The organism is Brachyspira sp. SAP_772, assembly GCF_009755885.1.
Taxonomy (GTDB): domain Bacteria; phylum Spirochaetota; class Brachyspiria; order Brachyspirales; family Brachyspiraceae; genus Brachyspira.
On sequence record NZ_VYIX01000002.1, the window covers coordinates 1 to 230,686 of the forward strand.

The window sequence follows — 230,686 nt, forward strand, 5'->3', positions numbered from 1 at the left end:
TGTTGTTTGATTATGACAGAATGAGTGAGCTTGGTGTAAATGTGGCTTATGCGGCAAGAGAATTGAGAGCGGCATATTCTGGAATAGTTGCTACTTCTATTCAGCAATTTGAGAATAAACTTGATTTTAGAGTGCGAATGGATAAAAAATACACCTACGACACTAATGTATTAAACAATTTATATATGCCAAGCACATATGGAAGACTAATACAATTAAAAGATATAGCAACAATAGAAGTTACAAATAGTCAATCAAGTATAAGGCACTACAACGGTAAAAAATCTGTAACCATAACAACCGATATAGTATTGGGTGAAACCACTGCTATAAGAGTAACAGACTCTGTTCAGGAATTCTTTGATTCTATTTCTCAAGATTATCCTAATATAAGCATAGAATTTGGAGGGGAAGTAAAAGAAACTAAAGAGCCTATGCAAAGCATATTGTATGGATATTTTGTAGCTATTATAGCTATATATATAATACTTCTATTACAATTCAATAAATTTGTTCAGCCACTTATGATACTTGGGATAATACCTTTTGGGGTTGTGGGAGTTATATTAGGTTTTGCTGCACATGGTATGCCTATGTCATTTGTTGGTGCCGTTGGTATAGTAGGGCTTGCGGGAGTTGTTGTTAATAATGGTATTATAATGGTTGACTTGATAAACAGAATATTAGAAGAAGGAAACATACAATCAAAACAAGATGTATTTAATGCTGTAGTTGAAGGGGCAGGCGAGAGGTTTAGAGCAATATTTTTAACTACGGTTACTACAATATTTGGACTTCTTCCTACAGTTTACGGAATTGGAGGTAATGCAGATTTAATTGTGCCTATGGTTATGGCTATGGCTTATGGGCTTTTATTTGCTTCACTTTTAACATTAATATTTTTACCTAGTTTGTTTATGATATCGGTAGATTTGAAATTGGTGAAGATAAAATACAAATGATTTTGAGTTTTTTGTTTTAATTATTTGCAGGGCTTTGCCCCGCACCCTACTTCTTTTGCGACTGAAAGGAGTGCCCTTGTGGCGTGCCACAAAGAAGCAAAAAGGCTGCATTGTTTAGCTTAAAATGTTAGTATTACAATATAGTTTATACACATTCAAAAAATACAACGCTAAAGCACTCGCACTTTTTGGTTCTTTGACGAAGTCCGCACCGCGTAAGCTGCGGGAAAAAGAACAATATAAATTTTATAATTTAATTGTACATTAAAATGCACTCCCCCGCATGACTAAGAAGTTATAATTAAAGCATAGCATTACCGTGCGGCAAGGTGGTACAGCTCGTACGCGGGAAAAAGTTGACAGAAAATAATTGTTTTACTATATACTAAAAATTTTTAAGTCTGTCTAAAATATTTTTATGTTTTTTTATTATCGGGGACTAGCCCTCCTGCGAAGCGTGCCCGTAGGGTACACACCCCCTGTTCTTTTGCGACCGTAGGGAGTCCTTCAGGGCGACTGAAAGGAGTGCCCTTGTGGCATGCCGCAAAGCGACCGAATGAAGTGCCTTTGGTATTGCTATAAAAGAACCTTATATAATTAGGATTCTAGAAGATAAACCAAATATACATGATGTTTCTAATTCTTTTCCTGATTCTATATCTTTTATTTTTTCTTTTGCATCATTATTATATTTATCTATTTTTAAAATCCTTTTATATGTTTTTAAAGCATTATCTTTTTGATTTAATTTTATATAAAGTTCTGCAATAAATTCTAAGTAAAATGTACTGTTTTCATTATCTGTTATATTTTCTTTATATATTTTTATAAGCTCTTCATAAATAGGTATGCTTTTATCTGGTCTTGAAACTTTTTGATAGAACCATGCTAAATATGATAAATCTTCCATATAAAAATCTATGTTATTTTTATAATCATCATTATCTGCACTAGATATTTTTTTATTTTCAAAACTTTTTATCTTTTTAAGACATACTTCTATAGCTTTATTGTATGTTTCCAATGCACTTTCTTTATCATCAATTTTTAAATATAAATCTGCCTGTATTTTTAAAAGCTCATAATCATTTTTATTTTTTGATATTTCTTTATCACATTCTTTTATTAAGTCATTATATATTTCAAAGGCTTCTTCTTTATTTACTATTTTTATATAAATATCTGCAGTTTCTTTTAAATATTCTTTTTTGTATCTCTTATATTTTTTTATAAGTTCTCTGCATTTTTGTATAGCTTTTTCATAATATAAATTTTTACTTTCTATATCATTAAGTTTATCATATAAAGAAGCAATTTTTTTTAATATATCAAGTTTACTGTCTCTTATATATGTATATAAGAATGGTTCATCATCAGCTATTTTTAAATATTCTTTATATGCTTCTATAGCATTATTGTATTTTCCAAGCATTTCATAACATTCTGCTAATTTTTTATGATATTGGCATGGCTCATTTAAAATTTCTATAGCTTTATTATAATGCTTAATAGCCTCTTCATAGTTTTCTAATTTTTCATAGATTTCAGCAATATTAATATAATAGTCTGATTTTTTACCGTAAATTTCTATAGCTTTATTGTAATAATCAATAGCCTCATTATAATTTTCTGCATTTTTATAAGTACTGGCAATATCAATATAACAATTCAATTCATTATCAGGATACATTTTTATAATCATTTTATATGCATTTATTGCCTTTTTATAATTTTTGCCTTCTCTATATGTTTTAGCTATATTTTTATAATTTTCTATGGATATTTGATTATATAATTCTATAGCTTTATCATATTCTCTATATCTTTTATAAAAGTCTGCGAGCATTTCTCTGCATGCAGAAGCTGACTGACAATAATGCCAACTATCATCTATAATATCATTATATGCCTCAATTATATCATTATAAGTTTCGCTTCCTTTAAAATCCTTATCATCATCTGGTATAATCATAAATGGTGCTGATATATCTTTTTCTATACTGTCTTTCAAAGCGTACAAAGCATCATCATTTTTACCGAGTTTTTTATATAAATCATACAATGATTTTAATGCCTTTAAACAATCATAAAAATAATCATCTAACTCGCTTCTTACATTTATATCTAATGCCTTTTCATAACTTTTTAAAGCTTCATCATACTGTCCATTTTTTTCATAGCTTAATCCTAAATAATGCCAATAATTAGACTCATCATGAAAATCACTAAAACAATCTATTGAATATTTTTTGACTTTTTTAAAATATCTTACAGCATTTTGGCTTTTTCCTAAATATAAATTTATTTTCCCCAATGTATAATAATAATATTCTTTATTATTCCAAATTGTTTCTGTATAATTTATTTCAGCTGCTTTTTTATAAAACTCTATAGCTTTATCATAATCTTTTATAACAAAGAAATGCACTTTTCCAAGTAAATACCAATATTCAGAATCTTTACCGTTTAATTCAATTGCATTTTCTAATAATTGAATAATTTCTTTTTGTATTTTTTTATTATTATCATAACAATATCTGTCATAATAATACGATGCTGCTAAATAGTATAAAACTTTATCTTTTTTATAATTAAGATTTAAAAGTTTTTTCAATGTTGCTATTACTTTTTTATATTCATCATCAATATATGAATCATAATACTGTACCAAAGCTAATAAAAATAATAATTCTTTATTATTAGGATCTTTTTTTAAATGCTTCTTTAATATTTCTTGAGCTTCTTCATAGAAGTAAAGCACATCGTCATCTTCAAGTTCTTCATTATTTATTTTTTTATTTATTAATTCTTTTATTTCTTCTATTGTGTAATTTTTTTTATTATCTAGCATTTTATTCTCCTATTTTTTATAAAAAATTAATTAGCTAATAAAGCCTAGTATGATAATAAAAACATATTAGGCTTTTATTATTTAAATACTATTTATATTTTCTCCTATTGTTTATACTTCCTATTCCATAATTCAAAAATGTCTGCTGTTTCTACCTCTTTTCCTGATTCTATATCTTTTATGTTTTCTTTTGCATCATTATTATATTTATCTATTTCTAAAATTCTTTCATATGTTTTTAAAGCATTATCTTTTTGATTTAATTTCATATAAAGCTCTGCAATGGATTTTAAATAAATTATATTATCTTCTTTATCTGGCATATTTTCCTTATATATTTTTATAAGCTCTTCATAAATATGTATGCTTTTATCTGGTTTTGAAATTTTTTGATAGAAAAATGCTAAATATGATAAATCTTTCATATAATAATCTATTTTATTTTTATAATCATCATCTGCAATCGATATTTTTTTATTTTCAAAACTTTTTATATTTTTAAGGCATACTTCTATAGCTTTATTGTATGTTTCTAATGCACTTTCTTTATCATCAATTTTCAAATATAAATCTGCCTGTATTTCAAAAAGCTCATAATCATTTTTATTTCTTGATATTTCTTTATTACACTTTTCTATTAAGTCATTATATATTTCAAATGCTTTTTCTTTATTTCCTATTTTTATATAAATATCTGCTATTTCTTTTAAATATTCTTTTTTGTTTCTCTTATATTCTTTTATAAGTTCTCTACATTTTTTTATGGCTTTTTCATAATATAAATTTCTATTTTCTATATCATTAAGTTTATCATATAGATAAGCAATATTTTTTAATGTATCAAGTTTACTGCCTCTTATATATATGAATAGTTCATCATCAGCTATTTTAAAATATTCTTTATATGCTTCTATAGCATTATTGTATTTTCCAAGCATTTCATAACATTCTGCTAATTCTTTATAAGATTTGCATGGTTTATTTAAAATTTCTATAGCTTTATTATAATAATTAATAGCTTCTTCATAGTTTTCTAATTTTTTATAAATTTCAGCAATATTAATATAATAGTATGAATTTTCACTGTCAATTTTTATAGCTTTATTATAATAATTAATAGCTTCTTCATAGTTTTCTAATTTTTCATATATTTCAGCAATATTAATATAATAGTCTAAATTTCCACTGTCAATTTCTATAGCTTTATTGTAATAATCAATAGCCTCATTATAATTTTCTGCATATTCATAATTAAGGGCAATATCAATATAATAATTCAATGCATCATCAGGATACATTTTTATAATCATTTTATATGTATCTATTGCATTTTTATAATTTTTAGCTTCTATATATGTTTCAGCTATATTTTTATAATTCTCTTTAGATGTTTGATTATATAATTCTATAGCTTTATCATATTCTCCATATCTTTTATAAAAATCTGCAAGCATTTCTCTGCATGATGCAGCTGACTTATGATAATCCCAAATAATATCATTATATGCCTCAATTATATCATTATAAGTTTCGCTTCCTTTAAAATCCTTATCATCATATGGTATAATCATAAATGGTGCTGATACATCTTTTTTTATACTATTTTTCAAAGTATATATAGCATCATTATTTTTACCGAGTTTTTTATATAAATCATACAATGATTTTAATGCCTTTAAACAATTATAAAAATTATCATCTAACTCGCTTCTTATATTTATATTTAATGCCATTTTATAACTTTTCAAAGCTTCATCATACTGTCCGTTTTTTTCATAGCTTAAGCCTAAATAATGCCAATAATTAGACACTTCATAAAAATTATTAAAATAATCTATTGAATCTTTTATAGCTTTTTTAAAATTTTCTATAGCATCTTGGCTTTTTCCTAAATATAAATTTATTTTCCCAAATGTATAATAATAATATTCTTTATTGTTATAAATTGTTTCTGTATAATTTATTTCAGCTGCTTTTTTATGAAACTCTATAGCTTTATCATAATCTTTTATAACAAAGAAATGTGCTGTTCCAAGTAAATACCAATATTCAGAATCTTTATTATTTAATTCAATAGCATTTTCTAATAATTCAATAATTTTTTTTTGTATTTTTTTATTATCATAATCTTTGTCATAATAATATGATGCTGCTAAATAGTATAAAACTTTATCTTTTTTATAATTAAGATTTAAAAGTTTTTTCAATGTTGCTATTACTTTTTTATATTCATCATCAATATATGAATCATCATACTGCACCAAAGCTAATAAAAATAATAATTCTTTATTATTAGGCTCTTTTTTTAAATGCTTATTTAATATTTCTTGAGCTTCTTTATTGTAAAGTACATCATCATCTTCGAGTTTTTCATTATTTATTCTTTTATTAATTCTTTTATTTATTAATTCTTTTATTTCTTCTATTGTGTAATTTTTTTTATTATTTTGCATTTTATTTTCCTTACAGTTTATGATATTTTATATCATTGAACTTACAAAAAATTTCACGAAACTGAGTATATACTGAAACAATTATATTTTATCAACTTTTAAGATATTAGCTATAGTACTTGCACTTTTTGGTTCTTTGACGAAGTCCGCACCGCGACTGAAAGGAGTCCTTCAGGGCGACCGAAGGGAGTACCTTTAGGTGCGTAGCTGCTGGAAAAAGTTGATAGAAAATTATTCTTTAACTATATGCGTAAATAAATATATTTCAGAAATTTTATACTTGATCCTCGCCAATATGTTACAGCTCTATTAAATACCAAAATCTATTGGTTTCTCGTTATCTGAAATAAAATCTTCTTTCATCTTTTTCCTATATTCTATTAATTTATTTCTTACACTCTCATATTTCAAAGACAACATTTCAACGGCAAGCATACCAGCATTATAAGAATTATTTATACCCACAGTAGCAACAGTGATAGGCTTTGGCATTTGCACTATAGAAAGTAAAGCGTCCATTCCATCAAGCACACTAGCACTAATTGGAACACCTATTACAGGAAGTATAGTTTTAGAAGCTATAACACCCGGTAAATGAGCAGCAAGACCAGCACCCGCAATTATCACTTCAAAGTTTTGATTTTCTATATCTTTAATAGTTTTTTCAAGATGTTCAGGCACTCTATGGGCAGATAATACAAAAGCCTTATATTCAATACCAAACTCTTTTAAACATAAGGCAGCATTTTTCATTTTATCAGTATCGCTTCTGCTTCCAAAAATAATAGCTACTTTCATATAGATAACTCCTATAAATAAAAATCTTGAAATAATTATATATTCTATTGTTTATTTATCAATATTTTGTTTTCATGTTCATAGCAAAAAACTACATTAACTGCATTAATTAGTAAAATTAAATTTTTATTTGTACTTTCGCGAAGCGTGACCGAAGGGTGAAAACTTTGACGAAGTCCACACCGTGTACTACGGGAAAAAGTTGATATAAAATAATAGTTTTAATATATAGTAAAAATCTTTAACTCTTTTATTTTAGTTATTTGCAGGGCTTTGCCCCGCACCCCACTTCTTTTATTGGTATAAAAGAAGCAAAAGAACTGCAATTTTTTAGCTAAAAATATTGGTATTATCTTATAGTTTATATATATCCCAAACTTACAAAACCATGTCACTTGCACTTTTTGGTTCTTTTTGCTGCGGAAAAAAGTTGATAGAAAATTATTGTTTTAATATTATTTTAATTCTGCACAAGTTTTTGAAATATCATAAGGTCCGTCTATTTTTGTGTAATTATATTCTTTTATAAAGAAATACGAATTTATTGAATAATTTTCTTTTAATGCAATATGACTAAGCTGAGTTAAAACTGATGAATCATCACTAGCCATAAATATCTGGACGCCTTCTTTTGAAATATCAACTAAAAATCTCATAAGTTCACGAAGCATTTTAGGGTCTAAACTGTTTTCAGGCTCATCAATAAATAAAATACTTTTCTTTGTTAAATTACCTGTACTGTAAAGAACTTCAAATATTCCCAGCCTTTTTATTCCTTCAGACATTATATTAATATTATAAATATTTCCGTCATTTTTATAATAATTAACAGTATTTTTATCTATTTGTATATTACCATTATAAAAATCATATCTGTTATTAAATACACTTAATAATTCTCTTTCATCAATATTTTTTCTTGCAAATATTTCATAAATTATATCAGTATAAGAATCATCAAATCCGCTTCCTATATTTTGATTTTTAAGATAAATAACAGCATTCATAATAGATAAAATTTCTTTAGCAGGTATAAATAAAGGTTTATAATCATAATTGTAACCATTAATTTTATCATTAGAAGTTATAGTTTCATTTTTACTATTTGAAATAGAAACATTAAAATGAACAGTATTTCCATCGTACAGATAAAGATTTTTTAGTTTATCTGTTGGTTTATTACTAGTGTCAAATTGAAAATTATTAAAATCATAAAGATTATTAATATACTGAAATATATTGCAATCTCTAATATTGTTATTTTTTATGTTTTTAAGTTGATGAGTTATAGAATATAAAAATTTTAATATAGTAGTTTTTCCTGTATCATTGTCACCTGCAAATAAATTAACATTTGCAAAATTGTCAAACTTAGAATTTTTAAATTGTCTGTAATTACGAATTTCAAAATTCTTTATCATAAAAATAACCTAATTATAATATGATAATATTGTATAATATACTTTTATTATTTCAAATATTTAATTATTGTTATATGTAATTTATGATTTAACCATAGACACTAATGAATATATAAGTTTTTTATCAGTGGTGTCTTTGCCCCCTGCGAAGCGTTCCCTTAGGGTACAGCCCCCCACTTCTTTTACGACTGAAAGGAGTCCTTCAGGGCGACCGAAGGAAGTGCCTGCGACTGAAAGAAGTACCTTTAGGTATGGGTGCGAAGGCGGGAAAAAGTTGATAGAAAATTATTATTTTAATATACAATGAAAATTTTTTAAGCTTGTAAAAATGTATTTTAAATTTTTTGTTTGTGGTGGCTTTCCCCATGCAAAGCGTGCCCGAAGGGTGAAAACTTTGACAAAGTCCACAAAGCGAAGGCGGGAAAAAGTTGAATAAAAAATCATGTAACAAAATATAGTTATTTCAGAATATATTATTTTAGTTTATTAGAAAATATTTTTTAAGTTTTTTATTTGTGGTGGCGTTGCCCCACGCCCCTACTTCTTTTACGACCGTAGGAAGTGCCTTCGGTATTGGTATAAAAGAAGCAAAAGAACTACAATTTTTTAGCTAAAAATATTTTTATTATCTTATAGTTTATAGATATTCCAAAAGATACAAAGCTATAACATTTGCACTTTTTGCAACTTTTTGCGGCGGGAAAAAGTTGATCTTTTGCTTCTTTGGTATACTTCACTAAAGGTGAGTCTCTTACTTTTTTGTTCGTACTTGTTTTTTATCATTAATTAATTATCATTTAACAATATTTTTAATTTTAAGAGGTATTAAAAAATGGAAAAAATAAATCTAGCAAAAGCTTCAAAAATCACTTCTCCAAATCCTGTTGCATTAGTATGCACTCAAAAACCTGACGGAAGCACTAATATTGCAACGGTATCATGGTATACTTATTTATCTTATAATCCCAATATGATAGCTTATGCAATGGCTAAAACTTCATATAGCGGTGAATTAGTTCGTTCAAATAAAAAAGTTATAATTACAATTCCAAGTGAAAATATTAAAGAAATTGTAATGGAGTGCGGTATGAAAAGCGGAAGAGATACTAATAAAATAGAAGAATTTAAAATAAAAATGCAGGAACTTCCTACAAGCGAAATAAAAATTCCTATTCATAGTGCTGCTGCCATACAATGCAGTTTAAAAGAGTTTATTGAAACAGGGGATCATTATTTATATATATGCAATGTTGAAGAAGTGTATGCAGATAGTAAAGAAAAAGCTGTATTTGCTTGGGAGAGTTATAGTAAAATAGCATCAGCTAAAGAAGCATAATCATTAGTTTATAAATTTGGGCTTTGTCTTATATTTCATTATTATAAGGCAAAGCCTTAAACAAATTGCTTGAAAAATTATAAAAATATTTTAATATTTGAACTCTAAATTTTACTCAGGATAAATAAATGATAAAAAAAGAAATAGAGCAATTATATGAATTAGGAAAAAATGCCTTTATAGAAGAAAGATACAAAGAAGCTATTTACAACTTGCAAAAGATGATTGATATTTATAATAAGGATTTAGTTTTTTATTCTGATAATGAGTTTATTATTTATAGTGATAATAATAATGATGAAACTAGCGATGAAGATATTAATAATATACATAATATTTTAATAAGTGCTTATTATCATATAGGTGCTTCTAAAGGCAATTTAAAAGAGTACGAAGAGTCCATAAAATATTTTGATAAAACTATAGAGCTTAATGATAAACATTGCGATGCTTATTATGGCAGGGGAGTTTCTAAATATAATATAGGTTTATGTAATGAGGCTATAGAGGATTTTAATAAAACTTTAGAATTAAATTCTGATTTTAAAGATGCTTATTTTGTTAGAGCTTTATCTTATGCTAAGATAGATAAACATAAAGAGGCTATTGATGATTTTAATACATTATTAACGAAGTATGATGAAATTAATTATATGTATTATTATTATAGAGGTTTGTCCAAATTTGATTTAAATTTATTTGAAGAAGCCATTGAAGATTTTACTATTGCTGCAGATTATTTGCCTGATGAAAGTTATATATATCATGATAGAGCTTTAGCTTATTCCAATTTGAATATGTTTGAAGAGGCTATAAATGATTATAATAAGGCTATAGAGCTTAATGAAACAGATATTGGTTCTTATTATAACAGAGCTTTAATGTACTCTGAATTAGAAGAATATAATAAAGCTATAGAAGATTATAATAAAGTTTTGGAATTAAATCCTGATGACAAAAGTGCCATTTATAATAAGGCTTTATGCAAACAGAATTTAGATTTATTTGAGGAAGCTATTGATTATTTTGATATATTTATAAAATTTAATCCTTCTTATGCTGATGCATATTATTATAGAGGAAATGCTAAGGCTAATTTAAAACTCTATGAAGAAGCTATTGAAGATTATAATAAAACTTTAGAATTAGATAATGGTTATATAGAGGCATATTATTGCAGAGGAAATGCTGAATCTGATTTAGAACTTTATGAAGAAGCTATTGAAGATTATAATAAAACTTTAGAATTAGATAATAGTTATACAGATGCATATTATTATAGAGGAAATGCTGAATCTGATTTAGAACTTTATGAAGAAGCTATTGAAGATTATAATAAAGTTTTGGAATTAGATAATAGTTATACAGATGCATATTATTATAGAGGAAATGCTAAAGCTGATTTAGAACTCTATGAAGAAGCTATTGAAGATTATAATAAAGTTTTAGAATTAGATAATGATTATCTAGAGGCTTATTATGAAATAGCTATGGCAAAGATTAATTTGAATTTATATGATGAGGCAATGAAAGATTTTGATAAAGCTTTATATAATGCAAATTCAGATTCTGATAAGGCTTATTTATATAGTTTGAAAGGCACTTTAAATGAAATGTCACAACACTATGATGAAGCCATAAAGAATTATACTAAGGCGATAAAACTTGGATATGAATGTTATTATGGAAGAGCTATTGCCAAATATAATGCTGGGTTAATAAAAGAATCTATTAGTGATTATAACAAGGCTATAAAATTAGAAGCTGATAATTATAAAATATATTATGATAAAGGTATTGCTGAACTTGATTTATCTTTGTATGAAGAGGCCATTAAAGATTTTGATAAGTATATAGAATTAAATCCTAATTATGATGAAGCCTATTATAATAGGGGTCTTGCTAATGAGGGATTGGACAATTATGAAGAAGCTTCTAAAGATTATGAAATGACTGTGAAATTAAATAAAGAACATGAATATGCTTTTAATAATTTGGGAAGCTGTTATGTGAAATTAAAAGAATATGACAAGGCATTAGAAAATTTATATAAAGCATTAGAAATAAATTCTGAACTTGCCCTTCCTCCTAATAATATAGGAGAAGTGAAATCAAGATTGGCTTTAAAAGAAAAAAACAATATAGAAAATTATAATAAATTGAATAGTGAAGCATTAGAGTATTTTAATAAATCTTATGAAATAGCTTTAGAAAAGAATGATGGATATGAAATGAATGCGATTATGGATAATATGAAAGAATTAGCAGCTGAAAATATAGAGCCAGCAATAGAGTTCTTAAAAAATAATAATATAGATTATTAAAATATACCTAGAGTTTTTATTGTTAAAAGAACTGCATTTTTTTAGCTAAAAATACAAGTATTATTTTATACTAATACATATTCCTAAGATATTAGCTATAGTATGTGCGTTTTTTGCAACTTTTTTGAGCGACAAAAAAGTTGATAAAAAATTATTGTTTTAATATACACTGAAAATTTTTAACTTTTTTATTTTAGTTACTTGCAGGGCTTTGCCCCGCACCCCACTTCTTTTGGCGACCGAAGGAAGTGCCTGTGGGTATGGCCCAAAGAAGCAAAAAGCCTGAATTGTTTTAGCTTAAAATGTTGATATTATATTATAGTTTATACATATTCAAAACATACAAGTTAATCCAAAATCACTTATTAAAAGTATAAGCCAAGTATATATGAATCTGCTGCTAGCATTATTAAACTTTATATTAATTCTTATTTTATAATTATTATTGGTGTCAGTATTAAGAGTTTTTGTTTTCATATAAAACCTTTGATTATTATGTAAATCTTTATAAGAATATCCATTAATTTCATAATAGCTTTTATATTCTGTATTCATATCATACTTTTGAGAAAATTCTCTTATTGAACCGACACTTACTTCTATATTTTGTAATTTTTTCAATGCTTCTTCTAAATTATTTATTTTTATATTTGTAAACTGCATTATCGGCTGTGATAATTCATAGTCCTCAAGCTGTTTTTTCCATTTTGATATAATACTCTCTTCCATTTCTATAGGGCTTGATAAACTTACAAAATAATTATCATTTATATTTACTGTATCATCATCGCAGTTGGTATAGCTTCCGTCGCCTGAATATCTAAATGTTGTTATAAAATTATTATTTTCATCAAATAAATTCCAAACTAAATTAATAGCAAATATATTCATTATTGGATTATCAATAAATATTTCTTTAAAAAAATTAAAATCGTACTTTTTTCCTGCTAATAGAATCTTTATTAAATTATTACTCTGATTTTTTATAATATTTGGAATTTCTTTTTTTATGTATTTAATTTCTTCTTTTATACTATTATCAAAATTTTTAGGTATTTGTTTTAATGTTTTATTTTCTTTGATATCAAACAATTCTATAGTATAATTATTTTTTAAAATTATTTTATATTGATTATTATTTATTATTTTCTCTGCGTTTCTATCAAATCCGAAATTTTCTACAGCTTTTAATCCGAATTCATAAACACTCAAATTATTTTCTTTTGCCATCTTATCAATTATTATTTCTGTCATCTCTCTTATTTCAGATTTTTTACTTTTTCTAAATACATTATAAAGCATATTAACAGCATATTTACTGTTTTTATTAATAGAAAATGCAAGCAAACATAATTTTGAATCTTTTTCTTTTTTATAAATCTCTCTTAATGCCCCATCTCCTCCATATATTGCATACATAATGAGAGAAGTTTCTTTATTGGTACTTGTGTATATTGTTTTAATTGCATTTATAAAAGACTTTTCATCAAGCAAATTTATAATATAATCTATTTGTTTTATTCTGTAGACTTCTCTTTTTAATTCTAAATATGATAAGTAAATATATTTTATTATTCTTTTATCTATATTTTCTATTTCTATATCATCTATAAATTTTACTTTTTTATCATCTTTTTTATTATAGTTCTTATCTATATAATCATAAACTTCTTCTATACTATTAAAACTTTCAATATAATTTGGTATTAATTCTTTTAATTCATTATAAAAATTATTTATTAAATATCTTTTAGGAAGATTGATTTTTTTATTTTTACGATTTTCTATAGTTTTGTATACTTCTTTGGCATTGTTTTTTATAAAATCATTTAAATTATTTTTTTCTTCTTTATCTAAAGTCAAAGCATATAAATAAGTTTTAAATTTAAAAGTTAATTCTAATGCAGAATCTTTATTAAAATTAGTCATATCTGAAATATTATCAATATACCAATCATCTAAATTTTGATTGAATGCATAAGCTGATGAAAACATTTTAGCCATATCTTTTACTTTTGCAGTATCCCAATTATTAAGAGGCTGATTAAAACTTTTAGCTCCCTCAAACATGCTATTCATATTTGTTACATTGCTTACATCCCAATCATTCAAAGGCTGATTAAATTTTTCAGCAGAGAAAAACATACTAGCCATATTTTTTACTTTAGAAACATTCCATTTGCTTATATCTTTATTGAAATTCCTACTATCAGTAAACATACCAGACATATTTTCTACATTAGAAGTATCCCATTTAAATAAAGGCTGATCAAATTTATAAGCAGATGAAAACATATTAATCATACTTTCTACATTACTTACATTCCAGTCATTTATATCTTGATTAAAACTTTCAGCCTCATGAAACATATTGTTCATATTTTTAACTTTGCTTACATTCCAATTATTAAGAGGCTGATTGAAACTTTTAGCATTCATAAACATACCATTCATATTTGTTACATTGCTTACGTCCCAATCATTCAAAGGCTGATTAAATTTTTCAGCCAAGAAAAACATATTAGCCATATTTTTTACTTTAGAAACATTCCATTTACTAATATCTTTATTGAAATTTCTATTTAAAAAAAACATACCAGACATATCTTCTACATTAGAAGTATCCCAATTTTCTATACCATCATAATTATCTCTATTAAAAACCTCAAATAAGCGTGACATATCAGTTATTAGGCTAGTATCAATATCGCCCAAATAAATACTTTCATCTGTTACTAAATCTTTTAATTCTTTTCTGCTTGTAGGTTTATATTTCATATTTACTCCTATAATATTAATAATTAAATATTCTTTTTGAAGTGTTGTTAATAAAGTCAATTATGTATTTGTATTGGGGCTAATTTACTTTATAATATACCTAAACAACTATATTTTGTCAAAAATAATTTTTAAGTTTTTTGTTCTCGTGGACTAGCCCCCCTGCGAAGCGTGCCCTTACGGTACGCACCCATAGTTCTTTTGCCGATAGGCACCTACTCGGTATTGGTATAAAAGAAGCAAAAGAACTGCATTTTTTATTATAAATTTTATAATTTAATTGTACATTAAAATGCACTCCCCCGCACGACTAAGAAGTTATAATTAAAGCATAGCATTACTGTGCGGTAAGGTGGTACAGCTCGTACATATTCTAAAAAATATTGTTTTAATATATAATATAACAAATACATAAACGGACGAACAATTATGAAAAAAGTTTTTTATATAGCTATTCTTTTTACTCTTATTTTCTCAAACGTGTATGCAAAAGATAAAGTGTATGTTATAAAAAAATTAGAGTTTCAGGAGGTAAATAGATGGTACGCCTCATATATAAAAAATGGATTAGAAGAGGCTAAAGAAAATGAAGCTTCTTTGATAATACTTGAGCTCGATACACCGGGCGGACTTCTGTCTTCTGCATTAGAAATAAAAAACGCATTGATAGAAAGCGAGATACCAGTGGCAGCATATATAAACAAAAATGCATTATCTGCGGGAGCTTTGATATCTTTAAGCTGCTCAGAAATTTATATGTCTGACGGAAGTATTATAGGGGCGGCTACTCCTGTATATCTTCAAGGTGGAGAGCCAAAGAAGGCAAGCGAAAAGGAAGTTAGTGCTATGCGTGCTGCTATGAGGGCTTCTGCTGAACACTCTAAAAAAAATGCAAAGGCTGCTGAGGCTATGGTTGATGAAACTATTGTATTAACTAAAAAAGATGACGGCATTGATTTGGACGATAAAACATTACTTACATTGAGTGCTGATGAGGCTGTTCAAATAAATATTGCAAATAGCAAAGCAAACTCTGTAGAAGAAATTCTAAAAATAAAAAATATTGATGATTATGAGATAATAAATTTTGAAGAAGGACTGTATGATTTTATTTTAAGATTTTTAAGTAATCCTGCAGTGTTGAGCATATTAATATCTATTGCTATAGCTGGAATATATTTAGAGATAAAAACTCCGGGTTTTGGTATAGGCGGTGTAATTGCTATAGTATGTTTCTTTTTATTTTTTACGGCACAATTTTTTATTGGCGACAGCGGATTTATTGCACCTGCTGTGTTTTTGCTTGGTATAGTTTTACTTGCTTTAGAGATTTTTGTTATACCGGGTTTTGGAGTTACAGGAATTGCAGGAATAATCGCCATATTTGCAAGCATATTTATGTCTTTTGGTATAGCCAATATATCTCAAGCTGTATTTGTAATTTTTGTTTCGCTTATTATAGACATTATACTTATAATATTAATGGCAAGATTTATGACAAAATCTAAAGTATTTAAAAGTAAAATGTTCTTAGAAACAGATACATCAGGCTATCATTCAAGTGAGTCTTATGATGATTTACTTGGGCTTGAGGGAATAGCTTATACACCTTTTAGACCATCAGGAAACATTTTAATTGATGATAAAAAATATGATGCTATTAGTGAAGGCGAGTTTATACAAAAAGATGCTAAATTAAAAGTAATACTTGTAAATGGCAATAAGATAGTAGTAAAAGAGATAAAAGAATAAAACAATATGCAGATAGGTTTCTCTGCATATTGTAATTATATTTTAAGCTAAAGCACTAAAAGCTCTTACTGAAGCTATATCTATTCTAAGTTGAAGTATATATCTTTTACCATCTCTTCCCATAGCATAAGTATATCTGCTAGAAAGAGGAGACAAGTTTTGAGCCTGTTGATTAATATTAGTAGGTTTTACTTCTACTACATTAGGCTTAGTATTAATTGAAGTAGCACTCATTTGCATAGCATTGTTAGAAGATATACCGCTTATAGTCATATAATTTCTCCTTAAATTAATTAACTATAATAATTAACGGCAATCTACAGAAAAGTTTAGTATTTTATTTAATTATTTTGTAAAATTTGTATTGAGTTTTATGCATTAAATATTTTTATATAAAATGAACAATTTATTTTGTTGTATATACTTCTATAGTTTTAAAGATTATTAATTGTTAAAGTTTGGTTTAATTTTAAATTAAAAAGCCATAGCACAAAAATATACTATGGCCTATAATATTATCAGTCTATTTGCTTTGTCTTCGCTATAACTAATTCTCTTACGCATATATCTTGAGGCATATTATAAGCGAATTCTATACAATTAACTATATCAGAAGCATTTAAACCATTTCCTATGCTCTTTTTCCATTCAACATAATTAGCTTTTATAGTTTCATTTGTCGTATGTTCTAAAAGATTAGTTTCCACAACTCCGGGTGCCAATACTATAACTCTTACATTTTTATCGGCTACTTCTTCTCTAATACTTTCGCTTATTGCATGCACAGCAAATTTGCTTCCGCAATATACTCCATGATTTTTAAATGTCTTTCTTCCTGCTATTGAACTTATGTTTATGATGGTACCTTCATTTCTTTTTACCATATCTGGAAGTATTATATTTGTAGTTGTTAGTATTCCATTTATATTAACATCTATCATCTTTTTCCATTCTTCATAGCTTTGTTTATCAATATTTCCAAGAAGCATTACTCCTGCACAATTTATAAGCAAATCAGTTTTTCCATATTTATCTTCAGCCATTTTTATCGCCGCTCTTACTTCTTCTAAATTTGTAACATCTGCTTTTACACTTATTGAATCTTTTAAATTTAAACTCTCCATTATTTCTTTACGTCTTGATATTAAAAGTGTAGGGTGTCCATTTTCTGAGAATCTTTTTGCTGTTTCCATTCCTATTCCAGAGCTTGCCCCCGTAATAACTACTAATTTCTTCATAATAAAAAACTCCTTTATAAAAAATAATTATGCATTATAATATATTAATAAATTTGTTACACAAGAACGGAAATAATTGTTATTAAGTAACATTTATTTCACTATCAGTTAATAGGAAACTATATGAAAAAAATAAAAGTAGCATCAGAAATAGGAGTTACGCTTTATATGATAGGAGGTAAATACAAACCTCTTATACTAAATTATCTTATAGAAAATAAAACAAAAAGATTTAATGAAATGCTTAGATACATGAAACCCATATCTCAAAGAACTCTAACTAATCAGCTTAGAGAATTAGAAGAAGATGGTCTTATAGAAAGAAAAGTGTATGCAGAAGTTCCTCCAAAAGTAGAATATATTATAACCAAAAAAGGTAAATCACTATCAAAAATATTAGAAGCTATGTGTGAATGGGGCGAGAAAAATATTGATGAAAGGTTTGAAATTACCAACCCTCAATGTTTATAATTCAAAAATATTTTTCAAAAATTTATTAATAACTTGTTCATTATTTGCAAGAGCAATATAATCTGACTTTTGTTTTACGCCTCTTACGCATAAACATAGCAACACATAATTTTTAATTATTTTATAAAAGCCATAATCTTTTAAGACTATGGCTTTATTTTTTTAATAATTTTTATATTTTTTACTTAAAATAATTCACGCCATTTTCAAATATGTTGTAAATATCTTTTGTGATGATGTTTTTGTATAAATTATCTGCGTATCTCTCGCTATGACCCATTTTTCCAAACACCTTTCCGTCTTCTGAAAGTATGCCCTCAATAGCGTAAGCTGAACCATTAGGATTAAATCTAAACTCATTAGTAGGCTTTGATTCAAAGTTAACGTACTGAGTAGCAACCTGACCTTTTTTGATTAACTCTTTTATTATCTCTTCATCAGCAAAGAATCTTCCCTCACCATGAGAAACAGGAACAACCAACTCGCTTCCTAAAGGTATGTTGTATAGCCAAGGAGAATTGTTTGAAACTACCTTTGTTGTTACCATTTGTGAAATATGTCTGCCTATTTTATTAAAAGTAAGAGTTGGAGATTTCTCTGTAATATTTCCTATCTTTCCATATGGAAGAAGCCCTGACTTTATTAATGCTTGAAAACCGTTACATATACCCAAAACAAGTCCGTCACGTTCTAAGAGTTTATGTATAGAAGTTTTTATTTTTTCATTTGTAAGTATTGCAGAGATAAACTTTCCAGAACCATCAGGCTCATCTGCCGCACTGAAACCTCCGGGTATCATAAATATCTGTGAATTATCTATTTTTTTAGACATCTCTTCAATGGATTCTTTTATATATTCAGGCTTTATATTTCTAAATACAAAAATATCGGTGTTTGCACCTGCATCAGAGAATGCTTTTTGAGTGTCGTATTCGCAGTTAGTACCGAGGAACGAAGCTATTAAAACATTAGGCTTAGGAGTTTTGTTTTTGCATATAAATGGTGCTTCTCTTTTATATTCTGCTAGCTTGTAAGTTTCTATATCTTCATAAGTTTTATAAGGAAATACTGTTGATAATTTATCAAGCCATAATTTTTCTGCTTCTTCTAAGTCCACTATTTCACCGCATACTTTTATTTTGTATTCATTAATAGTTTTGCCTATTAGTATAGCATTTTTATAATTTAACTCTTCTTTAGTTTCCACTATAAATGAAGCAGGCATTAAGTTAAAGAAATAAAGCTCATCTTTTATATCAACGCCTATTCTGTTACCGAAAGACATTTTTGTTAGAGCTTCAGCAATGCCTCCGAATTTAATGGTGTATGCTGATAATATTTTTTTGTCTTTTATAGTTTTATGTATGAAGTCAAAATTCTCTTTTATTTCGGCAACATTAGGCATATAGTTTTCAAGCATATTATGCTTTATTAAATACACATAATTATTAGCAGATTTGAACTCTGGAGATATAACATCATTACTGTCAACAGTAGACACTGCAAACGATATTAAAGTTGAAGGCACTGATATATTATTAAAAGTACCGCTCATAGAATCTTTTCCGCCTATAGCTGGTATATCAAATTCAGTCTGAGCATATATAGTACCAAGCAATGCAGAATAAACCTTACCCCATTTTTTAGCATCGCTTCCTAATTTCTCAAAATACTCTTGAAATGATAATCTTATCTTTTTATAATCAGCACCAATAGAAACAAGTTTTGACATTGATTCTATTACAGAATATATTCCTCCGTGAAATTCTGACCATTTCATTATAGAAGGATTATAACCCCAAGATATAGCGGAAGCTGTGTTTATTTGTTTTGCATTGTTGTCAAATATTGGTATTTTCTGAATGCTTACATCGCTTGGAGTCATTTGATATTTTCCTCCGAAAGGCATGAGTACAGTTGTTGCCCCTATTGATGAGTCAAACATTTCAATGAGCCCCTTTTGGGAAGCTATATTTAAATCTTCCACCATATTAAACCAATGAGAAGTTAGAGAGCATGCATTTTTTGTGTTAAATGGATTATTATCAAAATTAATGTCTCTAAGAACTGCATTAGTCTCTTGTTTAGCTCCGTTGGTGTCTAAAAACTTACGGCTTATATCTACAATCTTCTTGCCTTTCAAATACATTACAAGTCTGTTAGTGTCTGTTATAACAGCAACCTTTGTAGCTTCAATGTTTTCTTTGTTAGCAAGTTTTATAAAATTATCTGCATCCTTACTTTCAACAACAACAGCCATTCTCTCCTGTGATTCTGATATTGCAAGCTCAGTGCCGTTTAATCCTAAATATTTTACAGGCAACACATCAAGGTTAATGTCAATTCCGTCTGATAATTCACCAATAGCTACGGAAACACCGCCCGCACCGAAATCATTACATTTTTTTATTAATTTAGTAACCTCTTTATTCCTAAATAGCCTTTGAATCTTTCTCTCTTCCGGAGCATTACCTTTCTGTACTTCAGCACCGCAAAGTCTTAAAGATGTATCAGTGTGGCTTTTTGATGAACCAGTAGCCCCTCCGCATCCGTCTCTTCCTGTTCTTCCTCCAAGCACTATAACTATATCGCCTGCCTTTGGTTTTTCTCTGCGTACATAGTCCACTGGAACGGCTCCCACAACAGCACCAACTTCAAGCCTCTTTGCCTTATAGCCTTCATCATATATCTCATTAACTAAACAAGTTGTAAGCCCTATTTGATTGCCGTAAGAAGAATATCCCGCTGCTGCAGTTGTTGTTATTTTCTTTTGAGGAAGTTTTCCAGCTAAAGTATCTTCTAGCTTTTCTAATGGATTAGCACTTCCTGTAACTCTTATAGCTTGATATACATAGCTTCTTCCAGAAAGCGGGTCTCTTATAGCTCCTCCCAAACATGTAGAAGCCCCTCCGAAAGGCTCAATCTCTGTAGGGTGATTATGAGTTTCGTTTTTAAACATTAGTAAATATTTTTCTGTTTTGTTTTTTCCATTCTCATCAATAGCATCAACATCTATATAAATAGAACAAGCGTTTATCTCATCAGAGACCTCTAAATCTTCAAGCTTTCCTTTTTTCTTTATATATTTAGCAGACACTGTTGCCATATCCATTAAATTAATATCTCTTTTATTGTCAACATCCTCTCCGTAAAGCTCTTTTCTCATGCTGTAATATTTATTAATAGCACTTAATATCACTTCTGAAAAATTACTCTTATCATTTTCTAATTTTACATCATTAATCTTTGTCATAAATGTAGTATGCCTACAGTGGTCAGACCAATATGTATCAAGAACCTTTATTTCTGTTTCTGTTGGGTTTCTTTTCTCTTCATTTTTAAAATAATTCTGCACAAACTCTATATCTTTATAAGTCATTGCCAAGTCAAGATTATCTCTATATTTATGAAGCTCTTCTGTGTTTAAATTAATAAAGTTTTCTACATCTTTTATATCGTCAGCTTTTTGATGAGGCTCTATTTCTAATTTGCTTAAATCTTTTTCTCTGCTTTCTACTGGGTTAATATAGAACTTTTTTATTTTCTCTATTACACTATCATCTACATTACCATCAAAAACTATCACCCTTCCGCTTACTATAGTTACTTCTTCAATATCATTATAAATAAGCTTCAAACATTGCAATGCAGAATCAGCCCTCTGGTCAAATTGTCCGGGTAAATATTCCACAGCAAAATGTTTTAAACTCTCAAAATCTTTTTTTTCAACTACCCTATCTGTTGGAGGCTCTGAAAATATTACATTAATAGAATTAGATAATTTACTTTCATCTATATTAAAAATGTCATAAACATTAAGAAGTCTTACACTGCTTTTTATTTGAAAATTCTCTTTTAATTGACTTTCTAATCTTTTAGCCTCTAAATCAAAACCTTCTTTTTTTTCTATAAAGATACGATAGTTCATTGAATATACCTCATTGTTATATGGAGTTTTTATATTAATAGATTATATATTATATTATTAGTTTTATAAAGATATTTTTATCACTAAAAGTTTTTTTCTAAAATACTATCTACAATAGAAACAGATTCTTTAAATCTTTTTTGATAATCTCCGCTTATAGAATGATATTTTATATTCATACTATTAAGTATATCTTTTATTTTATTACTGTATTTTATTCTGTCATTTTTTATAACTTCGCTTCTGTCTCCGTCCTGAACAAAATCAACATCAGGTTCTAAAAATAATATGGCATCATATTTGTTTATATGTATAATCGCCTTTGCAAGTCTTTCATTATCAATAATATTTTCATCTTCCAAAAAATGCATATAAAAGTTTGTAATTATTGCATCTGTATCAACAAACAATATTTTGTTGCTATGCTCTATTGCTTTTATTTCATTTAATTTATGAGTAAGAAGTATCTCTGTAAAATCTTCTGAAAGCATTAGCAAATCAGTCCCTGACTTTTCTGATAATTCTCTTCCTGCCTCTTCTATATAATTGGTATTATAATAATTTGCTAAATTAATTGTAAGAGTTGACTTTCCTGTGCTTTCGCTTCCTAAAAGCAAAACCTTTTTTGTATAATATGGCTTTACTATATTAGGCAAATAATCCCAATACTTATAAACATTCTCTCTAATCTTTGAGGAGCTTATTTCATCTCTCTCTATAAATATTAACTCTGAATCTTTATAATATCTTGTATAAAAAGAATCTTTATTTTTATAATCATCTCCGCAAAATACTGCGTCAATTTTTTCACCTATAGCCTTTTTTATTTTTATAGAATCCTCTTCCCATAAATCTTCGGTGTACTCTTCTTTTGTGTTTGCATTATCTTCTATAAATATAATCTTCACATTTCCAATATGCTTTGTTAATTGATAAAGCCAACGGTATCTTACTTTTTTATCAATTTCATTTCTATTATTTCCAACAGCCAAAACAATATAAAGCTTTTTACATTGATTAGCGGCTTCTATTATGCATCTTACATGCCCAAGATGAAGAGGATTAAAAGAACCGCCGTACATCCCTACATTATACATAAAGCCTCCGAATGATTTTTTTAGTTTATCTGATTTTTATTATTTGCCTCTCTATACCATTTAATAAACATAAACACCGCATTAACTAAATAAACACTCCACATAAGCAAAGTAGCTATATTATCACCCCCGCTTTCAAAATTAATATACCATATAGAAATATTTAAAATGTTTACAAGTATCCACATTATCCATTGTTCGGTGCATCTCTTTACGCATAGTATTTGTGCAGTTATCGCAAACACCGTACTTGCACTATCTACAAAAGGAAGAGAACCTCCTAATTTTTTTAGTATAAACCCATAAATAAATATTGATATAAAAGAAAAGCCAAATATTATAATTTTATATTTATTATTTAATTTTGTTTTTATTACTTCTTGACTTTCATTATTCATATTTCTGCTCCATAGTACAAAACCAACTATATTCATAGGTATATAGTAAAATACATTGAGCATAAACTCCCCATAGTATCTTGCACTAAAAGCTATAATAGAATAAAGAATAGTATTAATCATTCCAAATACATATGAAGATAATTTTCCCTTCCCTGTAAGTATCACACATAATATACCGCTTATTGATGACACTATGCCAATAATATTTTCCTTCCAATATATAGAAAGCGATAATATTATACTGCATGCTATTATAATCCACACTACTTCTATAGCTTTCCAATTTTGAAGCTCATTTTTGATAATATTTTTCACATGAATCCTTAAAAAAAAGATTTTGCTTATTATATTATTATTTTATACAAAATCAATATGAATGATTTTCTTACTGACATCAAAATAAATTTATAAAGAAGTTAGCTTTATTAAATGAAATATTTTATTTATAATAATAGACTTGTCTTGCAAAAATAAATAAAAATAAATATTAAAAAATAGTTATCAATATATTTTGCAGCAAGTCATATTACAAATTTTTATTAATTATTATTTACTGTAGTTTTTATAACTGTTTCAAGAGCTTTTACTATCATTTCTTTTGGCATATATGGTGTATTAGGCTTATCAAGTATTTGCTCTATTATATAAGGAACATGTATAAAGCCGCCTTTGATATTTAAATTATTCTTATTTATATAATACAATAAAGAATACATTATATGATTGCATACAAAAGTACCTGCTGTATTTGATACTGCTGCTGGTATTGGTATATTTTTTAATTCATCTCTAATAGCTTTTATAGGAAGCTTAGAGAAATAAGCACTCTCTCCGTCATTAAATATTGTTTCATCTACAGGCTGATTTCCTTCATTGTCTTTTATTCTTGCATCATCTACATTTATGGCTACTCTTTCTAATGATATCTCATATCTTCCGCCAGCTTGCCCTACACATATAACTATATCAGGTTTAATGTTTTTTATATTTTCAAAAAGTTTTTCTGCGGATTTTTTAAATACTGTTGGAAGCTGTAATTTGATTATTTCATTGCCTTCTATATTATCTGGCAGGCTATTAACTGCCTCCCATGACGGATTAACTTTTTCTTTATCGAATGGGTCAAATCCTGTTATTAATACTTTCATTTTATTAGCTCCTTTTTATAAAAATAGTTTTTAATAATTTTAATAGTTTTTTATAATCTTAATAACTTTCTGTAATTATTCTTTATAACAATAATTCTTTATCTAAAAGCAAATAAATACATTATAGTTGTGTTTATTGCAAGAAGTATTAAAGCCACTGGTATCTGCTCTAATATAACTCCGTTCTTATTTTCCATTTCCAATATAGAAGCAGGTATCATATTAAAATTGGCAGCCATAGGTGTCATTAATGTGCCGCAAAAACCTGCTGTTAAACCTAAAGCAGAAACAATATTAGGGTCTCCTCCCAAAGCAATAACGAAAGGTATGCCTATCCCAGCAGTTATAACAGCGAAAGCAGCAAAAGCATTTCCCATCACTATAGTAAATATAGCCATAGACACACAATAACCAATAACCCCAAAAAGCTTATTATCTGCAGGTATAACACCTTTCATTATATTTGCTACTATCTCACCCACTCCAGCCTCTGCAAACAATCCTCCTAATGAAGCTAATAACTGCGGAATTATAACACTTGGTCCCATCTGCTGAAGCATTCTTGATGATTCATATGGAACAGTTGAAGCTTTTTCTTTTGTTATTATCATGCATAAAATTAATGATGTCATTGCACCTATGCCTAAGCCTATTAATCCGCCTAGTTTTGTAAATTGTGCAACCAAAAACGCTATTAAGCCTATTGATATGGCTGGTATAAAAAGTAAGTTTTTAAATAACTTTTCTTTTTCTTCTCTGTATGCATCAGACACAGGTTTTAAAGATTGTAATGATACGTTTTTTGTGGCTGTTAATAATGCTAACACTATTAAAAGAAGCCCCACAACAAACGAAGGAATAACTTTACCAAAAATAAATATAAAGCCTAATATTATCCAAAATAATGCACTTCCTATTCTTTTTTTATTTTCTTTATTTTTATATGCATATATACCGCATACTACTATTATGATTCCAGAAATTATATATAAAACTTCTAAAAGATTATTTACCATAATTTATATTCTCCATAAAATTATACTCATTAATTTTTATTTTCTTTTAATGCATTTATTAATTTTTTTAATTTCAAATCAAATAAATAATTTCTTATAACAGAAACTATCATAGCAACTATTGCCATTGGTATGCTTGAAATTGCTATAGAATATGCATCTATATTCTCTATTCCCAATTCTTGCAAAGTGCTTAAAACTAATAATACTCCAGCAGAAGCTATAAACACATTCTGCCCAAAAAAGTTTCCATAGTTTTCAACACTGTTTGATATTGCTTTTACTTTTTCATCTAATTGCTTATCATAAATGCCATATTTCTCTAAAGCACCCCTAGCCATAGGATAAATTAAAGGTCTTATAAAATTAACATGCCCTCCTATTCTAAGAGATAATGCTGATGCAATAGTTCTTATAATTACATAAAGACTCAATATCTTGCCGCAAGTAGCTCCTCTTATACCCATAATGCATTTTGTAGCCCTTTCTCTTAACCCATTTCTCTCTAATATACCTATAGTAGCTAAAGTTAAAACTAGTAACGTAGCAAATCTGTTGGCAACGAATGCATTTCCCAAAAATGACAATATTTCAATAATACCCATTCCTGAAACAATGCCTGTTATTATTCCAGCTAATAAAACTATGCTTATGGTGTCTAGTTTTAAAGCAAAGCCTATTATTATTACTAATATGCCGATAAGTTTAATCATAAAATACTCCATAACCTATTATATGTAATTATTATTGGTCTAATATATAATATTTAAATAATAATTGTAACTATTAATTTATGTTTTTTTGTTATTTATTTTATATTTATTTTTATAATTTATGATTATTAATGTTATAATATTATAAAATGTTATTAGGTCATAAAAATGAAAATATCTCATGTTGCCGTTTGGGTAAAAGATTTAGAAAATATTAAAAACTTTTATATTAAATATTTTAACTGTAAATGTAATGATAAATACGTTAATGAAAAGAAAGGTTTTGAATCATATTTTCTCACATTTGAAGATAATTGCAGATTGGAAATTATGACTAGAAAAGATATAAAAGAAAGAAACACTGATGATGAAATATACGGTTTTGCTCATATATCAATATCGGTAGGAAGCAGAGAAAAAGCGGATAGCCTCACAAAAGAATTAGAACAAGATGGTTTTAAAATTGCATCATATCCAAGAACTACAGGAGATGGATATTATGAGAGTGTTGTGCTTGACAGTGAAAACAATAGAATAGAAATAACTATATAAATTTAAAGGTTATAAAAAATGAAAAATAAAGTTTGCGTTATAACAGGTGCTTCTAATGGCATAGGCAAAGAAATAGCATTACATTTTGCTAAAAATAATTGCGACATAGCTTTTATTGATAAAGACAAAGAAAATGGATTAAAATTAGTAGAAGAAATGAAAAAACTAAAAAGAGAATGCCTATTTATTAATGACAACATAGACAATGAAAAAGCCATTAACAACTTCACAAATGAAATAATAAAAAAATTCGAAAGTATTGACTATTTAATTAATAATGCATGCTATTCAAACAAAGGCTTATTAAGTAATTGCAGCTATGATGACTTCTTAGAAATTTTTAAAGTGTCAGTTGCATCAGCATATCAAATAACAAAAAATCTAATAAATAATTTTAATAAAAATGCATGCATTATAAATATAGCTTCCACAAGAGCTTTTATGTCTCAAAAAGACAGTGAAAGCTACAGTGCTTCAAAAGGTGCTATTATAGCTCTTACTCATTCTATGGCTATTAGTTTATCTCATAAAGTTCGCGTAAACTCAATTAGTCCCGGTTGGATAAACACTTCTAATGAAAACAACTTTAGCAAAGAAGATATACTTCAGCACCCATCTGCTAAAATAGGCAAAGTTTCAGATATAGCAACTACTGCTTGGTTTATATGCAATAACAATTTTATAAATGCCCAAAACATCACAGTAGATGGCGGCATGACAAAGCTTATGATATATCATAATGATGAAAACTGGACTCTAAATATATAATAATTTAAACATATAAAAAATTTTATTTACACTCCCCACCCTCTAGGCTTTTTATATTCAGTGTTATTTTTAAATTGTTTTTCCTTTTTGTTTAATACTCTAATTTTAGCTCCCACCCAAGCTTTTTTAAATTTAAAAATCCGCTCACCGCACGGTAAGCGAAATAAAAAATATAAATCGTGTTGAAATAAAAATTTAAATTATATTTATAAATAAATTTACCGTGCGGCTAAATAATTTTTTTAATTACAATAAAAATTTGGGTGGGTGTGCTTTTTTAATTAAGCATTATAAAAAATTAAAGTTATATATTTTTATTAAAACAAAAAACTTAATTGGGCGGGATTAAAAATAAGTTTAATAAATATTTATAAAATTAAAGTTATAAAGATATTGAAAAATATATAAATATTATGTATTATATATAAAAAATTTTCTAAGGAATAAAAAACTATGAAAAGAATAATTGTAACAGGCGGAGCTGGTTTTTTAGGTTCTCATCTATGCGAAAGATTATTAAAAGAAGGAAATTATGTAATATCTGTTGATAATTTTTACACAGCATCAAAAGAAAATATTAAACATCTATTAGACAATAAAAACTTTGAAAGCGTTAGACATGATATAACAGAGCCAATACATATAGAATGCGATGAAATATATAATTTTGCTTGTCCTGCTTCACCAATACATTATCAAAAAAATCCTGTTGCAACTTTTAAAACCAATGTACTTGGTATAATAAATATGCTTGATTTAGCTAGAGATTGTAATGCTAGAATACTTCAAGCTTCTACTAGCGAGGTTTATGGAGACCCTTTAGAACATCCTCAAAAAGAAAGCTATTGGGGACATGTAAATCCAAATGGTGTAAGAAGCTGTTATGATGAAGGAAAAAGAAGTGCTGAAACTTTAATGATGGATTATCATAGACAATATAAAACTGATATAAAAATTATAAGAATATTTAATACATACGGTCCTAGAATGAATGAGAATGATGGAAGAGTTGTTTCAAATTTCATTATACAAGCATTACAGAATTTAGATATTACAGTTTATGGAGACGGCAGTCAAACTAGAAGTTTTTGCTACTGTGATGATTTAATTGATGGTGCTGTAAGAATGATGAATAGTGAAAACTTTATTGGTCCTGTTAATTTAGGTAATCCTCATGAAATGACAGTTTTGGATTTTGCTAAAAAAATTGTAGAAATGACTAATTCAAAATCAAAAATAATTTTTAAAGAACTTCCTAAAGATGATCCTATAAAAAGACAGCCTAATATTAGTTTGGCAAAAGAAAAACTTAATTGGGAGCCTAATTATAAACTTGAAGATGGTTTGAGAAAAACAATAGAATATTTTGATAATTATTTAAGAAACAAATAATTACATATTATATTCTTGAATTTTATTGTAAAAATGGTAAAATAATAAAAAAATGTTTTGGATAAACTATTATGGATTTAAATATAGAAGACTTAAAATGTCAAACCTCTATAAATTATGATAAGATTCTTTGCAATTGCAAAAACGTATCATATAGGCAAGCATATTCCGCAATAGCTGCAGATAAACTCACCACTGTAGAAAGTGTGTCTGAAAAAACTCAAGCATGTACTGGCTGCGGAGGATGCAAAGAAAAAATAGAGCATTTATTAGAATATGCCAAAAAAAATGAATATGCCCCATTAAACTTTTAAGCTTTATATTTCTTATCTGCTTCTTCTATTAACTTGTCAAATTTTTCTTTAATTGAGGATGTTCTTTTTCTCTGCCACATTAAATATATAGCTATACTATAACATATTAAAGATATTATCATCATAAATAAAAAAGCTATAAAATATGAGAAGTTTGAAGCTAAATATCCAACTATAAAAGGGATAACTAAAGCAGCTCCCCCCGTTAAAGCTTCATTTACAGCTACATTGGCACTATCTCTCTCTTGATCAGCCAAAGCATAATAAAGTCCAAAGAAATATCCAAACCCACTTACAAAACCTAAAAATATAAATGATACTAAAAATACCCAAAAATTATTAGAAATTAAAAGTAAAGTTAAAGCAATAGGAGTAAGCAAACCAACAATAGTAAATACTCTCTTTCGCTCTAATATTCTTAAATAGAATGCAGAAAAAAGTGCTCCCAAAGACATTACCCCAGATAATACCCCAACTAAAAATGTAGCACTTCCATTTGAAAGCCCAACTTCTTTTATGCCGTAATCTAAAAACATAAATCTTAATGTATGAAGCACTAAAGCACCAACAAATATAATAAGCCAACCTATATAAACTTTATATCTAGGAGCTCTCATAAAAGGCTCTTCCCATTTATGTCTTCTAGGTTTGAAATGCAAATGTCTTGATAAATAAAATAATATAAACATCAAAACACTCATTGCTATTACAATAAAAAATCCAATGCTAGAATTAAAATTATAAACAAATCCTGTAACTATAGGTCCAACAGATAACCCTAAAGTCCAAGAAAATATAAAAAGCCCGCTGCTTATTCTCACAGGCAAATCTTTTGATACACTATCAAGTAATGATTGAAAACATACAAAAAATATAGTTGTATTTGCTCCATACAAAAAAGAATATAGAAGAGATAATTCATTGTTTAAATATATTATACAAAATATACTCAGTATAGCCTGTATACAAGATTGAATATATAATAACCTAGGATATATTCTCTTTGGTATTTTAAACTTTGAAAAAGTGCTTGCCGACATCATCATACCCATACCATAAAATACAGCCAAAAGAGAAATAAAAAATGCATTAGCTCCCATTTCTGATGAGTTAATAACTAAAACTGTTGAAAATATACTGGAACATAAATAAACCAAAAAAGGCATTGAATAAACCAATAATATCATTCTATTTTTACCTCAAAAAAATAATATACAACAAAATAATATAACAATATATAAATTATTTTTAAAAAATATATAGCAAATTAATATTTTTAGTTAATAATATGAAAAAATTTTATTAATATAAAAATAAAGAGCTTAAACTATTTAATAATAGTAAAAGCCCTTTATATTGTATAAAATTTTAATTATTTGTAATTTAATTCATGAGTATAAGCCATTTTAAACATAGAAGCCTCATCAAACTGCTTAGCTATAAACTGTATACCTATAGGCATATTATTTTTATCTACTCCGCAAGGCACACTCATTGCAGGAAGACCTACTAAGTTAATATTAGAAGCATAACTGTCTGCCAAGAAACCTAAAGCACTGTCTGTTTGATCTCTTGTACCTAAAAGACCAGCAGTGATAGGAGAAGTTGGAGATATTATGATATCAACATTTTTAAATGCATTATCAAAATCCATTTGCATTAACTTTCTTACTTTTAGAGCATGTTGATAATGACTGTAGAAGAATTTTTTACCAGTCATTAAAGTACCAAATAATATTCTAGCTCTAGTTTCAAAAGCAAGACCAGCACTTCTTGAAGCATAATAATATTCATCTAAATTAAAATCGCCTTTAGGGTGATAACCATATCTTATACCGTCATATCTGCCCATATTAGAAGCAACCTCAACCGCCATAACAGCAGTATAAACTCTTGAACCATATTTAGCGTTAGGCAAAGATATATCCACTATTTCAGCACCCTGAGCCTTAAGATTATCTATAGCCTTCATTACATTTTCTCTCACTTCATTATTTAATAAATCAGTTTCATAATACTCTTTAGCAAGCCCAATTCTCATGCCCTTAACATTTCCATCTAATAAAGAATTATAATCAGGCACAGGTATGTTTAAAGTTGTGGATTCTTTAGGGTCAAAACCAGCAATAATTTTAGTCATTAAAGCAGCATCTTTAACGTCTTTTGCGAGAGGTCCCACTTGGTCTAAACTGCTAGCCATAGCAATACATCCAAGTCTAGGCACTCTTCCATAAGTAGGCTTAACCCCAACTATACCGCAGAAAGAAGCAGGCTGTCTTATAGAACCGCCAGTATCACTTCCCAAAGCACCAAAAGCAAAATTAGCAGCAACCGCAGCAGCAGAACCGCCTGAAGAACCGCCCGGAACATGAGCTCTATTAACAGGATTTCTAGTTATTCCATAATTAGAAGTTTCTGTAGTACCGCCCATTGCAAACTCATCCATATTAGTTCTTCCAATTATAATAGCACCGTTGTCTATTAATCTTTGAACTGTAGGTGCAGTGTATGGAGCTTTATAGCCTTCAAGCATTTTTGAAGAAGCTGTCATTAAATGGTCTTTATAACATAAATTGTCTTTAATAGCCAAAGGAACTCCAAGAAGAGGCAAATCCTCCCCTTTGTTAATTCTCTCTTGTGCTTTTTTAGCTTGCTCTATAGCTTCATCTTTAAAAATTTCTAAATAAGCATATATTTTATCTTCTCTTTTATCATCTTCTTCTATTTTCTTTATAATAGATTCTGTTAGACTAACTGCATCTATTTCTTTATTCTTTAATTTCTCTCTAATTTGAATTATACTCAATTCGTTTAAGTCCATTGTAGGAAACCTCTTAAATAAATAATAAATTTTGAAATTTATTATATCATATATATATTTTTTTGCAAAAAAAAAGAGAGACTAAAAATATAGCCTCTCTTTATATATATTATTGCAATTTAATTATTGCTGATTATTTTCAGTAGTTGTTTCATTGCTGTCTATTTTTTTTACCTCAGGCGGTATTCCAGCAGGAACATCTGTTATATCATTTACATCTTCATAAACTTTATTTTGGAATCTATAATAAATAGGTCTCATTCTATAATTATCAACATAAGAAGCAACGAAGTTAATATTTCTCATAGCATATTGAGCATAAAATATAGATAAAGAAGTATCAGCCTGTCCATTAATATAATTTCCATAATACATAGAAGTAAAATCATCTAAAGTTCTCACAAAACTATTATTAAATCCGCCGTATTTTAATTTGAAACCATCTAAAGTTCTATTGAATAAACCTGAAGACATAACATATCCCGGATTTGCATATTCATTATCAGGATTTCTTTGCTTGTATTGTTCCAAAGCACCATCACCTTGATAGCGGGAACTTACTGCAAATAATTGATTGTTATGGAAGAAGAACTTATAAACCCATTTAGTATTTTTTCCTGCTAAAGTGCTGTCTTCAGATAAATTTTCTGCAGTTATAGTCATACATTTATATTCACCCTCTAATGTGTAATTGAAATATAAAAGGCTTAAATCTCTCTTAAATAAATCAGATATATCATTAGTAGTAAATTTTATATTAACCCACTTCAAAGTTTGAGGATTATACCAAGCTAAATCTGGATCAGGATATGAAGATATATAAAAAGTACCACTTACAGCTTGTCCTTCTGTTGTTATAAAACTATTAGACATGAGTATTTCATTTACTTCATCAGGAGATATACCATAAGGCACAGTATTGTTAAACATATAAGGTATAGTTTCATAAGCATGAAGGGCAATACTCATAGATATAAACAAAGATATTGCTAGCAATTTTTTCATTTTTTCATTCTCCAACTTTTTTATTATTATACTTTATTGTATTATACTATATTGAAGAATTAAATCAAATAAGTTATGTTTACTTTATTGATGTTTTTTAATTTATTTTATTGAAAATAAATTTTATTAATTGCTATTTTTTTAAATCTTTTAAATTTAATGCTGTAAAGGATTTTTTATCAATTTTTAATTTTTTTCCAATAACTTTATCATAATCTTTGGCAGATATTCCCACACATGGCCTTAAAGTTACTAAATCTTTTTCTGTTATCATCTCATTTTTAAGCATGCTGTGGTTAAGATATATACCCCTCTTAGCATAAACAAGCTCTTTTTTCTCCTGCTTACTCATTTTTTTCTCAGTCTTTAAAGCATCATTTCCGCCAAGCATTTTATTAGTGTCTTTTAATTTAGAAATCATCTCTTTCATAGAATTGGTATCTAAACTTATTATATGATCCCCAGATTTTTTTTCTGGTGTGATTGTGAAATGTTTTTCTATAATCTTAGCTCCGAGACTATACGCTATAATAGGAGCATCTATTCCTATAGTATGGTCAGAATAGCCTATAATATTTTTTTTGAAAAGCTTATTCATAACAGTTATTCTATTTAATCTAGCATTTTCTAAAGGAGTAGGATATTCCACAGAACAATGAAGCAAAGCTACCTCATTATTTTTTAAAATGTTTAATGCATTTTTTATATCTTTATTTGCAGCTAAACCAGTAGAAAGTATAACAGGTTTTTTAGTAGAGGCAACTTTTCTTAAAAGCGGAATATTATCTATATCACAAGAAGCTATCTTGTATATAGGCACATATTTATCCATATCATCAACAGCTTCAGGATAAAATGGAGTACTCATTAAAATAATTTTGTTTTTCTTAGCCTCTTTATATAGAGTTTCATACCACTCTTTTTTTAATACTATATCATCAACATTATCTAATGCATTTTCTGGTATTTTAAGTATTTTAGTATATTCTTTATGAGCAAATAGAGTTTTTGAAGTAAAGCTTTGAAACTTCACAGCATGAGCTCCTGCTTTAGAAGCTTCTCTAATTAGTTTAACAGCATCCTCTATAGAGCCTTCATGATTAGAGCCTGATTCTGCAATTACAAAAAAATTATTTTTTTTAATTAAGTCTTTTAATTTAAGATTTGCCATAGTAGTTATCCCAAGAATATATTATAGATTAATTATCGAAAAGAAGGGTAGATTTATTAATATGAAAAAAGTGTTTGTGTTTGTGTTTGTGTTTGTGTTTGTGTTTGTGTTTGTGTTTGTGTTTGTGTTTGTGTTTGTGTTTGTGTTTGTGTTTGTGTTTGTGTTTGTGGGTTGATAAAAAAGATGAGCTGGTGATGGGACTTGAACCCGCAACCGGCTGATTACAAATCAGCTGCTCTGCCAATTGAGCTACACCAGCGAAATGATTTCACCATTATACTATATAATAAAAAAAATGCAAGTACTATTTTAAAAACATTTAATATTTTTAACAATTTACAATTTAATCAATTTTACTTTTTTATTTATAAACAATTTATAATAATAGTAGATTTTAGTATTATTTTAAATTTTATTCTACGCATTCTATAATTAAAATAACTTGACTTTTTAATTATTTAAGCGATAATGTTGTTAACATATTATTTTTTTGTATTTTTATATATAATTAAAAAACAGGAGGAATTGTATTAATATGAGTTTAGAAGGTAAAAAGGCTCTGATTATAGCATTATCTTTCTTTGTAATGTCTTGCGGAGGGCTTCCTACAAAAGAATATGAGAGAGTTACTGCTTTAAGAGAAACTGTAAACAAGTATACTGAAATTAAAACTTTTGCTCAAAACGATTATGATATCGCTGAGAAAGGATATGCAGAGGCTGACATCATTATGAAGGCAGAAAATAAAGAAGAGGCAGAGAAGGCTAAAGAATTACTTCTTACAGCTGAAACTAATTATAATTTAGTTTTAGATAAAGGATTGCCGCCTTATTCTGAAATACTAAAAAAACAAACTGATGAAAATTATACTAATGCTAGTCAAATTAAAGCTAATGTTATGTATGGTGAAGAATATGCTCAGGCAGAGGCAATATATAATGAAGCAAACGCTATGTATACGGCTGAAACTAAAGATTATAGAGTATTAGTAGATAAACTTTATACAGCAAAAGAGGCTTATTTAGCTTTATATAATAAAACAAAAGAACAATTTGATAGAAGTGATGAAGCTTTAACTAAAGTAAAAGAGCGTTTAGCTGAACTTGAAGCTATGGTAAAAGAGCTTGAAACTTTAGAGCAAGAGCAACAAAGCTAATTTTTAATTTAAGGAGTATAAGAGAAAATGAGTACTTTAATAAAAAAAATCGTAGCTTATATAGCTTTAATCTCTTTTAGTTTTAGCATATTACCTGCTCAAACTTATGATGATGCAGCTAGAATTACTGGAGAAGCTGAGACTTTGCAAAATAACGGAGAATATCAAAAGTCTTATGATAAATCTCAAGAGGCTTCTGATTCTATAGATAAAACTACTGTTTCATTATTTTATAGATTAATGACTTTAAGAATAGCTAAAGCAAGAAGTGATGCAAGCAGTTCTATTAGTGAAATAGAGCAATTAGGTGCTTCTGCTGATAATGAATTTAAAACAAAATATGAAGAGGCACTTAAATTTTTTGAAGAAGGAAATAATGCTATAAATACACTTCCTCCAGAACCTGAAACTCCTCCTACAGATGAAGAGTTTACTGCTTCTTCAAATACATTCACAACAGTATTTAATTCTTTCAATAATGCTTTACAATCTGCCAACAGTGTTAAAGAGGGATATCTTAACAGAGAAAGAGCAATAGCTTCAAAATCTATTAATGATGCAAGAAGCAAATATCAAGCAGAATTAGGCAAGAGTGTAAAAGCAGGCGATGCTAATGACAAAAACATAACTGGTGCTTTAACTAGAGCTGATGAAGCACTTACTAATGACAACTTTGCTAGCGTTCAGCAGAATGTATCAGCTGCATTGGCTGGTATAAATAAAGCTATAGCAGATGCTAAGGCAAAGGCTGAAGCAGAGGCTAAAGCAAAAGCTGCTGCAGAAGCTAAAGCGAAAGCTGAAGCAGAAGCTAGAGCAAAAGCGGAAGCTGCTGCTAAGGCAAAGGCTGAAGCAGAAGCTAAAGCGAAAGCTGAGGCAATAGCAAAAGCTAAAAAAGATATAGAAGATGCACAAAATAAATATAATAATTTAGTTAATGATGAAGTAATAGCTAAAGGTGATGATAATGATAGAAATGTATCAAAACTTTTAACTGATGCTAATAACGCTTTACAAAACACTCCTCAAACTGCAAGTGATAAAGCTTTGGAAGCTTCTAGAACTATGGACAATATACTAAACACTGCTAATCAGATGAAAAAAGAAGAAGCTATTAAAAATCTAGAGCAATTAAAAGCAAGAAGAGACAGACTTATAAGCGAAGGTTATTTAGCTAAAGACAGTGAAGAAGAACAAAATCTATCTAAAACAATTCAAGAAGCTGAAGACGCTCTAAACAATAATGATTATAATTTAGCTGAAGAGAAAATGCAGGAAGCTAATTTAGCTATGAATGCTATACAAGAGAGAGGACCTCTTGACGGACAAGTGATACCGGGAGAAATGGGTGCTAATAACGAAGAAATCGGTCAAATAATTGATGCTACTACTGGTCAGCAAATAAATACAGAAGGAAAAGTTACTGTATTGCCTCAATATTATATTGTTGTAAGAAGAGTACCTCTAACTGATGCTTTATGGAGAATTGCAGGTTACAGCTACATATACAATAACCCTATTGAATGGTATAGAATATATGAAGCTAACAGAAACATACTTAGAGACCCTGATAACCCTGATTTGATACTTCCTGGTCAAAGATTAGTAATACCTAGTCTTAATGGTGAAGAGAGAAGCGGTGAATATAACCCTGATTTAGAGTATTTGACTTATGATGAGGTTATGCAATTAAGACAGCAAAACAACAATAATAACGCTCAAACACAAGAATAATAATAAACTATAAAAACATAAAAGGTCATGCATTTTAATATGTATGGCCTTTTTTAGTACAGGCTGTACCCATTACTCGCCGTAACGGATTTCCGCACGGTAATGCTATGCTTTAATCATAGTCTCTCAGGCGTGCGGTGTACGAGCTGTACCACCTTGCCGCACGGTAACGATATGCTTTAATTATAACTTCTTAGGAGTGCGGGGGAGTGCTTTTTAATACACAATTATTTTTTTCTTTTCTTTTTTTAAAGTTAGGAGTTTATATCTGTAGTATTGCTAAATTTTCTATTATTTATTTTTTATATACCTATCAATAACTATTGACTTTATAAACATTAATAATAGAATAATTAACTTAAATAATTTAAATAAAATAATTTTAAAGAGAGAAAAATGAAAAAATCTGTATACATTATTTTTTTAGTACTATCAATAATTTCATGCAATAACAACAACAAAACTTCATCAAACAATGAAATATCTATATCGCTTGGCGGAGAACCTAAAACTTTAGACCCTACGCTAAACTCACTTAGTTTCGGCTCAATATATATGATACATTTCTTTGAAGGGCTTACAAAAAAAGATAAAAATGACAATGTTGCAGCTGGTATGGCTAAAAGATGGGATATATCTCAAGACGGTCTCACATACACTTTTTATTTAAGAGATGAGGCTAAATGGTCTGACGGCGAAAAACTAAAAGCTCAAGATTTTGAATATGCTCTAAAGAGAGTAGCAGACCCTAAAACAGCAGCAGCGTACTCACATATGGTTAATATTGTAAAAAATGGAAGTTTAGTGATAAGCGGTAAAACTAATGTTGATGCTTTAGGAGTGAGAGCCATTGATGACAATACTTTAGAAATTGTACTAGAAAACCCTACTCCATATTTCTTAGAATATTTATCTGTGAGCAGTGCTTATTTTCCTGTGAGAAAAGACATTGTGGAAAAATATGGCGATGATTGGTCAAGAAACCCAGAAACATATATTGTAAATGGTGCTTATGTAATGACAGAGAGAAAAACCGATGAAAAAATTGTTATGAAAGTAAATACTAATTATTATGATAAAGACAGCATTGTTGCTAAGAAAATTAATGTTATTATAATGAGCGATTCAAACACTTCTCTTGCCGCTATAAAAACTGGAGATATACAATTTTCTGTAATTGAAGCTCCGCTTGGTGAAATATCTACTCTTATAAAAGAAAATTATATATTACAAGAGCCTGCTTATGGAATATATTTTTTAGAGATTAATTCACAAAAAGGAGTGCTTACAAATAAAAACATAAGAAAAGCTTTGGCATTAGCATTTGACAGAAACTATATAATATCAAACATTACAAAAATGAATCAAACTCCGGCATATGCATTTGTGCCTTATGGAATGAAAGACAGTACAGGCAAAGACTTTAGAGAAAATGGAAGCAATTATCTTGACCTTGGAAGCTACAGTGAAAACATAAAAGAAGCTAAAAGCCTTATGGAGTTATCAGGATATACAAATGGAGAAAATTTTCCTGTATTAGAGATAAGAACTACTCCGGGATATTTTACTTTAATATGTGAAGCTATGCAGGAGATGTATAAAGAAAATTTAGGAATAGATGTTACAATTAAATCTGAAGAATATAATGAAACATTTCAGGCTATGGTTGAGAAGAATTATGATTTAGCAAGAAGCGGCTGGACTGCAGACTATAGCGACCCTTTAGCTATGATTAGTTTTTTCTCGGAAGTAAGTGCTGTTAATCATAGCGGGTTTAGCAGTAAAGAGTTTAATGATTTATTAAAATTCTCTTCAAGCACAACGAATACAGAAGAGAGAATAAAAGCATTGCATGAAGCAGAAGATTTAATATTTGACTATATGCCAGTAATACCAATAATATACAGAATGGACCCATTTATGATTAATCCAAAATTAAAAGGGGCAATATTTAATCCGCTTGGAAGATACAGATTTCATTATGCATATTTAGAGCAATAATTTAATTTACCGCACGTTAAACCAAAAAAAAAATATGAATAAGTTTATAAATATAATATTTTTTATATAAATAAACTTATTTACCGTGCGATTAGATAGACTGAAAAATAATAAAAGCTAGGGCGGGCATGCTTTTTATAATTGAGCTTACAAATAAATAAAAATTATATTATTAGTTTACGTTATAAAATTTAATGGGCGGGGAATTAAAAAAAGCAAAAAAAGAAGCCCTAATTAGAGCCTCTTCTATTATTTATCTATATATTACTTCAATTTCTTTATTATCTCTTTAGCAAAATATGGCAAATCGTCAGGACATCTTGAAGTAATAATATTTCCGCACACTACCACTTTTTCATCTTTGTAATTAGCTTTAGCATTGATTAAATCATCTTTTATGGCTATATAACATGTAGCATCTTTTCCTTCTAATACTTTTGCAGATATTAAAGTTTGCTGTCCATGACAAATAGCTCCTATAGTAAGATTATTATCAACAAAATATTTTACTATTTTTTTAACGTTTTCATTGCCTCTTATAGCTTCAGGAGCTCTTCCTCCGGGTATTATCAATGCCTTATAATTTGAAGGATCTACTTCTGAAAAATCTAATTTAGCTTCAACTTTGAAAAAATATTCTCCTTTAATTTCTCCTTTATTTAGAGCTGCTATATCAACTTCCACACCCTCTTCTATAAGTCTGAAATATGGGTAAAATAATTCTGAATCTTCAAATAAATTATCTGTAATAATTAATGCTTTCATTTGTATACTTCCTTTATATAATGATACTGTATTATATACCATTTTTCATATTGTTTCCAGTAATATACATGTATTATAATTTTGTTTATAAGATTTGTTGTAATGTAACTTATTCATCACGCGTTAAAATAATTATAAAAAACAAATTTAATTAATTATGCATTGTAATTTATAAACATAAATTTATTTACCGCGTGCTTTAAAAAATTATCAAATTTAAAAAATCTTGGGTGGGTGTGCTTTTATGACCGAGCTATAAAATAAATAGAAATTATATTTTTGGTTTACACCATAAAACTTAAAGTGCGGGGAATGATAAAAGATAATAAAGAAGAAGCCCTATTAATTAAGAGCTTCTTCTTTATTAATACTTAATTATATTACTCTTTTATAAACTTTTTAAAATTAGCTACTTTTTCTTTAGCAACTGCAAGTCTCTTATCTTTGCTTTCTTTTACGCAAACTTCAAAATAGAATTTAATTTTTGGTTCAGTACCAGAAGGTCTTATAGTAATTTTTGTTTTATCAGAGAGTATGTACTGAAGAACATTAGATTTTGGAAGAGTGATGTCGCTTATTTTTTTGCCGCTATTGTCATAAACTTCTTTTTTCTCATAATCGCTTATACTAACAACTTCAATACCAGAAATCTCTTTAGGCAAATTGTTTCTGTAATAAGTCATTAAATCAGCTATAGCCTTAGCTCCATCAGCACCTTTTTTAGTGATAGATATAGTCTCTTCATAGAAATATCCATATTTTTCGTAAATGCTCTCTAAATAATCAGCTAATGTCATATTATTGTCTTTACAATAAGCAAGCACTTCAGCAAGCATCAAACAAGAACTAACACCATCTTTATCGCGTACATTTGAGTTAATACAATATCCGAAACTCTCTTCAAAACCAAATAAATAAGTTCCGTCTTTTGTTCTCTCTATAACATCAGCAATCCATTTAAAACCAGTAAGTACATCATAAAGCTTAACATTATTAGCATCAGCAATAGCCCTAGCAAGCTCAGTAGTAACTATAGTTTTTACTATATAAGGATTTTTCACATTCTTTTTATTTGTAATGAGATAGTAAGCCATAATAGAGCCTATTTGGTTTCCAGTAAGATACATATAGCTTCCGTCTTTAGTAAGCAAAGCACAACCCATTCTATCACAATCAGGGTCAGTACCCATAACAAGTTCAGCACCAATCTCTTTAGCCTTGTTAACAGCTATTTGTAATGCTTCTGGGTTTTCTGGGTTAGGTGATTCAACTGTAGGAAAATCTCCATTAGGAGGCTGAGCTCCTTCTAAAGTTGTTAAATTAGTAAATCCTGCCTTTCTCAAAGCCATAGGAACCATTTTGTAACCAGAACCGTGAATAGGAGTGTAAACTATTTTTATGTCATGATGCTTTTTAATGATATCAGGATTAACTAAATAACCCATTAAATCATTCATATATTTATCTTCAATATCTTTTCCTATAAGAGTAACCTTTGAAGCATCTCCCATTTTTACTTCTTCAGGTTTCACTTTTAATACTTCATCTATTATGTTTTTATCATGAGGAGGAATAACTTGAGCACCGTCAGTCCAATAAACTTTATAACCATTATATTCTTTAGGGTTATGACTAGCAGTAACAACAATTCCCGCAATACAGCCTAAACTTCTCACAGCATAAGAAAGAAGTGAAATAGGGTGAATATCATCATATAAATAAACGCTTATTCCATTTGAAGAAAGTATCTCAGCTGCAGCTTTAGAAAATACATCAGAATTGTTTCTTGAATCATAACCTATAGCAACTTTATAATCACCTCCGCCTTGTTTAAGTATGTAGTTTGCTAAACCTTGAGTAGCAACACCAACAGTATATTTATTCATTCTGTTAGTACCAACACCCATTATGCCTCTTAATCCGCCTGTACCAAACTCTAAATCTCTATAAAAAGCATCTGTCAATTCTTTTTCATTACCCGCATCTAATAAAGCTTTAATCTCTTTCTTTGTTTCTTCATCATAAGAGCCGTTAAGCCAAGAATTAATTCTATCTTGTACATTTTTTTCCATAAATTATTACACCTCTAAATATTTTATATTTTTCTAATTTTAATATTATATTTAAAGTATATTATATAAAAACCATATAATCAAGTAAAATGTTTATATTATTTACATAAAAAAGAGAACCTATAAATATTATAAGTTCTCTATTATTTTTTACTAAAATATTTTTTAATTAATAGGTATAGATTGTTTATATTTTATTTTATCAGTCCAATCATATCCTAAGAATTTTTCCCATTTCTCTTTCATATTTGGATCTGCCGGCTCTTCTACATTAGGTAAATATAGATTTTCTGGCATAGAATTATCAAATACATTGCCTGAACAACTTATAGCTTCAGGGTTTGTACCTAAATACTCAACATCTGATAATGAAGTACAATCTGGAAATATTTCTGGTCCCATTATACCCAATTCCATCAAACTGCTTGGTAAAGATATACTAGAAAGAGAAATACATCTATAAAAAGCATAGTGATAAATAGATTTAATATTTTTATTTAGATTTACTTTTTTTAATTTTGTACACTCAGCAAAAACAAATGTTCCTATGGTTCTAAAATATTCTGGTAAAGTAATCTCCTCTAATGATACACAGTAACTAAAAGCACTATTTTCTATAGTTAATAATCCCTCAGGAAATACTACTTTACTTAAATTATCACAATAAGCAAAAATTTGTGGAGATAATGTAGTTATTTTTGTATATTGTAAATCAACTTCTCTTAAATTAATACAACTTCTAAATGCTCCTTCTCCTATTTTTGTCAATGCAGACGGAAAATTAATTTCTATTAACTTCTCAGCATTTCCAAAAACATTATTGCCTATACTAGTCAATGTTTCAGGAAGTGTTACATAAGATAAATATTTATTTCCATAAAATGAATTATCAGGTATTTCTATAATGGTAGTTTCACTTAAATCTAATGATATTCCTTCAGAATAAGCATTTCTAGTTATAACTGTATTAATTTTTTCTAGAGTATTATTTTGTTTTATATCTTCTTCGCTGCCTTCAACGAAAGCTGCATATTTTGTATGTTTTTCATAATATTTTTGAATTTTACTTTCTATTTCTTCTTCACTATCAGTAGCTATTATAATAAATTCAGGATCTGGTGTAGGTTCAGGTGTAGGCTCTGGATCTACATCTATAACAGGAGAATTTGGATCTTCTGGAGGACTTCCTATAGAATCTAAAGTAGGACGTGTAGTAGCCCTTCTGCAAGATATAATTAATATAAATATTATAAATAAAAAGAGTAACTTCTTAAACATAACAAACCCCTTCTATAATATAAAACCTATAAAATGTAAATTAGTAATTTATTTTTTTAATATTTTTTTAAATATAATAAAAAATCAATAAAAAGCATAATATTTTATTGATTTTTTTTGTTCTATAGTGTATTATTAACAGTAATAATATGTATATACTTCTATGATTTTAATATATTAATAAAGTGATAGCCCTGTAATAACATTATAGGGCTAATTATTTACCTCTCTTGTTTGAAGTCTTTGTATTCTTTTTTAATGACTTTTTATTAGATACAGGCTTTTTTGCTGTTTTTAATTTCTTTTCTTTAACAGAAGAAGTTTTTTTAGCAGTAACTTTTTTAGTAGAAGATTTCTTAGTAGATAATCTCTTTTTCTTAGGTTTAGCCTTAGCCCATTTAGACTTATCATGCTGCTTTTTTTCTTCTTTTTTTATTTCTTTTTCACTCTCTTTTAGAAAGTCTTCTTCATTAAACTCTTCATCATTTTCAATTATATTATTAGAAAATAAAGATTCTATCTCTTTGAGTTTTTTATCTTTTTGTTTAAAGAAAAACTCTATCTCTTTTTTTGTTAAATCTCTAATATGACCAGCCTCTAAAGTACCAGATACATCATCATATTTGCTCACACATCCAACAGATATCCTCTCCAAATCAATAACCTTATAACCCAAATAATCAAATATCTTTCTTATCTCTCTATTTTTACCCTCGTTTATAGTAAGACGAATTTTACTTTGTACTCTTCCTTTTGAAAGTATTTTAAACTTAAAAGGAGAATATGTAACATTTTTGATTGTGATACCTTTGCTTGCATTTAATAAAGCTTCAGAATCTATTTTTCCATTAACCGTAACATCATAAACTTTTAATATTTCATAAGATGGGTGCGTTATAATATTAGCAAACTCACCATCATTTGTAATAATCATTATACCACGCGATTCAGAGTCTAGCCTTCCAGCATAAAAAAGCCTCTCTTTAATACCCTTAAAAAACTCTGTAATTATCCTTCTGCCCGGTAAATATTTAGTAGTGCTAACAACCCCTAAAGGTTTGTATAAAGCCATATACCTTTTAGTTTGCCTTTCTATAATATTTCTATCTATTGAAACAGAGTCGCTCTCTTTTACCCTATAAGCAGGGTCTAATATTACCTGATTATTTACTCTCACCCTTCCAGACATTATGGCTTTCTCACAATTTCTTCTGCTTGCAAAACCAGATTCTAATATAACCTTAACAAGTCTCACATTTTCTTTATTTGTTTTATTATCCATATTTACTCTCTAATTTTGTATGTATTGGGGGTTTTTATTTGATTAATAATAAGCGAATATATTTAATAATTTATAACACATAATATATAAAAAAGCTCCGCTTTAGCCGTATGCGACATAAATGCACCTAACTTTATAGTTAGGTGGGCTCTTCAGAAACATGACCTTGATTTCTCTATACCATATCGCGATAATGGCGAGCCTATCATTGATGCTTCGCTCCAGATCCCGTTAGCATTAAATTATAGTGGTGCAAGAATGTCATCGCTTCACGTACCAAGCAGAGTAATATTAATATAAAGTCTTTTTTATTATTTGTCAATAGTATGTATTTTTATTAAATAATAATTATTACTTTTTCATAACTGATTCTTTTACATCTTTAATAACAGCATCTGTAATATCAAAATTTCTATCTGCATAAAGAATAGCATACTCAGTTCTCTCAAGTATTAAAGTGTATCCCTCTTTTTTTACTATACCAAGAAGTGATGAAGCTACCTGTCTTTTAACTTGTCCTCTTAAAGAATTATCTCTAGGATTAGTATTAATTTCTGTATTATTAGTTTCAGCCAAATCTCTATTATCATTTTGCTCTTGCATTTTTAATTTTAGATTTTCAACAAAAACATCATCTTTAGTAACTTCTTTTACAACTCTATCCAAATCAACATAACCAACCTTAGTAAGCCTATATGACTGAGTAAAAACTCTCGGACTTACTACAGATATAACCAAAAAAGACAAAAACATTAAGCCAAAAATATAATATTTTTTCATAATTTATTTTCTCCTTTTATATTTTACTGACAAATTATTTATAAATATAATAAAAATTATAATAAAAACAGCAAAATAGCAATATATAATTTTAATAGAATGGATGGTTCATTGTAAATGCAATTCCCCAGCCTCTTCCAAGCCACTTACCAAGAGGAGAATAAGTATCACCCTCAAAGTCTTGGAAACCCTTACCAAAACCAACATCCTCTTTATTGTAAACAAATCTCTTAGCAAAATAAAATCTAATATTAAATATAGGTATAGTAAGTCTCAAACCAAAACCTACAGAATACATATATTGTGAAGGGTCAAATATATCTTTAATATCCATAAACTGTGAAGGATAATTATAAGCATCTCCGTCAAAATTAAGACCTGTAGAATGAGGAAGCCATAATTGACCTGCATCAAGAAAGCCGACAAATCCTAAAGTTCTAGGTATAATAGGTATACGAAGCTCAGCAAAGAATCTTACTTTAGCCCTACCATAACTCCAAGAATCTGTTTGACCATTCTCATTAGGCAAGTCATAAGTACTTAAGCCTCTATTATGTTTAAATATAGTATATTTAGAAGTATCCCAACCTCTAACATCTTCAAATGGGTTAAGATAATAAAGTACATCTGCATCGTTTTGAATAGGAAGTCCCGGAATAGCCACAATCTGACCAATCTCTCCATAGAATGCAAATGATAACCATTCAGTAGCAGGCACAGCCAAGAAACCTGTAGCATTTAATCTCATTAATTGAGTATGGTTAAAGTAGAAGTCCACTGTACCTCTTAAGAAACTTCCCCTTGTAGGGTTAAGATAGTCGTTTCTGCTGTCTCTAAGAAGCGAATAAGATACTATAAATGTTGTAAACCAATCACTTTGCCATCTTTCAAAACTTCCGTCTTTTTTATTTATTCTATGAACTAAATATTTTTTAATATCATTCAATACGTGATCAGGTCCTGCATCGCTTGCTCCTTGATCATACCACTGCTGATACTGCTGTACAATGGTGTCAAATGTCAAGAAAGTAGAGTAGTAGTCAAAGAAATAATAACCAACTCTCGCAATACCTTCAAAACCATGCCTTGTATAGTAAGAATATTTAGGAAGTCCAAATTGATCTGTACCTATTTGGTCTCCTGTATTAACACTTTCATTAAAGTAAGATAAATCAAAACCTAAATATATAGGCAAATTAAGCAAATAAGGCTCTGCAAAATTAACTGCTATTCTCTTTTGAGTCTGACCAAACTCACCGCTTAAACCTAATTGCAAGCCACGCCCTAAGAAGTTATTTTCTCTAATAGAAGCAAATATCTTAAAACCAGAACCAGTAGAAAAACCGCCTCCTCCAGATACCATAGCAGACTTACCATCTGTAACATTAAGCCCAAGCTCCATAAGCCCTTCAGCAGAACCGGGTTTTACGCTAATATTAATGTTATCAAAGAATTGCGTATTATATAATCTCTCTTGTACACGCTGTATTTTAGCAGAGTTAAATACTTCTCCCGGTTTTATATCAATATATCTCTGTATAACAAAGTCTTTAGTTTTAGTGTTTCCGGCTATTGTAATATTTTCTATGTGGGCTTTATCGTTTTCAACTATATCATACATTATATTAACTATCTTGTTCTCTTCATTAACCGATATAACAGGTATAACTTGCCTAAATATATAACCCTTTTCAGAATATTTATTTTGTATGCCTTGATAATCAGCCATATGATAAGTATAATTATATAAAGCACCCTTTTTAGCTTTTATATCTGCTTGTATAACATCAGAAGGTATAACAAAATTACCTTTAAATCCAATATCTCCAAAATAATATTTATCACCCTCTGTTATGTAAATATCTATAATCAAATCCTGCTCATTTTTTACCTGCGGATCCCTCCACTGATAAGTATATTGAACATTATTTACCTTTGCCTTATAATAACCCCTATCAGCATAATACTTTACTATCTTAGACTTATCCTCTTCAAACTTAAACTCGTTAAACTTACCCAAAGATAAGAAACCATTTTCTTTTGTAGACATTTGTCTCTTTAATTCATTAGCCGAGAAATGCGTATTTCCATGAAAACGAATGCTAGATACCTTAACCTCATTACCCTCTACAATATTCATCTCTATAACAACGTCAGAAGCAGCTTTATCTTCAGTAACCTTAGGCTCAACATAAGCCTTTAAATATCCTTTATCTTGATAGTTTGTGATTATAGCATTAACAGCATCATTTAACTTCTGCGGTATATAAGGGTCTCCCACACGCATTATAGGTTTTATAGCATCATTTAAAGCAGTCCTGCTTAAACGTTTATTGCCGTTGTATATTATATCTTTAATGATAAATCTCTCTGCTACTACTATATTAAGTATAATCCCGTCATCTTCTCTTGTAACATCTATAGCAACCCTGTCAAAAGATTCTGTATTAAATAAACTTTTTATAGCATTATTAATTTCAGTTCTAGCGAATTTACTTCCTTTCTTAATGGGGAAATTATTTTTTATTTGATCCTCAGTAAGTCTTACTTCCCCTGTAACTATTATATCTTTAATGGTAAGACCCTCATAGACAGCGATATTTTGTGAAGTTTGTAAATTGTCAAAATCACTCTCAGCCGCCCTTAAAAATAAAAAAGCAGTAAAAAGTATAGAAATAGAAATAAAAATGATAAAACGATTCTTTATAAATTTCACTAAAATCTCCAACGCGTAACTATGTTAAAGTCTTGTCCTGTTCCTTTTATATTGAAAGGGTTAATTTTATACTCAAATACAAAATTTGCAAGTCTGTAATTTTTGAGTAAAGAAACTTCAAAACCAAATTGATGGTCAAAATAATAAGCATCCACCGGTCTTCCTAACTCACTTGGCCTTGAAGCATCATTTACTTTATAAGTAACATCATATTTCAAATACAAATATTTAGAAACATATTTACCTATACCTACGCTAGTGTTATCCCAAACAGAAGAAGCACTAAGATTATTATTATTCGTAACAAACAATAAGTTATTTACAACCGTAGGGCTTAAGTTAATATAATCTATACCCAAAAACTGCCTTACCCAACGCTCTACTGGTCTTAAAACTGTACTTCTCAATATTAAATCACTATAATTCATAGTAAGCTGCTGTAATTGGGCATTATTCATATTATTAGCAGAGTTTATAGTGTTTAGATTTTCGGCATAAACTTGATTTTCTCTATTACCAAAAGTACCCTGAGGTATGCCTGCTAATTGATTAACCTGATACTGTCCAAGCGAAGGAATAGTATAGAATCTTACAGGAGAAATACCGCCTGTGCTGTCGGTTAATAATTGAGAAACCCTAGCATTCATCTCCATATAAAGCGTAACACTCTCTCCTGAGTTTTGATATTCCAAAGAATCTGAAGAAGCACTAACACTTGGAGAATAATATTTTTTGTATGTAAAAGCAGTTGCCTCTATTATAGGGTCATAACTATTAACATCTGGGAATGTTAAAGTACCATTTTCTATTTGATACACATTCTGTAAATAATATATACTTCCCCTATCAAAATTAATGGTACCCTCTAACTCTAATCCGTCTCTCAATGTGCTATATACACTCATTTTAGAGCCGTCTTCAAGGTAAACATCTCCAACCAAATTATGTGTAACACGCACCTGCTGCCAAGCCTCTATAATGAAATCCCAGTAAATTTTACTAGCCATTCCGTAAACATGCTCTTTATATGTATTTTGAGGGTTTATAGATAATTGAACATCACTTTTCATAAGTGTTAATGTTCCGCCTATTCTTGGTTCAGCTATATTTCCGCCAACTTGTAAGTCTATGTGTAAAGGACCTCTTATTTTTACAACATTAAGGTCTAATGAACCATTTAAAAGACCTAATTGTTCGTCTGATGAAAGTAAATCAAAAGCCATGTAATTTATATTATTTTTAAATATTTCAGCTTCACCTGTAATAGCTAAATTCTTCTTGCCCTTGTAAGTAAATGTAAGATTATTTACGTTAAACATATTTCCATTAAAATTAAAGTCTACAACTGTACTATCAAATACATCAGAGAAATATGCTATTTTTACCTTCTTTCCATGACCTAAAAATCTTCCGTCAATTGCAATATCATCTTTAGGTCCATGCATTCTAGCATATAAAGTATAAGGCTTATTATCAACCATAAAGTTAGTTGGTGCTGATTGTATCTCTGTAAATAATACATTAAATATCTCAAATATCTCTACATTAAGCCTATCAGAAGTTAGAAGCAAATCAACTTGATCTTTGCCAACATCTTTTACAGTGCCGTCAATATTAAGAATATTATAATCATCATAAACATATTTTAATGCTGTTTCATTCACTCCATCTATATTAGAAATACTTCCTGATATTCCATGACTTTTATTGTTTTCAAAAGTAATATAATCTTTTTTATAATTTACTATAGTACCAAACTCTGGAAGCTTTCTTTTATTGATTGTTATAGGCGTTGTCTGTATTCTAAACTCTTTGCTTCCGTCTGATAAAGAACGCATATTATAATTAATAGTGCCTGAATAAGTACTCAAGAAAAATAATTCATCAACTTCTACAGTCATATTATGCAAATCTTTTGAAAAATAAGCATAAGGTATCTTTAATTGTTCACCGCTCTTTTTAAATGTTCTAGATTTTACAATACCCGTAGAACCAGTCTTACTCATAAGTACATCTTTTATTTCAAGCTCATCTGTTTTGTAATAACCTGTTAAAGAAACATCATATCTGTCGCCTAAAACCTCAAAATCTTTTATATTAAATTTATCCAAATATACAACAGGATCACTAATAAGCCCTATTACAGTGGCGTTTGCAGTGACTATACCGTACATTCCGCCTGCCATTGTAAGATTAAAAGGCAAATCAGATATAGTAAGATTTCCAAATACATTATTTTGATTGATTGAAGCATCTAAAGCAATAAGTCCGACGTTATCTGCATCTTTAAGTAAAGCTGTAAACTTATTAATTCCATCAGAAGAAGAAAGTATACCCTCCCCATATACTCTATTATCACCATAATCCATTATTATATTAGTAAATACTATGCTCGTATTAGAAAGTTCAAATTGAGTATTTAAAGCAACAACAGGTGAAAGACTCTTATTAAACTTAACATCGCCATACAAATATAATGGCTTATTTCTATAATTATCTATAGTTACATCAGCATCAAAAGATATATCATTAACTTTTAACTCATTTGGTGTTGATATATTTAACTCAAAATCTCCATTAGTCTTTATAGAACCATTTGCAACTATTTCAGAGTTCTCTGTAGAAGCATATAATATTCTAGTTCCATTAGTAGCTATAAGGGTAAAGCCATTTACATTATAATTACCAATAGGAGTCTTTACACTTCCATTGGCTTTTACATTGAAATTCTTATCATACTCTACAACAGCACTGGCATTAACTCCGCCGTCTTCTGAAAGCCTATAAAATATATCATTAAGTTCAATCTTATTGCTATAAGCCAAAGCCCCTACTCTAATCAAATATTCCTCTGTGTAAATTTTTCTAGATGATAAATTTAATACATGAATATTTCCTTTTCCATCTGTATATGAAGCATTGCTTAAACTATATTTAACATTTAGAGAAGATAAATTATCAATAGGATTGCCCCCCAAAAATACAACAAATAACTCTTGAGGTATAATACCGCTAGCATCCACTAATACAGGCCTAGTATTGTCTAATGATATATTAACATCAAAAGGCTCTATATACTTATTAGCACTCAAATTCATCTCTATGTATTTTTCTTTTTTCATATATCTTACAACCCATTTCAAAGGGTGTGTTAAAGCATTGGCATAAGATAACTCTGATATTATAAAACTAGAAGATAATTCTTCATCATTAACTCTTATAGGGTTTAATGATAATGAAGCAGATAATTTATTAACTCCCGCAGATATTTCATTAATATTTAAACTCAATACACTTGAAACAGGGTCATTTAATGGCACTATGCCGCTAAGTATTATATTGCCGTCTAAAGTATTAACATTAACATTAGATAATATTAGATTATTATTTGTAACTTCAGCATCCGCATGTAACGTAAACAATTTATCACTAGCCCTAACGTTAAAATCTAAATATATATCCTTTTCAAGCTCATAATCACCATAAGCATTAATTCTCAAATAATCAAAACGATTAATAGCATTGCTAATCATCTTTAGATTGTCTTTATCAGGCTTTATAGTGTTATATAATATTGGTGTGTCTAATGCTATATTTACAAACTTATAAACTGTATTTTTATCTATATTAGCATCTAAAAGTTCAAAATTAAGCTTACTTTTGTTATAATCATAATTAAGATTAAGCAAATCTTCTTTTTCTGTATTTTTTAAATTTAATTTTATAAAATCATTATTATTTGTAGCATTTATATCATATTTAAATAAATCTTTCTCTCTGTCTTTAGCACTTACTATACATGTTAAATAAGATAAATCAGGATTAACTTCTGTAGAAAAATTAACAATAGTTTCATCTGGAAGACTTAAATCATAAGTAAGAAAATATTTATATGACCTAAAGTTTCCATTGAGAGACCTAATAGATACTTGAGTTGTATTTCCTTCTTTGTCTTCTATTTTGGTATTGAAATTTCTAACAAGAATACTTTTATCCAATAATATATCAGTAACATTTTTAATAATCTCTCTATAATCTGTATTAGCATTGGTATTCGATTGAAAAATGGAAGTATCTAAAAACTCAGGATAAAAATCTGCCTTAGTAACATCAACATCACTAAGCATATAAAATATATCTTTTTTTATGAAAAGTCTTAATGGATTAAACTTTAAAAAAGCTCTCTCCATACTAGCAAACTCTTTATCATTACCCTTAGAATAAACTTTCACATCATCAAGAATAATTTCTAATCTAAACGATAAACTTATATCACCTATATGAATATCAATAGGTGCTACTTTATTTATATATAAAACAATATTATCTAAATACTTTTGCTTATTTGAAAAAACAAAAGAAACACTAAACAAAGTAGGTATTAAAAAAGCTATCAAGGTAGTAGCTAAATAAAGTTTAAAACGCGAGTGCTTTTTGGTACGCACTCATATACCTCCATAAGGCTATAAATAACTACTTATAATAACCTATTTAAATAAAAATTGTTATATAAAATTTTCGGATATATACTTATTAAAATATATCTTATATATATATTAAATATACAAAAAATATACAGCAAATTTGCAAAATTACATATTTAATTAATAAAATTAAATATCCTTTAGTTTTTTAAAAATAGATAAATCTTCTTTATTGGTTATTTTTATATTATTAGATGAGCATTCTATAATACCAACACTTCCAGAGTACTTGCTATATATCTCGGCATCATCTGTTGCAAGTTTTTTTGTTTTAGCATTCATATATTTATTGATAGCTATTAAGTATTTATTAAAATTAAATGCTTGAGGGGTGGCTGCTCTATACAAATATGTTCTATCTATTGTTTCTGTAATATTTTTATTACCATCAACTTTTTTTATAGTGTCTGTTACTTTAGAAGCTAATATTGCAGCATCATTTTTTAATATATAATTATAAAGACTTAATATTTCTTTTTTGGTTACTAATGGTCTTACACCATCATGAATAAACACATAATCAGTTTTTATATTATTTTCATTTAAATATTTAATTGCATTATAAACAGAATAAACTCTCTCACTTCCGCCTTCTATATAATGCATAACTTTTTTACTCTTACTATTTATATTATTTTCTTTTTCTATACACTTTTTTATATTGTCTATTTCATCTTTTGAACTTACTAAAATAATATTATCAAATTTAAACTTTAACATATTAATTAAAGCATGTATAAATATTGGCTTATTATCAACTTTAATAAATTGCTTTTTAACCTTTCCGCCAAATCTTCTTGACTGCCCTGCTATAAGTAAAATTAATGTATTATAATTCTTCATTTTTCTTATTCTTTAAATTTTTTCTTTCTTTTTTCTTTTCTTCTTTTTCAAGCTTTCTTTCTTCTCTAAGCTTATGCCTTGCCTCTCTTCTTAACCTCACATTTTCTGATATTTGCTGTTTTTTAGCTTCTTTTTCTTTCTTTCTCTCTTCATTATATTTTCTATGCTCTTCATTCATTTTCTCTCTATTTTGTTTTATCTCTTCAAGCTGCCTTTTCCACTCAGCAACATCTTTTGCCCTCTTCTCTTCTCTCTCTCTTATTCTCTCCTCCCTCTCTTCCATTCTTTTTAACTTTTCTTCTTCTCTTTTTTCAAACTTTGATAATTTAATAGGGTCTGTAATGTTTTTTATTTTATTTTTTAACTTTAATGTATAATCTTTTCTTTTTCCAATATTTTTAGGGAAAAATTTAGCACTAAGACCATCTATAAATAATTTTGCTCTAAGCATATATATATTTTGTGTCTTCATATTAATAACAGATACCCAAGGTACTCTAGTGATAATAATAAAAGCTATAACCCCAGCCATAGTGTTTGAAAATAAATTGCCCCAAAATACTGACCAATACGATAAATATTTAGTAGTAACTATTATAAATATAAACCTCAATAACCATATCCTAAGTATACTGATTATGAGAGGCACCCGTGTACGTCCAAGCCCAATCAAAGCACCCTGTGCTACCATAGTAATACCAAACCCTAAAACTCCTAATGCAAATATAGGAAGAGCCCCATTAGCAACATATAAATCTTCTGCATTTCTTGTAAAAAGTATAGTCATATAAGGTGTTAAAGGTATTACAATTACTATAAGAATAATGGCTGTAATAGCACTTAGCAACATTCCTGTATAGCATGATTTTTTGGCTTTATCTGCATATTTAGCACCAATATTCATACTTACCATTGTAGTAACTGCAGAACCAAATGCAGCAGGCAAATTAAAACATACTGCTGTAATATTATTAGCTATACCCTGTCCATTTAATACTGTAGCACCATATTTTTCAACTTCACTATTTATTAAAAAGAATCCTAAATTGCTTAAAAATGTGGTAAGCATTGAAGGAACACCTATTATCATGAGTTCTTTCAAAATAGAAATATCAAATTTAAACTCTTTTAAAGATAGTTTATCATCGCTTTCTTTTATAAATAAATCATAATACATCCAAGCTGTAACTATTGCATAAGTAGAAAAAGATGCTAATACACTTCCAACTATCTCTAAATGCAAAAAATAAACATATACAAAATTGAAAACTATTTTTAATAAAAGTAATATAACACTTCTTATAAAAGTAGCTTCAGGCTTACCATTGGCATTTTTTATACCATTATATAAAGCAGCTAAAAAAGTCATAGGCATAACAAAACTATATAATGATAAATACTGATATACATTTTCTTTAACGCCTGTATGTAAATTCATAGAAACAAGTATGCTTACTAAATATAATGTAGGTCCCATAGCAATACCAAATAAAACGCCTGTAACTACTATTTGTGTAGATATTTTTTTTGCATTTTTAAAGTCGCCTAATCCATTATATTGACCCACTATAGCCATAGCAGCAACACCCAAACCTTGAGATAATGCTGTCATCATATTAATTATAGGTTCTGCAAAGTTTACACTGCTTGCTATAATAGTATTAGTAACATTATTAAGAAAAAGCCCGTCCATTAGAGGAATCATTGACTGAACTAATGTCATCATCAATGTAGGGATAGAAAGCATTATTAATGTGTTTGTTATAGAGCCATGAAGTATTAAATCCCTTCTTGCCTCTGTAGATTGGCTTTTAAAAAAATTGACCATATATTTCCTTCTAAATTGCTGTATAATAAATAATATAAAGACATAAAATATTATAACAATAATAATAAACTTTTAAAGATATTTTTAATTATTTTGTTTAGAATAAATAATATTTTTTTAATTATTTAAAAGTATTTGCTATTGTAAACTCTATAGTTTTTCCTACAGCTTCCAAAGTATTAATATCTATTTTGTCTATTGTGTCATTTTGAGTGTGATGATATTTATAGCTCATATCTATAACATCTATAAAAGGAATATTGTTAAAAATAAAAGGAGTGTGGTCATCTATTATGCCGCCATAAAAATCATTTACAAAAAACTTTTCATAGCCTAAATATCTAGCATTAGACCATACATTTTTATAAATATCAGAATAATAAGTATAAGCAAAGTTCTCATATTTAAATAAAGCCTCACTGCTTCCAACCATATCAAGAAGTATTCCGAACTTAATTTTATTTTTATCTAACACATTATCATTTACAAAAGCAATGCTTCCCTGTATCCAATCAGTTTCAATAGGTGAAGTGCCTACAACATCAAATAAATCTCCATCATCTTCAAGGTCAAACAATACAAAACATATGCTATAATCAAGCTCATAATTTTTTAAAGCATTCATAAGCTCAAGCAAAACCCCAGAACTGCTTGCACCATCATTAGCACCATCTATTGGTTTATTTCTGTTTGCAGGCAATGGGTCTTTTTCTGACACACTTCTACTATCATAATGACTTGCTATTATAATATAGTTATCAGTTTTGCCATTTAAAAATGCATATATGTTCTCGCCTTCTCTCCCTTTTATGTATGGAGCTTCAAATTTATGACTAAATACTTCATAGCCCATATTTGAAATTTCTTTTTTAAAATATTCTCTCACCTTTTTATGTGCTTCACTTCCATAATTGCGAGGCCCTAAATCTGTTTGAGCTTTCACATAATCATAAGCTTTTTTAGAATCAAAATATAATTTAGGATTGCTAGAAGATAAATTGTTATTTAAAGCATTAGCATTGCTGCAAGAAAATAAAAACATACAAATAAAAACGGCAAAAATATTTTTAATCATAAATCAATCACTTTTAATTTTTTAATATGTTTTAGTCTAATATAAATAAATTAAAAGTCAATGAAATAGCAATAAAAAGAAATATGTTTTGTTAAAAGTATTTTTTATTTTTGTATTTTTGACTCACAATATAAATATTGTTTTAAATTTTGCACTTTTTGCAACTTTTTGCGGCGGGAAAAAGTTGAATAAAAAACCATATAACAAAATATAGTTATTTTAGAATATATTGAAAATTTTTAACTTTTTTATTTTTATTATTTGCAGGGCTTTGCCCCCCTGCGAAGCGTGCCCGTAGGGTAGCACCCCAGTTCTTTTACGACCGAAGGAAGTGCCTGCGACTGAAAGAAGTACCTTTAGGTATGGTATTGGTATAAAAGAAGCAAAAGAACTGCATTTTTATGGAATATAGTCATAAACATATGGTATTATTTTATATATATTTATAAGCAGCAAAATTAAAACAATATAAATAAAAAAGGCACTCAATATAATTGAATGCCTTATAGTTTTATACTAAATAATATTATTATTTATCAGTTTTTTTTACTTCTTTTTTTGCAGCTGCTTTTTTCGGCTTGCAAACTCTCTTTTTTGGAGCTTCTTCTTTTTTGCCCTCTTTATCTAATAAAGGCAATACCAACTCAGCAATTTGTACAGCATTTGTAGCAGCACCTTTTCTTATTTGGTCGCCGGCACACCATAAAGTTAAAGAGTTTTTAGCACTGATATCTTCTCTTATTCTTCCAACAAATATATTATCTTGATCTGTTGTATCTAAAGGCATAGGATATTTAAATTGTGAAGGGTTATCTACCACTTTTACACCTTTAGCTTTTGCTAATAATTCTTTAGCTTTTTTAGCTGTTAATTTCTTTTCTGTTTCTATTGTTATAGATTCACTGTGGCTTCTTAAAACAGGTACTCTTACACAAGTACAGCTTACTTGTAAATCTGGAGCATGTAATATTTTTCTGCCCTCATTAGTCATTTTTAATTCTTCTTTAGTGTATCCTGTTTTGCTGTCGAATGCATCTATTTGAGGAATTAAGTTGAATAATATTTGATATTTGAAAGCTTTTATGTTTAACTTTTTCTGCTCTGCATAATCATAAACCTGCTGCTGAAGTTCTTCCATACCCTCTTTACCAGCACCAGATACTGCCTGATATGTAGAAGCTATTATTCTTTTAATTTTAGCAAATTTGTGTAATGGAGCTAATGCTACCAAAGCAATAATAGTACTGCAATTAGGATTAGCTATAATACCTTTATGAAGCTTAACATCTTCAGGATTAACCTCTGGAACTACTAGAGGAACATTTTTATCCATTCTAAAAGCACTGCTGTTATCAATAACAACGCTTCCAGCTTTTGCAGCCAAAGGACTTAGTTTTTTACTTTCATCACTGCCAACAGCAACTAAAGTAATATCCATATCTTTAAAAGAATCTTTACTTGGTTTTTCTATGGTGTATTCTTTATTATTAAAAATAACCTTCTGACCTGCTGTCTTATTGCCTAATAATCTTAATTCATTAACAGGAAATTTTCTCTCTTGCAATATCTTAAGCATCTCTTTACCAACGGCACCTGAAGCACCCAATAAACAAACATTTACTTTTTTCATAAAATTAATCCATATTTAAATTATTTTTTGTAGTAATAATTATATAATATAATTTTTTAAAAGCAATATTATTATATTGAAACAATTATTTTTTATTATTTTTTATTATTTTTTATTATTTTTTATTATTTTTTATTATTTTTTATTATTTTTTATTATTTTTTTATTGTTATTTTAAAACTCATTTATAGAGCACAAACAAAAATGTAAATATAAAACAATGATAATAAAATTAATAAATTACAAAATAAACTTTATCGCTCTGAGTATCTCATAATAATCATTACTCTCATAAGCTATTGTATTATCATTAACCTTTTTAGCATTAGGATAAAACGACATCTTATAAGCATAACCATGTTCTTTATAAGTTACCTCAAGCTTAAAAGTTTTTGGAAGTTTTAAACATTTAAAATCTTGTGTTAATGCTTCTTTTACTTTTTCTCTAATAGTTTCAATCATAAGATTAGGAGAGTAATTAATAGTAGAATAACCAACACCCTCTTTTACAGCAAGTGTTACTAAACTAGGATGATTAGGGTCCATATTGTTAGCATCATCACAAAGCCCTTTATCTCCAGATAAAAATACTGAAGGCACATTTCTATAAGCAGCTGCATAACTAAAAAACATAAACTCGCTTGCCGCAACATCATTTAATTTTATGCTGAATACTTTAGAATTACTCATAGTATGCGATAAAGGATTACTTCCGCTTGTAGCAGGACTATGATACCCTATAAACATCACAGCATCAAAACTCTCATCTATACCCTCAACCATAGAATAAGGATCTCCGCTCCACTTTCTATGCACTTTCACAATATCAGGCAAAGCAGTTTGGTCTATATTCATAGCAGAGTCATGAGCATCTTTAACAAATATCTCTTTAGCACCAGCAAGTATCGCTCCTTCACAAGCAGCATTAACTTCTTTAGTCATTTGCAATGCATGCTCTTTATAAGTTAATGAACCCATATCTGTATCCGGCCATTGTGTAGTTGTTGTTACTCCTTCTATATCAGCACTAATAAATACTTTCATTTTTTGTTTCCTTTATATTAAAATTATTTTGTATAATATACTATTACATTTTTTATTTTATACAATATGTTTTATTTTATAAAATATATTGTATAATATGCTAAAATAAATTAATTAAATAAAAGGTATAATGATGTCTAATGTATTATCATTTTTTCAAACATATAAAAAAGAATTAAAAACTATATTTTTATTTTTTATTGCAACAAGAATAATATTTGCATTAATGCTCAATATAGGATACTATTATCTTCCAAAAGGCGATGATATATATAATAATGTACATAATTCTTTAGATATAATATTTCAATTTAATGACGCTTCTAATTATATAAGAATAGCAAAAGATGGATATAATGGTTCTTTATATGCATTTGGTCCTCTATATCCTACAATGATAAAATTATTATCCCCAATATTTTTAGGCTCATATGAATGGTCTGCTTTTACAATATCAAATATATCATTTATAATTGTTATATTACTGCTATTTTATTATTTAATACGATATATTGGAAAAACTGCTTCTATGTATGCAACTATAGCATTAATAATGTTTCCAGCATCACATTATAATTCTGTGGCTTATACTGAAAGTTTATTCTTTTTAACAATTTTAATATCAATAATATCTTATAGAAACAAAGATTATATGATATCTGCTATTTTTTGCGGACTCTCTATACTTACAAGAATAAATGGTATAGCTTTACTTGCTGCATATGGTCTCGATATGCTTGTAAATTATATAAAACAAAAAAACTACAATATTAAATCAACTTCAGAATTACTTAAGAATGGAATTAGCTTTCTAATAGTAGTTATAGCCATATATGGTTTATGGCTTGTATATATGTATGCTAAAACTGGTAATGCTCTATATTTTTTGGAAGCACAAAGAACAACATGGTCTAGAGAAACTCCTAATTTAATAGCAATAATAAAAACTATTATTAAGCTAATTACTAGAATATTTAAATATCCTGCTTTAAGAACTACTTTAGAATTTTTATGCCCAATTACTATGCTTATATTCTCTATATTTTCAGTTAAAAAAGTACCTATATATTTCTCTTTCTACTCTATATTTACAATAATAATGCCATTAACTACAAATAATGTTGATTCGCTAACAAGATATTCTATGCTAGTTTTATCTGCATATGCATTCATTGGAATAAAATCTGAAAAAAATAAAGTATTTAGAATAATATGGTTTTTAATATCTTTAATATTATTTGTAATATTTACTGGTACTATGGGACAATTAAGAGCAACTTTTATGTAAAAATTATACCTTAAAACTTTTATTTTATAAATCTATAATATATAATACAAATACTTGATAGGAATTAGTATTAAATAATAATTTATAAAAGAATAGTTTATGAGTAATTATATTATAACACAAAACAAAAACTTCTTTGACTCTTCAAATTTTGAGTGTATAAAAATAAAAAAATCTCAATTGAAAAAAATAAATAAAAAAGAAAAAATTAATATCTTTTTATATGATAATGAAAAAAATAAATTATACGGCACATACGAAATAGATTTAAATAAAAAAACAGAAAAAGATAATTTTTTATATTTAAACATAACAGACACCTACAAAAAGAGAAGAGGAATATATTATAACCTCGAAGAAAAATATAATGACTTTTCAATTTATAATATAGATGAAAATATTTTTTATAAGTTAAAAGAGAGACTAATTTTATTAAACGAAAATCTATCTCAAACATTTTTAAGCTGCACCGTAGAAAAACAAAATAAAAAAGATTATATATTTCATTATAAAGCAATAGAAACTTACCCATCATTATATATTGCAGAATATAAAAAGCCTTTTGATTTTTGTGCATACAACAGTATATATAAAGAATATTTAAGATTATTAAAAAGAGCAAATAGTGAAAATGATAATATAAGCAAATATTTAGAAATTGGAAACTATTTAATGAATATGCTTATACCAGAAAAAGATTTTAGAGAGCATTTATTTGAAGGCTTTAGAATAGTTTATTTAAATCTTGATGAAACAACCTCTTCAATACCTTGGGATATATTATCATACAATAATAAATTTTTATCAGAAAAAATAATATTCTCTTATATTAGTGCTGTTAATGTAATGCATAAAAAAATTACAAACAACAAAAAAATTGCTGTAATATCAATACCCTATGATGATATAAACGATGAAAAAGAAATTGACTTATTAAAAAAATTATCTGTTAATAACAATTTAAATATTGACGTGTATAAAAAAGAACATGATTATTTTGAGTTTGTAAAAATTTTAGAAAATTATGATATAGTGCATATTATTACGCATGGTCATTCAAATGGTTTATCTTTAAATAAAAATTATATATTGAATAATATTTCTGCATTAGAAAATCCGCCTAAGTTGATTTTTATTAATGCATGCAATATGAATGACAGCAATATAGTAAAATCATTTTTATCATGCGGTGTAAACACTGTAGTTTCTGGAATTGGAAGTTTATCCGATAATATATACAATGATTTTGTTATGAGTTTTTATTCAAATTTACTTCATAAGCATTCAAGAATAAACACGGCTCAATCATTTCATTTTGCACATATAGAGATAAAAGACAATTATAATGGTTTTATGCGTTATAGATTTAATGGAGTAGCTTGTTATGTTTAAAAATATTTTTATGTTGCTGATTGTAAGTATAGTTGTTTCCTGCTCGAATAATACAGAAGAAATCACATCACCTGCCATAAATAAAAGAAAAAAACCGCCAAGAATATCGACTCTTTATAAATCTGATTCATACAACTTAAGAATTAATTATATAATACTTCATTACACTGCATTAGATGATGATATGTCTTTAAAAGTATTAACAGACCCCGGAGTATCTTCTCATTATTTAATAACAACAAGAGCAAATGAACCTATATATAAACTGGTAGATGATACTAATAGAGCTTGGCATGCAGGAATTACAATGTATCAAAATAGATACAGCATTAATGATAGCTCTGTTGGAATAGAGATTGTAAATTTAGGATATATACAAAAAGTAACCAACACTCCTCAGCAGCTTGCAAGAATGACTAAAAGACAGCTTGAAAACTTATATTTTACTCCATATGATGAATATTTAGAGTATGATGAATCACAAATAGAAAAAGTAGCATATCTTCTTAGAGAGCTGGTAGATAAATATGGAATAAGACCTTACAATATATTAGGACACTCAGATATAGCACCATACAGAAAAAAAGACCCCGGACCAAAATTCCCTTGGAAAACATTATACGATGAATATGATTTAGGTATATGGTATGATGAAGAAGATTATAGCAACTTTATGATGAGTAATGATTATAGAACTGCTACTGTAATAGATATAAAAAATGAGTTTATAAAATATGGTTATACAAGTATGCCAACTAACAATATATGGGATTATGACTCAAGAAAAGTGTTATATGCTTTTCAATGCAGATTTAGAACCAACGATATAGACGGCAACATAGACAAAGAAACCTATAGCATAGCAAGAGCTTTAAACCTAAAAGTTAAAAAACTTAATGAAGCTTATGAACGCTCTAAAGCTAATAACTTCCTTACAAATACATTCTTTACAAATATATTTATAAGCAATAATATAATAAATAATAATTGGGATTATATGCATACCAATAAAAATATTATAATGAGGAGAAAATAATTTGATGCCTGTAGTTTATATAGCTTCCAGAGATATTGGTAATTACAAAGATAATACTGAGAGGCTTAAAGAAATATTAACAGAAAGCGATATTATATTGGTTGAAAGTTTTAGAGAGGCTACTACACTTTTTAAAAATCTTAATCTTAATATAGATAAATCAAAATTAATAGAATTCAGTGAGCATACAAAAAAAGCTAAAGATATTGATGATATAATGACAAAAATATTAAATTGTAAAACTGTTTCTCTCATCAGTGATTGCGGCACACCTGCTTTAGAAGACCCGGGAAGAGAGCTTCTTGAATATTGTTATTCTTATAATATAAAAGTAAAACCTATACCCGGTGTAAGCAGTGTTACGGCAGCTATTATGTGTTTGCCTTTTAATTTTAGAGAGTTTTATTATGCTGGACTTTTGCCTAGAGATGACAGAGAAAGAGAGAGAAAGTTAATAGAATTAAAAAAATTGAATGTTCCTGTTATAGTGTTGGATACTCCTTATAGGCTTTCAAAAGTGCTTAATGCTGTAAAAAAAATATACTCAAAAAATAAAATTGCTGCTTTATGTATGGATTTAACTTTACCTACAGAAGAGATTATAATAGATGAAATTGGAGTTCTTTGTTCTAAATATGCTGAAAACAAAAAAAGAGAGTTTGTATTAATTATAAAATAATAAATGTTTATTGCATTAAGTAATATTTTATTCCGAAATATATATAGCTAAAACGGAGAGAATATGTTTAATATACAAATAACAGAACTTAAAGAAGGAATGAAAATAGCTTCTAATGTATATGACAGTAATGATAATATTATAATAGATATGGGCTCTATTGTAACAAAAAGCACTATAGAGTTATTAAAAAAAAATTCTATTGAAAAAGTTTCTGTTGTAGAGTTAATAGAAAATAAATATGAAAACAATTTTGATAACAATATAAAAGATCAATTAAATAAAAAAGTGATAATAGAAGAAAATGGAAGAAATATACTAAAAATTGATAGTGAAAAAGCATCAGATATAAATAATCTCACAATAGAAAAAACTAAAAATGCTTATAATACAGCAAAAAATAACGGCTCTGTTAATTTTATAGAATTAAAAAAAGATGTTGATATTATGCTTAATTCTATATTAGAAAACAGGGAAGCTCATTCTTATTTAGCTATATTAAAAAGAAAAGATGAATCTATATATAAGCATGCGGTAGATGTTGCTGCATTATCTGCAATTACTGCAATAGAGATGAATTTAACAAAAGCTGATATAGCTAATATTATGCTTGGTGCTTTACTTCATGATATAGGAAAGATGCTTGTTCAGGAATATTTATTAAAGAAAAAAAATTTAACAGCAGATGAAATTAATATGCTTAAAAGACATGCAACGCATGGATATAAACTTGCTAAGAGAGATAATTTAGAAGATAATATTGCAGATATCATATTAGAACATCATGAGAAATATGACGGAACTGGTTATCCTTTCGGCAAAGGAAATAGAGATATAGGGCTTTACAGTAAAATAGTTTCTATATCAAATAAGTTTAATAATCTTATTGTTAATGGAAATGATGGTTTAATTTGCACTGCAGACAAGGCAATGAAAATAATTATATCTCTTTCAAAAAAAGATTTTGATATGGATATAGTAAAGCATTTTCAGAAGGCTATAGGTTTTTATCCAAATAATACAAAAGTAAAATTATCTAATGGGCAAACAGCAAGAGTAATACAGCAAAATACTAATTTACCTTTAAGACCGATACTCTCTATTGAAAAAAATGAAGACGGCACTGATGCTAATTATCTTGATATTTTAGACCTTTCAAAATCAAATAATGTGTTTATAAAAGAAGTGCTTTATTATGTGTGAATTAAAATGAATGCATACTAAAAAAAATTTATGATATTAGTATTTTAGGCTAAAAAATGCAGTTCTTTTGGTTCTTTTATACCAATACCGAGTAGGTGCCTATCGGCAAAAGAACTGGGGTGCGGGGCAAAGCCCTGCAAGTAACTAAAATAAAAAAGAGGCTTAAAAATTAATTTTAAACCTCTTTATTGTTTTACTTAATTATTATTATTTTACCACCACTTCTTAGATAAATCTCTTTTCTTGTTATATTCTGGAAGAACTATGTTTTGATTAACATCTTCTGTAGCAGTAGTAACATTATTTTGATTATCATAATTTACAATACCGCCTAAATATTCAACTATAGTATAATAAGAATTGTTAGCAGCTATATCTGAAGCAGTAAGATTATCACCATTTACTACAGTTTTGTCAGCATTAAACTCTTCAACCAACAACACAACAGCTTCCATATTTCCATAATTAGCAGCATAATGCAATGGAGTGTATCCTAAAGAATCTTTTTTATTAATATCTATTTGTCCGTTAGTGATTAATGATGATAATATGTCATTATCGCTTACAATGATAGCATAATAAATAGGAGTGATTCCTTCATTGTTTTCTACGCTTGCCAAAGAAGAATCTGCATCAAGTAAAGCATTAATAGTATTAACATCTCCATACATAGCAGCATAATGTAAAACAGTATTTCCGTCAGAGTTTGTAAGTTTTGTATCTGCACCATTTTCTAAAAGAAGATTGATAGTGTCTGTTTGATTTTTTATAGAAGCCCAATGCAATGGAGTATCTTTCATATTATCTGCTTCATTTATGAGAGTGTTATCTTTATTTAGAAGCATAGTAACAACTTCATTATTTCCATTTGCAGAAGCTATATGTATAGTAGTTGCACCGTCTATATCATCTTTTGCTCTTATGTCGCTTCCTGCCTCTATTAAAGCATTAACTATATCAGCATTACCAGTATATGAAGCAACAAGCAAAGGAGTAGCTCCTCCTAAATACCAATCATCAACACTTGCCTCATAAGGAAGTTTCATTTCTGTGTCTATATCTTTGTAGCTAAGTAAAACATTAACTACGTCCAAATTGTCATTTAATACCGCTCTGTGTAATGGAGAATAACCTTCTTCATCAGCAAAATTAGGATTAACATTTTCTTTTAATAATGCATTAACCGCTATAATATCATTATTTTTTACAGCTATTAAAAGTTCTAATTGTTTAGGGTCTAAATCTACAACATTAGGAGCAACTATGCTTCCATTTTGAGTAGTATCTAATTCATTATTATTCAATTCATCTTCTGTAACAGTTTCTTCTGTAGAATCTTCAGCGTTTTCAGTAGTTTCTTCCGTTGCTGGAGTTTCTTCTACTTCTTCTGTTTCTTCTTCTACAACTTCAGTATCTTCTCTGTCTATTTTACCGCCAGATAAATAAGTTCTTATAGTTTCATCTTTAGCATAATTAGCAGGAATGTTGCCGTCTATTGAAAGGCTATTTTTATCAGCACCATTATTCACTAAAGCCTCAACTGTTTGAAGTGAAGAAAAAGCAGCAGCATAATGTAAAGCAGTCCAATTATCTACATCTTTAGCCTCTATATCAGCACCATTCTCAATAAGAAGCACTACAGTATCAGCTTTGTCTTTCATAGAAGCCCAATGTAATGGAGTGTTCCCCTTATTGTCTACTTCATTTATAATTGTAGCATCTCTATCTAATAAAATCTCAATAACATCATTCTTTCCGTTTGCCGCAGCTAAATGTATAGCCATACAGCCATCAACATCATCTTTTGCTTTAATATCTACGCCTTTCTCTATTAATGCATTTGCAATATCAGTATATCCTAAATATGAAGCTAGTATTAAAGGTGTAGCCCCTCCTAAATACCATCCGTCTATTGAAACTTCTATTCCTAATTTTGAATTAATATCAATATTCTCATTTTTTAAAAGTTCCATTACAGTATTTAAATCATTATTAACAATAGCTCTATGCAAAGATGTGTATCCTTCCATATCAGAAGCATTTATGTTAATGTCTGGAGAACTATTTAGTATTGTAGAAACATTTTGATAATCTTTTCTATTTACAGCATCAAATAAACTTTGTTCAGCTTCTGTTAAAGCAAACAATGAAAACTTAAAAACCAATAACAATAATAAATATTTAATATACTTCACCTTTATACTCCGAGAAAATATTATTATATAAGTATATTAAATAATCTATAAATAGCAAGCACAAAATATTTACAATCCTCAAATATATTAATTATAGTTTCTGCCAAATCTTTTTCAAAAATGCTACACCTATAACAGCAAAAATACCTAAAACAATAAGCTCAAATACGCCCTCTACTATATCATCTAAATTATCTAATAAATAATAATTTAAATATCCTGCATTTCCTCTAAACATAAAAAACATTCCCGCAATTATAAATATAAAAAATATTGATACCAAAGATATTATTACATATTTCATATAATACTCCTTTTTTAATTATATTTAGTTATTTAATTTATTTTTAATCATCTTTATTTCTTTTAATATCATAAACTCTAGCACCGTTTCTTTTTACTATACCAGTTCTATTGTCTTCTTCTTCATCTTCATCTCTGCGGTAAGAAAATCTCTTTGAACTGCTTGAATCTTCTCTTAAAATCTTTTTAATAAAATACATAGCCACAAGTATCATAGCTATAATACCAAATATCTGAGCAACATCTTCAAATATAAACTCAACAGTATCCTCTATTAAATCGAAACCATAAACAAAATTATATGATATTATAAATATTCCTATAATTATTTTCTTCATTGTCTCTCCAAATAATAGTTATCTCAAAATACTAAATCAATTAGACTTTTTTGAATGCTTCTTTACAAAATAAACTATAATAGCTATTATCACTATTATTCCAATTACCTTCGCTAAATCATCAAATATAAAATCAAAAGTATCTTCTATTAAATCAAAACCATAAGCTTTTAATCCGACAACAAAACTCATAGCTAAAGTTATTAAACCAATATTTCTCATAAATAATCTCCCTTTTTTATATATTTAAGGAATTATTTAACCTTATATTATAATTATAGTATATTTTAATTGTTTTGTAAAGAAGTATAAATTAATTTTACAAAAAAATATGTATTGTAAATATAATGTAAACTAAAATACACTACATTTTATACAAATTTTAATAAATTCACTTAGCTTTTAACTTGTAAAAATACACAATTAACGCAGCCGAAATTGTTAGAATCATTCCTACAATAGAATAGACATCTATTAACTCATTAAAAAATAAAACGCTTATTAAATAAGAAAATATAAGTCCGGTATAATTGAATATGCTTACAGTAGAAACAGGAGCTTCTTTATAAGAAACTGTTAAAAAGAATTGTCCAAAGCCAGCAAATACGCCTATTAAAATAAGCATTAAAAACTCATGCAAATTAGGCATTACAAAACTTTTAGCAAAAATTAAAGAGAGGATAGTAGATATTAAAGAGAAATAAAGTATTATAATAGAGTTTCTTTCTTTTCCTTTGAGAGAACCTATCATAGTGTAGGCTAACCCAGCAAACATTGCCCCAGATAATGCTACTAAAGAAGGAAATATATTAGAATTAAAAGAAGGCTTAATAACAAACATTGCTCCAATTATAGCTATAATTAATGCAATCCACTGTATTTTAAAAATTCTTTCTTTTATTATGAGAAATGCAAAAAATGTTGACCAAAAAGGAGAAGTATTTTGAAGTATAGAGGCATCTGCTAAAACCATATTATTAAAAGCGTAAAATGAGGCCACGACTCCCAAAAAACCAAATAAAGACCTTAATATTAGAGGTATAATGCTTTCTTTATTTGGTAAAAAACTTTCTTTATTTTTTAATAACACAATTATACTAATTATCATTATTATTAAATTGCGTGAAAAAACCTGCTGCATTACAGGAATGCTTTTACCAGAGATTTTTACGCTCATCTGCATCAAACTAAAAGATAAAGCAGAAAGTATCATCAAAAATATTGATAATTTAGTTTTGTTTTTCATAAATCTCCATTTATTAGATTAATTAAAAAATTTTAAGTTTATAAAAAATCTATTTTTTATTTTAATTATTTTCGGGGACTAGTCCCCGAACCCCTACTTCTTTTATTGGTATAAAAGAAGCAAAAGAACTGCATTTATTAAGTAAAATATAATATCGTATTAAGTTTCATATGTATTCATAACATATTAGGTTAAAAAACTTGCATTTTTCACAAAGCGTATAAAATTATTTCATTCTATTCTCTATAGACTTTATTTTTATTTCTGTCCTATTCTTTTTAGCTGTGTATTTATCATAAAGTGAAGCATTAGGTTTCTCATTGTTTATAATATACAAATGATAGTTCACAGCTTCCATAAGTTTATTATAATAAAGATAAGCATTATCATAATCCCCAATAGATTCATAAAGTTTAGCAAGCTCCTCTATTGCCTCATCATCATTATTATCTATGCTAATTATTTTATTAAGATATTCTATTATTTTGTTTGCATTCTTATTAAAATCTCTGTTTAATATATTTAAAACTTCTTTTATTAAATCAGTGTTATTATTATTCAAAGCAATTGCATTCTCATAATATTTCAAAGCATTGTCATAATCATTTTTAAGCAAATAAGCCTTAGCTAATTTCTCATTATATAAATAAGAATTAGGTTTTAATTTTATAGCCTCCTCATAATTTAAAATACTCTTTTCTATATCATCATATATAACATTTACTTTATAATCATTATAATATTTTATTCCAAGTACATAAAAATAATAATGATTTTTTTTATCAATACTTTTTAATATATTAGAAGTCAAATCATCTTCTTTTTCATTGTTAGAAAATAAATACTCCAAATAATCCATATTAAAATAAATATTATCTTTATGAAAAGTATAAAACAAATTATAAATATTTTCATTAGACATAATCTCTGAATAATATCCAATAAGAGAAATATATTCATTTTCTTTTACATAATCATCTCTAGAAACATTTATATTATTCATTTTATAAAAATCAGCTAAAACTTTATTAACAGCATTAAACATATTAGTTTCTCTAAAATAATATTGATTCTCATACCAACTATTAGAATTATTATAAATAATATAATCAAGCAAAAAACCATCTCTAAAATTTTTTATATTATATAAAATAGAAATATCTGAATTATTTTTAAGAGTTAATTCTTTTATTTTAGATTTAACTTGATTATAATTATTATTCTCTTTTGTTTCTATAATTTTAAAATCAGAATAAAGAAAAATATTTTTAGTAACCAAATCATAGAGAGCCATATGCATATAATCGCTATTATTTTGAAATACCATTACAGAGTTTTGTGCGAATGTTATAGTAGTTATTAACAAGAATACAAAAAATATTTTCATGCCCTATATTATATCAAAGATGACCAATCATAGGAAGACCTGTTATATAACAAAAAACTAAATTAGTACATGCCCCAATAACAGTGCCTGATATTATTCCAGAAACAACATCAAAAGGATAATGAAGTCCAACATAAACTCTGCTGAATGCTATTAAAAAAGCGATACTGTAAAACAAGAAAAATGAATATGAACTATAACTTCCCATAGAAAAAGATATTGCAAAAGCAACCATTGTATGCCCAGATGGGAAAGAATGCTTATCTGGAGGATACATTATAGGAATTTTCCCATGCTTCTTGTATGGGCGAATACGGCTGAAAAAACTCTTTGTATACAAAAAAACAAATATACATATAACAGCTGCAGTTAATGCCCGAGAAAAATATATTAAAGGATACTCTATTCTAAACATATAAAATATAAGATAAATCACAGGCCATACATAACCATCACCAAGCCTGCTCATAAACTTCATAAAACTCTTAAAAGGACCCTTTCTATTATCTTTAAAAATCTTTAAAAATAATTTGTCATCTATTTTGGATAATAGTTTTATTAGAGGAAGACTATTGATATATGCTATTCTTTTTTTCTTTCTTTTTCGTTTTAATATTTTTTTTAATTTTTTTCTTTTAAGCCTCTTTTTATGCAGCTCTTCATCATTATCTTTTTTTATATCTTCATCGTGATTGTTTATATTATTTTGCTGTTCCATAATCTAAAAAAGCTTATTTTTTCTCTTTAGATTTCTTGGGAGAAGGTAATTTAACATCATTAATAAAATAGAATAGCGACTCTATTTCATCTGCTATATTAACATCATTAATAATACAATCTGGTCTTTCTAATAATTTTATAGGAGCGAAGTTTAATACTCCCTTAATACCAGCATTACATATTACATCAAACATTCTCTGTGCTTCTAAATCTGGAACTGTTAATATTGCTATCTCTATTTTGTTGTTAATAATAAAATCTTTTAGCTCATCTATAGGAAGTATTGGAGTAGGAGCCTCTCTGTCTATTTTTTCTGGATTATGGTCAAAAGCTGCTATTATTTTTATAGACTCATTTTCAAAACCTCTATAATTAACCAAAGCTTTACCTATTTTTCCATAGCCTATTAATATTATATTATGTGATATTTGTTTGCCTAATATATTATCTATTTGGTCTAATAAATCATCTATATTATATCCGCCTTTCTTATTGCCTGATATATTAAAGAGTGAAAAATCTTTTCTTACCTGAACAGAGGTTATTCCTATTGCATCGCCCAAGTTATTAGAATATGCTTTGATAAAACCAAAACTCTTCATTCTTCTTAATGCATTTTTATATTTTAATAGTCGCATTATCTGTGTTCTACTAATCATTTAAATACCTCTACAGTCTTTTTTATTACATATAGTTATTATATTATATCATAAAAATATTACTGTCAATGATTTATCATTATTTATCTGATTGATTAATAATACAATAATATCATCTTTATATATTTTATTTTGGTATAATATATTATTATATGTATATTTAAGTATATAAAATATAAACAAAAAGTAAATTATAAATATACATTTTTTTTTATTTTTTATTAAATAACAGAATTTATTCAAAAATTATTGTGGAAATAATATCTTTTTATTATATAATAATAAGTATGATAGATTATAAAGAAATAGCTAATAAAATAAAAACATCAAAATATGCTGTGGCATTCACAGGTGCAGGCATAAGTGTAGAAAGCGGGGTTCCTCCTTTTAGGGGAGAAAATGGGCTTTGGGAAAAACATGGAAGCCAATTCGCTGAAATTTCATATTTTACTAGACACCCTAAAGAAGCTTGGCACTCATTAAAAAAAGTATTTTATGAGCCTATAGATAATGTTAAGCCTAATAAAGCTCATTTAGTATTAGCAGAATTAGAAAAAAAAGGCATAATGCGTTCTGTAATCACACAAAATATAGATAATCTTCATCAAGAGGCAGGAAGTAAAATTGTATACGAACTTCACGGCACTGCACAATATGCTGTATGTATGAAATGTCATAATAAATATAAAATAGATAAAAAAATATTAGCGATGGACCCGCCTAGTTGCGAGAATTGTAATGCTATATTAAAGCCCAATTTTGTATTTTTTGGAGAGGCTTTACCAACTTATGATTTTCAAAGCTCTGTAGAAGATGCTCAGAAATGTGATTTATTTATTATAATAGGCACAGGTGGGGAGGTTATGCCGGCTGCTCAGATTCCTCATGTAGCAAAGAGAGCTGGTGCAACAATAATGGAGATTAATCCGGAGCCTTCTAGTTTCACAAATTCAATAGTTGATATTTATGTTAAAGAGAAAGCAGGCGTTGCATTCACAGAAATAGAGAAATATTTGTAATTTTTTATTTTAGTATTGTACATTATGATATATTAAATAATATTCTTAGAATATAAAACTTTTACATTTGCACTTTTTGGTTCTTTTTGCGGCGGGAAAAAGAACAATAAAAAAATTGATAAACTAATAATTATATCTCTATCAAGTTGATGCCGTATTTATTTGACAACTCTTTATACTTCAAATTGCATTTTATTTCATCGCCTATAGAACTGCAGCAATTCATCATCACATAAAGCTTACTTCTAACACTGCTGTCATATTCTTCGCATAATTGCTTAACAGTCTCATAAACGCAATAATCTTTTGCCTCTCCGCATATATATATTTTATCATAATCTTTCATTGTATAAATCCAAGTATGAGAGTTTTTAGAAGTATACTTGCTTACAACTTCTTGTTTTATAGCTCCATACATTTCGCTGAACTTATCTGTGCCTTTGACTATTCTATTAACTGAAGTATTTTTTGCTCTCTCATAAAAAAGAAGCATATTAGATAATTGTTTTTCTATAAGCCAGCCGTCTGTAGCGTATATACAATGATAAGGCCAAACAATTAAATTTTGACTGCCTTGCGATTTTAATGTTTTTACATAATCAATTTGAATATCTTCAAAAACAGGTATTACTTCTTTATTTTCTATTTTGTCTATTGTAATTTCTGTGAAAGGCTTAACATCATTACCTTCTTTATCTTTCCATAAACAAGGATGAAATATAGCATCATATCTATGAGTGTCTATTGTGGTGTATATTGCTGAAATTGAGTTTATATTCTCAAAAATAAATTTAGTTATCTTTGCAATATCTTGTTTAGCTCCGCGTACAGGCAAAGCACCTTTTTCTGTATCTACAAAATCTCTCTGTGCATCAACAATAAGCATTGCATAATTATTTTCTGAGTTTTTATTATTGCTGTTGCTTGCAAACTCTTCTGCCAATTTATATATATCGCTTTGTTTGATTGGGTTTTCTTCTTTAGCTATATAATCTTCGTTAACTATTTGTTTGTATTCCATAAATAAATCCCCTTATAGAAGCTTATTTTATATACATAATAATATAATAATAATTTTTGTAAAGCATTTTTGTTTTATAATTGTCATCTAAGTTTTTATTTTATTCAACTTTTTCCCGCCGCAAAAAGTTGCAAAAAGTGCAAATTATAAATAATTTAAATATTCATTAATTTAGTATTAGAAAGAAATATATTTTATATACTTTGATAAAAACTTTATTTGCCGAGAATTTATATTGAAAATATATATTTAAATATTACGATGCAAAATTAAAGTAAAAATGCAGTTCTTTTGGTTCTTTTATACCAATACCGAAGGCACTTCCTACGGTCGTAAAAGAACTGGGGTGTGTACCCTAAGGACACGCTTCGCAGGGGGCTAGTCCCCACAAATAATAAAAATAAAAAAATAATTTTTTGACAAAACATAGTTGTTTAGGTATATACTAAAAATTGAAATATCTATAATAAATTAAAGTTTGGTTTTACCTTAAATTAATTTTTTAAAATAAATACCAAACCATAAAATTACAAATGATATATAATATTATTTATTTAAGTTTTATTTGAAATCATATCAATAAAAAATTTATGTACTGATAAATCATTATTAAGCTCTGGATGAAATGATGTTACAAGCTGATTATCCTCCAATGCCGCTACAATATGATTATCAACAATAGCCAAAGCTTTTGCATTTCCATTTACTTCAGCTATATACGGTGCTCTTATAAATGTCATAGGAATTTTACCAATACCTGCAAAATCTCCTTCAGTATAAAAACTCCCAAGCTGACGCCCATAAGCATTTCTGACTGCAGATATATTCATTGTAGCTAAATGAACCCTGTTATCATTTTTTATTTCTTTTGCAAGTAGCAATAGCCCAGCACAAGTACCAAAAACAGGAAGTCCTGATACTATATAGTTTTTTAATTCATCATAAAGCTCAAGCTCTTTAATTAATTTGCTTTGTACAGTGCTCTCTCCTCCCGGAATAATAAGCCCATCAAAAGAATAACTTAAATCCTTCTTCTGCCTTATCTCAATAGAAGAAACATTAAGCATATCTAACATTTTTCTATGTTCTATAAAAGCTCCTTGAACTGCAAGCACAGCAATACGCATAATTATTTACCTCTTTCAGACATCAAAATACTTATTTCTTCTTCATTTATTCCAACCATAGCTTCTCCTAAATCTTCAGAAATTTCTGCAAGCATTTTTGCATCTAAAAAATTAGTAACAGCTTTAACTATTGCCGAAGCTCTCTTTTTAGGGTCCCCTGATTTAAAAATACCAGAACCAACAAACACCCCATCAGCTCCCAACTGCATCATTAGTGCTGCATCTGCAGGAGTAGCAACACCGCCTGCAGCAAAATTTACTACAGGAAGTTTTTTATTATTTTTCACATACTCTAAAAGCTCATAAGAAACTTGAAGCTCTTTTGAAGTATTAAAAAGTTCATCTTCAGACATAGAACCTATTCTACATATTTCAGATTGTATCATTCTCATATGCCTCACAGCCTGCACAATATTACCTGTTCCTGCTTCTCCTTTTGTTCTTATCATAGAAGCCCCCTCATTTATTCTTCTTAATGCCTCTCCTAAATCTCTTGCACCGCATACAAATGGAACATTAAACTTTCTTTTGTTTATATGATACTTATCATCTGCAGGAGATAAAACCTCTGACTCATCAATATAATCAATTTCAATAGATTCTAATATTTGTGCTTCTACAAAATGTCCTATACGGCATTTAGCCATAACTGGTATAGATACAGCGGCTTGTATAGATTTTATTAATTTAGGGTCGCTCATTCTTGAAACCCCTCCTGCAGCTCTTATATCAGCAGGAATTCTCTCTAAAGCCATAACTGCACAAGCCCCTGCCGATTCTGCAATTACTGCCTGCTCAGCACTTGTAACATCCATTATTACCCCGCCTTTTAACATTTGGGCAAGATTTTTATTTAATTCATATCTGTTCTCTTGCATTTTACTCTCTCCTTGTTTTTTATATAAAAATTCTATAATATATCTGAATATAATAAAATAACCAAAATAGGAGAATTATATATAACCAGATGAAATATATAATTAATACTAAACTAAAAACACCGGCATATATTCAGTTATACAATCAAATAAAAAAAGATATAGTAAGAGGTATATATCCATTAAAAAGCAAACTTCCATCCAAAAGAACTATGGCATTAGAAACAGGTGTAAGTATAATAACAATAGAACATGCTTATGCTTTACTATTAGATGAGGGGTATATAGAATCTCATGAAAGAAGCGGATTTTTTGTAATTTTTAGTAAGGCAGATGTTTTTTTATCATCTGATGAAAAAATAATAAAACATAATAATAATTTTAATAACATATTATCAGACTTTCCAATATCTGTTTTTACAAAGACTATGCGTAAAGTAATGAATGATTATGGAGAAGATATATTTACTAAATCAGATAATTTAGGGTGTATTGAACTTAGAGAAGCTATTAAAAAATATTTGGCTAGAAACAGAGGAATTGAGGTAGAATTAAATCAAATAATAATAGGTTCAGGCTCAGAATATTTATATAATTTGATAGTGATGTTATTAGGGAAAAACAGAATATTTGCTATAGAATATCCTTCATATCATAAGATAGAACAGGTATATAGAACAATGGGAGTGAATTTGGAATTTCTTAATCTTGGTTTAAACGGAATAGAAAGTTCAGAGCTACAAAAAACAAATGCCAATGTACTTCATGTTTCACCATATAGAAGTTTTCCAACAGGAGTTACAGCATCAGCCTCAAAAAAATATGAATACATAGAATGGTCTAAAAAAGAAAATAATTTTATAATAGAAGATGACTTTGAATCTGAGTTTTCAATATCAAACAAACCTGAAGAAACTATATTTGCTCTTTCAGAATATGATAATGTTATATATCTTAATACATTTTCAAAAACCATATCACCGTCTTTACGCGTAGGATATATGGTTTTACCAAAATGTCTTGTAAATAAATTTATAGATGAACTTGGATTTTATTCTTGTACTGTACCAACATTTGAGCAATATGTATTAGCAGAATTAATATCAAATGGAGATTTTGAAAGGCATATAAATAGAGTGAGAAGAAAAAAAAGAAAAGAGATGTTTTCTAATATAAGAAATAATTAATATGATTAAATTTAATTTTTTGTTTTTTATTATTTGTGGTGGCTTTGCCCCCTGCGAAGCGTGCCCTTAGGGTACACACCCCTACTTCTTTTGGCGACCGAAGGAAGTGCCTGTGGGTATGACCCAAAGAAGCAAAAAGACTGCATTTTAATATAGTATTATTCTTGTATATGACAAAAATGGATATAGTTTTATATATATTTTTTTTAATATATATAATTAAAATTAATTGCACTTTTCGCGAAGCGTACCCGTAGGGTAAAAACTTTGACGAAGTCCGCACAGCGACCGAAGGAAGTGCCTGCGACTGAAAGGAGTGCCTGTGGGTGCGACCGTAGGAAGTACCTTTAGGTATTGGTGCGAAGGCGGGAAAAAGTTGAATAAAACAAAAACTCATATAAATAATAAAATTAAAATAATCTAAATATTCATTATTTGCCGAGAATTATAACAGAACTTTTAATACTTGTTAAAAAACGAGGTGTTGTTATGATGAAAAAAATCTTTGTATTAATCTTAATATCATTAAACACATTAATACTAAATGCAAACATCAATAGCATATTAAATCAAAATAAAACCTACGAAATATATAAAGCTGATTATAAAGAAAAAACATTCAATGCAGTAAGATATATTAATAACAATTATTCAAAAGATAAAATAAAAGCAAAAAATATATATTCAACTTCAAGCATAGATGTATATTTAGAAAATGGACTTACAGTAGATGAAAAAATATTAAAAGAAATATTATCACAAACAATGAAAGCTTATGAATTAGAAAAATATTTATACGGCGATATAAAAACAAAATTAATACTTCTTATAATGGATATAAACGGCGGACACACAGGATCTAAGCCATATATGCAAGGCTATTCTATATTTGAAGGTAATTACAGTGAGATAGAAAATGAAAACAAGAATATAATATTTTTAGATTATATAAACGGCTGGGATAATGTTGATTCTGTATTAAACACAATAATTCATGAGCTTCAGCATATAATTCATTACAGCAACTTAAGAGAAAGCAAAAAAACAGATTTTGATGTGTGGGTGGACGAGGCATTATCAGAAGCGGCAGTAATAGCATATAGAGGATACTTACCAGAAAATCGTCTTCAATACTATAACAGCGATTCTATGTATCTTATCACCAAAGGAGATTATTTTGTTAATTGGTCTGGAGGATACACTGTGCATAAATATGCAACTGTTTCGCTTTTTATGTATTGGCTAGCTATACATTCAAAAAACGGCTTTGAAATATATAAAGACATAGCAAACGCCCCAGAAGAATATAAACACACTTACAAAGCAATTCTATACGCTGCAAATAAAAACATAAAGCAGTTTAAAGATTGGAGCGAACTATATGCTACATGGCTTGAGGCTAATTATAGAAATGAAACAAGCGGTTTATACGGATATAAGGGAATAATAAACACAAAACCAAAAGTTATAACAGCATCTGCGAACTTCCCGATGTCTCCGGGTTCTGCAATATATATACAGGGAGATTTTTTCTCTGATGATAAACTTCTTAGATATGTTGAGCTTGGCAACAATGTTTATGTGGTTTATAATCCAGATGTTAATGCTAAAGGCAAAGACAGATATTTAATACTAAACTCATATTATTGAGATATACTTAGGTAATTATATTTTATTACACAATTTTCTGTTTTATTTAAGTTTTTTATTTGTGGGGACTAACCCCCACACCCCCATTTCTTTTGGTGACCCAAAGAAGCAAAAGGACTGCATTTTTAATCAAAATAAATAATTTATAATATATTTAATAAATATTCTATTAATATAAAACTTTAGTATTTGCGTTTTTCGCGAAGCGTACCCGTAGGGTAAAAACTTTTTGACGAAGTCCGCACCGCGAGAGCGACAAAAAAGTTGATAATATATTTATTAATAAAGATAAAAATCAACAAAATATATTCGTTTTCAATATATACTAAAAACATTTTTAAAAATATATGTTTATAACTGCATTAATATTTATTATGCTAATTGGCTTTGTTGCAAAATTGCTTTTTTTCAGCACTATAAATTTATCTTTGTCAATCTTTGAGTTCTTATAATCTTTTATAAACTTTACTCCATGCTTGTTTATATTATTATATTTTATATTGAGCGTTAGAGTTTCTTTTTTGCTGTTTAATATATCAAAATAAAATATCTGATTAATCTTATCAAAACTTATATTTTCAATTCTTTCAAACTCTGTAATAATGATTTTATAATTTTCTCTATTAAAAAAATAATCATAATCAAAACTAATATTTTTTATATCCTCATAACTTTCAATAAAAATATCTTCTAAGTCTTTTTTTATAGAATCAATAAACTTAAAATTAACACGCTCTTTTAATTGAAAATTAGTATTTTTGTTTAATGAAATTTTATTGTCATTATTGGTTCTAAAATTTTCAATACCGCTTTTATTTTTTGATAAATCTTCTATTGATAAATTATTAATATTTTTTTTTGTATAATTTAATTTTATATTGTCATAAATACTAAAGTTATTATTGCTTTCATAAAAAGTAGGCATTATGTTTGAAACAGAATATATTTCTTTATTATTTAAATTATAAACATAAGAAGTAGAGCCCATATATCCGCTTGAAAGAACAAATGGATAAGCACCTATTCCAATAAACTCAGAATATCTATTTTCCACATATTTGCTTCTCTTCTCTCCTATTAGTTCGTTTAATGTTTCATTGTCTGAAGATTCTATATATCTTATCAAATTATAAATTTTTGCAAGTGTATTAAACATTAATAATTTACTAAAATAAGCTTTTTTATTAATCATAGCATCAATTCCATTAGCAACACTTCTAAAAAGTTTTGAAAGAGATGGTATATCTTTTATTAATAATTGTGTGGCAATATATTCTGCCTTATCAAAATCATTTTCATTACATGAATATATTCCCTTTTTAAAAATATCTTCTACAAACGTTTTTGAAAATGAAATTAAATTATAATCTATTTCTTTATATTCTTCTTTTATCTCTTCAAGATTATTATAAAACTCTTTGTATTTTAATATGGCTGCTATTTTATGATAGCACAAATTATTATCCTTACAAATAGAGCAGATGGATTTTTCTATGCTGCTGTTTTTTTCAAAATAAATTACAGCTTCTTTTAATTTTATTTCTAATATGTTATCTTCTTTTATGTTTGTTTCTGAATTATTTTTAATAATATCTAATGCATATTCAAAGTTTTTTTTACTTGAGAGTTTTTTTAATTCATCTACTGAAGTATTTATTATGTAGTTAAAATTATTTTTATTAAAGCTCTCTTCTTCTTGAGAATTATAATCTATTTTAGAGAGATAATCTTTTATATAAAGAATTGCTATTATTACATGTTTACAAATAGTTTTTGATGGGCAAGAGCATACTGAGTTTTTTATTTCATCATTTTTAAATATTACTTCTACATCTTCAAAAGAGATTTTTATATTATTATCATCTAATTTTAAATTTATAGCATCTTTAATCTTTTCAAAATCTTTTAAAGCTCTGTTATATATACCTTTATTTGTAAGAGATACAAGAAAGTCTTCTTTGCAATATCGTTCTAATTCTTTTAATTTTGGAAACAATTCATCATTCATATTAGTTCTATAATATAATAAAATAAAAAACTGTAAAGCGAAGTTATTGAAATATTTCATTTATTAAAATATACTGATGTTTAACTTTTTTTGCTTAATAGCATTATAATATTAAAAATTAAATTATTGATTTTTTTATAATTAAAAATAATAAAACAAATTAAAAATAATATAACGATAAATGGAGATAAATAAAAAATGGAACTACTAGCACCAGCAGGCAATAAAGAAAAATTGGAAGTAGCATATCATTATGGAGCAGATGCAGCTTATATAGGAGGTGCTTTATTTAATTTAAGACATCAAAGCAAAAATACAACCATAGAAGAACTTGCTCAATGTTCAGATATTGCTAAAAGCCTAAACAAAAAAATATACCTTACATTAAATGCTTTCTTGCATGAATATGATAAAAATAATTTAAAAGACTATTTAAAAGAGATATCGAGTTTAAATATAGATGCTTTTATTGTATCAGATTTAGGGGTGTTGGCAGCAGTTAAAGAAACAATACCAGATGCCACTATTCATATAAGCACTCAAGCATCAGTTACAAATAGCTATTCTTGCAAAATATATGAAAGCCTTGGAGCAAGCAGAATAATATTAGCAAGAGAATTATCACTTGATGAGATAAAAGAGATTAGAGACAATACTGATTTGGAATTAGAGAGTTTTGTGCATGGGGCAGTATGCATGTCTTATTCTGGAAGATGCTTACTTTCAAACTTTTTAAATAACAGAGATGCAAACGGCGGAGAATGTTCACAAGTTTGCAGGTGGAATTTTAAAACATACATAGAAGAGAAAACAAGACCGGGCGAGTTTATGGAGATAGAAGAGGGAGATGAGCATTCTACTATATTAAGCAGCAGAGATTTACAAATGGCAGAATATTTGCATTTACTTCAGAAGGCTGGAATTGATTCTATAAAAATAGAAGGAAGAATGAAAAGTGTTTATTATGTTGCTAATACTGTGAGAGTTTATAGAGTGTTATTAGATTTGCTTGATAAAATTGGCTATGACTCTTACCCTGAAGCTATAAAAAAAGAGCCAATTGCAAGCTATTTAAAAGAGTTAGACACTATAAGCAGAAGAGAAAGCGATACAGGTTTTTATTTTGGGCGTGATAATATAAAGCCTACTCTAAAAGGGTATTTAAAAGGCCGAAGGCTTATGGGTATGATTGCAGATGACAGCGAAGAATATGCAAAAATAACCGTTTATAACACAATTAAAAATGGAGATGAATTGATATATATAGGCAAAGATTTTTTAAAGCATAATGATAATAGATTTAAGCTTTTTATAAAAACAGAAGAAAATGAGTTTATAGAAGTTGATAATATTAGAAATGTAGATAATGCCTATATAAAATCAAGTGTTCATGATTTTAAAAAATATGATATTATTACTGTATTGGGGGAAGAGTAATATAATGAATAATAAAAAAACAATAAATAATATAATAATAGATTTTATAACTAACAATTATAATAAGATATTTTTAATAACGGTTATTTTGTTATCTTTAATAATAAGACTATATTTTATTCCATGGCATTCAAAAGATTATAATTCCTTTTTCAAAAGTTGGTTTATACATTTTCAAAACAATGGTTTTTCTGGATTTAAAGATATTTATGATACAGCAAATTATCCATCTATTTATATGATAATAATTTGCTTAATTTCATTTTTACCAGATTTCTCTATAGAAGTTTTACCAGATTTATCTATTATATTATATGTAAAATTAATTTCTATAATAGCTGATTACTTTATAGCATATATGGTATATAAAATAATAAAAAATTATACCAATAAAGAATACATAGCATTAATATCATTTGCATGTGTTCTATTTTCACCAATAGTAGTATTTAATAGTGCATTATGGGGACAAATGGATGCTATATATTCTTCTTTTGTAATATTATCATTATATCTATTTTATAAGGAAAAATACACAAAAGCATTTTTAATATATGGAATGGCTTTTGCTTTTAAATTACAAAGTATATTTATATTTCCATTCATAATTTTACTATATATAAAAAATAGATTCCATTTTAAATACTTCTTATTAATACCTATTCCACATATAATATCCAGTTTAATAGCTACAATATTTGGTGCAAATTTTATAAAAGTATTAACTGTACTTGGTAGTCAAAGTTATTCTAATTTAAGCAATAGCGCAGCATCTTTACCAGCTTTAATATTTACAGGAGTTCTATTTGAACAATTTTATAAATGGATGTTTATGACATTTTTTATAATCTTAGCAATAATATTATGTGCTATATTCTTACATATATTTATAAAACAAAATAACAAATTAAATATAGATACATTTATATTATGGGCATTAACAATTTCTTTTTCAATGCCATTTATATTACCGTCAATGCATGAAAGATATTTTTATATAGCTGAAATTTTAGCATTAATATATGCATTTATGAAACCTAAATATGCATATATTACTATACTATTATATTTTTCTACATTTTCAAAATATTTACAATATTTATTTGAAAACTCTTATTTATCAGTAATTCCTGCTGCTGCATTAATGTTAATAGTATTTATATTACTTATTAGAACTTTAATAAGAGAAAATAAATTTGAATAAATAAAATTAGGAAATCATATTAATGGTTTTAGGAGTAGATTTCGGACGTAAAAAAACAGGCACTGCTTTTATGGACATGAACATAAAAATTCCTTTTCCATGCAAACTAATAGAAGAAAGCAATGCAAGAAAAGTAAAACGTGCTTTGATGGATATAATAGAAGAGAAAAAAATTGACACAGTTGTTTTTGGGCTTCCTTTATCCGATGAAGGAAAAGAGAGTGAATGGTGTACTGAGATAAGAAGGTTTTCAGAGTTTCTTTTAAAAAGCGTAAAAGTAAATGTTGTCTTTGTAGATGAATACGGCACTTCAAAAGAGGCAGATTTTATTTTGAGAGGCAAAAAGAAAAGTGTTAAAAAAAAGGCTAATGATTTAATTGCTGCAGTTCTAATATTAGAAAACTATTTGAATATTATAAATAAAAACAATTAATGTAATTGGAATATCACATAAAAAATTATTTCAAAATTCTGTTTCTTGAAGCATGTGCCAAAGCAATGGCTACAGCATCAGCGGTATCATCTTGCTTAATGTTTGAACCTGTAAAAAGATTAACCATTTTTATAACAGCATCTTTATTAGCATTTCCGTTTCCTGTTATTTGTGATTTTATCTCTCTTGGCTTATATTCTCTAAACTCTATATTGTTTAAAGTAAGTGCTAATATTATAACCCCTCTTGCCTCAGCAACTTTTATTGCTGTTTTGGTATTTTTTGAAAAGAAAAGCTCTTCTATTGAAGCATTATCTGGTTTGTATTGTTTAATGAGCGAGTCTAATTGAGTGTATATAAATGAAAGTCTTTGATTATATTCTTCGTTTGAAAATGTTTCGATAAGCCCAGAATTTACTATTTTGTATTCGTAGTTTTTAGCCTCTACAAAAGCATAACCGCATCTAGCAAATCCCGGGTCTATACCTAAAGTTATCATTAACTAATATTATTCTTCTTCTATTAAGTTGTCTGTAATCTCTAAGTTAGTAGCTACAGCAGAAACATCATCATGATCTTCAAAAAGTGAAATTATCTTCATAACTTTTTTGGCATCATTTTCAGCTATAGTCATAGTATTATCAGCAACGCGTACTATTTCAGCACTTTCTGGCTCGATATTTTTAGCCTTTAAAGCATCAACTATAGATGATAAAGCTTCCATAGGTCCAGTAATAGTAAATACTTCTTCATCTTGTTCTATATCTTCAGCACCAGCATCAAGTACTATATCCATTAAGCTCTCTTCAGTATTGCCAGCAGCAGGAATAATTACAACAGCTTTTTTCTTAAACTGCCAAGAAACAGCACCGTTCTCTGCTAAGTTTCCTCCGTTTTTGCTGAATATTGACCTTATCTCAGCAGCAGTTCTGTTTTTATTGTCTGTAGCAACGTCTACTATAATAGCTACGCCACCAGGAGCGTAACCCTCATAAGACATTTCTTCTATATTAGCACCTTCACCAGCACCTGAACCTCTTTTTATAGCTCTGTCTATATTATCATTAGGCATGTTAGTTCCTTTTGCCTTAACTATAACCATTCTTAATCTTGCATTTTGATCTGGATCTGGGCTTCCACCTTCTTTTACTGCTATTGTTATCTCTTTTGCTATTTTTGACCAAATTTTACCTTTTTTTGAATCGTTTGCGGCTTTTTTATGTTTAATACTAGCCCACTTGGAGTGTCCTGACATATTACACCTCTGTTTATTAGATTTTTATTTATAGATTTTATTTAAAATATTACTTGCCTAGATTATATAATAAAAACTAACTATTGTCAAATTTTATTTATTTATTTATTTATTTTAAAAACAAATTAAAGTATTAAATTATATCAAATATGTTTTATACTTCCCTCTTTATATTAGGAGTGTAAATTATTCTTCTGAAATCAGAATCTTTATTGTCCATATCGCCTAAAAATATTCTTTCATGTTTAGGTACTTTTTTATAAGCCTCTTTTAATAATTCTCTATTATAATCTGAAGGATATACAAGATAATTATGATAGCATTTTATTGCATAATCAAAAACATTTTCTTTACCTGAAATCTTTTTTATATTTTCTTTTATCTCTTTTAATTTTTCTTTTTTATTTGTGTATTTTAAAGCAAGTTTTAATTTAAGTTTTGCAAGATTTTCTATTATGATACTATCATCTTCTTTAGGATATAAAATTAATTCATCATTATCAAACATATTTTTTATATTATTAAAGTTATATATATTATTGTCATTATATATTGATATTGTTTCATCATCATAAATACTGTAGCAAGTTAAAAATATTTCTTTGCTAGATATATAATTATAAGACTTTCTAAATATAAAATAACTTTTACCACCAGATAAATCATATCCGAATTGCTCTTTCATTTTAAAATCAATTGGACTTGCCAAAAATGATACTTTTAATTTTTCCCATTTTTCTATTTCTCTTTGAGTAGTTTTATAAATATTCTGCATTTCAGGATTCATTTCTTTTAATATGCTTTTAATGTATTCATAATAATCATCTTTATGCATCCACTGTGATTCTAAAATTTCAAAATCACCTATACCATGAACATTTAATTCTTCATTATTTTCTATAAATGATACAACCCATTTTTTCTCTAATGCTTTTTCAAACTGATAAATATCAAATTTCTCACAAGCACTAACTACACCATCTTCATAAATTGCTAAATTAGAAAGAAAATAAGAACCATTTTTAATAATACCAAAAAAACTTCTCCCTTCAACTCTTTCTTTTCTATACACATTATTTTTATACATATATAACCTTGCAACGAAAATTTATATTGATTTTTAATGCAAAAAAAATTAAAGCCCATCAGTATAAAAATACCAATGAGCTTTTTACTATATTTGTAATAAGACGACTAAATTATCCAATAATTCTCATTATAGATTGGTTTTTCATATTAGCATTAGCTAACATAGCAGCGCCAGTTTGTTGTAAGATTTGTTCACGAGTATAAGCAACCATAGCTTGAGCCATATCAGCATCTCTTATAACACTTTCAGAAGCGATAGTGTTTTCAGTAGCTATCATTAAGCTTTTTACCATAGATTCCATTCTATTTTGAACAGCACCTAATTCTGCTCTTTGAGCAACAACCATTTGTATACCTTCATCTATTCTTCCTAAAGCTTGGTTAGCAGTTTCAACAGAAGAGATAGAAAGAGGAGTATCACCACCAACTTGTAAGTTAGCAGCAGTCATAGCACCTATATTAACAGATACTCTTTGATCCATGTTAGCACCGATGTGGAAAGTGATAGGAGTTTGACCGTCAGCAGCGAAACGTCCTGTTAACATGTTCATTTTGTTGAATTCAGCTTGAGAAGCGATTCTGTCAACTTCAGCTACTAATTGATTAACTTCTACTTGAATTAAAGCTCTGTCGCTGTCAGAATATATTCCGTTAGCAGATTGAATAGCTAATTCTCTCATTCTTTGCATAATGTTAGTAGTTTCATTTAAGTAACCTTCAGTAGTTTGAATGAAAGATATACCGTTTTGAGCATTTCTAGTAGCTTGTTGTAAACCACGATATTGAGAACGCATTTTTTCAGATACTGCTAAACCAGAAGCATCATCTCCTGCAGTATTAATTCTCATACCGCTAGCAAGTTCTTGAATTGTTTTTGTCATTTGATTGCCAGTTAGAGTTAACTGCCTGTTTGCATTTAATGCAGAAACATTATTGTTGATAATCATTGTTACTACCCTCCATGAATAGTCATTAAAAAATTATTATTTCCGAATTTATTATGTTTTAATATATTATTTAGTCATCCCCTACAAAATAATAACATAATATATAAACATATTATAATATTTTTTTAAAAAAAGTAAATACTAATTTTTTCAAAAAAAATACCGATAATATTGATTTACATTTAATTTAACAACTTCTTTCTTTAATATGCTAACAAAAACACTATTAAAATATCATCTCATATCATAGAATAAAACCAAATATAGTTCCAAATTTAATTCATAAATCAACAATATCATAAATAAAATAAAAAATTATACTTGTACTATAAAATATTTTTTGTTATACTTAAAAACATCTTAACTTCCATATAAAAAAGGAATAAATTTTATGTCTGTTTCTTATGAAGAAAGCGGTGTAAGCAGAGAAGAAGGCTATAAAGCCGTATCTCTTATGAAAGAAGTAGTTGCTAAAACTATGAATAATAATGTATTAAATAACATTGGCAGTTTTGGGGCTATGTATGAACTTGGAAAATACAATAACCCTGTTTTAGTATCTGGAACTGACGGAGTTGGTACTAAATTAGAAATTGCATTTACTATGAAAAAATATGATACTGTTGGAATTGATGCTGTGGCTATGTGTGTTAATGATGTGCTTTGTCATGGGGCTAAGCCTATTTTCTTTTTGGATTATCTTGCTTGTGGAAAACTTAACAGTGAAACAGCTGCTTTAATAGTAAAAGGTATAGCTGATGGATGTTATGAGGCGGGTGCTGCTTTAATTGGCGGTGAAACTGCTGAGATGCCCGGTTTTTATAAAGAAGGTGATTATGATATTGCTGGTTTTTGTGTTGGGGTGGTTGAAAAAGAGAATATTATAGACGGAAGTAAAGTTAAAGAAGATGATGTTATACTAGGAATAGCTTCTTCTGGTTTTCACAGTAATGGTTTTTCTCTTATAAGAAAATTAGTTAGAGATTATAATGCTACATTTGAAAATAAAAAAATTGGTGAAGCATTGCTTACCCCTACTAGAATATATGTTAAACCTATACTTAAATTGTTAGAAAAATATAATATTAAAGGTATGGCTCATATTACGGGGGGAGGATTAATAGAGAACGTTCCTAGAGCTTTCAAAAAAGATTATAAGGCTGTGATAAACAAAAATAGTTTTAATACGCCTGAAATATTTAAGTATATTCAGTATCTTGGAAATATAAAAGAAGAAGAGATGTATAATACTTTTAATATGGGTATTGGTTTTGTAATTATTGTTGATAAAGATGAAAAAGAAAGTATTATAAATGAATTAAGAGAAATGAAAGAGACTGTTTATGAAATTGGACATATAGAAAAAAATAATGGAGAAAGCAGCGGAATATGTTTAATATAGCGGTATTAATTTCCGGAGGCGGAAGCAATTTAAAGTCATTAATAGACAATCAAAAAGACTATTATAAAATAAATGTAGTGATTGCTGATAGAGATTGCGGAGGGTTAAATATTGCTAGATATGCAAATATAGATGCCGTTTTAATAGACAGAAAAGAATATAAAGAAAAATTATCACAAAAAATAGACGAAGAGCTTAAAAAATATAATATTGATTTAATAGTTCTTGCTGGTTATTTATCTATAGTAGACAGTAATTTTATATCTAAATGGGAAAACAAGATAATAAATATTCACCCATCGCTTTTACCAAAATATGGCGGCAAGGGAATGTATGGAATAAAAGTTCATGAAGCGGTTATAAAAAACAAAGAAAAAGAATCAGGCTGCACAGTGCATTATGTAACGGACATGGTAGACGGAGGCGACATCATAATGCAAAACAAAGTAGATGTATTAGAAGATGACACCGCAGAGATACTTCAAAAAAGGGTATTGGTAGAGGAACATAAGATACTTCCAGCAACCGTTATAAAATTAGCTTCTGAGAAATAATGCGGCCTTCGTCAAAGTTTTTACCCTACGGGTACGCTTCGCGAAAAGTGCAAGTGTTTTAGCTTTATAAATGTCATATCTTTATATATAAGGAATATGTATTAAATATAATGTAATACCTAAATCTGAGTTAAAAAAATGCAGCCTTTTTGCTTCTTTGTGGCATGCCGCAAGGGCACTTCCTTCGGTCGCAAAAGAAGTGGGGTGCTACCCTACGGGCACGCTTCACAGGGGGCAAAGCCCTGCAAATAAATAAAAGAATTAAAACTTTTTGGTATATATTGAAATAATAATTTTTTATTCAACTTTTTTGTTGTTCTTTTTCCCGCCGCAAAAAGAACCAAAAAGTGCAAATATTTTGGGTTTATATTCTAAAAATATATATCAAATCTAAAATAACTATAATAAATTTTAGATAAAAATACAGTTTAATATATTTCTTATACTCAATCAATATCTAAAAACATATTTATAAACTTTTTCAGATAAAGGTATTCCATTTTTTGAGTAATCTCTATAACAAGCTTCTTTTCTCTCGCCCGGTATTGTTATAGGCTTACTTTCATCTAGTGGAGGCTCTTTTCTTATATCATCTATAAATGATTGAACTGTATCTAAATAATCCTCATTATAAACAAAAGGATCAACTACAAGCATAAATGTTGAAAGATTTCTTTTTTTATCCATATCTCCATACATCTTAACCAAATTATTACAATAAACATTCCCTATCAAAAGACCTGTAAAAGCCTCTATCATAGTCATAATAACATAACCCTTAGCACCACCAAAAGGAGTAACATATTTTATTTTTTTAGGGTCATCTGTAGCATTTCCATTTTCATCAACACCCCAATTAATAGGCACTTTTTCATTGTTATCACGTGCTGTAAATATCTTTCCTAAAGCAACCTCGCTAGTAGCCATATCTCCAAGTAAAAAATCTTTTTTAGCAGGAAAGCCATAACTTATAGGATTAGTACCAAAAAATGCTCTCTTACCTCCATATGGTATAACTCCGGGGTCTGTATTTGCCATTATAAGCGATACCTTTTTTTTATCTATTGCCATTTTATTATAGTATGACAATGCACCGCAATGACTGTTATTTTTTATGCCTATTACAGCAATTCCTTGTTTATCTGCAGTATCTATTGCCCACTCTGTAGCTTTCTTCATAGCAATATGCCCAAAACCTCCATCTGCATCCATTAATGCAAATGAAGGCTTTTTTGCTTCTATCTTAAAATTAGATTTTAAATTTATACCCCCAGCTTTTATTCTTTTTATATAATGCTCAAGCCTCAAAGCTCCATGAGAATGAATACCCCTAGCATCAGCATAACATAAAATATCAGCAACAACTTCTGCATCAAACTCACTAACATCTGCTGACATTAATTTTTTTATTATAGCTTCTTTTAATTCTTCAAACCTAACATTTATCATAACTTTAATTCCTGAATAATTTTTTATACCAAGAATTAAAGTTTACATAATATTTTATTAATGTCAATATCATCTCTTTTCACGTATCAAACTCTTAAACTTGTAAATAGCATAATTAAGCCCAAGCCTCAAATAATCATCTTCATCATACTTAGTTAAAACATATCTATCGCTTATTATCTGATACCATGCCTCAACTATTATCTTGCCCCAAAAATTAAAAGAAGTATACAAACTCAAAATTCCATCTTCCAAATAACAAAAATCATTTATATTTATATCTCTATTATTAAAAGCATAAGTAACCAAATTATTAATTTCGGCTTGCTCTATATAACTTATCTTTATAAAGCTCGCCTCTCTAACAAAAAACTCTTTATCACCTGTGCAAACTCATTAATATCTTTTGTGCTCCATTTATCAAGTAAGTTTGTGGCTAATTCATCATTAATCCTCACATCAAGCCAAACAAATATATCATCATCTGTGCTGTTGTTTTCTTTAGCCTTCACATAATCAAGATTCTCTCTAAAAGTTGGTCTGTTAATACTTATAATGTCTTCATCATTAAACTTCTCCCCCAAAGTAGAACGGCTATATATTTTAATTGGTATAAGTTCATTATTATCAGCCTCTTTATAAACTGTCTCTTCTACAATGTATCTATTAAAAAACTCTTTGCATTTAAAAGTATTTTTTTGCATTTAATATACTCCTTTTTTATAGTTTTATAGTTGATATATTTGATTATAAAGATATAATTTAAATAGGTTTTTTATTATGAAAAAAATTTTATTAGTGCTTATATTTTACAGCGTTACATCATACTCATATAATTTTTTATTCTTTCCAATAAATAATTATTATACAAACAATTTTATTAATAATAATTTATATTTTAATAACTATTTTCAAGGCTATTTTAAAAACATATATAACAATTTATTTCTTTATCAAAATAACATTACATCAAGCATTTATTATAACTCTTCTATAATATCAAAAAATTATTTTAACTTTGATTACAAACACAATAAACAAATTTATGAATATTCAAACAGCACATTTTTATCAAATATGATAATGAAAGAAAAAGACAAATACAACTCATCTTTCAGAAGTAGGAATTAATTATTGTATATTAAAAATTATTAAGTTTATCAAAAATATTTTTTAAGTTTTTTATTTATGGTGGCTTTGCCCCCCTGCAAAGCGTACCCGTAGGGTAATACCCCCAGTTCTTTTACGACCGAAGGAAGTGACTGTGGGTATTGATATAAAAGAACCAAAAGAACTGCATTTTATTATAAATTTTATAATTTAATTGTATATTAAAAGGTATTCCCCCGCACGTATAAGAAGTTATAATTAAAGCATAGCATTACCGTGCGGCAAGGTGGTACAGCTCGTACGCGGGAAAAAGTTGATAATATAAAAATGAACTCTTTATATTAAAAATATGTTTTACATTATTAGTAAATTATACTTAAAAATTAAAATAACTCCTCTCTGTCTGTGAAGGCTATCAAATAATTGTTCTTCATCTCTATAGAATCTTCTGAAGCTTTAAAATTGTTTAATGAAACTGAAATATCTTTAGCCTCAATAGTAGGAAAAGAAGGACTTCCAGAAACATCTGCACTCACAAATATAAATGGATAATCCTTGCCTCTAAATTTTGTTTTGCTGTATATTACAAATGACTGCCTATCACCATTTAAAACACGATTATAAAAAAGCTCTTTTGACTGGGTATTAAAAACTGCATTACCAGAAAAAGTTAAAGTAAATTTATTATTTGGAAAATTATATCTCTTTGCTGACACATTAAATTTTTCTTCTTTAGTCCATTCAAAAGCAATAGCAATATCAGAAACAGAAGTAGCCTCTGTTCCGTTAATAAAAAGCTTTGTTGGATATTTTGAAGTTTGAGCCATTACAACATCTCTCTCTTCTGCTCTTTCTTCTTTAAGAATGCTATCTTTATCTAAAGTGTGTTCATCAGATGCCCATAATGAAGAAGTTATTTGTGTTAATGCTTTATTAGCAAAATTAAAACTCATAGACTTACTTTCACAGCCTATATACTGAATGCCTTCAATATTTTTTGATGAGTCAAATAATGCTAAGTTATAATATTGAGTCTCTCCGAATCTTGGAGAAATTATATTTACAAATCTTGGATATATTTTTTTTGCCTCTTTGCTAAATACTCCTGTTTCTATAAATCCAACTCTCTTAAAGCTAATTAAATAATTATTTTCTTCCTCTTCAAATTCTCCTAAAAAGTTGGTAAAATCTACTTGGTCATTCTTATCACCTGTAATTAAAACTGCTTTTATGTTTTTTATGTTGTTTATAGCATCAATTAATTTTTGCTGAGTCATAGAATCATATATGTCAATAAAATCACTATAAAAACCATTTTCATCTTCTCTAATAATCTCAAGCATAGTGATAGTGTTTTCATTTTTATGCATCTTAATAGAAAAATCGCTAAAACAATTAATGCAAATAATGTTTCCTGTATTTTCTTTAGTATGCACATTAGCCCATATCAAACTCATATAATAAGCATTAGAGTTTACAAAAGCCCCAAAAGAAATATCTCCCGCATAAGTTGTAGAACCTAAATAGGATTCTGATGAAGGAGAGCCTACATAATCTTTTGTTAAGCTCTCTGTAGCAGGAGTAAGCCCAACAGAAGAAGGATAAATTAAATATTTTCCTTTAACATCATCGCTTGTAAAATCTACTCTCTCATCTCTGCTCTTTGTCTTAGCAATTCTCACTTTATATGAAGAGCCGTTTATAATATTTAAGCCATCTTCATCTTTCATTAAATTTCCTTTTATATCAAATATACTCATATAATTAACCTTTTATAATTTTAGTTAAAAAAAATTTTATGCAGTTGCTTCAAGCACAACACTTTCTAATATATCTCTATCTTCAACTGTTATAGTGCCTTGCTTTGTGTTATAGCCTTCTAAACTCACCTCATATTGGATAGTGTCTCCTGTTTTATATGCATCAAAATATTTATATTCTCCGTCTATTCTTATAACAGCATTTGAAGGAGTAGAAACAATACTCACTTTATAAACATTGCCTCTTAAACTTAAATAATCTTTTACCTTTTGATTAACTCTCTCAATATTTCTGAAAAACTTCATCTTCATAACTCCCAGTCATTATTTTAAAATTTATATAAAGAGAAAAACTCACCCCCCTAATAGATGAGAAATCATTAAACTGTCTCTTACTGTTTTCCACATCAAAAGTAGGAGAATCCCATTTAATAACAGGAGATAATGCAATTCTCTCACCCTCATCATTTAACTTTGACACCCAATAACGTGAAGCCTGATTTAACGCAATAGGTATCATAGTGTATGCTAAAAAAGATTCTCCAGCCTTAAGCTCTTTATAAACTTCTGCCTTTAAACATATATCATCAGTAAAACCTGCACTATCTCCTATATATGAGTTTCCTCCTTTACTCTCACCCTCAGATATAGTAGCCCATAAAAAAGATTTACTCATAGACTTAATATTGCCCAAACTAAAACAGTCAATTTTTAATTTGTCATCTAAAAGTTTATTAAGCTCACCATCACCTTTAACTTTATTTCCAGCAAAATCTATATAATCATCTGCCATAAAGTTCATAAAATTATCTAAAACATATAAAATGCTATTTTTGAAATGTATCATATATATAAAACCCTATTTAAAAAATTTTTAAAAATAAAAAAATAATTAAGGCTTTTTTATATCACCATCAAGCCTCACACTCTCATAAGATAAATCTCCAGAAATAAATGCTGATAAATCTTTTATAGCAAGTTCTTTTAGCCTTAAGCTCTCATTTCTTATAAAGTTTATTAAATCGCTGTTTGATACAAAATTAACAGTTAAAAGCCTTGCCACCTCATAGCATATATAATTTTTTATAGCTATATACGGAAGCTTATTTTCTTCAGTAGGCTCTGTATAGTTCATATTAAGAATTGTTTTTCTAAATTGTAGAGTATAATTTTTTAATTGACTTTCAATAAAATCTAAATCCATATTATCATAGTCAAACATTGTAAATATGCTTTTAAAATAATTTAAATCTGGTTCATATACATACATTTATATTTCTTCCTTTTGTTATTGTTTTAGATACTGAAACAAATATGTTTTATCAATTGTTTGTTGTTCTTTTTCCCGCCGCAAAAAGAACCAAAAAGTGCAAGTGAAAATGGTATTAAATCTTATCAATTATATTTTAAATAAATTATTCAATCTAAACATAAGCAAATATAGATTTCATTAAATAAAGCCTTTTTGCTTCTTTGTGGCAACAAAAGAAGTGGGGGTGGGGGGCTAGTCCCCGCAAATAACAAAAAAGCCAAAATTGATAAAATGCAACCTTTTCAATATATACTAAGCCTCAAGCGACTTTATCTTTTCCTTTAAACTTCTATTTTCCTCTTTCAAATAATTTATCACATCATTAGGTTTCATCTTCTCACGTACAAGCTCCTCTGCCTCTTCTTTGCTTATTATTACAAAAGAATCCGTAAGAGAAATATTTAAATCACTCTCTATTAAAACCTTGCACCTTCTCTCATGAACATCTCTAAAAAAATACCCCACCTTAGCAACAACATAATCATTAGCCTTAATATCTTTATGAACTATACTAGCGTCTACAAAATGAAGTAAAGACTTTTTATTATTCATCATCTCTCCCAAAAAACATATATATAAAAAAACAAGAGAAGAAAAAACAATTTTCCTCTCTTGAATAAAAATAATAATAAAAAAACTTAAATATGATTAAGCATCTGCTAATTTCAAATCTATCTTACAGAAGCCATAAGGGTTAGAAGCTACTGTGCATCTCTTTGTTCTGCTTCTCCACAAATTGTTACCCAATATATCAACTTCTCTTATATCATGATTCAAATATACAACCTCTTTTATAGAAGCCATATCCAAAATATTAGAAGAAGTTGTAAACATATAAATAGAAGAACCTGTCCATATATCTGTAAGGTTTTCTAATTGATACTTCTGCTCAACTTCATGATCATCAGCAACTCTAAAAGCAGTACCCACAACTGTTATACCGCTTGTTACAGCATTAAATATATCTGGCTTAAATGCTTTATATTTGCCATCATTAGAATTGCCTATCATAGATACATAATTAGAAAATAATCTAAATAATCCCTGAAGCTTCACATAAACATCTATAGGTATCACTATATAAAGTTTCTGCCCATTGTTTTGCACTTCCATTTGGTCATTAAACAAATTGCCGCCTACAGCATAATTTAAATATTTTGCCAAATCTATAAAAGAACTAAAGAAATTATCAATATCAGTTTCTGTCCAAGAGCTTATAGCCTTAGCAGTTAAATCTACTGTATTAGAACTTCCATACAAAGAAGCATCTGTAACTTTTGCAGCTAAATTTCTCTCTCTCAAAAGTCCAAGCCTAGATACTAACTTTTGTGCTATATAATTTAATATCTCTTCTCCCGCTTTTTTCTCATCTTTAGAATAAAGTTCATTAATCTCTTCTATTCTGTTTATGTCTATGCCAATATAATATTCTTCAGGCTCCATCTTAAAAACTCTTGACTCATGTCTTGGATAATCATTAAATATATTAAGCCCACCCAAAGAAGTTCCGCCGTACATATTTTTGAGATTAAAAGCAGTATTGTCTAAATCCCCTCCTATAGCACCTTGAGAAACTCCTACAAAAATCTCTGGTATATATTTACTTACAAAGTTTGTCTGCCCCATATATTTTGGAAGCTCTTGATTAATTATAGGAAAAAGTTTATTTTGTATACTTTGAAAATTTGGTACGCTCATTATTACTCCTTATATAAATTATTAAATAGTTTTTAAAAGCACTTCTATATGAGAATTGGCATTACCTCCGCGTATAACTATACCAACCCCATTGCCATCTAATGACTTTTTAAATCCATCAACTGAAGGCACAACTATATCGCCTGCAGCTAAACTCTCTGCCGCAACGCAATTAACATTTCCGCTGTAGCACACAGATATGCAATTAGACTTAAGTCCGAAATCCACATAACTATATGCATCTTCTAAGGCAACCCCAACAAAGGTAAACCCTTCCTCATATAAGGCATAAACTCCCTTTCCATCTTTATCTTTGATGGATACAGGAAAGCCTTTCTTTGGTAATTTATCTTCATCATTACCTATGCCAGATTTTATTATCATAGCGACTCCTAATATTATTTTATTTGTTTATATACACATAAATAACTATATTGTGTAATGTAAATTCTTTTATTCAACTTTTTACCGCCTTCGCTGTGCGGACTTCGTCAAAGTTGCAAAAAGTGCAAATGTACTCTCTTCTGTCATAAAAAGAAATGGTGGCGTGGTAGCTAGACCATTTTATTTAAACATCCTTGAAATCTCTTCATACCTGTTTTTGCCCATAGCTGATAAACTAACTCTCTCATAACCTCCTACTCCAATAGGAACTAAATCATTTCTCACTATAGACATTATTTCTTCTTTGCTTAAACCAGCCTTAAAAAGTTTTTTAGCCTTCACATAAGTATCACTCTCAGACTTTGAAGAGCATCTTACTGCATTCTGACTTTCTGCATATTCATTGCACCAATCACCATATGTGATAGCAGATAAATTAGATTTTGATAAGCTATTTTCATCAATCTTAAACTTCTCTAAAAGTAAATCTATTATCATGTTTTGAAATACTTCATCATTTCTAAATATATTCAAAAACTCTTCTTTTGCTTTTTCTTTTGTTGCATCATCATTAAGCTTATTTAAAATGTTTTTTATGTTATTTATATACTCTTCATTAACTTCAATAACCCCGCTCGCACATAATAAATCAACACTCTTACTTGCAGGATATTCAACAGCAGCAATAGCCTTAATCTCACAATTCTCCCAATAAATAAACTCATCATCCTCTTTAACTTTTTTTCCAACCATTTCTATAGAAGGATAAAATGATTTTTTCTCAGTGATACTTTCATCAAACCATTCTATAGTGGCATATATTCCAATAGCTTCATTATCTTTTTCTAATTTTAACACCTTACCAATAGCAGCTCTCTCTTCTTCTTCTTTATGCCCCATATAAACAAACACTTCAACATTCTTCTTTTCAAATGAAGATATAATCTCCTCTACATTCTTCTCAGTAATCTTATTAGTTTTAGTTTCTGAGAAAGTGTTTTTGGAAACAGCTATATATTGTTTAAAACTATCCCCAAGAATTTTATATTTTTTTACTTTGTTTTCTTCCATATGGAATTCTCCTTTTTTTTATAGTTTTATAATTTTGTAGTTTTGATAATTGTTATAGTTTTTATAATTTTGATTCAGATTTTTTTAATAAAGAAAATAAAAAAGAGATTAAGCAAAAACCTAATCTCTTTAATATATTTATAAAAACATGGAGGTTTATAAATTATCAATCTTTATTTACTGAATGTTTAATCCTGAAATAATCACATTCTCCTAATAACCTTAAACTTTTAAAATTCAAATCAAAATATCTCTTCATAAAAGTGTCATTTATATTATTAATTATGCCTTCAACAATATCGCTTGCCATAAGTAATGCATTTGCCTGAGTGAGGTCTGCTAAATTTTTTGTTGCTCCCTTATTCAAACCTAATGCTTTAATGTCCACTCCCTTATTTTTAAAAAGTGTTGAAAGCATGCTATCTCTAAAGCTATACCATTCATTAGCATCTATACTCTCGATCTTTTCTATCTTTCCGTATTTTGAAATAAATATTCCGCCGCCATTATTAACAAAATTTCTTATCTCCCTCTCAACCTCTTTTCTCTTGCTGTCATTAAGCTCGCAATTTGACACAAAATTAAAACTATGCTCGCCTATATTTTTTAAGTTCCTATTAAAGCTATTGTCCATAGATTCAAGCACCTGCCAAAGCGAATAAGCACTATACAAAAAAGGCTTACCTATTACATCGCCTGTAACATCTCCATAAGTAGAATAACCTGCTATTGCTAAATCAAAATTTATATTTGTAATAGTAGAATTATTTTTATTTATTATGCTAATAGATTCAATCTCATCAATATCTTCTTTTGAAAAATTGAAACTGTTTATAGAAGAAACATCATAAAACTTAAAACCTCTTAAACCGTCAAGCTTACCCTTAAATCCATAATTCTTTGCAGATAAAACTTCTAACTTCGGAGTAAAAAAACAAAAACCATAAACCAAAGAATTATAAGCAGCATTAACTATTAAACTCTTAAGCCCGCCTGCTCTTTTAAATTGTTTGTCTATAAAATTATAAGCATTTCTTACCTTTACACTCTCAAAATATTCATCTGTCTTTTCTAATTCATAATTAAAAGAATTAAAAATACCCCTATAAAATTGAAGTATAGGCTCTAAATAAATAGAGTTCTCCATTCTTTTACAAGTTAAAGCCCACTTGCTTGGAAAAGAAAAATCATCTCCAAAATCTCCTCTATTAGAGTGCAAATCTGGAACCCCATTATAATAATTATTTGTAGATATTTTATTTAGCTCTTCATTTAATTTTTCTATCTCTAAAGTTTTATCTTTTAATTTTGTATCATAGCTCTCTATTATTTTCTCTATTACGGTTTGATTGTTTTGAGTTTCATTATTCTCAAGCATTTTTTTATTCTCCGTTTTTTAATACTTTATAATATATATAAAAAATATAAGTGATTATAAGTAAATATTCACCGCACGCTAAACAAAATAAAAAATATTGATAAAATGAAAGTTATAATTTTTATTATAAACAAAGTATTTCTAACCGTGCGGAAAATGTGTGCTAAATAAACAAAAGCTTTGGCGGAAGTGATTTTTTAATTAGCTTTGATATAATAAATTTTTTAAGTTTGTAAATTTTTTATTGTTCTTTTTCCCGCCTTCGCACCCACAGGCACTTCCTTCGGTCGCTCTGCGGACTTCGTCAAAGAACCAAAAAGTGCAAGTGTTTTTAGATTTATATATTAGAAATATGTGTTAAATAATAAATTTAATCTACCGCCCAATTAGTTTGAATTGCTATAATAAAAATAATTGCTTCCAACTTGTATATTATACCAATTCTGCCAATGAGAAATTTTTATAGTAGCATCTTTATAGTTTTTTAATAAATCTTTTTTTGTTTTAACATCTTTTATAATATATATTGAAGGAGGAGGAGTTAAATCACAAACATTATTGTTCATACTACTACAAGATAAAAAAAATAAATTAATCAATAAACTAATTAAAAGAACTATAAAAATCTTTTTTAATTGTATCAACAATATATTTAGTTTCATTATCCAAAACCTCATTGGTCATTTTATTAATAAGTGTTGTGCTGTTTGAAAAACTTTTTATTACACTAATTTGCTTTTCTTTAAATATTAAATCTTTATATAAAAAAGAATTACTGTTATTGAGAGATTCTATTTCTATTTCTAAGTCATCTATCTTTTTATTTTTACTTTGCAAACTTAAATTTAAAAATAAAATATAAGAGCAAACAATTAATACAAATAAAATTATATAAGTATATTTATTTGTTAGAATCTTTATTATTTCTATCACCTTTAATATTCCTTATTATCAAACTCAAATCCACCCCATACATTACAGAAGAACATCCAAGCATAAATACTATTATTGATATACTTGCTTCTTTGCTAGGTATTGTCTTATTAAAATATACAACATAACAATATATTATTATGCCGATTGTAAAGGTAATAAATTTTGTAATAAGGCTTAATTTCTTACCTATGCCTTTAGAAGAAAATATCTCATCTACTTTTTTATTAAAATTTTTACTATTCATTACTATCACCCTAACTTATTTGCAAAAAAAACTATGCTTCCTATAATTGTGCTAAGTGCAACTATCACTGCCCCAAGCCCTATTATTATATTTTTTATTTTTATTATGCTCTTTGTTGTAATGCTGTCTTGTAATGCAGACTTTATTTCTTTAATGTCTGTTTTAGTTGAAGATATTTCTTCTTCTATAAAACGTCTTGTGTTTTGATGCTCTTTTAATATATATTCTAATTCTCCTAATTTAAACTTTATATTATTAATATCTTTATGTATGTCTTTTAAGTTTTCTTTATTTTCACTCACATCTCTATTAAAACATTCAAGCATATTAATAATTCCGTTTCCATTTGGAGTGCCATTATTATTTATACCTACTATTGTTTCTATTTGAGTTAATCTGTTTTCAAAATTATTTTTTTTATTATAGCTTTTATTATAATTAAATATTTTTTTATCCAAACTATTATTCATAAAATGCCTTTTTATAGATTTTCTATTTTTTTGTATCTTCTAATTCTATCCTCTAATCCATTGTACCCGCCATTAATTTTTTTAGTTGCTTTTCTTATATCATCAGTGCCTAAAAGACCTCTGTTTACCCAATAACAGCAAGCAACATTAACAGCAACATTTCTATCTAAAAGCCAATCAGGATTATTAACCAAATCAATATTAAGAAGCCTTCCATAATTAATATAATTACTTTTTCCTGTAAGCTGTATTATTCCTCTTCCTCTGTATTTGTATCCCTCATCAAAATTATTGCCGAGTCTTCCTCCATATACCCTATTAGCAAGTGCTTCATCTCCTTTAGATAAAATATCTTTTGCCTCTTCAAGAGTACTAAAATATTTTGGAAATACTTTTACTAAAACTTCTGGTTTATATTTAAAACTCTCCTCAAGCCTTTTATAATTATAGCTTTCATGGCTTGTTTGAGCTAAAAACATCTTTACATCTTTTTCTTTTGTGATGTTATATGCAAGTAAATATTTTTTTAACACACTCTCCCAAGAAAAATCTATATTAAGAGCATCTAAATATTTTTTTATATCAATCATATATTGCACCTCATAATATTTTTTTGTACTGAGCTTTTATATTGGCTCTAGTATCTTGCAAAGTATTTAATGTACTAATTTGATTTTCACTTAATAACCCTTGCTCTGCTAGACTATTAAGAACATCATCTAAAAGCTCAGCTCTCACCCCGTCTAAGTTTTGAATGTATTGACTTTGTCTTTGCTGTATAATATATTCGTTATACTGTTCTACTGTTATTAATCCTTGCTCGTATTTCTCTTTTGTAGTCTTTTCTGTAATATACTTTTTACCGTTTTCATTGGTTACTATCTTTTTAGTTTTGTCTAATACTTCAAGCCCTCTTTCAATCATCACAATTAAATCATCATTATTATTTTTATTTAATTCTCTAATTATACCGTCATCTATCATTTCATTGTCTTTAAGAGTTATAATCTTTTCTTGTACTTGCTGTTCTAAACTTTTTACAGAGCCGTCTTTATTATAAGCTCTTATATCTGTTTGGCTTAAATCATTACTATTATGCTCTTTTATAACTTCATTAGGCTGTAACTTAAAATCGTTAATGTTTTGACCTTCAACAAAATAACATTTATAAGTATTTTTATCATATATAACAAATATCATTTTACGCTCCTATAATATCGCCTACTGTTTTTCCATCTATTGTAAGCAGTTTATATATTATTATTAATCTATTTTTCACTCTAAACTCATTAGCAGTAGTATAAGCACGTGATAAATCTATGGCTATACCCCCTTTTGCCGTAGTAGTGCTAGTAACCGCAGAACTCCAGTTATTTGTATTATCAATTCCATATAAAACCCCATACCCATCACTAACAGCTATTAACCCCCTAATAAAAAAACTTCCTGTAGCATTCCTACCAGCATCACCTTGTATACCATTAACCCTGCCTACATTAGCCAAATCACCTTCCGTCCTAAAATACACACTTTCAGTATTGAACATTATTTGCCAAGTAGTAGTAATATTATACATTTTTTTGAACCATACAGAAGGCTCCTCATTAGGATTAAAATTACCTTCAACATCTGGATATTGTACATAATATGGAGGTATCATATATCTTAAAGCTAAACTCTCTCCAAGCTCTTGGATATTAGTAACATTTTTATAAATAGGATTAACTGAGTAGTTTTTATTAGGTGTGAGATTTAAAGTAAATACATCCTCATAATTTATTTGACTTCCGTCTTGATATGCTATAATTAAATCTACAGCATTTATATTTAAAGCATTTTGAGTAAAATAATATTTTACTGCTTTTCCGGTATTTGATGTAATCTCACTTGTATTTATATAAGATGATGATAAATTAAAATAATTTGCTAATGTACTTAAAAAACTATATGATGCAGTAAAAGCCCCTATAGCATCACCAGAACCTTTTATAGCACCAACTAACTTTACAGCTCCATTATTATTTTGAAGATTTAAATAAGATAAAAAATTTGTGCTGCTGTAATTTCCTATTCCTAAAAAATAAGTATCTATATTTTTTAATTGTCTATTTTTTATATTTAATGTAATGTTATATGGTTTACGCTCAAAATCACTTAAATCTGCTTTTGATATAATTAAACTCTTTTGTATAAACTCAAATTGAAGATCATCACTTATACCTTCTATGAATATATCTCCATCATTAACAGTCCATTCATCACCAGATAAAACTTTCCAAAATATATTTATTATATTTAATATTTCAATACTTTCTATACAAGTTTCTATACTCTTTATTACTAATGATATTGCTTTTGTTCCGTAAAAGGATTCAATATTATTTAAACTAGCATTAAATGAATAACTTCCGTCTTCTTGTTTTATAATGGATGCAGGATAATCATTTGTACCATCGGTAAGTAATAAATTAATAGTTTCTGGTATAGTATTTTTAAATTTAGGAAAATCATACTCTCCTGTTTTACAACCTAAATTAGTTTTAGAATTATCATACAAAATATTGTTTGCTAGATTTGACCCTCCTGTTGGAATTTTATTTTCTACATCTATTTTTAGTTTTTCTATGGCAAGCTGAATATTATTTGTATTATTTCCAAAAGAAGTGTTACTGTCATCATAAAATATATTAGATGCTTTTGACAATATTTCTATTTTATTATCTCTTATTAGATTATTCCATATAGGTTTTTCTACATAGTCTAAAACCAAATAAAATAATCCATTATTTACTATTATTTGATTTTTATAAAGTTTTTTAATGCCGTCAAACCAATTTATTATTTCAATCAGAGGTTTAATAAAATTATAAATATCATTTTCTTCGCTATAAATAAAATTTTCGCTTACTACAAAAAAATTATTTTCATACTCTAAAATCTCACCTGCATTATAACTGCTACCAGTTTCTAAACTCTTAAAAGGTGTAATAATAGAACAATTAGACACTAAATAATAATCAGAATCATCGCTTAAAAAATCCTTATTTACTCTATACAAATAACCATTGTGTTTTATAATATCATTTATTTTATAATCAGTTTTACCATAATAGTTTTTTATAGGGTAATCTGTATCAAGGGTATTAATCTTTTTTGCTATATAATCAAACATCCAAGAGCTTAATGTTGTATTATAAGCTGTAATAGAATATTCAAATTGTTTATTTAAATGAGTTACTGACAAAAAAATTATACTCTTAAAATTAACATCATTTTTTATTAGGTATATTTTATTTTCTTCTACCTCTTCCAATTCTCTAATGCAATTAATATCATCTAATAAGAGAGGATACACCCTAACACCATCTAAAATAAACTCCATTTCCTCTAAAGCACCGTTTATGCCGTATCCTATATCAACACAAAATAATTTCTCACCTTTAAAAACTTTTATCTGCTCATTATCCTCACTTAGTTGCAATGAATTATTTATTTTTTCTAATTTAAAACTATTCTCGCTTATCTTATATTGAAAAGGAGCTTGTAAATTATTTTCATTAAGAAACATATAGATTTACTCCAAATATTTTTATTATGATTATTCATTATTCAAAGACTTGTTTCAAAACATATTGAAAAGAATTAAATATAAAAATGCATTTATTCAATGTATCGTACACAAAATGCAAAAACTTTTTTACTGCGGCATAAAAAAATTAAATAAAAAACTTATATAACAAGATATAATTGTTTAGCTATATACTGAAATTTTTAAGTTTGTCAAAATCATATTTTTAATTTTAATTATTTGCGGGGGCTAGCCCCAGAACCCCCACTTCTTTTGGTAACCCAAAGAAGCAAAAAGACTGCATTTTATAAATATTTATAGCTGATAAAATTAAATTATTCGCACTTTTCGCAAAGCGTGCCCGGAAGGGCGAAAACTTTGACGAACTCCGCATAGCGACCGAATGAAGTGTCTGCGTTATTAGTATAAAAGAAGCACAAAAATTGCATTCTTTGCACTTTTTGCAACTTTTTGCGGCGGGAAAAAGTTGAAGAAAAATTTCTTTTAAACAAAATATAGCTGTTTCAGTATATACTAAAAAATATTATTAATAGTTTTGAAATAAGTTTATAAACTTTTATTTGCTGCGTACCAAAAAATATAATGTGGCTTTTATACTATTACTGCCATTGTTTTTTAAAGCCAACACTGGTTTTTTATCTTCCAAAATAGGAAAGCTCATTAAATTTGGAAGCCCACTAAAATTGCCTATTATGTTCTTTTGAAACTCGCCTCCAAAATATTTATAGCTCGCATAACTTCCAAAATAGCCTATCAAAGGAACATTGTCAGAAATATCACTAAAAAGTCCAAATGAAGATAAGCTTATAAGGGCATTGGTATCTCCTTCAACTATTCCGCATACTTGTAAATACTCTAAATCTTCCCTCAAATTTAATGCCCAATTTTGATTGCCTTCTCCTGTTTTTGTTATAACTTCTTTTAATACAAAAGTAGAATTATTCTGAATACTTTCTATTTTGTTGTTTATATTCTCAATATATGAAGGCACTCCAATAGTTCTTTCAAATATATCATTAAGAACGGAACTTGTTATTGATGTTGTTACATATCTTCCGCTTACTATTCTAAATTTTTTACCTGCATAGATTGAGCTTAAAAAATAAGTACCCCTTAAGCCTTCTTTGTTAAACCAAAAAACTTCATTTTCTTTAGGCATATATTTATCATTTCCAATATCTCCTATTACAGGATTTAAATCTGCTATTTTTTTGTTTGTGTTTGGGTCTATTACTTGAAGTATGGAATCATTCAAAAAAGAAAGTGAAGTGGTTAAAAGACCTGTGCTTACTGCAACATAATCAGCATTTTTGAATGGGCTTAAAAGAGGTATATCAAAATCTAAATCATGAACCTCTTGTAATGCATTCTCATCTGTAAATGGATTATAGGTGTTTGCAAGCCCGAAATAATTTAATATAGTTCCTGATGACATAAAATTTCCTTAAGATAAATTTTTTTAATAATAGAATATATATTATTTATATACTTGCACTTTTTGGTTCTTTGACGAAGTCCGCACCGCGAAGGCGGGAAAAAGAACAACAAAAAAAAATTGACAAACTTAAAATTTTTAGTATATTTTGAGATTAAATTTGGTATTTTTATAGTTTATGAATTAGCTCTCAGAATAGGTTAAAAGACTCTCCAACTTCTTCCTTCGCTCTTCTTGATCATATAAATAATTAGTTCGTTTTACATTCATCTTTGATAACTCTGCATCAACTGTTAAATGATTGTTTTCAAACTTATAATTAATGCTCCTCACATTCATCTCTACAGTCTTAGAACCACAGTCAAAAAAACATATAAACTTCTCATAAAGTATATTGCTTCTCTCTGATGTTATTATAATATTTCTCTTGTCATATCCTGAAACATCAAATAAAGCAAAACCATTTTTACAGTACTTTCTTTGTGTATGCTCTCCATCTTCAAGTTGAAGCAATGCACTAACATTACTTTCTTTGTCTTCCAAACCATCAGAAAAAAATATAGCTATCTTTGTAATATTATAAACATGATTGCATACATCTTTATAATATTTGTCTATATCAGAAAGTTTTACGCTGTTTTGCTGTTTATAGTTTGGATATTTTCTTGTCTCTATTTCATTATCAATGTCTATTATATCGCTTGAATAAACTTCATTTAAATGGCTTTCTATAACTGTAAAATCATTGAAATCTATTACTTTATAAAAATTGTTTGTAGGCTTTAATATACACTCTACACATTCATTTATATTAATACCTGTTAAATTATAATTTATGTTTTTTAGCTGAACACTCTCTTTCTTCTCTTGATTTGTTAAAAACTGATAAGCATATTTATAGGCAAGGTCATAATTTTCAAGCTTATAATTAAGTTCAAAAATATCTGTTTTTATGCCTATCTCTTTTTCTAATGGTATGGCAGGATATAGTTTATCTGCACCAACTATTTTTGGAAGAGCTCTATAAACTTCTTTATCCTCTCCATTTTCATCTGTTATGCTGTCTTTCATTTTTATTATGTATCTGCTAACTAAATCTGAAGAGTCCTCTGTATATTCACTCTCTGAAAAATGATTATTATGCCAATTAAGTTTTTTAGTTGGAATATTAGAAAACTCTTTAAAATAAAATGTATTATTGATATCAACTCCCCAAGAGTAACTTTTTGATATATTCTCTTCTACTTCATCGAGTATATCAGAAACATTCTTTCCGCTAAAAGACATTGTTATTTGTTTATCATTATTTAAATCGATGTTTTTCTCATCAAAAATTATACCCATCTCTTCTATTTTTTCTCTAAGAGATAAAACTACATCAAGAACTCCGCTAGTAGATTCTAAAATTAAATCCCCCTGTATGTACTGATGAAGAAGCCTTCCCCATATAGGTATAACTGTAACATTCAAACCAGAATTATCTATGCTTTCAATATAGCCTACAAACTTTTTAGTGCCATTTAAAAAATATTCTACTTTATCATTTATATTTATATTATCTAATGGAATATTAAAACTTATTTTGCCAGAGCTTCCGCCTCTTTTATTTAAATTAAACTCATAGGTTTTATAAAAATTTTCTGTATATATTATCTCTCTTTCAGTATAATATTTATTATTATAGTATGGGATTATTTTTATATAGCTTCCCGTTTCTTCAAATTTTTTGTACTCACTTGGAGGAAGCTTATATATACCGCTTAAAAAATGATAAGGCATAATCATATTAAAACACCCCTTCTGTATCTTATATAGGCATTTGTGCAAGTTTGATTGGTATCTAAATAAAATATATTATCTCCAACATTAAGCTCTGGCCTTATACCTTTATAATCATATACAATCCCATTTACTTTTAAAACTTCTCCGTCAAAATCAACTGTGCATCTAGTGGCATTTATATTATTTATGTTGGCCTCTATACCGAAATTTTGCTTGTTTGCAAATAAGAAATAAAGCTCATTTCCTATTATATTATCAAACTCCAAACTAAATGACACAGCAGTAGGAACTAAACTTAAAGATTTATAATATATATCCTGTTTATTTTCATTTGTGATATTTAATTTATAGGTGTCTTCTTTTTGCCTTAGAAAAGTTTTGTCTAACGATTCAAGAGAAATGTTTATAACGCCTAAATTATTTATATATTTTACAGTGTATCCTCCAACAGAAGTCATTATATGTTCTGCCTCATAAATCTCATTTTCAAACTCTATTCTTATAAAATATCTATTTGAGTTATTTGAAAGAATCATAGTTGTATATTTTGTATATTGAGACTCTATTTTTATCCATTTTCCTAAATTATCTTTATATTCAAAAATAGGTATTGCAAAATCAAGCCTTCTCCCTGATGATATGATTCCTATACCAGATTTTATTGATGTGTATTTATTGCCTTCTATTGTTTTTAAGTCTAGTTTTATATCTGATAATTTTATCTGAGAACTTAAATCTATTAAATCCAAAATTTCTTCATTATGTCCATTTCTAACAATTAACTTAAAATTATATGACATATTCTCTCCAGATATGTTATTTTCTTATATAATCTATGTAAAAAATATAAGTGATTATAAGAATTGTTAATAAACTGTTGATAAGTGCATAACAATTATCAACTTACTAACTAAATTTTAAAATAAATTTTTTATAAATTTTATTTTTGAATTTATGAAATTTAGGAAATTAAATATTTGTTTATAATAAATAACTTATCAACATCTTATAAAATAGTTTTTTTAGTTTCTTCTTATATACAAAACTTATCAACATATTAACGCTATAATAATAACAATAAATTTTTAAAATTTAAAAATATATTATATTAATATATAAAAGCATCTAATGGTTTAAAAATTGAATTCAAATTTAAAAAATTACTTAATGAATTCAATAATTAAATATGTTGATAAGTTGTTTATAATGTTGATAAGTTTAAATAAATATTATAAATTCTTAATTAAAATTTACATTATAAATTTATAATATAAATTTATATTATAAATTCATTTTTTGAATTCAAAATTAGATTTTTTAAAATTTGTATGTTATAATAACAACATGAGAAAAACTCTTTATACTAATAAGAAAATAAAATTACTTATATCTAACATTATATATGATATACAAAACTATAATTTCACAATATCTAAATACGCAGAAAATATTGATAAAACTGAAGAAATAAAAGAAGATAAAGATTCAATTATAAGACAGTCTTTTCTCATAAATACTACTATGAAAGCCTTTAATGATTTTAATGATATAACACTTGGTAATTTATCATTAAATAAAAATATAGAGAATATAAATATATTAATGAGTAATGTAATAGATAATTGCTATAGTTTATTTATTTCAAAAAGAGTAAAAATAAAATTGGGTGAAGAGATAAGCAATAATTTTAATATTTTAATAGATAAAAATAAAATATCCAATTCTATATCCTATGTTTTTATGTTTATTTATAATTTAATAAAATCTAATAGTTTTATAGATGTAGCATATAGTTTTGTTAATTATGAAGATGAGAGATTTTTATTTTTTAGTGGGAATAGTTCTTTATTAAATTTTAGTAAAGATAATGTTCTTATAAGTATTAGTTTTGATTCTAATAATATACCTGAAGATATAAAAAGAAAGCTTTTCAAAACACCATTAATAAGTTATAATGGCAGACATTTTAATAATATATTTTTGTATACATCTTATTATATTATTAATAGGCATTCTGGAAATATTTGGTTTGACAACATAGGAAGTAAAACAAGAATAAATATTATATTTCCTATTAAAAAGTAGGTTTATGAATTATATATTTAATTATTTGCTTTTAATATTTTACTTATTATCATTTATAATAGGTTTTTCAACTATATTTTATTCTATTGTATACTATATAATAGAGAGAGTTCTATGGCTTAAATATTATATAGTATTTTTATTTACATTTGGCATATTAATTTTTATAAGAACTATAAGACTAATAACACTTTTAACGCTCCCTTCTTTTACTTCCAATAACATTTTTAATATGCTTTATTTCTTTATATTAACTTTAGCTATGGCATTGATGCTTTATTTTATACCTGCATTTTTATACAGGTTTTTAAAGATAAAATGGAGTCTAAAAACTAATTTATCTTATTTAATTTTATCTATATTTTATTTTGTATTAAGTATTGTAGGAATACTTACATCATTTAATATATATATTTTATCTAGTATGATATTTTATGTATCTATATTTTATTTATTAATAGTAGGATTTTTGAATTATAAAAATATAGAAGATAAAACTTTTAAGTTTATAGTAAAGGTTTTGGGTATAATAACTATATTAATTTATCCTGTATTGATTTATCAATTAATTATTTATAGAAAAGAGTTTATGAATATAAACTCTATAGATGTAACTTTAATGCTATTTTATACATGGTGGAATTTAGTAATGTTAGGTTATTTTCTATGGTATTTTATAAGCATGATAAAGTCTAATAATAAAAGAATTTCTGATAGTTTATCTAATAATAATGATGAATCAGATAATAATATTAAATTAGAAGAAAAGTTGGAAGAAAATGATTTTAATTTAACTAAGAGAGAAAAACAGATATTGTCTTATTTACTTTCAGGAAAAACTAATAAAGAAATATCTTTAATTTTTGATATATCATTAAATACAGTTAATAATCATGTAGCAAATATATATTATAAATCTGGAGTAAAAAACAGAGTAGAACTTGTAAATAAATTTTCTAAATATTGAATATGAATGATTTACTATAAAAAATAGTAAGCTAATAAAGCTTACTATTTAATAATTTTTTAACTAAAAATAAATTTATTATTATTCATCTATAGGCATAACATCTATAATAGAGTTAGCCAAAGAGTTTAGTACTTCTTTTCTTAAAGCACCGTCTTTCATGTACATTTCTAATCTTTTTTTAGCCTCAGCAACTTTTTCTTCTCTAATATCAGGAGATTGTTTAACTAACTCAACCAATCTTTTATTTTGCAAAGCTATTTTAGATTCATTAGATATTTCAAGTCTATCAGAACCTAATTGAGATGTTTTATCTGAATATTTTACTTTAGAATTAAATTGTATATTTTGTGTGCCGCCTATTTTATCAATTGTCATAATTTGACTCCTTACATAATATATTTTCGGCATTAGCTTTGCATACTTTAGATTTTCTATTGTCAATAACGATGCAAAATTCTCCTTTATCAAGTATACTATTATTGGTAAAAAAAGCAAGTATATTAGAAGCTTTGTCTCTTGTAATTTGTTCAAATTTTTTAGTTAGTTCTCTTCCGATAACAATGTAAGTATTTTCTCCAAATATGTTAACAATATCTTCTATGCATGATTTTATTCTATGAACAGATTCATATAGCACTATAATATTTTTTTCATTTGTATATAATTCTTTTAATTGATTTTTTCTTTTACCAGATTTATTTGAAAGAAAACCTACAAATAAAGTGTTGCCGGAAATACCAGAAGCAGATAGTAAAGTAGTAAAAGCAGATATTCCTCCAACAGGAATAATTTTAATGTTGTTCTCTATAGCCTTACTTATGATGCTTACACCGGGGTCACTTATACAAGGAGTACCAGCATCACTTACTATAGCAACGGAGCTTCCATTTAGAATATTATTTATATATTCATTAATTTTTTTCTCTGTTGAGTGGCTATGGTAAGAATAAACAGTTTTTTTAATATTGTAAGCATTTAGAAGTTTAAGAGTTACTCTAGTATCTTCTGCTAAAATGAAATCAACATTATTTAGTATTTTTAAAGCTCTTATAGTTATGTCTTCCATATTTCCTATAGGAGTAGCAACCACGTATATAGCAGATTGTTTTATGTTTATGTTTTCATTTAAGTTAATATTTTCCATGTATTTATTTTAATTTATAAAATATAATTTGCAATAGTTTAAATGTTTCACATGAAACATTTTGCTTTATTTTTTAAATATAAATATTTAGAAAGATTAGTTATATAAATATTTATCTCTAAATTTAAATATTAAAACAGTATAAATATTTATTAATTCATTTTCTAAATATGTTTCACATGAAACATTTTTAACCCCACCATTGCTAATTTTTAAAATGTTTTATCCGAAATTTATAGCTAAGAGGATGATAAAATGACTGAGCAAAAGTTTTACTATAAATCTAATACATTAAAAGAATTTAATTGCGATAACAATGACGAGAAATTAATACATATCTTAAATAATAAAGGTTATAATATATACTCTATTAAACAAAAAACTAATCAGCTTATACCTTACCATGAACACCCATCTGAAGAAATGGTAATAGTTTTAAGCGGTAAAATTAGATATGTAGTAGAAGAAGAAGTTGTAGACCTAGAAGAAGGGGATGTTATTAAAGTAAAACCGCATTCTATACACTCTATGATTAGTGTTGCAGAAGAAGCTTATTCTAACCTATTATTAATATTTCTTTAATTGTTAATTAATAGTTCATCTGTACTGCCTATTATATTTTCCGTATAGTCGCCATTACATATCTTATTAAAATCACAATACTCGCAGTGTGTGCCTACCCTTTTATCAAAAACTCTGTCGTATCTTATATCGTTTATTATTTCGTCAAACCACTCACCTATATATTGTATTGATTCTTTTGTAAAGTCTATTGTATCGAATTTATCTTCATCAAAATGATAATATGAACCATTGGTTACTTTAAAGTTTAATGAATCTAATATAAAAGCATAAAGTTTAAGCTGAAGTGTTTTTCTCTCTCTTTCCGTATTATCTTCACCCAAATCATAATACTTGTTTGTTTTATAATCCACTATCTGTAAACTACCGTCTGCAGATAAATCTATTCTGTCTATACGTCCAAATAATATATAATCTTTTATTTTTGTTTCTTTGTAGCTTTCTATTTGATAAGGCACTTTTTGACCAAAAGAATTAAAGAAATTTGAAAGCATGTATAATCCCTTCTCTCCAAGCTCTTTCTCTTCTTCCCTGCTATTAAAAAAAGACCTTATGCCGCTTCTCTTCCAAACCTCTCTAAATATGTTGTGCAAGCTATCTAAATTCCTCTCTTCAGCACGTAACTGATAAAACTCTTTGCAAGCTAAATGTATAGCATTACCAAATATGAAATATACATTTACTCCCCTCTTATATTTTTTAAAAGGTTTCTCTATATAAGTGTATCTATACTTTCTCGGACAAAGTAAATATGTGGACATACTATATTCGCTAAATCTTTGAAGTTTTTTTGATTCCATATTTTTATCTATTTGTATATTTGCTTAATAGTTCCACTATATCTGTATCAGAACTTAAATCAACAGCTTTATCATCATTTACATTTTCTAAATTGGCATTAGCATTATTTTTTAATAATATCTCAACTGCCTTATAACTCTGTGAAGCTGCCGCAAAATGTAAAGCACTCCAACCATCATAATCTTGAGCATTAATATTAGCACCATATTTTAATAAAGTATTTATTGCTGCTATTTCATTATTCATAGATGCCCACATTAAAGGAGTTGTTCCTGTATCATCTTCTATATCTACAAGGTTATTTATTTTCTTTGCAGAATATGATTGCATTATAGTTTCTATTATATCTGAATATCCTTTTGACGCTGCTATATGTATTGCCATGGCAGAATCTATATCATCTTTTGCCTCAAGATTAGCACCATAATTTAGAAGCATTTCAACTATTTCATTATATCCATAATAACAAGCAAGAAGAAGAGGAGTATCTCCGTCTGCATACCATTTATCATTACCATTAGTTATTATAGTGTCTTTAGGAAGCTTAACTTCCAAATCTATTTTTTTATTTTCTAGCAGCTCTTTAATTACTTCTTTATTATTATATTGAACAGCTCTATGCAATAAACTCCAACCATACTCATCTTTTATATTAACATCAGTCCCAAGTTTTATTATATTTATAGCAACATCCGTCTTGCCGTCTTTTAATGCATTAAATAATCCTTTGTCATCAGTATCATATTTTAGATTATTGTTTTGAGCATAGATATTTGAAATCGATAAAATATTAAATAAAATTATGAAGAACAACGCTATTTTTCTCATCAAGCCAGCCTCAAAATTATGTTAATTTATTTATATTATAATACATTTTTACACAATTATCAATATATCATATAAATATCTTTTTAAATAATTATATATATTTTTATATAACATTTAAAATATAAAAATAGTGAAATTATATTATAGAAAATAAATATACTATAAATATATATTGTATTAACTTTTGTGCGGCTTATATTTATCTAATAGTCTTTTTATAGAATCATATTTAAAACCCTTTCTCATTAAGGTTTTAATAATATAATCATTTCTTTTATCTTTATTTTCATAGATTTTATAATATTTTCTAATGGCATTTTTTAATGATCTTATTTCATTTTTTTCTGTTATTAGATGAGATACTCTCTCTATTGTTTTGTTTTTTAATTTAGCTTTTCTAAGTGCATCAAGAATATATTTTTTGCTTTTGCCTTTTAACTTCAAACTGTTAACAGTAATTTTTGCAAATCTTTTATCGTCTATAAGTTCATATTCTTTGCAATAAGCTATGGCATAATTAATAAATCTTTTTTTATGACCTTTTTTAAGTAACTTATCTCTAAGCATACCTTCACTTAAAAAACCTCTTCTTAATGCACTAACAGCAGATTTTTTAGCAGCAGCCTCATAAGCTTTCATTCTTATATGCGGTATTTCATCATATTCTAATTCCATACCCTCATAAATATCAAGTTCATAAGTACCGTTTTTTGGTATAGTGAAATATTCTCCGCCGGAAACTTTTATATAGATTTTATCATTTTTTAATTTCATTTTAAGAATAGTCATAAATATAATATATATCAAAAATATCAGTTTTTCAATATTATAGTTTGATAACCGCACGGTAAGTGAAACAAAAAATATAGAATAGTTTTAGATTGCATTTTCAATTAATTTTCTAACTTTGCTCAGCGTGCGTGAAACAGACTCAAAAAATTTAATAAAAGCTTGGGCGGGCTTTAACATTTCTAATTAAGCAAAAAAACAAATAAAGATTAATTTTTTAAATAAAAACATCAAATTTTAAAGGGTGGGGAATTTTAGTAAATTTTAAAATTTAAATTACATACCCCACCCTTTAAATATCTTTATCTCGTCTCTTATTTTTACTTAATTTTTCTTTTTTGTTTTTAAAAGTAATTCTTGCCCCCACCCTAGATTTTTTTAAATTTTTTGATTATACACCGCATGGTAAAATTAGCAAAAAATAAAAAATAATATTAAATTCCAACTCTAATTATTTTTCTAAATTCGCTTAACGTGCGTAAAAGCTAATCTTAATTTTGACAAACTTAAAAATTTAAGTATAATCTAAGCATTAATATAAATATCATAAGGAGTTAATTTATATGTGGGGCTATACAGTCATAAATATAATAGTTTTGCTTTTAATAATATCACTATTATATTTTATGGAAAAGAAGCATTTAAATTTCACAGTTAGGGTATTAAGTGCATTGATATTAGGTTTATTATTAGGTTTTGTATTAAGAAATATATATGCACAAAATACAGATGTTATAACTAATACTATGATTTGGTATAATGTTGTTGGAAGCGGTTATGTAAGATTATTACAAATGTTAGTTATGCCTTTAATATTTATTTCTATTACTATGGCATTGTTAAACATAAAGGGTGATTCTAATATAGCAAAGATGACTATGATAATAATAGTAATCTTGATGATAACAACAGCTATATCAGCTTTAGTTGGTATATTAATTTCTAAAGGATTCGGATTAGACGCTTCAAAGATACAAGCTATAGTTGGAGATTATTCTCAAGGAGCTTTAAATTATGAAAACAGATTAGAGGCATTTAATTCTAAACCTGTACCTCAGCAATTATTAGAGATTATACCTACAAATCCATTTAGTGCTTTAGCAGGCGGCGGCGGCTCACCTACTTTATCTGTTGTATTTTTCTCTGCTTTTGTTGGAATGGCTGCTTTGGGTATTAAAAAGAAAAAACCAGAAGTTTTTGATTTCTTTAGAAAGATAATGTTCTCTTTACATGAGATAGTAATGAGAATAGTTACTATAGTAATGAGATTAACTCCTTATGGTGTATTAGCTTTAATGGCTAGATTTATGGCTACTAGTGATTTAAAAGCTTTTGCACAATTAGGTCAATTCTTATTAGCTTCATATATAGCAATACTTATCATGCTTGTAGTTCATAGTATCATACTAATGATATTTGGATATAATCCTGTAAAATATTATTCTAAAGCATTACCTACATTAGCTTTTGCTTTTTCATCAAGAACTAGTGCTGGTACTTTGCCTATGACAGTAGATACTTTAAAAAACAAGATGGGTATATCTGAAGGAGTATCTAACCTATCAGCTTCACTTGCTGTTACTATAGGCCAAAATGGATGTGCTGGAATATATCCTGCTATGGTTGTTGCTATGATAGCACCTACTTTGGGAATAAATATTTTTGAACCTGTATTTTTAATAAAGGTTGTAATAATAATAGCTATAGGAAGTTTTGGTATAGCTGGCGTTGGAGGCGGTGCTACTAATGCCGCTCTTATTACACTTTCTGCTTTAAACTTCCCTGTTGAATTGGTTGCTATACTTTTAGGAATAGAGCCATTAATTGATATGGGAAGAACTATGCTTAATGTAAATGATGGTATGATAACAGCTGCTGCTGCTGGAAAGATTTGTAAGGAAGTAGATATGAGTAAGTTTAATTCAAATATTGCAGCCAATTCTGAAAATTCTTAAAGTGTAAAAAATATAAAAAATAAAAAGCCCTCCTGATTAAAAATGTCAGAAGGGTTTTTTATTATAAAAAATTTATTTTATCAATTTTTTCATATATCTAAAGAAGTCTTCTTTTTCTTTTGGTGAAATCATACAAGTATTTAAAAACACTTCCATAATCTCCTGATTAACACTAGCCATAGCAGCCTTAACTGCCAAAGCCTGATTAAGTATATCTCCACAATATTCACCTTTAATGAGCATTTTTTTCATTCCATTTATCTGACCTTCTATTCTATTTAATCTAATTATAAGTTTTTTTCTTTTTTCTACAATTTCCTCTCTTCCAAATTTAGAAACTTTAGTATCATCTCCTAAATATTTGTTCCAAGCTTTAAGTCCGCCTTCAAGTACATATAAATTATCAAAGCCTACACTTTTCATATATGAAGCAGCATCAATACTTATTTTACCAACGGAACAATAAATTAAGTAATTGATATTTTTATCAAGTTTTTCTACTTCTCTTTTAAACACTCTAGGTCTTAAAAAATCTATTAATAAGGAATTTTCTATCATTCCCTCATAATTATGCTCTAATTCTGTTCTTACATCCAAAATTATAAAATCATCTAATTCTTCCATTTTTTTTTCAAATTCTGAAGGTGTTAATACAATAACTCCGTTGTCTAATGTCATATGAAATCCTTGAACTTTTAAATAATATCATTATATATTATATAACAAAAATTAGTTTTTACAAAATATTTTGTATTATTTTTTAATTAAAATAAGATCTTTTAATATAATAAAATATATTAATAAATAGTTTATTTTTTTAATGTTATTCTTATTCCAAAAATATATATAATTTTTTTATCTTCAAAATTATCTATACCAAATAACTTTATTTTGCTATTTTGTTTCTCTATAATATTATTTATTTTACTATCTAATAATTTAATTTGTTCAAATAATTGTTTTTGTAATAAATATTTTTCATAAGTATCATTGTTTTTTATTAATAGATATTCTAAATATTTATCTTTATCTATATCAGTTTTAGAAACATGTATTTTAGAAATAAAATTATGTATGTAACTATAAAATGCTGCTTTATTATTTTCTGTTGATATATTAAAAACATAAAAACAAGAAGCAAACACATTTGGATATAAATCGTTTAGTAAATCAGGTATTCTTTCATTATAATATTTGATAATATTGTTCATATTATCAATTATATATATTGACCTATTTATTTCTTTTTTGTATTTATCTACTATAGAATTTTTTCTTATTCTATAATAATATATAGCCTTATTATTATGAGATAATTTTGGTGCATGTAATAATATTCTAAGTGTTAATTCTGTATCATATCCTGCCCCTATTTTAGCTTCATTAGAGAATAAATTGTTTTTTATTAGAAATTCTTTTTTATATAATTTAGCCCATAAATTAAAATTTGTAGTTTCTATATTTTTTTTATAGAGTTTTTTTAAAGAAGCTTCTGACTCATATTCTATGTAATTTGAAATATTATTTTTCTGCTCGGCAGATAAAATATTTTCTATATGAAGCCAGTATTTATTTAACTTTCCATTTGTATTTGTATATATATTAAGAGTCTGTACAATATCAGAATTGTATTTTTTTGCTGTATTATACATACATTCTAAAAAGTTCAAAGAAATATAATCATCAGGATCTATGAAATATAAATATTCTCCTTTAGCTAATTTTTCTCCTATATTTCTAGTATATCCAACTCCTCTGTTTTCATCGTTTTGTAATATTACGATTCTATCATCTTTTTTAGCATATTCATCCAATATTTGATAGCTATTATCAGTAGAACAATCGTCTATACATATTATTTCAATTTCTTTTAATGTCTGATTAATTAAACTATCCAAACATTCTTTTAAATAAGGCTCTACATTATATACAGGTGCAATTATTGTTATTTTAATATTTTCCATAGATGTATTATCCATAATTATTTTTTATTTTTTAATGTTATTTTTATTCCAAAAATATATATAATCTTTTTATCTTCAAAATTATCTATACCAAATAATTTTATTTTGCTATTTTGTTTCTCTATAATATTATTTATTTTACTATCTAATAATTTAATTTGTTCAAATAATTGTTTTTGCAATAAATATTTTTCATAAGTATCATTATTTTTTATTAATAAATATTCTTCATATTCTAAATATTCTTTTATATTTAAAATAGCCAAATCTTTTCTTATATGTATAGATAAAGCAAAATCATGTAAATATTGATAACATTTTTTTCTATTAATTTCATTAGATAGTGAAAATAAATAATAAGGGCAATTCCAAGTTTTTATATATATATAATCCAAATATTCTATTTTATTTTGTTTATAATAGAGTATTGTATTTTGCATCTGTTCTATAGTAATGTTCCAATATTCTACATCTTTTATAGATGTATCAATAGAAGAATTATCTCTTGTCCTATAATAATATTTTCCTAAATTATTGAATGACATTTTAGGATTGTTAATTATCATTCTCATTATGAAATCTGCATCTTCTGAAGAACCTATTTTATCTTCAATAAATGATAATTTGTTTTTATTTATAAATTCTTTCTTAAAAATTTTATTCCAAACAGCATATGTAATAAGATCTTTTGATAATATATTTATATTTTCTATTTTTGTTTCTGATTCATATTCAATATCTAATTTTGATATTTTATTAAAATTATAGTAATGGTAAGATATTTTAGAATTAGTATCTGAATATATATTTATGTTATTGCTAATATCTGAATTAAATTTTTTTGCTGTATAATATAAAGATTCAAAATAGTCATTGGATATATAATCATCAGAATCTATAAAACCAATATATTCTCCTTTTGAATTATTAATGCCTTTATTTCTAGATTTACCAGCACCACTGTTTTTTTCATTTTGAAATATTCTTATTCTACTATCTTTTTTAGCATATTCTTCTAAAATCTGATAACTATTATCAGTAGAACGATCATCTATACATATAATTTCAATTTCTTTTAATGTTTGATTAATAACACTATCCAAGCATTCTCTTAAATATGGTTCAACATTATATACAGGTATTACTACACTGACTTTTATATTATCCACAATAATTTTCTCCTTACTATTTTTTTAATGTTATTCTTATTCCAAAAATATATATAATTTTTCTGTCATAAAGTCTCTCAATACCAAAAATTTTAATCTTCTTTTTTCTTTTACTAAGAGCATTATTAATTTTTTTATCCAATTCATCTATTTTATTAAATAATTCTTTGGTCAATAAATATTTTTCATAAGTGTTATTATTTATTATTAATAAGTATTGGTTATACAAATTTTCATATGTTATAGATTTATCTAAAAATATACTATTAGCAAATTCATATAAATGCTCATAAAACAAAGGGTTATTTCCTGATAGATTAAATAATCCATTTATATCACGCCAACATATTTTGTATATGTGTCTTAATAGTAGATCATTATTTTTTTGTTTGCAATAATTTATAGAGTTATACAGGTGCTTTATAGCTTGAACATTATTTTCCAGATTATTTTTAGATGTTTGAACTATTGAATTAGGATTTATTCTATGGTAATATATAGATTTATGATTATATGAAGTTTTAGGATTATTTAACATAAATCTATAATAAAAATCAGCGTCTCCCCATCTTGCTTTTATTTCCATAAAAAATAATTCATTGTTTGTTATGAATTCTCTTTTTAATAAGTGATTCCAGACAGTTACGAAAGGATATTCTTTTTCTCCATATTTTTGGTTTAAAATGCTTATTGTTGATTCGCCTTCTAATATGTTTTCAGATATTATTTTTTCTGAGTACAGAAGATAATAAGATATTTTATCATTTTCTATTTTTAGAATATTTAAATTACTTACCATATCTGAATCGTATTTTTCAGCAGTTATGTATAATTGTTCTATATAATCTAATGATAAATAATCATCAGCATCCATAAAATATAGATATTTTCCTTTTGAGTTTTTTATTCCTATATTTCTAGTTATTCCAACACCAACATTATTTTCATTTTTTAATAAAATTATTCTGTTGTCTTTTTTAGCATATTCTTCTAAAATCTGATAACTATTATCAGTAGAACGATCATCTATACATATAATTTCAATTTCTTTTAAAGTTTGATTAATAACACTATCCAAGCATTCTCTTAAATAAGGCTCAACATTATATACAGGTATTACTACACTGACTTTTATATTGTCCATAATAATCTTATCCTTATTATTTTTTGATTGTTATTTTTATTCCAAAAATATATATAATCGTTTTATCATTAAATTTTTTTATACCAAATAATTTTATTTTGTTGTTTTGAATTCTATTTATTTTGTCATCTAATTGATTAATTTTATTTTCAATATTATTAATACATTCAAATAGTTTTTTTTGTAATAAATACTTTTCATATGTATCATTATTTTTTATTAGTAAATAATCTATATAAAAAAATTTAGGTGATATTTCTTTTAATAGAAAAATAGTATTAGTAAAATCATGTACATATTTATAAATAATTTCTTTATTAACAAAATTCTCAAATCTATAATGTATGGACTGAAATACTCTTAAATATATATAATTTAACATATCTGAATTATTATTTTTGTATAAATCTATAGAGTTATTTAATAAATTTATTGCTACTATAATAGTGTTTGTATCTCTAGTTGATATATCAACAGAAGATAATTTTCTTTGCCTATAATAATAAATAGAATTATGATTATATGATGTCGTTGGTTTATAAAATAATATTCTATATATAAAATCTACGTCTTCAGAATATGATTTCTCTCCAAAAAAGAATAAATTATTATTAATTATAAAAGATCTTCTATATATTTTATTACAGCTGCTTACCCAAAAATGCTCTTTATTCATATCTTTAACATTAACTAAATTAATATCACTTTTCCCATCTATACTATATTTTAATTCTTTTTTTTCTTTTTCTGTTATAAAATTATATAAATTCAAATTATCATGATATGATTCTTTACCTTCAACTGATTTCCAAATATTGCTTGTATATGAGATATCAGAATTATATTTTTTAGCTGTATTATATAAATCATAAAAATAATTTTTAGAAAGATAATCATCAGAATCTATAAAACTAATATATTCGCCTTTTGATTTTTTTATTCCCTTATTTCTGCCAAAAGAAGGCCCGCCTACATTTTTTTCATTTTGTAATACTATTATTCTATTATCTTTTTTAGCATATTCTTCTAATATTTGATAACTATTATCAGTAGAACAATCATCTATACATATAATTTCAATTTCTTTTAATGTTTGATTAATAACACTGTCTAAACATTCTCTTAAATAAGGTTCAACATTATATACAGGTATTATTACACTTATTTTTATATTATCCATAAAAAACCTAATTATTTTTTCTTTTTTATTGTAATTTTAATTCCAAAGAAATATATAATTATTTTATCATGCATATTATAAATTCCAAAGAATATTATTTTACTACTAATATTATCATTAATTAAATCAATTTTATTTTTTACATAGTTTAAATCATCAAAAATAAAACTATTTAATAAAAAATTTTCATATTTATTGTTTAATTTTATCAACATATATTTATAATATTTTAATTTATCCATTAAAGTTTCATTTAATATAAGTTGATTAGCTAATTTGTTAATATTATTATACTCTTTTATTTTGTCTATGTTTTTATAAAATGTAAAATGTGAATAGAAGTCATTGAACATAATAATTTTTATTCGTTCTATATTATCATTATCATCATTCGTACTATATCTATTTAGAATATCAAATATTCTTTTATAAAATGGATATAAACTTATTTTGCTTCTAGATAGAGAATTATTTAATATTCTTTGATAGTATATAGCATTATGATTATAAGAAAATGTTAAATTTTCCATTAATATTTGGTAAAAGAAATGATTATCTTCAGAGCCATCATCTTTTCCATCATAATAAGGCATAAATTTTATTCCATTATTTATAATAGAAGTTTTTTTATATAATTTATTCCAACAAACAAGATATGGGTATTCTTCACTATTATATTTTAATTGTTTGATATTTATATTAGATTTACCTTCTAATTTATTTTTGTTTTTTATATGTTTATTAATATTATACCAAGAATATGTTATATCATTATTTTCATTAATATAATATACATTAAGAGTGCTTACTATATCAGTATCATATTTAGTTATAGTATCATATAAATTTTTTATATAATCATTTTTTATATAATCGTCAGCATCTATAAATCCAATATAAGTTCCTTTTGATAACTCTATTCCTTTATTTCTAGCAGTAGAAGGACCACCTGTATTTTTTTCATTTTTGAGTATTATTATTCTATTATCTTTTTCAGCATATTCTTCTAATATTTTGTAACTATTATCGGTAGAACAATCATCTATACATATAATTTCAATTTCTTTTAATGTTTGATTAATAACACTATCCAAGCATTCTCTTAAATATGGTTCAACATTATATACAGGTATTATTACACTAACTTTTATATTACTCATAAAAAAAAATAAATCCGAACAAAACTTTAATTTATTATTAATTCTTGTAATTATAAATCAATATATACTATTGTCAATTGCAAAATATATATAAAATTAGTTTTATTATAAGGTATTACATAGTTTATTTGTAAATTTAGCTTGCAAAACGGGTGATTTAATTATATTATTAATGAATAAATTTTTAGTATAGTAATTTTATTTAATATATAATGTTATAGTGGAGATATTATGACACATTTAGAGTTGAGAGAAAAGTTCAAAGAGTTTTTTAAAAGTAAAAAACATGCTATAGAAAAATCATCATCATTAATACCAATAGATGACCCAAGTTTATTATTTACAACAGCGGGTATGCTTCAATTTAAGCCATACTATGCTGGTATAAAAAAAGCACCATATTCAAGAGTTGCTACTATACAGAAATGTTTTAGATTGTCAGATTTAGAGAATATTGGTAAAACAGCAAGACACCATACATTTTTTGAGATGTTTGGTAATTTTTGTTTTATGGGTGATTATTTCAAAAAAGAGGCTATTGAGTTTGCTTGGGAGTTTTCTACTCAGGTGATAAAGCTTCCTGTTGAGAGAATATATGTATCTGTTTATGAGAAAGATGATGAGGCATTTAAGCTTTGGAATGAGCATATAGGAATACCAAAAGAGAAGATTGTCAGGCTTGGAAAGAAGGATAATTTTTGGGGACCTGCGGGAGATTCTGGAGCTTGCGGACCTTGCAGTGAGCTTTATATTGATATGGGTGAAGAGAAAGGGTGTGGAAAACCTGATTGTTTTGTGGGCTGTGATTGTGAGAGATATTTAGAGTTTTGGAATTTAGTATTCAATGAGTTTTTTCAAGATGTTGATGGCAATTTAACTCCGCTTCAGAATGTTGGTATAGACACAGGAATGGGGCTTGAGAGACTTTGTTATATTGTACAGGGTGTTGAGAGCAATTATCAGACTGATGTAATGAAGCCTATAGTTGATGCTATTTTAAATAAGCTTAATGTTAAATATGAAGGAAACAATAAAACAAAAATAAATTTATTAGCTGACCATTTAAGGGCGTTGGTATTTGTTTTGGCTGAAGGCTGTAAACCGTCTAATGAGGGAAGGGGATATGTTTTAAGAAGACTTTTAAGAAGAGCTTTAAAAACTGCTAATGATTTAGGGCATAAAGGAGCTTTCTTAAATGAGCTTACTTCTTCTGTAATTAATGTTTATAAAGATATATATGATTATCTTCCAAAAGAAGAAGAGAATATTAAAAAGATATTAAAAGAAGAAGAGAATAAATTTTTAAGTACAATATCTGCTGGTATGAATAAGCTTTACAGTGTAATGGAAGAAAACAAAGAAAGCAAAGTAATATCAGGTAAAGATGCTTTTATGCTTTTTGATACTTATGGACTTCCTTTTGATATCACAGAAGAAGAAGCTAGCGACCATGGTTTTACTGTTGATAAAAAAGGTTTTGAAGATGCAATGGAAGAGCAGAAAAAAAGAAGTAGAGGAACAGGAGAAGATAAAAAATCGAAGTTTGGTTTTGTTGAAAATTATGAAACAAAATATGTTGGCGAAGATAGAGAGAGTTTAATTAACGGAGTAAAATCAAAGATAGTAGCTTTATATGAGAACGGAGAGAAGAAAGAGAGTTCATCATCTTCTAATGTTGTTGTAATTACAGAGTCATCGCCTTTTTATGGAGAGATGGGCGGACAGGTTGGAGATAATGGTTTTATAGAAATTTCTAGCGGAGAAAGTTTAAAAGTAGTAGATACACAGAAAAAAGAAAATACTATTATACATATAGTTGATTGCGGCAACAAAACTTTAAAAGTTGGAGAAGAGATAAAACTCATAGTTAATTTCAACAGAAGAAGTGCTATAAGAAAAAACCACACAGCCACTCATATACTTCAAAAAGTTTTAGAATTAACGCTTGGAAATCATATTAATCAGGCAGGAAGTTTTGTTTGCGAAGATTATTTGAGATTTGACTTTACTCACCCTGATTCTATTAATGAAGAGACTCTAATAAACATAGAAAATCAAGTTAATGAAATAGTATTTAAATCAATGCCTGCAGTAATAAAATATATGCCGAAAGAAGAGGCAATAGCTTCTGGGGCTAAGGCATTATTTGGAGAGAAGTATCCAGACACTGTAAGAATACTTGATATTGGCGAAGGATTTTCTGTTGAGCTTTGCGGGGGAAGCCATTTGACAAATACATCTGAAGTTGGTTATTTTCATATAGTAAGTGAAGGTTCTGTTGCAAGCGGTGTGAGAAGAATTGAAGCTATTACTGGGCTTAATGCTGCTAGAGAGGCTACTAATTTATTTAATAAAGTAAAAAGTTTAAGCCATATACTTAATGCAAATAAAGTAGAAGAGCTTACAACTAGAGCTGAAAACTTACAAACAGAAATAAAAAAATTACAAAAAGAAAATAAACAATTAAAAACATCTGGTTCATCTTCTAAAGCATTTATTGATAATTGTGAAAATTTAAATGGAATTAAGTTTTACAATTTAGAGTTTGATGAAGATATAAAAGACATAAGGCTTTATGCTGACACTATAAAAGAGAGAGTTAAAGATTCTATAGCCTTTATGATAAGTAAAACAAATAAATCTATAATAGTTCAAGTTACTGGAAAAGCTTTGAAAGAAAAAAACATATTGGCTAATTCTTTAATTAAAGATATAATATCAGCTGCAGGCGGCAGAGGCGGCGGAAAGGATAGTTTTGCTCAAGGCTCTATAGAAAATATCGAAAAAGCAAAAGAGGCTATTAATAAAATAAAGAGTAGTTTATAAATGAAAAAAGTTTTAAGCATTATCGTTATAATATTATTTTCTGTATCTTGTTCACAGAAAGATTTAACTTTAAGAAGGCTTGATGATGTTAATAAAGCTTCAAAGAAATTGCAGGATAATAAAGATGATGAAGAGGTATTATTAGAAGTACTTAATGCTGCACAAAATGGCGGAAGAGAGGTTAGAGCAGAGGCTATATGGGTGCTTGGAAATATTGAGGCAGAGATAGCTTATAGTGATTTTTTGAAGTCTAGTGTTGAAGACCCTGATTTTAATGTGCGTTGTTTATCAATACATGGTTTAGGCAGGCTGGAAGCTAAAACTCCTGAGGCAATAGACAGTATAAAGAGAGCTATATCTGATACTGATTTACAAGTACAAATAGAGGCTTTAAAAGTTGCTGGTAATTTAAAAGCTCCTGAACTTTTAAATTCCATACTTGGAAGTTTATCTAGTAAAAACAAGTGGGTGAGAATGGCGGCTATTGAAGCTTTGAAAGATTATGATGATAATAGGGTGGACCGCTCTCTTAATTTGCTTTCTTCTACGGATAATGATTATGCTGTGAAATCTACTATAGAGCAGGTTTTAAAATATAGAAATGAAAAAGGAATGTAAGAATAGTATATGCTTTTTAATAAAAAAATAATTTATTTATTAATAATTTTTTCTTTTATAAATATTTTTATTTTTTCATGCAGAAGCATGGGAAATTCTGTTGTAGTTATAGATGATATAATATCTACAAATAGAATAGTTGCTGTTGCTTCTTTTACTTTCCCAAAAAGTATGACTAATGTAAATATAGATAGATTAAAATATTTAAATACAGAAATATATGCTGATGTTGTATTAAATAGTTTTATAAGTAATTTTAATTCTCAAAGTGAGTTAATAAAACTTGTAACTTTAGAAGAGGCTTTAGGAGATTCAGCTTTTTCTAAACTTCCAAATCATTATATATTGGGTTCAGATTATGTGGCTGCTACTGGTACTATAGCTACAAACAAATTAGATGATAATACTATTTCTTTACTTAAAGATAAGAATATATCAGGAGTTATGTATGCTAATTCTGAGATGTCTTTTTGGGCGCAGAGAATTGATATAAACTTTGATATATATGATTTAAATGGCGAAAATTTATGGTTGGATACTTTAGAAGGATATTCTTATTATATTATAGGGGACACTGGTTCTCCTACTAAACAGATGAATTATCAGATAGTGATAGCTGATGTTATAAAGTTTCAACAGAAGCATGCTGATGAATTATATATTATAATAGATGAGGCAATATCTAACGGAGTATACAATTTAAAAAACAAAGTGCCGTATGCTTTTAGTACTAATGATATTTTGTTTACTCAAAAGACATTTAGTTTAACTAATGAAGATTATGCAAAAAAGGCAGGTATTAAATAATGGCAGATAGACAAAAAATAGAATTAACTTTTAGTGATATTGATGAGTTTAAGTTTAAAAGACCTTTAAAAGGTTATATTACAAAACTTGATGATGATAGGTATATTATTAGCAATGATGATTTAGCTATTAAGGGAACCGGTAAAACACCTAAAGAAGCTGCTGAGATGATTAAGGATCAGTTTATTAATTTGGCTAATGATGTAATGTATAAGTCTAAATATGCTCCATTAAGCGAGAGAGAGAGAAAAAAGGTAAGTATTATACAATCTATATGTGATATTATTTAATATTATATATAGATTTTTTATCATCAAAAAACTTCTATTAATTTTTTAGGAATTAAATATGCTATTAACTACTGAATTAAAAAATAAAATATTGAAAGAATTTCAAGGAAAAAAAATAGCCGTGCTTCATGGAGGCATAAGCGACGAGAGGGAAGTTTCTCTTAGAAGCGGCAAGAATGTTTTTGAAGCTTTAACTTCTTACAAAGAATTAAAAGACAACACTATATTGATAGATGTTAAAGACCATTATGAATTGGTGGAAACTCTAAAAAAAGAAAATGTTGAATATTGCTATAATATATTGCATGGCACTTTTGGAGAAGACGGTACTATTCAAGGGCTTTTGGATTGTCTTAATATTAAATACACAGGCGAAAATACATTAGTTAGTTCTCTTTGTATGAATAAGGTTTATACAAAAAGAATATGGCTTTCTTCTAATGTTTCTACTGTTGATTTTCAGCTTCTTGAAGATGCTATAAAAAATAATAATATCTCTTTTAATTTCCCTATAATATTAAAACCTATTTCAAGCGGTTCTAGTGTGGGTGTTTCTTTAATAAAAACTGAAGATGAATTTGAAAATATTGTTAAAGATATAAAAGATACTCATAATTATTTTTTAGAGCCGTACATTAAAGGCAAAGAAGTAACCGTTGGTCTTGTACGTGATAATGATGATATATATGTGTTTCCTATACTTGGCATTAATCCTAAAAATGAAATATATGATTATGATGCTAAATATACTCCGGGAAAAACAGAGATGGAGATACCTGCAAAATTAGATAAACAATTAGAAAATAAATTAATAGAAAATTGTAAAAAGGCTTATGATGTTTTAGGCTGTGTGGGTCTTTGCAGAATAGATGCTATAATTGCTGAAGATGGTTTTATTAATTTGATGGAAGTTAATACTCAAGGCGGCATGACAAATACTTCTGATATACCAGCTATGGCAAAAAATATTAATATGCCTTTTGAAGATGTTGTTTTATATATACTTTCTCTAGCATACAAAAATGTATAAAATTATCTATTGACAAATGGTTAAAATTAGTATATCATTCTAAATGAGATTAATTATTAATTATAAATAATTTCTTCATAAGAGGTTTATAACAATATGAACAACACTAGAAACACAATACAAAAACAAGTAATATTAAATGCTGTAAGGGAATTAAAAAATCACCCTACATCAGAAGAGGTTTATAATTATATTAAACCAAATTTCCCGTCTATTAGTTTAGGAACAGTTTATAGAAACCTTAATTTGCTTTCTGAAAACAATGAGATACAAAAGATTTCTATAATAGATGATGCTGTGAGATTTGACCATATCACTAATGAACACTATCACTTTCAATGTGATAAATGCAAAAAGTTAATAGATATTAATTTGCCTTATAATAAAGAATTAGATGAAGCTGTTTCTAAAAAATATAATGTAGAAATAAATAAACATGACATTGTATTTATAGGCGTTTGTAAATCTTGCAAATCAGAATAATTTTTTATTAAAAGAGTAAGTATTTTCTTTTATACTTAAAACATTGTAAATAAAAAAAATAATTTTTTTTATTTTTATCTCTAAAAAATATAGAATAAATTAATTATTTTCATTCTAAAGGAAATAATGTATGTTTTTATTTTATTCAACTTTTTCCTGTAGCAAAAAGTTGCAAAAAGTACAAATGCTTTGATTTTATATTTTAGTAATATGTATCAGATGCAGTTCTTTTGGTTCTTTTATACCAATACCGAGTAGGTGCCTATCGGCAAAAGAACTGGGGTGCGGGGCAAAGCCCTGCAAATATTTTTTTAAAAAATCTTTTTTTCTATACACTTGTTTTTTATCTCTAAAAAATATAGAATAAATTAATTATTTTCATTCTAAAGGAAATTATAACATGCCAGCTAATATACTTGATGTAAGAGAATTATCAAAAAGCATAAGAGCAGAAATTAAAGAGAAGGTTGCTTTTTTAATTAATAAGCCTAGAATAGATTTTGTTTATTTTGATGATGATAAATCTACAGAGTTATATTTCACTCATGCAAAAAAGATGGCAGAAAATGTTGGAATGGTAGGCGAGCTTCATAAGCTAAGCACAAATACAACAGAAAAAGATTTCATCACTCTAATAGAATATTTAAACGAAGAGAAAGATATTAGCGGTATAATGCTTCAAATGCCTTTGCCTAAGCATATAAGAAGAGAGGTTGTTTACGAGACTATATCCACAAAAAAAGATATTGATGCAATAAGCAATTTAAATCTTGGCAGAATTTTAACTTCTAATGATGAATTAATTCCTTGCACTGTAAGAAGTGTAATGACAATACTTGAGCATTATAACATAAAAATAGAGGGTGCTAATGCTGTGGTTGTTGGAAGGAGTGAGATAGTTGGAAAGCCTCTTGCTTTATCATTATTAAATAAATCTGCTACTGTTACAATAGCTCATTCAAAAACTAAAGATTTAAAAAGTGTTTGCAAGAATGCTGATATATTATGTGTGTCTATTGGAAAGGCAGAGTTTATTGACGGGGAATATATAAAAGATAATGCTGTTGTTATAGATATAGGAATCAATGTTCTTGAAGATGGTTCTATTAAGGGAGATGTAAAGTTTGATGAGGCAGTTAATATTGCATCTATGATAACCCCTGTACCTAATGGCGTTGGAAGTTTAACGACAACAATGCTTCTTTCAAACTTGCTTTACTTGCATACGAAGTATAATAATAATTAAATTTATTGAAAAAATAAAGTTATATTTTTTTATATCTGGGGCTTTGCCCCCTGCGAAGTGTACCCGTAGGGTAAGACCCCACTTCTTTTGCGACCGCAGGAAGTGCCTTCGGTATTGCCACAAAGAAGCAAAAAGGCTATTTTTAGCTAAAAAATATATATTTTATTATACGTTTAAAATATAAATTGGTGCAATTTAGTATTAATTTTTTATTTGCACTTTTTGGTTCTTTTTGCGGCGGGAAAAAGAACAAGAAAAAATTTACAAACTTAAAAATTTCTACCATATAGTAACAAGCAGTTTATATAGTATAGGAAGCAGCACAACCGTTAAAGCTCCAGCTATACCTATAGCAAGCCCAGACATAGCACCTTCAGTCTCTCCCATCTCTATGGCTTTACTAGTGCCAACAGCATGCGATGCAGTGCCTATTGAAATGCCCTTAGCTAAAGGCGATTTTATTCTAAATATTTTAAATACTATAGGAGCAATTATAGCACCAGCCACCCCAGATATTACAACAGCAAGCACAGTGATAGATTTAACACCTCCTATACTATCAGCCACATCAACAGCTATTGCAGTAGTTATTGATTTTGGAAGAAGTGATAAAAGTATATTTTCTGATACGCCCATAATCTTTGCAGTGAAATATATTCCAACTATTCCTATGGCACTTCCTATTGCAATGCTAAAAAGTATTACTAATAAATTCGCTTTTAATATTGGAAGATTTCTATATATTGGAAGAGCTAATACAACAGTTGCAGGACCCACTAATGCATTAATAAATTTCCCGCCGCTTTCATTATAAACACTATAAGGCACCCCCATAAAATAAATAGATAAACCTACAAGTATTACACTCGTTACAAGAGGCGTTAATATAGGGAGTTTGGTTTTATTATAAATATAGTATGATATTATATATGCTATTAAAGTTATTACTATTGCAATTAGCGGGTTGTCTTGAAATAATGCTGTCATTTTATTTTCCTTTTTTTATTAACTATGTTTTCAAAAAACTGTGCAGATAAACCAGTTGCAGCCATTATCACCACAACAAAAAATACGCATATTATAAGAAAAGGTATTATCTCCTCTTTAATATATTTATATTCATCAACTATAGCTAAACTAGCAGGCACAAATAACAAAGCCATGTTTTTTATTAATATATCGCTAGCCTCATCAATATCGCTTTCTTTTACAATTCCAAAAACTAAGAGGAAAAACAGTAAAAACATTCCTATTACATTTCCCGGTATTGGCAGTTTTAAAGATTTGCTTAAGATGTATGATATTGAATAAATAAAAAATATTATAGAGAATTGTTTTATCAACTTCATTGTAGTAGAATCCAATAAATTATTTTAAAAAATTATTGTGATAAATTATATACCTAAAAAAATGTTTTTCAATAGAGTATTTTGATGCTGAGATTGAGTTGCGTAAAAAGCAATATGAATACTACAGAGATAAATTACTTACTTTTAAGGAGAAGAAAAAATGTTAATTTCGGGGACTAGCCCTCTGCGAAGAGTACCCGTAGGGTAGAACCCCCACTTCTTTTGGCGATCGTAGGAAGTGCCTGCGACTGAAAGGAGTACCTTTAGGTATGGTATGACCCAAAGAAACAAAAGGACTACAATTTTTTAGCTTAAAATATTGTTATTATTTTATTATATATTTCAAAGCTATAAAGCTAAAACACTTGCACTTTTTGGTTCTTTTTGCGGCGGGAAAAAGAACAATAAAAAAGTTGATAGAAAATAATTGTTTTAATATGTACTAAAAATTTTTTGATTTGTCAAAAACATCTTTTAAGTTTTTTGTTTGCGGTGGCTTTGCCCCCGCACCCCCACTTCTTTTGTTGCCACAAAGAAGCAAAAAGGCTGCATTTTTATGATAAAATTGTGAATTAAAAGGTAATACCTCCGCACACCTGAAAGGCTATGATTAAAGCAAAACGTTACCGTGCGGAAAGGTGGTACAGCTCGTACGCGGTAAAAAGTTGATAGAAAATAATTATTTTAATATATCTAAAAATTTTTGTCTTATAATTTAATTGTATATTATGTATATTAAAAAGCACTCCCCCGCACACCTGAAAAGTTATGATTAAAGCAAAGTATTACCGTGCGGAAAGCCACTACGGCGAGTAGTTATATAAGGCCTTTGCTCATATTGTAATAGATTAAAAGTTTTACTACCTTCGAATAACTCTTCACGCCATATATTTGATTGTTCGCTTTTAAATAGGTGTCATTTACTTTATGGCTTATATTAGAGAGTTGACCTATGTATTGATTCCAAAAGTCATAATTGTATCTTATCTCTTCTTTGGTTTTTTCGTTAAGGTTTGAAATAAGCATAGCATAATTTTCATCTCTGTTAAGTTCGGATAACACATATAAAAGTGCTTCAAATGCTCCTGAATATTGTATAAATAAATCACTATGTTTTGAGCAGGCTAAATATGCAATAAAATTAGCTTCATCTTCGTAGGCGATTCCTATTTTATGAGCCATTTCATGAGCTATAGTATAAGGCATAGAAGTATATGGTATAAGTGTATTAACGTTTGCTTCAGAAGTAAATGGGGAGTATATTCCTGTTATTTGAAGTCTTAAAAAAAGTTGTGATATTTTTATTGGTTTGGTTCTTGAATAATACATCTCTAAATATGGAAACTCTTCAAAGACTTTGTTATATTCACTTTCTACAATTCTATTAACAGCCTGATAGTTAGTGTTAATTGTATTGTCATATTTCATTTTTGTTTGAAGTTCGTTTAAATCTTTTATTAATAGTTCTGCTAATAAATAGAGTTTATTATATGCTTCTTCATCTGTGATATTGTTATTTTCAAAGAAGTATTTTTGATAATTATTGATGAGAGGAAATCTGTAATAATTTAATCCCCATACAGACATAAAAACTATATATATAATAATTGCAATGCACACTATTGTATACAAAAAATTAAATATTAATTTTAGCTTTTCTTTTTCAAATATTATTTTTTTTATAGATAAAACAAAAAATAAAAGAATTAATATTATAAAAATAAATAAAAGTATTTCACCAAGAGAAAAATTAAAGTTTGATGTTACTCTTCCAATGCTTCCAGATATTGCTTTATATGCTTTTCTTGAATAAAAATTTTCTACAAACTTTGGTGATAATGTGATGAGTTTTAATACTATGGCTATGAATATTATGCATATTAGAAAGGTGATTTTGTTTCTCATTTTTTTATTATACTAAAATAATTTTATTTGTAAAGCTGAAAAATTGATTATATATTTCTAAAAATTATTAAAACGCTTTCACCATAAGTTTTTATTTCATAGTTATATTTTTCTACTTTTTCTAAAAAACTTCTATAATATTCAAGCCCCATCTCCACAAATAAATATCCATCATCATTTAACAATTTTCTTTCAAATATATTTAAAAATACTTCATGATAGATTTTTGAATGATAAGGCGGGTCAAAAAATATTATATCAAAAGTATCGTTTGTTCTTTTAACATAGTCGTCTGCGGATACTCTTTTTATTTTATATTGATTTTCTTCAAATATGTTTTTTGCATTTGTAAATATTGTTTTAACAGCCTCTCTGTCTATTTCTATAAATGCAGCAAACTTAGCCCCCCTGCTTAAAGCCTCAAACCCCACAGCACCGCTTCCAGCACAAAGGTCTAAAAAAGTTTTATCATTTGCATCTATTATATTAAATAAAGCCTCTCTCACCTTTCCCTGAGTAGGTCTAAAATCTCTTTTTGGTGTAATTATTTTTTTATTTTTTTTGTATCCAGATATTATATGCAATCTATTATCCTTATAAAAAATCAAACATATAAAACTCTAATCTGAGCAAAAGCGGCATTAACATTCAAATAAAGTATTTTGTCAGAAGTGCCCATAACAAAGTTCATCTCACCAAAACTCACACTGTCCCCAGTAGGTATTGAAACACTGCCGAATGCACTAGAAGCTTTTATATGTATTTGTACATTTTGATTAATTAAAATAACAGTATCAGAAAAAGCACAGCTAACATTAACATTTTTATTTCTATCAATTTGTATTTTTGATAAATCTATTGTAGAGCTTCCAAAATTAATATTATAATCTTCTGTTTTATTTTTCGGCAATTTATCTCCTACATAATAAACACCTACTATAATATATATTCCAAGAAATATAATAATCATTCCTATAATCATTCTAAATATAGGTGTATATAATATAAAAGGCATATTTATATTAAGGGCATATCTTATTAAAATATAAAGCCCTGTAACAATGATAGTAAGAGCTATTATAATTTTTGAGGCATAAAAACCTCTTCCAAGTATTATAGCTACACCCCATGCTATAATTAATATAGACACTATTATAGTAAATACAGGTACATATGCTAATGCTGGTATATATATATGAAACACATACTGAAGCAGAATATATGCTCCAATAATTAAAACTAAAATTCCTATTATAGTTCTTGAAAAAATAAATTTCATAATAAGCCTTTTAATTAATTAGTTTGTATTCAATAATATTAAACAATATTCATTAAAAATCAAGTTATTTTATATGCTGCAATATTTTAAAAATACAGATATAATTTAATATAAATCAATGAAAGTTATTATTGATAAGTGTATATAAACTTGACATTTTAGTTTTATACTTATAAAATCAAAATGAAGTATAAATTTGGAGTGTGATTATTATGTCAAAAAGAGAGATGATTAATAGTATAATAGGTGAAGGTTCATATTTCAAAGGAACTTATATAGTAAAAGGGTCGTTTCAAATAGACGGTAAATTTGAAGGGGACTTAAAAATAGACGGGCATTTAATAATAGGCACTAATGGTAAAGTAAAGACAAGCACTATTATTACCGACAGCATAACAATAGCAGGTACTTTAATAGGCAATATATCAGCTTCAAATGAAGTAGTATTAATAGAAACAGGAAGGGTTTTAGGAAATATAGAAGCTCCTAAGATAGATGTTGGAGAGGGAGCTGTTATACAGGGCGAGATGACTATTACAGGCGGACAGAAGAAAAATATTACAAAAGTGGTAGAAGATTCTTTTAGTGATAAGGTTGAGGCAGAAACTATTTTTGAAAATACAGATAATGAAGAAAATAAAGCTAATTGATAAATAAAGGAAAGCATAAAAATGGCTATTAAAATAAAAACACAATCAGAAATAAATTTAATGCGTGAAAGCGGACATATATTAGCAAATGTATTTAAAGAGGTTGCTAAATTAGTAGAACCCGGAATATCTACAAAGGAACTTGATAAGTTTGTTTATGATTATATAAGAAAGCAAAATGCTAAACCTTCTTTTAAAGGTTATGGTAATCCTCCGTTTCCCGGTTCAATATGTGCTTCTATAAACAATGAAATAATACATGGTATACCTAGCAAAAAAAGAATATTAAAAGACGGAGATATAATAGGTCTTGATATAGGTGTTTATTATAAAGGATATCATTCAGATAGGGCATTTACTTTTAAGGTTGGCAATGTATCTGCAGAAGCTTCAAGACTTGTAGATACAACAATGGAATCTTTTTTTAATGGAATAAAGCAAATAAGAGATGGTGTTCATTTGGGAGATGTTTCTTATGCTATACAGAAAACTGCAGAAGATGCTGGTTATTCTTTGGTGAGAGAGTTTAACGGTCATGGTGTTGGTGCTAGTTTGCATGAAGAGCCTGCTGTGCCTAATAGAGGAAAGAAAGGTTTTGGACCTGTGCTTAAAACTAATATGGTAATAGCAATAGAACCTATGGTTAATATGGGACATCATGCTATATATATAGAAGATGATGATTGGACTGTTGTTACAAGAGATGGTTCTTTATCTGCCCACTATGAACATACTGTTGCAGTTAAAGAAGATGGTGTTGAGATACTTACTGCTTTAGAAGACGATGAGATAGTTAATAAATATATGAATAGTTAAAAAAATATATAAGAGAAAGTTGTATTATACCGATAGTTAATAATAAGAAATTTAATTTATAAAAACTATTATTTGCAGTGTAATATCTTATGAAACATTTTTTATTTATATTTTTATTTTTTTGTTTATCTTTATATTCTCAAACAAATACAGCTATTACAAGTTTAAGAATAGATACTAATTTTTTTATGTCCTCTTTTGACGGCAAATTGCAGCCTGCTTGGGTTTATATAGGTGAGGCTAAAAGAGCTATAAATGATGGTAATACTCCTTATGCTTTATTTATTATGAATAAAACTTTATTGTATTATCCAGAGAATGCTGATGCACATTATTTATTAGGTATGATATATGAAAGTGAAGCAGGAAGCCCTGCAGAGCAAGGCGGAATTGCTACATATCGTTTGGCTGTAGAAGAATATAAAAAATCAATACAATTTGCTAATAATTTAACTATCCCTTCATATAAATATGATGCTTATTTTAATTTGCTTGATATATATGAAAAGCTTATAGACCAAACTAATTATGCACAAACAGAACAAGAAATTATTAATATGGCTGAGAGAAGCTATAATAAAATGGAGAAGGGTAGAATATATTTTAAATTGGCAGAGCATTATGATGCAAGAAACAGAAGAACATCAGCTATTGATTATTATAGGCAATCATACTTAAATGGTTACAGACAAAAATTATCTTTATTTAGAATATCTATAATATATAGAAAGATGCGTAATTATGTACAAGAGAAAGAGACTCTTATGCTTGCAAGCGGATATAGTTTTCAAAATGAAGAGCCTTCCAATTTTGAAGTTGAAAAGATTATTATAAACAGATTAGAACAGCTTAAAAATGTAAAAATACCTAAAAAAATATTTTAATAGGAAATAATAATGGCTTTTTTTGATTTATCTATAGACGAACTTTATCAATATAAAGGAAGCTCTGTTGAGCCAAATGATTTTGACAGTTTTTGGCTTAGCACTATAAAAGAAAATAATCATAAACCAGAGGCAAAATATAATTTAATACAAACGCATTTAAAATTTTTTGATGTTTATGAAGTAAGTTTTTTTGGCTATAAAAAGCATACTATAAACGGTTGGTATATAGCACCGAAAAATAGCGATAAATTAACTTGCGTAGTTCAATATTTAGGATATGGAAATGGTAAGGATTTGCCTATTCATCATATATTATTTCCATCTGCAGGATATAGTGTATTTGTAATGGAGACTAGGGGGCAGGGAGCTGAAGATGGTAATGGAGCTTCTACTATTGACCCTGAAGGCTATGGAGTGCATGCTGATGGTTTTCTCACAAAAGGCATATTAGACAAGAACGATTATTATTATAAAAGAGTTTTTATAGATGCTCTAAAAGCAATAGAAGCAGTTAAAGAACATACATCAACAGAGAAAGTTGTTATAAATGGTTCTAGTCAAGGAGGAGGAATTGCCTTAGCTGCTTGTGCATTAAGTGAGATTTCAAATATAAAAATAGAAGCTATGATAGCAGATGTTCCTTTTTTGTGTGATTATAAAAGGGCTTCTACAATTACAGACACTTTGCCTTATAATGAAATAGTGAGGTACTGCAAAACAAATAGAGATAAAGAAAATATAGTTTTTAATACGCTTTCATATTTTGACGGAGCATTTTTTGCTAAGAGAGCTAAAGCAAAAGCATTATTTTCTGTTGGTCTTATGGATATATTAGTGCCTCCTTCAACAGTGTTTGCTGCTTATAATAATTATGCAGGAGAGAAGTCTATTGAGGTTTATACTTTTAACGGGCATGAAGGCGGGGATAATTATCATATAGAAAAGAAGCTCGATTTTTTGAGCAGATTATAATATACTATCTATAATTATATAATTTGATATTAATTTTATACTTGTACTTTTGCGAAGCATGCCCGAATGGCGAAAACTTTGACGAAGTCCGCACAGCGATCTAAGGGAGTGCCTGCGACCGTAGAAAGTACCTTTAGGTATGGGTGCGAGTTGCGAGAAAGAGTTAAATAAAATAAAAATTTAAATGATAAAATATAGTTGTTTAACATATCCTAAAATAATTTAAATTTTTTGTTTGTGGGGACTAGCCCCCACACCCCTACTTCTTTTATTGGTATAAAAGAAGCAAAAGAACTGCATTTTTTTAGATTAAAATAAATTTATTATTTTATACTAATACATATTCCAACATATAGAGTTAAGATGTTTGCACTTTTTGGTTCTTTTGACGAAGTCCGCACAGCGAGCGGCGGGAAAAAGAACAACAAAAAAATTAATAAAAAATTATTGGTTTGTATGTTTATACTAAAGCGTGAAAAATTGATAATATGTCTGTAAAAAATTACAAAATATAATAGTTTAACCATACACTATTTTTAATAACAACCCCAATGCTTGTATATATTTCGTTATAATATATAATAAATTTCCAACTTATAAATAAAGGTTTTTTTATTTTTTATGGCATTAATGTTAAATGAAGAGCAAAAAAAAGCTGTAGAACATATTAACGGTCCTATGCTTGCATTAGCAGGTGCAGGCAGCGGTAAAACTAGAGTAATTACGGAGAGAATTGCCTATTTAATAAAAAACGGAGTAGAGCCTAGTAATATACTTGCTGTTACTTTTACAAATAAAGCCGCTAATGAAATGCGTGATAGAATAGCTGCTTTGCTTAAAGAAAAACCTAAACAATTAGTAATCAGTACTTTTCATTCTTTTTGTGTAAGGGTGCTTAAGCTTGATATAGATAAATTAGGATACAAAAAAAACTTTAGCATATATTCTTCTTCAGACAGCAGAACTCTTATAAGAAATATTTTGAGAGAGGTAAAAGTAAACACTCTTAATTATGATGAAAACCTTTTTGCTTGGTATATAGACAGATACAAAAATAATTTAATAAAACCAAATGAAGTAGTGCCTCATGATGACTTGGAGAAGATTGCTAAAAGAGTTTATGAGGTTTATCAGAATTATTTGAAAGGGTATAATGCTGTTGATTTTAATGACCTTATTAATTTAACTATTGATTTATATATTCATTTTCCTGATGTTTTGGATAAATATCAAGAGAGATTTAAATATATTATGGTTGATGAATATCAAGACACCAATTTAGCACAGTATAAACTCACAAGTCTTTTAGCTTCAAAATATAAAAATATAGTTGTAGTGGGTGATGATGACCAGAGCATATACGCTTTTAGGGGAGCTGATGTATCAAACATACTCTCTTTTGAAAATGAGTATCCAGAAGCTAAAATAATTACATTAAACAAAAATTATAGAAGCACTAAAGCAATACTTGAAGCGGCACATGCTGTAATAAGCAACAATACGCAAAGAAAAGCAAAAGAGGTTGTGGCTGTTAATGATGAGGGTATACCTCCTGTTATTATGCCTTGCGAAGATGAAAGAGATGAAGCACAGTTTGTAGCAGAAAATATCACACAAACTGCAATAAGCAAAAATTTAAACTACGAAAACTTTGCTATACTTTTTAGAATGAACTCTCAGTCGCGTATTTTTGAAGAGGCTTTAAGATTTCGAGGCATTCCATATACTGTAGTTGGTGCTTTTCAATTTTATGAAAGAAAAGAGATTAAAGATATACTTGCATATTTAAACTTGTTTGTTAATCCAGAAGATGAGGTTTCTCTTTTGAGAGTAATTAACATACCAAAAAGAGGAATAGGTGCCGTTGCAATCAATAATCTCAATGAAATAAGCATAAAAAACGGAGTGTCACTATATCAAACATTATTAGACTATGAGAATATAGATGATATACCTCCAAAGGCAAAAACAGGCATAAAAGATTTATTAGATATTATTCATCATTATAATGAAGTATTTACTGTTGATAAAAACACATTAGAAAAACCAAAACTCTACGAAAACATTAATAAGTTTTTGGATACAATTGCATATCATAACGAAGTATTAAACTCAAGCGATACAAAAGAACAGGGAAGCAAAAAAATAGAAAACATTGAATCATTAATGAACGGCATAGCAGAATATGAGAAAGGAAATAAAAACGCCACTCTAAAAAATTATTTGGATAGAATACTTTTAATGAGCATAGAAGAAAATAATGAAGAAGAAAAAAAGAAAGGTGTAATGCTTATGAGTATACATGCTGCAAAGGGTTTAGAGTTTCCTTATGTTTATATATGCGGTATGGAAGACGGCATACTTCCGCATCATAAAAGTTCATCAGACAGAGAGATAGAAGAAGAGAGAAGGCTTTGCTATGTTGCTATGACAAGAGCAAAAAAACATCTCACATTAACCTATTGCATGAAAAGAAAAAAGCAGGGAAGAGATGTTGAATGCACTCCGTCAATATTTTTGGAAGAGATGAGAAAAGGACTTCCAGAAGATATGGCAATGGACGAAGAAGAGTTTTTCTCAAACCTCAAAGCCACATTAAAGCCAGATTCTTAAGCAATTTTATTGTATACTAAAGATTTTTAAGTTTCTAAATTTTTCATTTTTTGTTTTTTCGGGGACTAGTACACCTGCGAAGCGTGCCCTTAGGGTACACGCCCCCAGTTCTTTTGCCGATAGGCACCTACTCGGTATTGGTATAAAAGAAGCAAAAGAACTGCATTTTTTACACAAAATATAAATATTATTTTAGCTTTTATATATTTCAAAGATATAAAGAAAACACTAGCACTTTTTGCAACTTTTTGCTTCGGGAAAAAGTTGATAAAAAATTATTGTTTCAATATACATTGAAATTTTAAAGTTTATTAAAAATTAGTTTTTTTAAATTATTTGCGGGGACTAGCCCCCGCACCCCCCACTTCTTTTATTGGTATAAAAGAAGCAAAAGAACTGCATTTTTAGCTAAAATTTATGCTTTATATTATATTTAAATACATATTCCAATATATAAAGTTAAAACATTTGCATTTTTCGCGAAGCGTACCCGGAGGGTAAAAACTTTGACGAAGTCCGCACCGCGAAGGCGGGAAAAAGTTGAATAAAACAAAAACTTAAATTACACAATATAGTTGTTTAACCATTACTAAAAATTTTAAGTTCGTTAAAATTTAGTTTTTATGCATATTGATAAACTCAAAAACTTTATTATAATTAATAAAAATTATGTTTGGAGTTTTTTATTATGAATATATATAAAATTGTTTTTAGCCCAACAGGCGGCACTAAAAAAGTTGCAGATGCGGTTGCTTTGGAAATTAGCCAAAAGAATAATGGTAGTATAGAAGAAGTTGATTTAACTGATTATAATATGGACTTTTCAAGCGTAGCAATATCTAAAGATGATATTGCTATTCTTGCAGTACCATCTTATGCAGGCAGGGTTCCAGCAGTAGCATCGAAACGTATATCCCAAATAAAAGGTAATGGAGCTAATACAGTTATTGTATGTGTTTATGGTAATAGAGATTATGATGACACTTTAATTGAACTTTATGATATAGCAAAAGAATCAAATTTTAAAGTTACTTCTGCTATAGCTGCAATTGCTAAACATTCTATAGCTTATAAATATGCTTCTAACAGACCAGATGAAAATGATATAAATAAACTTAAAGAATTTGCTTCTAAAATAATAAATGCTTCTGAACTTTTAGATGAACATAAATTAAAAGGAAACCGTCCATATAAAAAAATAGGTAAAATATCAGTAGCACCTAAAACTAAAAATAATTGTAATAATTGCAAATTATGTGTTAATAAATGCCCAGTCCAAGCAATAAATATTAAGAATCCTAAAAAAATTGATAAAAATAAATGCATATCTTGTATGAGATGCGTTTCAATATGCAATTACTCAGCTAAATATATTAATAAGGTTAAGTTAGATTTAATTCATTTGGCTTTGAAAAAGTCCTGCTCTAAAGCAAAAGATTATGAATTTTATATTAATTAATTTTAAATATATTTCTTTTATTTTTGTTGTTCTTTTTCCCGCAGCAAAAAGAACCAAAAAGTGCAAGTGCTTTAACTTTATAAATGTCATATCTTTATATATAAGGAATATGTATTAAATATAGCGTAATACCTGAATCTGAGCTAAAAAATGCAGCCTTTTTGCTTCTTTGGGTCATACCATACTTAAAGGTACTCCTTTCAGTCGCAGGCACTTCATTCGGTCGCCAAAAGAAGTGGGGGTGTGTACCACTACTGGCACGCTTCGCAGGGGCAAAGCCACCACAAATAATAAAATTTAATAAATTAAAATAAACAAATTTAATCATGGTATGGCTATAGTTTTAGGATCTGTTTCTTTTTTCTCTACATACCAATCTTCTTCATTGTTCGGATCCATTTCTGCTATTTGCTCTAAACTCATGCATATATAATTGCCCTTTGCTGTTACTGCTACTGTGTCATCATTAAGAAGTATATAGCCTTCTCCCTCATACATTCTGCCATTGCCGTAAGTAATTTTTCCAATTATTCTAATCTCTTCATTGATAGGTACAGGCTTTTTATATTTTGTTGTAAGCGTTGTTGTCACGCCCCATTTATCTTCGCCGGTGTAAGGCATCATCGCCCTTCCTATAGTTTCATCTAATATAGCAGCAAGGATGCCTCCATGCACTCTTCCGGGATATCCTTGATGATGGTCTTTGAAAGTTACCAAAGCACAAAGCGATTTATCTTCAAGCTCAAAAAACTCTGCCTTCAAACTTAAATCGTTTTTAAATCCGCATACCAAGCACATTCTTGAATTATTTTGTTTATTTAATACTTTTAATTCCATAAAAATCTCCTATCTTATTATAAACGGATATAATTATAACATTATATACTAAAAAGTTAATTGTTTAATAGACTAAAATGCAAACTTATATTATAATAACAACATATAATATAAAAAGGTTATTTATGATAAAAGTAAGTGTGATAATACCTGTTTATAATGTAGAGCCTTATTTAAGAGAATGTTTAGATAGTATTATAAACCAAACATTAAAAGATATAGAAATAATTTGTATAGATGACTGTTCTACAGATAATAGTTATAGTATATTGGAAGAATATGCCAAAAAAGATAATAGAATTGTTATTATAAAGAATGAAGAAAATATGGGTGTTGGTTATACAAGAAATGTTGGGGAAAAATTAGCAAAAGGTGAATATATACATTTTATGGATCCAGATGATTGCATATCATTAAATTTTTATGAATGTATGTATAATACAGGTAAAAAATATAATTCAGATGTTGTAAATATAAAAAATATTATAAATATTGAAAAGTCTTATTTAAATAAAACTCCAAAATATCATAATAAAGAATATGAAGCAGATGTTGGATTAAATAACATATATAATTTTAAAGATAGTATATATTTTACACTTTGGAGTAAATTATTAAAAACTTCTTTTTTATTAGAAAACAATATTTTATCTAGAGAAAATAAAAAAGGCGCGGCATATGATGCTGATTTTGTATTTAGATTATTATTATATAAACCAAAAGCCTCTTTTAATACAGGAGTAATTTATTATTACAGAAGTTCTAGAAAAGATTCTATAGTAAACTCATTACAGACAAATGGGGAATATTTTGAAAATATTATAAATAATTATAAAGATACTATTTCTTTATTTAAAAAAAATGATGATAAATTGTTAGATCTATTATATATCAATATAATAGATTCTATATTGTATTGTTTTAATAAATTGTCAATTAAAAATATGAGTATTAAATATTATATATTACATGATTTTGTAAAAGATATGCATATTGATTATAATAAAATTGATACAACATTGGAAAGAAATACTAAATATTATTTAGAATATATTTCATTAAAAACTAGTGAAAATTATGATCAATATTTATTTAATAAAACAGCATTATATAAAGTTAATAATTGTGAATGTAATATTAAAAAAACTAATAACTGGTTTAGATTTTTTGGTATTAATAATTCAAAAGATTATTTAGTTATTATTTTATTTGGAATTAAAATTTGTATAAAAAAATATTAGTAATATATGTTTTTATTATTAATCATGGAGAAAATTATTTATGATAAAAGTAAGTGTAGTAGTACCTATATATAATGTAGAAAATTATTTAGAAAAATGTTTAGATACTATAATTAATCAAACTTTAAAAGAAATAGAAATAATTTGTATAGATGATTGCGGCAAAGATAATAGTGTAAATATATTAAGAGAATATGCTAAAAAGGATAATAGAATAAAAATAATTAGTCATAAAGAAAATAAAGGTTTAGGTATTGCTCGTAATACTGGTATAAAAGAAGCTAAAGGAGAATATATATCTTTTATAGATTCTGATGATTTTATTTCAAAAGATTTTTTATATAATTTGTATAATACAGCAAAAAAATATGATTCTGATATTGTAAACACTTTAAATATTAAATTTTATGAGAATAAAAAATCTAGAAAATTTCTTTATACTTTTAAACAAAGAGAATTTGAAAGTACTTGGAATTTAAATGATATAGAAAATTTCTATAGTAAGCAAGCAGTAACTCCATATGTTTGGAATAAGCTTTATAAAACTTCATTTCTATTAGAAAATAATTTATATTTTATGGATATAAAATTGGGTATAGAAGATGCTGATTTTACTATAAGGTTAATGGCACATAAGCCTAAAATTTCATTTAATAATGCATCTATTTATTATTATAGACAAAGAAAAGATTCATTATCTTCTAAATATACATTCCAACAAGCTTCATCTAGCAGTATGTTTAATGCTATAATACATATGAATAATGCTTTAAAATATTACGAAGAAAATTATCCAGAGTTATTAGATGAAATATATTTAAAAATTTTAATTCCTATTACAAATTTTTATCGTGCATCATCTGAAAAAACTAAATTAGATGCTTATGAATCTTTAAAAGATTTCTATAAAAAAATTCACGTAGAAGAAAATAAAATTAATAAAAAAAATGATACTGAGAATATCGATTTTATAGAATATTTATCTATTAAAAAAAGTAAAAATTATGATGAATATTTATTTAATAGCTATTTACTTAACAAAGTTTATCATGTAGAAAAAGAAACTTGTAGGTCTAATAATTGGTTTAGATTATTTGGCATAAATAATACAAAAGAGTGTATAACTATAGTTTTGTTTGGTATAAAAATAATTATAAAGAAAATATAAGATTATTAAAAAAAATAGATACCCAAGCATTAAGCTTAGGTATCTATGATTTTAATAAAAATAGGTTATATTATGAAGTCTAGATAATTCCAGCTATTCTTCCAGCAATTTGATAGAACACAAAACTCACTATCCAAGCCACAGCTAAGGTATAAACTACTAAGAAAGGTATCCAAGCTTTGCCTATTTCAGAGCCTATAACAGCTATTGATGCAAAACAAGGGAAATATAACAACACAAATAATAGCAAAGCATAAGCTACTATAGGATTAAATACAGGGTCATTTCTTAATGCTTCTATTAAAGTAGTTTCATCTTCTTCTATAGATTTTATCTGTGCTATTGTTGAAACAAATACTTCTTTAGCAGCACCACCAGCTATTAATGCAATGCTTATTCTCCAGTCAAAACCTAAAGGCTTCATTACAGGCTCTACAAATGTTCCTAACTTACCAGCAAAACTATTTCTTAAACCTTCAGAAGCTACAAGTCTATCATATTCAGCATTTAAAGCTTCTTCATCATTTACATCTATATTTTCTAATATTAATACAGTTTTTGCTCTATCCATTAACTCAGCAGATTCTTCTTCTGTAGGATTGTACTGAGGGAAAGTCATCAATGCCCATATTAAAACAGAAGCAGCAAATACATAAGTACCAGCTTTTTTTATGTACATCCAACCTCTATCAAACATATGTCTTAAAACAGTTTTTACACGAGGCACTCTGTACGGAGGAAGCTCCATAACAAAAGGAGTTTCATCTCCTTTGAAAAATAATTTTCTTAATATGAACGCCACAATAAAAGCCATTACTACACCAATTATATATATACTAAACATTACAGTAGGAGCCATTTTTGGAGAGAAGAAAGCCGCTGTAAATAATACATAAACAGGAATCCTCGCACCGCAGCTCATGAATGTAGTTATAAGTACAGTTACAATTCTATCTTTTTTATTTCTCAAAGTTCTTGCAGCCATAGTAGCTGGTATAGTACAGCCAAAACCTAAAAACATAGGTATAAATGATTGCCCATGAAGCCCAAACTTATGCATAACTTTATCCATTAAAAATGCAGCCCTAGCCATATAACCGCAGTCTTCAAGAAAAGATATACCAACAAATAATATCAATACTAATGGGAAGAATGAAAGCACAGCACCAACACCGCCTATCACACCATCAACTACAACAGACTGTAACAAGCTTCCTTCAGGTAAAAGATTAGATACAAAAGATGCTAATGCACCAATACCCATCTCAATCCAGCCTTGAGGATATGCACCTAGTGTAAAAGTAACTTTAAATATTAGCCACAACACCCCTAAAAATATTGGTATGCCAAGCCATTTGTTTAAAAATACTACATCTGCTGCATCTGTGAAATTAAATGCCTGTATATCATCTCTTTTTATAACTTCTTTTAAAGCACCTCTAATATATGAGTACCTTTTATCTGCCATAATAGAGTCTGTTTTAGAGTTTTCTTTTGTCTCTAGTCTTATAATTTCTTTGTTTATTGTCTCTATTACTTCTCCGCCATTGTTGCATTCGCGTCTTACAGAGTGTATTGCTCTTTCATCTTTCTCTAATGCCTTTATAGCAAGCCATCTCTTATGAAGGTCAGATATATCTCCTTGCATAGCACTAACAATATTTTTTATAGACTGCTCAACATCTGCACCATATTCTAAAGCGGCTTCTCTATTAAGCTTGTTTCCAGATTCATAAATTTTTTCTATTTTGTCTAATATTAAAAGTACGCTTTCATGTTTGTTACCATGAACTTTCATTACAGGAAGTCTAAACAATTCTTCCAATTTAGATTCGTCTATGATTATACCCTCATTTTCTGCATGCTCGTACATATTAAGTACACATAAAATAGGTATACCTAATTCTACTAACTGTAAAGTAAGATAAAGATTTCTTTCCAAATTTGTAGAGTCTATAACATTGATAATAAAATCAGGTTTTTCATTAAGAAGCACATTGCAAGCTACAACCTCATCTTGAGAATAGGCACTTAAACTATACACCCCGGGTAAGTCCATCAAATCATAAGTGTATCCGTTGTATAGCATAGAGTATTCTCTCTTTTCAACGGTTACACCGGGGTAGTTAGCAACTTTATAATTAGCACCAGTTAAAGCGTTAAATATTGTTGTTTTACCGCAGTTTGGGTTACCAGCAATAGCAACTTTTAATTTTGTATTGTTTGAAGGAACTTTTAATTTTTTACTAATTTCTTCTTTGTCTTCTAAAAATAAATCACAGGCATTATTTTTTTTCTCTTTTTTTACTTTGCCTGTTTTTATATCAGCCATTTTTTTAATTTCAACATCTGCCTTAGAAACTTCAATTCCATTTGCTTCAGATTTTCTTAAAGATATTTCATAGTCCATAATATGAACTTGAATAGGGTCGCCAAGAGGGGCTTTTCTCACAATCCAGCCTTTAGCACCAGCTGTAAAACCCATCTCTATAATTCTCTGTCTTATTTCCCCCTGTGTCTCCACATTATCTACAACAAAACCTTCTTCTATGTCGAGTTCTGTTAGTTTCATAAATAACTCCTTTCTCCAATTTTAATAATCTAATAAAGTGTTAGTATAGTCTAACATGTACACAAAAATTGTCAATATAAGTTTGTATAAAAAAGTATTTATTTATTAAATTTAATGAGAAAATAATTTGTTATAAATGTCATCTTGCTCTTTTAAATGCACCACAAAGCCTACAGCTATTTTGTTTTCAGTAGCTTCTATTATTTTTTTTGCTCCTTCTTCTCTAAAACCTCCGCAAAGCTCTATGCAGTCAATTCCTTCTTTTTGCAGATTTTTAGCTGCTTCAATAGCTTCTTCTATATTTGATACTCCGATTATTTGTGAAACACCATTGTGTATTGAAGCTTTATCATTTTTAGAATCAAAGATTTTATCCATTATTAAATAAGCAAATTTCATTTTATAAAACTCCGATATTATAATTTTATTATTTTAAAGCATATAAGATTAATAAATAAATTCAAGATTTAAAATGATTTTTAAAAATATTAACCACACGGTAAACTGATTTTTATATATTATTTAAATGATATTATCATCAAATTCTTTATAGTTAATTTTTAAACCGTGCGGTGAAGCGGCAAGAAATTTAAAAAACGCTTGGCGGGCAGCAAAATAACAATATAAACAAAAAATAAAAACAATCAAAAATATCTGATAACACAAAAAGCCTTAAGGGTGGGGAGTGTAATTAAATTTTAAAATTTATTTACATACCCCGCCCTTTATTCTTTATAGTGTATTTTCAAATTTTAACTTTAATTATATTAATAACTTGATAAGAAAAAGCACCCCCAACCCAAGTGATGATTAAATTTAAAATCCATTTGACGCACGATTAACGAATTTTAATTATTTAATAAATTTCAATTGATAATGCTGTTAATTTTTTAGGTTTTATTCATCGTGTGTAAAGTTTATTTCAAGCCATATTTATCTTGAATCTCTTTTATATTTTCTCTAGCAGTATCATAGTTAGGGTCTAATTCCAAAGCCTTTTTATAATCTTTTAAAGCTTCATTGTACTCCTCTAAATTTTCTTTAGATACTCCTCTGTTATTATAAAAAGCTCTATTATTAGGGTTTAACTCTATAGCCTTATCATAGTCTTTAATAGCTTCTTCATATTTACCTAAAACATCTTTAACACTTCCTCTATTATAATAAGCATCACTATCATTAGGGTTTAATTCTATTACTTTATTAAAATCTTTAATAGCTTCTTTATATTTACCTAAAACATTTTTAACAATTCCTCTGTTATTATAAGCATCACTGTAATCAGAGTCTAACTCTATAGCTTTATCATAGTCTTTGATAGCTTCTTCATATTCACCTAAATAATCTTTAGCAAGCCCTCTATTATTATAAGCATAAGTATAATTATTGTCTAACTCTATAGCCATATCATAATCTTTAATAGCTTCTTCATATTCACCTAAATCAGCTTTAACACTTCCTCTGTTATAATAAGCAACACTATAATTATGACCTAATTCTATAGCTTTATTATAATATACTATAGCTTCTTTATATTTTCCTTCAAGAGAAAAAATATTTGCCTTATCAAAATAATATTCTGAATCCCTGCTAGAATAATTATCATTAGCAACTGACATAAAAGTTTCCTAATATAAATTTATTGAAATCATTATAGTATAGAAAAAAATTTAATACCATAATAATTAGCATAAAATATTACGCACGTTGAAAAATTTATTTGTTTGTAAATAAAATTATAATGGTTATTTAGCTCTGTTTATAAATATTTCTAACCGTGCGTTGGGTTAGCAAAATACTTTTAAAAAATAAATTCAAAAAACATAATAAAAAAGGCTCAAGTATAAAAACTCAAGCCTTTATTTTATTTATTATTAATCACTTTAATTATTTACCGGGTGTACTTAAAGCATCATCAACATTTGTATTAGTTTCAATACTAGCCAAATCTTTAGCATCATAGTCTTTAAGAGGTATTCTATTTCTAATAGCAGCATAAACAGTAGGTACTATAACAAGAGTAAACAAAGTAGAAACACTTAATCCTCCAAGCACTGCCAAAGATAAAGGCTTATACATCTCATTACCTTCACCATTTGATAAAGCCATAGGAAGAAGACCTAATATTGTAGTAAGTGAAGTCATAAGTACAGGTCTTAATCTTCTAGGGCCAGCAATTAAAGCAGCAGCATCACCGTTAATTTTTTTCTCATGCATAAGCTGATTCATATAGTCAATAAGTACAATACCATTATTAACTACAATACCAATAAGTACTATAACTCCAATTCCGCTGTATACACTTAAAGTCTGTCCTGATAAAAGAAGCAAGAAAAGCGAACCAGCAAAACCAAATGGTATAGCAAGCGCAATAACGAAAGGAGCTATATAAGATTCAAACTGACTAGCCATAATAGCATATACCAATACTAAAGCCAATATTAAAGCTTGTAATAACTGACCAAATGCTTCTTGCATGTCCTCATAATCACCAGAATAAACAATACTAAAACCAGCAGGAATGAATACTTTTTCATTGATAGTTTTTTGTATATCATTCATTATTTGGTTCATAGGTCTGCCATAACCTGCTGCTGTAATTGAAGTTATTCTGCTGTCATTTTTTCTCTCTATTTCTGTAGGAGCTAATTCTTTTTTAACATCAGCAATTGCAGATACAGGTACCATTCCAGCAGCTGTAGGAATAAGCATTCTATTAACATCATCTATATTTATTCTATCTCTTTCATTAAGCTGTACTATAACATCAATATCAGTAACTTCAGAATTATCAGGAGTCATTCTTGTAGCAGTAGTACCGCCGAAACTTGTTTTTATAGAGTTAGCAACGGTGTTAATATTAAGTCCCATTTTTGAAGCTAAGTCTCTGTTTATAGTTACATTAAGCTCAGGGCTAGAATCACTTTTTTTCAAACGTACGTCCCTAAGACCCGGAACATCTTGTAAAGCTGCTATTATATTATTAGCTAATTCTCTAGCTCTTGTTAAATCTTCACCAACTATATCAATATCTATACCGCTTGAAGTGCTATTTCCGCCTCCACGCATACTAGTTACACTATCAACGTTAATTGTAGCAGGATATCCAGCTAATTTCTTTCTAACCATTTCAACATACTCTTCTGTCTCTACAGTTCTTCCGTCAGATTTGTCTATTAATTTAGCTCTTATTTGTCCTTTATTTGCATCAGAACCTGATCTAGCTCTAGATTGTATTCTGCTTAAGTCTTTTCCGATAACCTCTTCAACGTCTTTTCTCATTCTGTCTATAAAAGCACCAGTCTGCTCTTTTCTTGTACCTATAGGCATTTGTATACTTGCCATTAACTGACCTTCATCAGATTGAGGGAAACCTTCTTTACCTATAAATATTAATCCCACAATTATAACAGCAAATACTACGCTTATAACAGGAATTAATACTCTATTTTTATGATTAACAGAATAAGTTAATATTTTTTCGTATACATAGTTAACTTTAGAGTGGAAATTCTTATCAAAAAATACTTCAAAACGATAGAAGAATTTAGATTTCTTAGTAGTTACAAGTCTTGCACCAAGCATAGGTACTATAGTTAAAGCAACAGCCAAAGAAGCTATCATAGAAACTGTAACTGTAATACATAAGTCTCTAAACATCTGACCAGTTTGACCTTCTACAAATAGGAATGGCAAGAATACTGCTATTGTTGTAAGAGTAGAAGCAGATATTGCAAGTGCCACTGTAGAAGTACCATCTATTGCAGATGAATATTTACCATAACCATTATTTCTGTAGTAGAATATATTTTCAAGTACAACAATAGAGTTATCTACCATCATACCAACACCAAGTACAAGTCCTGAAAGAGAGATAATATTTAATGTAGTGCCGAAGAAATACATCAAAGTAAATGTAACAATTATTGACATAGGTATTGATATAGCTATTATAAGTACAGTTCTTATATTCCACAAATATATCATAAGTATTACAATAGCAAATAAAGTACCCTGCCAAGCAGTATCAAGTACACCTTTTATGGCATTATTAACGTTATCAGCACTATTGAATAATACTTCGTATTTTATGTCGCCGGGTAAGTTTAAGTTGTCTAATCTTTTTTTAACAGCTTCAGAAACAGCAACAGTATTAGCACCAGATTCTTTGTTTATAGAAACGTTAACAGCAGGAGTACCATTAACTTTTATAACGTCTCCGTCTTCATCATAACCCTCATAAACTACAGCCAATTCTCTAAGTCTTATAGGAGTGTTATTATCTTTTAAAGCCACTACAACATTACCTATATCATCAACAGTTTTAAACTCACCAGTAGTTCTTAAAGTATATTTATAAACACCTTCATAAGTTTCACCGCCTGAAATGTTTTGGTTTTCCATAGCCAAAGTGCTTACTATAGAGTTAATATCAAGACCATAAGCTTGAAGCCTATTCATATCAACATCAACTTTAATCTGAGTTTTAAGTCCGCCTCTAATCTCAGCCATAGCAACACCGCCAACCTGCTCTATAGAAGTAAGTATCTGATTATCAACTAAATTGTATAATGCAGATAAATTGTCAGTACCATAGAAAGATATTTCCATAACAGGAATATTATCAGTAGAAAATTTATAAACAGCAGGGCTTTCAGCATCATCAGGCAAAGATTTTCTTATTCTGTCTATTGCCTCTCTTATGTCCGCAGTAGCAGATGCTAAATCACTTCCCCAGTTAAACTCTATAAATACATTTGAATCTTCTTCCTCTGAAGATGAACTTACCTCTTTAATATTGTTTACAGAAGAAACAGCAGCTTCTATAATTCTTGAAACAGATTTTTCTACCTCTTCTGGACCAGCATTATCATATGTAGTTCTAATACTAATAAAAGGCAATTCCATGTCTGGCAAAAAGTCAACAGGAAGCCTAGATAAACTTACAACACCAAGTATGAAAACCGCTACTATTCCCATAAAAACGGAAACAGGCCTTTTTACTATTAATTCAATAAAACTTCTCATAATTTAATAAACCTCTCTAAAATACAAATAATAATTTTTTATTTACCAACAGAATAAATATCACTATTATTTGTTTGCTCAGTGTTTTTTACTACATCTTCATTATCGGCAGCATCTTTTTCTGCTGTATTTCTTATAACATTATTAGTTTGTGCAACGGTATTAGTTTGCTGTTTTGCAGTTGTGTTAGTTTGTGGTTTTGCGGCTGTATTTTGCTGAGTAGTAGTTTTAGCAGCATTAGTATTATTTGCTAATAATGTTGATGTTTTTGGTTTTGTTGCAGTAGTTTGTTTTGCTTGATTTACTGTTTGATTTCTTTGATTTGTTTGTTTTACAGTAGTTGTATTATTAGTTACTATTTCATTTGTATTAACATTTTGCGGTGTAATATATTCTAATATTGTAGGGTCATTTTCTATTCTGTTTACTAAAGAGCCGTCTTTTAAAAACTCTCTGCCAAACATTACCACTTCTTCACCATCTTCTAAACCGCCGCTTAAAGCAACTTTGTCTTTGGATCTAAATAATATATCAATTTCTCTGATGTATGCTCTGTATTGTTTATTAGTGTTATCAGCAGCTACTTTTCCTTCTAGAGGAGGATTTTGAGAATTATCTTCTTTTACAACATAAATATAGTTTTTTCCTAAATCATCAGAAAATGTAGCACTATTTGGTATTACGAAAATATTATTAGCAGAGTTTAAGAGTATTGATACATCAGAAAACATGCCGGGTAGGAATAATCTATCTTTATTATCAATTAAAGCTTTTACCATTAGAGTACGAGTTGCAGGATTAACTGCATAATCTTTTTTTGTGATAGTAGCTTCTACTTCTTTGTTTGGAGAAGAAGGAATTCTTATTAAAACTTTTTGACCTAATTCTATACCAGCAATAGAGCGTTCTGGCACTTGTATTTCTACTTCCAATTTGCTAATATCAGCAACATTTGCTATTGGTGTAGCAGCTGCTATAGAAGCACCAACTGCCATATATGTTGTAGTTACATAACCAGAAATAGGTGTTCTTGCTGGAGCATATGCATAATTTGCTCCTATTACAAATCTATCTATTAATGCTATAGTGTCGCCTTTGTTTACAAAGCTGCCTTCATATTTTAGTATGTTTGCAATTTTACCGGGAACATCTGATGATATCTCTACTTCTTTTATTGCTTTAATTTCAGCAGAAAGCTCAAGATATTCTTCTAAAGATTGTCTTACAGGTGCTGCAACAAGTACACTTATAGGATTTTCTTTCTTTTTTAAATCGACTTGTTTTTTACAAGAAATGGAAAATGTACCTATTAATAAAATTGTAGAAAGTATTAAAATAATTTTTCTATATAATGTCATAGTTGTTTTCTCCTTAAGCTCCTAGAAGCTTTAATACTTGTAATGTGCTTGAAAAATATTCATATATAGCTTGTAAATATGCAAGCTGCGCATTTAAATAAGTAAGTTCTGCATCGCTTAGCTCTAGTGTGGATATTGTACCGCCTCTGTATTGTCTTTGTGCCATTTGTAAAGCATATGCAGCTGTTCTAGCATTTTCTGCTTGAGATTGTAATGTTAATTCCTGAGATTTTGCTGTAGATATTAAATTTCTACTATTTATCTCTATATTATCTCTTAACTGTTCATAGCTTACTTCCATTTGCTCAATGCTTAATTGAATCTCTTCTGCTGCTTTTGCTGTAGATGAGAATGGAAGTAAAGAATCAAGAGAATAATTTAATGAAACTCCAACACCCCAATTAAATCTTGAACCCCTTCTTTTAATAAAATTATTATTTTCGTTTTTTACTTGATCTTCTGTCATAATGCTCACATCAGCACTAGCAGATAGTGTAGGCCATAAATAACTTCTTGCCACTTTTCTATTATATTCAAGCATCTCTATATTATTAGCCATATTGCTGAGTTCTATATTATTAGCCATTATCAAATCTAATATTACATTTATATCTAAATCTGGTAATGTTATTTTTGTAGCGTCCAATATATTGCCTACTAATTCTACATCATCAGATACATTTGTTAAACCTATTTGTCTTATAAATGTTAATTTTAAACTTTCATAATTATTGCTAAGCGTAACAAGCTGAGGTTTTGTGCTTTCATATTGTACTTTTGCATTTAAATATTCATACTCTGAAACTTGTCCATTTCTATATTTTATATAAGATTCTCTCATTCTATTACTGTAATTAAGCTGCTGCTGATAATATACTCTGTAATTTTCTTGAGCTACAAATGTATTGTAAAAATTTAATTGTGTGTTTATTGCAACATTCTTTCTCTCATCATAATATATATCTTTCATCATCTGCAAGTTTACTTCTCTAGCTTTATCAGTATTCCAATTTCTAAATCCAGTAAAAAGCGTTTTTGATAAAGTGGCACCAGCTGACCAAGTATCAGGACTTGTTTTAATACCTGTATATATATTAGCAATTTCTTGAGGTTCTGATATATTTAATGATCCTGTTACACCTAAAGAAGGTAAGAATAAGTCAGAAAATGATGCATCTTTTTGAGTTTGAGCTATGCGTACATCATATTCCGCCTGCTTTAAGGTTTTATCATTTTCAATAGCTAAATCTAATGCTTGTTCTAAATTTATACTTATCTTAGAGTTTGTGTAGTTTTCGTTGCTCTGTGAATATAGAGAAATGCTAAATATTGTAATCAATATAATAATAAAACTAATCCTCACAATACTACTCCTGAGAAGGCTACATCATAAATTTAATAAAAAATTTATTTTTTTACTCATAAATTATAAACTTCAAATAAAAAATAGCAAGCCAATTTTACAATATATTTAATTAGACGAATAAATAATTAAAAAAGTTCCCCCTTATTAATACTACTAATATATAACCGAATCAACACTTGTATAGGTAAATAAAAAAAATAATTATTTTTATATTTTCATAGAAATAGTAAATATTTTTTACTTTTTTGGTATAAAAAATATAGTTTTACATTCTAAATTTACTTAAAATTTACAAATTCTAATTATTTTTTGATAAAATCATATTGATAGAGCAAAAAAACTGCAAAAAATATATATTTTTTGTAAAAAATTAGTAAAAAAATTTGACAAAACTCTTAGCTTATACTATAATTATAATTGTAAAGATAATTTACTTAGATTCATTAAGGAGCTTAAAATGAAAAAAATATTAAATGTTATTTTTATTATATCAATCTTTTCAAGCTTGCTATTAGCACAAACTAATGACTTAGCAGCAGATACTAATGCAGCTGCTCAACCAGCAACTCAAAATGATATGACAATGTATAATCCTTATATGCAAACACCAGATAGTAATGTTCAATATGGATATGGAGTGCCGTTATCATCTTTGCCTCAAAACACTCAAGATTTCATAGCAAAGCATTTTCAAAATGTGGAAGTAACTTACATAGAGAGAGATTGGGAAGATATAGAAGTATATTTAGCTAATGGAACACAAATTGACTTTTTCCCTAATGGTGAATGGAAAGAAGTAAAAAGTTATGGAAATATGCCTACTACAATATTACCTGCTAATGTTTTAGCTACTGTTAATAAAACCTACCCTCAAGCTGCTATTATTAAAGTAGAAAAACAATTCACTATATATGAAGTTAAACTCAATAATATGATGGAACTTTATATTGATGGTAATGGTAACTTAATAGGACAGCAATTTGATGATTGATAATTATTAAAACTATAAATTTAAATTAAAGGAGTAAATAATGAAAAGAATAATATGTTTATTAATAGCTTTAAGTATAATAGGTTCTTCAGCTTTATTTGCTGATTGGTATGTACCTCTTAATCAAGTTCCTCAAGCAGTATTGGCTACAGCAAGAGCAACTTATCCGCAAGCACAAATTTGGGCTGTTGAAATGGAGCATTTCAATGTTTATAAAGTAAAAATGAACAATATGATGGAACTTTATATAGATAAAGCTGGTAATTTATTAGGTCAAGAATTTGATGATTAATAGTTAAATATAAAAAATAAAATAAAAGGAGATAAATAATGAAAAAAATAATATGTTTATTAATAGCTGTAAGCGTGATAGGTTCTTCAGCTTTATTTGCTGATTGGTATATACCTCTAAATCAAGTTCCTCAAGCAGTATTAGCTACAGCAAGAGCAACTTATCCGCAAGCACAAATTTGGGCTGTAGAAATGGAAAATTATAATGTTTATAAAGTAAAAATGAACAACATGATGGAACTTTATATAGACAAAGCTGGTAATTTATTAGGTCAGGAATTTGACGACTAATAAAATAAAAAAGAAACTAGATAAAAAACAATAGATAAATAAAGTAGTTATTCCTTATTATTAGAGAAGAGGCTTAAAAAATGATTTAAGTCTCTTCTTTTATTTGCATAATAATATCAAAATATTCTATTGCAATAATAACAAAAAATATATATATTGTTTCTTTATTAAAAATTATTATAAGGATTATTTATGGAAAAGTTTTTCAAACTAAAGGAAAATGGAACTAATGTAAAAAGCGAAATCATAGCTGGTATTACTACATTTATGACTATGGCTTATATATTAGCTGTAAACCCTAGCGTACTTAGTGCTACTGGTATGGATAAGGGGGCTGTATTTACTGCTACAGTAGTATCTTCTATAGTTGCTACTTTAATTATGGGACTTTTGGCTAATTTACCTTTTGCTTTAGCTCCCGGTATGGGGCTTAATGCTTTCTTTGCTTATACTGTTGTGCTTGGTATGGGTTATAGTTGGCAAACTGCTTTAACTGCTGTTTTTATTGAAGGTATTATATTTTTAGTTTTAACTATTTTTAATGTAAGAGAAGCAATTGTAAACAGTATACCTCTTAATATGAAAAGAGCTATTTCTGTTGGTATAGGTTTATTTATTGCTTTTATTGGTCTTCAAAACTCTAAGATTATAATTAACAATGATGCAACATTAATTTCATTAGGAGATATTACTTCAGGCTCTCCGCTTCTTGCTATCATTGGTTTATTAATAACATCTTTACTTCTTGCATACAATGTAAAAGGAGCTATATTAATTGGTATATTATTAACAACTATAATAGGAATACCTATGGGAATTACTCAGCTTTCTCCTTATGCAAGTTTTGCTCCTCCTTCTTTAGAGCCTGTTGCTTTCAAATTAGATTTTGCTAATCTTCTTCATCCTAATATGTTTATAGTATTATTTACTTTTCTTTTTGTGGATATGTTTGACACAGTTGGTACATTGGTTGGGGTTTGTACAAAGGCTAATATGCTTACAAAAAGCGGAGAAGTTCCTCGCTGTAAACAGGCTTTATTTGCTGATGCTGTAGGAACTATATTTGGTGCTTGCATGGGTACTTCTACTGTTACTACTTATGTTGAAAGTGCTTCTGGTGTTGCTGAGGGCGGAAAAACTGGACTTACTGCTGTTGTAGCTGCTATATTATTTACTATATCATTATTCTTATCACATATATTCTTATCTATACCTAGTGCTGCCACTGCACCTGCTCTTATAATAGTTGGTTTATTTATGATGACTCCTATATTAGAAATTGACCTTACTGATTATACAGAAGCTATACCTTCTTTTGTTTGTATTATATTTATGCCTTTTGCTTACAGTATTGCTGAGGGAATAACTTTTGGTATATTGGCTTTCACTTTATTAAAACTATTAACAGGAAGAACAAAAGAGATTACATTATTTACTTGGATATTGTCAGCTCTTTTATTAATAAAGATTTTAATGCCTTTTATTTCTAAATTTTTAGCATAAAAATTATAATATAAAATTATTACATTAAATAAACAAAGGTCTTGAATTAATTTCAAGGCTTTTGTTTTTTTATAAATTGAGAAAATATAGTTGTTTAAGTACATCTTAAAAAAATTAAGTTTTTTATTAGTGGTTGCTTTTCCCCTACGAAGAGGCCGTATGGTATACGCATCCAGTTCTTTTATTGGTATAAAAGAAGCAAAAGAACCACATTTTTTATACAAAATATAAATATTATTTTAGCTTTTATATATTCCAAATATGTCAAGCTAAACACTTGCACTTTTTGGTTCTTTGACGAAGTCCGCAGAGCGTAAGGCGGGAAAAGAACAATAAATTAAATAAATATTGATGAAATATAATTTTATATATTACAATGTTTCAATCCACTTAAAAACTTCGTCCATTATATTGTTGCTGTCCATAGTCTCAAAGAATATACCATTAACTAAATTATTATGATAAATCTCTTTGTTTTCAAATACTATACATTTAGCTAAACCATCATTAAAACTATTAACTTTGTTTGAAAAATTAATTGAGTTTTGAACATCACAAATAGGGTCTAATCCTGAGTGTATGCATAATACTTTATTTTTTTCACTGCCGTCTATATAGTTATAAGGGTTTGCTAAATCTCTGTTGTAGTTCCATTCAAAAAGCTGATCGAGCATAGGAGTTATAATTTCATTAGTGCATACGTTTAAATCTGTTGGTCCTCCTAATGATATATAACCTTTAAAATTATTTATATCAACATTATATTTCTTTTGCATGTCTTTATTATAAACAAGTAAAGCTCCCAAATGAGCACCTGCAGATGAACCTACTACAACTATATTAGAATAGTTTATATTTTTTTCTTTTAATATAGAAAGTGCTTTATTAAATCCATTAAATACATCTTCTATTTGTGCTGGGTATTTAGCTTTTTTGCTTAATCTATAACCTAATAGTATTGCATTAAAACCTTCTTTTGCAAATCTTCTTCCAACGAATCTATATAAATCAGCACTTCCCTCTCTCCAGCCTCCGCCATGTATATATACTATTAATTGTTTTTTCGGCTTTTCATTTTCTTTTAATTGTGCTGGGAAATATAGAATATATTGTCTTTTGTTTTTGTCGTATTTAAATTTAGTGGGCTTAATTTTTTTATCTGCCTTAATAAAGTTAATAGCCATTACAGGATAGCTTAAATATTCTTTTATTAAGTTTTTATTTTTTTTTGTATTTTTTATTTTCTTTATTTTCTTATCCATAAAAAACTCCTAATATTTTTTATATAATATTTTTTTTATGCATTAAAAATTTTTTTCAAAGATAAAATAAACTCATTTCTAAATAGTATAATCATAGTAAGAATAACAATTATACCCGAACCAAAAGCAGCCAAACTACTCCAATATAGAAAATTAAATAGCGGTAAAATAATAATTAGCATAGATATAAAAGCAGCAGAAATTATATAAGAAACATATTCATTAAAATATTTATGGTCTATAATTGCTATTATGAGCATTGAAAGATTTAATCCAAGCGATAAAAAAGGCATTACATAATTGAAAGACCATTTATAAAATCCGCTGAATATATCTATTATTATCACCAAAGGAAGAAGTATAAAAAACTCTATTAATAATTTTTGCCTCAAATAAAATATTGAAGCTGTAAAACATATATAGGTAAAATATGCAGATGCAACAGACACTATAGATATCATAGCCCAATTATATTTTGAAGAAGTTGATATATTAACAAGCATTATAATGACGATGGCACTTACAGCAACTAAAGAAACTATCTTTTTAGCATTAACTTTTTTTATTTTTTTATAATACCAATCATAGGAAGGATACTCTTCGCAATATGTATTATTTTTATTTTCTAATTCACTAAAACATAATGGGCATTTGTTTGTTTTTATTTCTAATTTACAGTTGCTGCAATAAGGCATTTTTCTACACTCCAAAATCATTAGAATAAATTTCTGTTTTTGTAACTTTTGAAATATTTTGAAAGAAATGTTTTATAATATCTGTTTCTATAATTGTTCTATTGAATGTAACAGAGAGTTTATCATCAAAACTGCATAAACCTACATTTAATGGGCTATTTATTGTATTATAAACCACAGCCTCAAAATGATTAATATATTCTTTCATGTCTTCTGGAAGAATAATGTTTCCAAAGTTTGATAATGTGAGAGTTTTTAACTTATCTTCAAATAATTCAAAAGCTAAATTAACCACAAAGTTTTTTATAAATAATGGAATAAATTTTGTTAATATATTATTTTCTAATTTTGTGTTTTGATAAATAAAGTTTTCTAATTTTTCTTTTTGAAGTTTTTCTTTCATTTCATTAGAAACTATTTTTATAATATCATCAAAGCTTAATTCATTGGAAGTATTTATTTGTACATTAACCACACCAAAAAAGTTTTTTAAAGATATTGAAGGAAATATTGTTCTTAGATTAACAGGAATGCATACTACTATATTTTTACCGTCTAATCTATTTTTTATTTTTGCTTCATATATAGAGTACGCTAAAAGTGAAGCTATGTAGGCTGTGATAGTAACATTATATTTTTTGCTTTCTTTTTTAATATTTTCTACGCTAAAAATTCCATGAACAACATTGTTGCCGTATATTTTTAATTGCTTGCCTTTTATTAAATAAACATTTTTAATTTTATTTTCTTTTGTTGTTGCCTTTTTATCTTGTGTGTGCATTTTAAAGCTGTCATCATAATCGCGAGTTGTGTGTATGCTGTCTTTAAATACATCTTCATTAGGGTCATTAATTTGTTTTCCTGATAATGTGAGATAATGATAAAGCAGAGATTTCAAAAAACTTATTAAAGCTGTGGCATCTGCAAGAGAGTGAAACACTTCTACAGATATTCTATATTGATAATAAACCACTCTAACTAAATAACCATTATTAAGTTTATAATTTATATTATAGCATGGGTAATATTTCTCTTCTTCAACTAATAGTCTTCTGTTATTTTCTTCAAAGTAATTCCAAAACAGTCCTTTTTTTATTGAAAGTGCAAATGTTGGAAATCTTTTCATTGTGATATCTAGTGCATTTTGCAGTATTGATTCATTTACTTTATCTTTTAATATAGCTGAAACTCTAAAGATTGGAATGTTTTTTTTATTTTTTATAGATACAAAAAGTTTTGCGGCATTATCTAATTTGTATAATTCTTTCATTTTTGTACTCAATTATAGAATTGATAATTTTACAATATAATATTAAATTATTTATTCTATTTTGCAATAATTAAAAATAATTAAATTCATAAAAAACGAGTTGTTTCAAGTACTATAGTTCTTTTTTATTTTTTATTATAAATATACTAAAATAATTTTATTGAAATTGCAGTCTTTTTGCTTCTTTGGGTCACCAAAAGAAGTGGGGTGCGGGGCAAAGCCCCTGCAAATAATAAAAATAAAAAAAGTTAAAAATTTTCAGTATATTCTGAAATAAGTATATTTTGTTATATTATTTTTTTATTCAACTTTTTCCCGCCGCAAAAAGTTTTCGCCCTTCGGGCACGCTTCGCGAAAGTACAAGTAAAAATTTAAAAAGCTTTATATTATATCTATTTTCAGATTTTAAATTTACTTTTTAAAATTGACAATTAAATTTTTATTTTGTATTATAAATATACTAGAATAATTTTATTGAAATTGCAGTTCTTTTGCTTCTTTTATACCAATACCACAGGCACTTCCTTCGGTCGTAAAAGAAGTGGGGTGTGGGGCAAAGCCCCGCAGGTATTTAAAATTAAAAGATATAAATTTTAATAAAATAAAAATTTTTAGTATATAACAATTATTAATAGGGTATAAAAATATATGAGAGAAATTGATGTTAATGTTATAACAGAAAATGTTGCTAAACTTTGCATAGATTCTAATATTTATTTAAACGATGATATAAAAAATGCATTAAAAAAATCTTTAGCACAAGAAGAAGAGAACCTTCCAAAAAATATACTTGATGTACTTATAAAAAATTCGGAAATTGCAAAAGAAGAATTAAAGCCAATATGTCAAGATACAGGAATGGCGATTATATATGTTGATGTTGGAATGGATGTTCATTTTATAGGCGGAAGCTTAACAGATGCTATTAACAAAGGTGTGGCATTAGGGTATAAAGAAGGTTATTTAAGAAAGTCTGTTGTAAATGACCCGCTAGAGAGAAAAAATACAAATGATAATACTCCTGCTATTATTCATTATAATATAGTTGAAGGTGATAAAGTAAAGATTATAGCAGCACCTAAGGGGTTTGGAAGTGAGAATATGGGAAAGGTTGCCATGCTTCCTCCTTCTGCTGGAATAGATGGAATAAAAAAGTTTGTTTATGATACAATAAAAACTGCTGGAGCTAATGCTTGTCCTCCTATGATTGTGGGTATTGGTATTGGAGGCAATATGGAGAAATGCGTTGATATTGCTAAGAGGGCTTTACTTAGAGAGGTGGGTTCAAAAAATAATGATGAGCGTTTACAAAAGCTTGAAGAAGAACTTCTTGAAGGAATCAATAAAATGAATATTGGACCATCTGGTTTTGGAGGAAAGACCACTGCTTTATGTGTGCATATAAATATGTATGCCACTCATATAACATCGCTTCCTGTATGCGTGTGTACGGGCTGTCATGCAACAAGACACAGAGAAATTGTTTTATAAATAGTTTAATAAAAATTTTTAAGGTATTAGGTTTTATGGAAATAAAAAAAATAAACACTCCTCTAACAAAAGAAATATTATCGACATTAAAAGCAGGCGACATGATAAGCCTAACAGGCAATATATATACTGCAAGAGATGCCGCACATAAAAGATTAATAGATATGATAAATATCGGAGAAAAATTGCCATTAGATTTAGAAAACAAAACAATATTTTATGCAGGTCCTTCACCAAATAAACCAAATGAAGTGATAGGAAGTGTTGGACCTACAACAAGCTATAGAATGGACGCCTACACTCCAAAGCTAACAGAGCTAGGAGTTTTATCTACAATAGGTAAAGGTGCAAGGTCTAAAGAGGTTATTGAATCTATAAAAAAATATGGAGGTGTTTATTTTTGTGCAATAGGCGGGGCTGCTGCATATATGTCTCATTGCGTGAAGAGATGCAAAGTAATAGCTTTTGAAGATTTAGGCACTGAGGCTATTAGAGAGCTTTATGTAGAGGATATGATGCTAATAGTGGCAATAGATTCTAACGGGGAGAGTGCTTTAAAGGTTTAAGATTTTTAAAAAGCTGATTTATTATAAAAATAAATTATATGAAAAATTATATTTATTTAGATATATAATTTTAAGTTTATCAATTTTTTGTTGTTCTTTTTCCTGCGTACGAGCTGTACCACCTTGCCGCACGGTAATGCTATGTTTTAATTATAACTTCTTATACGTGCGGGGGAATACATTTAATATACAATTAAATTATAAAATTTATAATAAAATGCAGCCTTTTTGCTTCTTTGTGGCACGCCGCAAGGGCACTTCCTTCGGTCGCAAAAGAAGTAGGGGTACGGGGACTAGTCCCCGAAAAAATAAAACAAATTAAAAACTTAAATTATTTTAGGATATGTTAAACAACTATATTTTATAATTTAAATTTTTGTTTTATTCAACTTTTTCCCGCCGCAAAAAGTTTTCGCCCTTCGGGCACGCTTCGCGAAAGTGCAAACATTTTAACTTTTCTGCAAATAAAAAAACACCCGCTTTTTACAGCGAGTGCTTTATTATTTATTACTTTTAGTCTTTCATAATAGTTGAAGAAGGATCTTTCAAATAATCTCTTGTTAGCTGAGCTACTTTTGGAGATAAAATTAAAAGACCTATTAAGTTTGGTATAGCCATAAGACCATTCAAAGTGTCTGCTATAGACCATATCAAATCTAACTGAGCTACTGCACCAATTATACCAACAATTAAGAATATAATTCTATAAGTATAAGAAGCCATTTTATTTCTTTTAGTAAGATATCCTAAAGCAACAACACCATAGTGTGACCAACCAACAAAAGTTGAGAAAGCAAATAGTATTAATGATACAGTAAGTATTACAGAACCAATGCTTCCTAAATGAGCACCAAATGAAGCAGATATTAATTCAGCACCATTCAATGTAGTACCTTGATTAGCCTCTAAGAACATAATAGCCATAAGACCTGTTAAAGTACAAACAAAGAAAGTATCTATAAGTACTTCAAATATACCCCATAAACCTTGCTCTATAGGGTTTTTAGAGTTACTAGCACCATGAGCCATAGGAGCAGTACCTAAACCAGCTTCGTTTGAAAATACACCTCTTGCAAAACCAAATTTCATAGCAATCATGATAGTGTATCCCATAAAACCAGCTCCAACTTGTTTTAAATTGAATGCTTCAGTAAATACTCTTTGAAAAGCATGAGGTATTTTATCTAAATTTAGAGCTAAAATAATGATTCCAGCAGCTAAATATATAACACACATAATAGGAACAAGCTTCTCTGTAACAGTAGCTATTCTTCTAATACCGCCTATTATTATAATAGCAGTTAAAGCAACAACAACAATACCAGTAATAATTTTAGGTACTCCAAAATTTTGATAAACAACAGCAGCCATAGCATTAGTTTGAGTCATGTTTCCAGCACCAAAACAAGCCAAAGCAGCAAAAGCAGCAAATATACTTCCAAGCCAAGGCAAATTAGCACCTTTAGATATATAATACATAGGTCCGCCATGGTTATGACCTTGATCATCTTTAATTCTATAATGAACCGCTAATATAACTTCAGAATATTTTGTAACCATTCCAAAGAAAGCAGCAAACCACATCCAAAATAAAGCTCCGGGTCCTCCTGCCACTATTGCAGTAGTAACTCCAGCAATGTTTCCAGTACCAACAGTACTTGCTAATGCTGTACTTACTGCTTGGAAAGGTGTAATGTTATCATCAGCATCTTGTTTTTTTGCTAAAGAACCAAAAGTATGTTTTACCCATAAAGGTATTTGTGTAACTTGTAAGAAACCAGTTCGAATACTTAAAAATATACCAGTTCCAACCAATAGGGTGAGCATTATAGGTCCCCATACAAAACCATTAATAATGCCGTTGATTTTTGCTATCATCTCAACCATAATAATCTCCTTTTTTATATAGTTTAATTAAATTTTGATGTACTCCTTAAAAAGTATTTTTTTATTAAAAATATTTTTTATCTAATTTTAGTTTTTATAAACTCTCTTAACTCTCTCACCAATGCGTACTAAAACCTCATGGCTTATAGTACCTATTTTGTTTGCCATAGTATTAGCATTAATCCTATCATCATCTCCAAATACTAAGACATCATCATTTTCTTTTATGTTGTCTTCATTTCCTATATCTGCCATCATAATATCCATGCATATCTTTCCTACTATAGGATAATACTTGCCTTTTATTTTAACCTCCCAATTATTAGAAAGCTTTCTTGACATTCCGTCAGCATATCCTATCGGTATTACAGCGATATTTGTATCTTTATTAGCCTTCCAAGTCATGCCGTAAGAAACAGTTTCATTCTTCTTTATTTTTCTAACTAAAACAACTCTAGATTTTAAATTTAGTATTGGCTTAAATCCAAAATCATGAAGCTTCTCTGTATAACCATAAAGCACTATTCCCGCTCTGACCATATCAAAGTAAGCATTCTTATAATAAAGTAACGCAGCCGAATTGGCAGTATGAGCATTGTTTATTTTTATGCCGTTTGTTTTTAAATTATTAAGTACTTCGCTAAAAACCTTTATTTGATTTTCTGTGAACTCTTTTGAAGCATCATCAAACATATCTGAAGCAGCATAATGAGTATTAATTCCTTCTAGCTCCAAAGTGTTATATGATAAAACCTTCTTTGCTAGGTTTAAAACCTCTTTAGGTTTAGCACCCATTCTGTTTAAGCCAGTATCTACTTTGATATACAACTTTAACTTTTTATCATGCTTTTTTAAAAACTTGTCATAATCATCCAAACATTCAGCATTACTTATAATTGGAGTTAAATTATAATTGCAAACATATTCTGATTCATTTCTAAAATGCTGAAATAAAACAACTATAGGAGTTTTTATATCAGCTTCTCTTATTTTTACTCCCTCTTCTACAGTAGCAACTCCAAGTGCATCCACATTCAATTTTTCTAACTCTTTAGATATTCCTACAATTCCATGCCCATAAGCATTAGCTTTTACTATAGCAAGTAATTTAGTCTTTTCTGTCTTTTCTATATTTTCTGTCATAGAACGAATTATTTTTATATTGTTTTGTAATGCTTTTAGATCTATTTCTGCTATATTGTACATCTTATCTCCTAAGCATACTTAGATGTTAGTATACATTTTTAGTTTATTAATGTCAATACTGTAATTAGTAATACTATAAAGTATAATATAATTAATTTTCAGATAAAGGTTAAAACACAATAATATGATATTTTTGTATATTAATAAAACATATCAGGGTTTTTAAAATCTTCTTTTAATTGTTCAAGAACATTATCATTTTTAGAAAAGCCATTTTTGGAACTATTTACTAATTCTTTTTCTAATTCTTCTATTTCCGTATCTATTTTATATTCTGATTCATTTTCATTCATTTTATTAACATCTTTATCATTATCATCATTATTAAATTCTTCTGTATCCAAATTTAATATTATATCATCAGGTTTTTCATCTTCAACTTCATCAACATTTGTAATAAATCCAGACATAAGAGATTGGAATTTATTAAAGCTTTCACTCAATTTACTAGTAACCATAAAGAATTCATGATTACTTTTAGCGGTTTTTACAGATAATTCATTTAAGAAAGCCATAGTGCTAACAACCTCAGTAGCTCCAACACTATTAGCTTGAATAATCTCAGCAACCTCTTTGTTAATTTGGTCTAATAAAGTAATTTGACTATCTACCACGTCACCGCTATTAATCTGTTCTCGGACATTTTCTTTTACACCCATAGTGATGTTATTTAAGTGTTTAATAGTTTCAAGTATATCTCTACCGCCTATTTCAAGCTCACTGTTTGCGGTATTAATTTCGGCAACAACCCTTGAAGTGTTCTCAGACATATCAAGTATATTTTCTAGAGATTTTCCGCTGTTATTAGCAAGTTCTACTGTTTCATCTATTCTCTTAGTAATAGTTTTAATGATGTTTGTAATAGTTTTTGTATTGTCTGCAGTATGTTCTGCAAGTAGTCTAATTTCATCAGCAACTACAGAGAAACCTCTACCTTGTTCTCCTGCATGTGCTGCTTCTATAGCTGCATTCATAGCCAAAAGGTTAGTTTGTTCAGCAATGCCTTGAATAACGTTAACTATCTCTTTAATTTGGTCAGAGCTTTCCTCAATACCCCTAACAGCCTCTATCACTTCATCTACCATATCTCCGCCGTCATGAGCATCTATAAGCAATTTCTTTGAGAATGAGTGTGCTTTTGTAATACTTTTTGCTACGCTTGTAATGTTGGATATCATCTCTTCTATAGAAGAAGATGTTTCCTCTACTGCAGAAGCTTGTTTTTCCATATTATCACTTATTTTATAAATTGTCTGTAATAATTCCTCTACAGCAATAGAAGCTGATGAGAATGCATGTTTCTGCTGCTCTGAAGAGTTTGTCACATTTTTAATAGAATTAATAATGTTATTTACACTTGCTATGTTTTGTGTAATACTAGCACTCTGGTCATTTACCATTTGAGCATTTGATTCTATTGCTTTGTCTATTAATTTTATTTCATTAAATACATTATTACTTTCTGTTTTTAAATTTCCTATGATGTCATCTAAACCATTAAGAAATAAATTAAAGTTATATACTAATACTCCAATTTCATCATTATTTTTAGAATATATTCTTTTTCTTAAATCTCCCTTACCTCCTATAAGGCTTTTAGCAGATTCTGTAGCCGAATCTATTGGTTTAAATAATTGTCTTATAATATATAAATAAGTTCCTGAAACTACTAAGAATATTATTATAACTATAGATAATATTACGGATATATCTCTTTCTATAGCAGAATTTTTAATTATACTAGTAAGATCTTTATAATATACAGCAATAACATTTAAATCTTTTATATAATACATTATAACCATAGTTCTATTGCCGTTTATATTGAGTATTGGAGTAACATAAAAATACTTATTACCTAATTGAGATCCAAATTCAGAAACATATCTCATTAAATTAGCTGATTTTACTCTTAATATTAAATTAGCATCTTCTAATATATTTTCTGATTCTGAGCTTAATAATACATCTTTTGTATTAAAATCATAATATATATATGATAAATCTGAAAGAGAAGTATTTGTAATCATATTGCTGTAATAATCATTTATACTAATGTCTGATATTATATATCCGATTTGAATGTCGTTTAGAGTTATTGGGTAGTGTGCAGATATATTAATATCATTTCTATCATTAGCTGTTATTGATACAAAAAAATCTCTTCTTATAGCATTATTTTCTAATAGCGGGTGAGCTGTTAAACTATCTGCTGTTCTTAATGTATAAGCATTGTTATTAGAAGAGGCGTTTTTAGTTATACTTATCGAATAGGCAAGGTTTGAATCTAAAAACTCTCTATCCATATTTATATAAATTGCTTTATAATTATTTTTTGATACTCTATTTATATAAGACAATCTATTTTCTATTTCTGTTCTTAAGATATTTCTATTTTGAGTATATCCATTTGAATAAATATTATTGATAATTCTATTATAAACATCTAAATCATCTCTTATACTATTATTTAATGAATATATATTATTATCTATTTTTACTATTTCATTTAATGTGTTATTAATGTAATTATTTATATACAAGTTTTCATTTACATTAATTGAATAGATTAAAAACACTAATACAACAGAAAAGAAAAAGAAATAGATAGTATATAAAATTTTAGTTGTAATAGGTATATAGAAAGTATTAATATTAACTTCTAGGTCTAATTTAAGTGTAGCTAATTTGAATGAAAGAAGAGTTAAAGAAACAGCACCGCCATTTACTAATAAACATGCAATCATCGCTATAATAGATGTATATACAAAAACATCTTTATTTAATATATTGTATAAAACTATTTCTAAGAATGAACTAATTATAGAAGTTGCTGTAAATAGTCTTATAGTTTTTCTAGCTATTTGTATATTTATTCCATTTTTCCAAATTTCGAAGTATTTTAATATTGATACTACAGAAAATACAGTTGCTATTATTTTAATACCGTAGAAAGGAATCTTATGACTGTATACAAAAAAGTATAATATAATATACCATATAGGCAGGTTTATTATTATATATGTAAAAATAAGCTGCATTTTTAGAGAGAATATAGTTTTTTGTTGAGGTTTTTCTACAGCCATAGAATAATCCATTCCTTTTATATAATTTTAGATATTATTATACATTATCGTACAATTTTTATCAAAATATTAATTTACACTCTTCCAACCTCATTAACTACTCTTCCTATTAGAGTGTCATGTGTTGTTATAGTTTTTGAGTTCAATTCATAAGCACGCTGAACTTCTATCATTCTAACCATTTCATTTATAGGGTTTACATTGCTCATTTCCAAAAATCTTGATAATACTTTAGGTCTGTCTACGCCTTTTTGAGCTATATAGGCAGGACCGCTGATGTCTGTATCTACCCAGAATGAATCACCTTCTTTTTTAAGGTATCTTTCATTTTCAAAGCGAACTATTTTGAGTGTGTCAAGTATTTCTTCATCTTCCCATTCATTATCATTAAACTGAACAAAGTCTTCGTTGTCTTGATATCTTCTGTTAATGCTAATTCTTCCTTCTTCATCTATATTGAAGTTGTTAGTTTTTATTTGTATATAACCATTTTCACCCATTACTTTGTAGCCATGTTTTGTAACGAGATAATTATCTTTATCAATTAAAAAGCTTCCGTTTCTAGTGTATCTTTCACCGTGCGGGGTTTCAACTGCAAAAAATCCTTTATCGCCCAAAGCTATATCAAGCTGATTACCAGTTTCTCTTAAAGAACCTTGCTCCCACTCTGTAAAAACTTCATTTACTTCCACACCAGTACCAAGTCTTCCAACATAAGGTCTTATATCTGTAGAACCAAGAGGAAATATTACAACCCCATCATCTTCAGTTCTAGCAGCCATCATTTCTGGAAAAGCTTTGAAAGTAGCAGTGTCTCTTTTAAAACCCGGTTTGTCAACATTAGCCAAATTGTTAGCCACAACATCAAGTCTATATTGTTCGGCTATCATTCCGCTTGCACCTGTATAAACTCCTCTAACCATTTATATATCCCCCTTTTTTATAAAATGTCATCTTTTTCTTTTGCTGTTTTTATATTAATTTTGTTTAATTTATTTACAAAGTCTTCATAGCCTCTTTCTATGTGGTATATTCTGTGAAGGTCTGTAACGCCCTCTGCCACAGCACCTGCAATAACTAATGCAGCACCAGCACGTAAATCACTAGCCTGTACATCAGCACCAGAAAGTTTGTATCCTCCGTTTACAACAATGCTAGGCTCATACAATTCTATATTAGCACCCATACGTATTAATTCTGGTACATTGCTGAATCTATCTGGGTAAATAGTCTCTTTTATCTTGCTTGAACCTTTTATTGTGCAGGCTAAAGTTGTAAATATGGCCTGCAAATCTGTTGGAAAGCCCGGATATGGAAGTGTTTCTATTTCAAAAGGCTTTAATTCTTTATTTGATGCATCTATTTCTATAGTTGATTTTGTGGTCTTTATATCACAGCCTATAGAAGAGAGTAAATCCAATACATAAGTTAAATGCTCTGGATTAGTATTTTCTAATTTTAATTTACCTCTTCCAGCGGCAGCCATTGCCAAAAAAGTGCCTGTTTCTATTCTATCTGGTATCACTTCAAACTCTACGCCTTTCAAATAATCAACGCCTTCTATTGTGAGAGTAGAAGTTCCTATTCCTTCAATTTTTGCTCCCATAGCTTTTAATAGCTCTGCTAAGTTTGTGCATTCTGGCTCTCTTGCTGCATTTCTTATAATTGTTTTACCTTTAGCCAAAGCAGCAGCCATCATAACATTATCTGTACCCAAAACAGTGGGACCATTTTTTCCAGATAAGTTTATATCAGCACCTATTAAATTTTCTTTTACGCTAGCATCAATATAACCGGCGGTGATATCAATCTTAGCCCCTAATGCTTCCATTCCTTTCAGATGCAAATCTATTGGTCTTGGACCAAAAGCACAGCCGCCGGGGTATGAAACCTTACAATGTTTACGTTTTGCAAGAAGAGGACCAAGCACTATAATAGATCCTCTCATTTTTTTTACTAATTTGTATGGAGCTTCATCGCTTTTGCCGTTTTGGGATATTATTACAGTAGTGTTGTTTTTAAAATCAACTTTCTTTCCCAATGGTTCTAATATATTTATTAATACCTGCACATCAACCAAATCTGGCACATTATGAAGTGTTACAGGTTCATCAGTAAGTATTGAAGCTACCAAAAGAGGAAGTGATGCATTTTTAGAACCAGAAATTTTTACTGTTCCATTAATATTTTTAGAGCCTTCTATGGTGTATTTAAACATTCTTCCCCCTATTTTTTATATTATACTATCTTAGTTTTTCGGTATAATAGCAAAATGCTTAATTATTTTTTATTATGTAAATTATTAAAAAAATAAAATTAAACTTTGAAAAAGCTATTGACATTTAAATATGGTTGTGTTATAATATTTTTCAAGTCTAATGCGGGAATAACTCAGTTGGTAGAGTTTCTGCTTGCCATGCAGACTGTCGCGGGTTCGAGTCCCGTTTCCCGCTCATCAGATAACCCTCGATAGAATTATTTCTGTTGAGGGTTTTTTAATTTTTTATATAAAGGTTGTATATCAATGGAAATTAAAGATTTTAACTTCGAAACTTCTACAGATGATAAGGATTTAGTTACTCTAAAAGTTGTTGTTTCTAAAGATGCTTATAATAAAGAATTAGAAAAACAAATTGAATATTATAAACCTAAAGTTAATATTAAAGGTTTTAGAATTGGACATGCTCCTAACAATATTATACTTTCTAGATATAGAGAAGGTTTGGAATCTGCTACTAATGAAGTTATGATAGAAAATGTTTGGAATACTTACAGCGATGAAAAAAATGCTAAATGTATTGCTACTCCTAAACTTTCATACATGGAAAATAAAGATGATGGTCTTCATCTTACTTATGAATATTATCCTCTTCCTGATATCTCTTTACCTGAACTTTCATCTATCACTCTCGAAAAAAATAAATATGATGTTGATGATGAGGCTGTTGAAAAAGCATATAAATTATCTTTACAGAGATTTTCTCCTTTTGAAGAGAGCGAATTAAAATCTGAGCTTGGTGATAAAGTATATGTAAAAATTGAGTTTGATGATGAAGAGAATAAAAAATATAATAAAGAATTAACTGTTATAGCTACAGACAACGAGAATGAAACTATATTTGCTAAAAATGCTGTAGATGTTAAAAAAGGTGATAAAAAACTTTTAACTACATATGTTAATGGCAGAGAAGCTACTTTGATTATGGAAATATTAAAAGTAGAAAAGCCAAATGTTAAAGATGACTCTAAAGAAGAGGAAGTAAAAAAAGTAAAAGAGAGCTTAAAAGAACAGTTAGTTAGAAGAGCAGAAGCTAGAGCAGATTCTGAGCTTATAAATGATGCTATATTTAATAAAATGTTAGAGCTTGTGAAAGTTGATATACCTAAAGGCTATTATGAAATGGAATTAGATAGATCTTTAGAAGACTTTGAAAGACAAGTTTCTGGAAACGGAATGACTAAAACAGATTTCTTTATTTCTGTTGGTAAAAAAGAAGAAGATATTAAAAAAGAATATGAAGAGAATGTTAAAAAACAAATTAGTTTTGATTTAATTATGGCTAAGTTTGCTGATGTTTATAAAGATTCTCTTAACATAAATGAAGATAAAGCTAAAGAATATGCTAATAGACTTTATCAATATCAAAGCTATTTAGGATTATCAAAAAGACCTAAAGAAGAGCAGCAAAACATTATTAATCATATAATGAAAGAGGCAGAAAACAGAGCTGTATCAGAGGCTATATTAGATTATATAAAAGAGCATATCAATATCACAGAAAAAGATGCTGGAAGATTTGTTGCTAATGAAAATGATCTTTGGGCTGGTTATTAATTTTTAGATAATTTAAAAAGGGTTTATGATGAATAAATTTGATAGAGTTGACAAAAAATATATAGAAAAAAGCTATATGACTATACCTTATGTTATAGAACAAACAAGCAGAGGCGAGCGTTCTTATGACATTTATTCAAGACTTTTAAAAGATAGAATTATATTCTTGGGCGGAGAGATTAATGATGATGTGGCAAATGTTGTAATAGCTCAGTTGTTGTTTTTGGAATCAGCTGACCCCGAAAAAGATATTTCTTTATATATAAATAGTCCCGGAGGAGTTGTTACTGCTGCTTTGGGTATGTATGACACTATGCAATATGTAAAGCCTGATGTTGCTACTTTATGTGTTGGTCAGGCTGCTTCTGCTGGTGCTTTACTTCTTGCAGGCGGTGCTAGCGGTAAGAGATTTGCTACTGTAAACTCTAGAATTATGATACACCAACCTTCCGGCGGTTCTAGAGGTATGGTTACTGATATGGAAATACAATTAAGAGAAACTATCAGATTAAAAGCTATATTGAATGACATATTTGTTAAGCATACTGGTCAGGAACTTAAAAAACTTGAAGCTGATATGGATAGAGATTATTTTATGAGTGCCGAAGAAGCTAAAGAGTATGGCATTATAGATAAAGTTTTCTCAAGCAGAGAGTAATTTATATACAAGTTTTTTATTGTATTAGAAATTTAATCAAAATTTAAAACCTTTTATAATTATATATTCTCCATTAATTATAATATGATGCTGTCAGAGTCTCTAAAATATGAATCTTTGATTTTAACAAGTTTGTAATTTTCAAATTAAAAATATTGAGGCTCTGATAAACATTAATAATTTTTTATTTTCTTCACTAACAACTTTAACAACTTTGCATTCAAAAGTAAAATATAATATATCTTTATAATAATAAAAACAAATTTGTTTGCTTATTTTACAAGCTAAATTTTAATATATGTAATGTTGACAATAATTAATTTTTTTGTACTATATATAATACAATAAGAATTTAAGGATAAAAAGATAAATAAAAAAAGATTAGACAATAAAGTAAAGTTTAAAGATTATGATGCATATATTTCTATTTGCGGTGCAGAGGATAAAAATCTTCAAGCTTTAGAGAATAAATTTAATGTTTCAATATATCCGAAAGGAAATGAATTAACTATAGAGGGTGATTATTCAAATATAGAAGATACCCTAAAGGTAATATATATACTTAAAGACATGTATATCTCTAATACAGAAATTTCTTTAGAAAAGGTTATTAATATATCGGACAATGTATTTAAAGAGCGTGAGAGTTCTTTAATTAATATGCGTATAAAATTGCCATACCTTGGAAGAAACATAGAGATGAAAACCATATCTCAGGGTGAATATTTAGAGAAGATGATTTTTAATGATATAGTTTTTTCTACAGGTGCTGCAGGCACTGGTAAAACATTTTTATCTGTTGCTTATGGTATAAGTTTGCTTGCAGAAAATAAAATTGAACGTATGATAATAACTAGACCTGTTGTTGAGGCGGGGGAGAGTTTAGGATATTTGCCGGGTGATTTTAAAGAAAAGATTTCTCCGTATATGAGACCTGTATATGATGCCTTGTATAGTCTTTTGTCTAGTGATATAATATTAAGATACACAGAAGAGAACAAAATAGAAGTAGCTCCTTTAGCTTATATGAGGGGAAGAACTTTAAGCAGGGCGTTTATAATACTTGATGAGGCACAGAATACTACGGTTGCTCAGATGAAAATGTTTTTAAGTAGAATAGGTGAAAAGTCTAAGGCTGTTATTACTGGAGATATTACTCAAAGTGATTTGCCTAAAAATGTAAAATCTGGTTTGGAGCATTCTATTAAAATATTAAAAAATATAGAAGGTATAGCTTTTCATCATTTTGATAAAAAAGATGTAATAAGGCATAGGTTGGTTTCTAAGATATTAGAAGCTTATGATAATGCTGATAACATAAAGATGTAAAAATTATATGGATAAAATTTATTATGAACACGAATAAAAAAATTATTAAATCTATAATCAATAAAACTCTTAATATGGAGAGAGTATTTCAATTGTTAATAGCATTAGTTTTATATGTGGTAACATTATTATTGGTATTTCCAAACTATATGCAAAAAATTACAATACCATCTATTGGCGAAACTGTAAAAGAACCATTAATTGCTAAAAATAATATAAAATATAAAAATGTAGAAGAGACTCAAAGATTAATAGTATATTTACAAGCCAATGTAAGACCTATATTTGAGATGCCTGAGAGTATAGAAAAAGAGTCATTATCAAAAGTGAGCAATATGTTTAACTTTATTAGAAGTTTTGATACTAATAATACTTCTTTTGATGAGATATATAATGCTGTAACATCAGAATATAATTTAAATATTAATAAAACTATTTTTTCTAATGCTCTTATTAATGGAGATACTGTTGAATATGAATCTAAAGTAGTAGAGACACTTGATAGTTTATTTAATGTTGGCATAATATCCAAAAGAAATTTAACTCCTGAAACTTTAAGACTAATACTTAATAACGGAATATTTATTTATAAGTATAATGATTATGTTGTTGAAGAGAGAATAGCGGCAAAAAACAGGATATTCTTTTTAGAGAATTTAAGAAATGAAATTAGCTCTATTTTAGGCAATAGATATAATGATTTGAATGTATTTCATATCAATACAATATCTTCTATTATCAATGCTTTTTTAGTAGATAATTTAATTTATAACTCTGAAAGAACTCAAGAAGAGATAAATAAAATTCCATTATCTGTAGAGCCTATATATACAACAATAAAGTCAGGTTTTCCTATTTTAGAAGAGGGAGAAAGAGTTACAGAGGATAAAGTAAAGCTTTTAAAATATATATTAGATAATAGCAGCTTTCTTGAATATAATATAAGAATATTAATAGGACAGGCATTATTTATATTAATGTTATTTAGTTTTATTGGATACATTATATTTAAATATAATATAGATTTCTATACAAACTTTAAGAATTTTATTTTATTTGCTTTAGAATATTTGCTTATTATGTCTATAGCATATTTTATAAGTAATTATGTATCGGATAAACTTATAAATATACCTTCTTATATATACATTTTTATACCAATGTTTTCTATGCTCAATACTTTACTTGGTGCAAGAAGAGGAATTTCGTCTATTGTAACTGTATGTATAACTCTTTTAGCTGCAAATATGGTTCAGGCCGATGTGTATGAGTTTTTCTCACTCTTTGTAATATCCATGATAACTTCTGTTTCTACAAAGAAAATCACTAACAGAAATGGAGTTTTATGGTTAGGTATTCAGATTGGTGTATGTTTAAGCATAGTATCATTAATTAATGCATTTATTAAAGACGATTTTAGTTTTAATTATATGCTTTTTGTATTTGCTTTTGCAAGCGGCTTTATACAGGCAATACTTGTTATGATTATTCTTCCTATTTGTGAGTATTTACTCGAAACTGCTACAATATTTAGGCTTCAGGAATTGGCAGACTTGAACAACCCTCTTTTAAGACAGCTTCAAATTAATGCACCGGGTACTTATCACCATTCTATTAATATGGCTAATTTGGTAGAGACAATTGCAGATGAGATTGGAGAGGACGGAAGATTAGCCTGCGTATCTGCATACTATCATGATATAGGTAAAATAGAAAACCCATTATATTTTATAGAAAATACAAATAGAAATGATAATAGACACAATAAATTAAAACCAACTTTATCTGCTGCCATAGTAAAATCGCATGTTCGCTTTGGTGTGGAGATAGCAAAAAAATATAGGCTTCCAAAAGAGATAATAGCAGCCATAAAAGAACATCATGGTACTAGCTTAATAAAATATTTTTATGCAGATGCTCTAAAAGAAGACCCAGATATAGATGTGAGTTTATTTACTTATGGAGGTCCAAAGCCTCAATCTAAAATTACTGCTATATTAATGATATTAGACTCAATAGAAGCGGCAAGCAGAACAATAGACACTCCTACCAGAGAAAAATTAGCAGCCCTTATAGACAGCATAGTAAAAAGTAAAATGACAGAAGGCGAATTAAATGACAGTGGACTTACATTGCAAGACATTGAAACAATTAAAAGAATAAGTTTACAAAAGATTTTAATTTCATTGCATGAGAGAATAAAATATCCAGAGCTTCCAAAAGACATAGGAAAAGAGAATAAAGATAATAATAAAAACGAAAAAAATGAAAAATCAGAAAATACTGAAAAAAATACTAAAACAGCAGATGTTAAAAAAGTTTCCAAAACCAAAGAAAGACTTATTAAAAATGTAAACACTAAAAAAGAAGCTATTAATAATAAAGATAAAGTAAAGAAATAGGTATGAAAAAGGTTAATGTTTTTAACAATACTGATTATGATATTAATCTAAATATTTATAGATATTTTTTAAGCCATGCTGTAGAAGTTGCTAATATTGATGGTGAAGTAAATTTAGTTTTTTCTAATGATGATTACATAAGGGGCTTAAACAAACAATTTAGAAATAAAGATAAAGCAACCGACGTATTAACTTTTCCTATGGGAGAAGCTAATGAGGGAGGTGATATTGTTATTTCTTATGAGTGGGTTTTAGATAGATATAATGAAGATAAAATAAAAATGACTGTTATAAAATTAATAGTTCATTCTATACTTCATTTGAAGGGTATACATCATAATTATACAGAAAAATCTCTTAAAAAAAATTATAAAAAAATGAGAGAATTATATAAAAAAATAATTGAACATATAAAAGGGAATTATAATAATGCCGCTAAAAAAGATATTAAAAAAAATAGTTAAAAAAAATAAGGATAATTGTAATGACAAGAATCATTATATTAATTTAAGCTTATTAACAGAAGAAGAGAGAGAGATTGTAATAAACACTATTGAGCTTAAAAGCAAGAATGTAAAAGATATAATGATACCGAGAGTTGATGTAAATATGCTTCATATAGATACAAGCTATGAGAAGGTTATTAAGGCTTTTAATAGAGATAGAAACTCTAGGATACCTGTTTATAAAGATGGCATAGATGATATTGTAGGAGTGCTCTATGTTAAGGATTTGGTAGATATAGATGAAAAAACTTTTAATTTAAAGAAGATAATACACAAGGCTTTTTTTGTTCCTATATCTATTTCTCTTATGGAGCTTTTGAAGAATTTTAGAACTAAGCAGATACATATTGCTATGGTTGTTGATGAGTATGGCGGATTTTCTGGTATTGTTACTATGGAAGATGTACTTGAGGAGATAATAGGAGATATTAGAGATGAGTTTGATGAGGACGATGATGATGAAGTAAAAAGTAATGATGACGGAAGTTTTTTAGTTGATGCTAGAATGAGAATAGAAGAGATAAATAAATATGGAATATTTCCAGACATACCAGATGATGATGCTGACACGGTTGGCGGATTTTTATTTTCTTATCTTGGAAGGCTTCCAAAGAGAAATGAGGCTATAAAATATAATGGTTATTCTTTTACTGTTGTTGGAAAGAGCGGAAATATTGTTACGAAGATTAGAATAGAAAAGTTAAATAAAACTAGCGAAGAGGCAGAAGAAGATAATAAAGAAAATGAAGATAATAAAGAAAATGATGATATATAAAATTTAAAACAATATTTTATAATAACCAAAAAACTATAAATAAAAATATAGTATTATATAATAATTATTTAAATATTATTCTTTAGGTATTGATGTTGGATATTCTCCGTTAAAACAGCCTATACAATAGTTAGTGCCGCCTAAAGCTTTAAACATGTCTTCTATAGATAAATATTCTAAAGTATCAGCATTAATTTCTTTGCGAATCTCTTCTACAGAGAGTTTTGCTCCTATAAGTTCTTTTTTGGAAGATATATCAACACCATAGTAACAAGGATTTTTTATAACAGGCGAAGCTGATCTAAAATGCACTTCTTTAGCACCTGCTTTCCTTACTATATCAATAAGTATTTTGCTTGTAGTGCCTCTTACAAGTGAGTCGTCTATTAATATAACTTTTTTTCCATCTATTAGATGTTTTAGAGGATTGAATTTTAATTTAACAGTTTCTTCTCTGCTTGACTGCTCTGGCATAATAAATGTTCTTCCGATGTATCTGTTTTTAACCAAGCCGATGCTATAAGGTATACCGCTTTCTTTGGCAAAACCTAATGCTGCAATGGTTCCAGAGTCCTGTACACCTATTACAATATCAGCATCTACAGTATTTTTTTTGGCAAGTAAAACACCTGTTTGAAATCTTACATTATATACATTAATACCATCTATATTACTTTCAGGTCTTGCAAAATATATATGTTCAAATGCACAAGGGAAATGTTGTAAATTATTATTTCTATATTTTATAGATTGAACACCATTATCATCTATAATAACCATTTCACCGGCTTCTATATCACGCACAAATTTAGCACCAACAGCATCTAAGGCACAAGATTCAGAAGCCAAAAAATAATCTCCATTAGAGTTAGTACCTAATGATAAAGGACGTATTCCATACGGGTCTCTAATTCCAATTAATTTGCCGTCTACAACTATAACTAAAGCAAAAGCCCCTTCAATTATATTTATAGTTTCTTTTATTCCGTCTATAAAATTATTAACAGTTTTTCTTGCTATTAATTTAATTATAACTTCACTGTCAGATGTAGCATTAAATGTAGCACCTTCATTTTCTAGTTTTTCTCTTAATTGATATGCATTAGTAAGATTACCATTATGTGCTATGGCTATTTGACCCAATCTAAATAAATTCTCAAGAGGCTGAGCATTTTCTATTCTGCTTTCTCCTGTAGTAGAATATCTTACATGTCCTATAGCAATATTTCCTTCTGTTTCTTTTGGTATATTTGTAGAAAATAAATCTGAAACAAGTCCCATAGATTTATAAGTAAATAAATGTTTATAATTTGATATTGTTATTCCTGCACTTTCTTGACCTCTATGCTGAAGAGCATATAGTGCATAGTTAAGAGTTTTTAATATGTCTTTTTTTATTTCTTTTGAGTATATACCAAATACTCCGCATTCTTCTTTAGGTTTGTCGCATTTAAAAAATTTGTTCATATATTAATTCAACCAAGTTTTATTTTTTGATTAGTATATATTATAATTAATTAGTTTTTTACACAATAGTCATTAAGGAATTTTATTGTATAGAAGTTGTCTCATTAGTTTGGGTTTGTTTGTTTATAGCAGTTTCTGGTACTTTTGTTCTTTCTTCTCTTTGATTTAATGTTGTGATAGTTACTCCTTCTATTGTGGCTTTTGTATTATCTTCAAATATGATCATGTAATTAAACAAAGTTGTAGAGTTTTCTTCATAAGAAGTGAGATATGATATTGTATAGTAGTGTATATTATTTATTATATCTTTATATATATTTGATGCTGGTATATTATCTTTATCTATAGTTATTGATCCGTCTGCATTAATAATAACAGTTATATCTTTTTTTTTAACAGTTTCTTCTGTATTTTCTTCATCTCCTGGAGGTTTTGGCATATCAGGTATGTTTGGATTAGTTTCTTCTTCTATTATAATAGTTCCAAGCCAAGTTCCTGCAAACCTATTATCTACACCTGTGCCTGTAATGTTTTCTAATTTACAGCTAATTAGTATTGATGTAAGAATAATTAGTTTTAATATATTTTTCATAATTTGTATTAATATCGACTTTTTTTATTTTAATTTTTAAATATATATAATTTTCATTAGTTTGTAATTAAAATATATAAAAAATTTGTTTTATATGTTAGATAATATTTTTAAAAGGTGAAAAAAACATTTTAAGTAATAGTGGTTAGTATGAATTTATCCGAAAGTTATTGACTTTTTTATGCTTTTATTTTAGAATAGCTATGCATAATTTATTGATTTATTGGTGTTTTTAAATGTTTGATAATTTAACAAAATCTATATCTAACGTGTTTTCCAAATTACGTGATAAAAGAGTCTTATCTGAAAAAGATATAGAAGATACCCTCATAGGCATAAAAGAAGCATTATTATCAGCAGACGTATCTCTAGAAGCAGCCGATAAATTTTTAGAAGAAGCAAAGAAAAGAGCTATAGGCAAAGAAAGGCTAGAAAATGTAGATCCCGCTAATCAATTTGTAGCTGATGTCCACGATACGTTGGTTTCTATGATAGGTGAGGGTGAAAGCGGTCTTAAATTAGAACCAGTAGAAAAAACTACAGTTACACTTCTATTTGGTTTACAAGGTTCTGGTAAAACAACAACTTCTGCTAAATTGGCTAAATATTATAAAGATAAAAGAAGAGTTTTTCTTGTTGGTCTTGACGTGCACAGACCTGCGGCTATGGAGCAATTAGCAGTATTAGCTAAAGAGGTTGGTGTTCCTTGTCATATAGATACTAAAGAGAAAAAGCCTTATAAAATATTAAAAAGAGCTATGTCTATCGCTAAGAAAGAGCAGTACAATATGATTATTGTAGATACTGCTGGTCGTTTAGAGATAGATGAAGAGATGATGCTTGAGCTTAGGAGAGTTGTTAATTCTGTTGATGTTACAGAAAAATTACTCGTTGTGGATTCTACAGCAGGTCAGAGTGTGTTTGATGTTGCTAAGAGTTTTCAAAGTAATATTGGCATAAATGGCGTAATACTTACTAAGTTTGATTCTGGTGTTAGAGGCGGTGCTGCTTTATCACTTCGTTATGCAACAGGTTCTTCAGTGAAGTTTATAGGTACTGGTGAGCATTTAGAAGATATAGATGTATTTGATGCAAAAAGAGTTGCAGGTCAAATACTTGGAATGGGTGATATAGTAAAACTTGTTGAAAAAGCTCGTGCTGCTATAAGTGAGAAAGAAGCTCAGGAAATGCTTCAAAAAGTTATAGAGAACAATTTTGATTATAATGACTTTTTGAAACAGATAGATGCTACGACCAAAATGGGCGGTATATCTAAAATGACTTCTATGATACCGGGAATGGCTAATGTAGATAATGAATTGATAAGCAGAGAAGAACAGAAGTTTGTAAAATATAAAGCTATTATACAATCAATGACTAAAAAAGAGCGTCTTGCATTATTCCCTTTGAACAATTCAAGAAAGATGCGTATAGCTAATGGTAGTGGTCAGAGTATTTATGATGTAAATCAGTTAATAAAACAATTTACAATGATGAAGAATATGATGGGCAGTACTAAAAAGATGAATAAATTGGCAAAATCCCTAGAGGGCATAGGTATGTCTATAGAAGATTTAAATAAATTAATGTAATAATAATTTGGAGGAAAGAAAGGTGGTAAAATTAAGATTAAAACGTATAGGTCGCAAACATGAACCTCATTATCGTGTAGTGGCAACAGATTCTCGTTTTCCACGCGATGGTCGTTTTATAGAGGAGTTGGGTTGGTTTAATCCTAAGGCTAAAGATGTTTTATACAAATTGGATTTAGAGAACATAAAGAAATGGCTCTCTAATGGTGCACAGCCTACTTATGCAGTTAAGAGTATTCTTATAAAAGAAGGCCTAATGGAAAAAGATAAAGGTGCACCGCTTGACAGAAAACAAAGAAGAGCATTAAAAAATCCTGAGAAGAGACGTAAAAATCGTGCACAAGCTAAGCCAGAGGTAACAACAGAAGAAAGTAACACTGAGGCTTAATATATATTATAATAAAAGGAGTGTGCTATGACGGAAGAAAAAGAGCTTATTGAGTACCTAGCTAAAAAGCTAGTTGATGAGCCTGAAGGGGTTAGTGTTAAAGTAATAGAAGGTGAGAAAAGTACTATTCTCGAACTCAAGGTTAATCAAAGCGACATAGGTAAGATAATAGGTAAGAGAGGCCGTATTGCTCATGCTTTACGAACTATTCTTTTTGCTGCTTCTATGAAAAGCGGTAAACGTGTTATGCTTGAGATTATTGACAATTGAAAATTTTTTATTCAACTATCACTAGTGTGCATGGCTTAAATGGAGAGGTAGAATCTTCTTTTCTAGATAAAAGTTATTTTACCTCTCTTCCTTTTTTAAATAATAATACCAATATATATATTGACAATCAAGAATATAAAATAATAAATATCAAGAAAAAAAATAAATCTTTTGTTTTTAAATTGGAAAAAATAGACAATATTGATGATGCTAAAGCTTTAATAGGCAAGGATATTTATATTGACTATGAGAATCTTCCTTCTTTAGACGATAATAGTTTTTATGAGGCTGAAATTATAGGATACAATGTAATAGATTCTGATGGGAAGTTATATGGAAAAGTAGTAGATTTATATTCTTTGCCGTCTAATTATGTTTTTGTCATTTCTTTAGAAGAGAGTAAACAAGAGATTTCTATACCATTTGTTGGTGCTTATTTCGGAAAAGTTGATAAAGTTAATAGGGTTTTAGAGATTATAGAGAAACCTATAGTTGATGAAGAGTGAATTTTTAAGTATATACTAAAAATTATTAGTTTATCAAAAATATATTTTAAATTTTATTGTTTTCTTCGGGGACTACCCCCTGCGAAGCGTGCCCTAGGGGTACACACCCCCAGTTCTTTTGCTGATAGGCACCTACTCGGTATTGGTATAAAAGAACCAAAAGAACTGCATTTTTATACAAAGATACATATATTATTTCATATTTAATACATATTACAACATATAAAGTTAAAACATTTGCATTTTCGCGAAGCGTGCCCGAAGGGCGAAAACTTTGACGAAGTCCGCAGAGCGAAGGCGGGAAAAAGCTGAATAAAAATTCATATAAAAAATATAATTGTTTATCGTATACTAAAAAACTACACACATTTACAAAAATACATAAATTGACAAAACTCTTTCTTTAAGTATATTATATAATATAAAATTAATTATTCTTAGCTTATTAAAAAATTTGCATTAGAATAGAATATATATTAAAATATATAATAATACTTTGTATGAAGAGGATAGTATATGTTTAAAGGCACTACTATATGTGCAGTATGCAGAGACGGTGTTACTGCTATAGCTGGAGATGGACAGGTTACTTTAGGTGAAACTGTGATGAAGCCTAATGCAGTTAAATTAAGAAAACTATACGGGGGTAAGGTAATATCAGGTTTTGCTGGTTCTACTGCCGATGCTTTTACATTGTTTGAAAAATTTGAAAAGAAGCTTCAGGAGTTTTCGGGGGATTTAACTCGTGCTGCTGTGGAGCTTGCTCGTGAGTGGAGAACTGATAAGATGCTTAGAAATTTGCAGGCACTTATTATAGTAGCTAGCAAAGAGAAAATGTTGCTTCTATCTGGTAATGGTGATGTGATAGAGAGTGAGAATAATATACTTGCTATTGGAAGCGGCGGACAATATGCTAAGGCTGCTGCTATGGCTTTGAGTGAGAATACTAATCTTTCTGCTAAAGAGATAGCTAGAAAGTCTTTAGAGATTGCTTCACAGATATGTATATATACCAATAGTAATATTTCTTTGGAGGTAATAGAATAGATTATGTCATTTGATGCAAAATTAGAAAGTGAGCTTACACCTAGAAGAATTGTTGAGGCTTTAGATCAATATATAATAGGTCAAACAGAGGCTAAACGTTCTGTGGCTATAGCTTTAAGAAATAGATATAGAAGACGTCATTTACCTGAGGAGTTAAAAGATGAAGTTGCTCCTAAGAATATTATTTTAATAGGGCCTACTGGTGTTGGTAAGACAGAGATTGCGAGGAGGCTTGCTAAATTAGTTAATGCTCCTTTTATCAAAGTGGAGGCTACTAAATATACTGAAGTGGGATATGTGGGAAGAGATGTTGAGAGTATGGTGAGAGATTTGGTTAATGCGTCCATATTTGAGCTTAAAACTTCTATGATGAAAGAGGTTGAAAAAGAGGCCACTGATATTGCTTTGGATAAACTTGCTAAGCTTTTACTTCCATCTGTAAAAAAAGAGGATAATGAAATAATATCTGCTGAAGAGGCTGAGAAAAAAAATAATGCTAAAGAACAGATAAAAAAACGCATAGCTAATGGAGATTTTGATGAAAGCTATGTTGAAATAAAAATATCATCTAGTCAGGGCAGAATGTTTGGAATAATACCCGGAATGGGATTTGAAGAGAATGATATGATTCAGTCTATGGTTGGAAGCATTATGCCGCAAAGCAAGAAAAATAAAAAATTAAGAGTTAAAGAAGCTAAGAAATATCTTATAAATGAAGCGTCTGAAAGTTTAATAGATATGGAAAAAGTTACTTCTGATGCTTTGTCTTTGGCTGAAAATATGGGTATAATATTTTTAGATGAGATAGATAAAATTGCTAGCGGAAATAAAACTGATAGTGCAGATGTTGCCCGTCATGGTGTGCAGAGAGATTTACTTCCTATAGTTGAAGGTACAACTGTTAATACTAAATATGGTCCTATAAAAACTGACCACATACTTTTTATAGCGGCTGGTGCTTTTCATGTTAATAAGCCTTCTGATTTAATACCAGAGTTGCAAGGAAGGTTTCCTATTAGAGTTGAATTAAAGGCTTTATCTAAAGAAGATTTTAAAGATATACTTGTTAATCCTAAGAATGCTATTACTAAACAGTATCAGGAATTACTTAAAACTGAGGGTGTTACTATAGAGTTTGAAGATGAGGCTTTAGAAAAAATAGCTGATTTGGCATATAATATTAATACTAATGTTGAAAATATTGGAGCTAGAAGACTTTATACTATTATGGAGAAGGTATTTGAAGAAATTTCTTTTAGTGCTGATGAACATAGCGGCGAATTTATAAAGATAACATCCGATAATGTTAAGGAAGCTGTAAAAGATATAGAAGAAAATAGAGATATTAGTAGATATATATTATAATGAGGAGGTATAATATTTATGAATGATACTGAAAAAAACATTGATGTTGTAGAAGAGGAAAAGGATTCTGAATTATTTATTAAATGGCGTCCTATTTATGAAACTAAGCACAAAATTATAGACAGCCAGCATAAAGAACTTGTTAACATCATTAATGAACTTTATTTAAGTACTATTAATAATAGCAATGATACTAATGGTGCTTTTATTAAGGCAGTAAAAAAATGTATTGATTATACTCAATATCATTTCAAAACAGAAGAAAAGATTATGGATTTAATTAATTATTCTGATGCTGAAAATCATAAGGCTATGCATAAAAACTTTTGTATGGAATTAGTTAATCAAATTAGAAAATATGAAGAGGGTCAGCCTTTCGTTGCTAATAAGTTTTTGAAATATTTAAAAGATTGGTTGTTGGAGCATATTGCTTTTAGAGATAAGATTTTTGTTGATGAAGTTATATCATATTTGAAAAAAAATAATATATAAAAAATTAATAATATTAAACTATTTTAAAAATTAATAATAGTTTAATATTATTTAGCATTAATTGAAATTAAATCTATATTGCAAAGCTTCTGTTATATGTGATGTTTCTATTATATCTTTATTTTCTATATCAGCTATAGTTCTTGAAACTTTCAATATTTTATTATAGCTTCTTGCACTCATTGAAAATTTTTGCATAGCCATATTTAATATATTTTTAGCTTTGCTGTCTAATATACAAAACTTTTCAATATCTCTTATACCCATAGATGAGTTTGAAAATATCTTAACTCCATTTTCTCTAAAGCGTTTCTCTTGTATCTTTCTTGCATCCGTAACTATTTTACGCATAGAAGAAGAACTCTCTCCATCAGCTTTTGAAATCATTTTATCATAATCAACTCCTCTAACCTCTATTGATATATCTATTCTGTCTAATATAGGGCCTGAAAGTTTAGCAATATATTTTTTTCTTGCATTTTCAGAGCATCTGCATGTGTGTTTTTCATCTCCATAATAACCGCAAGGGCAAGGGTTCATAGCCGCAACCAAAGTAAAATTAGCAGGAAAAGAAATACTTCCATTTGCTCTGCTTATGGTAATAATTTTCTCTTCCATTGGCTCTCTTAAAGTTTGAAGAGCTGAGCTTTGAAACTCTACAAACTCATCAAGAAACAATACTCCATTATGTGCTAAAGTAATCTCTCCTGCTTTTATATTTCTACCTCCACCTACAAGACTCACATGAGAAGAAGTATGATGAGGTATTCTAAATGGGCGTTTTTTTACTATAGGCATATTTTTTGAAAGCAGACCATAAGAAGAATATATTTTTGTCACTTCAATAGCCTCTTCAAAAGTAAGCGGCGGAAGTATTGTTGGTATTCTTTTTGCTATTAAGGTTTTACCGCATCCGGGGGAGCCTATCATTATAAAGTTGTGCCCGCCTGCAGCAGCTATCATTGCAGCTCGCTTTGCATATTCCTGCCCCTTTACTTCAGAAAAATCCACAGCTTCATTGTTATCGGATGTAAAATTAAAATTGCCTTTGGATATTATAGCCTCTCTTTTACCTTCAGAAACATCCATTGCTTCTTTTAGTGTTTTTACAGGATATAGATTTATTCCTTCTATAATATTAGCTTCTTCCATATTGTTAAAAGGTATAATAGCATTTTTTATTCCTAGCTCTTTGGCATTCAAAAGCATTGAAAATATTCCTTTTACTTCTCTCACACTTCCGTCTAATGCTAACTCCCCAAGTATTATAGTGTTGTCCATAAAATCAGAAAAAAATAATTGTGCACTTGATGAAAGTATACCCAAAGCAAAAGGCAAATCATACATGCTTCCTGTTTTCTTTAAATCTGCTGGAGCTAAATTAATGGTTATTCTCTTTGGCGGGAAAAATCTGTCGCTATTATTTATTGCTGCAATTACTCTCTCTTTTGCTTCATTAACTGCTTGGTCTGGCAGACCTACCACATCAAACTTCGGCAAGCCTTCTGATATATTTACTTCTATAGTTATTGGTATGCCTTCTATACCATAAAGAGCTTCTGAATATATTTTTGTATGCATAAAACATTACTCCAATTAATTTTTTTATGCATATAGTTAAACAAAGTTTTTATAATTTTAAGCCTAAATTAAGCCTAAAATAATAATAATAGTATTTTATAAATAATATGTTAAACTATTTTTTATTTATTTCGTATATTATAGTATATTTAAATTTGTGGGATAAAAAATCATGACAAAAAATATTACATTAATTATATTATTTTTATTTGCTCTAAATCTATACCCTATAGCTACATCAAAGCAATATGATAATTGGAAAGTAAAAACCATTGTATATGACGGCACAGATAAAAAAACTGTTACAATGTCTTTAAATCTTGATGATAAATTAGAAATATATATAGCTTCAAGACAAGAACAATTAAACATTACAATTACTTGGTATAATGATAAAATAAATAATGATGATGCTGTAATATCATATTATTTTGATAACAAACAAACAACAGAAATAGAACCAATAGTTCGCTCAGAAAAAAATAATTTTGATATACTTTATACTGTTTCGCCTTCATTTGGAATAGTGCAGGAAAATGAAATAATTGAGTTTTTTAAAGATTTAATTAATCATGATACAATGACAATAAAACCATATAGAGAATCAAAAAATATATATAATATAAATTTAAAAGGCATAAAAGAGGCAATAGAATATACAGATTTCTCTAATACTCTTTTTGATAAATATAAAACTCGCATTTTAAAATAACTTGACTTTTTTGTTTGCTGTATTATAATTAACTTCAAATTACGGAGTTATTTTATGATTAACAATTTTTCTAATATAAAAATACTCTCTTTCTTTCAAGTATTAATAAGGCGTTAAGCCTAATTGTCTATTAAAAATCAAAAAAACACATTTTATTAATAAAAAAAATATGTTAATATTATATATCTTTACACATAAAAAATTTAGGAGATAAAAAAATGTTTAAGAAAATAATAATTATTACATCAATACTTTTAATATCTTTAATAGCTTTTATGAGCTGCTCTAAAAAAGAGAATAAACTTTATGTTGGAACTAATGCTGAATTTGTACCTTTTGAATATAGAGAAGGAGACCAAATTGTTGGATTTGATGTAGACTTAATTAATGAAGTAGCAAAAATTATAAAACAAGATATTGAGTTTGTAGACATGGCTTTTGACGGACTTCTTCCTGCTTTACAATCTAAAAAAATAGATATAATCATTGCTGGCATGACAGCAACTGAAGAGAGAAAGAAGTTTGTTAATTTTTCAGAGCCTTATTATAACAGTCAGCAATCTATATTAGTTCATAAAGACAATAATGATATTATTGGCTTTGATAATTTAGAAGGCAAAAATGTTGGTGTTGTATTAGGTTATACAGGGGACTTAATTGTAAGCGAGATGTCTAATGTAAATGCTCAGAAATATGGTGCTACATCAGAGGCTGTAATAGCATTAAAAAGCAAAAAAGTAGATGCTGTAGTTTTAGATTATGAACCTGCTAAACAATATTTTAATCAAAATGATGATTTAAAATTGATTCTTACAGATTCAGTAAATGAAGAATATGCTATTGCTATGAGAAAAGAAGATACAGAATTACTTAAAAAAGTTAATGATGCTTTAAATACTATAAAAGAAAATGGCACTTATGATATGCTTATAGAAAAATATTTTAATGCAGGCTTATAATATTCTAATATAGTTATTAGTGGGAGATTATTTTAATGAAAAATATATTAAAAGTTATTTTATTAATTTCTTTGCTTGCCGTGTTGTCTTGCGGTAAAGAAGAGAGTGATGTTTTGTATGTAGGCACTAATGCTGAATATCCTCCTTTTGAATATTTAGATGAGAACGGAAATGTGGTTGGATTTGATGTTGAGCTTATAAATGAGATATCAAAAATAATAGGAAAGAAAATAGAAATAAAAGATATGACTTTTGATGGACTTATACCTGCTTTAGAGGCAAAAACTATAGATATACTTATAGCAGGAATTACAGCTACAGAGTCAAGAAAGAAAGTGATTAATTTTTCTAAGCCTTATTTTGAATCTCAGCAAGCTATAGTAGTAAAAGAAGATAATAATACTATCACTAATTTTGACAGTTTAAACAATACCTATACAGTTGGTGTTGTATTAGGATATGTTGGCGATGTTGCTTTAACAGAGAGTAAAAAAGTTGATAAGATAGAGAGATTTAATAGAACAGCAGATACTATTGTGGCATTACAAAATGGCAAAATAGATGCTGCTATAATGGATCATCCTATAGCTGTTGGTTATATAAAGAATAATGAAGGCCTTAAAGCTATTAAAACAGATTTATCTATACAAGAACTTTGTATTGGTTTTAGAAAAGAAGATATTAAGCTTTTGGAAGATGTAAATAATGCTTTAGATACTTTAAAAGAAAACGGCAAATATGATGAGCTTGTAAAAAAATATTTTTTATATTAAAGATAAAAAATGCAGAGTTAATTAACGTGAAGGAAAGCAGATGACAGAATATTTAGAGTTGCTTAAAGAAGTATTTATAGCCAATCATAGATATATGTATATGGTTAAGGGGCTTTTATTTTCTATAGGAACTACTTTATTTGCTACACTTATTGGTATAGTTCTTGGTATATTAATTGCCCTTATGCAATTATCACATATTTATCCTTTAAAAAATATTAAAGGGTTTGAGACATTTAATCCTATATCAAAGTTAGCATTTGGGTATGTTAATTTAATAAGAGGTACACCTGCGGTTGTGCAGCTAATGATTTGGGCGAATGTTGTATTTGTGGGGGCTTTAAGAAATACGCCTATACTTATTATTTCTGCTATAGCTTTTGGTATTAACTCTGCTGCTTATGTTGCTGAGATTATAAGGGCTGGTATTGAGGGGCTTGATAAGGGGCAGATGGAGGCTTCTAGGGCTTTGGGACTTAATTATGTTCTTTCTATGAAAGAGATTATTATACCGCAGGCTATTAAAAATATACTTCCTGCTTTGGTGAGTGAGTTTATTGCACTTCTTAAAGAGACTTCTATTGTTGGGTTTATAGGTGGAGTTGATTTACTTCGTTCGGCTAATATCATCACCAGTCAAACTTATAGGGGTGTTGAGCCTCTTATTGCTGTGGGTATAATATATTTGATATTAACTTCTATCTTTGCTATGTTTATGAGAAAGGTAGAGAAGGGGCTTAAACAAGGTGATTAAAGTAGAAAATTTACATAAAAAGTTTCATCAATTAGAAGTATTAAAGGGAATAGATGTTAATGTTGAGAAGGGTGAGATTATTGCTATTATAGGGCCTTCTGGAAGCGGTAAATCCACTTTTTTAAGATGCATAAACAGACTTGAAGAGCCTACCGACGGAAAAATATTTATAGACGGTGAAAACATATTAGACAAAAAAACTGATATAAATAAGATAAGAGAAAAGGTTGGAATGGTGTTTCAGCATTTTAATTTGTTTCCTCATAAAACAGTAATGGAAAACATTATCTTAGCACCAATGAAATTAAAGGGCTTAAGCAAAGAAGAGGCAGAAACTAAAGCACTTGAACTATTACAAAAAGTTGGGCTTGTTGAGAAGAAAGACACCTACCCTAACAAACTTTCAGGCGGACAAAAACAAAGAATTGCTATTGCTAGGGCTTTAGCTATGGAGCCAGAGGTTATGCTTTTTGATGAGCCTACTTCTGCATTAGACCCTGAGATGATTAAAGAAGTTTTGGACGTTATGATAGATTTGGCTAAAGAAGGTATGACAATGCTTATAGTTACTCATGAGATGGGTTTTGCTAAAAATGTTGCAAGCAGAATACTATTTATGAATGATGGTATTATACTTGAAGATGAAAAACCTGAAGAGTTCTTTAATAATCCTAAACATAATAGAACCAAAGAGTTTTTATATAAAGTTTTGAATAAATAATTTTATATTAAATAATATAACAAACATATTAATTTTTTTGTGTGTAGTTTGTACTAAAATCATTTTGAATATTATTTGGTGTATAAAAATTATTGATTTTGACAAATACTAAAAATACTAGTATAATATTAAACAACTTATTAAAGGTAATATATGAGTACACTAAAAATAATTTCATGGAATGTTAATGGTATAAGGGCTGCATACAAAAAAGGCTTATTAGATTTTATAAAAAAAGAAGATGCTGATATAATATGTTTGCAAGAGACTAAGGCTTTTGAAGAGCAGCTTCCTGAAGATTTAAGAAACATAGAAGGATATCAACTTTTTATCAATCCTGCTGATCCTGAAATAAGAAAAGGTTATAGCGGAGTTGCAATATATAGCAAATTAAAACCAAATAAAGAAATAAAAAATAAGTTTGGTTCTAAATTTACAGACAGAGAAGGAAGAATACTTGCTTTAGAGTTTGATGATTTTACTATATTTAATGTTTATTTTCCTAATGGCGGCAAATCTGAAGAACATTTTAATTATAAGCTTTCTTTTTATGATGAAATGACTAAGCATATGATAAAATTAAAAGAGAAAACTAATGTAATATTATGCGGAGATATGAATATTGCTCATGAGGCTATAGACTTGGCTAGACCTAAAGAAAATGAAAAGAGTATTGGTTTTTTGCCTGTGGAACGCGAACGCATAACAAAATTTTTAAATAGCGGTTTTACTGATACTTTTAGAATGTTTGTACAAGAAGGCGGACATTATAGTTGGTGGGATATGAAGACTCGTTCTAGAGAAAAGAATGTGGGCTGGAGAATAGATTATTTCTTTGTTAATAATGAGATATCAAACAACATTAAAAGGGCTGATATTTTAACTGATGTTCTTGGAAGCGATCATTGTCCTATATTAATTGAATGGGATAAAAAATAATTTTATTTTAAACTATATAAAACTATAATATTGATTTTTTCATTATATATAATAAAATTAAAAGATGTATATAAGGAGTAAAAAGAATGGTTAGTACTGTTATAGATGGGAAGACGGCTATTATTAATATAGAGAAGAATATTATATCTGAAAATGTTGATATATTGGAAGAGAAACTTAATTATATAAAAGATGCTGGAATATTAAATTTCGTGTTTGATTTTCATAATATAGATTATATGTGTTCTTCTGCTTTAGGATTAATAGCTTCCACTTTAAGAATATCAGGCGAAAAAGGCGGAAAGGTGTATTTCTGTTCTTTAAGCAGTAAATTAACAAGCTTATTTGAAGCTACAAGATTTCTCACTATAGTAAATACTGCCAAAGATGTTGATGAGGCTTTAAGCAATATCAAATAAATAATAATGAGGGTTTATGTTAATACAGATTATTAATTTTATATATGTTCTTATAATGCAGGCTTTAAGGCTTTATTCTTTTATATGGTTTATATGGATTATTATTAGCTGGCTTACTGCTTTTGGGGCTATACATTTAGATTATTATAACCCAATAGTTAATTTCTTTTATAGAATTACTGATGGAGTTATAGACAAAGTTTTTGGAAACTTTAGAGATAAGCTTATAATAGGTGTGATAGATTTATCTCCTTTAGTATTTTTGCTTATACTTCAAATGGTGATACCTCCTCTAATCACTATGCTTTATAGATTTATAATTCGTTTAATATTATAATTTTATGTTATAAAAAATTGGAACTATTCTTATGGATTCTTTGGAAGATATTAATAGATATATTAATGATGGTGATTATGAAAGAGCCATAGAAGAATTAAATTTATTAATATATGAAAACCCTGATAATGCCAAAGCTTTTTATATGAGGGGTAAGTTTAGGTTTATAGATTTACAAAAAAACAAATACGATTATTCAAGTGCAAATCTTTCTTTAATATATTCAAATATAGAGTATGACCTTCTTCATTCTATAGAGATTGACCCTAATATAATTGATGCCTATAGGGGATTAATGTATTTAAATAGAGATATAGGCAATATAGATAAAGAGAGAGAATATGCTCAGGTTTTATTTGAAAAAGACAATAAAGCTTATGATGCTTTGCTTATGCTTGCTAACAGCTATTTAAACAATGGGGAGAATGCTTCAGATTTTCATCAGGCTATTGGGTATTATGATGATTTTATTGAGAGAGTTGATATTGAAGAGTCTAAGGTTGCGAGGTTTGAGAGGGGGCTTTGCTATTATAATTTAAATATATTAATTAGGGCAGATTATGAGGCTAATGAGCTTATAAAAGATTTTCCTTTTTATGATGAGGCTTATTTTCTAAAGGCTATTGCGTTAGCTAAAAATGGTGTTGATAGTGAGTTTTATTATGATGCTTTATTATTTTTAAATAGGGCTATAGAGCTTAATGATAAAAATTATAATGCCATTTATGAAAGGGCTGAATGGTATTTTAGTAAAGAAGATTATTTGAATGCTATAGAAAATTACAATATATTGCTTGAAACTGACAACAAATATAAATTGGCTGCTTTACTTGGAAAAGCTGAGGCTTTGCATGATTATATTGTAAGCAGTGAATCTTATACAGAAAAAAAACATCTCAATGAAGCATTTTCTTTATTAGATAAAATAATAAAAAACTTTGCTCTTGATAAAAAATATATGAGATATAAATATTATAGGGGTAATTTATATGCTTATATTGGAGAGATTGATAATGCCAAAGCTGAATTTGATGATATATTAAAAAATAATGATGAGTTTAATGAATGGTTTTATAATGATATATTAGAGTTTTGTTATTATAATGCAAAAACAGATGAGGACTACAAAAATCTTATTAAATATTTAAACAAAACAAAAGATATTAGGGCTTTAGTATATAAAACATTTTCTTATTACAAATTAAAAAACTATCAAGAATCAGCATTAGCAGCAAAAGAAATATTGGATAATTTAAATAATACAAATAATAATAAAGAAACTTTTAATAACAATGAAGATATGTATCATTTAAGATATGTATATGCTTTTTCACTAATAGAGACAAAATCTCATGATTATGAAACTATAATAGAAAGCTTAAAAATATCATTAAACAGCAGTGAACTCAATAAAGCTATAATATACAGAAAAATAGCAAAAGTGATGATATATAACATACCTCAAAAATATTATTATGAAGGCATTAAATATTTAGAGATGGCAATAAATATGAATGACTTTTTTGCGTATTATATATATTCAAAAGAGCTATTTTATGGAAATATTTTAACTCCGTCTCCTGAACTAGCAATAGGGATGGCTAATACTTCAATCGATTTACACACTACATTTGAGCCGTCTTATATTATTTTGGGTAGAGCCTACGAACTAGGAAGAGGAATAGAGAAAAACGAAAATAAAGCTTTTGAAATATATTACAAATCTAATGAAATAGCAAAAATGAATAATTATCATTCATCTTGTTCTAAAGCTGCATTGGCTCATTGCTATTATAACGGTATAGGCGTAAACAAAAATGAGGCTTTGGCATTAGAATTAATAAAAGAAGCTATAGACAACCATAGCGAAAATTGTCATGACTATGTATTATTATTGTATGCTTATTTTGCTCTCATTGGCAAAGATGGTTTTAGTTTAGAGAAAGCAGCTTCTATTTTTGATGAGGACATTACATATCATAATAGTTTATCTTTTATTATGACTTTTAAGCGTGTTTATAAGAAGCTTGGTAATAATTCTATGGTAAAAAAACTTGCTGGTATTGAAAAAGAAACCCTAAAAAACACAGGAGAGTTTAATTTAAATTATTTAAGAAAATATATAAAAAACTATAATGAATATTATCCAATAGTATGTTATTATAATAGATAATTATCATTTTACTTTTTGACAAAAAATCATATTATATATATTATATAGAAACTAAAAAATTATAAGAGAGGAAAAATTATGATAAATAAAACTATGAGTATAGGGGAAATTATACAAATATTTCCAGATTCAGTAGAGATTATGATGAGCTATGGTCTTCATTGTGTAGGATGTCATGTTGCTAACTGGGAGAGTCTTGAAGAAGGATGCCGAGGTCATGGTATGGACGATGCTAAAATAGATAATTTAGTTAAAGAAATAAATGAGAGATGCTCTAAAAACTAATTTATTTTTTAATTAAAATATTTTAACTAACTAATTAAAGATTGAAAATAAAAAAAGCTTCGTATTGACAACGAAGCTTTTTTATATTATTTAATTTTATATTATTCACACTTGTTTATTTATAAGTACAGATAATTTTTTATTAAGTAAATGTTCTTTTCCTTTGTTATTGTAGCCTATCTTTTTACTTTCATTTAATACTTCTTTCATATCTGTAAAAAAGTCTAATGCCTCATCAAACAATTTTGGTGCTAATTTATTTAGATGTTTTAATCTAGCCATTAAAGTTACAAGCTCCAAACGAAGTGATGAAATTTTTGATGTTTTGTTTAGAGGTATTTTTCTTATTATATCAGACAAAGTAGCTGTTTGAGAAAGGTGAGGGAATTTATTTAATATTATCAAATCTGTAATATTTTCTCTTAACTTTCTTAATTCATTAGCTTCTTTCATTTTTTCATTTTGATGATCGCAATACATATGCACATCTTGAAGTCTTGTATCTATGATAGAGTTTACTTTTCTCTCTTCATCTTCTAATATAATTTTGTAGACTTCTATTTCTTTATTAAGAATTATTTCAATTTTTGTAAGTTCTTCATATAAGTTAAACATAAAATACCATCCCTTAATTTATATAATAATTATCGATATTTAAAAAATTTACTTTACATAATTTTTTAAATAAGTGTAATAATTAAGTATTATTAGTTTTATTTTTTTGTAAATGTATTATAATTATAATTAATTATTTTAAGGATTTTTATTTTATGGAAGATATTAAAAAAGAAGAAGAAAAAATTGAGTTATTATCTTGTGCTTTAGAGGGCGGATGTTCTGCCAAAATTCCGCCTGATTTGCTTGAAAAAACATTATCACCTCTATTAAAAACAAAAGTGGATTCTAATTTATTATCTGATGTTGATATAGGTGATGATGCAGGTGTTTATAAGATTTCGGATGATAATGCTATTATATTTACAGTAGATTTTTTCCCTCCTGTTGTTGCTGATCCTTATTTGTTTGGTGAAATTGCTGCTTGTAATTCTATAAGCGATATATATGCTATGGGAGGAGAGCCTAAGTTAGCTTTAAATATTACAATGTATCCAAAAGAAAACTCTCTTAATACGCTTGCAACAATATTAAAAGGCGGACAGGATAAGGCTACAGAAGCAGGAGTGCTAGTTGTAGGAGGGCATACTATCACAGATACAGCAATTAAATATGGAATGGCTGTTATTGGTTTTGCTAATCCTAATAATATTACTACAAATGCTGCTGCTAAAGATGGAGATATTATAATACTTACAAAGCCTCTTGGTACTGGTTGTTGTTTGGCTGCTATGAGACAGGGTTTAATAAAAGAAAATGCCATTACTGATGTATTTAATGCTATGAGCACTTTAAATAAAAAAGCTTGTGCTATAATGAATAAATATAAAGCAAAATGTGCTACAGATATAACAGGTTTTGGACTTGCAGGACATGCTTATAAGATGGCTAAGGCTAGCGATGTAACTATAGAGATAAGTACATCAGCTTTACCTATGTTTAACAAAACTTATGAAGTGTTGGATATGGGATGTATACCGGGAGCTGCTTTTACAAATATGCGTTATGTGGGGGAAAATATTTTAGTTGATGAGAATGTGGATTATAGTTTAAAAATGCTTGCTTTTGACCCGCAAACAGCCGGCGGATTATTTATATGTGTAGATAAAGATAATGCTGAGAATATGCTTGCTGATTTATGGCGTGAGGGCATAGACTGTGCTAGCATTGTTGGAAAAGTAACTAAAAAGGATAGAGAATATATACATCTTACTAAATAACAAATTAAGTTTTTTTGTTTGTGGTGGCTTTGCCCCCTGCGAAGCGTGCCCGAAGGGCGAAAACTTTTTGCTACGGGAAAAAGTTGAATAAAAAACTTATATAAAAGGTATAGTTATTTAAAAATATACTGAAAAATTTTAACTTTATTTATTTTATTATTTGCAGGGCTTTGCCCCGTACCCCACTTCTTTTGCGACCGAAGGGAGTGCCTTTGGCCCGCCGCAAAGAAGCAAAAAGGCTGCATTAAAAAACTAGTTTTAAAACATATCCAAAATCAGATATTATTTTGTATTAATACATATTCCAACATATAAATTGCACTTTTTGGTTCTTTGACGAAGTCCGCACCGCGACCGAAGGGAGTCCTTCAGGGCGACCGAAGGAAGTGCCTGCGACTGAAAGAAGTACCTTTAGGTATGGGTGCGAGCTGCTGGAAAAAGAACAAGTAAAAAATTTACTATATAAATAACAATGGGGATTTAAAGCTGCTTCTTGTTGTTTGAATAATTTGACAAAATATACTTTTTATGATATAGTGTAAAAATAGATTTAAGAGAACTCTAAACTCTAAACTCTAAACTCTAAACTCTAAACTCTAAACTCTAAACTCTAAACTCTAAACTCTAAACTCTAAACTCTAAACTCTAAACTCTAAACTCTAAACTCTAAACTCTAAACTCTAAACTCTAAACTCTAAACTCTAGTTTAAAGTTAGAATAGAGTAAAAATATTTTAAATTTTTTGTAAAAAGATATAATAATTTAAAATATTTAATTAAAAGAGAACAAGAATGAGTAATAATTTTGATGAAAAAGTTCCTGAATTATAAGATGCTATTGATTCTGAGGCAAGTATGTTCTGTTCCTACAGAAGAGATATTGAAGCATTAAAGAAATTTACTTTATTAACTATAAAAATATTAAAGGGGAAGTATTATGAATATAATAAAAAAAATAAATCAATTACATAAAAGATGGAATACTATGAATATAATAAAAGAAATAAATAAACTAAATAAAAATGCTGAACATGAAAAAATTATTGAAATTATAACTGCAATTCCAAAAGAGCAAAGAGATACAGAACTTTTTAGCTTGCTTGCCAGAGCTTATAATAATACAAAAAGATATGATGAAGCATTGGATAATTTAATGTATATAAGAGAAGAATGCATTGACGATGCTTTATGGAATTATAGGATTGGTTATGCTTATTATTATAAAGGCGATAAAGAAAAAGCAGAAATGCATTTTAAAAAAGTTTATGATTTAAATAATGAAGATACAGACGCTTATAATTTTTATATGCTATGTACTGAAGATAAAGATGATGGAATAAATTTTGAAGAGAGAGTTAATAGGTTTTGGAAATGGTTTGAAGAAAATGAAAAAGTTATCTCTGATTATATAGATAAAAAATCTGATATGTCATCAGAGGAAATAATTAAATTTGTTTCTAATGGTGTAGGTTTAATATCTAATAATCTGAAGTTTAATTTCGGGGGTAATTATGAGTTTACATTTACTGTAGAAAGCAAAGAATATTTATTTTATCTTACTCCTAGAATATCAGCTGCTATGCCTGAGAAGTTAAAAAGTAAATGGAAATTCTTTCCTTATATGCCAAAACAAGATATAGATGATGCTAATTTTGTAGTATATGATAAAGATTTAAGTTTTAAAGAAATTTTAGTATCAGCTGAATATGATGAAGATGATAATTTCTTTAATTTGAAATTTTTTAATGAAAAGTTAAATCAATTAAATGAAAATTATGCTTATAATGCTTTTTATGTAATGCTTGAACATGCTGTAGGTGAGAATATATTCAAATTATATTTATTAGGAAATGTTAAAAAAAGTAATAAAAAACTTGATGGTATGATAGAGCTTACAAAACTTTATGACTTTATAATGGATACTCTAAAAAAAGAAAATAATGATATTATTACAGATCCTATAGATAACTATATAGATTATGACTGTATGCCTAAAAATAATTTCTTTAGAGAAGATATATTTATGGGTAGTACATGCTATAAGGAACTTATTAGTGATTATGCTGATGAGAATGTAAGGGCTATTGTTAATATTTCTAAAATGGGAGCAAGGGCTGTGTATTTAGCTTATGAATTGTTAGACAATAAAGACGATGTTTATGACGATGAAAATGTAAAAAAATTTCTTGATGAAAGAGATAAGATTGCAAATGAGCTTGAAAGTATAATGGGTGAGAAGGGAAGCGGCAAAGAAATAGGTATACTATTAGGCAGTGCTTTTGGAATACTATGCGGATATATAGATTTACTTTTATACAATCAAGATGAGTTTATAAAAAGAGCTGAAGAAGTATTAAAAAAATACAATCATAAATTTAAATTATTGAGATTCAGACAGTATTCAGAAACTATAAAGACATTTAATGATTAATTAAATAAAATAATATTAATGTGTTTTTTTAGTGCATACTGCATGTATTATAATAGTTTATACATATTCCTAAGATATTAGTTATAGTATTTGCGTTTTTCGCGAAGCGTGCCCGTAAAAACATTTTTTAAGTTTTTTATATTTGCGGGGACTAGCCCCCGCACCCCAACTTCTTTTGCGACCGTAGGAAGTGCCCTTGCGGCGTGCCACAAAGAAGCAAAAAGGCTGCATTAAAAAAACTAGCTTTAAAACATATCCAAAATACAAGTATTATTTTATACTAATACATATTAAAAATATATAAAGCTATAACATTTGTACTTTTTGCAACTTTTTGCTACGGGAAAAAGTTGATAGAAAATTATTATTTTAATATATACTGAAAATTTTAAGTTTTTTATTTTTATTATTTGCGGGGCTTTTTAATATTTTTAAGAAGCTTTTTTCTTTTTGCATTTATTTGTTAATTTATGAATTTGCTAATTTTAAAAAATAGTATATAATCGTACTAATTCTATATAAGGATTAAGCCATATGATTAAATTAATAGAAATGAAAAACAACTTAAAAAATAAAAATGTATATCATCAAATTTTTAATGAAGCTTTCCCAATCGAAGAGAGATGGAATTTTGAGATGATACTTGAAAATAAAAGCAACTCTAGATATAAGTTTTATTCTATTTTAGATGATGATAAACCAATAGGCTTAACTATGATTTGGATTTTTGAAAAGTTTTATTTTGGCGAATATCTTGCTATAGATAAAAATTTAAGAGGTAAAAATTACGGCTCACAAGTATTAAATAAAATATTTGATATGCATGATGATAAATTAATTGTTATAGAAGTAGAGCCTTATGACTTGAATGATATAGCAAAAAGAAGAATTAATTGGTATAAGAGATGCGGATTTATATTATCAGATTATGATTATGATATGCCTTGTATAAAAGATGGAAAAAGAGATACAATGAAAATGCAGATTATGACAAATAAAGAAATACAAACTAAAGAAGAATATAATAATATCATCACAACATTATATGATAAAGTTTATAACCCTAGATTAGATAATATTAATAATTGGAAAGAGATTTAAAATTATTAAATAATTTAAATCTTCTTTTTGGGCTAAATATTAATATAATATGCCCTACTATATCTTTTTTGTTTATAAGACCGAAATGCCTGCTGTCTTCGCTTAAAGATATATTATCGCCCAAAACAAAATATTCATCTTTGCCAATATTGTAAATGGCATTATCTTCTTTGCTAAAAATATAATATCTATGCCTTATAAGCTCATCATTTAAATATAATCCGCCTTCAAAAATCTCTACTTTATCTCCCTCTTTTCCTATAACACGCTTCACCAAATTATTAGTACCCCTTCTAAAAACAATAACATCAAAGTTTTTAATATTATTAAAAATAAAATTATTTTTTAAAAGAAGTATTTGGTCGCCTTCATAAAAAGTAGGCTCCATAGATTTATTGCTTACTATATAAGTGTCAAAGAAAAATACCCTAATAAATCCTGCCAAAAATAAAGCAAGAAAAGATGCTAATATTATCTCTAAAATCTGTTTTTTATTCATTATTAATTATTTAAATCTCTCTTCCATTTGTTAATTAAATTAAGAGCCTCTATTGGAGTGATATCATTAATATTTAAATCTTTAATTTCTTTTTCTATTTCGCTTTCTTTTGTTTCTTTATCATCAAAATCAATCTTAGAATCTGCTTTAGAATTAAAAGGAAGAATGTCTGGAGATTTTTTATTATTTATCTCTATATTCTCAACTTGTATGCCAGCCTCATTCTCAAGCTTTTTTAATATCTCTGAAGCTCTTTGTATAACTTTATTCGGAGCACCTGCAATTTTTGCCGCATATATACCATAACTAGATTCAGCCGCCCCCTCAATAACTTTTTTCATAAATATTATTTCATCTTTATACTCTTCAACTAATACCTTATAATTTTTAACTCCCTCCAAATCTTCAAGCATAGTAAGCTCATGATAATGCGTAGCAAATAATGTTTTTGATTTTTTGTTTTCTTCATTTACTAAATATTCAACTATAGCCCAAGCAATAGAAAGCCCATCATAAGTAGAAGTGCCTCTCCCTATCTCATCCATTATAACAAGGCTTTTATCTGTACAATGATTAAGTATATAAGCAGTTTCATTCATCTCTACCAAAAATGTACTCTCACCCTTTGCTATATTATCGCTCGCCCCAACTCTTGTAAATATTCTATCAACTATAGATATCTTAGCACTCTTAGCAGGCACAAATGAACCAATCTGTGCAAGAAGTACTATTAAAGCAGTTTGCCTCAAATATGTACTTTTACCGCTCATGTTAGGGCCTGTAATTATTAGCAAATGCTCATTTTTATTGTCTAAATATGTATCATTTGCTATAAAGCTTTCATTTTTTAAATTCGCTTCAACTACAGGGTGTCTTCCTTCTTTTATGTCTATTATGCCGTCATCTGTTATAATAGGCTTTGTATAATTTTCTTCTGCAGCAAGGCAAGCTAAAGAAACATAAACATCTATTACCGATATTATCTTTGCCATTTTTAATATAGATGTTAAATATTCATTAACTTTATTACGAACTTCTATAAATATGTCATATTCTAAAGCATAACTTTTTTCATTAGCTTCGTTTATAGTTTTCTCATATTCCATAAGTTTGCTTGTAGTGTATCTCTCGCTTCCTACCAATGTTTGCCTTTTTATAAAATCTTTCGGAACTAATGATATATTAGATTTTGTTATCTCTATATAATATCCTATAACATTATTATATCTTATTTTAAGATTGTTAATTGTAGTAGCTGCTTTATATTCATTTTCTAATTCGCTTATCCAAGTTCTTCCTTCTCTTCTTGCCTCATTATATTTTTTTAGTTTTTCATCATAATCATCTTTTATAATGTCGCCTTCATTTAATACAATTTTAGGGTCTTCCAATATTGCTCTTTCGATTAAATCTGTAATAATTTTTATATCGCTTATCTCTTCAAAGTTTACATCATTAAAATTATTAAGCACAAGCTCTGTAATTATTTGCAAAGATGAAAATAAAAACCTCTTTAAAGACACTAACTCTTTAGGGTTAATCCTACCAAGTGCTAATTTTGAAGCAAGTCTCTCTATATCTCCCACATCAGAAAGCATGTCCATTATTCTATACATAAACTTCTGATTCTTATAAAAATATTCAACATTATTAAGCCTTTTATTTATCTCATCAATATTAAGCAAAGGCTCTACTATTATTCGTTTTAAATATCTCGCTCCCATAGATGTTTTTGTTTTGTCTATGGTGTCGAACAATGTCATCTTATTATTGTCGTTTCTTATAGTTTCCAAAATCTCTAAACTAGATATTGTTGCATAGTCTAATGTCATAGAGTCTTTTCTGTTGTAGAGTTTGATGTTTGATATATGCTCTAATGATGTTTTTGATAATTCTTGTAAATAATATATTAAAGAACCAAGAAGTGAAACTATTAAATGCTTATCTTCTATACCGAAGCTTTTTAATGATATTGTCTTAAAATGATTAGTTAATAATTTATACGCATAAGAATATTCTGCTGTATAATTTGGGGTTGTGCTAAAGAATATATTTGAAAACCTGTTTTGTATTTCTTTTATTATCTTACTTTCTTTTACAGATTCTATACTCATTATCTCTTTTGGTGAAAATCTTATAATCTCTTCGCATATCTCATCTAAAAAGTCTTTTATATTGTTATTATTATTTTCAATTTCTGTAACATACAATTCACCCGTAGATATATCGCATATACCAATAGCAATATTATTCTCACTTTTAGAAACTATTATGGAAGCTAAATAATTATTGCTTTTTGATTCTAAATATTTGTTTTCTGCAATAGTGCCGGGTGTTATTACTTGAGTAACATCTCTTTTTACTATGCCTTTTGCCGTTTTAGGGTCTTCCATTTGGTCGCATATAGCTATTTTCCTACCGCTTTTTACTAATTTTGACAAATAATTATCTATAGCATGATATGGAACACCTGCCATTGGAACATTTGCCCTTTTAGTGAGAGTAAGACCTAAAAGCTCTGAAACTACTTTAGCATCTTCAAAAAATACTTCGTAAAAATCTCCCATTCTAAACAAAAGTATACTATCGCTATATTTATCTTTAATCTCTTTGTATTGCCTCATCATTGGCGTGAGTTTTTCTTCTTTGTTTACATTTTCTGATGATTCTTCTGAAAAAAAAGTTTCTTGCATATTTTTTTTAAATCCGTTACCATTTTTATTAAAAATTAGTATATTATATTTATAGAGTTTTATCAAATAAAATTATATATAAGAAGTGTATTATAATAATTTTAATATAATTTTTGCAAAAATATTATGTAAATACCACTTTTATATTGCTTTTTTATATTAAATATTGTATAGTAATATTACTTCATACGATATTGTTTTAATTAATTACTTTTTATTAAATTTAGCATATATAAAAACACAATATATATAAAAAATACCATTATAGAGAGGATTGAGTAATGCTCAGTCCTTTCGCTTTTTTAATTATTGTATCTTAAAAATTAATTAAAAATAATCAGAGAAATAAACTTGTTCTTTAGGTATGATACTTTCTAAAAGTTTGATAGCATTAGCTGTTGATTCTATCCTTCCTATTTTATAAAGATATGATGGGCTTTTATAGCTCATAAGCATAGTAGTTAAAGTTTTTATGTCCATTTTTATAATATATCTGTCTTTTGAGTTTCTTTTATATTCTTTTGATATTCTTTTACATACTGTGTTTTTATCTTCATTCCAATAAAGCATAAAGCTTGCATTATTCCACTTAGCCATATCATCTTTAATTATTAAATTAATTTTTTTGTTTTTTGGCTTTCTTAAAAAAGGATAATTATTAATAAATCCTTTAACATCTGTAATTCTCGCCATAATGTATGGTCTTATAGTTTCTTTTATTTCGCTATCTTCAAGCAAAAATGCTATAGGTTCATTTGTGTAGTTGTATCCTTTAACTTCATCAACCATAGAGAAATGTGCAGATATATAATTCCAAAGCCCAAGCCTAGCTTCAAAATTAATATAAACCATCTCTTTTATATGAAACACATCATTTTCAATAACATAAACCAAATAGCCCTCAGCTTCATTTTTATCATTATAATATAAAGCAACTATAGTGTCATCAACTTCCCATCTCCAATACTCTTCCCACTCCAAATCTCCTCGAATTAAAGCACCATGCCTAGTATAAGAAAATTTATTATAAAGCTCTTTCAAATCATCGCTGTCTGTAGCAACTCTCTCCACTCTTCCTTTACTAGTCATAGTTTTAGGAAGCTGAGTGTCTTTTATAGTAAAGCTCATTTTGTCAGATATTATCTCCCACCCTTTTCTTCTGTAGAAAGGAATAGAATACGGATATAATACAGATATAGTCTGCCCCTCTTTTTTCATGTTTTCAATACTTTTTATCATCAAATCATTCATAAGACCAAGATTAGAATATTCTGGGTAGGTAGCAACTCCTGTAATACCTGCCATTTTGTATATCACTCCATGAATATTCATTTTCATAGGGTATACTGCTATCTGAGAAGCTAACTTATTTCCGTCAAACCAACCTAAAACCTTTGCCTTGCTTAATACTGCAGATTTTGCCTGCTTTATTTCATCAACTTCATATCCTAAAGTAATAAGTTCATTATTGCTCACCTGAAAAGCATATCTTAATAAATTATTGAAATCATCCAAATCTTTTAAAGTTAAATATCTGATTTTAAATTTTTTCTTTTTTTTATTTATTAAATCTTTATCAATCATATAAAACCTAGACTTTACATAACTATATAATAATATTAATGTAGAATTATATAATTGTCAATTATTTTGTACTACTCGCCTAGCTGTGCACTCCCTACGGTCGTACCGAGTAGGTGCCTATCGGCAAAATAACTTGGGGTGCTAGCCTACTGGCACACTCAAATATTTTTATTTTACTCAACTTTTTCCCGCCTTCGCTATGCGGACTTCGTCAAAGTTGCAAAAAGTGCAAGTGTACTTTGATTTTACATGTTAGTAATATATATTAAATGCAGTTCTTTTGGTTCTTTTATACCAATAAAAGAACTGGGGTGCGGGGCAAAGCCCTGCAAACAACTAAAATAAAAAATTTTATAATATATTGAAATAATAATTTTTTATCAACTTTTTTGTCGCTCAAAAAAGTTGCAAAAAACGCAAGTACTATCGCTAATGTCTTAAGAATATGTATTAGTATAAAATAATACTTGTATTTTAGGTTAAAAAAAATGCAGTCTTTTTGCTTCTTTGGGCACGCCTCCGGTACTTCCTTCGGTCGCAAAAGAAGTGGGGGTGCGGGGTACGAGCTGTACCACCTTGCCGCACGGTAATACTCTGCTTTAATCATATCCTTTCAGATGTGCGGGGGTATTACTTTTTAATACACAATTATTTCTTCTTCTCCTTAAAAGTAAGTAATTTATCTCTATAATACTCGTACTGCTTTTTACGCAATTCAATCTCAGCAGGCAGCCCCCTAGTGATGTCATTGCATAGCGTGTCGAATTGGTCAAGTATTTTAACGATACGTTCCTGCTCCTCCAAAGGCGGTATTGGAACTAAAAATTTTCTTATTTTTTCCATTGGAATATTTTTCATTGAAGAAGACTGTAATAATTTATTAATTTGTGTATTAAAAAAAATATTACTTTGAAAATAGTATATCATAAATTTAGGAAGTATTATTTTTTTATCAAATCTTATTAAAGCAACATTTGGAGCTAAATAATATTTATCATTTTTATCTATTAACGCAACTTCTCCAATAGTTCCAACATAAGTAAATAACATATCATCAATATATAATTTACTTCTTGTTAATTTTGTTAAATCACTTTCATCAATATATTTTACTTCATCTAAATTTAGTCTTCCATTTTTAACATTAAGACCTCTTAAAGCAATTATTTTGCCTTTATTAGAATAAGTAACATATTTTGTAAATTCAAATCCTGCCAATTTTGTTACTAATCCTACATCTCCAACTGTTTTATATTCAACCTCGTCGCCGAAAGTCAACAGCTTGTCTCTGTAATACTCATACTGCTTTTTTCTTAATTCTAATTCTTTATTTAATAAATCTTGATATTTTGTAAAAGTGTCTAATATACGAACTATCTCTTTTTGTATTTCTATTGGCGGTATTGGAATTGAAATATTTTTTATTTCACCAGCTGTTATAAGCGGAATACCACCACCTTTTATATAATTATTCAATCTAGCATTGATTAAGATGTAATACATATATTTAAAATATATATCTGAATTTAATTCTGTTATTATTAATGTGTTGTCTGATACATCATATAAACCATCAGCAATATGAATATAACCTGCATTAACACCAACGCGGGCAATTAATATATGTGGCTTATCAAAAACATAATCATCAGAATATGCTATTATACCAGTAGAACCATAGACAGGATATTTTCCAGTTTCATTTTTTATTTTGTTTCTTCCTGATTTAATTTCTGATACATCACCAAGATTTTTCCATTCCACGCCGTCAGCACAGTGTTTTTTTAATAACTCTTCAAATTTACTCATAACTAAAACATTATAAACAATTATAATCTTTTTCTCAATTACATTTTTGCTAAAGTAATAAATTATTATATCGATAGTTTTACTATAATGTATATTAATAGTTTTATAATTATTATCTTGTAGAGGTGTTCTTGTGTATAATTCTATAGTTGGCTATGCTCTTAAAATTATTAAAGGTAATATCTTATTTTCTATTATCATTTTTATAGCTATGTCACAATTAATGACTATTACTTCTATTTTTGCACTCATGTGGAAATATGAAATATTATTAAACGAAAATATTCCTTTCTTCAGGGCTTTTTCTATATACTCACTTATTATAGTTTTGATTATTGTAGTGCTATTAATTGCTATTATTACAATTATATACATATTCTCAAAAAATAGCCGTATGTTTTCTACTTTAAGAATATTCGGTGCTACTACATTATCTTTAAAAAGGCTTTCTTTAGCTTTAAGTTTTTTATATCCTCTTATATCTTACATAATTTCAAGCATAGAGATAATTATAATTTATATTAGATACCGTTCTTATATTTTAACTATTATAAACACAACTGAAGTATTAAACAATGCATTTACTATATTTTGTTTTAATGTGGTATTATTTTTAATATTTATGTTTGGTGCTTTTATTACTAATACTGTACTTTTAAAAAGAGACCCTTATGAAGATTTGAGAGGAACGCTATGAATATAAAAATTATTAATATTTCTAAAACTTTTTCTTTAGGTGTAAATAAATTAGATGCTTGTAAGGATATTAGTTTAGATATTAACCAAGGAGATTATATAAGTTTTGTAGGGCATACTGGAAGCGGTAAGAGCACTCTATTAAGCATTATAGGAGGTATATTAAAGCCTACAAGCGGTTCTATATATTATGACTCTTACAAACTTGATAACCCTTCAGAAGAAGTATTATCTAGCTTTAGAAGAGAATATTTTTCATATATATTTCAATATCCTGTTATTATACCTACAATTAATGTATTAGATAATATATTAATACCTTTAGCTTTCAAGCATAAAATTACAGATGAAAAAATAAATCAAACAAAAGAAAACATAGAATTATTCGGACTAAAAGAAAAAATACACCTAAAAGCAGCACATCTATCAGGCGGTGAGATGAAAAAAGTAGCAATACTTAGAGCTTTAGCCTATGGATGTAAATGCCTAATAGCAGATGAACCAACGAGCGATTTAGACCCAGAAACAACTACTTTGCTTATGGAAATATTAAATACTCTCAACAATCAAGGAACTACAATCATTATGGTAACGCATGCTCATAATATAGCTGCACATGCCAAAAATGTATATGAAATGTCTGAAGGCAAAATTGTAAGATGCCTCAAATAACTATATAATTTTACTAAAATATTACAAATTTTTTAAAAAAATATTACTTCTTGTGATAATTTTGTACTTTAACTATCAAATTACTATTGACAATAATACTATTTAGTAGTATAATGTTTTCAATAAATAAAAATAAAAAAAGGAGATTTATTTATGTCTTCTCAAATGAATGAACAATTAGAAGCAATTTACAACAAAATAGTAAAAAGAAATCCCGGTGAAGTTGAATTTCACCAAGCAGTGAAAGAAGTATTAAGTACTTTAGAAGTTGTATTAAAGAAAAAACCTCATTATATTGAACAGAAAATAATAGAAAGAATGTGTGAACCTGAAAGACAAATTATGTTCAGAGTTCCTTGGATGGATGATAAAGGGGAAATACAGGTAAATAGAGGTTTCCGTGTACAATTCTCAAGTGTTATAGGGCCATACAAAGGCGGACTTCGTTTTCACCCTTCTGTATATTTAGGTATTATCAAATTTTTAAGCTTTGAACAAATATTTAAAAATGCATTAACAGGATTACCTATAGGCGGTGGTAAAGGCGGTTCTGACTTTGACCCTAAAGGAAAAAGTGATAATGAAGTTATGCGTTTCTGCCAAAGCTTTATGACAGAACTTCAAAGACATATAGGTTATGATATTGATGTTCCTGCAGGTGATATAGGGGTTGGCGGAAGAGAAATTGGATACTTATTTGGTCAATATAAAAGACTTAAAAATAGATTTGAGGCAGGTGTATTGACAGGTAAAGGCTTAGGTTACGGCGGTTCTTTAGTTCGTACTGAAGCTACTGGTTATGGACTTGTATATTTCACTGACCTTATGCTTAAAACTAATGGAAAAAATGGTTTTGAAGGTAAAAAAGTAGTAGTTTCTGGTTCTGGCAATGTTGCTATATATGCTATGGAAAAAGCTAGTCAATTAGGAGCTAAAGTTGTTGCTTGTTCTGACTCTAACGGAGTTATTTATGATGAAAACGGCATTAATTTAGATACTGTAAAAAGATTAAAAGAAGTAGAGAGAAAAAGAATAAAAGAATATGCTGATGTGTACAAAAATGCTAAATATATTGAAAATGGAAACATTTGGGATATTGCATGCGACATTGCTATGCCTTGTGCTACTCAAAATGAACTTGATGCTAAGAGTGCTGAGACATTAGTTAAAAACGGATGTATATCTGTTACTGAAGGAGCTAATATGCCTTGTACTCCTGAAGCTGTTGATATATTCCAAAAAGCTGGAGTATTATTCGCACCCGGAAAAGCTACTAATGCTGGCGGTGTTGCTACTTCTGCTTTAGAGATGCAGCAAAATGCTTCTATGGATAAATGGGATTTTGATTATACTGATAACAAGCTTAAAAACATTATGACTAATATACACAATACTTGTTATGCAACTGCTGAAGAGTATGGATTTAAAGGTGATTATTTGAAAGGTGCTAATATAGCAGGATTTGTGAAAGTTGCTGATATTATGATTCCTTATGGGTTAGTATAATGGGTTATATGTAAAATTAAAAAACAAGGGGCTTTTAAGCCCCTTATTTTTTGTCAATTTTTTATTGTTCTTTTTCCCGCGTACGAGCTGTACCACCTTGCCGCACTACTCGCCTAGCTGTGCACTCCTTACGGTCGGCGGCTTGCCGCACGACAATACTCTGTTTTAATCATAACCTTCTACGCGTGCGGAGGAGTGCTTTTTTATTCACAATTATTTTTTTCTTTGAAGTATTCGCCATATGAGTTTTCCACACGGTAATGCTATGCTTTAATTATAACTTCTTAGTTGTGCGGGGGAGTGCATTTTAATGTACAATTAAATTATGAAATTTATAATAAAAATGCAGTTCTTCGCGAAGCGTATCCGAAGGATATAAGGTTATTTTATACCAATACTGAGTAGGTGCCTATCGGCAAAAGAAGTGGGGTGCTACCCTACGGGCACGCTTCGCAGGGGGGCAAAGCCCTGCAAATAACTAAAATAAAAAAGTTAAAAAATATTTCTGGATATTAAATAATAATTTTCTATCAACTTTTTCCCGTAGCAAAAAGTTGCAAAAAGTACAAATGTTATAGCTTTATATATTTTTAATATGTATTAGTATAAAATAATACTTGTATTTTGGATATGTTTTAAAGCTAGTTTTTTTAATGCAGCCTTTTTGCTTCTTTGTGGCACGCCGCAAGGGCACTTCCTACGGTCGCAAAAGAAGTGGGGGTGCGGGAGCTAGTCCCTGCAAATATAAAAAACTTAAAAAATGTTTTTACGGGCACGCTTCGCGAAAGTGCAAATGCTATAGCTTTATCATTTGGAATATGTATAAACTATTATAATACATACAGTAATGCACTAAAAAGCACATTACTATTATTTTATTTAATTAATCATTAAATGTCTTTATAGCTTCAGAATATTGTCTAAATCTCAATAATCTAAATTTATAATTGTATTTTTTTAATACTTCTTCAGCTCTTTTTATAAACTCATCTTGATTGTATAAAAGTAAATCTATATATCCGCATAGTATTCCAAAAGCACTGCCTAATAGTATACCTATTTCTTTGCCGCTTCCCTTCTCACCCATTACACTTTCAAGCTCATTTGCAATCTTATCTCTTTCATCAAAGAGTTTTTGATTTATATTTTCATCTTCAAAATCATTATCTTTATTATCTGAAAATGCATAAGCTAAATACACAGCCCTTGCCCCCATTTTTGAAATAGTAATAAAAGTATCTATATTAAAATTAGCATAATCATCAATAAGTTCCATATAGCATGTATTACCAATAAATATATCTTCTCTAAAGAAATTATCTGTAGGCTTACACTCATAAACTGTATATCTATTTATAGGATCTAGAATAATTTCCTTATTTTTATTTTTCAGAACGTTCATTATAAAATCATAAAGTTTTGTAAGCTCTATCATACCGTCAAGTTTTTTATCTGCTTTTTCAACATCTCCTAATAAATATAGTTTCGATATATTTTCACCTACAGCATGTTCAAGCATTATATAAAAAGCATTATATGCATAATCTTCTTCTAATTCATTTAATTGTTTATTATAGAATTTCAAATTAAAAAAATTAGTATATTCATCATATTCAGCTAATACTAAAATTTCTTTAAAGCTCAAATCTTTATTATACATTTTGAAATTAGAATCAGCTATATCTTGTTTTTGCATATAAGGAAAGAATTTCCATTTACTTTTTAACTTCTCAGGCATAGCATCTACTATTCTAGGTGTAAAATAAAATAAATATTCTTTGCCTTCTACAGTAAATGTAAACTCATAATTACCACCGAAAACAAACTGCAATTTGTTTGATATTAAAGCCATACCATTAGAAATAAATTCTATTATTTCATCTGACGACATATCAGATTTTTGCTCTATAAAATCAGAGATAACATTCTCATTTTCTTCAAACCATTTCCAAAACCTATTAACTCTCTCTTCAAAATTTATTCCATCGTCTCTATCTTCAGAACATAGCATATAAAAATTATATGAGTCTATATCATCATTATTTAAATCATAAGCCTTTTTAAAATACATCTCTGCATCTTCTTTGTCCCCCTTATAATAATAAGAATAACCAACTCTATGATTCCATAAAGTATCATCAATACTTTCTTCTCTTATATACATTAAATTATCCAATGCTTCATCATACTTTCCTATATTATTATAAGCTCTAGCAAGCAAACTAAAAAGTTCTGTATCTCTTTGCTCTTTTGGAATTGCAGTTATAATTTCAATAATTTTTTTATGTTCAGCATTTTTATGTAATTCATTAATTTCTTCAATTATGCTCATTATTATATCCTTTTGATTTGTATAAAATTAATAAACATTTATAATTAAATTTTGTAAATTATTATAGCTTTTTACAGAAAATAAAAATTGATGAACTTAAAAGTTTTCAAATATATAATAAGTTTTTTATTCAACTTTTTCCCGCGTACGAGCTGTACCACCTTGCCGCACGGTAACGCTATGCTTTAATTATAACTTCTTAGTCGTGCGGGGGAGTGCATTTTAATGTACAATTAAATTATGAAATTTATAATAAAAATGCAGTTCTTTTGCTTCTTTGGGGCATACCCACACCTAAAGGTACTCCTTTCAGTCGCAGGCACTTCCTTCGGTCGCCCTGAAGTACTCTCTTTGGTCGCAAAAGAAGTGGGGGGTTCGGGGGCTAGCCCCCGAGAGTAACCAAAACATAAAAAATATGTTTTGGTAAACTTTAAAATTTTTAGTATATATTGAGATAATAATTTCTATCAACTTTTTCCTGTAGCAAAAAGTTGCAAAAAGTACAAATGTTATAGCTTTATATATTTTTTAATATGTATTAGTATAAAACAATACCTATATATTTATACTAAAAAATTATATCCCAAATCTCTTCATTATAACATCTATATTTCTTAAATAATATGCATAGTCAAAACAATCATCAATCTCTTTAGAGCTTAAATATTTTGTTATATCTTCATCTTTATGAACATTCTCTCTAAAGTCTTCATTGTTTAACCATCTTTTCATTGCATTTCTCTGTACCCATCTGTATGCATTATCTCTGTCTATGCCTTTATTAACTAAGCTTATCAATATTCTTTGACTGAAAATTAAACCGCCTGTTTTTTCAATGTTAGCTTTCATAGCATCAGGATAAATTAAAAGCTTGTCTACTATATCAATAAATTTATTAATAGCATAATCAACTGCAATTGTAGAATCTGGAAGTATAACGCGTTCTACTGATGAATGACTAATATCTCTCTCGTGCCAAAGAGTAATGTCTTCCATAGAAGCCAATGCATTTCCTCTTACAATTCTAGCCAAACCTGATATTCTCTCACAAGTTATAGGGTTTCTTTTATGAGGCATAGCAGATGAGCCTTTTTGCTTTTCACTGAAATACTCTTCTGCTTCTCTAATATCTGTTCTTTGAAGGTTTCTAATTTCTGTAGCAAATTTCTCTAATGAACTAGCAACTATTGCCAAAGTAGTAAGATACTGTGCATGTCTATCTCTTTGTATTATTTGAGTAGAAACTCTGTCAGCATCTATTCCTAATTTTTTACAAACAATCTCTTCTATGCGAGGGTCAATATTACTGTATGTTCCAACTGCACCAGAAAGCTTACCAACAGAAACTTGTTTTTTTGCTTCCTCTACTCTTTTAATATTTCTTTCGTTCTCATCATACCATAAAATGAATTTAAGTCCTAATGTCATAGGCTCAGCATGTATACCGTGTGTACGTCCTATGCAAGGAGTGTATTTATGTTCTTTAGCTCTTCTTAATAATACTTCAGATAATCTTTTTAAATCGTCCAATATAATTTCAGCAGATCTTTTCATCATTACAGCTAATGCAGTGTCTTTTACATCGCTTGAAGTTAAGCCTTTATGTATATACTGTCCGCCTTCTCCTACATTTTCTTGAACAGCTGTTACAAATGATATAATATCATGATTAGTTTCTTTTTCTATTTCAGCAATTCTCTCAACTGTGAAAGTAGCTTTTTCTTTAATGTTTTTTACAGCTTCCTGAGGTATCTCTCCAATTTCTGCCATAGCCTCGCAAGCTGCAATCTCTACATCAAGCATAACTTGAAACTCATTTTGTAAGCTCCAAAGTTCTCCCATTTCTTTTCTAGTGTATCTTTTAATCATTTTTCTAATCCTAATATTTTGTTATTAAAGTATTATATAAATTTTTAATTATAATTTCAATATTTTTTATTTTATCACTAATTTCTATATGTAAAAATATCTATTATAATTGACTTTTTTGTAAAATAAATTATCCTATGCTAAATTAATTTTCAGGAGAGCTCTTATGAAAAATGAAAATATTAAATCAGTACCAATGTTAGTAATATTAAGTATTGTAACATGCGGAATATATTATTTGTATTGGTTATATAAAACAACAGATTCTATAAAAAACTTTATGGATAGTCAAGAAATCAATCCAACATTAGAATTAATATTATGTTTATTTATACCATTCTATCAATTATATTGGTTTTATAAATATTCTAGAATAATATATAAAGATATGACTTCAAAGGTAGGTATGGATAACACAGAAGATGCTTCAGTTTTACTTCTTATACTTTCATTTGTAGGTTTAGGTATAGTTTCAGCAGCTATTATACAAGATAAATTAAATAGTATATACTCAAAAACAGGTACAGAAAATATCACTTCTCAAGTTAATTGATATAAATTTAATAAAAGCGTTAAGTTTTCATATTCTAACTTTGACATTTGTTATTATATTTATATACTTATATAGTGTATATTTTAATATAAAAAGGAGAAGAATATGAAAGGTTATGCTATGTTAAAAATAGGTCAATCAGGCTGGATTGAAAAAGAAAGACCTGCTTGCGGACCTGCTGATGCTATCGTAAAACCTTTAGCTGTAGCTATATGTACTTCTGATGTTCACACATTATGGGAAGGTGCTATAGGTGAAAGACATAACATGATTTTAGGTCATGAAGCTTGCGGAGAAGTTGTAGAGGTTGGAAGCTTAGTAAAAGACTTTAAACCTGGAGATAAAGTATTAATTCCTGCTATTACTCCTGATTGGAATAGCGTAGAAGCTCAAGCTGGCTATTCTATGCATTCAGGCGGTATGCTTGCTGGTTGGAAATTCTCTAACTTTAAAGACGGTGTATTTGGAGAGTTCTTCCATGTTAATGATGCTGACGGTAACTTGGCTCTTCTACCTAGTAATATTGATCCTGTAGATGCTTGTATGCTTTCTGACATGGTGCCTACTGGTTTCCATGGTGCTGAACTTGCTGATGTACAATATGGGGACAGCGTACTTGTTATAGGTATTGGACCTGTTGGACTTATGGGAGTTGCTGGTGCTTCTTTAAGGGGTGCTTCAAGAATTATTGCTGTTGGTACTAGACCTAATTGTGTTGAAGCTGCTAAGAAATATGGTGCTGAAGAGTTTATCAGCTATAAAAATGGTCCTATAGATGAACAAGTTCTTAAAATGACTAATGGTAAAGGTGTTGATAAAGTTATCATTGCTGGTGGCGGTGTTGAAACTTTTGCTGAAGCTGTTCGCTCACTAAAAGCTGGCGGTAAAATTGGTAACGTTAACTATTTAGGTAAAGGTGATTATATACAAATTCCTAGAGTTGAATGGGGCGTTGGTATGGGTCATAAAGCTATACTTGGCGGACTTATGCCTGGCGGAAGACTTAGAATGGAAAAACTTGGTTCTTTAGTTTCTTCTGGAAAATTAAATGTCCATCATCTTGTTTCTCATGTATTTGAAGGTTGGGACAATCTTGAAAAAGCTTTATTTATGATGAGAGATAAACCTGCAGATTTAATCAAACCTGTAGTAAAAATTGAAAAATAAATAAGAGTTTAATAATTAAGGCTGGCATATATTTTTTAATATTTGTCAGCTTTTTTTGTAATTAGTATAATATTCTGGTATAATGTCTTATAATAATAATATAAAAGGGAAGTAAAATGAAAATACTCATAGTGTCCGGCTTTTTGGGTGCTGGAAAAACTACTCTCATTAAAGAGATGGCTAAAAAAACTAAAAGAGATTTTGTGATAATGGAAAATGAGTATGGAGATGTGGATATTGATTCTAATGTACTTAAAGATGAGGGTATGAATATATGGGAGCTTACTGAAGGGTGCGTATGCTGTACTATGAAAAAAGATTTTGCTTCTTCTATACTTACTATTGCTAATTCTTTAGACCCTGAATATTTAATAGTTGAACCTACTGGTGTTGCAAAGCTTAGTAATATTATAAAAAATATAAAACAAATTGAATATGACAGAATTACATTATTAAAGCCAATAACTATAATAGATGGAAATGCTTTTGATTCTTTTATTTCTTCTTATGATGATATTTATATTGACCAGCTTATAAACACTTCAAAGATTATTATATCAAAAATGGAGAGTAAGGATAAAGAAGACAATGAAGAGCTTGTAAAGAAGATTAAAGATATATTGAAAAAAAATGATAGGGATATTGATATAATTTCTGAGCATTATTCTAATAAAGATAAAGATTTTTGGGAAGCTATATTAAAAAACTTTTTAGATGAAAAGTATGCTCTAAAGGAATCTTTAAATAAAAATACTGAAGAATATATGCCTGATTCTATAAGCATGAAAGGCTGCAGTGTAGGAAGTGAGGGAGATTTTATAGTTCTTATTGAAGACATTATACATGGAAGGTTTGGATATGTTGCTCGCTCTAAGGGTTTTATAAAATGCGGAGAATCTGTTTTAAGGTATGATGTTGTTGGGGATAGGTACGCTATTACGGGGGCTAGTGAAGATGATGAACTTGAAATAGTGTTTATAGGAAAAGATTTAAATAGGGCTTTACTTAGAGAAGTATTTCAGCCTATTTATAGAGAGAACATAAAAAGAAAAGAAGACGATAATCATCATCATGAGGAGCATAATCATAGCGAAGATTGTCACCATCATAATGAAGACTGTTGTCATGACGGAGAATGTAATCACCATGATGAGGAAAATCATCATCATTAATAATCGAATGCATCCTCGTCTATTTCTATATAATAGCTATTAGCCTTTTCTTTTATATATAATAAAGATTTTGGTATCTCCATTAAAAATGATGAAGGAGCTTGTTCCATAGTGCCTGAGTTTATTCTTCTTCTTTTAGCATATGTGAGATATAGTTTTTGTTTGGCTCTTGTAATTGCTACATAAAAAAGTCTTCTCTCTTCTTCTACGCCGTTTTCTTCTTCGAGTGAAAAGTAATGAGGAAATACTCCATGCTCAAGCCCTGTAATAAACACCACTTCAAACTCTAATCCTTTAGCATTGTGAACAGTCATAAGTGTGATTGCATCCTCTTTATCTTCGTTGCTGTTGTCTTTATAGAGTGTTGTCTCTTCTAAAAATCCCCTTATGTTTAAACTGCTTTCTGGATTTTCGTAATTATAATTTAAATAGCTATAATATGCATTAAAAAGCTCTTTTATATTATCTTCTGCTGTTGCTATTCTTATATTGCCATCGCTTTTAAATATTGAAAAATAATCTATTTCCTTTAAGAACTCAAAGAATATGGCCTCTATATGTTTAGAGTCTTCATTTATTTTTTTTGAGTATTTCTCTAATATATTTTTATATTCTTTAATGTTGTTAATAGCTTTTTTTGAAATATTAGATTCTTCTATAATGTCTATTGCATCATAGAGTGTGAGATTTTTTTTATCTGCGAATGCTTCAAACTGAGCAAAAGTTTTTTCTCCTATTCCTCTTGTTGGTGTATTGATAGTTCTTCTTATACTAAAGTTATCATTAAAACCAGTAAGAAGCCTTAAAAAAGAAATGCTGTCTTTAATCTCTGCTCTCTCATAAAACCCAACTCCTCCTACTATTTTATAATTAATAGAATGGGCCATAAGTTCTTTTTCGTATGCTCTTGATTGGCTGTTGGTTCTAAACAAAATAACTATATCTTTTGCCTCAAAACCTTCATCAAACAATAACTCTATTTCATTAGCAACCGATTTTGCCTCTTCATAATCTGTATAGCATATCCAATTTTCTATTTTATAATCGCTTTTTTTGTTTGAGAAAACATTTTTTGTGTGCCTATGGCTATTATTTTTTATTACATTCAAAGCCACTTCAACTACATTCTTAGGGCATCTATAATTTTCTTCAAGGCGAATTATTTTAGTGTTCTCAAAATCATTTTCAAAGTTTAATATATTAGATACATTTGCCCCCCTAAAAGCATATATACTCTGATCATCATCTCCTACAACGGTTAATTGATTATCTGGGGTTTGTTTATTATTTTTTTGAGAGAGCATTTTTATTAATTTGTATTGCTGTAAATTAGTATCTTGAAACTCATCAACTAAAATATATTTAAATCTCTTTTGATAAAACTCAAGTATATTTTTTTCTTTTTCAAATAATTTTATGGTGTTGAGTATTAAATCGTCAAAGTCCATCACATTTTCTTTAACTTCATACTCTGTGTATTTATCATATACTTTTTTGTAATACTCCTCTTCAAAACCAATATCATATCTCATTTCATTTTTTTGGGCAGATATATATCTTGAAACATCTTTTGGCTTTATAGATTTTGGAGTGTTTTCTTCTTTCATTATTTTTTTTATAACGCTTAATCTATCACCCTCGTCCAAAATAAGAAAATCATCTCTATAATTTAAGCATTGAGCATTATCTTTTAATATTCTCAAACATGCAGAGTGAAATGTTCTTATAAATAGCCTAAATGGTTTTATTTCTGGAAGCATAGAACATACTCTTTCTTTCATTTCATTGGCTGCCTTATTTGTAAAAGTTACAGCCATTATATTTTCTGGTTTTATGTGTTTTTCTGTTATAAGATATGCTATCTTTTTTGTGATGACTAAAGTCTTACCGCTTCCAGCACCAGCCAAGAGAAGAAGAGGGCTGTCTATATGAAGCACACCTTCTCTTTGATTTTCGTTTAAACCATTAAGTAACTCATTTTGTTTATTATTATCCATAAATATAAAACTCTAATTTTTTGTAATATATTAAATTTTTATTTGTGGTGGCTTTGCCCCCACCCCCCCAACTTCTTTTGCCGATAGGCACCTACTCGGTATTGGTATAAAAGAAGCAAAAGAACTGCATTGTTTAGCTTGAAATGTTGGTATTATAATATAGTTTATACATATTACAAATGACAAAGCTATAGTACTTGCACTTTCGCGAAGCGTGCCCGAAGGGCAAAAACTTTGACGAAGTCCACACCGTGTAAGGCGGGAAAAAGTTGAATAAAATAAACTTATAAAATATAGTCGTTTAGCTATATAATAAAGCTCTAATCTTTTTTGTAATATCTCTGCATTATATCGTCAAATATTTTTGCCGCTTCAAATATAATATAATCGCAGCCGTCTACAGGGTCTCTGTATTCTTCTTTCAAAGGCGTACAATCTGTGTATGATGTTAATTCTTTAAATCTAGTAACAAACTCAGATTCTAACTCTTTTAAAAAAGTACTTTCATGTCCTCTCTCTATAATAAAAGCCTTAGAAAAAGCCATAATAGCCCCTGTTAATATTCCGCAAGTAAGTCCTAAGCCCATACCGCCTCCAAAACCAGCAGCAAGCTTTAAATCATTTTTATCTATGCCCAAATTATAAACTGTGTTAGCTCCATAAAGCATCTTTTCTGCACAATTTAAATCTTCTTCCTTTCCAAATCCATTATATAAATATTCGTATAAAGTCATAAATCACTTCTTATTAAAATTTTATTAAAGTAGAGCCCCAAGTAAGTCCAGCACCAAAAGCAGTAAGTAACACATAGTCTCCTTTCTTAATAGCATTCTTTTCAAAAGCCTCTGTAAATGCTATTCCAACACTAGCAGCAGATGTATTTCCGTATTTTTGTATATTCACATAAAACTTACTATCATCAAAACCTAACTTTTTAGCAACAGCATTCATTATTCTAGTATTAGCTTGATGTGTAATTATTAAATTTAAATCGCTTAATTCTAAATTGGCACTTTTTACAGTTTTTCTTATAGTTTCATCAAATGTAGTAACGGCTTTTTTGAAAACCTCTGTTCCTTCCATAGTTATGCTATTAAGTTTTTCATCAATATTTTTTTCTGTGATAGGTTCAGCACTTCCGCCTGCTTTAACTATCAATATCTCATCATTAGGCTCGCTTCCTATATCTGTAGCAACTATTACTCCGCTCTCATTTTCTTCTTTAGCTTCAATCAATGCCGCACTAACTCCGTCTCCAAAAAGTATAGCAGTAGACCTATCTTCCCAATTTACTATATCGCTGCATTTCTCTGCAGCCACAATTAAAACTTTTTTGCATTCTCCACTCTCTACAAGTGAAGCTGCAGTATTGAGCGCATATATATATCCAGAACAAGCAGCAGATATATCAAAGGCAAGGCATGAGTTTTTTATATTGAATTCTTTTTGTATGAGTCCAGCTGTAGAAGGAAATGTATATGACTTTGTTGAAGTAGCCACTATTACAGCATCAGCATCATCTATTTTTTCATTTTTTTCTATTAGTTTTTTTACAGCTTTTATAGCCATATTAGCAGTACTTTCATTTTTGTCTGCTATTCTTCTCTCTTCTATTCCTGTTCTAGTTACTATCCAATCATTATTTGTGTCTAGTGTTTTTTCTAAATCATAATTGGTTAATACATTCTCCGGCAAATATGAAGATAAATTTTTTATACAAGCTTTCATTAATAATTTAACCCTCTCATTCTTAATAAATTCAAAAATAGATTAAAAAATTATATATTAAAATAAAAATTAAAGATAGTTTTTTTAGCATAATATTTTGTTGACAATAGTGTTTATCATAGTATAATATTGTAAAATTATGCAGTAGTATAAGATAAAGAAAAAATTATGAATAATATATTAATTTTTATATAAAATGGTTTAATTAATTTCTTTGTCTATAGTAAATGAATTTTAATTGTTAAATATTATTTATAGTTGCAGGATTTTATTTTAAATAAATTATTAGGATAATTTTATGAAGGCAGTAATATTAGCAGGCGGATTGGGAACTAGATTAGGTGAAGAGACCACTATAAGACCTAAGCCTTTAGTAGAAATTGGCGGAAAACCTATTATATGGCATATAATGAAACATTATTCTTATTATGGAGTTAATGATTTTGTTATATTACTTGGTTATAAAGGATATATGATTAAAGAGTTTTTTGATAACTATAGACGTCATTTATACGATATGAAAATAGATTTTAAAAATAATAAATCTGAAGTTTTAAAATCTGATTTAAATATAGAAGAAGAAAAATGGACTATAGAACTTATTGATACTGGTGAGCACAGTATGACAGGCGGACGTTTAAAAAGAGCTTATGAATATTTAAAAGATGAAGAAATGTTTTGTTTAACTTATGGTGATGGCGTTTCTAATGTTGATATAGAAAAAGAGATAGATTTTCATAAAGGTCATAATAAGATAGCAACTATGACTGCAGTATTTCCTCCAGCAAGGTGGGGAGCTATAAGTATTAATAATAATAATATGATTACAGATTTTGTAGAAAAACCTAAAGGAGATAATATCTATATAAATGGTGGATTTTTTGTATTAAATAAAGAAATATTTAATTATCTTAAAGATGATTCTACAATATTTGAACAAGAACCGCTTAGAAATTTAGCTAAAGATAAAGAGCTTATGGCATTTAAACATGAAGATTTTTGGCAATGTATGGATACGCAAAGAGATAAGTCTTTACTTGAAGATATGTGGAATAAAGGAAATGCACCATGGAAAACTTGGAAGTAAAAAATATTTTTGATTTTTTTAAAAATAAAAAAGTATTAATAACAGGGCATACTGGTTTTAAAGGAGCTTGGTTTTCAAAACTTCTTTTAAGCCTTGATGCTAAGGTATATGGTATATCATTAGAAGCAGAAAAATTGTCATTATACAATTTAATTAATTTAGATGATGAAGTAAAATCATATATACAAGATATAAGATATTTAGATAAAATAAAAAATATAGTAAAAGAAATAAATCCTGATATTATATTTCATTTGGCAGCACAGCCTCTTGTTATAGATAGCTACAATAGACCTGTATATACATTTGAAACTAATGTGATTGGTACTATTAATTTAATGGAATCTATGAGAGAATTAAATAATTTAGAATGTGCCGTTATGATTACAACTGATAAAGTTTATGATAATAAAGAATGGGTATGGGGATATAGAGAAAATGATGCTTTAGGCGGACATGATCCATATTCAGCTTCTAAAGCATGTGCTGAAATAGCTATAAAAAGTTATAAAAAGTCATTTTTTAAAGATATTAATATAGCAAGTGTGAGAGCTGGAAATGTTATAGGCGGGGGAGATTTTGCTGATAATAGAATTATACCTGATATAGTAAGAGCTATAGAAAAAAATATTCCTGTAGAATTAAGAAATCCAAATAGTGTAAGACCATGGCAGCATGTATTAGATGTTCTTTATGGATATTTATTAGTTTGTTATAATTTAATAAATAAAAAAGATAATATATCAGAAAGCTATAATTTTGCTCCAATAGATGAGGGCAATAAGTTTACAGTTGAATATATTACTAAAGCTTTTATTGATAATATAGGTAAAGGAAGTTATATAATAAACTCTCCTGAAACATCTAAAAAAGAAATGAATATGTTAAGATTAGATTCATCTCTAGCAAGAAAAGAGCTAAATTGGAAAGAAAAATTTAATACTGAAGAGGCAATAAAACAAACTGCTATTTGGTATAGTGAATATTTGAACAAAAATAGTATTAATAATATTACAGATAAACAGATAAAAAATTATATTAATTGAATTATAATATAAAATATAGAATGTAGTTATTTGAATAGGTGTATTTTTTATGAAAAAAGTTATAGTTACAGGCATTAATGGCTTAATAGGGCAGTATATAGCAAAACCGTTACAAGAATTAGATTTTGAAGTATATGGTATCGGAAGAGGAGATATTACTACAGATAACTTTCATTATATTAAAACTGATATAAATAATCCTATAGAAATAGAAAATGTTTTTGATAAAATAAAAGCAGAATATCTAATACATTTAGCTTGGGATATAAAAGATTTGAATTCTCATGTGCATTTTGAATTATTTCTATCATCATTATTAATGCTTAAACATTTTATAAAAAATGGCGGTAAAAAAGTAATTTTTATTGGAACTTGCTCTGAGTATGATTTTTATGATAGGGCTATTAAAGAAACGGATAATGTAAATCCTAGAAATTTGTATTCTAAATATAAAAATTATTTAAGAGAAATATCTGAATTTTATTGTTTAAAAAATAATATAGATTTCTGTTGGGCTAGGGTTTTTTATGTTTATGGTAAAAATGAAAATCCTAAAAGAATATTTCCGTATATAATAAATAATTTAAAAGAAAATAAAAAGGTTGTAATTAATCATTCACAGTTAAAAAAGGATTATATGTTTGCAGGTGATGTAGCGAAGGCTATAGCTCTTATTACTAATTCTAATTTTAATGGAATTATAAATATTTGTTCTGGAAAACCTATATCTTTAAAAGAATTTGCATTAATAATTGCTAAAAAAATGAATAAAGAATATTTATTAGAATTGAAAGAATTAAATACTGAGGAGCCTAATATTTTATTGGGAGATAATTCAAAGCTTGTTCATGAAATAGGATTTAATGAGTATTCTAATATAGAAGATATTATTGATAAGTTAATTATGGAGTATTGAAAATGAAAAAAGTTAGTATATTAGTTCCAACTTACAACGAGGAAGATAATGTTGTTAATGTGGTTGATAGATTAGAAAAAATATTAGGCGGGTTAAAAAATTATAGTTATGAAATAGTTTTTATAGATAATTGTTCAAAAGATAATACAAGAAATATTTTAATGGATTTATGTCAAAAAAACAAAAATGTTAAAGCTATTTTTAATGCTAAAAATTTCGGATATAGCAGATCTATATTTTATGGTTTAACTCAAACTACAGGAGATTGTAGTATATTAATTAATTCAGATTTTCAAGAACCTCCAGAATTAATATGTAATTTTATTGAAGAATGGGAAAATGGTTATAAAATAGTTATAGGCAAAAAATTAAAAAGCAATGAAAATATACTAATGGCATTTATTAGGAAGTGCTATTATAAATTAATTAAATATATATCTGATGTAGAACAAATAGAAAATTTTTATGGTTTTGGTTTATATGATAAAGATTTTATAAATATATTAAGAAATTTAGATGATTCTGAACCATATTTAAGAGGTATCGTAGCAGAACTTGGATATAAAATAAAAGAAGTATACTATGTACATGAAAAAAGAAAATTTGGTAAAACACATTTTAATTTTTTACAAATGTATGATTTAGCCATGCTTGGTATTACTAGTTATTCTAAAATTGTATTAAGGATTGCTACTATATCTGGTTTTTTATTTTCAATTATAACATTTATTATTGGGCTTATAACTTTAATTACTAAATTAATTAATTGGAATAATTATCCAATAGGCGTAGCAGCGTTAATTGTTGGAGTATTTTTTATAGGTTCTGTGCAAATATTTTTTATAGGTCTTTTGGGAGAATATATTTTAAATATTAATTTAAGGGTAATGAATAGACCTTTGGTGATAGAAGAGAGAAGAATTAATTTTGATAAATAAAGTATTATCATTTATTTTAATATTTTATTTTAAATATTGTATTATGAAAATATTTTAAATTTCACAAACAGGGCTTTGTCTTACTCTAATTTTCATTGCAGAGCCTTTACCAAATATATTATCCATAAAATCTGTATATTCTTTTACTCTATCTAATGGTATTAAAGCTTGAATAGTGCCGGCAAAACCTCCTCCATGCACCCTCACAGCACCATCACTCTGTAGAAAATCTTTTGTCATAGCAATAGCCAAAGCAACTCCCATTTCTTTACTGCTTGTAATGGAATAACAGTTTTGAAGATACATAAAACTAGAAAGACCAGATTCATTCATAAGATTAATATATTTTTGTATATTGTTTTCCTTTAGAGCATTTATTTGCTCTATTACTCTTTCATTTTCTGTAATAAAATGGTAGGCTCTTAAAAATGCCCTGTCTCCTATTTCTTTTCTTATATTTGAAGCATTTTCTAATAATTGTTCCTTTGTAATATCGCGGCATACTTCTTTAGAGAAATATCTAGCTACTAAATTCATCTCTTCTCTTATAGCAGCATATTCATTGGTAAGTGAACTATGATTGCCCTTAGCATCTACTATCATAAGAGCATATCCAACCTTTTCAAAATCATATTCTACTTTATCTAATTTTGGATTATTGTTATCTTWAAAATCTATAGCCATAATACCGCCAATAGAACAACCCATCTGATCCATAAGTCCGCAAGGCTTTCCAAAATATTTGTTTTCAGCAAACTGTCCAATTTTAGCAATATCTACTTTTGATATTTTGTCTTCATTATAAATGGCATTTACTATCTCTCCTACCAAAGACTCAAAACTAGCAGAAGAGCTAAGTCCGCTTCCTATTAAAACTTTGTTTGAAAGAGAAGCTGTAAAACCGCCTAATTCGTATCCTAATTCTTTTATGCGAGCACATACCCCTCTAATTAAAGCACTAGATTTTCCATATTCATTTTTATTTATATTTAATTCATTTATGTTGATATAGTTTGGATTGTCAGAATAGTCTGTATAAATAACTATTTTTTCATCATTTCTCTTTGATACCACAGCCAATTTATCTAAATTAATAGAAGCTGCTAATACACATCCATTATTATGATCTGTATGGTTTCCAGATAATTCTGTTCTTCCTGAAGCACTAAATATATGAATATCTTGAGTATTATCTATATTTTTAAAATGATTTAATGCTGAAGTTAGTCTTATATAAGCCTCTTTAATGGTGTTATCATCAGCACCATATATATGAGAAAATTGCTCATCAAGCTTATTATTTTTTAATAGTTCTTCTAATTGTGATATTTTATACATAAAAATGAATCCTAATTAAAGTGTTATACTTATATAATAGTATTTTTTTTATCAAAAATCAAATTGTTATTTAATAAAAAAATGTTCATAATCTTGTTTATTAATGAAATTATTATATAATAACATAGGAGTAAATTATGGATAGAGATGAAGTTATTATATGCAAAAATGAAAGTGATATAGTTGATTCTATTATGAGAGATGAAGAAGTTATATATATAGAATCTTCTTTAGGAAAAAAAATATCTAATATCAAAAATACAGGTAAAATAGCTTGGGGGCTTCTTATAGGAGGAGTTGTAGTTGCTGTAACAGCAATCATATCTTCCAAAACTTTAAGTAAGGGAAAAAGCGTATTAGTTTCATCATTAGCTACAATTCCTTCTTTGGGTGTAGCAATAGCTTATATTGGTTTTCCTTCAACAATATCTCTTCTTCAGATTATGATAGATTCTTATAAAAAAAATGATGGTATTAATGGTGCTAAGAATATAGTTTTAGCTTTAAGAAATAATTATTATATTGCCGAGTTTGACAGAGAAAAGATGACATTAAAAAAAGTTTCTAATACTGAAGAAGTAAAAGAAGTGAAAATATCAGAAATAAAAAGTTAATTATTTAAAGGCAATTTATCTATAGTTTCTATTTTCCATTTAGAAGATTCGTATACTAAAGTTATATAATAGTAGGTAGGGCTTAATTTTGTATTTCTTATAATATAGCTTCCTCTATCATTTTGATTAGCTTCTGCTGTTATATAATTTATCGTAGCAGAATATTCTCCGTCTTCTAATGAGAGCATGTTTTTAATAGAATCATTATTGTTTAGTATTATGTCTTCTAATGAAGATATATTTTCCATATTAGAGTTTTTTTCTATCCAGTTTATATTTTCATTAATTATTTCGTTTTTCATATCTGTGTAAAAAGAAAACAAACTCTCTTTTTTTATAGTGTTAATATCATCAAGACAAGATATAGTAAATAGGCTTATTATTATTAAAATGATTTTTTTCATTTGTTATCCTTAAATATTTATTTTTTAATTAAAAAAGTTAATAGTTAAAATATTCCATTTATCATTTAAATATATTCCTACAATTTCAATAGAGTTTTTAGAAATTTTATTAAATGAAGGATATTCTATTTGTGCTATTTTTATATCCTTATATTCTCTATATGTTATAGCTACATCATAATATCCGCCGTCTCTAGGCAAATAATTACAAAGAGCCTCTTCATCATCTGAAAATATTCTCTGATATATAGAAGCCCTGTTTTTTATAGATTCTATAATATCTGCAGTTGTAAGCTCATATAATACATACATCTCATTTATTTTTTCTACAGTATTTTCATCGAGATTAGTAACAATGTTTGATGTAAACTCCAAAGTATCTTTTGCAGATATTAATGTTGATATATACTTTTCAAACATATAAGCACCATATTCTGAATCTTCTTTATATTCTTTTTTGCAAGATGCAAGTATAAAAATAGTTATTATAATTAATAAAAACTTTTTATTCATTTTAATATAGTCCTTTTAATTTTATTGTTGTATATTGTACTAAAAAATCTGCCATATCATAAAGCGATACTATAAAATGAACAGCATTATTTTCTATAGCACTTTTAGGCATACCAAATATAGTGCTTGTAGTTTTATCTTGTGCGATAGTGAGATTTTTGTTGTTGTATAAATTAATCATTCCTTCAGTGCCGTCATTGCCCATACCTGTCATTATTACTGCTATTGCTTGATCTTTTAAATTATCATTAATTGTATTAAATAAATAATTAATTGATGGAGTATAAGGTAAGTCTGTTTTTAAATCTTCTCTTAATTTTATTTTTATATTATTATCATCTAAATATATACCCATATTATTTTCTCCGGGGCAAATATATACAAAACCAGCTTTAACTTCTTCATTATCCTCTGCTTCTTTAACTATAATTTGCGATACATCATTTAAACCTTTTGCCAGAGAAGATGAAAAATCTTTTGGTATATGCTGAGATATAAGTATTGGTATTGGGAAGTTTTTTGGTATGGCT

At 27.9% G+C, this 230,686-nt stretch carries 203 protein-coding genes and 2 tRNA genes (1 of these 205 cut by a window edge); 89 read left to right on the plus strand and 116 right to left on the minus strand.

Annotated elements, in window-relative coordinates; translation table 11 throughout:
* On the plus strand, nt 1–962 hold a 962-nt coding region (locus GQX97_RS05205), incomplete at its 5' end, for an efflux RND transporter permease subunit (RefSeq protein ID WP_198391202.1).
* 589 nt (nt 963–1,551) lie between these two features.
* Here the strand turns inward: GQX97_RS05205 and GQX97_RS05210 are convergent.
* The 4 genes from GQX97_RS05210 to GQX97_RS05225 form a co-directional block, all read right to left on the minus strand.
* Nucleotides 1,552–3,813, minus strand: coding sequence for a lipopolysaccharide assembly protein LapB (locus tag GQX97_RS05210; RefSeq protein WP_157150905.1), 2,262 nt, complete (start codon nt 3,811–3,813; stop codon nt 1,552–1,554).
* A gap of 104 nt (nt 3,814–3,917) precedes the next feature.
* Complete coding sequence (locus GQX97_RS05215; RefSeq protein WP_157150906.1) at nt 3,918–6,266, minus strand: tetratricopeptide repeat protein; 2,349 nt, start codon at nt 6,264–6,266, stop codon at nt 3,918–3,920.
* A 309-nt stretch (nt 6,267–6,575) separates the two neighbouring features.
* A complete protein-coding gene (purE, locus tag GQX97_RS05220) occupies nt 6,576–7,064 on the minus strand; it encodes a 5-(carboxyamino)imidazole ribonucleotide mutase (RefSeq protein WP_014934006.1) in 489 nt (162 codons plus the stop codon).
* A 455-nt stretch (nt 7,065–7,519) separates the two neighbouring features.
* Nucleotides 7,520–8,485 carry an ATP/GTP-binding protein gene (locus tag GQX97_RS05225; RefSeq protein ID WP_157150907.1) on the minus strand — a complete coding sequence of 322 codons (966 nt, stop codon included), beginning with the start codon at nt 8,483–8,485 and terminating at the stop codon, nt 7,520–7,522.
* An 832-nt stretch (nt 8,486–9,317) separates the two neighbouring features.
* Here GQX97_RS05225 and GQX97_RS05230 point away from each other — a divergent pair.
* Complete coding sequence (locus GQX97_RS05230) at nt 9,318–9,821, plus strand: flavin reductase family protein (protein ID WP_157150908.1); 504 nt, start codon at nt 9,318–9,320, stop codon at nt 9,819–9,821.
* A gap of 128 nt (nt 9,822–9,949) precedes the next feature.
* Nucleotides 9,950–12,145 carry a tetratricopeptide repeat protein gene (locus tag GQX97_RS05235; protein WP_157150909.1) on the plus strand — a complete coding sequence of 732 codons (2,196 nt, stop codon included), beginning with the start codon at nt 9,950–9,952 and terminating at the stop codon, nt 12,143–12,145.
* Nucleotides 12,146–12,478: 333 nt separating this feature from the next.
* Here the strand turns inward: GQX97_RS05235 and GQX97_RS05240 are convergent, their stop codons facing one another.
* Entirely contained in the window at nt 12,479–14,923 is a 2,445-nt protein-coding gene (locus GQX97_RS05240; RefSeq protein ID WP_157150910.1) for a BspA family leucine-rich repeat surface protein, read from the minus strand.
* Between the two features lie 429 nt (nt 14,924–15,352).
* Between GQX97_RS05240 and GQX97_RS05245 the strand changes: the two genes are divergently transcribed.
* Nucleotides 15,353–16,675, plus strand: a complete 1,323-nt coding sequence (locus GQX97_RS05245; protein WP_157150911.1) for a nodulation protein NfeD — start codon at nt 15,353–15,355, stop codon at nt 16,673–16,675.
* Nucleotides 16,676–16,717: 42 nt separating this feature from the next.
* Here the strand turns inward: GQX97_RS05245 and GQX97_RS05250 are convergent, their stop codons facing one another.
* The gene (locus tag GQX97_RS05250) at nt 16,718–16,948 is read right to left on the minus strand and encodes a hypothetical protein (protein ID WP_157150912.1); all 231 of its coding nucleotides are present in this window, start codon (nt 16,946–16,948) and stop codon (nt 16,718–16,720) included.
* Nucleotides 16,949–17,193: 245 nt separating this feature from the next.
* Nucleotides 17,194–17,913, minus strand: a complete 720-nt coding sequence (locus GQX97_RS05255) for an SDR family oxidoreductase (RefSeq protein WP_157150913.1) — start codon at nt 17,911–17,913, stop codon at nt 17,194–17,196.
* 123 nt (nt 17,914–18,036) lie between these two features.
* Between GQX97_RS05255 and GQX97_RS05260 the strand changes: the two genes are divergently transcribed.
* The gene (locus GQX97_RS05260; RefSeq protein WP_157150914.1) at nt 18,037–18,384 is read left to right on the plus strand and encodes a helix-turn-helix domain-containing protein; all 348 of its coding nucleotides are present in this window, start codon (nt 18,037–18,039) and stop codon (nt 18,382–18,384) included.
* Nucleotides 18,385–18,565: 181 nt separating this feature from the next.
* Here GQX97_RS05260 and GQX97_RS05265 read toward each other — a convergent pair whose 3' ends face one another.
* The 6 genes from GQX97_RS05265 to GQX97_RS05290 all read right to left on the minus strand — a co-directional run bounded on the left by GQX97_RS05265 (nt 18,566) and on the right by GQX97_RS05290 (nt 26,687).
* Nucleotides 18,566–22,312 (minus strand): phosphoribosylformylglycinamidine synthase, encoded by a 3,747-nt coding sequence (locus GQX97_RS05265; protein WP_157150915.1) that lies wholly within the window; start codon nt 22,310–22,312, stop codon nt 18,566–18,568.
* Between the two features lie 83 nt (nt 22,313–22,395).
* Nucleotides 22,396–23,409: an AAA family ATPase gene (locus GQX97_RS05270; RefSeq protein ID WP_157150916.1), complete on the minus strand. Its 1,014-nt coding sequence runs from the start codon at nt 23,407–23,409 to the stop codon at nt 22,396–22,398.
* Nucleotides 23,410–23,429: 20 nt separating this feature from the next.
* Entirely contained in the window at nt 23,430–24,125 is a 696-nt protein-coding gene (gene pnuC / locus GQX97_RS05275) for a nicotinamide riboside transporter PnuC (protein ID WP_157150917.1), read from the minus strand.
* Between the two features lie 224 nt (nt 24,126–24,349).
* On the minus strand, nt 24,350–24,958 hold the full coding sequence (pcp, locus tag GQX97_RS05280; protein ID WP_157150918.1) for a pyroglutamyl-peptidase I: 609 nt from the start codon (nt 24,956–24,958) through the stop codon (nt 24,350–24,352).
* Nucleotides 24,959–25,056: 98 nt separating this feature from the next.
* On the minus strand, nt 25,057–25,974 hold the full coding sequence (locus tag GQX97_RS05285; RefSeq protein WP_157150919.1) for a DUF979 domain-containing protein: 918 nt from the start codon (nt 25,972–25,974) through the stop codon (nt 25,057–25,059).
* A gap of 29 nt (nt 25,975–26,003) precedes the next feature.
* Complete coding sequence (locus GQX97_RS05290) at nt 26,004–26,687, minus strand: DUF969 domain-containing protein (protein WP_157150920.1); 684 nt, start codon at nt 26,685–26,687, stop codon at nt 26,004–26,006.
* A 168-nt stretch (nt 26,688–26,855) separates the two neighbouring features.
* Between GQX97_RS05290 and GQX97_RS05295 the strand changes: the two genes are divergently transcribed.
* From GQX97_RS05295 to GQX97_RS05310, 4 genes are all read left to right on the plus strand, one after another.
* On the plus strand, nt 26,856–27,239 hold the full coding sequence (locus tag GQX97_RS05295; RefSeq protein WP_157150921.1) for a VOC family protein: 384 nt from the start codon (nt 26,856–26,858) through the stop codon (nt 27,237–27,239).
* 18 nt (nt 27,240–27,257) lie between these two features.
* Nucleotides 27,258–28,007 carry an SDR family oxidoreductase gene (locus GQX97_RS05300; protein WP_157150922.1) on the plus strand — a complete coding sequence of 250 codons (750 nt, stop codon included), beginning with the start codon at nt 27,258–27,260 and terminating at the stop codon, nt 28,005–28,007.
* A gap of 453 nt (nt 28,008–28,460) precedes the next feature.
* Nucleotides 28,461–29,399, plus strand: coding sequence for a UDP-glucuronic acid decarboxylase family protein (locus GQX97_RS05305; protein ID WP_157150923.1), 939 nt, complete (start codon nt 28,461–28,463; stop codon nt 29,397–29,399).
* A gap of 71 nt (nt 29,400–29,470) precedes the next feature.
* Complete coding sequence (locus GQX97_RS05310) at nt 29,471–29,713, plus strand: (2Fe-2S)-binding protein (protein WP_157150924.1); 243 nt, start codon at nt 29,471–29,473, stop codon at nt 29,711–29,713.
* On the opposite strand, the gene GQX97_RS05315 is transcribed toward GQX97_RS05310, so the two are convergent.
* The 5 genes from GQX97_RS05315 to GQX97_RS05340 form a co-directional block, all read right to left on the minus strand.
* Nucleotides 29,710–30,900: an MFS transporter gene (locus tag GQX97_RS05315; protein ID WP_157150925.1), complete on the minus strand. Its 1,191-nt coding sequence runs from the start codon at nt 30,898–30,900 to the stop codon at nt 29,710–29,712. The two genes, GQX97_RS05310 and GQX97_RS05315, sit on opposite strands and share 4 nt — an antisense overlap.
* 185 nt (nt 30,901–31,085) lie before the next feature.
* Nucleotides 31,086–32,534 (minus strand): Asp-tRNA(Asn)/Glu-tRNA(Gln) amidotransferase subunit GatA, encoded by a 1,449-nt coding sequence (gatA, locus tag GQX97_RS05320; RefSeq protein ID WP_157150926.1) that lies wholly within the window; start codon nt 32,532–32,534, stop codon nt 31,086–31,088.
* Nucleotides 32,535–32,657: 123 nt separating this feature from the next.
* Nucleotides 32,658–33,539, minus strand: coding sequence for a hypothetical protein (locus tag GQX97_RS05325; RefSeq protein ID WP_157150927.1), 882 nt, complete (start codon nt 33,537–33,539; stop codon nt 32,658–32,660).
* A 133-nt stretch (nt 33,540–33,672) separates the two neighbouring features.
* Nucleotides 33,673–34,710 (minus strand): N-acetylneuraminate synthase family protein, encoded by a 1,038-nt coding sequence (locus GQX97_RS05330; protein WP_157150928.1) that lies wholly within the window; start codon nt 34,708–34,710, stop codon nt 33,673–33,675.
* A gap of 186 nt (nt 34,711–34,896) precedes the next feature.
* Nucleotides 34,897–34,969: transfer RNA gene (locus GQX97_RS05340), tRNA-Thr, on the minus strand.
* Nucleotides 34,970–35,245: 276 nt separating this feature from the next.
* On the opposite strand from GQX97_RS05340, the gene GQX97_RS05345 reads away from it, so the two are divergent.
* From GQX97_RS05345 to GQX97_RS05355, 3 genes are all read left to right on the plus strand, one after another.
* Nucleotides 35,246–35,866: a hypothetical protein gene (locus GQX97_RS05345; RefSeq protein WP_157150930.1), complete on the plus strand. Its 621-nt coding sequence runs from the start codon at nt 35,246–35,248 to the stop codon at nt 35,864–35,866.
* Nucleotides 35,867–35,893: 27 nt separating this feature from the next.
* Nucleotides 35,894–37,597, plus strand: coding sequence for a LysM peptidoglycan-binding domain-containing protein (locus tag GQX97_RS05350; protein WP_157150931.1), 1,704 nt, complete (start codon nt 35,894–35,896; stop codon nt 37,595–37,597).
* A gap of 396 nt (nt 37,598–37,993) precedes the next feature.
* Nucleotides 37,994–39,598 carry a peptide ABC transporter substrate-binding protein gene (locus GQX97_RS05355; protein ID WP_157150932.1) on the plus strand — a complete coding sequence of 535 codons (1,605 nt, stop codon included), beginning with the start codon at nt 37,994–37,996 and terminating at the stop codon, nt 39,596–39,598.
* A gap of 264 nt (nt 39,599–39,862) precedes the next feature.
* Here the strand turns inward: GQX97_RS05355 and GQX97_RS05360 are convergent, their stop codons facing one another.
* The 12 genes from GQX97_RS05360 to GQX97_RS05415 form a co-directional block, all read right to left on the minus strand.
* Nucleotides 39,863–40,363 (minus strand): type 1 glutamine amidotransferase domain-containing protein, encoded by a 501-nt coding sequence (locus GQX97_RS05360; protein WP_157150933.1) that lies wholly within the window; start codon nt 40,361–40,363, stop codon nt 39,863–39,865.
* A 380-nt stretch (nt 40,364–40,743) separates the two neighbouring features.
* Nucleotides 40,744–42,435, minus strand: a complete 1,692-nt coding sequence (locus GQX97_RS05365) for a phospho-sugar mutase (RefSeq protein WP_157150934.1) — start codon at nt 42,433–42,435, stop codon at nt 40,744–40,746.
* 165 nt (nt 42,436–42,600) lie between these two features.
* On the minus strand, nt 42,601–43,713 hold the full coding sequence (locus tag GQX97_RS05370) for a leucine-rich repeat domain-containing protein (protein WP_157150935.1): 1,113 nt from the start codon (nt 43,711–43,713) through the stop codon (nt 42,601–42,603).
* Nucleotides 43,714–43,930: 217 nt separating this feature from the next.
* Nucleotides 43,931–44,995, minus strand: coding sequence for a pseudouridine synthase (locus tag GQX97_RS05375; RefSeq protein ID WP_157150936.1), 1,065 nt, complete (start codon nt 44,993–44,995; stop codon nt 43,931–43,933).
* A gap of 351 nt (nt 44,996–45,346) precedes the next feature.
* Entirely contained in the window at nt 45,347–45,775 is a 429-nt protein-coding gene (locus GQX97_RS05380; protein ID WP_157150937.1) for an OmpH family outer membrane protein, read from the minus strand.
* 91 nt (nt 45,776–45,866) lie between these two features.
* A complete protein-coding gene (bamA, locus tag GQX97_RS05385; RefSeq protein ID WP_157150938.1) occupies nt 45,867–48,491 on the minus strand; it encodes an outer membrane protein assembly factor BamA in 2,625 nt (874 codons plus the stop codon).
* Nucleotides 48,491–52,936 carry a hypothetical protein gene (locus GQX97_RS05390; protein ID WP_157150939.1) on the minus strand — a complete coding sequence of 1,482 codons (4,446 nt, stop codon included), beginning with the start codon at nt 52,934–52,936 and terminating at the stop codon, nt 48,491–48,493. Before GQX97_RS05390 ends, bamA begins: the two co-directional genes overlap by 1 nt.
* A 168-nt stretch (nt 52,937–53,104) precedes the next feature.
* Nucleotides 53,105–53,818 carry a 2-C-methyl-D-erythritol 4-phosphate cytidylyltransferase gene (gene ispD, locus GQX97_RS05395; protein ID WP_157150940.1) on the minus strand — a complete coding sequence of 238 codons (714 nt, stop codon included), beginning with the start codon at nt 53,816–53,818 and terminating at the stop codon, nt 53,105–53,107.
* A complete protein-coding gene (locus tag GQX97_RS05400; protein ID WP_157150941.1) occupies nt 53,805–55,646 on the minus strand; it encodes an MATE family efflux transporter in 1,842 nt (613 codons plus the stop codon). Before GQX97_RS05400 ends, ispD begins: the two co-directional genes overlap by 14 nt.
* A 121-nt stretch (nt 55,647–55,767) precedes the next feature.
* Complete coding sequence (locus tag GQX97_RS05405; protein ID WP_157150942.1) at nt 55,768–56,721, minus strand: M28 family peptidase; 954 nt, start codon at nt 56,719–56,721, stop codon at nt 55,768–55,770.
* 529 nt (nt 56,722–57,250) lie between these two features.
* On the minus strand, nt 57,251–58,351 hold the full coding sequence (locus GQX97_RS05410; protein ID WP_157150943.1) for an aspartate-semialdehyde dehydrogenase: 1,101 nt from the start codon (nt 58,349–58,351) through the stop codon (nt 57,251–57,253).
* A gap of 240 nt (nt 58,352–58,591) precedes the next feature.
* Nucleotides 58,592–59,395: a M55 family metallopeptidase gene (locus tag GQX97_RS05415; protein ID WP_157150944.1), complete on the minus strand. Its 804-nt coding sequence runs from the start codon at nt 59,393–59,395 to the stop codon at nt 58,592–58,594.
* Between the two features lie 133 nt (nt 59,396–59,528).
* Here GQX97_RS05415 and GQX97_RS05420 point away from each other — a divergent pair, with 133 nt between their 5' ends.
* The 5 genes from GQX97_RS05420 (at nt 59,529) to GQX97_RS05440 (ending at nt 64,993) form a co-directional block, all read left to right on the plus strand.
* A complete protein-coding gene (locus GQX97_RS05420) occupies nt 59,529–60,683 on the plus strand; it encodes a glycosyltransferase family 39 protein (RefSeq protein WP_157150945.1) in 1,155 nt (384 codons plus the stop codon).
* A gap of 99 nt (nt 60,684–60,782) precedes the next feature.
* Nucleotides 60,783–62,075, plus strand: a complete 1,293-nt coding sequence (locus GQX97_RS05425; protein ID WP_157150946.1) for a CHAT domain-containing protein — start codon at nt 60,783–60,785, stop codon at nt 62,073–62,075.
* Nucleotides 62,068–63,111, plus strand: a complete 1,044-nt coding sequence (locus tag GQX97_RS05430) for an N-acetylmuramoyl-L-alanine amidase (RefSeq protein WP_157150947.1) — start codon at nt 62,068–62,070, stop codon at nt 63,109–63,111. Before GQX97_RS05425 ends, GQX97_RS05430 begins: the two co-directional genes overlap by 8 nt.
* A 4-nt stretch (nt 63,112–63,115) precedes the next feature.
* Nucleotides 63,116–63,790 (plus strand): SAM-dependent methyltransferase, encoded by a 675-nt coding sequence (locus GQX97_RS05435; RefSeq protein WP_157150948.1) that lies wholly within the window; start codon nt 63,116–63,118, stop codon nt 63,788–63,790.
* Between the two features lie 63 nt (nt 63,791–63,853).
* Nucleotides 63,854–64,993 carry an HD-GYP domain-containing protein gene (locus GQX97_RS05440; RefSeq protein WP_157150949.1) on the plus strand — a complete coding sequence of 380 codons (1,140 nt, stop codon included), beginning with the start codon at nt 63,854–63,856 and terminating at the stop codon, nt 64,991–64,993.
* A gap of 212 nt (nt 64,994–65,205) precedes the next feature.
* Here the strand turns inward: GQX97_RS05440 and GQX97_RS05445 are convergent, their stop codons facing one another.
* From GQX97_RS05445 to GQX97_RS05480, 8 genes are all read right to left on the minus strand, one after another.
* Entirely contained in the window at nt 65,206–67,188 is a 1,983-nt protein-coding gene (locus GQX97_RS05445; RefSeq protein WP_157150950.1) for an ankyrin repeat domain-containing protein, read from the minus strand.
* Nucleotides 67,189–67,279: 91 nt separating this feature from the next.
* Nucleotides 67,280–67,492 (minus strand): hypothetical protein, encoded by a 213-nt coding sequence (locus GQX97_RS05450; protein WP_157150951.1) that lies wholly within the window; start codon nt 67,490–67,492, stop codon nt 67,280–67,282.
* 43 nt (nt 67,493–67,535) lie between these two features.
* Nucleotides 67,536–67,829, minus strand: a complete 294-nt coding sequence (locus GQX97_RS05455; RefSeq protein ID WP_157150952.1) for a hypothetical protein — start codon at nt 67,827–67,829, stop codon at nt 67,536–67,538.
* A 36-nt stretch (nt 67,830–67,865) separates the two neighbouring features.
* Nucleotides 67,866–68,051, minus strand: a complete 186-nt coding sequence (locus tag GQX97_RS05460; protein ID WP_157150953.1) for a hypothetical protein — start codon at nt 68,049–68,051, stop codon at nt 67,866–67,868.
* A 169-nt stretch (nt 68,052–68,220) separates the two neighbouring features.
* Nucleotides 68,221–69,075 carry a DMT family transporter gene (locus GQX97_RS05465; protein WP_157150954.1) on the minus strand — a complete coding sequence of 285 codons (855 nt, stop codon included), beginning with the start codon at nt 69,073–69,075 and terminating at the stop codon, nt 68,221–68,223.
* Nucleotides 69,076–69,301: 226 nt separating this feature from the next.
* Nucleotides 69,302–70,462, minus strand: coding sequence for a tetratricopeptide repeat protein (locus tag GQX97_RS05470; protein WP_157150955.1), 1,161 nt, complete (start codon nt 70,460–70,462; stop codon nt 69,302–69,304).
* Between the two features lie 13 nt (nt 70,463–70,475).
* Nucleotides 70,476–71,180 carry a phosphatase PAP2 family protein gene (locus GQX97_RS05475; RefSeq protein ID WP_157150956.1) on the minus strand — a complete coding sequence of 235 codons (705 nt, stop codon included), beginning with the start codon at nt 71,178–71,180 and terminating at the stop codon, nt 70,476–70,478.
* Between the two features lie 13 nt (nt 71,181–71,193).
* Nucleotides 71,194–71,841 (minus strand): redox-sensing transcriptional repressor Rex, encoded by a 648-nt coding sequence (locus GQX97_RS05480; RefSeq protein ID WP_157150957.1) that lies wholly within the window; start codon nt 71,839–71,841, stop codon nt 71,194–71,196.
* A gap of 287 nt (nt 71,842–72,128) precedes the next feature.
* Between GQX97_RS05480 and GQX97_RS05485 the strand changes: the two genes are divergently transcribed.
* Nucleotides 72,129–72,860, plus strand: a complete 732-nt coding sequence (locus tag GQX97_RS05485; protein ID WP_157150958.1) for an NAD-dependent deacylase — start codon at nt 72,129–72,131, stop codon at nt 72,858–72,860.
* Between the two features lie 130 nt (nt 72,861–72,990).
* Here GQX97_RS05485 and GQX97_RS05490 read toward each other — a convergent pair whose 3' ends face one another.
* From GQX97_RS05490 to pdxS, 3 genes are all read right to left on the minus strand, one after another.
* Nucleotides 72,991–73,881, minus strand: a complete 891-nt coding sequence (locus tag GQX97_RS05490; RefSeq protein ID WP_157150959.1) for a nicotinamidase — start codon at nt 73,879–73,881, stop codon at nt 72,991–72,993.
* Nucleotides 73,882–74,435: 554 nt separating this feature from the next.
* On the minus strand, nt 74,436–75,008 hold the full coding sequence (gene pdxT / locus GQX97_RS05495) for a pyridoxal 5'-phosphate synthase glutaminase subunit PdxT (protein ID WP_157150960.1): 573 nt from the start codon (nt 75,006–75,008) through the stop codon (nt 74,436–74,438).
* Nucleotides 75,009–75,010: 2 nt separating this feature from the next.
* Nucleotides 75,011–75,886: a pyridoxal 5'-phosphate synthase lyase subunit PdxS gene (gene pdxS, locus GQX97_RS05500; protein ID WP_157150961.1), complete on the minus strand. Its 876-nt coding sequence runs from the start codon at nt 75,884–75,886 to the stop codon at nt 75,011–75,013.
* Nucleotides 75,887–75,975: 89 nt separating this feature from the next.
* Here pdxS and GQX97_RS05505 point away from each other — a divergent pair, with 89 nt between their 5' ends.
* Together GQX97_RS05505 and GQX97_RS05510 are read left to right on the plus strand one after the other, a co-directional pair.
* Nucleotides 75,976–77,073, plus strand: a complete 1,098-nt coding sequence (locus GQX97_RS05505; RefSeq protein ID WP_157150962.1) for a PLP-dependent aminotransferase family protein — start codon at nt 75,976–75,978, stop codon at nt 77,071–77,073.
* Nucleotides 77,074–77,562: 489 nt separating this feature from the next.
* Nucleotides 77,563–78,723, plus strand: coding sequence for a peptidase M30, hyicolysin (locus tag GQX97_RS05510; RefSeq protein WP_157150963.1), 1,161 nt, complete (start codon nt 77,563–77,565; stop codon nt 78,721–78,723).
* 337 nt (nt 78,724–79,060) lie between these two features.
* Here the strand turns inward: GQX97_RS05510 and GQX97_RS05515 are convergent, their stop codons facing one another.
* Nucleotides 79,061–80,731, minus strand: a complete 1,671-nt coding sequence (locus tag GQX97_RS05515) for an SWIM zinc finger family protein (protein ID WP_157151742.1) — start codon at nt 80,729–80,731, stop codon at nt 79,061–79,063.
* 198 nt (nt 80,732–80,929) lie between these two features.
* On the opposite strand from GQX97_RS05515, the gene GQX97_RS05520 reads away from it, so the two are divergent.
* The 3 genes from GQX97_RS05520 to ruvX are packed head-to-tail and all read left to right on the plus strand — an operon-like array spanning nt 80,930 to nt 83,805.
* A complete protein-coding gene (locus tag GQX97_RS05520) occupies nt 80,930–82,168 on the plus strand; it encodes a peptidase U32 family protein (RefSeq protein WP_157150964.1) in 1,239 nt (412 codons plus the stop codon).
* A gap of 4 nt (nt 82,169–82,172) precedes the next feature.
* Nucleotides 82,173–83,372, plus strand: coding sequence for a hypothetical protein (locus GQX97_RS05525; protein WP_157150965.1), 1,200 nt, complete (start codon nt 82,173–82,175; stop codon nt 83,370–83,372).
* A gap of 22 nt (nt 83,373–83,394) precedes the next feature.
* Complete coding sequence (gene ruvX / locus GQX97_RS05530) at nt 83,395–83,805, plus strand: Holliday junction resolvase RuvX (protein WP_157150966.1); 411 nt, start codon at nt 83,395–83,397, stop codon at nt 83,803–83,805.
* Between the two features lie 25 nt (nt 83,806–83,830).
* Here the strand turns inward: ruvX and ruvC are convergent, their stop codons facing one another.
* The 4 genes from ruvC to GQX97_RS05550 form a co-directional block, all read right to left on the minus strand.
* A complete protein-coding gene (ruvC, locus tag GQX97_RS05535; protein ID WP_157150967.1) occupies nt 83,831–84,304 on the minus strand; it encodes a crossover junction endodeoxyribonuclease RuvC in 474 nt (157 codons plus the stop codon).
* Nucleotides 84,305–84,313: 9 nt separating this feature from the next.
* Nucleotides 84,314–85,060 carry a YebC/PmpR family DNA-binding transcriptional regulator gene (locus tag GQX97_RS05540; RefSeq protein WP_157150968.1) on the minus strand — a complete coding sequence of 249 codons (747 nt, stop codon included), beginning with the start codon at nt 85,058–85,060 and terminating at the stop codon, nt 84,314–84,316.
* Nucleotides 85,061–85,214: 154 nt separating this feature from the next.
* On the minus strand, nt 85,215–86,147 hold the full coding sequence (locus GQX97_RS05545; RefSeq protein WP_157150969.1) for a hypothetical protein: 933 nt from the start codon (nt 86,145–86,147) through the stop codon (nt 85,215–85,217).
* A gap of 112 nt (nt 86,148–86,259) precedes the next feature.
* Entirely contained in the window at nt 86,260–87,096 is an 837-nt protein-coding gene (locus GQX97_RS05550; protein ID WP_157150970.1) for a flagellin, read from the minus strand.
* A gap of 391 nt (nt 87,097–87,487) precedes the next feature.
* Between GQX97_RS05550 and purM the strand changes: the two genes are divergently transcribed.
* Together purM and purN are read left to right on the plus strand one after the other, a co-directional pair.
* The gene (gene purM / locus GQX97_RS05555; protein ID WP_157150971.1) at nt 87,488–88,498 is read left to right on the plus strand and encodes a phosphoribosylformylglycinamidine cyclo-ligase; all 1,011 of its coding nucleotides are present in this window, start codon (nt 87,488–87,490) and stop codon (nt 88,496–88,498) included.
* A complete protein-coding gene (purN, locus tag GQX97_RS05560) occupies nt 88,486–89,052 on the plus strand; it encodes a phosphoribosylglycinamide formyltransferase (protein WP_157150972.1) in 567 nt (188 codons plus the stop codon). The genes purM and purN overlap by 13 nt, the downstream gene beginning before the upstream one ends.
* A 450-nt stretch (nt 89,053–89,502) precedes the next feature.
* On the opposite strand, the gene GQX97_RS05565 is transcribed toward purN, so the two are convergent.
* The 3 genes from GQX97_RS05565 to GQX97_RS05575 all read right to left on the minus strand — a co-directional run bounded on the left by GQX97_RS05565 (nt 89,503) and on the right by GQX97_RS05575 (nt 91,205).
* Nucleotides 89,503–90,501 (minus strand): Ldh family oxidoreductase, encoded by a 999-nt coding sequence (locus GQX97_RS05565; protein ID WP_157150973.1) that lies wholly within the window; start codon nt 90,499–90,501, stop codon nt 89,503–89,505.
* A gap of 69 nt (nt 90,502–90,570) precedes the next feature.
* Nucleotides 90,571–90,810 carry a hypothetical protein gene (locus GQX97_RS05570; protein ID WP_157150974.1) on the minus strand — a complete coding sequence of 80 codons (240 nt, stop codon included), beginning with the start codon at nt 90,808–90,810 and terminating at the stop codon, nt 90,571–90,573.
* A gap of 35 nt (nt 90,811–90,845) precedes the next feature.
* A complete protein-coding gene (locus GQX97_RS05575) occupies nt 90,846–91,205 on the minus strand; it encodes a hypothetical protein (protein ID WP_157150975.1) in 360 nt (119 codons plus the stop codon).
* A gap of 76 nt (nt 91,206–91,281) precedes the next feature.
* On the opposite strand from GQX97_RS05575, the gene GQX97_RS05580 reads away from it, so the two are divergent.
* Nucleotides 91,282–91,632 carry a hypothetical protein gene (locus GQX97_RS05580; RefSeq protein ID WP_157150976.1) on the plus strand — a complete coding sequence of 117 codons (351 nt, stop codon included), beginning with the start codon at nt 91,282–91,284 and terminating at the stop codon, nt 91,630–91,632.
* Between the two features lie 362 nt (nt 91,633–91,994).
* Here GQX97_RS05580 and GQX97_RS05585 read toward each other — a convergent pair whose 3' ends face one another.
* The 19 genes from GQX97_RS05585 to GQX97_RS05675 all read right to left on the minus strand — a co-directional run bounded on the left by GQX97_RS05585 (nt 91,995) and on the right by GQX97_RS05675 (nt 108,470).
* The gene (locus GQX97_RS05585; protein WP_157150977.1) at nt 91,995–93,371 is read right to left on the minus strand and encodes a phage tail protein; all 1,377 of its coding nucleotides are present in this window, start codon (nt 93,369–93,371) and stop codon (nt 91,995–91,997) included.
* A gap of 36 nt (nt 93,372–93,407) precedes the next feature.
* Nucleotides 93,408–93,677, minus strand: coding sequence for a hypothetical protein (locus GQX97_RS05590; RefSeq protein WP_157150978.1), 270 nt, complete (start codon nt 93,675–93,677; stop codon nt 93,408–93,410).
* On the minus strand, nt 93,655–94,218 hold the full coding sequence (locus GQX97_RS05595) for a hypothetical protein (protein WP_014934138.1): 564 nt from the start codon (nt 94,216–94,218) through the stop codon (nt 93,655–93,657). The genes GQX97_RS05590 and GQX97_RS05595 overlap by 23 nt, the downstream gene beginning before the upstream one ends.
* Before the next feature lie 45 nt (nt 94,219–94,263).
* Entirely contained in the window at nt 94,264–94,641 is a 378-nt protein-coding gene (locus tag GQX97_RS05600; RefSeq protein ID WP_157150979.1) for a hypothetical protein, read from the minus strand.
* Between the two features lie 294 nt (nt 94,642–94,935).
* Nucleotides 94,936–95,235: a hypothetical protein gene (locus GQX97_RS05605; protein ID WP_014936938.1), complete on the minus strand. Its 300-nt coding sequence runs from the start codon at nt 95,233–95,235 to the stop codon at nt 94,936–94,938.
* Between the two features lie 96 nt (nt 95,236–95,331).
* The gene (locus tag GQX97_RS05610; protein WP_014936939.1) at nt 95,332–96,381 is read right to left on the minus strand and encodes a hypothetical protein; all 1,050 of its coding nucleotides are present in this window, start codon (nt 96,379–96,381) and stop codon (nt 95,332–95,334) included.
* Between the two features lie 21 nt (nt 96,382–96,402).
* Entirely contained in the window at nt 96,403–96,765 is a 363-nt protein-coding gene (locus GQX97_RS05615; protein WP_157150980.1) for a phage capsid protein, read from the minus strand.
* Nucleotides 96,766–96,945: 180 nt separating this feature from the next.
* A complete protein-coding gene (locus GQX97_RS05620; RefSeq protein WP_157150981.1) occupies nt 96,946–97,836 on the minus strand; it encodes a phage capsid protein in 891 nt (296 codons plus the stop codon).
* A gap of 166 nt (nt 97,837–98,002) precedes the next feature.
* Entirely contained in the window at nt 98,003–99,214 is a 1,212-nt protein-coding gene (locus GQX97_RS05625) for a phage capsid protein (protein ID WP_157150982.1), read from the minus strand.
* A 386-nt stretch (nt 99,215–99,600) separates the two neighbouring features.
* A complete protein-coding gene (locus GQX97_RS05630) occupies nt 99,601–99,780 on the minus strand; it encodes a hypothetical protein (RefSeq protein WP_157150983.1) in 180 nt (59 codons plus the stop codon).
* A 37-nt stretch (nt 99,781–99,817) separates the two neighbouring features.
* Complete coding sequence (locus tag GQX97_RS05635) at nt 99,818–100,147, minus strand: hypothetical protein (protein WP_157150984.1); 330 nt, start codon at nt 100,145–100,147, stop codon at nt 99,818–99,820.
* A complete protein-coding gene (locus tag GQX97_RS05640) occupies nt 100,116–100,394 on the minus strand; it encodes a hypothetical protein (RefSeq protein WP_157150985.1) in 279 nt (92 codons plus the stop codon). Before GQX97_RS05640 ends, GQX97_RS05635 begins: the two co-directional genes overlap by 32 nt.
* Nucleotides 100,395–100,399: 5 nt before the next feature.
* Nucleotides 100,400–100,864, minus strand: a complete 465-nt coding sequence (locus GQX97_RS05645; RefSeq protein ID WP_157150986.1) for a hypothetical protein — start codon at nt 100,862–100,864, stop codon at nt 100,400–100,402.
* An 11-nt stretch (nt 100,865–100,875) separates the two neighbouring features.
* On the minus strand, nt 100,876–101,454 hold the full coding sequence (locus GQX97_RS05650; RefSeq protein WP_157150987.1) for a glycoside hydrolase family 19 protein: 579 nt from the start codon (nt 101,452–101,454) through the stop codon (nt 100,876–100,878).
* A gap of 10 nt (nt 101,455–101,464) precedes the next feature.
* The gene (locus GQX97_RS05655) at nt 101,465–102,064 is read right to left on the minus strand and encodes a phage tail protein (protein WP_157150988.1); all 600 of its coding nucleotides are present in this window, start codon (nt 102,062–102,064) and stop codon (nt 101,465–101,467) included.
* Nucleotide 102,065: 1 nt separating this feature from the next.
* Nucleotides 102,066–104,432 (minus strand): phage tail protein, encoded by a 2,367-nt coding sequence (locus GQX97_RS05660; RefSeq protein ID WP_157150989.1) that lies wholly within the window; start codon nt 104,430–104,432, stop codon nt 102,066–102,068.
* A 577-nt stretch (nt 104,433–105,009) separates the two neighbouring features.
* Nucleotides 105,010–105,888, minus strand: coding sequence for a phage tail protein (locus tag GQX97_RS05665; RefSeq protein WP_157150990.1), 879 nt, complete (start codon nt 105,886–105,888; stop codon nt 105,010–105,012).
* A gap of 183 nt (nt 105,889–106,071) precedes the next feature.
* Complete coding sequence (locus GQX97_RS05670) at nt 106,072–107,673, minus strand: hypothetical protein (protein WP_157150991.1); 1,602 nt, start codon at nt 107,671–107,673, stop codon at nt 106,072–106,074.
* A complete protein-coding gene (locus GQX97_RS05675) occupies nt 107,670–108,470 on the minus strand; it encodes a hypothetical protein (RefSeq protein WP_157150992.1) in 801 nt (266 codons plus the stop codon). The genes GQX97_RS05670 and GQX97_RS05675 overlap by 4 nt, the downstream gene beginning before the upstream one ends.
* A 544-nt stretch (nt 108,471–109,014) precedes the next feature.
* Between GQX97_RS05675 and GQX97_RS05680 the strand changes: the two genes are divergently transcribed.
* Both GQX97_RS05680 and GQX97_RS05685 read left to right on the plus strand, forming a co-directional pair.
* Nucleotides 109,015–109,755 carry a histidine kinase gene (locus tag GQX97_RS05680; RefSeq protein ID WP_157150993.1) on the plus strand — a complete coding sequence of 247 codons (741 nt, stop codon included), beginning with the start codon at nt 109,015–109,017 and terminating at the stop codon, nt 109,753–109,755.
* Nucleotides 109,756–109,759: 4 nt separating this feature from the next.
* Complete coding sequence (locus tag GQX97_RS05685) at nt 109,760–110,722, plus strand: helix-turn-helix transcriptional regulator (protein WP_157150994.1); 963 nt, start codon at nt 109,760–109,762, stop codon at nt 110,720–110,722.
* A gap of 81 nt (nt 110,723–110,803) precedes the next feature.
* On the opposite strand, the gene GQX97_RS05690 is transcribed toward GQX97_RS05685, so the two are convergent.
* Together GQX97_RS05690 and rsmI are read right to left on the minus strand one after the other, a co-directional pair.
* Entirely contained in the window at nt 110,804–111,100 is a 297-nt protein-coding gene (locus GQX97_RS05690) for a flagellar biosynthesis anti-sigma factor FlgM (RefSeq protein WP_157150995.1), read from the minus strand.
* Nucleotides 111,090–111,869 (minus strand): 16S rRNA (cytidine(1402)-2'-O)-methyltransferase, encoded by a 780-nt coding sequence (gene rsmI / locus GQX97_RS05695; RefSeq protein WP_157150996.1) that lies wholly within the window; start codon nt 111,867–111,869, stop codon nt 111,090–111,092. The genes GQX97_RS05690 and rsmI overlap by 11 nt, the downstream gene beginning before the upstream one ends.
* A 255-nt stretch (nt 111,870–112,124) precedes the next feature.
* Here rsmI and GQX97_RS05700 point away from each other — a divergent pair, with 255 nt between their 5' ends.
* Entirely contained in the window at nt 112,125–112,451 is a 327-nt protein-coding gene (locus tag GQX97_RS05700; RefSeq protein ID WP_157150997.1) for a cupin domain-containing protein, read from the plus strand.
* Here GQX97_RS05700 and GQX97_RS05705 read toward each other — a convergent pair.
* The 3 genes from GQX97_RS05705 to GQX97_RS05715 form a co-directional block, all read right to left on the minus strand.
* The gene (locus tag GQX97_RS05705) at nt 112,448–113,251 is read right to left on the minus strand and encodes a PD-(D/E)XK nuclease family protein (RefSeq protein ID WP_157150998.1); all 804 of its coding nucleotides are present in this window, start codon (nt 113,249–113,251) and stop codon (nt 112,448–112,450) included. The genes GQX97_RS05700 and GQX97_RS05705 overlap by 4 nt on opposite strands.
* Before the next feature lie 4 nt (nt 113,252–113,255).
* On the minus strand, nt 113,256–114,080 hold the full coding sequence (locus tag GQX97_RS05710) for an ankyrin repeat domain-containing protein (RefSeq protein WP_157150999.1): 825 nt from the start codon (nt 114,078–114,080) through the stop codon (nt 113,256–113,258).
* 177 nt (nt 114,081–114,257) lie between these two features.
* Nucleotides 114,258–114,854, minus strand: coding sequence for a regulatory protein RecX (locus GQX97_RS05715; RefSeq protein WP_157151000.1), 597 nt, complete (start codon nt 114,852–114,854; stop codon nt 114,258–114,260).
* 578 nt (nt 114,855–115,432) lie between these two features.
* Between GQX97_RS05715 and GQX97_RS05720 the strand changes: the two genes are divergently transcribed.
* Nucleotides 115,433–116,824 (plus strand): L-cystine transporter, encoded by a 1,392-nt coding sequence (locus tag GQX97_RS05720; RefSeq protein WP_157151001.1) that lies wholly within the window; start codon nt 115,433–115,435, stop codon nt 116,822–116,824.
* Between the two features lie 72 nt (nt 116,825–116,896).
* Here the strand turns inward: GQX97_RS05720 and GQX97_RS05725 are convergent, their stop codons facing one another.
* From GQX97_RS05725 to GQX97_RS05750, 6 genes are all read right to left on the minus strand, one after another.
* Nucleotides 116,897–117,502: a metal-sensing transcriptional repressor gene (locus tag GQX97_RS05725; protein ID WP_157151002.1), complete on the minus strand. Its 606-nt coding sequence runs from the start codon at nt 117,500–117,502 to the stop codon at nt 116,897–116,899.
* A 131-nt stretch (nt 117,503–117,633) separates the two neighbouring features.
* Nucleotides 117,634–118,788 carry a glycosyltransferase gene (locus tag GQX97_RS05730; protein WP_157151003.1) on the minus strand — a complete coding sequence of 385 codons (1,155 nt, stop codon included), beginning with the start codon at nt 118,786–118,788 and terminating at the stop codon, nt 117,634–117,636.
* Between the two features lie 17 nt (nt 118,789–118,805).
* On the minus strand, nt 118,806–119,957 hold the full coding sequence (locus tag GQX97_RS05735; RefSeq protein ID WP_232473267.1) for a glycosyltransferase family 2 protein: 1,152 nt from the start codon (nt 119,955–119,957) through the stop codon (nt 118,806–118,808).
* Between the two features lie 16 nt (nt 119,958–119,973).
* Nucleotides 119,974–121,101 carry a glycosyltransferase family 2 protein gene (locus tag GQX97_RS05740; RefSeq protein WP_157151004.1) on the minus strand — a complete coding sequence of 376 codons (1,128 nt, stop codon included), beginning with the start codon at nt 121,099–121,101 and terminating at the stop codon, nt 119,974–119,976.
* Between the two features lie 16 nt (nt 121,102–121,117).
* Nucleotides 121,118–122,281, minus strand: a complete 1,164-nt coding sequence (locus GQX97_RS14935) for a glycosyltransferase (RefSeq protein ID WP_157151005.1) — start codon at nt 122,279–122,281, stop codon at nt 121,118–121,120.
* Nucleotides 122,282–122,292: 11 nt separating this feature from the next.
* Entirely contained in the window at nt 122,293–123,441 is a 1,149-nt protein-coding gene (locus GQX97_RS05750) for a glycosyltransferase family 2 protein (protein ID WP_157151006.1), read from the minus strand.
* Between the two features lie 231 nt (nt 123,442–123,672).
* On the opposite strand from GQX97_RS05750, the gene alaS reads away from it, so the two are divergent.
* The 7 genes from alaS (at nt 123,673) to GQX97_RS05785 (ending at nt 130,741) form a co-directional block, all read left to right on the plus strand.
* Nucleotides 123,673–126,267, plus strand: coding sequence for an alanine--tRNA ligase (alaS, locus tag GQX97_RS05755; RefSeq protein ID WP_157151007.1), 2,595 nt, complete (start codon nt 123,673–123,675; stop codon nt 126,265–126,267).
* Nucleotides 126,268–126,885, plus strand: coding sequence for a HEAT repeat domain-containing protein (locus GQX97_RS05760; RefSeq protein ID WP_157151008.1), 618 nt, complete (start codon nt 126,268–126,270; stop codon nt 126,883–126,885). It begins immediately after the preceding gene.
* Nucleotides 126,886–126,894: 9 nt separating this feature from the next.
* A complete protein-coding gene (locus GQX97_RS05765; RefSeq protein WP_157151009.1) occupies nt 126,895–127,692 on the plus strand; it encodes a hypothetical protein in 798 nt (265 codons plus the stop codon).
* Entirely contained in the window at nt 127,692–127,982 is a 291-nt protein-coding gene (locus GQX97_RS05770) for a hypothetical protein (protein WP_157151010.1), read from the plus strand. Before GQX97_RS05765 ends, GQX97_RS05770 begins: the two co-directional genes overlap by 1 nt.
* 58 nt (nt 127,983–128,040) lie before the next feature.
* On the plus strand, nt 128,041–129,012 hold the full coding sequence (locus GQX97_RS05775; protein ID WP_157151011.1) for a D-alanine--D-alanine ligase: 972 nt from the start codon (nt 128,041–128,043) through the stop codon (nt 129,010–129,012).
* 96 nt (nt 129,013–129,108) lie between these two features.
* Complete coding sequence (locus GQX97_RS05780; RefSeq protein ID WP_157151012.1) at nt 129,109–129,495, plus strand: Fur family transcriptional regulator; 387 nt, start codon at nt 129,109–129,111, stop codon at nt 129,493–129,495.
* A gap of 400 nt (nt 129,496–129,895) precedes the next feature.
* The gene (locus tag GQX97_RS05785; RefSeq protein WP_157151013.1) at nt 129,896–130,741 is read left to right on the plus strand and encodes a bifunctional 5,10-methylenetetrahydrofolate dehydrogenase/5,10-methenyltetrahydrofolate cyclohydrolase; all 846 of its coding nucleotides are present in this window, start codon (nt 129,896–129,898) and stop codon (nt 130,739–130,741) included.
* Between the two features lie 279 nt (nt 130,742–131,020).
* Here GQX97_RS05785 and GQX97_RS05790 read toward each other — a convergent pair whose 3' ends face one another.
* The 5 genes from GQX97_RS05790 to GQX97_RS05815 all read right to left on the minus strand — a co-directional run bounded on the left by GQX97_RS05790 (nt 131,021) and on the right by GQX97_RS05815 (nt 135,274).
* Nucleotides 131,021–131,728, minus strand: a complete 708-nt coding sequence (locus GQX97_RS05790; RefSeq protein WP_157151014.1) for an LrgB family protein — start codon at nt 131,726–131,728, stop codon at nt 131,021–131,023.
* A complete protein-coding gene (locus GQX97_RS05795) occupies nt 131,725–132,090 on the minus strand; it encodes a CidA/LrgA family protein (protein WP_157151015.1) in 366 nt (121 codons plus the stop codon). The genes GQX97_RS05790 and GQX97_RS05795 overlap by 4 nt, the downstream gene beginning before the upstream one ends.
* An 816-nt stretch (nt 132,091–132,906) precedes the next feature.
* Nucleotides 132,907–133,995 (minus strand): DUF3810 domain-containing protein, encoded by a 1,089-nt coding sequence (locus GQX97_RS05805; RefSeq protein ID WP_157151016.1) that lies wholly within the window; start codon nt 133,993–133,995, stop codon nt 132,907–132,909.
* Between the two features lie 47 nt (nt 133,996–134,042).
* Entirely contained in the window at nt 134,043–134,579 is a 537-nt protein-coding gene (gene rsmD / locus GQX97_RS05810) for a 16S rRNA (guanine(966)-N(2))-methyltransferase RsmD (protein ID WP_157151017.1), read from the minus strand.
* 20 nt (nt 134,580–134,599) lie between these two features.
* On the minus strand, nt 134,600–135,274 hold the full coding sequence (locus GQX97_RS05815) for a hypothetical protein (RefSeq protein WP_157151018.1): 675 nt from the start codon (nt 135,272–135,274) through the stop codon (nt 134,600–134,602).
* Between the two features lie 212 nt (nt 135,275–135,486).
* Here GQX97_RS05815 and GQX97_RS05820 point away from each other — a divergent pair, with 212 nt between their 5' ends.
* The 6 genes from GQX97_RS05820 to GQX97_RS05845 all read left to right on the plus strand — a co-directional run bounded on the left by GQX97_RS05820 (nt 135,487) and on the right by GQX97_RS05845 (nt 142,671).
* Nucleotides 135,487–135,924, plus strand: a complete 438-nt coding sequence (locus tag GQX97_RS05820; protein ID WP_157151019.1) for a polymer-forming cytoskeletal protein — start codon at nt 135,487–135,489, stop codon at nt 135,922–135,924.
* Between the two features lie 21 nt (nt 135,925–135,945).
* A complete protein-coding gene (gene map, locus GQX97_RS05825; protein WP_157151020.1) occupies nt 135,946–136,740 on the plus strand; it encodes a type I methionyl aminopeptidase in 795 nt (264 codons plus the stop codon).
* An 89-nt stretch (nt 136,741–136,829) separates the two neighbouring features.
* On the plus strand, nt 136,830–137,624 hold the full coding sequence (locus tag GQX97_RS05830) for a lipopolysaccharide assembly protein LapB (RefSeq protein WP_157151021.1): 795 nt from the start codon (nt 136,830–136,832) through the stop codon (nt 137,622–137,624).
* A gap of 12 nt (nt 137,625–137,636) precedes the next feature.
* On the plus strand, nt 137,637–138,599 hold the full coding sequence (locus GQX97_RS05835; protein ID WP_157151022.1) for an alpha/beta fold hydrolase: 963 nt from the start codon (nt 137,637–137,639) through the stop codon (nt 138,597–138,599).
* 621 nt (nt 138,600–139,220) lie between these two features.
* On the plus strand, nt 139,221–141,212 hold the full coding sequence (locus GQX97_RS05840; protein WP_157151023.1) for an ATP-dependent helicase: 1,992 nt from the start codon (nt 139,221–139,223) through the stop codon (nt 141,210–141,212).
* A gap of 688 nt (nt 141,213–141,900) precedes the next feature.
* Nucleotides 141,901–142,671 (plus strand): 4Fe-4S binding protein, encoded by a 771-nt coding sequence (locus GQX97_RS05845; protein WP_157151024.1) that lies wholly within the window; start codon nt 141,901–141,903, stop codon nt 142,669–142,671.
* 324 nt (nt 142,672–142,995) lie between these two features.
* Here GQX97_RS05845 and GQX97_RS05850 read toward each other — a convergent pair whose 3' ends face one another.
* Nucleotides 142,996–143,508 (minus strand): PaaI family thioesterase, encoded by a 513-nt coding sequence (locus GQX97_RS05850; RefSeq protein ID WP_157151025.1) that lies wholly within the window; start codon nt 143,506–143,508, stop codon nt 142,996–142,998.
* Nucleotides 143,509–143,633: 125 nt separating this feature from the next.
* Here GQX97_RS05850 and GQX97_RS05855 point away from each other — a divergent pair, with 125 nt between their 5' ends.
* Entirely contained in the window at nt 143,634–144,749 is a 1,116-nt protein-coding gene (locus tag GQX97_RS05855; RefSeq protein ID WP_157151026.1) for a glycosyltransferase family A protein, read from the plus strand.
* A 40-nt stretch (nt 144,750–144,789) separates the two neighbouring features.
* Nucleotides 144,790–145,917, plus strand: coding sequence for a glycosyltransferase family 2 protein (locus GQX97_RS05860; RefSeq protein ID WP_157151027.1), 1,128 nt, complete (start codon nt 144,790–144,792; stop codon nt 145,915–145,917).
* Nucleotides 145,918–145,996: 79 nt separating this feature from the next.
* On the opposite strand, the gene feoB is transcribed toward GQX97_RS05860, so the two are convergent.
* From feoB to GQX97_RS05890, 6 genes are all read right to left on the minus strand, one after another.
* Nucleotides 145,997–148,489, minus strand: coding sequence for a ferrous iron transport protein B (gene feoB, locus GQX97_RS05865; RefSeq protein WP_157151028.1), 2,493 nt, complete (start codon nt 148,487–148,489; stop codon nt 145,997–145,999).
* 111 nt (nt 148,490–148,600) lie between these two features.
* On the minus strand, nt 148,601–148,888 hold the full coding sequence (locus tag GQX97_RS05870; RefSeq protein WP_157151029.1) for a DUF6506 family protein: 288 nt from the start codon (nt 148,886–148,888) through the stop codon (nt 148,601–148,603).
* A gap of 518 nt (nt 148,889–149,406) precedes the next feature.
* Entirely contained in the window at nt 149,407–150,108 is a 702-nt protein-coding gene (locus tag GQX97_RS05875) for a tetratricopeptide repeat protein (protein ID WP_157151030.1), read from the minus strand.
* Between the two features lie 268 nt (nt 150,109–150,376).
* Nucleotides 150,377–153,517 (minus strand): efflux RND transporter permease subunit, encoded by a 3,141-nt coding sequence (locus GQX97_RS05880; RefSeq protein ID WP_157151031.1) that lies wholly within the window; start codon nt 153,515–153,517, stop codon nt 150,377–150,379.
* A gap of 38 nt (nt 153,518–153,555) precedes the next feature.
* Nucleotides 153,556–154,875 carry an efflux RND transporter periplasmic adaptor subunit gene (locus GQX97_RS05885; RefSeq protein WP_232473269.1) on the minus strand — a complete coding sequence of 440 codons (1,320 nt, stop codon included), beginning with the start codon at nt 154,873–154,875 and terminating at the stop codon, nt 153,556–153,558.
* Nucleotides 154,876–154,888: 13 nt separating this feature from the next.
* A complete protein-coding gene (locus GQX97_RS05890; RefSeq protein WP_157151032.1) occupies nt 154,889–156,238 on the minus strand; it encodes a TolC family protein in 1,350 nt (449 codons plus the stop codon).
* 460 nt (nt 156,239–156,698) lie between these two features.
* On the opposite strand from GQX97_RS05890, the gene GQX97_RS05895 reads away from it, so the two are divergent.
* From GQX97_RS05895 to GQX97_RS05910, 4 genes are all read left to right on the plus strand, one after another.
* Nucleotides 156,699–157,232 (plus strand): PepSY-like domain-containing protein, encoded by a 534-nt coding sequence (locus GQX97_RS05895; RefSeq protein ID WP_157151033.1) that lies wholly within the window; start codon nt 156,699–156,701, stop codon nt 157,230–157,232.
* A 40-nt stretch (nt 157,233–157,272) separates the two neighbouring features.
* Complete coding sequence (locus GQX97_RS05900) at nt 157,273–157,524, plus strand: PepSY-like domain-containing protein (RefSeq protein WP_157151034.1); 252 nt, start codon at nt 157,273–157,275, stop codon at nt 157,522–157,524.
* Nucleotides 157,525–157,562: 38 nt separating this feature from the next.
* Nucleotides 157,563–157,814 (plus strand): PepSY-like domain-containing protein, encoded by a 252-nt coding sequence (locus GQX97_RS05905; RefSeq protein WP_157151035.1) that lies wholly within the window; start codon nt 157,563–157,565, stop codon nt 157,812–157,814.
* A gap of 192 nt (nt 157,815–158,006) precedes the next feature.
* Nucleotides 158,007–159,317, plus strand: coding sequence for an NCS2 family permease (locus GQX97_RS05910; protein WP_157151036.1), 1,311 nt, complete (start codon nt 158,007–158,009; stop codon nt 159,315–159,317).
* A 371-nt stretch (nt 159,318–159,688) separates the two neighbouring features.
* Here GQX97_RS05910 and GQX97_RS05915 read toward each other — a convergent pair whose 3' ends face one another.
* The 3 genes from GQX97_RS05915 to GQX97_RS05925 are packed head-to-tail and all read right to left on the minus strand — an operon-like array spanning nt 159,689 to nt 162,544.
* Entirely contained in the window at nt 159,689–160,579 is an 891-nt protein-coding gene (locus tag GQX97_RS05915; protein WP_157151037.1) for an alpha/beta hydrolase, read from the minus strand.
* Between the two features lie 35 nt (nt 160,580–160,614).
* Nucleotides 160,615–161,274: a DUF6320 domain-containing protein gene (locus tag GQX97_RS05920; protein WP_157151038.1), complete on the minus strand. Its 660-nt coding sequence runs from the start codon at nt 161,272–161,274 to the stop codon at nt 160,615–160,617.
* A 4-nt stretch (nt 161,275–161,278) separates the two neighbouring features.
* The gene (locus GQX97_RS05925) at nt 161,279–162,544 is read right to left on the minus strand and encodes an alcohol acetyltransferase (protein WP_157151039.1); all 1,266 of its coding nucleotides are present in this window, start codon (nt 162,542–162,544) and stop codon (nt 161,279–161,281) included.
* Nucleotides 162,545–163,192: 648 nt separating this feature from the next.
* Here GQX97_RS05925 and GQX97_RS05930 point away from each other — a divergent pair.
* A complete protein-coding gene (locus GQX97_RS05930) occupies nt 163,193–164,035 on the plus strand; it encodes a fumarate hydratase (protein ID WP_157151040.1) in 843 nt (280 codons plus the stop codon).
* Nucleotides 164,036–164,070: 35 nt separating this feature from the next.
* Entirely contained in the window at nt 164,071–164,601 is a 531-nt protein-coding gene (locus GQX97_RS05935) for a Fe-S-containing hydro-lyase (protein ID WP_157151041.1), read from the plus strand.
* Between the two features lie 513 nt (nt 164,602–165,114).
* Here GQX97_RS05935 and GQX97_RS05940 read toward each other — a convergent pair.
* The 5 genes from GQX97_RS05940 to murA form a co-directional block, all read right to left on the minus strand.
* The gene (locus GQX97_RS05940; RefSeq protein ID WP_157151042.1) at nt 165,115–166,488 is read right to left on the minus strand and encodes a sodium:alanine symporter family protein; all 1,374 of its coding nucleotides are present in this window, start codon (nt 166,486–166,488) and stop codon (nt 165,115–165,117) included.
* An 87-nt stretch (nt 166,489–166,575) separates the two neighbouring features.
* A complete protein-coding gene (alr, locus tag GQX97_RS05945; protein ID WP_157151043.1) occupies nt 166,576–167,694 on the minus strand; it encodes an alanine racemase in 1,119 nt (372 codons plus the stop codon).
* Nucleotides 167,695–167,834: 140 nt separating this feature from the next.
* Nucleotides 167,835–170,780 (minus strand): methyl-accepting chemotaxis protein, encoded by a 2,946-nt coding sequence (locus tag GQX97_RS05950; RefSeq protein WP_157151044.1) that lies wholly within the window; start codon nt 170,778–170,780, stop codon nt 167,835–167,837.
* A 74-nt stretch (nt 170,781–170,854) separates the two neighbouring features.
* Complete coding sequence (gene flgF, locus GQX97_RS05955) at nt 170,855–171,703, minus strand: flagellar basal-body rod protein FlgF (protein WP_157151045.1); 849 nt, start codon at nt 171,701–171,703, stop codon at nt 170,855–170,857.
* Nucleotides 171,704–171,720: 17 nt separating this feature from the next.
* On the minus strand, nt 171,721–172,998 hold the full coding sequence (murA, locus tag GQX97_RS05960; protein WP_157151046.1) for a UDP-N-acetylglucosamine 1-carboxyvinyltransferase: 1,278 nt from the start codon (nt 172,996–172,998) through the stop codon (nt 171,721–171,723).
* A gap of 162 nt (nt 172,999–173,160) precedes the next feature.
* Between murA and GQX97_RS05965 the strand changes: the two genes are divergently transcribed.
* From GQX97_RS05965 to tlyC, 7 genes are all read left to right on the plus strand, one after another.
* Nucleotides 173,161–173,233: transfer RNA gene (locus tag GQX97_RS05965), tRNA-Gly, on the plus strand.
* A gap of 71 nt (nt 173,234–173,304) precedes the next feature.
* Complete coding sequence (locus GQX97_RS05970) at nt 173,305–174,615, plus strand: trigger factor (protein ID WP_157151047.1); 1,311 nt, start codon at nt 173,305–173,307, stop codon at nt 174,613–174,615.
* A 28-nt stretch (nt 174,616–174,643) separates the two neighbouring features.
* Nucleotides 174,644–175,273: an ATP-dependent Clp endopeptidase proteolytic subunit ClpP gene (gene clpP / locus GQX97_RS05975; protein WP_157151745.1), complete on the plus strand. Its 630-nt coding sequence runs from the start codon at nt 174,644–174,646 to the stop codon at nt 175,271–175,273.
* Nucleotides 175,274–175,843: 570 nt separating this feature from the next.
* Entirely contained in the window at nt 175,844–176,602 is a 759-nt protein-coding gene (locus GQX97_RS05980) for a PhoH family protein (protein ID WP_157151048.1), read from the plus strand.
* A gap of 23 nt (nt 176,603–176,625) precedes the next feature.
* Nucleotides 176,626–179,004, plus strand: a complete 2,379-nt coding sequence (locus tag GQX97_RS05985) for an HD family phosphohydrolase (protein WP_157151049.1) — start codon at nt 176,626–176,628, stop codon at nt 179,002–179,004.
* Between the two features lie 2 nt (nt 179,005–179,006).
* A complete protein-coding gene (gene ybeY / locus GQX97_RS05990; protein ID WP_157151050.1) occupies nt 179,007–179,468 on the plus strand; it encodes an rRNA maturation RNase YbeY in 462 nt (153 codons plus the stop codon).
* Nucleotides 179,434–180,285 (plus strand): hemolysin C, encoded by an 852-nt coding sequence (gene tlyC, locus GQX97_RS05995; protein WP_157151051.1) that lies wholly within the window; start codon nt 179,434–179,436, stop codon nt 180,283–180,285. The genes ybeY and tlyC overlap by 35 nt, the downstream gene beginning before the upstream one ends.
* Before the next feature lie 75 nt (nt 180,286–180,360).
* Here the strand turns inward: tlyC and purF are convergent, their stop codons facing one another.
* On the minus strand, nt 180,361–181,752 hold the full coding sequence (purF, locus tag GQX97_RS06000) for an amidophosphoribosyltransferase (RefSeq protein ID WP_157151052.1): 1,392 nt from the start codon (nt 181,750–181,752) through the stop codon (nt 180,361–180,363).
* An 82-nt stretch (nt 181,753–181,834) separates the two neighbouring features.
* Nucleotides 181,835–182,344, minus strand: a complete 510-nt coding sequence (locus tag GQX97_RS06005; protein ID WP_157151053.1) for a hypothetical protein — start codon at nt 182,342–182,344, stop codon at nt 181,835–181,837.
* Between the two features lie 236 nt (nt 182,345–182,580).
* On the opposite strand from GQX97_RS06005, the gene GQX97_RS06010 reads away from it, so the two are divergent.
* The 7 genes from GQX97_RS06010 (at nt 182,581) to GQX97_RS06040 (ending at nt 188,004) form a co-directional block, all read left to right on the plus strand.
* Nucleotides 182,581–183,936, plus strand: coding sequence for a signal recognition particle protein (locus GQX97_RS06010; protein ID WP_157151054.1), 1,356 nt, complete (start codon nt 182,581–182,583; stop codon nt 183,934–183,936).
* A gap of 22 nt (nt 183,937–183,958) precedes the next feature.
* Complete coding sequence (gene rpsP, locus GQX97_RS06015) at nt 183,959–184,324, plus strand: 30S ribosomal protein S16 (protein WP_157151055.1); 366 nt, start codon at nt 183,959–183,961, stop codon at nt 184,322–184,324.
* Between the two features lie 27 nt (nt 184,325–184,351).
* Nucleotides 184,352–184,594 carry a KH domain-containing protein gene (locus GQX97_RS06020; protein WP_008726607.1) on the plus strand — a complete coding sequence of 81 codons (243 nt, stop codon included), beginning with the start codon at nt 184,352–184,354 and terminating at the stop codon, nt 184,592–184,594.
* A complete protein-coding gene (gene rimM / locus GQX97_RS06025; RefSeq protein ID WP_157151056.1) occupies nt 184,591–185,100 on the plus strand; it encodes a ribosome maturation factor RimM in 510 nt (169 codons plus the stop codon). Before GQX97_RS06020 ends, rimM begins: the two co-directional genes overlap by 4 nt.
* A 516-nt stretch (nt 185,101–185,616) precedes the next feature.
* Nucleotides 185,617–186,147 (plus strand): ATP-dependent protease subunit HslV, encoded by a 531-nt coding sequence (gene hslV, locus GQX97_RS06030; protein WP_013244233.1) that lies wholly within the window; start codon nt 185,617–185,619, stop codon nt 186,145–186,147.
* A 3-nt stretch (nt 186,148–186,150) separates the two neighbouring features.
* The gene (hslU, locus tag GQX97_RS06035; protein WP_157151057.1) at nt 186,151–187,512 is read left to right on the plus strand and encodes an ATP-dependent protease ATPase subunit HslU; all 1,362 of its coding nucleotides are present in this window, start codon (nt 186,151–186,153) and stop codon (nt 187,510–187,512) included.
* An 18-nt stretch (nt 187,513–187,530) separates the two neighbouring features.
* Nucleotides 187,531–188,004 carry a bacteriohemerythrin gene (locus tag GQX97_RS06040; protein ID WP_157151058.1) on the plus strand — a complete coding sequence of 158 codons (474 nt, stop codon included), beginning with the start codon at nt 187,531–187,533 and terminating at the stop codon, nt 188,002–188,004.
* 57 nt (nt 188,005–188,061) lie between these two features.
* Here GQX97_RS06040 and GQX97_RS06045 read toward each other — a convergent pair whose 3' ends face one another.
* Nucleotides 188,062–189,585 (minus strand): YifB family Mg chelatase-like AAA ATPase, encoded by a 1,524-nt coding sequence (locus tag GQX97_RS06045; RefSeq protein ID WP_157151059.1) that lies wholly within the window; start codon nt 189,583–189,585, stop codon nt 188,062–188,064.
* Nucleotides 189,586–189,757: 172 nt separating this feature from the next.
* On the opposite strand from GQX97_RS06045, the gene GQX97_RS06050 reads away from it, so the two are divergent.
* The 10 genes from GQX97_RS06050 (at nt 189,758) to GQX97_RS06095 (ending at nt 197,657) form a co-directional block, all read left to right on the plus strand.
* Nucleotides 189,758–190,297, plus strand: a complete 540-nt coding sequence (locus GQX97_RS06050; RefSeq protein WP_157151060.1) for a hypothetical protein — start codon at nt 189,758–189,760, stop codon at nt 190,295–190,297.
* Between the two features lie 218 nt (nt 190,298–190,515).
* Nucleotides 190,516–191,256 (plus strand): basic amino acid ABC transporter substrate-binding protein, encoded by a 741-nt coding sequence (locus GQX97_RS06055; RefSeq protein WP_157151061.1) that lies wholly within the window; start codon nt 190,516–190,518, stop codon nt 191,254–191,256.
* A 35-nt stretch (nt 191,257–191,291) separates the two neighbouring features.
* Nucleotides 191,292–192,029, plus strand: a complete 738-nt coding sequence (locus GQX97_RS06060) for a basic amino acid ABC transporter substrate-binding protein (protein ID WP_157151062.1) — start codon at nt 191,292–191,294, stop codon at nt 192,027–192,029.
* A gap of 40 nt (nt 192,030–192,069) precedes the next feature.
* Entirely contained in the window at nt 192,070–192,783 is a 714-nt protein-coding gene (locus GQX97_RS06065) for an amino acid ABC transporter permease (RefSeq protein WP_157151063.1), read from the plus strand.
* Nucleotides 192,776–193,504 carry an amino acid ABC transporter ATP-binding protein gene (locus tag GQX97_RS06070; RefSeq protein ID WP_157151064.1) on the plus strand — a complete coding sequence of 243 codons (729 nt, stop codon included), beginning with the start codon at nt 192,776–192,778 and terminating at the stop codon, nt 193,502–193,504. The genes GQX97_RS06065 and GQX97_RS06070 overlap by 8 nt, the downstream gene beginning before the upstream one ends.
* A gap of 153 nt (nt 193,505–193,657) precedes the next feature.
* A complete protein-coding gene (gene xth, locus GQX97_RS06075) occupies nt 193,658–194,443 on the plus strand; it encodes an exodeoxyribonuclease III (protein ID WP_157151065.1) in 786 nt (261 codons plus the stop codon).
* A gap of 86 nt (nt 194,444–194,529) precedes the next feature.
* Nucleotides 194,530–194,862, plus strand: coding sequence for an STAS domain-containing protein (locus tag GQX97_RS06080; RefSeq protein WP_157151066.1), 333 nt, complete (start codon nt 194,530–194,532; stop codon nt 194,860–194,862).
* Between the two features lie 16 nt (nt 194,863–194,878).
* A complete protein-coding gene (locus tag GQX97_RS06085; protein ID WP_157151067.1) occupies nt 194,879–195,199 on the plus strand; it encodes a YggT family protein in 321 nt (106 codons plus the stop codon).
* 31 nt (nt 195,200–195,230) lie between these two features.
* Nucleotides 195,231–197,372 (plus strand): tetratricopeptide repeat protein, encoded by a 2,142-nt coding sequence (locus GQX97_RS06090; RefSeq protein WP_157151068.1) that lies wholly within the window; start codon nt 195,231–195,233, stop codon nt 197,370–197,372.
* A gap of 78 nt (nt 197,373–197,450) precedes the next feature.
* Nucleotides 197,451–197,657 carry a DUF1858 domain-containing protein gene (locus GQX97_RS06095; RefSeq protein ID WP_157151069.1) on the plus strand — a complete coding sequence of 69 codons (207 nt, stop codon included), beginning with the start codon at nt 197,451–197,453 and terminating at the stop codon, nt 197,655–197,657.
* A gap of 105 nt (nt 197,658–197,762) precedes the next feature.
* Here the strand turns inward: GQX97_RS06095 and flgN are convergent, their stop codons facing one another.
* On the minus strand, nt 197,763–198,272 hold the full coding sequence (flgN, locus tag GQX97_RS06100; protein WP_157151070.1) for a flagellar export chaperone FlgN: 510 nt from the start codon (nt 198,270–198,272) through the stop codon (nt 197,763–197,765).
* Nucleotides 198,273–198,427: 155 nt separating this feature from the next.
* Here flgN and selD point away from each other — a divergent pair, with 155 nt between their 5' ends.
* The 3 genes from selD (at nt 198,428) to GQX97_RS06115 (ending at nt 203,023) form a co-directional block, all read left to right on the plus strand.
* Entirely contained in the window at nt 198,428–199,492 is a 1,065-nt protein-coding gene (gene selD / locus GQX97_RS06105) for a selenide, water dikinase SelD (protein WP_157151071.1), read from the plus strand.
* A 936-nt stretch (nt 199,493–200,428) separates the two neighbouring features.
* Nucleotides 200,429–201,922, plus strand: a complete 1,494-nt coding sequence (locus GQX97_RS06110; protein ID WP_232473270.1) for a tetratricopeptide repeat protein — start codon at nt 200,429–200,431, stop codon at nt 201,920–201,922.
* A gap of 534 nt (nt 201,923–202,456) precedes the next feature.
* Nucleotides 202,457–203,023, plus strand: a complete 567-nt coding sequence (locus tag GQX97_RS06115) for a GNAT family N-acetyltransferase (RefSeq protein ID WP_157151072.1) — start codon at nt 202,457–202,459, stop codon at nt 203,021–203,023.
* Here the strand turns inward: GQX97_RS06115 and lepB are convergent.
* The 4 genes from lepB to GQX97_RS06135 form a co-directional block, all read right to left on the minus strand.
* Nucleotides 203,001–203,522, minus strand: a complete 522-nt coding sequence (lepB, locus tag GQX97_RS06120; RefSeq protein WP_157151073.1) for a signal peptidase I — start codon at nt 203,520–203,522, stop codon at nt 203,001–203,003. The two genes, GQX97_RS06115 and lepB, sit on opposite strands and share 23 nt — an antisense overlap.
* A gap of 2 nt (nt 203,523–203,524) precedes the next feature.
* A complete protein-coding gene (gene mutS, locus GQX97_RS06125; RefSeq protein WP_157151074.1) occupies nt 203,525–206,215 on the minus strand; it encodes a DNA mismatch repair protein MutS in 2,691 nt (896 codons plus the stop codon).
* Nucleotides 206,216–206,542: 327 nt separating this feature from the next.
* Entirely contained in the window at nt 206,543–207,799 is a 1,257-nt protein-coding gene (gene eis, locus GQX97_RS06130; protein ID WP_157151075.1) for an enhanced intracellular survival protein Eis, read from the minus strand.
* Nucleotides 207,800–208,447: 648 nt separating this feature from the next.
* On the minus strand, nt 208,448–209,608 hold the full coding sequence (locus GQX97_RS06135) for a restriction endonuclease subunit S (RefSeq protein ID WP_157151076.1): 1,161 nt from the start codon (nt 209,606–209,608) through the stop codon (nt 208,448–208,450).
* 133 nt (nt 209,609–209,741) lie between these two features.
* Here GQX97_RS06135 and GQX97_RS06140 point away from each other — a divergent pair, with 133 nt between their 5' ends.
* The 3 genes from GQX97_RS06140 (at nt 209,742) to gdhA (ending at nt 212,482) form a co-directional block, all read left to right on the plus strand.
* Nucleotides 209,742–210,305, plus strand: a complete 564-nt coding sequence (locus GQX97_RS06140) for a hypothetical protein (protein ID WP_157151077.1) — start codon at nt 209,742–209,744, stop codon at nt 210,303–210,305.
* Nucleotides 210,302–210,976, plus strand: coding sequence for an ABC transporter ATP-binding protein (locus GQX97_RS06145; protein ID WP_157151078.1), 675 nt, complete (start codon nt 210,302–210,304; stop codon nt 210,974–210,976). The genes GQX97_RS06140 and GQX97_RS06145 overlap by 4 nt, the downstream gene beginning before the upstream one ends.
* A gap of 165 nt (nt 210,977–211,141) precedes the next feature.
* Nucleotides 211,142–212,482 carry an NADP-specific glutamate dehydrogenase gene (gene gdhA / locus GQX97_RS06150; RefSeq protein ID WP_407921882.1) on the plus strand — a complete coding sequence of 447 codons (1,341 nt, stop codon included), beginning with the start codon at nt 211,142–211,144 and terminating at the stop codon, nt 212,480–212,482.
* Between the two features lie 883 nt (nt 212,483–213,365).
* On the opposite strand, the gene GQX97_RS06155 is transcribed toward gdhA, so the two are convergent.
* Both GQX97_RS06155 and purB read right to left on the minus strand, forming a co-directional pair.
* Nucleotides 213,366–214,814, minus strand: a complete 1,449-nt coding sequence (locus GQX97_RS06155; RefSeq protein WP_157151080.1) for a hypothetical protein — start codon at nt 214,812–214,814, stop codon at nt 213,366–213,368.
* A 576-nt stretch (nt 214,815–215,390) separates the two neighbouring features.
* Nucleotides 215,391–216,683, minus strand: a complete 1,293-nt coding sequence (purB, locus tag GQX97_RS06160) for an adenylosuccinate lyase (RefSeq protein WP_157151081.1) — start codon at nt 216,681–216,683, stop codon at nt 215,391–215,393.
* A 166-nt stretch (nt 216,684–216,849) separates the two neighbouring features.
* Here purB and GQX97_RS06165 point away from each other — a divergent pair, with 166 nt between their 5' ends.
* The 3 genes from GQX97_RS06165 to GQX97_RS06175 all read left to right on the plus strand — a co-directional run bounded on the left by GQX97_RS06165 (nt 216,850) and on the right by GQX97_RS06175 (nt 219,575).
* Nucleotides 216,850–217,236: a DUF4234 domain-containing protein gene (locus GQX97_RS06165; RefSeq protein ID WP_157151082.1), complete on the plus strand. Its 387-nt coding sequence runs from the start codon at nt 216,850–216,852 to the stop codon at nt 217,234–217,236.
* A 105-nt stretch (nt 217,237–217,341) separates the two neighbouring features.
* Entirely contained in the window at nt 217,342–218,403 is a 1,062-nt protein-coding gene (locus tag GQX97_RS06170) for an NAD(P)-dependent alcohol dehydrogenase (RefSeq protein ID WP_157151083.1), read from the plus strand.
* 116 nt (nt 218,404–218,519) lie between these two features.
* On the plus strand, nt 218,520–219,575 hold the full coding sequence (locus GQX97_RS06175) for a GTP-binding protein (protein ID WP_157151084.1): 1,056 nt from the start codon (nt 218,520–218,522) through the stop codon (nt 219,573–219,575).
* On the opposite strand, the gene GQX97_RS06180 is transcribed toward GQX97_RS06175, so the two are convergent.
* From GQX97_RS06180 to GQX97_RS06190, 3 genes are all read right to left on the minus strand, one after another.
* Nucleotides 219,572–221,572, minus strand: a complete 2,001-nt coding sequence (locus GQX97_RS06180; protein ID WP_157151085.1) for an ATP-dependent helicase — start codon at nt 221,570–221,572, stop codon at nt 219,572–219,574. The genes GQX97_RS06175 and GQX97_RS06180 overlap by 4 nt on opposite strands.
* 320 nt (nt 221,573–221,892) lie before the next feature.
* Entirely contained in the window at nt 221,893–222,306 is a 414-nt protein-coding gene (locus GQX97_RS06185; RefSeq protein ID WP_157151086.1) for a C-GCAxxG-C-C family protein, read from the minus strand.
* Between the two features lie 13 nt (nt 222,307–222,319).
* Nucleotides 222,320–223,300: a beta-ketoacyl-ACP synthase III gene (locus tag GQX97_RS06190; protein WP_157151087.1), complete on the minus strand. Its 981-nt coding sequence runs from the start codon at nt 223,298–223,300 to the stop codon at nt 222,320–222,322.
* 298 nt (nt 223,301–223,598) lie between these two features.
* Between GQX97_RS06190 and rfbF the strand changes: the two genes are divergently transcribed.
* The 4 genes from rfbF to GQX97_RS06210 are packed head-to-tail and all read left to right on the plus strand — an operon-like array spanning nt 223,599 to nt 227,287.
* The gene (rfbF, locus tag GQX97_RS06195; protein ID WP_157151088.1) at nt 223,599–224,387 is read left to right on the plus strand and encodes a glucose-1-phosphate cytidylyltransferase; all 789 of its coding nucleotides are present in this window, start codon (nt 223,599–223,601) and stop codon (nt 224,385–224,387) included.
* Nucleotides 224,369–225,433, plus strand: a complete 1,065-nt coding sequence (gene rfbG, locus GQX97_RS06200; protein ID WP_157151089.1) for a CDP-glucose 4,6-dehydratase — start codon at nt 224,369–224,371, stop codon at nt 225,431–225,433. The genes rfbF and rfbG overlap by 19 nt, the downstream gene beginning before the upstream one ends.
* A 49-nt stretch (nt 225,434–225,482) precedes the next feature.
* Nucleotides 225,483–226,349, plus strand: coding sequence for an NAD(P)-dependent oxidoreductase (locus tag GQX97_RS06205; RefSeq protein ID WP_157151090.1), 867 nt, complete (start codon nt 225,483–225,485; stop codon nt 226,347–226,349).
* Nucleotides 226,350–226,351: 2 nt separating this feature from the next.
* A complete protein-coding gene (locus GQX97_RS06210; protein ID WP_157151091.1) occupies nt 226,352–227,287 on the plus strand; it encodes a glycosyltransferase family 2 protein in 936 nt (311 codons plus the stop codon).
* A gap of 54 nt (nt 227,288–227,341) precedes the next feature.
* Here the strand turns inward: GQX97_RS06210 and GQX97_RS06215 are convergent, their stop codons facing one another.
* Nucleotides 227,342–228,625 carry a galactokinase family protein gene (locus GQX97_RS06215; protein ID WP_157151092.1) on the minus strand — a complete coding sequence of 428 codons (1,284 nt, stop codon included), beginning with the start codon at nt 228,623–228,625 and terminating at the stop codon, nt 227,342–227,344.
* 137 nt (nt 228,626–228,762) lie between these two features.
* On the opposite strand from GQX97_RS06215, the gene GQX97_RS06220 reads away from it, so the two are divergent.
* On the plus strand, nt 228,763–229,239 hold the full coding sequence (locus GQX97_RS06220; protein ID WP_157151093.1) for a hypothetical protein: 477 nt from the start codon (nt 228,763–228,765) through the stop codon (nt 229,237–229,239).
* On the opposite strand, the gene GQX97_RS06225 is transcribed toward GQX97_RS06220, so the two are convergent.
* The 3 genes in view from GQX97_RS06225 to GQX97_RS06235 are tightly spaced (at most 24 nt apart) and all read right to left on the minus strand, a layout consistent with a single transcriptional unit that may run on beyond the window.
* Nucleotides 229,236–229,643 carry a hypothetical protein gene (locus GQX97_RS06225; RefSeq protein WP_157151094.1) on the minus strand — a complete coding sequence of 136 codons (408 nt, stop codon included), beginning with the start codon at nt 229,641–229,643 and terminating at the stop codon, nt 229,236–229,238. The genes GQX97_RS06220 and GQX97_RS06225 overlap by 4 nt on opposite strands.
* 24 nt (nt 229,644–229,667) lie before the next feature.
* On the minus strand, nt 229,668–230,156 hold the full coding sequence (locus GQX97_RS06230) for a hypothetical protein (protein WP_157151095.1): 489 nt from the start codon (nt 230,154–230,156) through the stop codon (nt 229,668–229,670).
* 1 nt (nt 230,157) lies between these two features.
* Nucleotides 230,158–230,686, minus strand: the 3' end of a protein-coding gene (locus tag GQX97_RS06235) for a chemotaxis protein CheB (RefSeq protein ID WP_157151096.1). The gene runs 605 nt beyond the window's last position; the window shows 529 of its 1,134 coding nt (coding positions 606–1,134); its start codon lies beyond the right edge, outside the window — the gene reads right to left on this strand; the stop codon is at nt 230,158–230,160.

Excerpts from the sequence above, each read along its gene's own strand:
- GQX97_RS05210 (WP_157150905.1), bottom strand. The coding sequence starts at position 3,813 with ATGCTAGATAATAAAAAAAATTACACAATAGAAGAAATAAAAGAATTA.
- GQX97_RS05215 (WP_157150906.1), bottom strand. The coding sequence starts at position 6,266 with ATGCAAAATAATAAAAAAAATTACACAATAGAAGAAATAAAAGAATTA.
- purE (WP_014934006.1), bottom strand. The coding sequence starts at position 7,064 with ATGAAAGTAGCTATTATTTTTGGAAGCAGAAGCGATACTGATAAAATG.
- GQX97_RS05225 (WP_157150907.1), bottom strand. The coding sequence starts at position 8,485 with ATGATAAAGAATTTTGAAATTCGTAATTACAGACAATTTAAAAATTCT.
- GQX97_RS05230 (WP_157150908.1), top strand. The coding sequence starts at position 9,318 with ATGGAAAAAATAAATCTAGCAAAAGCTTCAAAAATCACTTCTCCAAAT.
- GQX97_RS05235 (WP_157150909.1), top strand. The coding sequence starts at position 9,950 with ATGATAAAAAAAGAAATAGAGCAATTATATGAATTAGGAAAAAATGCC.
- GQX97_RS05240 (WP_157150910.1), bottom strand. The coding sequence starts at position 14,923 with ATGAAATATAAACCTACAAGCAGAAAAGAATTAAAAGATTTAGTAACA.
- GQX97_RS05245 (WP_157150911.1), top strand. The coding sequence starts at position 15,353 with ATGAAAAAAGTTTTTTATATAGCTATTCTTTTTACTCTTATTTTCTCA.
- GQX97_RS05250 (WP_157150912.1), bottom strand. The coding sequence starts at position 16,948 with ATGACTATAAGCGGTATATCTTCTAACAATGCTATGCAAATGAGTGCT.
- GQX97_RS05255 (WP_157150913.1), bottom strand. The coding sequence starts at position 17,913 with ATGAAGAAATTAGTAGTTATTACGGGGGCAAGCTCTGGAATAGGAATG.
- GQX97_RS05260 (WP_157150914.1), top strand. The coding sequence starts at position 18,037 with ATGAAAAAAATAAAAGTAGCATCAGAAATAGGAGTTACGCTTTATATG.
- GQX97_RS05265 (WP_157150915.1), bottom strand. The coding sequence starts at position 22,312 with ATGAACTATCGTATCTTTATAGAAAAAAAAGAAGGTTTTGATTTAGAG.
- GQX97_RS05270 (WP_157150916.1), bottom strand. The coding sequence starts at position 23,409 with ATGTATAATGTAGGGATGTACGGCGGTTCTTTTAATCCTCTTCATCTT.
- pcp (WP_157150918.1), bottom strand. The coding sequence starts at position 24,958 with ATGAAAGTATTAATAACAGGATTTGACCCATTCGATAAAGAAAAAGTT.
- GQX97_RS05285 (WP_157150919.1), bottom strand. The coding sequence starts at position 25,974 with ATGGTAAATAATCTTTTAGAAGTTTTATATATAATTTCTGGAATCATA.
- GQX97_RS05290 (WP_157150920.1), bottom strand. The coding sequence starts at position 26,687 with ATGATTAAACTTATCGGCATATTAGTAATAATAATAGGCTTTGCTTTA.
- GQX97_RS05295 (WP_157150921.1), top strand. The coding sequence starts at position 26,856 with ATGAAAATATCTCATGTTGCCGTTTGGGTAAAAGATTTAGAAAATATT.
- GQX97_RS05300 (WP_157150922.1), top strand. The coding sequence starts at position 27,258 with ATGAAAAATAAAGTTTGCGTTATAACAGGTGCTTCTAATGGCATAGGC.
- GQX97_RS05305 (WP_157150923.1), top strand. The coding sequence starts at position 28,461 with ATGAAAAGAATAATTGTAACAGGCGGAGCTGGTTTTTTAGGTTCTCAT.
- GQX97_RS05310 (WP_157150924.1), top strand. The coding sequence starts at position 29,471 with ATGGATTTAAATATAGAAGACTTAAAATGTCAAACCTCTATAAATTAT.
- GQX97_RS05315 (WP_157150925.1), bottom strand. The coding sequence starts at position 30,900 with ATGATATTATTGGTTTATTCAATGCCTTTTTTGGTTTATTTATGTTCC.
- gatA (WP_157150926.1), bottom strand. The coding sequence starts at position 32,534 with ATGGACTTAAACGAATTGAGTATAATTCAAATTAGAGAGAAATTAAAG.
- GQX97_RS05325 (WP_157150927.1), bottom strand. The coding sequence starts at position 33,539 with ATGAAAAAATTGCTAGCAATATCTTTGTTTATATCTATGAGTATTGCC.
- GQX97_RS05330 (WP_157150928.1), bottom strand. The coding sequence starts at position 34,710 with ATGGCAAATCTTAAATTAAAAGACTTAATTAAAAAAAATAATTTTTTT.
- GQX97_RS05345 (WP_157150930.1), top strand. The coding sequence starts at position 35,246 with ATGAGTTTAGAAGGTAAAAAGGCTCTGATTATAGCATTATCTTTCTTT.
- GQX97_RS05350 (WP_157150931.1), top strand. The coding sequence starts at position 35,894 with ATGAGTACTTTAATAAAAAAAATCGTAGCTTATATAGCTTTAATCTCT.
- GQX97_RS05355 (WP_157150932.1), top strand. The coding sequence starts at position 37,994 with ATGAAAAAATCTGTATACATTATTTTTTTAGTACTATCAATAATTTCA.
- GQX97_RS05360 (WP_157150933.1), bottom strand. The coding sequence starts at position 40,363 with ATGAAAGCATTAATTATTACAGATAATTTATTTGAAGATTCAGAATTA.
- GQX97_RS05365 (WP_157150934.1), bottom strand. The coding sequence starts at position 42,435 with ATGGAAAAAAATGTACAAGATAGAATTAATTCTTGGCTTAACGGCTCT.
- GQX97_RS05370 (WP_157150935.1), bottom strand. The coding sequence starts at position 43,713 with ATGTTTAAGAAGTTACTCTTTTTATTTATAATATTTATATTAATTATA.
- GQX97_RS05375 (WP_157150936.1), bottom strand. The coding sequence starts at position 44,995 with ATGGATAATAAAACAAATAAAGAAAATGTGAGACTTGTTAAGGTTATA.
- GQX97_RS05380 (WP_157150937.1), bottom strand. The coding sequence starts at position 45,775 with ATGAAAAAATATTATATTTTTGGCTTAATGTTTTTGTCTTTTTTGGTT.
- ispD (WP_157150940.1), bottom strand. The coding sequence starts at position 53,818 with ATGAAGAATTATAATACATTAATTTTACTTATAGCAGGGCAGTCAAGA.
- GQX97_RS05400 (WP_157150941.1), bottom strand. The coding sequence starts at position 55,646 with ATGGTCAATTTTTTTAAAAGCCAATCTACAGAGGCAAGAAGGGATTTA.
- GQX97_RS05405 (WP_157150942.1), bottom strand. The coding sequence starts at position 56,721 with ATGATTAAAAATATTTTTGCCGTTTTTATTTGTATGTTTTTATTTTCT.
- GQX97_RS05410 (WP_157150943.1), bottom strand. The coding sequence starts at position 58,351 with ATGAAAAAAGTAAATGTTTGTTTATTGGGTGCTTCAGGTGCCGTTGGT.
- GQX97_RS05415 (WP_157150944.1), bottom strand. The coding sequence starts at position 59,395 with ATGAAAGTATTTATTAGTGCTGATATAGAAGGAGTAACAACAACTACA.
- GQX97_RS05420 (WP_157150945.1), top strand. The coding sequence starts at position 59,529 with ATGTCTAATGTATTATCATTTTTTCAAACATATAAAAAAGAATTAAAA.
- GQX97_RS05425 (WP_157150946.1), top strand. The coding sequence starts at position 60,783 with ATGAGTAATTATATTATAACACAAAACAAAAACTTCTTTGACTCTTCA.
- GQX97_RS05430 (WP_157150947.1), top strand. The coding sequence starts at position 62,068 with ATGTTTAAAAATATTTTTATGTTGCTGATTGTAAGTATAGTTGTTTCC.
- GQX97_RS05435 (WP_157150948.1), top strand. The coding sequence starts at position 63,116 with ATGCCTGTAGTTTATATAGCTTCCAGAGATATTGGTAATTACAAAGAT.
- GQX97_RS05440 (WP_157150949.1), top strand. The coding sequence starts at position 63,854 with ATGTTTAATATACAAATAACAGAACTTAAAGAAGGAATGAAAATAGCT.
- GQX97_RS05450 (WP_157150951.1), bottom strand. The coding sequence starts at position 67,492 with ATGAAATATGTAATAATATCTTTGGTATCAATATTTTTTATATTTATA.
- GQX97_RS05455 (WP_157150952.1), bottom strand. The coding sequence starts at position 67,829 with ATGAAGAAAATAATTATAGGAATATTTATAATATCATATAATTTTGTT.
- GQX97_RS05460 (WP_157150953.1), bottom strand. The coding sequence starts at position 68,051 with ATGAGAAATATTGGTTTAATAACTTTAGCTATGAGTTTTGTTGTCGGA.
- GQX97_RS05465 (WP_157150954.1), bottom strand. The coding sequence starts at position 69,075 with ATGAAAAACAAAACTAAATTATCAATATTTTTGATGATACTTTCTGCT.
- GQX97_RS05470 (WP_157150955.1), bottom strand. The coding sequence starts at position 70,462 with ATGAAAATATTTTTTGTATTCTTGTTAATAACTACTATAACATTCGCA.
- GQX97_RS05475 (WP_157150956.1), bottom strand. The coding sequence starts at position 71,180 with ATGGAACAGCAAAATAATATAAACAATCACGATGAAGATATAAAAAAA.
- GQX97_RS05480 (WP_157150957.1), bottom strand. The coding sequence starts at position 71,841 with ATGATTAGTAGAACACAGATAATGCGACTATTAAAATATAAAAATGCA.
- GQX97_RS05485 (WP_157150958.1), top strand. The coding sequence starts at position 72,129 with ATGATAGATTATAAAGAAATAGCTAATAAAATAAAAACATCAAAATAT.
- GQX97_RS05490 (WP_157150959.1), bottom strand. The coding sequence starts at position 73,881 with ATGGAATACAAACAAATAGTTAACGAAGATTATATAGCTAAAGAAGAA.
- pdxT (WP_157150960.1), bottom strand. The coding sequence starts at position 75,008 with ATGCGTATTGCTGTGCTTGCAGTTCAAGGAGCTTTTATAGAACATAGA.
- pdxS (WP_157150961.1), bottom strand. The coding sequence starts at position 75,886 with ATGCAAGAGAACAGATATGAATTAAATAAAAATCTTGCCCAAATGTTA.
- GQX97_RS05505 (WP_157150962.1), top strand. The coding sequence starts at position 75,976 with ATGAAATATATAATTAATACTAAACTAAAAACACCGGCATATATTCAG.
- GQX97_RS05510 (WP_157150963.1), top strand. The coding sequence starts at position 77,563 with ATGATGAAAAAAATCTTTGTATTAATCTTAATATCATTAAACACATTA.
- GQX97_RS05515 (WP_157151742.1), bottom strand. The coding sequence starts at position 80,731 with ATGAATGATGAATTGTTTCCAAAATTAAAAGAATTAGAACGATATTGC.
- GQX97_RS05520 (WP_157150964.1), top strand. The coding sequence starts at position 80,930 with ATGGAACTACTAGCACCAGCAGGCAATAAAGAAAAATTGGAAGTAGCA.
- GQX97_RS05525 (WP_157150965.1), top strand. The coding sequence starts at position 82,173 with ATGAATAATAAAAAAACAATAAATAATATAATAATAGATTTTATAACT.
- ruvX (WP_157150966.1), top strand. The coding sequence starts at position 83,395 with ATGGTTTTAGGAGTAGATTTCGGACGTAAAAAAACAGGCACTGCTTTT.
- ruvC (WP_157150967.1), bottom strand. The coding sequence starts at position 84,304 with ATGATAACTTTAGGTATAGACCCGGGATTTGCTAGATGCGGTTATGCT.
- GQX97_RS05540 (WP_157150968.1), bottom strand. The coding sequence starts at position 85,060 with ATGTCAGGACACTCCAAGTGGGCTAGTATTAAACATAAAAAAGCCGCA.
- GQX97_RS05545 (WP_157150969.1), bottom strand. The coding sequence starts at position 86,147 with ATGTATAAAAATAATGTGTATAGAAAAGAAAGAGTTGAAGGGAGAAGT.
- GQX97_RS05550 (WP_157150970.1), bottom strand. The coding sequence starts at position 87,096 with ATGATTATCAACAATAATGTTTCTGCATTAAATGCAAACAGGCAGTTA.
- purM (WP_157150971.1), top strand. The coding sequence starts at position 87,488 with ATGTCTGTTTCTTATGAAGAAAGCGGTGTAAGCAGAGAAGAAGGCTAT.
- purN (WP_157150972.1), top strand. The coding sequence starts at position 88,486 with ATGTTTAATATAGCGGTATTAATTTCCGGAGGCGGAAGCAATTTAAAG.
- GQX97_RS05565 (WP_157150973.1), bottom strand. The coding sequence starts at position 90,501 with ATGATAAATGTTAGGTTTGAAGAATTAAAAGAAGCTATAATAAAAAAA.
- GQX97_RS05575 (WP_157150975.1), bottom strand. The coding sequence starts at position 91,205 with ATGCAAAAAAATACTTTTAAATGCAAAGAGTTTTTTAATAGATACATT.
- GQX97_RS05580 (WP_157150976.1), top strand. The coding sequence starts at position 91,282 with ATGAAAAAAATTTTATTAGTGCTTATATTTTACAGCGTTACATCATAC.
- GQX97_RS05585 (WP_157150977.1), bottom strand. The coding sequence starts at position 93,371 with ATGAGTATATTTGATATAAAAGGAAATTTAATGAAAGATGAAGATGGC.
- GQX97_RS05590 (WP_157150978.1), bottom strand. The coding sequence starts at position 93,677 with ATGAAGTTTTTCAGAAATATTGAGAGAGTTAATCAAAAGGTAAAAGAT.
- GQX97_RS05595 (WP_014934138.1), bottom strand. The coding sequence starts at position 94,218 with ATGATACATTTCAAAAATAGCATTTTATATGTTTTAGATAATTTTATG.
- GQX97_RS05600 (WP_157150979.1), bottom strand. The coding sequence starts at position 94,641 with ATGTATGTATATGAACCAGATTTAAATTATTTTAAAAGCATATTTACA.
- GQX97_RS05605 (WP_014936938.1), bottom strand. The coding sequence starts at position 95,235 with ATGAATAATAAAAAGTCTTTACTTCATTTTGTAGACGCTAGTATAGTT.
- GQX97_RS05610 (WP_014936939.1), bottom strand. The coding sequence starts at position 96,381 with ATGAGCGTACCAAATTTTCAAAGTATACAAAATAAACTTTTTCCTATA.
- GQX97_RS05615 (WP_157150980.1), bottom strand. The coding sequence starts at position 96,765 with ATGATAATAAAATCTGGCATAGGTAATGATGAAGATAAATTACCAAAG.
- GQX97_RS05620 (WP_157150981.1), bottom strand. The coding sequence starts at position 97,836 with ATGGAAGAAAACAAAGTAAAAAAATATAAAATTCTTGGGGATAGTTTT.
- GQX97_RS05625 (WP_157150982.1), bottom strand. The coding sequence starts at position 99,214 with ATGCTTGAGAATAATGAAACTCAAAACAATCAAACCGTAATAGAGAAA.
- GQX97_RS05630 (WP_157150983.1), bottom strand. The coding sequence starts at position 99,780 with ATGAACAATAATGTTTGTGATTTAACTCCTCCTCCTTCAATATATATT.
- GQX97_RS05640 (WP_157150985.1), bottom strand. The coding sequence starts at position 100,394 with ATGAATAGTAAAAATTTTAATAAAAAAGTAGATGAGATATTTTCTTCT.
- GQX97_RS05645 (WP_157150986.1), bottom strand. The coding sequence starts at position 100,864 with ATGAATAATAGTTTGGATAAAAAAATATTTAATTATAATAAAAGCTAT.
- GQX97_RS05650 (WP_157150987.1), bottom strand. The coding sequence starts at position 101,454 with ATGATTGATATAAAAAAATATTTAGATGCTCTTAATATAGATTTTTCT.
- GQX97_RS05655 (WP_157150988.1), bottom strand. The coding sequence starts at position 102,064 with ATGATATTTGTTATATATGATAAAAATACTTATAAATGTTATTTTGTT.
- GQX97_RS05660 (WP_157150989.1), bottom strand. The coding sequence starts at position 104,432 with ATGTTTCTTAATGAAAATAATTTACAAGCTCCTTTTCAATATAAGATA.
- GQX97_RS05665 (WP_157150990.1), bottom strand. The coding sequence starts at position 105,888 with ATGTCATCAGGAACTATATTAAATTATTTCGGGCTTGCAAACACCTAT.
- GQX97_RS05670 (WP_157150991.1), bottom strand. The coding sequence starts at position 107,673 with ATGATTATGCCTTATCATTTTTTAAGCGGTATATATAAGCTTCCTCCA.
- GQX97_RS05675 (WP_157150992.1), bottom strand. The coding sequence starts at position 108,470 with ATGTCATATAATTTTAAGTTAATTGTTAGAAATGGACATAATGAAGAA.
- GQX97_RS05680 (WP_157150993.1), top strand. The coding sequence starts at position 109,015 with ATGAGAAAAACTCTTTATACTAATAAGAAAATAAAATTACTTATATCT.
- GQX97_RS05685 (WP_157150994.1), top strand. The coding sequence starts at position 109,760 with ATGAATTATATATTTAATTATTTGCTTTTAATATTTTACTTATTATCA.
- GQX97_RS05690 (WP_157150995.1), bottom strand. The coding sequence starts at position 111,100 with ATGACAATTGATAAAATAGGCGGCACACAAAATATACAATTTAATTCT.
- rsmI (WP_157150996.1), bottom strand. The coding sequence starts at position 111,869 with ATGGAAAATATTAACTTAAATGAAAACATAAACATAAAACAATCTGCT.
- GQX97_RS05700 (WP_157150997.1), top strand. The coding sequence starts at position 112,125 with ATGACTGAGCAAAAGTTTTACTATAAATCTAATACATTAAAAGAATTT.
- GQX97_RS05705 (WP_157150998.1), bottom strand. The coding sequence starts at position 113,251 with ATGGAATCAAAAAAACTTCAAAGATTTAGCGAATATAGTATGTCCACA.
- GQX97_RS05710 (WP_157150999.1), bottom strand. The coding sequence starts at position 114,080 with ATGAGAAAAATAGCGTTGTTCTTCATAATTTTATTTAATATTTTATCG.
- GQX97_RS05715 (WP_157151000.1), bottom strand. The coding sequence starts at position 114,854 with ATGAAATTAAAAAATGATAAAATCTATATAAAAGTTTCCGGCGGAGAA.
- GQX97_RS05720 (WP_157151001.1), top strand. The coding sequence starts at position 115,433 with ATGTGGGGCTATACAGTCATAAATATAATAGTTTTGCTTTTAATAATA.
- GQX97_RS05725 (WP_157151002.1), bottom strand. The coding sequence starts at position 117,502 with ATGACATTAGACAACGGAGTTATTGTATTAACACCTTCAGAATTTGAA.
- GQX97_RS05730 (WP_157151003.1), bottom strand. The coding sequence starts at position 118,788 with ATGGAAAATATTAAAATAACAATAATTGCACCTGTATATAATGTAGAG.
- GQX97_RS05740 (WP_157151004.1), bottom strand. The coding sequence starts at position 121,101 with ATGGACAATATAAAAGTCAGTGTAGTAATACCTGTATATAATGTTGAG.
- GQX97_RS14935 (WP_157151005.1), bottom strand. The coding sequence starts at position 122,281 with ATGGATAATATAAAAATAAGTGTAATAATACCTGTATATAATGTTGAA.
- GQX97_RS05750 (WP_157151006.1), bottom strand. The coding sequence starts at position 123,441 with ATGAGTAATATAAAAGTTAGTGTAATAATACCTGTATATAATGTTGAA.
- alaS (WP_157151007.1), top strand. The coding sequence starts at position 123,673 with ATGACACATTTAGAGTTGAGAGAAAAGTTCAAAGAGTTTTTTAAAAGT.
- GQX97_RS05760 (WP_157151008.1), top strand. The coding sequence starts at position 126,268 with ATGAAAAAAGTTTTAAGCATTATCGTTATAATATTATTTTCTGTATCT.
- GQX97_RS05765 (WP_157151009.1), top strand. The coding sequence starts at position 126,895 with ATGCTTTTTAATAAAAAAATAATTTATTTATTAATAATTTTTTCTTTT.
- GQX97_RS05770 (WP_157151010.1), top strand. The coding sequence starts at position 127,692 with ATGGCAGATAGACAAAAAATAGAATTAACTTTTAGTGATATTGATGAG.
- GQX97_RS05775 (WP_157151011.1), top strand. The coding sequence starts at position 128,041 with ATGCTATTAACTACTGAATTAAAAAATAAAATATTGAAAGAATTTCAA.
- GQX97_RS05780 (WP_157151012.1), top strand. The coding sequence starts at position 129,109 with ATGAACAACACTAGAAACACAATACAAAAACAAGTAATATTAAATGCT.
- GQX97_RS05785 (WP_157151013.1), top strand. The coding sequence starts at position 129,896 with ATGCCAGCTAATATACTTGATGTAAGAGAATTATCAAAAAGCATAAGA.
- GQX97_RS05790 (WP_157151014.1), bottom strand. The coding sequence starts at position 131,728 with ATGACAGCATTATTTCAAGACAACCCGCTAATTGCAATAGTAATAACT.
- GQX97_RS05795 (WP_157151015.1), bottom strand. The coding sequence starts at position 132,090 with ATGAAGTTGATAAAACAATTCTCTATAATATTTTTTATTTATTCAATA.
- GQX97_RS05805 (WP_157151016.1), bottom strand. The coding sequence starts at position 133,995 with ATGAGAAACAAAATCACCTTTCTAATATGCATAATATTCATAGCCATA.
- GQX97_RS05815 (WP_157151018.1), bottom strand. The coding sequence starts at position 135,274 with ATGAAATTTATTTTTTCAAGAACTATAATAGGAATTTTAGTTTTAATT.
- GQX97_RS05820 (WP_157151019.1), top strand. The coding sequence starts at position 135,487 with ATGTCAAAAAGAGAGATGATTAATAGTATAATAGGTGAAGGTTCATAT.
- map (WP_157151020.1), top strand. The coding sequence starts at position 135,946 with ATGGCTATTAAAATAAAAACACAATCAGAAATAAATTTAATGCGTGAA.
- GQX97_RS05830 (WP_157151021.1), top strand. The coding sequence starts at position 136,830 with ATGAAACATTTTTTATTTATATTTTTATTTTTTTGTTTATCTTTATAT.
- GQX97_RS05835 (WP_157151022.1), top strand. The coding sequence starts at position 137,637 with ATGGCTTTTTTTGATTTATCTATAGACGAACTTTATCAATATAAAGGA.
- GQX97_RS05840 (WP_157151023.1), top strand. The coding sequence starts at position 139,221 with ATGGCATTAATGTTAAATGAAGAGCAAAAAAAAGCTGTAGAACATATT.
- GQX97_RS05845 (WP_157151024.1), top strand. The coding sequence starts at position 141,901 with ATGAATATATATAAAATTGTTTTTAGCCCAACAGGCGGCACTAAAAAA.
- GQX97_RS05850 (WP_157151025.1), bottom strand. The coding sequence starts at position 143,508 with ATGGAATTAAAAGTATTAAATAAACAAAATAATTCAAGAATGTGCTTG.
- GQX97_RS05855 (WP_157151026.1), top strand. The coding sequence starts at position 143,634 with ATGATAAAAGTAAGTGTGATAATACCTGTTTATAATGTAGAGCCTTAT.
- GQX97_RS05860 (WP_157151027.1), top strand. The coding sequence starts at position 144,790 with ATGATAAAAGTAAGTGTAGTAGTACCTATATATAATGTAGAAAATTAT.
- feoB (WP_157151028.1), bottom strand. The coding sequence starts at position 148,489 with ATGAAACTAACAGAACTCGACATAGAAGAAGGTTTTGTTGTAGATAAT.
- GQX97_RS05870 (WP_157151029.1), bottom strand. The coding sequence starts at position 148,888 with ATGAAATTTGCTTATTTAATAATGGATAAAATCTTTGATTCTAAAAAT.
- GQX97_RS05875 (WP_157151030.1), bottom strand. The coding sequence starts at position 150,108 with ATGTCAGTTGCTAATGATAATTATTCTAGCAGGGATTCAGAATATTAT.
- GQX97_RS05880 (WP_157151031.1), bottom strand. The coding sequence starts at position 153,517 with ATGAGAAGTTTTATTGAATTAATAGTAAAAAGGCCTGTTTCCGTTTTT.
- GQX97_RS05885 (WP_232473269.1), bottom strand. The coding sequence starts at position 154,875 with ATGACATTATATAGAAAAATTATTTTAATACTTTCTACAATTTTATTA.
- GQX97_RS05895 (WP_157151033.1), top strand. The coding sequence starts at position 156,699 with ATGAAAAAAATATTAAATGTTATTTTTATTATATCAATCTTTTCAAGC.
- GQX97_RS05900 (WP_157151034.1), top strand. The coding sequence starts at position 157,273 with ATGAAAAGAATAATATGTTTATTAATAGCTTTAAGTATAATAGGTTCT.
- GQX97_RS05905 (WP_157151035.1), top strand. The coding sequence starts at position 157,563 with ATGAAAAAAATAATATGTTTATTAATAGCTGTAAGCGTGATAGGTTCT.
- GQX97_RS05910 (WP_157151036.1), top strand. The coding sequence starts at position 158,007 with ATGGAAAAGTTTTTCAAACTAAAGGAAAATGGAACTAATGTAAAAAGC.
- GQX97_RS05915 (WP_157151037.1), bottom strand. The coding sequence starts at position 160,579 with ATGGATAAGAAAATAAAGAAAATAAAAAATACAAAAAAAAATAAAAAC.
- GQX97_RS05920 (WP_157151038.1), bottom strand. The coding sequence starts at position 161,274 with ATGCCTTATTGCAGCAACTGTAAATTAGAAATAAAAACAAACAAATGC.
- GQX97_RS05925 (WP_157151039.1), bottom strand. The coding sequence starts at position 162,544 with ATGAAAGAATTATACAAATTAGATAATGCCGCAAAACTTTTTGTATCT.
- GQX97_RS05930 (WP_157151040.1), top strand. The coding sequence starts at position 163,193 with ATGAGAGAAATTGATGTTAATGTTATAACAGAAAATGTTGCTAAACTT.
- GQX97_RS05935 (WP_157151041.1), top strand. The coding sequence starts at position 164,071 with ATGGAAATAAAAAAAATAAACACTCCTCTAACAAAAGAAATATTATCG.
- GQX97_RS05940 (WP_157151042.1), bottom strand. The coding sequence starts at position 166,488 with ATGGTTGAGATGATAGCAAAAATCAACGGCATTATTAATGGTTTTGTA.
- alr (WP_157151043.1), bottom strand. The coding sequence starts at position 167,694 with ATGTACAATATAGCAGAAATAGATCTAAAAGCATTACAAAACAATATA.
- GQX97_RS05950 (WP_157151044.1), bottom strand. The coding sequence starts at position 170,780 with ATGGCTGTAGAAAAACCTCAACAAAAAACTATATTCTCTCTAAAAATG.
- flgF (WP_157151045.1), bottom strand. The coding sequence starts at position 171,703 with ATGGTTAGAGGAGTTTATACAGGTGCAAGCGGAATGATAGCCGAACAA.
- murA (WP_157151046.1), bottom strand. The coding sequence starts at position 172,998 with ATGTTTAAATACACCATAGAAGGCTCTAAAAATATTAATGGAACAGTA.
- GQX97_RS05970 (WP_157151047.1), top strand. The coding sequence starts at position 173,305 with ATGGAAATTAAAGATTTTAACTTCGAAACTTCTACAGATGATAAGGAT.
- clpP (WP_157151745.1), top strand. The coding sequence starts at position 174,644 with ATGAATAAATTTGATAGAGTTGACAAAAAATATATAGAAAAAAGCTAT.
- GQX97_RS05980 (WP_157151048.1), top strand. The coding sequence starts at position 175,844 with ATGTATATCTCTAATACAGAAATTTCTTTAGAAAAGGTTATTAATATA.
- GQX97_RS05985 (WP_157151049.1), top strand. The coding sequence starts at position 176,626 with ATGAACACGAATAAAAAAATTATTAAATCTATAATCAATAAAACTCTT.
- ybeY (WP_157151050.1), top strand. The coding sequence starts at position 179,007 with ATGAAAAAGGTTAATGTTTTTAACAATACTGATTATGATATTAATCTA.
- tlyC (WP_157151051.1), top strand. The coding sequence starts at position 179,434 with ATGCCGCTAAAAAAGATATTAAAAAAAATAGTTAAAAAAAATAAGGAT.
- purF (WP_157151052.1), bottom strand. The coding sequence starts at position 181,752 with ATGAACAAATTTTTTAAATGCGACAAACCTAAAGAAGAATGCGGAGTA.
- GQX97_RS06005 (WP_157151053.1), bottom strand. The coding sequence starts at position 182,344 with ATGAAAAATATATTAAAACTAATTATTCTTACATCAATACTAATTAGC.
- GQX97_RS06010 (WP_157151054.1), top strand. The coding sequence starts at position 182,581 with ATGTTTGATAATTTAACAAAATCTATATCTAACGTGTTTTCCAAATTA.
- GQX97_RS06020 (WP_008726607.1), top strand. The coding sequence starts at position 184,352 with ATGACGGAAGAAAAAGAGCTTATTGAGTACCTAGCTAAAAAGCTAGTT.
- hslV (WP_013244233.1), top strand. The coding sequence starts at position 185,617 with ATGTTTAAAGGCACTACTATATGTGCAGTATGCAGAGACGGTGTTACT.
- hslU (WP_157151057.1), top strand. The coding sequence starts at position 186,151 with ATGTCATTTGATGCAAAATTAGAAAGTGAGCTTACACCTAGAAGAATT.
- GQX97_RS06040 (WP_157151058.1), top strand. The coding sequence starts at position 187,531 with ATGAATGATACTGAAAAAAACATTGATGTTGTAGAAGAGGAAAAGGAT.
- GQX97_RS06045 (WP_157151059.1), bottom strand. The coding sequence starts at position 189,585 with ATGCATACAAAAATATATTCAGAAGCTCTTTATGGTATAGAAGGCATA.
- GQX97_RS06050 (WP_157151060.1), top strand. The coding sequence starts at position 189,758 with ATGACAAAAAATATTACATTAATTATATTATTTTTATTTGCTCTAAAT.
- GQX97_RS06055 (WP_157151061.1), top strand. The coding sequence starts at position 190,516 with ATGTTTAAGAAAATAATAATTATTACATCAATACTTTTAATATCTTTA.
- GQX97_RS06060 (WP_157151062.1), top strand. The coding sequence starts at position 191,292 with ATGAAAAATATATTAAAAGTTATTTTATTAATTTCTTTGCTTGCCGTG.
- GQX97_RS06065 (WP_157151063.1), top strand. The coding sequence starts at position 192,070 with ATGACAGAATATTTAGAGTTGCTTAAAGAAGTATTTATAGCCAATCAT.
- xth (WP_157151065.1), top strand. The coding sequence starts at position 193,658 with ATGAGTACACTAAAAATAATTTCATGGAATGTTAATGGTATAAGGGCT.
- GQX97_RS06080 (WP_157151066.1), top strand. The coding sequence starts at position 194,530 with ATGGTTAGTACTGTTATAGATGGGAAGACGGCTATTATTAATATAGAG.
- GQX97_RS06085 (WP_157151067.1), top strand. The coding sequence starts at position 194,879 with ATGTTAATACAGATTATTAATTTTATATATGTTCTTATAATGCAGGCT.
- GQX97_RS06090 (WP_157151068.1), top strand. The coding sequence starts at position 195,231 with ATGGATTCTTTGGAAGATATTAATAGATATATTAATGATGGTGATTAT.
- GQX97_RS06095 (WP_157151069.1), top strand. The coding sequence starts at position 197,451 with ATGATAAATAAAACTATGAGTATAGGGGAAATTATACAAATATTTCCA.
- flgN (WP_157151070.1), bottom strand. The coding sequence starts at position 198,272 with ATGTTTAACTTATATGAAGAACTTACAAAAATTGAAATAATTCTTAAT.
- selD (WP_157151071.1), top strand. The coding sequence starts at position 198,428 with ATGGAAGATATTAAAAAAGAAGAAGAAAAAATTGAGTTATTATCTTGT.
- GQX97_RS06110 (WP_232473270.1), top strand. The coding sequence starts at position 200,429 with ATGAATATAATAAAAAAAATAAATCAATTACATAAAAGATGGAATACT.
- GQX97_RS06115 (WP_157151072.1), top strand. The coding sequence starts at position 202,457 with ATGATTAAATTAATAGAAATGAAAAACAACTTAAAAAATAAAAATGTA.
- lepB (WP_157151073.1), bottom strand. The coding sequence starts at position 203,522 with ATGAATAAAAAACAGATTTTAGAGATAATATTAGCATCTTTTCTTGCT.
- mutS (WP_157151074.1), bottom strand. The coding sequence starts at position 206,215 with ATGCAAGAAACTTTTTTTTCAGAAGAATCATCAGAAAATGTAAACAAA.
- eis (WP_157151075.1), bottom strand. The coding sequence starts at position 207,799 with ATGATTGATAAAGATTTAATAAATAAAAAAAAGAAAAAATTTAAAATC.
- GQX97_RS06135 (WP_157151076.1), bottom strand. The coding sequence starts at position 209,608 with ATGAGTAAATTTGAAGAGTTATTAAAAAAACACTGTGCTGACGGCGTG.
- GQX97_RS06145 (WP_157151078.1), top strand. The coding sequence starts at position 210,302 with ATGAATATAAAAATTATTAATATTTCTAAAACTTTTTCTTTAGGTGTA.
- gdhA (WP_407921882.1), top strand. The coding sequence starts at position 211,142 with ATGAATGAACAATTAGAAGCAATTTACAACAAAATAGTAAAAAGAAAT.
- GQX97_RS06155 (WP_157151080.1), bottom strand. The coding sequence starts at position 214,814 with ATGAGCATAATTGAAGAAATTAATGAATTACATAAAAATGCTGAACAT.
- purB (WP_157151081.1), bottom strand. The coding sequence starts at position 216,683 with ATGATTAAAAGATACACTAGAAAAGAAATGGGAGAACTTTGGAGCTTA.
- GQX97_RS06165 (WP_157151082.1), top strand. The coding sequence starts at position 216,850 with ATGAAAAATGAAAATATTAAATCAGTACCAATGTTAGTAATATTAAGT.
- GQX97_RS06170 (WP_157151083.1), top strand. The coding sequence starts at position 217,342 with ATGAAAGGTTATGCTATGTTAAAAATAGGTCAATCAGGCTGGATTGAA.
- GQX97_RS06175 (WP_157151084.1), top strand. The coding sequence starts at position 218,520 with ATGAAAATACTCATAGTGTCCGGCTTTTTGGGTGCTGGAAAAACTACT.
- GQX97_RS06180 (WP_157151085.1), bottom strand. The coding sequence starts at position 221,572 with ATGGATAATAATAAACAAAATGAGTTACTTAATGGTTTAAACGAAAAT.
- GQX97_RS06185 (WP_157151086.1), bottom strand. The coding sequence starts at position 222,306 with ATGACTTTATACGAATATTTATATAATGGATTTGGAAAGGAAGAAGAT.
- GQX97_RS06190 (WP_157151087.1), bottom strand. The coding sequence starts at position 223,300 with ATGAAAGCTTGTATAAAAAATTTATCTTCATATTTGCCGGAGAATGTA.
- rfbF (WP_157151088.1), top strand. The coding sequence starts at position 223,599 with ATGAAGGCAGTAATATTAGCAGGCGGATTGGGAACTAGATTAGGTGAA.
- rfbG (WP_157151089.1), top strand. The coding sequence starts at position 224,369 with ATGGAAAACTTGGAAGTAAAAAATATTTTTGATTTTTTTAAAAATAAA.
- GQX97_RS06205 (WP_157151090.1), top strand. The coding sequence starts at position 225,483 with ATGAAAAAAGTTATAGTTACAGGCATTAATGGCTTAATAGGGCAGTAT.
- GQX97_RS06210 (WP_157151091.1), top strand. The coding sequence starts at position 226,352 with ATGAAAAAAGTTAGTATATTAGTTCCAACTTACAACGAGGAAGATAAT.
- GQX97_RS06220 (WP_157151093.1), top strand. The coding sequence starts at position 228,763 with ATGGATAGAGATGAAGTTATTATATGCAAAAATGAAAGTGATATAGTT.
- GQX97_RS06225 (WP_157151094.1), bottom strand. The coding sequence starts at position 229,643 with ATGAAAAAAATCATTTTAATAATAATAAGCCTATTTACTATATCTTGT.
- GQX97_RS06230 (WP_157151095.1), bottom strand. The coding sequence starts at position 230,156 with ATGAATAAAAAGTTTTTATTAATTATAATAACTATTTTTATACTTGCA.